At 72.1% G+C, this 230,686-nt stretch carries 173 protein-coding genes, 2 rRNA genes and 20 pseudogenes (2 of these 195 cut by a window edge); 100 read left to right on the top strand and 95 right to left on the bottom strand.

What is annotated here, in order from left to right; all coding sequences use genetic code 11:
• The 4 genes and pseudogenes from KGS77_RS29205 to KGS77_RS29220 all read left to right on the top strand — a co-directional run.
• Positions 1 to 1,220, top strand: a 23S ribosomal RNA gene (locus KGS77_RS29205) (it extends 1,901 nt beyond the left edge of the window).
• Between the two features lie 113 nt (positions 1,221 to 1,333).
• Positions 1,334 to 1,450 (top strand): 5S ribosomal RNA (rrf, locus tag KGS77_RS29210).
• A 304-nt stretch (positions 1,451 to 1,754) separates the two neighbouring features.
• Positions 1,755 to 2,408 (top strand): annotated as a pseudogene (locus KGS77_RS29215) (hypothetical protein); the annotation flags it as partial.
• Between the two features lie 357 nt (positions 2,409 to 2,765).
• Positions 2,766 to 3,725: a tetratricopeptide repeat protein gene (locus KGS77_RS29220; protein WP_242587761.1), complete on the top strand. Its 960-nt coding sequence runs from the start codon at positions 2,766 to 2,768 to the stop codon at positions 3,723 to 3,725.
• A gap of 108 nt (positions 3,726 to 3,833) precedes the next feature.
• Here KGS77_RS29220 and KGS77_RS29225 read toward each other — a convergent pair whose 3' ends face one another.
• The 5 genes and pseudogenes from KGS77_RS29225 to KGS77_RS29245 form a co-directional block, all read right to left on the bottom strand.
• On the bottom strand, positions 3,834 to 5,681 hold the full coding sequence (locus KGS77_RS29225; protein ID WP_277994283.1) for an IucA/IucC family siderophore biosynthesis protein: 1,848 nt from the start codon (positions 5,679 to 5,681) through the stop codon (positions 3,834 to 3,836).
• 44 nt (positions 5,682 to 5,725) lie between these two features.
• Positions 5,726 to 6,304, bottom strand: coding sequence for a GNAT family N-acetyltransferase (locus KGS77_RS29230; protein ID WP_242586133.1), 579 nt, complete (start codon positions 6,302 to 6,304; stop codon positions 5,726 to 5,728).
• A complete protein-coding gene (locus KGS77_RS29235) occupies positions 6,301 to 7,629 on the bottom strand; it encodes a lysine N(6)-hydroxylase/L-ornithine N(5)-oxygenase family protein (protein WP_242586134.1) in 1,329 nt (442 codons plus the stop codon). Before KGS77_RS29235 ends, KGS77_RS29230 begins: the two co-directional genes overlap by 4 nt.
• Before the next feature lie 98 nt (positions 7,630 to 7,727).
• Positions 7,728 to 9,331, bottom strand: a pseudogene (locus KGS77_RS29240) (aspartate aminotransferase family protein).
• Positions 9,332 to 9,708: 377 nt separating this feature from the next.
• The gene (locus tag KGS77_RS29245; RefSeq protein WP_242586135.1) at positions 9,709 to 11,016 is read right to left on the bottom strand and encodes a DUF1015 domain-containing protein; all 1,308 of its coding nucleotides are present in this window, start codon (positions 11,014 to 11,016) and stop codon (positions 9,709 to 9,711) included.
• A gap of 118 nt (positions 11,017 to 11,134) precedes the next feature.
• Here KGS77_RS29245 and KGS77_RS29250 point away from each other — a divergent pair.
• A pseudogene (locus KGS77_RS29250) lies at positions 11,135 to 12,159 on the top strand (HAD-IIA family hydrolase).
• Positions 12,160 to 12,288: 129 nt separating this feature from the next.
• Here KGS77_RS29250 and KGS77_RS35105 read toward each other — a convergent pair.
• Complete coding sequence (locus KGS77_RS35105) at positions 12,289 to 13,467, bottom strand: ADP-ribosyltransferase domain-containing protein (protein WP_347404543.1); 1,179 nt, start codon at positions 13,465 to 13,467, stop codon at positions 12,289 to 12,291.
• Between KGS77_RS35105 and KGS77_RS35110 the strand changes: the two genes are divergently transcribed.
• Positions 13,447 to 13,971, top strand: coding sequence for a hypothetical protein (locus KGS77_RS35110; protein ID WP_347404544.1), 525 nt, complete (start codon positions 13,447 to 13,449; stop codon positions 13,969 to 13,971). The genes KGS77_RS35105 and KGS77_RS35110 overlap by 21 nt on opposite strands.
• Before the next feature lie 172 nt (positions 13,972 to 14,143).
• Entirely contained in the window at positions 14,144 to 14,821 is a 678-nt protein-coding gene (locus KGS77_RS29265) for a macro domain-containing protein (protein WP_242586138.1), read from the top strand.
• A 24-nt stretch (positions 14,822 to 14,845) separates the two neighbouring features.
• Here KGS77_RS29265 and KGS77_RS29270 read toward each other — a convergent pair whose 3' ends face one another.
• The gene (locus tag KGS77_RS29270) at positions 14,846 to 15,733 is read right to left on the bottom strand and encodes a siderophore-interacting protein (RefSeq protein WP_242586139.1); all 888 of its coding nucleotides are present in this window, start codon (positions 15,731 to 15,733) and stop codon (positions 14,846 to 14,848) included.
• A gap of 190 nt (positions 15,734 to 15,923) precedes the next feature.
• Complete coding sequence (locus tag KGS77_RS29275) at positions 15,924 to 16,958, bottom strand: ABC transporter substrate-binding protein (RefSeq protein ID WP_242586140.1); 1,035 nt, start codon at positions 16,956 to 16,958, stop codon at positions 15,924 to 15,926.
• Between the two features lie 112 nt (positions 16,959 to 17,070).
• Between KGS77_RS29275 and KGS77_RS29280 the strand changes: the two genes are divergently transcribed.
• The 3 genes from KGS77_RS29280 to KGS77_RS29290 all read left to right on the top strand — a co-directional run bounded on the left by KGS77_RS29280 (position 17,071) and on the right by KGS77_RS29290 (position 20,368).
• A complete protein-coding gene (locus KGS77_RS29280) occupies positions 17,071 to 18,123 on the top strand; it encodes an iron chelate uptake ABC transporter family permease subunit (protein ID WP_242586141.1) in 1,053 nt (350 codons plus the stop codon).
• Between the two features lie 185 nt (positions 18,124 to 18,308).
• Positions 18,309 to 19,328: an iron chelate uptake ABC transporter family permease subunit gene (locus tag KGS77_RS29285; protein ID WP_242587763.1), complete on the top strand. Its 1,020-nt coding sequence runs from the start codon at positions 18,309 to 18,311 to the stop codon at positions 19,326 to 19,328.
• 227 nt (positions 19,329 to 19,555) lie between these two features.
• Positions 19,556 to 20,368, top strand: coding sequence for an ABC transporter ATP-binding protein (locus KGS77_RS29290; RefSeq protein WP_242586142.1), 813 nt, complete (start codon positions 19,556 to 19,558; stop codon positions 20,366 to 20,368).
• A gap of 141 nt (positions 20,369 to 20,509) precedes the next feature.
• Here the strand turns inward: KGS77_RS29290 and KGS77_RS29295 are convergent, their stop codons facing one another.
• The gene (locus KGS77_RS29295) at positions 20,510 to 20,857 is read right to left on the bottom strand and encodes an SCP2 sterol-binding domain-containing protein (protein ID WP_242586143.1); all 348 of its coding nucleotides are present in this window, start codon (positions 20,855 to 20,857) and stop codon (positions 20,510 to 20,512) included.
• Between the two features lie 74 nt (positions 20,858 to 20,931).
• Here KGS77_RS29295 and KGS77_RS29300 point away from each other — a divergent pair, with 74 nt between their 5' ends.
• The 3 genes from KGS77_RS29300 (at position 20,932) to KGS77_RS29310 (ending at position 23,331) form a co-directional block, all read left to right on the top strand.
• Positions 20,932 to 21,339: a hypothetical protein gene (locus KGS77_RS29300; RefSeq protein WP_242586144.1), complete on the top strand. Its 408-nt coding sequence runs from the start codon at positions 20,932 to 20,934 to the stop codon at positions 21,337 to 21,339.
• Positions 21,340 to 21,346: 7 nt separating this feature from the next.
• Positions 21,347 to 22,162, top strand: a complete 816-nt coding sequence (locus tag KGS77_RS29305; RefSeq protein WP_242586145.1) for a TlyA family RNA methyltransferase — start codon at positions 21,347 to 21,349, stop codon at positions 22,160 to 22,162.
• 221 nt (positions 22,163 to 22,383) lie between these two features.
• Entirely contained in the window at positions 22,384 to 23,331 is a 948-nt protein-coding gene (locus tag KGS77_RS29310) for an NAD kinase (RefSeq protein WP_277994334.1), read from the top strand.
• A 192-nt stretch (positions 23,332 to 23,523) separates the two neighbouring features.
• Here the strand turns inward: KGS77_RS29310 and KGS77_RS29315 are convergent, their stop codons facing one another.
• Positions 23,524 to 25,008: a S41 family peptidase gene (locus tag KGS77_RS29315; RefSeq protein WP_242586146.1), complete on the bottom strand. Its 1,485-nt coding sequence runs from the start codon at positions 25,006 to 25,008 to the stop codon at positions 23,524 to 23,526.
• A 72-nt stretch (positions 25,009 to 25,080) separates the two neighbouring features.
• Positions 25,081 to 26,589 (bottom strand): FtsX-like permease family protein, encoded by a 1,509-nt coding sequence (locus KGS77_RS29320; RefSeq protein ID WP_242586147.1) that lies wholly within the window; start codon positions 26,587 to 26,589, stop codon positions 25,081 to 25,083.
• Between the two features lie 190 nt (positions 26,590 to 26,779).
• Between KGS77_RS29320 and recN the strand changes: the two genes are divergently transcribed.
• From recN to KGS77_RS29340, 4 genes and pseudogenes are all read left to right on the top strand, one after another.
• Positions 26,780 to 28,507, top strand: coding sequence for a DNA repair protein RecN (gene recN / locus KGS77_RS29325; protein WP_242587765.1), 1,728 nt, complete (start codon positions 26,780 to 26,782; stop codon positions 28,505 to 28,507).
• A gap of 431 nt (positions 28,508 to 28,938) precedes the next feature.
• A pseudogene (locus KGS77_RS29330) lies at positions 28,939 to 29,779 on the top strand (DUF1206 domain-containing protein).
• A 251-nt stretch (positions 29,780 to 30,030) separates the two neighbouring features.
• Positions 30,031 to 30,794: pseudogene (locus tag KGS77_RS29335) on the top strand (hypothetical protein).
• Positions 30,795 to 31,543: 749 nt separating this feature from the next.
• Positions 31,544 to 32,683 carry a glycosyltransferase family 4 protein gene (locus tag KGS77_RS29340; protein WP_242586148.1) on the top strand — a complete coding sequence of 380 codons (1,140 nt, stop codon included), beginning with the start codon at positions 31,544 to 31,546 and terminating at the stop codon, positions 32,681 to 32,683.
• A gap of 455 nt (positions 32,684 to 33,138) precedes the next feature.
• On the opposite strand, the gene KGS77_RS29345 is transcribed toward KGS77_RS29340, so the two are convergent.
• Both KGS77_RS29345 and KGS77_RS29350 read right to left on the bottom strand, forming a co-directional pair.
• Positions 33,139 to 34,827, bottom strand: coding sequence for a PucR family transcriptional regulator (locus tag KGS77_RS29345; RefSeq protein WP_242586149.1), 1,689 nt, complete (start codon positions 34,825 to 34,827; stop codon positions 33,139 to 33,141).
• A gap of 109 nt (positions 34,828 to 34,936) precedes the next feature.
• The gene (locus tag KGS77_RS29350) at positions 34,937 to 36,010 is read right to left on the bottom strand and encodes a winged helix-turn-helix domain-containing protein (RefSeq protein WP_242586150.1); all 1,074 of its coding nucleotides are present in this window, start codon (positions 36,008 to 36,010) and stop codon (positions 34,937 to 34,939) included.
• 265 nt (positions 36,011 to 36,275) lie between these two features.
• Between KGS77_RS29350 and KGS77_RS29355 the strand changes: the two genes are divergently transcribed.
• The gene (locus KGS77_RS29355; RefSeq protein WP_242586151.1) at positions 36,276 to 37,610 is read left to right on the top strand and encodes a S9 family peptidase; all 1,335 of its coding nucleotides are present in this window, start codon (positions 36,276 to 36,278) and stop codon (positions 37,608 to 37,610) included.
• A gap of 267 nt (positions 37,611 to 37,877) precedes the next feature.
• Here the strand turns inward: KGS77_RS29355 and KGS77_RS29360 are convergent, their stop codons facing one another.
• Positions 37,878 to 38,996 (bottom strand): LacI family DNA-binding transcriptional regulator, encoded by a 1,119-nt coding sequence (locus KGS77_RS29360; RefSeq protein WP_242587766.1) that lies wholly within the window; start codon positions 38,994 to 38,996, stop codon positions 37,878 to 37,880.
• A gap of 937 nt (positions 38,997 to 39,933) precedes the next feature.
• On the opposite strand from KGS77_RS29360, the pseudogene KGS77_RS29365 reads away from it, so the two are divergent.
• A pseudogene (locus KGS77_RS29365) lies at positions 39,934 to 40,821 on the top strand (glycoside hydrolase family 16 protein); the annotation flags it as partial.
• A 40-nt stretch (positions 40,822 to 40,861) separates the two neighbouring features.
• Positions 40,862 to 42,103 (top strand): beta-1,3-glucanase family protein, encoded by a 1,242-nt coding sequence (locus KGS77_RS29370; protein ID WP_242586152.1) that lies wholly within the window; start codon positions 40,862 to 40,864, stop codon positions 42,101 to 42,103.
• Between the two features lie 131 nt (positions 42,104 to 42,234).
• On the opposite strand, the gene KGS77_RS29375 is transcribed toward KGS77_RS29370, so the two are convergent.
• From KGS77_RS29375 to KGS77_RS29385, 3 genes are all read right to left on the bottom strand, one after another.
• Positions 42,235 to 43,608, bottom strand: coding sequence for an MFS transporter (locus tag KGS77_RS29375; RefSeq protein ID WP_242586153.1), 1,374 nt, complete (start codon positions 43,606 to 43,608; stop codon positions 42,235 to 42,237).
• A 72-nt stretch (positions 43,609 to 43,680) separates the two neighbouring features.
• Entirely contained in the window at positions 43,681 to 44,808 is a 1,128-nt protein-coding gene (locus KGS77_RS29380) for an MFS transporter (RefSeq protein ID WP_242587767.1), read from the bottom strand.
• A 299-nt stretch (positions 44,809 to 45,107) separates the two neighbouring features.
• Complete coding sequence (locus KGS77_RS29385) at positions 45,108 to 46,916, bottom strand: glycoside hydrolase family 15 protein (RefSeq protein WP_242587768.1); 1,809 nt, start codon at positions 46,914 to 46,916, stop codon at positions 45,108 to 45,110.
• Positions 46,917 to 47,315: 399 nt separating this feature from the next.
• Here KGS77_RS29385 and KGS77_RS29390 point away from each other — a divergent pair, with 399 nt between their 5' ends.
• The 11 genes from KGS77_RS29390 (at position 47,316) to KGS77_RS29440 (ending at position 61,759) form a co-directional block, all read left to right on the top strand.
• On the top strand, positions 47,316 to 49,004 hold the full coding sequence (locus KGS77_RS29390; RefSeq protein WP_242586154.1) for a CTP synthase: 1,689 nt from the start codon (positions 47,316 to 47,318) through the stop codon (positions 49,002 to 49,004).
• Positions 49,005 to 49,191: 187 nt separating this feature from the next.
• Positions 49,192 to 49,818: an NUDIX hydrolase gene (locus KGS77_RS29395; protein ID WP_242586155.1), complete on the top strand. Its 627-nt coding sequence runs from the start codon at positions 49,192 to 49,194 to the stop codon at positions 49,816 to 49,818.
• 823 nt (positions 49,819 to 50,641) lie between these two features.
• Positions 50,642 to 52,624, top strand: a complete 1,983-nt coding sequence (locus KGS77_RS29400; protein ID WP_242587769.1) for a tetratricopeptide repeat protein — start codon at positions 50,642 to 50,644, stop codon at positions 52,622 to 52,624.
• A gap of 242 nt (positions 52,625 to 52,866) precedes the next feature.
• Positions 52,867 to 53,982, top strand: a complete 1,116-nt coding sequence (ald, locus tag KGS77_RS29405) for an alanine dehydrogenase (protein WP_242587770.1) — start codon at positions 52,867 to 52,869, stop codon at positions 53,980 to 53,982.
• 373 nt (positions 53,983 to 54,355) lie between these two features.
• Positions 54,356 to 55,519, top strand: a complete 1,164-nt coding sequence (locus KGS77_RS29410) for a ParA family protein (RefSeq protein WP_242586156.1) — start codon at positions 54,356 to 54,358, stop codon at positions 55,517 to 55,519.
• The gene (locus tag KGS77_RS29415; protein WP_242586157.1) at positions 55,504 to 56,160 is read left to right on the top strand and encodes a hypothetical protein; all 657 of its coding nucleotides are present in this window, start codon (positions 55,504 to 55,506) and stop codon (positions 56,158 to 56,160) included. Before KGS77_RS29410 ends, KGS77_RS29415 begins: the two co-directional genes overlap by 16 nt.
• Positions 56,161 to 56,534: 374 nt before the next feature.
• Positions 56,535 to 57,662 (top strand): segregation/condensation protein A, encoded by a 1,128-nt coding sequence (locus tag KGS77_RS29420; protein ID WP_242586158.1) that lies wholly within the window; start codon positions 56,535 to 56,537, stop codon positions 57,660 to 57,662.
• Between the two features lie 215 nt (positions 57,663 to 57,877).
• Positions 57,878 to 58,531, top strand: a complete 654-nt coding sequence (scpB, locus tag KGS77_RS29425) for an SMC-Scp complex subunit ScpB (RefSeq protein WP_242587771.1) — start codon at positions 57,878 to 57,880, stop codon at positions 58,529 to 58,531.
• A complete protein-coding gene (locus KGS77_RS29430) occupies positions 58,531 to 59,739 on the top strand; it encodes a pseudouridine synthase (protein ID WP_242586159.1) in 1,209 nt (402 codons plus the stop codon). Before scpB ends, KGS77_RS29430 begins: the two co-directional genes overlap by 1 nt.
• A gap of 108 nt (positions 59,740 to 59,847) precedes the next feature.
• Positions 59,848 to 60,885, top strand: a complete 1,038-nt coding sequence (locus KGS77_RS29435; RefSeq protein ID WP_242586160.1) for an ADP-ribosylglycohydrolase family protein — start codon at positions 59,848 to 59,850, stop codon at positions 60,883 to 60,885.
• A gap of 97 nt (positions 60,886 to 60,982) precedes the next feature.
• A complete protein-coding gene (locus KGS77_RS29440) occupies positions 60,983 to 61,759 on the top strand; it encodes a nucleotidyltransferase domain-containing protein (protein ID WP_242587772.1) in 777 nt (258 codons plus the stop codon).
• Positions 61,760 to 61,910: 151 nt separating this feature from the next.
• Here the strand turns inward: KGS77_RS29440 and KGS77_RS29445 are convergent.
• A pseudogene (locus KGS77_RS29445) lies at positions 61,911 to 62,686 on the bottom strand (nucleotidyltransferase domain-containing protein).
• A 148-nt stretch (positions 62,687 to 62,834) separates the two neighbouring features.
• On the opposite strand from KGS77_RS29445, the gene KGS77_RS29450 reads away from it, so the two are divergent.
• From KGS77_RS29450 to der, 5 genes and pseudogenes are all read left to right on the top strand, one after another.
• Positions 62,835 to 63,275, top strand: coding sequence for a YidB family protein (locus KGS77_RS29450; protein WP_242586161.1), 441 nt, complete (start codon positions 62,835 to 62,837; stop codon positions 63,273 to 63,275).
• Positions 63,276 to 63,549: 274 nt separating this feature from the next.
• Positions 63,550 to 64,634: pseudogene (locus tag KGS77_RS29455) on the top strand (prephenate dehydrogenase).
• Between the two features lie 231 nt (positions 64,635 to 64,865).
• Entirely contained in the window at positions 64,866 to 65,615 is a 750-nt protein-coding gene (gene cmk, locus KGS77_RS29460) for a (d)CMP kinase (RefSeq protein ID WP_242586162.1), read from the top strand.
• Positions 65,616 to 65,629: 14 nt separating this feature from the next.
• Positions 65,630 to 66,268 (top strand): lysophospholipid acyltransferase family protein, encoded by a 639-nt coding sequence (locus tag KGS77_RS29465; protein WP_242587773.1) that lies wholly within the window; start codon positions 65,630 to 65,632, stop codon positions 66,266 to 66,268.
• 66 nt (positions 66,269 to 66,334) lie between these two features.
• The gene (der, locus tag KGS77_RS29470) at positions 66,335 to 67,801 is read left to right on the top strand and encodes a ribosome biogenesis GTPase Der (protein WP_242586163.1); all 1,467 of its coding nucleotides are present in this window, start codon (positions 66,335 to 66,337) and stop codon (positions 67,799 to 67,801) included.
• A gap of 131 nt (positions 67,802 to 67,932) precedes the next feature.
• On the opposite strand, the gene KGS77_RS29475 is transcribed toward der, so the two are convergent.
• Both KGS77_RS29475 and KGS77_RS29480 read right to left on the bottom strand, forming a co-directional pair.
• Entirely contained in the window at positions 67,933 to 68,247 is a 315-nt protein-coding gene (locus KGS77_RS29475) for a hypothetical protein (protein WP_347404545.1), read from the bottom strand.
• A 392-nt stretch (positions 68,248 to 68,639) separates the two neighbouring features.
• Entirely contained in the window at positions 68,640 to 69,455 is an 816-nt protein-coding gene (locus KGS77_RS29480) for a hypothetical protein (RefSeq protein WP_242586165.1), read from the bottom strand.
• A 573-nt stretch (positions 69,456 to 70,028) separates the two neighbouring features.
• Here KGS77_RS29480 and KGS77_RS29485 point away from each other — a divergent pair.
• Together KGS77_RS29485 and KGS77_RS29490 are read left to right on the top strand one after the other, a co-directional pair.
• Positions 70,029 to 70,742 (top strand): transglycosylase family protein, encoded by a 714-nt coding sequence (locus KGS77_RS29485; RefSeq protein WP_347404546.1) that lies wholly within the window; start codon positions 70,029 to 70,031, stop codon positions 70,740 to 70,742.
• A 330-nt stretch (positions 70,743 to 71,072) separates the two neighbouring features.
• Positions 71,073 to 71,333 (top strand): annotated as a pseudogene (locus KGS77_RS29490) (transglycosylase family protein); the annotation flags it as partial.
• A gap of 91 nt (positions 71,334 to 71,424) precedes the next feature.
• Here KGS77_RS29490 and KGS77_RS29495 read toward each other — a convergent pair.
• The 3 genes and pseudogenes from KGS77_RS29495 to KGS77_RS29505 form a co-directional block, all read right to left on the bottom strand.
• Complete coding sequence (locus KGS77_RS29495; RefSeq protein ID WP_242586167.1) at positions 71,425 to 72,177, bottom strand: ATP-binding cassette domain-containing protein; 753 nt, start codon at positions 72,175 to 72,177, stop codon at positions 71,425 to 71,427.
• A 127-nt stretch (positions 72,178 to 72,304) separates the two neighbouring features.
• Positions 72,305 to 75,229: pseudogene (locus tag KGS77_RS29500) on the bottom strand (ATP-binding cassette domain-containing protein).
• A 2-nt stretch (positions 75,230 to 75,231) separates the two neighbouring features.
• Positions 75,232 to 75,837, bottom strand: a complete 606-nt coding sequence (locus tag KGS77_RS29505) for a hypothetical protein (protein ID WP_242586168.1) — start codon at positions 75,835 to 75,837, stop codon at positions 75,232 to 75,234.
• A 122-nt stretch (positions 75,838 to 75,959) separates the two neighbouring features.
• Here KGS77_RS29505 and KGS77_RS29510 point away from each other — a divergent pair, with 122 nt between their 5' ends.
• The 4 genes from KGS77_RS29510 to KGS77_RS29525 all read left to right on the top strand — a co-directional run bounded on the left by KGS77_RS29510 (position 75,960) and on the right by KGS77_RS29525 (position 79,662).
• Positions 75,960 to 76,544, top strand: a complete 585-nt coding sequence (locus tag KGS77_RS29510; RefSeq protein WP_242586169.1) for a hypothetical protein — start codon at positions 75,960 to 75,962, stop codon at positions 76,542 to 76,544.
• Positions 76,545 to 76,605: 61 nt separating this feature from the next.
• Positions 76,606 to 77,931 carry an ABC transporter substrate-binding protein gene (locus KGS77_RS29515; RefSeq protein WP_242586170.1) on the top strand — a complete coding sequence of 442 codons (1,326 nt, stop codon included), beginning with the start codon at positions 76,606 to 76,608 and terminating at the stop codon, positions 77,929 to 77,931.
• Between the two features lie 381 nt (positions 77,932 to 78,312).
• Positions 78,313 to 79,350, top strand: coding sequence for a hypothetical protein (locus KGS77_RS29520; RefSeq protein ID WP_242586171.1), 1,038 nt, complete (start codon positions 78,313 to 78,315; stop codon positions 79,348 to 79,350).
• A gap of 141 nt (positions 79,351 to 79,491) precedes the next feature.
• Entirely contained in the window at positions 79,492 to 79,662 is a 171-nt protein-coding gene (locus KGS77_RS29525; RefSeq protein WP_242586172.1) for a hydrophobic protein, read from the top strand.
• 220 nt (positions 79,663 to 79,882) lie between these two features.
• Here KGS77_RS29525 and ctaD read toward each other — a convergent pair whose 3' ends face one another.
• The 11 genes and pseudogenes from ctaD to KGS77_RS29580 form a co-directional block, all read right to left on the bottom strand.
• Positions 79,883 to 81,574 (bottom strand): cytochrome c oxidase subunit I, encoded by a 1,692-nt coding sequence (gene ctaD / locus KGS77_RS29530; RefSeq protein WP_242587774.1) that lies wholly within the window; start codon positions 81,572 to 81,574, stop codon positions 79,883 to 79,885.
• 88 nt (positions 81,575 to 81,662) lie between these two features.
• Positions 81,663 to 81,938 (bottom strand): gas vesicle protein K, encoded by a 276-nt coding sequence (locus KGS77_RS29535; RefSeq protein ID WP_242586173.1) that lies wholly within the window; start codon positions 81,936 to 81,938, stop codon positions 81,663 to 81,665.
• Entirely contained in the window at positions 81,935 to 82,213 is a 279-nt protein-coding gene (locus KGS77_RS29540; RefSeq protein ID WP_242586174.1) for a gas vesicle protein, read from the bottom strand. Before KGS77_RS29540 ends, KGS77_RS29535 begins: the two co-directional genes overlap by 4 nt.
• A complete protein-coding gene (locus KGS77_RS29545) occupies positions 82,210 to 83,142 on the bottom strand; it encodes a GvpL/GvpF family gas vesicle protein (protein ID WP_242586175.1) in 933 nt (310 codons plus the stop codon). Before KGS77_RS29545 ends, KGS77_RS29540 begins: the two co-directional genes overlap by 4 nt.
• A complete protein-coding gene (locus KGS77_RS29550) occupies positions 83,139 to 83,471 on the bottom strand; it encodes a gas vesicle protein (RefSeq protein WP_242586176.1) in 333 nt (110 codons plus the stop codon). Before KGS77_RS29550 ends, KGS77_RS29545 begins: the two co-directional genes overlap by 4 nt.
• Positions 83,468 to 84,664, bottom strand: a complete 1,197-nt coding sequence (locus KGS77_RS29555; protein WP_242586177.1) for an SRPBCC family protein — start codon at positions 84,662 to 84,664, stop codon at positions 83,468 to 83,470. The genes KGS77_RS29550 and KGS77_RS29555 overlap by 4 nt, the downstream gene beginning before the upstream one ends.
• The gene (locus KGS77_RS29560) at positions 84,657 to 85,433 is read right to left on the bottom strand and encodes a DNA primase (RefSeq protein WP_242586178.1); all 777 of its coding nucleotides are present in this window, start codon (positions 85,431 to 85,433) and stop codon (positions 84,657 to 84,659) included. The genes KGS77_RS29555 and KGS77_RS29560 overlap by 8 nt, the downstream gene beginning before the upstream one ends.
• 187 nt (positions 85,434 to 85,620) lie before the next feature.
• Positions 85,621 to 85,842: pseudogene (locus KGS77_RS29565) on the bottom strand (gas vesicle protein GvpG); the annotation flags it as partial.
• 3 nt (positions 85,843 to 85,845) lie between these two features.
• The gene (locus tag KGS77_RS29570; protein WP_242586179.1) at positions 85,846 to 86,589 is read right to left on the bottom strand and encodes a GvpL/GvpF family gas vesicle protein; all 744 of its coding nucleotides are present in this window, start codon (positions 86,587 to 86,589) and stop codon (positions 85,846 to 85,848) included.
• Positions 86,586 to 87,035, bottom strand: a complete 450-nt coding sequence (locus KGS77_RS29575; RefSeq protein ID WP_242586180.1) for a gas vesicle structural protein GvpA — start codon at positions 87,033 to 87,035, stop codon at positions 86,586 to 86,588. Before KGS77_RS29575 ends, KGS77_RS29570 begins: the two co-directional genes overlap by 4 nt.
• On the bottom strand, positions 87,032 to 87,343 hold the full coding sequence (locus KGS77_RS29580; RefSeq protein ID WP_242586181.1) for a gas vesicle protein: 312 nt from the start codon (positions 87,341 to 87,343) through the stop codon (positions 87,032 to 87,034). Before KGS77_RS29580 ends, KGS77_RS29575 begins: the two co-directional genes overlap by 4 nt.
• 399 nt (positions 87,344 to 87,742) lie before the next feature.
• On the opposite strand from KGS77_RS29580, the gene KGS77_RS29585 reads away from it, so the two are divergent.
• On the top strand, positions 87,743 to 87,958 hold the full coding sequence (locus KGS77_RS29585; RefSeq protein ID WP_242586182.1) for an I78 family peptidase inhibitor: 216 nt from the start codon (positions 87,743 to 87,745) through the stop codon (positions 87,956 to 87,958).
• 179 nt (positions 87,959 to 88,137) lie between these two features.
• On the opposite strand, the gene KGS77_RS29590 is transcribed toward KGS77_RS29585, so the two are convergent.
• A complete protein-coding gene (locus tag KGS77_RS29590) occupies positions 88,138 to 89,166 on the bottom strand; it encodes a phosphatase PAP2 family protein (protein ID WP_242586183.1) in 1,029 nt (342 codons plus the stop codon).
• Between the two features lie 333 nt (positions 89,167 to 89,499).
• The gene (locus tag KGS77_RS29595; RefSeq protein WP_242586184.1) at positions 89,500 to 90,768 is read right to left on the bottom strand and encodes a glycosyltransferase family 39 protein; all 1,269 of its coding nucleotides are present in this window, start codon (positions 90,766 to 90,768) and stop codon (positions 89,500 to 89,502) included.
• 329 nt (positions 90,769 to 91,097) lie between these two features.
• Here KGS77_RS29595 and KGS77_RS29600 point away from each other — a divergent pair, with 329 nt between their 5' ends.
• Both KGS77_RS29600 and KGS77_RS29605 read left to right on the top strand, forming a co-directional pair.
• Complete coding sequence (locus tag KGS77_RS29600; RefSeq protein ID WP_242586185.1) at positions 91,098 to 92,732, top strand: MFS transporter; 1,635 nt, start codon at positions 91,098 to 91,100, stop codon at positions 92,730 to 92,732.
• 204 nt (positions 92,733 to 92,936) lie between these two features.
• Entirely contained in the window at positions 92,937 to 94,124 is a 1,188-nt protein-coding gene (locus KGS77_RS29605) for an acyl-CoA dehydrogenase family protein (RefSeq protein WP_242586186.1), read from the top strand.
• A gap of 162 nt (positions 94,125 to 94,286) precedes the next feature.
• Here KGS77_RS29605 and sepF read toward each other — a convergent pair whose 3' ends face one another.
• Positions 94,287 to 94,739, bottom strand: coding sequence for a cell division protein SepF (sepF, locus tag KGS77_RS29610; RefSeq protein WP_242586187.1), 453 nt, complete (start codon positions 94,737 to 94,739; stop codon positions 94,287 to 94,289).
• A 928-nt stretch (positions 94,740 to 95,667) separates the two neighbouring features.
• Here sepF and KGS77_RS29615 point away from each other — a divergent pair.
• The 5 genes from KGS77_RS29615 to KGS77_RS29635 all read left to right on the top strand — a co-directional run bounded on the left by KGS77_RS29615 (position 95,668) and on the right by KGS77_RS29635 (position 103,785).
• On the top strand, positions 95,668 to 97,590 hold the full coding sequence (locus KGS77_RS29615; RefSeq protein WP_242586188.1) for an FAD/NAD(P)-binding protein: 1,923 nt from the start codon (positions 95,668 to 95,670) through the stop codon (positions 97,588 to 97,590).
• A 190-nt stretch (positions 97,591 to 97,780) separates the two neighbouring features.
• Positions 97,781 to 98,896, top strand: coding sequence for an LLM class flavin-dependent oxidoreductase (locus KGS77_RS29620; protein WP_242586189.1), 1,116 nt, complete (start codon positions 97,781 to 97,783; stop codon positions 98,894 to 98,896).
• Positions 98,897 to 100,276: 1,380 nt separating this feature from the next.
• Complete coding sequence (locus KGS77_RS29625; RefSeq protein ID WP_242586190.1) at positions 100,277 to 101,161, top strand: S1 family peptidase; 885 nt, start codon at positions 100,277 to 100,279, stop codon at positions 101,159 to 101,161.
• A 181-nt stretch (positions 101,162 to 101,342) separates the two neighbouring features.
• The gene (locus KGS77_RS29630; RefSeq protein ID WP_242586191.1) at positions 101,343 to 102,311 is read left to right on the top strand and encodes a slipin family protein; all 969 of its coding nucleotides are present in this window, start codon (positions 101,343 to 101,345) and stop codon (positions 102,309 to 102,311) included.
• A 397-nt stretch (positions 102,312 to 102,708) separates the two neighbouring features.
• On the top strand, positions 102,709 to 103,785 hold the full coding sequence (locus tag KGS77_RS29635; protein ID WP_347404547.1) for a S1 family peptidase: 1,077 nt from the start codon (positions 102,709 to 102,711) through the stop codon (positions 103,783 to 103,785).
• Between the two features lie 171 nt (positions 103,786 to 103,956).
• On the opposite strand, the gene KGS77_RS29640 is transcribed toward KGS77_RS29635, so the two are convergent.
• Positions 103,957 to 104,253 carry a metalloregulator ArsR/SmtB family transcription factor gene (locus KGS77_RS29640; RefSeq protein WP_242586193.1) on the bottom strand — a complete coding sequence of 99 codons (297 nt, stop codon included), beginning with the start codon at positions 104,251 to 104,253 and terminating at the stop codon, positions 103,957 to 103,959.
• A 79-nt stretch (positions 104,254 to 104,332) separates the two neighbouring features.
• Between KGS77_RS29640 and KGS77_RS29645 the strand changes: the two genes are divergently transcribed.
• A complete protein-coding gene (locus KGS77_RS29645; RefSeq protein WP_242586194.1) occupies positions 104,333 to 105,811 on the top strand; it encodes an MFS transporter in 1,479 nt (492 codons plus the stop codon).
• A gap of 459 nt (positions 105,812 to 106,270) precedes the next feature.
• On the opposite strand, the gene KGS77_RS29650 is transcribed toward KGS77_RS29645, so the two are convergent.
• Positions 106,271 to 106,804 (bottom strand): MarR family winged helix-turn-helix transcriptional regulator, encoded by a 534-nt coding sequence (locus KGS77_RS29650; RefSeq protein WP_242586195.1) that lies wholly within the window; start codon positions 106,802 to 106,804, stop codon positions 106,271 to 106,273.
• A 286-nt stretch (positions 106,805 to 107,090) separates the two neighbouring features.
• Here KGS77_RS29650 and otr(B) point away from each other — a divergent pair.
• Both otr(B) and KGS77_RS29660 read left to right on the top strand, forming a co-directional pair.
• Positions 107,091 to 108,737: pseudogene (gene otr(B) / locus KGS77_RS29655) on the top strand (oxytetracycline resistance efflux MFS transporter OtrB); the annotation flags it as partial.
• A gap of 268 nt (positions 108,738 to 109,005) precedes the next feature.
• On the top strand, positions 109,006 to 110,007 hold the full coding sequence (locus KGS77_RS29660; protein WP_242586196.1) for an acetylserotonin O-methyltransferase: 1,002 nt from the start codon (positions 109,006 to 109,008) through the stop codon (positions 110,005 to 110,007).
• A 150-nt stretch (positions 110,008 to 110,157) separates the two neighbouring features.
• On the opposite strand, the gene KGS77_RS29665 is transcribed toward KGS77_RS29660, so the two are convergent.
• Positions 110,158 to 110,625, bottom strand: coding sequence for a subtilase-type protease inhibitor (locus KGS77_RS29665; RefSeq protein WP_242586197.1), 468 nt, complete (start codon positions 110,623 to 110,625; stop codon positions 110,158 to 110,160).
• 436 nt (positions 110,626 to 111,061) lie between these two features.
• Positions 111,062 to 112,117, bottom strand: a complete 1,056-nt coding sequence (locus KGS77_RS29670; protein WP_242586198.1) for an ABC transporter permease — start codon at positions 112,115 to 112,117, stop codon at positions 111,062 to 111,064.
• A gap of 232 nt (positions 112,118 to 112,349) precedes the next feature.
• Here KGS77_RS29670 and dnaE point away from each other — a divergent pair, with 232 nt between their 5' ends.
• The 6 genes from dnaE to KGS77_RS29705 all read left to right on the top strand — a co-directional run bounded on the left by dnaE (position 112,350) and on the right by KGS77_RS29705 (position 124,495).
• On the top strand, positions 112,350 to 116,363 hold the full coding sequence (dnaE, locus tag KGS77_RS29675) for a DNA polymerase III subunit alpha (RefSeq protein WP_242586199.1): 4,014 nt from the start codon (positions 112,350 to 112,352) through the stop codon (positions 116,361 to 116,363).
• On the top strand, positions 116,360 to 117,448 hold the full coding sequence (locus KGS77_RS29680) for a helix-hairpin-helix domain-containing protein (RefSeq protein WP_242586200.1): 1,089 nt from the start codon (positions 116,360 to 116,362) through the stop codon (positions 117,446 to 117,448). The genes dnaE and KGS77_RS29680 overlap by 4 nt, the downstream gene beginning before the upstream one ends.
• A gap of 129 nt (positions 117,449 to 117,577) precedes the next feature.
• On the top strand, positions 117,578 to 119,191 hold the full coding sequence (locus KGS77_RS29685) for an alpha/beta hydrolase (protein WP_242586201.1): 1,614 nt from the start codon (positions 117,578 to 117,580) through the stop codon (positions 119,189 to 119,191).
• Positions 119,188 to 120,975 carry a hypothetical protein gene (locus tag KGS77_RS29690; RefSeq protein ID WP_242586202.1) on the top strand — a complete coding sequence of 596 codons (1,788 nt, stop codon included), beginning with the start codon at positions 119,188 to 119,190 and terminating at the stop codon, positions 120,973 to 120,975. Before KGS77_RS29685 ends, KGS77_RS29690 begins: the two co-directional genes overlap by 4 nt.
• Positions 120,972 to 122,420 carry a CHAT domain-containing protein gene (locus KGS77_RS29695; protein ID WP_242586203.1) on the top strand — a complete coding sequence of 483 codons (1,449 nt, stop codon included), beginning with the start codon at positions 120,972 to 120,974 and terminating at the stop codon, positions 122,418 to 122,420. Before KGS77_RS29690 ends, KGS77_RS29695 begins: the two co-directional genes overlap by 4 nt.
• 440 nt (positions 122,421 to 122,860) lie before the next feature.
• Positions 122,861 to 124,495: a hypothetical protein gene (locus tag KGS77_RS29705; RefSeq protein WP_242586204.1), complete on the top strand. Its 1,635-nt coding sequence runs from the start codon at positions 122,861 to 122,863 to the stop codon at positions 124,493 to 124,495.
• 119 nt (positions 124,496 to 124,614) lie between these two features.
• Here KGS77_RS29705 and KGS77_RS29710 read toward each other — a convergent pair whose 3' ends face one another.
• Entirely contained in the window at positions 124,615 to 125,562 is a 948-nt protein-coding gene (locus tag KGS77_RS29710) for an alpha/beta hydrolase (protein WP_242586205.1), read from the bottom strand.
• Positions 125,563 to 125,613: 51 nt separating this feature from the next.
• Between KGS77_RS29710 and KGS77_RS29715 the strand changes: the two genes are divergently transcribed.
• A complete protein-coding gene (locus KGS77_RS29715; protein WP_242586206.1) occupies positions 125,614 to 126,285 on the top strand; it encodes a TetR/AcrR family transcriptional regulator in 672 nt (223 codons plus the stop codon).
• A 25-nt stretch (positions 126,286 to 126,310) separates the two neighbouring features.
• Here the strand turns inward: KGS77_RS29715 and KGS77_RS29720 are convergent.
• From KGS77_RS29720 to KGS77_RS29755, 8 genes and pseudogenes are all read right to left on the bottom strand, one after another.
• Positions 126,311 to 127,557 (bottom strand): annotated as a pseudogene (locus tag KGS77_RS29720) (IS256 family transposase).
• Positions 127,558 to 127,880: 323 nt separating this feature from the next.
• Complete coding sequence (locus KGS77_RS29725; RefSeq protein WP_242586207.1) at positions 127,881 to 128,519, bottom strand: pyridoxamine 5'-phosphate oxidase family protein; 639 nt, start codon at positions 128,517 to 128,519, stop codon at positions 127,881 to 127,883.
• 214 nt (positions 128,520 to 128,733) lie between these two features.
• A complete protein-coding gene (locus KGS77_RS29730) occupies positions 128,734 to 129,405 on the bottom strand; it encodes a response regulator transcription factor (protein WP_242586208.1) in 672 nt (223 codons plus the stop codon).
• Positions 129,393 to 130,571, bottom strand: coding sequence for a histidine kinase (locus tag KGS77_RS29735; protein ID WP_242586209.1), 1,179 nt, complete (start codon positions 130,569 to 130,571; stop codon positions 129,393 to 129,395). Before KGS77_RS29735 ends, KGS77_RS29730 begins: the two co-directional genes overlap by 13 nt.
• Positions 130,572 to 130,892: 321 nt before the next feature.
• Positions 130,893 to 131,906 carry a lytic polysaccharide monooxygenase gene (locus tag KGS77_RS29740; RefSeq protein ID WP_242586210.1) on the bottom strand — a complete coding sequence of 338 codons (1,014 nt, stop codon included), beginning with the start codon at positions 131,904 to 131,906 and terminating at the stop codon, positions 130,893 to 130,895.
• 238 nt (positions 131,907 to 132,144) lie between these two features.
• The gene (locus tag KGS77_RS29745) at positions 132,145 to 132,819 is read right to left on the bottom strand and encodes a rhomboid-like protein (protein WP_242586211.1); all 675 of its coding nucleotides are present in this window, start codon (positions 132,817 to 132,819) and stop codon (positions 132,145 to 132,147) included.
• A 368-nt stretch (positions 132,820 to 133,187) separates the two neighbouring features.
• Positions 133,188 to 133,361: a CsbD family protein gene (locus tag KGS77_RS29750; RefSeq protein ID WP_242586212.1), complete on the bottom strand. Its 174-nt coding sequence runs from the start codon at positions 133,359 to 133,361 to the stop codon at positions 133,188 to 133,190.
• 140 nt (positions 133,362 to 133,501) lie between these two features.
• Positions 133,502 to 133,672, bottom strand: coding sequence for a hydrophobic protein (locus tag KGS77_RS29755; protein ID WP_242586213.1), 171 nt, complete (start codon positions 133,670 to 133,672; stop codon positions 133,502 to 133,504).
• A gap of 253 nt (positions 133,673 to 133,925) precedes the next feature.
• Here KGS77_RS29755 and KGS77_RS29760 point away from each other — a divergent pair, with 253 nt between their 5' ends.
• Positions 133,926 to 134,828, top strand: a complete 903-nt coding sequence (locus KGS77_RS29760) for an RNA polymerase sigma factor SigF (protein WP_242586214.1) — start codon at positions 133,926 to 133,928, stop codon at positions 134,826 to 134,828.
• A 103-nt stretch (positions 134,829 to 134,931) separates the two neighbouring features.
• Here the strand turns inward: KGS77_RS29760 and KGS77_RS29765 are convergent, their stop codons facing one another.
• The 6 genes from KGS77_RS29765 to KGS77_RS29790 all read right to left on the bottom strand — a co-directional run bounded on the left by KGS77_RS29765 (position 134,932) and on the right by KGS77_RS29790 (position 138,956).
• Positions 134,932 to 135,903 (bottom strand): TIGR03557 family F420-dependent LLM class oxidoreductase, encoded by a 972-nt coding sequence (locus KGS77_RS29765; protein ID WP_242586215.1) that lies wholly within the window; start codon positions 135,901 to 135,903, stop codon positions 134,932 to 134,934.
• Between the two features lie 53 nt (positions 135,904 to 135,956).
• Complete coding sequence (locus tag KGS77_RS29770; protein WP_242586216.1) at positions 135,957 to 136,382, bottom strand: DUF2267 domain-containing protein; 426 nt, start codon at positions 136,380 to 136,382, stop codon at positions 135,957 to 135,959.
• Positions 136,383 to 136,489: 107 nt separating this feature from the next.
• Positions 136,490 to 136,900: an SRPBCC family protein gene (locus KGS77_RS29775; protein ID WP_242586217.1), complete on the bottom strand. Its 411-nt coding sequence runs from the start codon at positions 136,898 to 136,900 to the stop codon at positions 136,490 to 136,492.
• A gap of 106 nt (positions 136,901 to 137,006) precedes the next feature.
• Positions 137,007 to 137,210 carry a hypothetical protein gene (locus tag KGS77_RS29780; protein ID WP_242586218.1) on the bottom strand — a complete coding sequence of 68 codons (204 nt, stop codon included), beginning with the start codon at positions 137,208 to 137,210 and terminating at the stop codon, positions 137,007 to 137,009.
• Positions 137,211 to 137,315: 105 nt separating this feature from the next.
• The gene (locus KGS77_RS29785; protein ID WP_242586219.1) at positions 137,316 to 137,531 is read right to left on the bottom strand and encodes a hypothetical protein; all 216 of its coding nucleotides are present in this window, start codon (positions 137,529 to 137,531) and stop codon (positions 137,316 to 137,318) included.
• A 330-nt stretch (positions 137,532 to 137,861) separates the two neighbouring features.
• Positions 137,862 to 138,956, bottom strand: a complete 1,095-nt coding sequence (locus KGS77_RS29790) for a glutamate--cysteine ligase (RefSeq protein ID WP_242586220.1) — start codon at positions 138,954 to 138,956, stop codon at positions 137,862 to 137,864.
• Between the two features lie 419 nt (positions 138,957 to 139,375).
• Between KGS77_RS29790 and KGS77_RS29795 the strand changes: the two genes are divergently transcribed.
• The 5 genes from KGS77_RS29795 (at position 139,376) to KGS77_RS29815 (ending at position 144,145) form a co-directional block, all read left to right on the top strand.
• Entirely contained in the window at positions 139,376 to 140,233 is an 858-nt protein-coding gene (locus tag KGS77_RS29795) for a GNAT family N-acetyltransferase (protein ID WP_242586221.1), read from the top strand.
• Positions 140,230 to 141,744: an extracellular solute-binding protein gene (locus KGS77_RS29800; RefSeq protein ID WP_242586222.1), complete on the top strand. Its 1,515-nt coding sequence runs from the start codon at positions 140,230 to 140,232 to the stop codon at positions 141,742 to 141,744. The genes KGS77_RS29795 and KGS77_RS29800 overlap by 4 nt, the downstream gene beginning before the upstream one ends.
• Positions 141,734 to 142,657, top strand: a complete 924-nt coding sequence (locus KGS77_RS29805) for a sugar ABC transporter permease (RefSeq protein WP_242586223.1) — start codon at positions 141,734 to 141,736, stop codon at positions 142,655 to 142,657. The genes KGS77_RS29800 and KGS77_RS29805 overlap by 11 nt, the downstream gene beginning before the upstream one ends.
• A complete protein-coding gene (locus KGS77_RS29810) occupies positions 142,654 to 143,571 on the top strand; it encodes a carbohydrate ABC transporter permease (RefSeq protein WP_242586224.1) in 918 nt (305 codons plus the stop codon). Before KGS77_RS29805 ends, KGS77_RS29810 begins: the two co-directional genes overlap by 4 nt.
• 148 nt (positions 143,572 to 143,719) lie before the next feature.
• A complete protein-coding gene (locus KGS77_RS29815) occupies positions 143,720 to 144,145 on the top strand; it encodes a GntR family transcriptional regulator (RefSeq protein WP_242586225.1) in 426 nt (141 codons plus the stop codon).
• Positions 144,146 to 144,200: 55 nt separating this feature from the next.
• On the opposite strand, the gene KGS77_RS29820 is transcribed toward KGS77_RS29815, so the two are convergent.
• Complete coding sequence (locus tag KGS77_RS29820; RefSeq protein ID WP_242586226.1) at positions 144,201 to 145,127, bottom strand: aminoglycoside phosphotransferase family protein; 927 nt, start codon at positions 145,125 to 145,127, stop codon at positions 144,201 to 144,203.
• Between the two features lie 108 nt (positions 145,128 to 145,235).
• Positions 145,236 to 146,348 carry a DUF5925 domain-containing protein gene (locus KGS77_RS29825; RefSeq protein ID WP_242586227.1) on the bottom strand — a complete coding sequence of 371 codons (1,113 nt, stop codon included), beginning with the start codon at positions 146,346 to 146,348 and terminating at the stop codon, positions 145,236 to 145,238.
• 362 nt (positions 146,349 to 146,710) lie between these two features.
• Between KGS77_RS29825 and KGS77_RS29830 the strand changes: the two genes are divergently transcribed.
• The gene (locus KGS77_RS29830; RefSeq protein ID WP_242586228.1) at positions 146,711 to 147,913 is read left to right on the top strand and encodes a xylan 1,4-beta-xylosidase; all 1,203 of its coding nucleotides are present in this window, start codon (positions 146,711 to 146,713) and stop codon (positions 147,911 to 147,913) included.
• Between the two features lie 48 nt (positions 147,914 to 147,961).
• On the opposite strand, the gene KGS77_RS29835 is transcribed toward KGS77_RS29830, so the two are convergent.
• From KGS77_RS29835 to KGS77_RS29860, 6 genes are all read right to left on the bottom strand, one after another.
• The gene (locus KGS77_RS29835; protein ID WP_347404596.1) at positions 147,962 to 151,888 is read right to left on the bottom strand and encodes a lipopolysaccharide biosynthesis protein; all 3,927 of its coding nucleotides are present in this window, start codon (positions 151,886 to 151,888) and stop codon (positions 147,962 to 147,964) included.
• 330 nt (positions 151,889 to 152,218) lie between these two features.
• The gene (locus KGS77_RS29840; RefSeq protein WP_242586230.1) at positions 152,219 to 153,019 is read right to left on the bottom strand and encodes a polysaccharide deacetylase family protein; all 801 of its coding nucleotides are present in this window, start codon (positions 153,017 to 153,019) and stop codon (positions 152,219 to 152,221) included.
• On the bottom strand, positions 153,016 to 154,128 hold the full coding sequence (locus KGS77_RS29845) for a glycosyltransferase family 2 protein (RefSeq protein WP_242586231.1): 1,113 nt from the start codon (positions 154,126 to 154,128) through the stop codon (positions 153,016 to 153,018). Before KGS77_RS29845 ends, KGS77_RS29840 begins: the two co-directional genes overlap by 4 nt.
• A complete protein-coding gene (locus KGS77_RS29850) occupies positions 154,125 to 154,940 on the bottom strand; it encodes a glycosyltransferase family 2 protein (RefSeq protein WP_242586232.1) in 816 nt (271 codons plus the stop codon). Before KGS77_RS29850 ends, KGS77_RS29845 begins: the two co-directional genes overlap by 4 nt.
• Positions 154,941 to 155,316: 376 nt before the next feature.
• Positions 155,317 to 156,420: a GNAT family N-acetyltransferase gene (locus KGS77_RS29855; RefSeq protein ID WP_242586233.1), complete on the bottom strand. Its 1,104-nt coding sequence runs from the start codon at positions 156,418 to 156,420 to the stop codon at positions 155,317 to 155,319.
• A 1-nt stretch (position 156,421) separates the two neighbouring features.
• On the bottom strand, positions 156,422 to 156,955 hold the full coding sequence (locus tag KGS77_RS29860) for a hypothetical protein (RefSeq protein WP_242586234.1): 534 nt from the start codon (positions 156,953 to 156,955) through the stop codon (positions 156,422 to 156,424).
• A 427-nt stretch (positions 156,956 to 157,382) separates the two neighbouring features.
• Here KGS77_RS29860 and KGS77_RS29865 point away from each other — a divergent pair, with 427 nt between their 5' ends.
• Positions 157,383 to 158,189, top strand: a complete 807-nt coding sequence (locus KGS77_RS29865; RefSeq protein WP_242586235.1) for an SGNH/GDSL hydrolase family protein — start codon at positions 157,383 to 157,385, stop codon at positions 158,187 to 158,189.
• Here KGS77_RS29865 and KGS77_RS29870 read toward each other — a convergent pair.
• Positions 158,159 to 160,036, bottom strand: a complete 1,878-nt coding sequence (locus tag KGS77_RS29870; protein ID WP_277994284.1) for a serine/threonine-protein kinase — start codon at positions 160,034 to 160,036, stop codon at positions 158,159 to 158,161. The two genes, KGS77_RS29865 and KGS77_RS29870, sit on opposite strands and share 31 nt — an antisense overlap.
• A gap of 449 nt (positions 160,037 to 160,485) precedes the next feature.
• Here KGS77_RS29870 and KGS77_RS29875 point away from each other — a divergent pair, with 449 nt between their 5' ends.
• Positions 160,486 to 160,749 (top strand): hypothetical protein, encoded by a 264-nt coding sequence (locus tag KGS77_RS29875; protein WP_242586236.1) that lies wholly within the window; start codon positions 160,486 to 160,488, stop codon positions 160,747 to 160,749.
• Between the two features lie 462 nt (positions 160,750 to 161,211).
• On the opposite strand, the gene KGS77_RS29880 is transcribed toward KGS77_RS29875, so the two are convergent.
• Positions 161,212 to 162,594, bottom strand: a complete 1,383-nt coding sequence (locus KGS77_RS29880; RefSeq protein WP_242587776.1) for a type ISP restriction/modification enzyme — start codon at positions 162,592 to 162,594, stop codon at positions 161,212 to 161,214.
• Between the two features lie 268 nt (positions 162,595 to 162,862).
• Here KGS77_RS29880 and KGS77_RS29885 point away from each other — a divergent pair, with 268 nt between their 5' ends.
• Complete coding sequence (locus tag KGS77_RS29885) at positions 162,863 to 164,224, top strand: MFS transporter (protein WP_242587777.1); 1,362 nt, start codon at positions 162,863 to 162,865, stop codon at positions 164,222 to 164,224.
• 80 nt (positions 164,225 to 164,304) lie between these two features.
• On the opposite strand, the pseudogene KGS77_RS29890 reads toward KGS77_RS29885, so the two are convergent.
• A pseudogene (locus tag KGS77_RS29890) lies at positions 164,305 to 165,053 on the bottom strand (GntR family transcriptional regulator).
• A 37-nt stretch (positions 165,054 to 165,090) separates the two neighbouring features.
• Positions 165,091 to 166,455 carry a homogentisate 1,2-dioxygenase gene (gene hmgA, locus KGS77_RS29895; RefSeq protein WP_242586237.1) on the bottom strand — a complete coding sequence of 455 codons (1,365 nt, stop codon included), beginning with the start codon at positions 166,453 to 166,455 and terminating at the stop codon, positions 165,091 to 165,093.
• A 272-nt stretch (positions 166,456 to 166,727) separates the two neighbouring features.
• On the opposite strand from hmgA, the gene KGS77_RS29900 reads away from it, so the two are divergent.
• The 4 genes from KGS77_RS29900 (at position 166,728) to KGS77_RS29915 (ending at position 171,784) form a co-directional block, all read left to right on the top strand.
• Positions 166,728 to 168,155, top strand: a complete 1,428-nt coding sequence (locus tag KGS77_RS29900; RefSeq protein WP_242586238.1) for a citrate:proton symporter — start codon at positions 166,728 to 166,730, stop codon at positions 168,153 to 168,155.
• Between the two features lie 47 nt (positions 168,156 to 168,202).
• Positions 168,203 to 169,036, top strand: a complete 834-nt coding sequence (locus KGS77_RS29905) for a class I SAM-dependent methyltransferase (RefSeq protein WP_242586239.1) — start codon at positions 168,203 to 168,205, stop codon at positions 169,034 to 169,036.
• A gap of 126 nt (positions 169,037 to 169,162) precedes the next feature.
• Positions 169,163 to 170,581: an aldehyde dehydrogenase family protein gene (locus KGS77_RS29910; RefSeq protein WP_242586240.1), complete on the top strand. Its 1,419-nt coding sequence runs from the start codon at positions 169,163 to 169,165 to the stop codon at positions 170,579 to 170,581.
• Positions 170,582 to 170,701: 120 nt separating this feature from the next.
• On the top strand, positions 170,702 to 171,784 hold the full coding sequence (locus KGS77_RS29915) for a Zn-dependent alcohol dehydrogenase (RefSeq protein WP_242586241.1): 1,083 nt from the start codon (positions 170,702 to 170,704) through the stop codon (positions 171,782 to 171,784).
• A 65-nt stretch (positions 171,785 to 171,849) separates the two neighbouring features.
• Here KGS77_RS29915 and KGS77_RS29920 read toward each other — a convergent pair whose 3' ends face one another.
• Positions 171,850 to 172,494 carry a TetR/AcrR family transcriptional regulator C-terminal domain-containing protein gene (locus KGS77_RS29920; protein WP_242586242.1) on the bottom strand — a complete coding sequence of 215 codons (645 nt, stop codon included), beginning with the start codon at positions 172,492 to 172,494 and terminating at the stop codon, positions 171,850 to 171,852.
• A gap of 155 nt (positions 172,495 to 172,649) precedes the next feature.
• Between KGS77_RS29920 and KGS77_RS29925 the strand changes: the two genes are divergently transcribed.
• A complete protein-coding gene (locus KGS77_RS29925; RefSeq protein ID WP_242586243.1) occupies positions 172,650 to 173,810 on the top strand; it encodes an acyl-CoA dehydrogenase family protein in 1,161 nt (386 codons plus the stop codon).
• An 18-nt stretch (positions 173,811 to 173,828) separates the two neighbouring features.
• Here KGS77_RS29925 and KGS77_RS29930 read toward each other — a convergent pair whose 3' ends face one another.
• A complete protein-coding gene (locus KGS77_RS29930; RefSeq protein WP_242586244.1) occupies positions 173,829 to 174,317 on the bottom strand; it encodes a MarR family transcriptional regulator in 489 nt (162 codons plus the stop codon).
• 109 nt (positions 174,318 to 174,426) lie between these two features.
• Here KGS77_RS29930 and KGS77_RS29935 point away from each other — a divergent pair, with 109 nt between their 5' ends.
• Together KGS77_RS29935 and KGS77_RS29940 are read left to right on the top strand one after the other, a co-directional pair.
• Positions 174,427 to 175,308 carry an NmrA/HSCARG family protein gene (locus tag KGS77_RS29935; protein ID WP_242586245.1) on the top strand — a complete coding sequence of 294 codons (882 nt, stop codon included), beginning with the start codon at positions 174,427 to 174,429 and terminating at the stop codon, positions 175,306 to 175,308.
• Between the two features lie 40 nt (positions 175,309 to 175,348).
• Positions 175,349 to 175,768, top strand: a complete 420-nt coding sequence (locus KGS77_RS29940; RefSeq protein ID WP_242586246.1) for a MarR family winged helix-turn-helix transcriptional regulator — start codon at positions 175,349 to 175,351, stop codon at positions 175,766 to 175,768.
• Positions 175,769 to 175,945: 177 nt separating this feature from the next.
• On the opposite strand, the gene KGS77_RS29945 is transcribed toward KGS77_RS29940, so the two are convergent.
• A complete protein-coding gene (locus tag KGS77_RS29945; RefSeq protein WP_242586247.1) occupies positions 175,946 to 177,133 on the bottom strand; it encodes a hypothetical protein in 1,188 nt (395 codons plus the stop codon).
• A 234-nt stretch (positions 177,134 to 177,367) separates the two neighbouring features.
• Between KGS77_RS29945 and KGS77_RS29950 the strand changes: the two genes are divergently transcribed.
• Together KGS77_RS29950 and KGS77_RS29955 are read left to right on the top strand one after the other, a co-directional pair.
• Positions 177,368 to 178,000, top strand: a complete 633-nt coding sequence (locus tag KGS77_RS29950) for a TetR/AcrR family transcriptional regulator (RefSeq protein ID WP_242586248.1) — start codon at positions 177,368 to 177,370, stop codon at positions 177,998 to 178,000.
• A gap of 124 nt (positions 178,001 to 178,124) precedes the next feature.
• Positions 178,125 to 178,511: a hypothetical protein gene (locus tag KGS77_RS29955; protein WP_242586249.1), complete on the top strand. Its 387-nt coding sequence runs from the start codon at positions 178,125 to 178,127 to the stop codon at positions 178,509 to 178,511.
• A gap of 157 nt (positions 178,512 to 178,668) precedes the next feature.
• On the opposite strand, the gene KGS77_RS29960 is transcribed toward KGS77_RS29955, so the two are convergent.
• Positions 178,669 to 179,130, bottom strand: a complete 462-nt coding sequence (locus tag KGS77_RS29960; RefSeq protein WP_242586250.1) for a MaoC family dehydratase — start codon at positions 179,128 to 179,130, stop codon at positions 178,669 to 178,671.
• A gap of 175 nt (positions 179,131 to 179,305) precedes the next feature.
• Here KGS77_RS29960 and soxR point away from each other — a divergent pair.
• Positions 179,306 to 179,761 (top strand): annotated as a pseudogene (gene soxR / locus KGS77_RS29965) (redox-sensitive transcriptional activator SoxR); the annotation flags it as partial.
• Between the two features lie 968 nt (positions 179,762 to 180,729).
• Here soxR and KGS77_RS29970 read toward each other — a convergent pair.
• The 7 genes from KGS77_RS29970 to KGS77_RS30000 all read right to left on the bottom strand — a co-directional run bounded on the left by KGS77_RS29970 (position 180,730) and on the right by KGS77_RS30000 (position 190,673).
• On the bottom strand, positions 180,730 to 181,710 hold the full coding sequence (locus KGS77_RS29970; protein WP_242586251.1) for a hypothetical protein: 981 nt from the start codon (positions 181,708 to 181,710) through the stop codon (positions 180,730 to 180,732).
• Positions 181,711 to 183,193: 1,483 nt separating this feature from the next.
• The gene (locus tag KGS77_RS29975) at positions 183,194 to 184,639 is read right to left on the bottom strand and encodes an amidase (protein ID WP_242586252.1); all 1,446 of its coding nucleotides are present in this window, start codon (positions 184,637 to 184,639) and stop codon (positions 183,194 to 183,196) included.
• Between the two features lie 186 nt (positions 184,640 to 184,825).
• Positions 184,826 to 186,268, bottom strand: a complete 1,443-nt coding sequence (locus KGS77_RS29980; protein ID WP_242586253.1) for an OFA family MFS transporter — start codon at positions 186,266 to 186,268, stop codon at positions 184,826 to 184,828.
• 19 nt (positions 186,269 to 186,287) lie between these two features.
• Positions 186,288 to 187,022: a 3-keto-5-aminohexanoate cleavage protein gene (locus KGS77_RS29985; protein ID WP_242586254.1), complete on the bottom strand. Its 735-nt coding sequence runs from the start codon at positions 187,020 to 187,022 to the stop codon at positions 186,288 to 186,290.
• A 221-nt stretch (positions 187,023 to 187,243) separates the two neighbouring features.
• Positions 187,244 to 187,858, bottom strand: a complete 615-nt coding sequence (locus tag KGS77_RS29990; protein WP_242586255.1) for a hypothetical protein — start codon at positions 187,856 to 187,858, stop codon at positions 187,244 to 187,246.
• Between the two features lie 148 nt (positions 187,859 to 188,006).
• Complete coding sequence (locus KGS77_RS29995) at positions 188,007 to 189,308, bottom strand: serine-threonine protein kinase (protein WP_242586256.1); 1,302 nt, start codon at positions 189,306 to 189,308, stop codon at positions 188,007 to 188,009.
• 279 nt (positions 189,309 to 189,587) lie between these two features.
• Complete coding sequence (locus tag KGS77_RS30000) at positions 189,588 to 190,673, bottom strand: isoaspartyl peptidase/L-asparaginase (protein ID WP_242587778.1); 1,086 nt, start codon at positions 190,671 to 190,673, stop codon at positions 189,588 to 189,590.
• Positions 190,674 to 191,024: 351 nt separating this feature from the next.
• Here KGS77_RS30000 and KGS77_RS30005 point away from each other — a divergent pair, with 351 nt between their 5' ends.
• Together KGS77_RS30005 and KGS77_RS30010 are read left to right on the top strand one after the other, a co-directional pair.
• Complete coding sequence (locus KGS77_RS30005) at positions 191,025 to 191,273, top strand: hypothetical protein (protein WP_242586257.1); 249 nt, start codon at positions 191,025 to 191,027, stop codon at positions 191,271 to 191,273.
• A gap of 83 nt (positions 191,274 to 191,356) precedes the next feature.
• A complete protein-coding gene (locus KGS77_RS30010) occupies positions 191,357 to 191,509 on the top strand; it encodes a hypothetical protein (RefSeq protein ID WP_242587851.1) in 153 nt (50 codons plus the stop codon).
• Here KGS77_RS30010 and KGS77_RS30015 read toward each other — a convergent pair.
• Complete coding sequence (locus KGS77_RS30015) at positions 191,504 to 192,817, bottom strand: DUF1343 domain-containing protein (RefSeq protein ID WP_242586258.1); 1,314 nt, start codon at positions 192,815 to 192,817, stop codon at positions 191,504 to 191,506. The genes KGS77_RS30010 and KGS77_RS30015 overlap by 6 nt on opposite strands.
• A gap of 261 nt (positions 192,818 to 193,078) precedes the next feature.
• On the opposite strand from KGS77_RS30015, the gene KGS77_RS30020 reads away from it, so the two are divergent.
• From KGS77_RS30020 to KGS77_RS30030, 3 genes are all read left to right on the top strand, one after another.
• A complete protein-coding gene (locus KGS77_RS30020) occupies positions 193,079 to 193,906 on the top strand; it encodes an SDR family oxidoreductase (protein WP_242586259.1) in 828 nt (275 codons plus the stop codon).
• 61 nt (positions 193,907 to 193,967) lie between these two features.
• Complete coding sequence (locus tag KGS77_RS30025; RefSeq protein ID WP_242586260.1) at positions 193,968 to 195,662, top strand: AMP-binding protein; 1,695 nt, start codon at positions 193,968 to 193,970, stop codon at positions 195,660 to 195,662.
• Between the two features lie 108 nt (positions 195,663 to 195,770).
• Positions 195,771 to 196,379, top strand: a complete 609-nt coding sequence (locus KGS77_RS30030; RefSeq protein ID WP_242586261.1) for a TetR/AcrR family transcriptional regulator — start codon at positions 195,771 to 195,773, stop codon at positions 196,377 to 196,379.
• Positions 196,380 to 196,469: 90 nt separating this feature from the next.
• On the opposite strand, the gene KGS77_RS30035 is transcribed toward KGS77_RS30030, so the two are convergent.
• Together KGS77_RS30035 and KGS77_RS30040 are read right to left on the bottom strand one after the other, a co-directional pair.
• Entirely contained in the window at positions 196,470 to 197,690 is a 1,221-nt protein-coding gene (locus KGS77_RS30035) for an acyl-CoA dehydrogenase family protein (RefSeq protein ID WP_242586262.1), read from the bottom strand.
• A 7-nt stretch (positions 197,691 to 197,697) separates the two neighbouring features.
• Positions 197,698 to 198,758, bottom strand: a pseudogene (locus tag KGS77_RS30040) (phosphotransferase family protein).
• Between the two features lie 230 nt (positions 198,759 to 198,988).
• On the opposite strand from KGS77_RS30040, the gene KGS77_RS30045 reads away from it, so the two are divergent.
• Together KGS77_RS30045 and KGS77_RS30050 are read left to right on the top strand one after the other, a co-directional pair.
• Positions 198,989 to 199,378: a VOC family protein gene (locus tag KGS77_RS30045; protein ID WP_242586263.1), complete on the top strand. Its 390-nt coding sequence runs from the start codon at positions 198,989 to 198,991 to the stop codon at positions 199,376 to 199,378.
• 173 nt (positions 199,379 to 199,551) lie between these two features.
• The gene (locus KGS77_RS30050) at positions 199,552 to 199,791 is read left to right on the top strand and encodes a chaplin (protein WP_242586264.1); all 240 of its coding nucleotides are present in this window, start codon (positions 199,552 to 199,554) and stop codon (positions 199,789 to 199,791) included.
• A 130-nt stretch (positions 199,792 to 199,921) separates the two neighbouring features.
• Here KGS77_RS30050 and KGS77_RS30055 read toward each other — a convergent pair whose 3' ends face one another.
• Positions 199,922 to 200,422: a metallophosphoesterase gene (locus tag KGS77_RS30055; protein WP_242586265.1), complete on the bottom strand. Its 501-nt coding sequence runs from the start codon at positions 200,420 to 200,422 to the stop codon at positions 199,922 to 199,924.
• A gap of 194 nt (positions 200,423 to 200,616) precedes the next feature.
• On the opposite strand from KGS77_RS30055, the gene KGS77_RS30060 reads away from it, so the two are divergent.
• Together KGS77_RS30060 and KGS77_RS30065 are read left to right on the top strand one after the other, a co-directional pair.
• Complete coding sequence (locus KGS77_RS30060) at positions 200,617 to 201,372, top strand: beta-phosphoglucomutase family hydrolase (RefSeq protein WP_242586266.1); 756 nt, start codon at positions 200,617 to 200,619, stop codon at positions 201,370 to 201,372.
• Entirely contained in the window at positions 201,369 to 203,714 is a 2,346-nt protein-coding gene (locus KGS77_RS30065) for a glycosyl hydrolase family 65 protein (protein WP_242586267.1), read from the top strand. The genes KGS77_RS30060 and KGS77_RS30065 overlap by 4 nt, the downstream gene beginning before the upstream one ends.
• A gap of 122 nt (positions 203,715 to 203,836) precedes the next feature.
• On the opposite strand, the gene KGS77_RS30070 is transcribed toward KGS77_RS30065, so the two are convergent.
• A complete protein-coding gene (locus tag KGS77_RS30070) occupies positions 203,837 to 204,748 on the bottom strand; it encodes an MBL fold metallo-hydrolase (protein WP_242586268.1) in 912 nt (303 codons plus the stop codon).
• A 24-nt stretch (positions 204,749 to 204,772) separates the two neighbouring features.
• Entirely contained in the window at positions 204,773 to 205,183 is a 411-nt protein-coding gene (locus KGS77_RS30075) for a helix-turn-helix domain-containing protein (protein ID WP_242586269.1), read from the bottom strand.
• Positions 205,184 to 205,413: 230 nt separating this feature from the next.
• Here KGS77_RS30075 and KGS77_RS30080 point away from each other — a divergent pair, with 230 nt between their 5' ends.
• Positions 205,414 to 206,067, top strand: coding sequence for an NAD(P)-binding domain-containing protein (locus KGS77_RS30080; RefSeq protein ID WP_242586270.1), 654 nt, complete (start codon positions 205,414 to 205,416; stop codon positions 206,065 to 206,067).
• 106 nt (positions 206,068 to 206,173) lie between these two features.
• On the opposite strand, the gene KGS77_RS30085 is transcribed toward KGS77_RS30080, so the two are convergent.
• The 6 genes from KGS77_RS30085 to KGS77_RS30110 form a co-directional block, all read right to left on the bottom strand.
• On the bottom strand, positions 206,174 to 206,779 hold the full coding sequence (locus KGS77_RS30085) for a hypothetical protein (protein WP_242586271.1): 606 nt from the start codon (positions 206,777 to 206,779) through the stop codon (positions 206,174 to 206,176).
• The gene (locus KGS77_RS30090; protein WP_242586272.1) at positions 206,776 to 207,129 is read right to left on the bottom strand and encodes a DUF202 domain-containing protein; all 354 of its coding nucleotides are present in this window, start codon (positions 207,127 to 207,129) and stop codon (positions 206,776 to 206,778) included. The genes KGS77_RS30085 and KGS77_RS30090 overlap by 4 nt, the downstream gene beginning before the upstream one ends.
• A gap of 26 nt (positions 207,130 to 207,155) precedes the next feature.
• Complete coding sequence (locus KGS77_RS30095; RefSeq protein ID WP_242586273.1) at positions 207,156 to 207,572, bottom strand: DUF202 domain-containing protein; 417 nt, start codon at positions 207,570 to 207,572, stop codon at positions 207,156 to 207,158.
• 193 nt (positions 207,573 to 207,765) lie between these two features.
• Positions 207,766 to 208,305, bottom strand: a complete 540-nt coding sequence (locus tag KGS77_RS30100; protein ID WP_242586274.1) for an NUDIX domain-containing protein — start codon at positions 208,303 to 208,305, stop codon at positions 207,766 to 207,768.
• A 79-nt stretch (positions 208,306 to 208,384) separates the two neighbouring features.
• Positions 208,385 to 209,545, bottom strand: a complete 1,161-nt coding sequence (locus KGS77_RS30105; protein WP_242587779.1) for a serine hydrolase domain-containing protein — start codon at positions 209,543 to 209,545, stop codon at positions 208,385 to 208,387.
• A 132-nt stretch (positions 209,546 to 209,677) separates the two neighbouring features.
• Positions 209,678 to 210,571 carry a DMT family transporter gene (locus KGS77_RS30110; protein WP_242586275.1) on the bottom strand — a complete coding sequence of 298 codons (894 nt, stop codon included), beginning with the start codon at positions 210,569 to 210,571 and terminating at the stop codon, positions 209,678 to 209,680.
• Between the two features lie 235 nt (positions 210,572 to 210,806).
• Here KGS77_RS30110 and KGS77_RS30115 point away from each other — a divergent pair.
• The 4 genes and pseudogenes from KGS77_RS30115 (at position 210,807) to KGS77_RS30130 (ending at position 217,579) form a co-directional block, all read left to right on the top strand.
• A pseudogene (locus KGS77_RS30115) lies at positions 210,807 to 212,461 on the top strand (FAD-binding dehydrogenase).
• Positions 212,462 to 212,719: 258 nt separating this feature from the next.
• A complete protein-coding gene (locus KGS77_RS30120; RefSeq protein WP_242586276.1) occupies positions 212,720 to 213,676 on the top strand; it encodes a hypothetical protein in 957 nt (318 codons plus the stop codon).
• A gap of 172 nt (positions 213,677 to 213,848) precedes the next feature.
• A complete protein-coding gene (locus tag KGS77_RS30125; protein ID WP_242586277.1) occupies positions 213,849 to 215,576 on the top strand; it encodes an APC family permease in 1,728 nt (575 codons plus the stop codon).
• A complete protein-coding gene (locus KGS77_RS30130) occupies positions 215,573 to 217,579 on the top strand; it encodes a primary-amine oxidase (RefSeq protein ID WP_242586278.1) in 2,007 nt (668 codons plus the stop codon). The genes KGS77_RS30125 and KGS77_RS30130 overlap by 4 nt, the downstream gene beginning before the upstream one ends.
• A gap of 372 nt (positions 217,580 to 217,951) precedes the next feature.
• Here the strand turns inward: KGS77_RS30130 and KGS77_RS30135 are convergent, their stop codons facing one another.
• The gene (locus tag KGS77_RS30135; protein ID WP_242586279.1) at positions 217,952 to 218,383 is read right to left on the bottom strand and encodes an SgcJ/EcaC family oxidoreductase; all 432 of its coding nucleotides are present in this window, start codon (positions 218,381 to 218,383) and stop codon (positions 217,952 to 217,954) included.
• Positions 218,384 to 218,569: 186 nt separating this feature from the next.
• Here KGS77_RS30135 and KGS77_RS30140 point away from each other — a divergent pair.
• A pseudogene (locus KGS77_RS30140) lies at positions 218,570 to 218,848 on the top strand (hypothetical protein); the annotation flags it as partial.
• Between the two features lie 197 nt (positions 218,849 to 219,045).
• Here KGS77_RS30140 and KGS77_RS30145 read toward each other — a convergent pair.
• Entirely contained in the window at positions 219,046 to 220,872 is a 1,827-nt protein-coding gene (locus KGS77_RS30145) for an AMP-binding protein (protein ID WP_242586280.1), read from the bottom strand.
• A 280-nt stretch (positions 220,873 to 221,152) separates the two neighbouring features.
• Between KGS77_RS30145 and KGS77_RS30150 the strand changes: the two genes are divergently transcribed.
• Positions 221,153 to 221,578, top strand: coding sequence for a cytidine deaminase (locus KGS77_RS30150; protein ID WP_242586281.1), 426 nt, complete (start codon positions 221,153 to 221,155; stop codon positions 221,576 to 221,578).
• 64 nt (positions 221,579 to 221,642) lie between these two features.
• Here the strand turns inward: KGS77_RS30150 and KGS77_RS30155 are convergent, their stop codons facing one another.
• On the bottom strand, positions 221,643 to 224,522 hold the full coding sequence (locus KGS77_RS30155) for an AfsR/SARP family transcriptional regulator (protein ID WP_242586282.1): 2,880 nt from the start codon (positions 224,520 to 224,522) through the stop codon (positions 221,643 to 221,645).
• Positions 224,523 to 224,754: 232 nt separating this feature from the next.
• Here KGS77_RS30155 and KGS77_RS30160 point away from each other — a divergent pair.
• The 4 genes and pseudogenes from KGS77_RS30160 to KGS77_RS30175 form a co-directional block, all read left to right on the top strand.
• Positions 224,755 to 225,867: pseudogene (locus tag KGS77_RS30160) on the top strand (amino acid permease); the annotation flags it as partial.
• Between the two features lie 258 nt (positions 225,868 to 226,125).
• Positions 226,126 to 227,709: pseudogene (cmdF, locus tag KGS77_RS30165) on the top strand (tyrosine 2,3-aminomutase); the annotation flags it as partial.
• A 103-nt stretch (positions 227,710 to 227,812) separates the two neighbouring features.
• Positions 227,813 to 228,811 (top strand): hypothetical protein, encoded by a 999-nt coding sequence (locus KGS77_RS30170; RefSeq protein ID WP_242586283.1) that lies wholly within the window; start codon positions 227,813 to 227,815, stop codon positions 228,809 to 228,811.
• Between the two features lie 10 nt (positions 228,812 to 228,821).
• The gene (locus KGS77_RS30175) at positions 228,822 to 230,303 is read left to right on the top strand and encodes an MFS transporter (protein WP_242586284.1); all 1,482 of its coding nucleotides are present in this window, start codon (positions 228,822 to 228,824) and stop codon (positions 230,301 to 230,303) included.
• Here the strand turns inward: KGS77_RS30175 and KGS77_RS30180 are convergent.
• On the bottom strand, positions 230,291 to 230,686 hold the final stretch of the coding sequence (locus KGS77_RS30180) for a LysR substrate-binding domain-containing protein (protein WP_242586285.1). The gene runs 489 nt beyond the window's last position; 396 of the gene's 885 nt are visible here — the last part of the coding sequence; its start codon lies beyond the right edge, outside the window; it ends in the stop codon at positions 230,291 to 230,293. The genes KGS77_RS30175 and KGS77_RS30180 overlap by 13 nt on opposite strands.

Raw genomic sequence — 230,686 nt, forward strand, 5'->3', positions numbered from 1 at the left:
AACTTCGGGAGAAGGGGGGCCATTGCTGGTGAGGGGTCTTGCATCCTGAGCTGGTGGTGGCCGCAGAGACCAGCGAGAAGCGACTGTTTACTAAAAACACAGGTCCGTGCGAAGCCGTAAGGCGATGTATACGGACTGACGCCTGCCCGGTGCTGGAACGTTAAGGGGACCGGTTAGTGACCTTTCGGGGTTGCGAAGCTGAGAACTTAAGCGCCAGTAAACGGCGGTGGTAACTATAACCATCCTAAGGTAGCGAAATTCCTTGTCGGGTAAGTTCCGACCTGCACGAATGGCGTAACGACTTCTCGACTGTCTCAACCATAGGCCCGGTGAAATTGCACTACGAGTAAAGATGCTCGTTTCGCGCAGCAGGACGGAAAGACCCCGGGACCTTTACTATAGCTTGATATTGGTGTTCGGTTCGGCTTGTGTAGGATAGGTGGGAGACTGTGATCTCGTCACGCCAGTGGCGGGGGAGTCGTTGTTGAAATACCACTCTGGTCGTGCTGGATGTCTAACCTGGGTCCGTGATCCGGATCAGGGACAGTGTCTGGTGGGTAGTTTAACTGGGGCGGTTGCCTCCTAAAGGGTAACGGAGGCGCCCAAAGGTTCCCTCAGCCTGGTTGGCAATCAGGTGTTGAGTGTAAGTGCACAAGGGAGCTTGACTGTGAGACTGACGGGTCGAGCAGGTACGAAAGTAGGGACTAGTGATCCGGCGGTGGCTTGTGGAAGCGCCGTCGCTCAACGGATAAAAGGTACCCCGGGGATAACAGGCTGATCTTCCCCAAGAGTCCATATCGACGGGATGGTTTGGCACCTCGATGTCGGCTCGTCGCATCCTGGGGCTGGAGTCGGTCCCAAGGGTTGGGCTGTTCGCCCATTAAAGCGGTACGCGAGCTGGGTTTAGAACGTCGTGAGACAGTTCGGTCCCTATCCGCTGTGCGCGTAGGAGTCTTGAGAAGGGCTGTCCCTAGTACGAGAGGACCGGGACGGACGGACCTCTGGTGTGCCAGTTGTTCTGCCAAGGGCATGGCTGGTTGGCTACGTTCGGAAAGGATAACCGCTGAAAGCATCTAAGCGGGAAGCCTGCTTCGAGATGAGGACTCCCACCCCCTTTGAGGGGTTAAGGCTCCCAGTAGACGACTGGGTTGATAGGCCAGATATGGAAGCGCCGTAAGGTGTGGAGTTGACTGGTACTAATAGGCCGAGGGCTTGTCCTCAGTTGCTCGCGTCCACTGTGTGGTTCCCGGGTTGCGAACAGTCGCAGCGTCGGTTGAACCAAGTTTCACTAATCAATTGAAAAGTGTGCTTGTTCGCTCGAACCCGATAGGGTTTCGGTGGTCATAGCGTTAGGGAAACGCCCGGTTACATTCCGAACCCGGAAGCTAAGCCTTTCAGCGCCGATGGTACTGCAGGGGGGACCCTGTGGGAGAGTAGGACACCGCCGAACAATCTTTGGAAGGACCCTTGGTCCCAGCGTTCATGCTGGGACCAAGGGTCCTTTTTGTTTTGCCGAAGCGCGCCGAACTCGTCGGTGCGTGAGAATGTTTGCAGTACCGAAGACAGGAGTCACGCCGATGTCCACCAACTCTCCCGACGATCGTTCGGAACGCCGGCCGCAGCGGCGTGAGGACGGTGACCGTGGGGGCTTCCGGCGTGATGACCGAGGTCAGCGCCGTGACAGCGACCGTGGCGGCCGTCCGGTGAACCGTGGTTTCCAGGGCCGTGAGGACCGTGGCGGGTTCCGTCGCGACGACCGTCGTGACGGGGACCGGGGTGGCTTCCGCCGGGATGACCGCGCACCGCGTCGCGATGACGAGCGTGGCGGCGGCTTCCGCCGTGACGATCGCCCCGGTTTCCGCCGGGATGACGACCGTGGTGGCTACCGTCGGGACAACGACCGTGGTGGGTTCCGTCGGGACGACCGGCGCGATGGCCCGCCGCGGAGCTTCCGCCGGGACGACGACCGTGGTGGATTCCGTCGCGACAACGACCGTCGCGACAACGACCGTGGTGGCTTCCGCCGCGACGACCGGCGCGATGGCCCGCCGCGAGGCTTCCGCCGGGACGACGACCGGCCTGCGTTCCGTAACGACCGGGACGACCGGCGGGATGACCGTGCGCGTGGTCCGCGTCGGGACGACGAGCGGGGCGGCGGCTTCCGCCGCGATGACCGTGCGCCGCGCCGGGATGACGACCGCGGTGGGTACCGCCGGGACAACGACCGCGGCGGCCGGCCGGCCGGCGGTGGCTACCAGGGCCGTGAGGACCGTGGCGGGTTCCGCCGGGACGACCGCCGTGACGGGGACCGGGGTGGCTTCCGCCGGGACGACCGCGCACCGCGTCGCGATGACGAGCGCGGCGGCGGCTTCCGGCGCCAGGACGACCGTGGGGACTTCCGCCGGGACGACCGGCGGGATGACCGTGCGCGCGGTCCGCGCCGGGAGGACGAGCGGGGCGGCGGCTTCCGCCGTGACGACCGTGCGCCGCGCCGGGACGACGACCGCGGTGGTTTCCGCCGGGACGACGACCGTGGCGGTTACCGCCGTGACGACCGCCGTGACGGCGACCGTTTCCCGCGCGATGAGCGTGCCCCGCGCCGCGGCGAGGACCGTGGCGGTTTCCGCCGCGACGACCGCCGGGACGACCGCCGCGACGCGGGCCGGGGCGCACGGCGCCCGTACGGTGCCGGGCGTGGCCGTGACGACAGCCGTGGCTACCGTCAGGACGACCGGGGCCGGGACCGCGACCGCGACCGGGAGCCGATCAAGCGGCTGCCGATCCCGGAGGACGTCACCGGTGACGAGATCGACGCGGATGTGCGGCAGGAGCTGATGAGCCTGCCCAAGACGCTCGCCGAGGACGTCGCCAAGAACCTGGTGATGGTGGCCAGGACGCTGGACGAGGACCCGGAGCAGGCGTACGGGTACTCGCGGGTCGCGCTGCGGCTGGCGTCCAGGGTCGCCGCGGTCCGGGAGGCGGCCGGTTTCGCCGCGTACGCCGTCGGGAAGTACGGCGAGGCGCTGGCGGAGTTCCGGGCGGCCCGGCGGATGACGGGCAGCGTCGAGCTGTGGCCCGTGATGGCCGACTGCGAGCGCGGTCTGGGCCGGCCGGAGAAGGCGCTGGCCATGGCCGGTGAGCCCGAGGTGCAGCGGCTGGACCGGGCCGGCCAGGTCGAGATGCGGCTGGTCGCGGCGGGTGCCCGCCGGGACATGGGGCAGGCGGACGCCGCGGTGGTGACGCTGCAGAGCTCCGAGCTGGCCTCGAACGCCGTCCAGCCGTGGACGGCCCGGCTGCGGTACGCCTACGCCGACGCGCTGCTGGAGGTCGGGCGCGAGGACGAGGCACGGGAGTGGTTCGCCAAGGCGCTGGAGGCCGACCAGGGCGGGACGACGGACGCCTCGGACCGGCTGGCCGAGCTGGACGGCATCGAGTTCACGGACGCCCTGACGGAGGACGCGGACGCGGACGAGGACGCGGAAGACGCCGCCGCCGAGACCGAGTCCGAGGCCGGGTCCGACGTCGAGTCCGAGGCCGAGGACTCGGACGAGGCTCGCAAGGACGTCCGGGCCCAGGAGCGGGACGTCGAACCCGCCCTGGTCGCGGAGCCGACCGTCGTCTTCCAGGAGCCGGTCACGCCGGCTCCGTCGGAACCGGCGCCCGGGGCCGAGCGCGAGGAGAAGAACGGGAGCAGCGACAAGGGCGACCAGGGCCAGGACGCCTGATCAGCTCCGCCGCCGCGTACGCATGAGTGAATGAGCTGAGGGCGGGATCCCGTAGACACGGGGTCCCGCCCTCAGCCGTTTGCGACAGCCACCGGCGGTCGCCGACCGTCAGCCGCGCGCCTCGGCGGCGAAGCGGGCGATCGGATTCTCCAGCGTGCCGATGAGCTGAAGGGCGCCCGCCGGGTCCTGGAGGTCCACCATCTCTCTGTTGTTGCGTAGCTGGAGACGGTTGAGGCAGGAGAGCGCGAACGTCGGCGCGAGCATGTCGTACTGCCGGAACTTGTCGGCGAGGTGCGGCACGGACTCCTGGTAGCCGCGGACGCACCGCGCGACCGTACGCCAGAAGGTGTCTTCGTCCAGGGCCCCGTCGGCGACCAGGATGCCGTTGAGGAAGCGCAGGAAGCAGTCGAAGACGTCCGTGAAGACCGACAGCAGCTTCTTGTCCTCGGGGACGTCCGCGCGGATGCGCTCGACGGCCGGCGGCAGCACCGCGTCCGGGTCCATGACCGCGATCTCCTCGGCGATGTCCTTGAAGATCACCCGCTGTACGACGCCGCCCTCGATCACCAGGATGACGTTCTCGCCGTGCGGCATGAAGACCAGGTCGTAGGCGTAGAAGCTGTGCAGTACGGGTGTCAGGTACGCGTCCAGGTAGTGGCGCAGCCACACCTCCGGCGGCAGGCCCGACTCCTCGATGAGGGCGCCGGCGAAGGAGCCGCCGTCCGGGTCGGTGTGCAGCAGGGACGCCATGGTGGCCAGTCGCTGCCCCGGCTCCAGCGAGGGCACCGGGCTCTCCCGCCACAGCGCGGCGAGCATCTTCCGGTACGGGGAGCCCTTGGCGGTGGCGGCCTCGTACTGCCGGTGGTGGTAGCCGATGGCGGCACGCTCGCGGATGATCGAGAAGCGGGCGGCCCGGAAGGTCTCGTCGCTCGCGATCAGTTCCGCCAGCCAGTCGTTGATGGCCGGGGTCGCCTCCATGTACGCGGCGGACAGGCCCCGCATGAAGCCCATGTTCAGGACGGACAGGGCCGTTTTGACGTAGTGCTTGGCCGGGTCGCTGGTGTTGAAGAACGTCCGGATCGACTGCTGGGCCAGGTAGTCGTCGTCGCCGGGCCCCAGACAGACCAGGTGCTGCCGGGCGATCTCGGCGGCGAAGGTGACCGAGAGCTTGTTCCACCACTGCCAGGGGTGGACGGGGATGAGGTGGTAGTCGGAGAGGTTCAGCCCGAGGTCGCGCAGGGTGGCGGCGAAACGTTTCAGGGTGCGGTCGCCCAGCTCGTCCCGGAGGAACCGGTCGTGATCCAGGCCGGTGCCGGCGGTGAAGACCGAGCGGTCGCGGCGAGCGGCGAGCCACAGGAGCCGTACGGGGCGGGCGGCCTCCGGCGCGTAGGCGTGGTACTCGTGTACGCCGAAGCCCAGGCGTCCGTTGTTGGCGACGAAGCAGGGGTGGCCCTCGGACATCCCGGTCTCGATGTCCTGGAAGCCGGACTTGGCCAGTTCGGCGGCGGGGGCGGGCCCGGCGGCCAGTTTGCAGGCGGTGCCGGAGAGGGTGGAGCCGATCTCTTCGAGGTAGACCGGGAGGACCTCCTCGCTCAGGCCCAGGGTCCGGCGCAGTTCGATGACGAAGTCCGCGGCGTCCAGAGGGAGTTCGGTGCCGTCGCGGTGGCGGGTGATGCCGTCGGCGTCGATCTGCCAGTGGTCCAGGGACAGCCGGCGGGCGGTGAAGCGGTACTCGGCCCGGTCGTCGTCACTGCGTACGAGGTAGTGCCCGCTCCCGTCGTCCTGGCCGTCCCGAGGAGGCATCCGCTGGGGGGTGAGCAGACGCTCGTGTGCGAACTCGGCGAGGGCCTTGCGTACCAGGAGCCGGTTGGCGCGGGCCCACAGCTCGGGGGTGAGGTGGGACACCGCTTCGCACGGATCTTGCGGGGTCATCGGATCACTTACCGGATCGCTCATGGGTGGGCTCATTGGGCCGCTCATCGGGTCACTCATAGGGATGCTCATCGGGTCGCTCCTCGGGCGGCCAGGAACTGCTCGCGGGTGCAGGTACTGAGGCGGGCTTCTTTGGCCGGCAGTGAGACGGTCCGCTGGACCTCGAAGCCGACGGCCTTGTTCAGGGCGTGCACCGCCGTGTTACGGACGTCGGGTTCCACGACGACGCGGCGGACGGCGGGGTCGGCGAAGAGCATCTCCATGACGGTGGTGATCACGGCCAGGGTGAAGCCGTGCACCGGTGTGCTGGTGGGGGCTGTCAGGAAGTGCATGCCGATGTCGCCGGGGGCGGCCCGGTGGACGCCGACCAGTTCACGGTGGGCCGGGTCGTACCGCTCCATGAGGAACGCCGGGACGCCGTCGCGCAGACCGAGGAAGGCGTCGTGGTACGGGTCGGCGTCGATCCGTAGGAACTCCTCGCGTACGTCGTCCGGGCCGGCGTCCTGCATCAGCCAGAAGACGGCTTTGGGGTGGGTGACCCAGCCGTGCAGCAGCCGGGCGTCGGCGGCCGGGTCGACCGGGCGCAGCGAGAAGGTGCCCAGGCCGGGGTCGGTACGGGTGAAAACCGGGGGATTCGGGCCGGTCATACGGCGGCTACCTCCACGGACCGTCGCGGGTGCGCGCCGCCCGGGGCGGCGAACTCCTGGAAGGCGATCGCCTTCTCGACGGGGTAGTACTCGCGGCCCAGCAGCTCACGGATGATGCAGGAGTTGCGGTACGCGGCCATGCCGAGGTCGGGGGTGACGAACCCGTGGGTGTGCAGTTCGGCGTTCTGGACGAAGATCTCGCCGCCCTGGGTGTCGATGCTGTAGTTGCGGGCCACGGCGAAACGGCCGGCCTCGTCCCAGGCGATGCGGTCCGTGAGGGGGGCGAGGAAGTCCGGGAGCCGGTAGCGGTAGCCGGTGGCCAGGATCAGGCCCTGGGTGGTGAGGGTGAAGTCCTTGCCCTGCTCCTCCTGGCGCAGGCCGAGGGTGTACGTGGCGGACGCGGGGTCGTACGCCGCCTCGGTGAGCGCGGTGTTGGTCAGCAGCCGGGTCGGGCAGGGGCCGCCCAGGTTCTTCTGGTACAGCAGATCGAAGATGTCGTTGATCAGCTCGGAGTTGATGCCTTTGTAGAGGTTCTTGTGGGCGGTGTTGAGCCGGTCGCGGGTGTCCGTGGGCAGGGCGTGGAAGTAGTCCACGTACTCCGGAGAGGTCATCTCCAGCGTGAGCTTGGTGTATTCCAGGGGGAAGAAGCGGGGGGAGCGGGTGGCCCAGGTCAGGTGGTAGCCGTGGCTGTCGATGTCCTGGAGGAGGTCGTGATAGATCTCGGCCGCGCTCTGGCCGCTGCCGATGACGGTGATGCTGTCCTTGGCCTGGAGCGCGGGCTTGGCGTCGAGGTAGTCGGCGTTGTGCAGGAAGTCGCCGCCCAGGCCGCGGCAGGCGTCGGGGAGGTGGGGCGGGGTGCCGGTGCCCAGGATGATCCTGCGGGCCTCGTACGTCTCGGGGGCGCCGGTGGGAAGCCGCTCGGCGTGGACGGCGTACAGTCGCCGCCTCTCGTCGTACTCGACCGAGGTCACCCGCCGGCCGAAGCGGAGGGTGTCCAGCTTGGCGGCGGCCCAGCGGCAGTAGTCGTTGTATTCGGCACGCAGCGGGTAGAAGCTCTCGCGGATGTAGAACCGGTAGAGCCGGCCCGACTCCTTGAGGTAGTTCAGGAAGGAGAAGGGGGAGGTGGGGTCGGCCAGCGTCACCAGGTCGGCCATGAAGGGCACTTGCAGGGTGCTGCTGTCGAGCATCATGCCCGGGTGCCAGTCGAAGGACGGTTTGTCGTCCAGGAACAGGCCGTGGAGTTCGTCGATCGGGTCGGTCAGAGCGGCCAGGCCGAGGTTGAAGGGGCCCAGGCCGATGGCTATGAAGTCATGGGGTGCGGACACGCGGTCTCCGTTGCGGGGACGGGCGGGTGGAGAGGTGGTCGGGTGGATCAGGGGCGGGCGGCGGCTGCGCGCCGTCCATGACGCGTACGGACGCCCCGTCACCCCGCGGCGGTACTGAGCGCCGGCTCGGGCATCTTCTCCGCTTCGCCCGGTTCCAGCCGCTGAGCAGCCAGGTAGGCACCGGCGTGTCCGGCGATCAGGTCCAGGACCGTGGTGATGTCCTCAAGCGTGGTCTCCGGGTTGAGCAGGGTGAATTTCAGATGGTGCCGGCCGTTCACGACCGTGCCCGCCACCACGGCGTCACCGGAGGCGAACAGGGCTTCCCTGGCGTACAGATTGACCCGGTCGCTCAGCTCGGGATCCTCCTCGCGCGCGGGCACGTAACGGAACACCAGCGTGCTCAGTTGCGGCTCGGTGACGACCTCGAAGCGCGGGTCCTGTACCAGGAGTTTCCAGGCGTCCGCGGCCCGGTCCACGACCTCGTCGAAGAGTTCGCCGAGCGCGTCGGCGCCCATGACGCGCAGGGTCAGCCAGAGTTTGAGCGCGTCGAAGCGCCGGGTGGTCTGGATCGACTTGTCGACCTGATTGGGGATGCGGCGCTCGGCCGCCCGCGCCGGGTTGAGGTAGTCGGCGTGGTACGTGACATGGCGCAGGGTGGCGTGGTCCCGTACCAGGACCGCGCTGGAACTCACCGGCTGGAAGAAGGACTTGTGGTAGTCCACGGTCACCGAGTCGGCGCGCTCGATACCGTCCAGGAGCGCCCGGCGACGGGAGACCAGGAGCCCGCAGCCGTACGCGGCATCGACATGCATCCACACGCCCCACCGCTCACACAGCTCGGCGATCCCGGGCAGCGGATCGATGCTGCCGAAGTCCGTGGTGCCGGCGGTGGCGACCACGGCCATCGGGATCAGACCCGCACGGCGGCAGCGCTCCAGCTCCGCGGCGAGCGCGGACAGGCGCAGGCGTTTGTCCCCGTCGCACGGCACGGTGATGACGGCCTCGGCGCCGAGTCCCAGCAGCCGGGCGGCCTTCTCGATGCTGAAATGGCTCACCTCGGAGGCCAGGATGCGCAGCCGGGGAAGTACGTCGGTACGGCGCGGGGTACGGCCGCCCGGCGGCCCCGGGGCGCGCCGCACCGCCTCGTCCCGTGCGAGCAGCAGCGCCTGGAGGTTGGACTGTGTACCGCCACTGGTGAAAATGCCGTCCGCGCGCTCGCCCAGGCCGATGCGCCGCGCGGTCCAGTCGATCAGCCGACGCTCTATGAGGGTGCCGCCGGCACTCTGGTCCCAGGTGTCCAGCGAGGAGTTGACGGCCGAGAGGACCGCCTCGCCCACCAGGGCGGGCAGTACCACGGGACAGTTGAGGTGGGCCAGGTAGCGGGGTGGTGGAAATAGACGGCGTCGCGGAGGTAGACCTCTTCGAGTTCGTCCAGGGCGGAGGCCGGGTCGTACAGCGGCTGGTCCAGGTCGATGCCGTGGACCGCGGGGGAGAGGCGGTCGGCGGTGGTCCCGGTGAACGGCCGGTCGGTACGGGCGATCCTTTTGGCCACGCGGTCGACACCGGCGGCGACAGAGCGGCGGTAGTCCTCGGCCGTATGGCCGTTGAACAGATACGCCCTGCTGCCGGACGCACGGGCCGCCCGGGTCGCGGCGGCGGGAGGGGGTGACGGGTCCTCGGCGGAGTGCGCGAGGGGACTCATGAACGTGTCCTCTCTGATGCGGGCTTCGCCACGTCCTGGATACGGGTGGATTGACCGCGCGGGGGCAGGCGCACCGGTGCGGACGGGGAGATTCCGCCCGTCGTCGACGTGGTTAGGTAAGCCTAACCTAACTAAGTGCTGCGCGGGGTGGGAGGCCGTCGGGCTCCGCCGGCGCACGATGCCGGGGACCCGCACTCGCACCATGTGGCCGCACGCGCGAGATCGAGGACGGCATCGACCGGGCGGCTTTCGAGAGGGACTGCCTTTTCGATGAGCATCCGCTGATCGTGACCAGAGTGCGCGAGGGGGCCCCGGACCCCGGGAAACTTCTCTCGTACGGCCGGATGATCTGTTGGGCGAAGCGGTGAAGGGGTTGGTCAGGGCCGTCCGTCGTTCAGGACGCGCAGGACCAGCCCGGTGGCCGGCTTGGGGCCGAAGGAAGTGGACTTGCGGGGCATGGTGACGCCGTACAGGGCGAGTTGGCGGACGGTTTCCTCCGCGGTCGGGCGCATCAGGACGGCGGTGCCGTTGTGGCGTCGGGCCTGTTCGACGGCGTCCTCGGTGTTGTGGATGTAGCTGATCTCGGACGGGTGGTCGGGGATGCGCCAGACCTCGTCCAGCAGGGCGGAGTGCAGGACGGTGGCGTCCAACTGGCGCCAGGACTCGGGACGGTCGCCGCGGATCGTACGGGCGAGCAGGTCCGGATCGGGATGGTCCAGCAGGCGGAAGGTGTCCGGGCCGGAGGCGAGCAGGAAGGCGCTGCCGGGTGTGTCCCGGAGGGTGGCCAGGGCGTCGGGCAGCGGGCCGGGGACCGTACGGACGCGGAAGGCACCGTCGAGGCGGCCCAGGGCGTCGGCGAGGGGGAGGTGGGGCAGGACGCGGTGGATGGCGCGTACCTGGAGGGGGTAACGGGAGGTGTCCACCAGGAGGACGAGACCGGAGGCCCAGGGGGAGCCGGCGTCGTCGGTGTGCGCGGCCGGTGCCCGGTGCGGGGCCGCCTCGTGCGATCCCCGGCGTTCGGCGTGCAGCCGCTGGTAGGTGGCCCAGCGGTGGTGGCCGTCGGCGATCAGGGCGTGCCGGTGGGCGAGGTCCGCGTCGATGGCCGCGAGGTCCGCGGGGTCGGTGATGGCCCACAGGCGGTGCGCGAAGCCGTCCTCGGTGGTCGTGGCGAGCAGCGGCGTACGGTGGATGGCGCGCTCGATGACGCCGGTGGCGCCCGTCGCGGTGCCCTGGCCGCGGTAGGACAGCAGCAGCGGCTCGAAGTTCGCGGCGGCCTCGCGCATCAGGGCGGCGCGGTCTTCGACGACCTCGGGGATGACGTCCTCATGGGGCAGCACCGGGCCGTCCAGCTCCAGCGCGCCGATGACGCCGCGCTGCAGGACCTCGCCCCGGCGCTGCTCGTAGACGTACAGCGCGGGTTCCGGGTCCAGGGCCAGGACGCCCTCGGCACGCCAGCGGCCGAGGGTGTCGGCGGCCTGGCGGTGGCGGGCGGCGGGGTCCGCGGCCTGGGGAAGTATCAGCCGGACGATGTTGTACGGATCGGCGGTCTCCAGGTGTCGTACGCCGTCGGGCCGGACCACGACGTCGTACGGGGGCGAGGTGACCGCGGTGAGGCTGCTGACCCGGTCCGGGGCGTAGCGCAGTCCGCGGAAGGGGTGGAGGCGGAGGCCGTCGGTGCTGGTCATTGGGAAATGCTATGTCGCGACGAAGCATAAGGGATGATCGGGGGACGGCCAGGATGTGGCTGGAAATGACCATATGCGAAGGAACCGGGTGGGTGATGTGGGTAAGGAGCGGGACGGCATGAGCGAGCGGGTTCGTCTGCGGCCGGGCGGGTGCGGGCGTCCGCTGAGCGAGGCGTACGACACGGCGCTGCTGGATCTGGACGGAGTCGTCTACGCCGGGGGCCGGGCCATCGAGCACGCCGTTCCGTCGCTGACGGCGGCCCGGGACGCCGGGATGCACCTGGCGTACGTGACCAACAACGCCTCGCGGACCCCGGACGCGGTGGCCGGCCAGCTCACCGGCCTCGGGCTGCCGACCGGCCCCGGCGATGTCATCACCTCCGCCCAGGCGGTGGCCCGGCTGATCGCCGGCCAGGTACCGGACGGCGCGAAGGTGCTGGTGATCGGCGGCGGGGGCCTGCGGGTGGCGCTGCGGGAGCGCGGCCTGGTGCCGGTGGACTCCGCGGAGGAGGACCCGGCGGCGGTGGTGCAGGGGTACGACCCGAAGCTGGACTGGGAGCGGCTGGCGGAGGCGGCGTACGCGGTACAGCGGGGGTGCCGTGGTTCGCCTCCAACACCGACCTGACGATTCCCAAGGAGCGCGGGATCGCCCCGGGCAACGGCGCGCTGGTGGAGGTCGTACGGATCGCCGCCGGCGGTACGCCGCAGGTGGCGGGCAAGCCGCAGCCGCCGATGCACCGGGAGACGGTGCTGCGGACGGGGGCGAAGCGGCCCCTGGTGGTCGGGGACCGGCTCGATACGGACATCGAGGGCGCGTACAACGGCGGCGTGGACTCGCTGCTGGTGCTGACGGGCGTGACGACCACGGCCGAACTGCTGGCCGCCGGGCCGCGGCACCGGCCGACCTATGTGGACGCCGACCTGCGGGGCGTGCTGGGACCGCAGCCGGAGGTGACCGCGGACGGCGACGGCTTCCGGTGCGGCGGCTGGCGGGCGGCGGTCGTGGACGGCGTCTTCGTGGTGGAGGGGGAAGGCGCCGCGCTGGACGGGCTGCGGGCGCTGTGCGCGGCGGCGTGGACGGCGGCCGGTGAGGGCTCCTGCACGGCGGACGCGGGGAAGGCGCTGGCACGGATCGGGGTGTGAAGGCGTTCGCCGGGCCCGTTGGAGACCTGCTGGAAAAGGGGTCTCCAACGGGCCCGACGGCCTTCCCGTCCGTCGGGCCGCCGCCGGCGGGGCCCGGCCGGTCTTCGTATCCGTCGGGCCGGCGCCGGCTCAGGACACCAGGCTCTGCGCTTCCAGCTCGGTGAGCTTTACGGTGCACAGGCCGCCGCGCTCGGTCTTCACATCCGTCACCTTGAGCTGCGTGCCCGGCGAGAGGATGAATTCCTCCTCGTCGGTGAACGCGGAGAAATCGCGGATGCCCACCGCGCGGGCGGGCATCACCTCGAAAAGCGTCCGCTTGCCGCGGCTGCCGAGGAATGCCCGGGCCACGCCGAGTTCCGGCGTGCACGAGGACACACCCCACCAGGTCACCGTACGGCCGAGCGGATACTGCGCCCGCAGGTCCAGCGATACTCCGCGCCACAGCGGCTCCGTGCGGGCGGGAAGCCCCGACACCGCGGAGAACAGCAGGCGCAGATACGGGAGATAGGGCAGGACTCTGGTCCGGTCCGGGGCACGCAGCACCGCGTTGATCTCCCGGTAGAACCCGGACTCGCAGGTGTAGAGGTAAAGCGCGGCGATCGCGTCGGCGGACAGGCCGCCGGCCGCTTCGTCCGCCCGCCCCTTGCCGAATTCGTACGACAGCTTGATGTGCCGGCCGAGATCGGGCAGCAGCTCGGCGACCGGGGCGAGGGCATCGTGGAATTCCATGAGCGGGGTGTCGAACACACCGGTGATCGCGGGAGGACGAGACCTTCGTCCTTGACGCTCGCGAGCCGTTCCAGATAGAGCTGGTGCAGCTCCATGGTCGAGGCGATGAACGCCCCCATGCGCTCGGCGAGGCCGCCGTCGCTCGCGCCGGCCTCCGCCGCGCGCTCGTTCCACCCTCGGCTCGGCAGCCAGTCGACCTCCTCGGCGCCCAGCGAGGCGAGGGCCTCGTTCACCATGGCGAAATGGTCGCCCTCGCAGAAGATGTCGCCCTGCGCCGCGGGATTGCAGTGGTCGATGTGCCGGACCTCGACCTCGGGGTATTTCTCCTGGAGCCGCAGGACGACCTTTTTCAGATTGCGCGCGTGCGCGCCCCACCACGCGAAGACGACACCACGGTCCTCCTCGTCGGCATTCTGCTTGGCCTTGAGGATTTCCTCGACGATCCGCTCGGCGACCGGACGCCAGAACGCGGTGTGCCGGTCGGCTCCCGACGACCCGTTGCCGCGCGATTCGTCGCTGCCGGCGGTGAGGGCCGCGTTCAGCAGCAGCACGCCCTGCGTGAGCATCGCCTGGAACCATTCCGGCGGCTGGACGGTGTCCTGCTTCTTCAAAAGCGCGCGTACATCGGCGATCGGGGTCTTCTTGGGTATGCCGTACTTCCACATCGCCGCCGCCTTGATGATGCAGCGGATGCTGACGACCCTGCCGAACTGGCTATCTTTCCAGTCGTGGAAGGTGTTGTCGAACATGGCGATGCCGGTGGCGCTCTCCGGCCGCGGGTACGGATTCTGGCCGAAGACGACGACTTTCCATTTGTGCGGCGGATTGGGCTTGAGCGCCTGGAAGGTCAGTTCGCGGACGGGGACGACCTCCGGCCCGCGGCCCGGGCCGATGAACGTGGCCGCGTCCGGCTGCGCCTCGATGACCGGCTTCAGCAGCGGAAGCCATGGTTCACCACCGCCTTTGAACAGATCGGTCAAAGCCAGCGGGTCATTCGGGTCATTCACGTCATTCGGGTCGGGCTGGGCCGGGGTGGTGGCATCGCTCATTGGGGAGGGACTCCGCATGATCAAACCGCACTGATACGGACATAAATGATGGGCAATCCAGGGAAATCTGGCGGCAGGCTAGCACCGGGTCCGCGCACCGGCGGTGGTGATGGCGTGTCATGGGACGCCGCCCGTACCCGCGTTGTCAGTGGGGGGCGGTAGCGTCGTGAGCGGTGGAAAGAGCCGTTTGCCGATCGGAGTGAATCGTGACCGTGGACCGTGTGCAGCCGCCGCTCAGGGTGGTGCTGACCGACCTCAACACGCAGGTGGTTCAGGCGTGGCGGGCGGCGTTCGCCGAGCACCCCGAGATCGAGATCCGCGAGGGCTCGATCCTCGACGAGGGCGTCGACGCCTGGGTCAGCCCGACCAATTCCCGGGGCCGGATGGACGGCGGGGTCGACGCGGCCATCAAGCGGTATTTGGGGGCGGGGATCCAACTGCGCGTACAGCGGGAGATCCGCGACCGGTTCGCGGGCAGCCTCCCGGTGGGGAGCGCGGTGTGCGTTCCGTCCGGGGCGACCACCCCGAAGTTCCTGATATCGACGCCGACGATGGAACATTCCGCGCAGAACGTCAGTGAGACCCTGAACGTGGCGCTGGCGTGCGCCGCCGCGTTCCAGGCGATCCACCGGCGGAACACGGAGGCGCCGGGCAGCATCGGGTCGGTGGCGCTGGTCGGCATGGGCGCCCGGACCGGGCGGGTACCGGCACGGGTGTGCGCCAATCTGATGTGGACGGGCTACACGTTGTTCAACGACTACCGCTTCGAGGACTACGACGAGTTGCGCGCCACGATCATCGCGCAGCTCGACGACATCGAGAACGCGCCCGAGGAGAAGCGGATACGCATCGCGCCGCCGCGGCGCACCGCTTCGCGTCGCTGAGGGAGGGGCCGGGCAAGGGGGCGCTCAGTCCTCGTCGGACGGTGCGGTGCCTGCGGTCAGTTCCGCGATCAGGTCCTCCTCGGAGGCGCCGCGCCGCCAGTAGCCGGTGAACTTCACCGCCCGGCGCTCGAACTCCCGCTCCCGTACGAGGTGACGGCGCAGCGCCTTGACGGTTCCGGCCTCGCCCGCGATCCAGGCGTACGGAGCGCCTTCGGGCAACTCGGCGGCGCGTACCGCGTCCAGCAGCGGCTGTCGGTGGTCGCCGGGCACCTCCTCGCGCACGATCCAGGTGATGTCGGCGTCCGCGAGGGTCGGCAGTTCCTGTCGGTCGTCCGCGTGCGGGACCTCGATCCACACCTTGGCCCGGGTGCCGGGCGGCAGCCATTCCAGGATGCCGGCCACCGCGGGCAGGGCCGTCTCGTCGCCGGTGATCAGTATCCAGTCCGTACCGGGCGGCGGGCGGAAGTCGACTCCGCCGTTGTCCGCTGCGACCGGGGCCAGGACGGTGACCCGGTCGCCGGGCTCGGCCCGCGCCGCCCACCGGGCCGCCGGGCCACCCGTATCGGTGGCCGCGGGGCCGGCCCCGTGCAGGGCGAAGTCCACGTCCAGCTCCGCCGGGTCGGCACGGTGCGCGCGGACGGTGTACGAGCGCATGACGGCCCGTTCGGCCGGGTCCTGGGTGCGCCAGGTGGTGTACCAGCCCTCGCCCCGGTCCTTGAGGACCGGGGCGTCCTGGTGCGGCTGCGGGAGGAACAGCTTGAAGCGCTGGTCACGGCCGCCCGCCGTCAGCTCGCCCAGGTCCGGGCCGCCGAAGGTGACGCGGACCATGGAGGGGCCGAGCCGCCTGGTGCGTACGACGTGGACGTCGAAGAAGCGGAACGGGATGGTGAGGGGTGCGGCGGTCGTGGTCATGCGGAGGAACCTCCCGGAACCGTGACTCGTGCTCGTACTGGGGCCTGTGTTCGGGCTGGGGCCTGTGCTCGGGCTTGCGCTTGTGCTCGGGCTTGCGCTTGTGCTCGGGTCGGCCGGTACCTGTGCTCCGGCCGGTGCCCGTACCGGTGCCGCTGTCGGGTGCGTACCGGTGACCGGGCGGTGCGGCGGGTCAGCTCACCTTCTTGGCGTTCTTGACGGCCTTGGTCAGGGACTCGATGAGGGGTGCGGCGCCCGCGTAGGAGAAGCGTGGCTCGCTCGACCAGGGCGCGATCTGGCCGGCCTTGACCGCGGGCAGTTGGGCCCAGGAGGGCTTGGCGGCCAGGTCCTTGGGCTGGAGGGTGGCCGTGCGGTTGTCCAGCAGGAGCACATCGGCCTTGTACTTGTCGGCGTTCTCCCAGCTCAGGCTCTCGAAGTAGCCGCCCTTGTCGAGCTTGTCGGGGACGATGACGTCCACGCCGAGGGACTTGAAGTACATGAGGTCGGCGTTGACGCCCGGGTTGGAGGCGTAGAAAAGGTTGGCGCTGCCGGAGCAGGCCAGCACCTTGACCGGGTTGGACTTGGCGGCCGTACGCAGTTCGGCGGCGGCCTTCTCGAAGCGGGCCTTGGCGTCGGTGACCTTCTTGGCCTTCAGGTCCGCGCCGAGCGATCCGGCCAGCTCCGCGTACCGCTCGATGATTTTCAGCAGGGGCTTCCTGGAAGAAGTGATGGCGACGGTCTTGGCGAGCTTGGTGATCTGGGACTTGCTCTCGTCCGGCACGAACCACAGGGCGCCCGGCTCGTACATGTTGGTGATCAGCAGGTCGGGCGACAGACCCGCGTACTTCTCGACGGCGAACTGGCCGAAGGCGTTGCCGATGACGGTCAGACGCTTGACGTCGATGTCACCGGCCTGCGGATCGGGCGTGCCGTCCTTGAGGGTGGTCGGGCCGAAGACGCCGACGACCTGCTTGTCGACGCCGAAGTCGTACAGGGCGGCGGCGGTGCCGGTGAAGGCGACGATGCGCTGCGGCACACGGTCCAAGGTGACCTTGGTTCCGCGGTCGTCGGTGAAGGACCAGGGGCCGCTCTTGGCTGCCCCGCCGCCCGAGGAGCCCGCGTCCTTTTTGTCGCCCCCGCAGGCGGCGAGCAGTGCGCCGATTCCGACGGCACCGCCGGCGGCGAGGATGCCGCGTCGGGTCAGGGTTAGGCTGCGGGTGGTGCTCATGGTGATGCGCTTCTCTCTGGGCAGGCTTCACGGGACGGCGGAACGGCCGTGCTGAACAGGACGGCGGAACGGCCGTGAAAGCTGATCGTGAGGGTAGGCTAACCTAACCTGCGTGTTGGTTGACAGCCCCCCCGAAGCAGCAGAGGCCCCCGCGGCGCCCCCCGCACCGCGAAGGCGGCAGGCCACCCGCTCGGCGGGACTCGTGGCCGCGGTGGCCGTACTGGCGGTCGTGACCGCGCTGGGCATCGCCGTCGGCGCCAAACAGATCCCGCTGGACCAGGTCTGGCACGGCCTCTTCCACTACTCGGGCGACGAGACCGACGTGATCGTCCGGGACGTACGGCTGCCGCGCACCGTCCTGGGCCTGATCGCGGGCGCCGCCCTCGGCCTTGCGGGCACCGTGATGCAGGCACTGACCCGCAACCCCCTCGCCGACCCGGGCATCCTCGGCATCAACGCCGGAGCCTCGGCGGCCGTCGTCTCCGCCATCAGCTTCCTCGGCATCACCTCGCTGTCCGGGTACGTGTGGTTCGCCTTCGCGGGGGCCGCGCTGGTGTCCGTCGCGGTGTACGTCCTCGGCGGCACCCGCAGCGCCACCCCCGTACGGCTCGCGCTCGCGGGCACGGCACTGTCCGCCGTACTCACCGGATACATCAACGCGATCAACCTGATCGACACCGTCGCACTGGACAAGATGCGCTTCTGGACGGTCGGTTCGCTGGCCTCCGCCTCCATGTCGACGGTCGGTCAGGTCGCGCCCTTCCTGGCCGTGGGCGCGGTGCTCGCGCTCGCCATCGGGCGCCCCCTGAACGCCATCGCGCTCGGCGACGACCAGGCGCGGGCGCTGGGCGCACGGCTGACCGGCACCCGCGTGGCGGCGATGCTCGCCGTCACCCTGCTGTGCGGTGCCGCGACCGCCGCCTGCGGCCCGATCGCGTACGTCGGTCTGATGATCCCGCACCTCGTACGGGCCGTCACCGGCCCCGACCTGCGATGGATCCTGCCGTACTCCGCGGTGCTCGCACCCGTCCTGCTGCTGGGCGCGGACATCGTCGGACGCGTCGTCGCACGGCCCGGCGAGCTCCAGGTCGGCATCGTCACGGCCGTCATCGGCGGCCCCGTCTTCATCTATCTCGTACGGCGTCGGAGGATGGCCCAACTGTGAACTCCACCGCGAAGGCGGCCGGCGAGGCTGCGGAGAGCCTACGCGTGAAGCGGGGCGAAGAGGGCGGGAAGCGCACGCCTGGGAAGAGCGCGCTTGGGAAGCGCGCGCCCGGGAATGGCACGTCGGGGAAGGGCGGTGCGGGCGGCGGACGCCGGCCGGGCAGGCCCGCCGGAGCCGTCCGGGCGCTGCGTACGCGCGGCGGGCTGTCGGTACGGCTGGACGTACGCGCCGTCCTGGCCTGTGTGCTGCTGCTGGCCGTGGCGCTCGCCGCGAGCGTCGCGCTCATCGGCACCGGTGACTTCCCCATGACACCGGCGGACGTGCTCACCACGCTCACCGGCGGCGGCACCCCCGCACAGGACTTCATCGTGCACGACCTGCGGCTGCCGCGTGTGCTGGTCGGCCTGCTGGTCGGCGCGGCCTTCGGCATCGCCGGGGCCGTCTTCCAGACCGTCTCCCGCAATCCGCTGGGCAGCCCGGACCTGCTCGGCTTCACCCAGGGATCGACGGTCGGCGCGCTCGTCGTCATCGTCTTCTTCCAGGGCAGCGCCTTCGCGGTGGCCGCCGGGTCGGTGGTCGCCGGGGTGGCGACCGGCCTCGCGATCTTCCTGCTCGCCTGGAAGCGCGGCATCCAGGGCTACCGCTTCGTCCTGGTCGGCATCGGCGCCGCCGCGATGCTCTACGCCGGCGTCCTGTACCTGATGACCAAGGCCAACATCGACGAGGCGACCCGCGCCGCCACCTGGATGACCGGGTCGCTCAACGGCCGGGACTGGACCCAGGTGTGGCCGCTGGCCATCGTCTGCGCCGTACTCGTCCCGCTGGTCCTGGGGTACGGGCGGGCGCTGCGGATGCTGGAGATGGGTGATGACGCGGCGTACGCGCTGGGCGTACGGGTCGACCGGGTCCGTATCGTCGCCCTGCTGGCCTCGGTGCTGCTGGTCGCCGCGGCCACCGCGGCGGCCGGGCCCATCTCCTTCGTCGCCCTGACCGCCCCTCAGCTCGCCCGGCGGCTGACCCGCTCGCCCGGCCCCAACCTGGTGCCCGCCGCCCTGATGGGCGCGGCGCTGCTGGTCGCCGCCGACTGGGCCGCACAGCGGCTCTTCGGCGCCGATCAGGTGCCGGTGGGCGTGCTGACGGGGGTGCTCGGCGGTACGTACCTGCTGTGGCTGCTGGCCGCCGAGCGCAGGGCGGGGCGCGTATGAGCGGGGCGCGTACGAGCAGAGCGCGTATGAGCAGCGCGCGTATGAGACGCCGGGAACCGGGGCCGGGACCGGGGCCCGTACCGGGGCCGGATCTGAACGCGAAGACCGTCCCGCAGACCGCATCGCCGCAGACTGCATCGCCGCAGACCGCACCGCCGGTGACCGGTTTGCCGAAGACCGCATCGCCGAAAGCTGCTTTGCCGAAGAACCCTTCAAGGAGCCACGCAGTGAGCCGACTCGCGGCCGAGAACCTCACCCTCGCCTACGACCAGCGGGTCATCGCCGAAAACCTCTCGGTGACCATCCCCGACCACTCCTTCACGGTCATCGTCGGGCCGAACGCCTGCGGCAAGTCCACGCTGCTGCGCGCGCTCTCACGGATGCTGCGGCCCACCGCCGGCTCGGTGCTGCTGGACGGCTCGGCCATCTCCGCGCTGCCGGCCAAGAAGGTCGCCCGTACGCTCGGTCTGCTGCCGCAGTCTTCGATCGCCCCGGACGGGATCACGGTCTCGGACCTGGTGGCGCGTGGCCGCTACCCGCACCAGGGGCTGCTGCGCCAGTGGTCGGACGAGGACGAGCGCGTGGTGCGTGAGTCGATGACCGCCACCGGCGTGGAGGAACTGGCCGACCGGTATGTCGAGGAACTCTCCGGCGGCCAGCGGCAGCGCGTGTGGATCGCGATGGCGCTGGCACAGCAGACGCCCCTGCTGCTGCTGGACGAGCCGACGACCTACCTCGACATCCAGCACCAGATAGAGGTGCTGGACCTGTGTGCCGAATTGCACGAGGAGCAGGGCCGTACGCTCGTCGCCGTCCTGCACGACCTCAACCACGCGGCCCGTTACGCGACGCACCTGATCGCGATGCGCGGCGGTGAGGTCATCGCCGAGGGGGCGCCGGCGGAGGTGGTCACGGCCGAGCTGGTGGAGCGGGTCTTCGGGCTCAAGTGCCAGGTCATCGACGATCCTGAGACGGGCACCCCGCTGGTGGTCCCGGCCGCGCGCGAGGCGCGCAGGGCGAAGGCATCTGTGCCGGCCTAGGTTTCGCCGACAGCAGCGGCAGCGGCAGCGTCCCGTACGCCGTACGCCGTACGCCGTACGAGGCAGGGGCGGGTACGGCGTCGGCTCCAGCGGCCGGGCCTGAGTGCTACGGCCTGAGCGACGGGGCCGCCGCGCCCGTGGCTACAGCAAGGTACGCAGGCGCAGCAGGTCGCGCAGTCCGGCCTCCAGCCTGACGCGGCCGGTGGCCCACGCCTTGGCGAAGTTCAGCTCGCCGTCGACCAGCGCGACCAGGTCGTCACCGGCCATGGTGAGCCGGATCTGCGCCTTTTGGGGCGGTGGACCGGGGACGCTGGTGATGTCGCGGAGGGTGCCGTCGGCGAGGCGGCCCAGGAACGTCACGTCCAGGTCGATGATGCGGCAGCTCAGCGAACGGTCGAGCGCCGCCGCGCTGCGTACGTCACCTTCGGCGGTGGACAGGTTCTGTGCCAGCCGTTCGAGCGCGGCGCGGCACTGGTCGAGGGTTGCCATCGTGATCGACGATACGCGAGGCGGGGGCGGCTCCGTACGCCGGTCGGGGCGCGGTTCGGGGTAGCGTCGGGGACATGCAAGAGCCGACGTCCGGCCCGGAGCCGGAGACGCCCGCCGCCGCAAAGACGGCGGTCGCCGAGGAGAGCACCGGCCCGGCCGAGGCCGACGAGCGCATCGGGTCCACTGAGCTCACCGGGTCCACCGGGTCCACCGGGTCTACCGGGTCCACCGGGTCCACGGCGCTCGGAGACAAGCTCGGAGAGGACGCCGGTCCCCGGCCGCTGGGCGTCCTGGTCACGCCCACCGGCGAGCCGGCCGTGGACGCCGAGCTGCGGCGGCTGGCCGATGCCGACCACCTCGCCGCCAGCGGCCATCTGGAGGTGTACGAGGATGTGCACCGTGGGCTGCGCGACGCACTGGCCGCCCTCGACCGGCGCCCCGGGCCGCCGGAACCCTCTTCGACGTACGACAACAGGAGCTGAACCACAGGTGGCAGGTGTGGCACGACGCCGACTCGACGCGGAGCTGGTGCGCCGCAAACTGGCCCGCTCCCGTGAGCACGCGAGCCAGCTCATCGCCGCGGGGCGGGTGACCGTCGGCGGGACGACGGCGACCAAGCCCGCCACTCAGGTGGAGACCGCCGCCGCGCTGGTCGTCCGGGCGGACGAGGACGACCCGGACTACGTCTCGCGCGGCGGCCACAAGCTCGCGGGCGCCCTGAAGGCGTTCCTGCCGCTCGGCCTGGAGGTCGGGGGGCGGCGGGCGCTGGACGCGGGCGCGTCCACGGGCGGCTTCACCGATGTGCTGCTGCGGGCCGGGGCGGGGCATGTCGTGGCCGTGGACGTCGGCTACGGACAGCTCGCCTGGTCGCTGCAGAGCGACGACCGGGTCACCGTGAAGGACCGGACGAACGTACGCGAATTGACGCTGGAGGACATCGACGGCACGCCCGTCGACCTCGTGGTCGGGGATCTGTCCTTCATTCCGCTGGGGCTGGTGCTGCCCGCGCTCGTACGCTGTGCGGCGCCCGACGCCGACCTGGTGCTGATGGTCAAGCCGCAGTTCGAGGTCGGCAAGGAGCGGCTGGGCAGCGGCGGGGTGGTGCGCAGCGCGCAGTTGCGGGCCGAAGCGGTACGGGGCGTGGCGGCGCGCGCGGCCGAGCTGGGCCTGGGCGTCGCCGGGGTGACCGCGAGCCCGCTGCCCGGACCGTCCGGCAATGTCGAGTACTTTCTGTGGCTGCGCGCCGGGGCGCCTGCACTCGACCCGGCGGACGTCGACCGTGCAGTGGCGGAGGGGCCCCGTTGACCACTTCTGAAGCATCCGAAGCAACTGAAGCATCCGAGGCACGCGAAGCACGTGACGCGCGCGAGGCACATGACGCGCGCGAAGCGGATGACGCGCGCGCGGCGCGCCACGTGCCCGGGCGGACCACGGCAGCCGGTGCGGGCGCCGCGCCGGGGACGGAGGTGACTCCCCTGGCGGAGGCGGTGGCCGCGGCGGCCGGGCCGGAGGTGCTGCCCGGCGCCTTGCCCGGGACATCTCCCAAGGCGTCCGCCGAGACTTCGCGTGAGGCGTCCGGTGTCTCCGGGCGCACCGTCTTCCTGCTCGCGCACACCGGCCGGCCCGCGGCCGTCCGCAGCGCCGAACTGGTCGTCCAAGGGCTGCTGCGCAGCGGGATCGGCGTACGGGTGCTGGCGGAGGAAGCCGCCGACCTGCCGCTGCCGCCGTCCGTGGAACTGGTCGACTCCGAGCAGTGCGCGGCCGAGGGCTGTGAGCTGCTGGTCGTGCTCGGTGGGGACGGGACGCTGCTGCGCGGCGCGGACTTCTCCCGTACCTCCGGCGTGCCGATGCTCGGTGTCAACCTCGGGCGGGTCGGTTTCCTCGCCGAGGCCGAACGGGACGATCTGGACAAGGTCGTCGACCGCGTCGTCACCCGCTCGTACGAGGTCGAGGAGCGCATGACGCTCGATGTGCTCGTACGCAACAACGGCAGCGTCGTGCACACCGACTGGGCCCTGAACGAGGCGTCGGTGGAGAAGGCCGCGCGGGAGCGGATGCTGGAGGTCGTCACCGAGGTCGACGGCCGGCCGGTCTCGCGCTTCGGCGGTGACGGGGTGGTGTGCGCGACGCCGACCGGCTCGACCGCGTACGCCTTCTCGGCGGGCGGACCGGTGGTCTGGCCCGAGGTCGAGGCGCTGCTGATGGTGCCGATCAGCGCGCATGCGCTCTTCGCCAAGCCGCTGGTCACCTCCCCCAATTCGGTACTGGCGGTCGAGGTGCAGCCCAAGACGCCGCACGGGGTGCTGTGGTGCGACGGCCGGCGCACCGTGGAGCTGCCGGCCGGCGCCCGGGTGGAGGTCCGGCGCGGCGCCGTGCCCGTACGGCTCGCGCGGCTGCACCACGCCTCCTTCACCGACCGTCTCGTGGCCAAGTTCGCCCTGCCGGTGGCCGGCTGGCGGGGAGCGCCGCACTGAGGCCGCGCGCCCGGGTTGCGAGGGCCCGGGAGGCCCCGGGGCCCGGGAGTTCGTACACCCGGGCCACCGAACCCGGCCGGTCCTGCGTCTGGTCGGTCCTGCGTCTGGTCGGGCCCGCCGTCCGGGATCGGGCGCCGGGCCCGCCGGACGCCGGGCGTGGTCAGGACCGGCCCGGTCAGGCGCGGGACGCGGTCAGGAACCGTGCTTGCCGAGCAGCTCGCGAGCGCGGGTGAGGGCGGAGTCCCGGCGGGCATCCAGCTCCTGGTCCGTGAAGACGGGGGTCCGGATGGCCGGGGGTATGCCCGTTCCGTCGTACGTACGGCCCCGGGCCGTCATGAACTCCTCGTTGGGCAGGCTGAACGTCCAGCCGTTGGGCAACGTACGGTCCATCGTGTCGGAGAAGACGCCCTGGGTGTTCTCACCGATCCGGACGGGCGCGGGCCCCCGCCCCATCAGCGCCTGGGTGAAGGTCTCGCCCGCACTGATCGTCAGCCGCCCGGTCAGCACCGCCGTCGGTCCGGTGTAGCGCGGGCCGTGATACGGGCGGACGGTGATCGGCTGGGGCGCGGTGAACCGTTTGGGATCCCGCGGGTCGTTGCGCGCGTGCTTGCGGTAGGCGAGGTACGGGCGGTCGGTGAGGCGGGAGGCGATGCGCAGCCCGAGCGGGTCCGCCCCGCCGCCGTTGAGCCGCAGATCGATGATCAGGCCGCGCAGCGCCTCGGGACCGTGCGTACGGGCCTTGGTGAATATCGCGTCCAGCGCCCGGTCCAGTTCGGCGACGTCCGCGGCGTAGGAGCCGCCGGCCGTGTATCCGATGAAGCCGGTGACGCGGAAATAGCCGAGGTGTCCGGGGAGGTCGGCGTAGCTGAGCTTGCCCCGCGCCCACTGGCGGCGGGTGACTCCCGGCCCGAGGTTCGCGGCGATCGCCGCATCCATCTTCTTCATGTCCGCGGGCGAGGGAATCTTCGTGCCCGGACGGAGCCCGGCGTACCTGCGGCCCTTCCCGCCGTCCACAGAGGTGTGGGCGTCGTGCAACGGCTCGATCATGTCGCGCAGCACGGCGAAGAGTTCGTCGTCCGTCGTCCTGGCGGTGATCCGCGGACGGTAGCGGTCCCGGACCGCGGACCAGTCGATCTTCTTGGCGGCGAAGAACGGGTAGTTCTCCGCGTAGGTGCGCCAGAAAACGTCGAAGACCGCCCGGGGGTCCTTCGCCGGCCGCTGACGGCAGCGGGCGGGCAGCGCGTCCAGGCGCCGCAGCGAGCGGTACCCGGCGTTGTCCGGGGCCGACAGCCGCGCCCGGTCACCGCCTTGAGGCACCACCGTCAGCGTCGAGCCCGGTACGTCGAACTCGGCGCGGCCGGGCGCGTCCGGGTCGCCCTTGCGTGTGCCGGTGAGGATGCCGGGCAGACAACTGACGGCCGTGGTGTCGTACGTACGCAGTTGCCGGCCCCGCACGGTGACGAGCGTGCCGTAGCCGTCCATCCGCCACACGCCTTGAACGGACGCGGGCCGCTGCTCACCGTCCGGCCGGGGCGCGCGGGGCGGCGCTGTGCCGGAGCAGGCGGTGCCGGCCAGTGCGGTCACGGCGGCCAGCACCAGGGCGAGCGCACCGGTCCGGCGGCCCGGTCGTGGGCCGGTGACGCGCGCGGTGCCGAGGCGGGCGGGGGCAGGGGGCATGGGGGCATGGGGGGCGTGCGCGGCTGGTGCGGTTGTCGTGACGCGGGCTGGGCATGGTGTCCCTTTCGTGAGTCAGGCGGTGGTCAGGGTCTCGGCGGCGCGGCGGCGCAGACCGAGGTGTACCGGCAGGCCGGTGGAGAGCAGCGTCAGCAGGAGCGTGCCGCCGGCTATCGCGGCGGCGGTGGTCCACGGCACGTACGGCAGGGACGTCCCGTACGCCTCCTTGAGGATCGGGGCGAGCGTGAGCAGCGCGATGGCCGCGCCCAGCAGCAGTGAGGTGCCGGCGATGACGGCCGCTTCCCACGCCGCCATGGACCGCACCTGACGGCGGTGCGTGCCGATCAGGCGCAGCAGCGCCAGGTCGCGGCGGCGCTCGGCGGTGATCATCGCCAGGGTGTTGGCGGCGGCGATGGCGGCGAAGCCCGCGTACAGAGCCGTGCCGACGTAATCGAGCCACACACCGGCCTCGGGGCCGGCCGAGCCGGTCCGGTGCTCGGCGGTCGTATGGACCGCGATCTTGGTCGTGCCGAACGCCACGACCAGCACCAAGGGGATCACGGCGGAGGAGAAGCGGCGCGACTGCGTGGTGATGTTGAGCATCGCCAGCTCGGCCGCGCTGCCGAACCGGCCTGTCAGACGGGCCACCAGCCGGGCGACGGGACCGATGATGCGCGGGCCCAGGAGCCCCACGCCGAGGCAGAACAGGAGCAGGACCAGGAAAGCGCCCTGGCTGCCCTTGCCGTCCGGCTGCGCGGCCAGCAGACGGGAGACGATCACTGCGCCCGCCACCGCGGCCAGGCCCAGGGGCAGCCGCAGCAGCCCCAGCTTGCGGCGGCCCGCGGCGGCCTCTGTCAAGGCACGGGCGGGGCGCAGCGCGGCGAACCGGGTGGCGGCCAGCACTCCGGCGAGGGCGGAGGTGACCACCGCGACCGCCAGGCACACCGGCAGCGGCAGCAGACTGAAGCGGAAGGCGACCTCCGGGGGCAGCAGGCCGTGATCGACCATGCCGCCGAACCACCAGCGCGCCACCACTTCGCCGAGCGCGCACCCGGCTATGGCCGCGGGGACGGCGGCGGTCACCGCCTGGGTGGCGACGGCGCGCCGGATCTGCCACGGCCGGGCGCCGATGGAGCGCAGCATCGCGAATTCGCGGAGCTGCTGGGCGACGGCCGTCCCCATCGTCGAGGCGATCACGAATATCGACATGTAGATGGAGCCGATGAGAAGGATCGTGGCCATCATGCCGACGTTGCTCTGGGCCATCACCCGGCGTGCTCCGGCCGACAGGCCGTCCGCGCCGGTCGTGACCAGCATCGTCGTCGAGGCGCTGATGACGGTCGCCGCGAAGAGGGAGGCGACCGCCGTACCGGCGAACGCCGGCCGGTGCCCGCGCAGCGCCGCCCGTGCCAGCCCGCTGCTCGCCGACCTGCCCCGGCCTCCTGCCGGACCGCCTCCGGCTGGACCGCCGCCGTTCACCGGGCGGATTCCCGCCGGCGCGTCGGAGGCCGGGCCGTCGCCCTTCACCCCGCCGGCCCGGAGCCCGTCGGCCGCCGAACCCCCCGGCGCCATTCCGCTGGACATGTGCAGCACACCCTTCCGATCACGTTCTGCATCCAGCGTGACGGGCGAGGGGCACCGGCACCATGAGGTAAACCGCCACGGTCATGGTGGGGTTTTCCGCAGTACGCAGCGGGCACCGAGCGCGGGCGGAGGGGGAGGCCGTCGCGAGGCGGGCCCCGGACCTCGTAAGGTCGTATCCGTGTTGGAGGAGATGCGGATCCGGTCCCTGGGCGTCATTGACGATGCCGTAGTCGAGCTGTCGCCGGGATTCACGGCGGTGACGGGCGAGACGGGCGCGGGCAAGACCATGGTCGTCACCAGCCTCGGGCTGCTGCTCGGTGGCCGCGCCGACCCCGCCCTGGTGCGGATCGGCGCCAAGGCGGCCGTCGTAGAAGGCCGGCTGGCGGTCGGCCCCACCGCCCCGGCAGCCGTACGTGCCGAGGAGGCGGGCGCCGAACTGGACGACGGAACGCTGCTGATCAGCCGTACCGTCTCGGCCGAAGGCCGCTCCCGGGCGCACGTGGGCGGACGGTCCGTACCGGTCGGCCTGCTGGGAGAGCTGGCGGACGACCTGGTGGCCGTACACGGTCAGACCGACCAGCAGGGGCTGCTGCGCCCGGCCCGGCAGCGGCAGGCCCTGGACCGCTACGCGGGCGACGCGGTCTCCGTCCCGCTCGCCAAGTACACCGCCGCGTACCGGCGGCTGCGCGCGGTCGCCGCCGAACTGGAGGAACTGACCACACGGGCACGCGAGCGGGCCCAGGAAGCGGACCTGCTGCGCTTCGGCCTGGAGGAGATCGCGGCGGTCGAGCCGCAGCCCGGCGAGGACACGGAGCTGGCCGCCGAAGCGGAGCGGCTCGGCCACGCCGAGGGCCTGGCCTCGGCCGCGTCCGCCGCGCACGCCGCCCTGGCCGGCGACCCGGAAGACCCCGAAGGCGTGGACGCCAACACCCTCGTCGCCGGCGCCCACCGCGCGCTGGAAGCCGTACGCGGCCACGACCCGGCGCTGGCCGGGCTCGCCGAGCGGCTGGGTGAGATCGGCATCCTGATGGCCGACGTGGCGGGCGAGCTGGCGAGTTACGCGGACGGGCTGGACGCGGACCCGCTGCGGCTCGCCGCGGTCGAGGAGCGCCGCGCCGCGCTGACCCACCTGACCCGCAAGTACGGCCAGGACATCACCTCCGTACTGGCATGGGCCGAGGAGAGCGCCGCCCGGCTCGCCGAGCTGGAAGGCGACGACGACCGGATCGGCGAGCTGACCGCGGAGCGGGACGCGCTCCGCGCGGAACTGGGCGAGCTGGCCCAGGCGTTGACCGACGCCCGTACCGCGTCGGCACGGCGCTTCGCCGAGGCGGTGACGGCCGAACTCGGCGAACTGGCCATGCCGCACGCCCGGGTGAGCGTCGACATCCGGCAGACCGAGGTCGCCGAGGAGAGCGAGGGCATCGAGGTCGGCGGCCGGTCCGTCGCCTTCGGCGCGACCGGCGCGGACGAGGTGGAACTGCTGCTGGCCCCGCACCCGGGCGCGCCGCCGCGGCCCATCTCCAAGGGCGCGTCGGGCGGTGAGCTCTCCCGCGTCATGCTCGCGGTCGAGGTCGTCTTCGCCGGCTCCGACCCCGTACCGACCTACCTCTTCGACGAGGTCGACGCGGGCGTCGGCGGCAAGGCGGCGGTGGAGGTCGGTCGGCGTCTGGCCCGGCTGGCCAAGTCCGCGCAGGTCGTGGTCGTCACCCACCTGCCGCAGGTCGCGGCCTTCGCGGACCGGCAGCTACTGGTGGAAAAGACGCATGACGGGTCGGTGACGCGCAGCGGCGTCACGGTCCTGGAGGGCGAGGAGCGGGTACGGGAGCTGTCGCGCATGCTCGCGGGCCAGGAGGACTCCGAAACGGCGCGGGCACATGCGGAGGAACTGCTGGAAACGGCGCGTTCGGGGCTTTGAGTGCTTTGAGTGCTTTGAGTGTTCTGAGGGCGATTGATGCGTTGACGGGTGCTGAGGGGCACTGAAGGACGCCGAGGGGGTAGTGAAGGACGCGCCTGATGGACGCCGAGGAGGTATTGAAGGACGCTGAGAGGCGGTATTGAAGGGCGCGCCTGACGGACGCTTGCTCAAGGGCGCACGTCCGGGCGCCCCTTCATTCCTTCGTCTCTTTTTCCGCGCCCGGTCGACAGGCGACCTCCAGGTGGTGGCGTCGGGTGCGTTCTCGTACCTCCTCCGGTGAGAGGACTTCACCGGGACCGGACCCTGCGTCGTTCCGCTCCTGGCGTGACCGCCGTGCCGCAGGGTTTCCGGCCCGCTGCCCCGGGGCACGTGCTGTGCACCGCTGACACCGGGAACTCCGGTCGGGAGGGCAGCGCATGAACATGCAGCGCATGAACATGACGAAAGCAGTGCCGGGCGCCGGGCGTTCGGCGGCGCGCCGGGCCGCGGACAGCCCCGCCGTGGAGGCCGCCGCGCGGGCCGGCTTCGCGGCCCGGGGCGTGATCTATCTCCTCGTGGGCGTCCTGGCGCTGCGCATCGCCTTCGGCGGCTCCGGCGAACAGGCCGACCGGGGCGGGGCGCTGGCGGAGCTCTCCGGGAAGCCGTTCGGCACCGCCCTGATATGGGCCCTGGGGACCGGTCTGGCCGGGATGGCCCTGTGGCGGCTCTCGGAGGCCGTGGTGGGCGCGGCCGGCCCCGACGGTCACAAGGCCCGTAAGCGGCTGCTGTCGGCGGGGCGCTTCGTCTTCTACGCCGTGGTCTGCTTCTCCGTACTGTCCTTCGCCGCGGGGGAGAAAGGCAGTGGCAGCGGGTCCAGCGACCGGCAGTCCCGGGATGTCACGGCCAAGGCCCTGGACCTGACGGGCGGCCGGTGGGCGGTGGGTGTGGCCGGGGCGGGTATCGCCGTGGCGGGAATCTGGATAGCGGCCCGCGCCGTCCTCCGTACGTTCCGCAAACACCTCGAACGGGGCGATATGCCACGACGGGTCCGGCAACTCGTCGACGCTCTGGGGTGGTCGGCGGCAGCGCGCGGGCGGGGTGCTGGCGGTGGCCGGCGTGTTCGTGGTCCGGGCCGCGGTCACGTACGACCCGGGCAGCGCCAAGGGGATGGACGACACGCTCCGTTCGTTCGCCGGCACCCCGGCCGGGCCCTGGCTGCTGGCGGTGATCGCCCTGGGGCTGGCGCTGTTCGGGCTCTTCTCCTTCGCCATGGCCCGGTGGCGGAAGCTGTGAGGACGGTTCGTCCAGGAGGCGTGAGGGCAGTTCACAAGGGTGCGGAGGGCGGCTCCGGGCATATGAGAGGCCCGCCGTAAGGTGGTCCGGCAAGATCCTGTGGCTTCCGTGGAGGGAGCACGGAGGCACGGCGGACCACGGACGGACGAGGAGCGGGGCGCGGCATGGCGGTGGCGGACGGCGGGGGAGCCGGTCGGGAACCCGTACGTGGACGGGTGGGAAGGGCTGGACGGGCTCGGGGACGCGGACGGATCGCGGTGCTGGTGACGGCGGCCGGGGCGACCCGGGCCGCGTACGAGGCACTCAAGAGGCGGCCACCGGGCGGCGCCCCGGTATGGGAGCGGAAGAACCACGCGGGCCGCACGGTCGGACTGCACGCGGGACCCGCCACCGCCGCCGGAACGGCGCTGGCCGTGGCCGGCGCCCCGGGCCTGCCCGCCCGTACGCGCGGCGCGGCGGCACTGGCGGTGCTGGCGGCCGGCGGCTGCGGGGGTACGACGACATCGCGGGCGCCGGTGACCCGCGGCGCGGCTTCCGGGCGCACCTGTCGGCACTCCGCCAAGGAGAAGTGACCAGCGGCGCGGTGAAGCTGTTCGGCATCGGCGCCGCGGGGCTGGCCGCCGGCGCCCTGCTCAAGGAACGTCCGCTGGACAAGGTGCTGGCAGGCGTGGTGACGGCGGGATCGGCTCACTTGGTCAACCTGCTGGACGTACGGCCCGGCCGGGCCGCCGTCGCCGTGCTGGCCATCGGCGCGCCGGGACTGCTGCGCCGTGGTCCGGCGGGCCCGCTGTCCGCCGCCGCCATGGGAGCCGCGGCGGCGGTCCTCACGGATGACCTCGGCGAGCGCACCATGCTCGGCGACGCGGGCGCGCACGCCCTCGGCGCCGCTCTGGGCCTGGCCGTCGTCGCCGGGAACGGCCGGGCGGGCCTGGCCGCCCACGCCGCCGCGCTGATCGCGGCGGCGGCCGGCGGCGACCGCGTCAGCCGTGCGGCGGGAGCCGTCGGAGTCGGATAGGCGGCCGGAGGAGCGGGGGCCACCTGGCGACCGCTCGGAAGCGGAACGTCCGTCCCGGACGGTCACGGGTGATGCGGGCCGCGCCGAAGCGGTCGGCGGTCTCCGGCAGATGTTCCACGCCGCGCATCTCGACCACGGTCGTCTCCGGGGCGGCGGTCCGGCTGTATGCACCCATGGTCGGCATCCCGGGAACGCCGTCGAAGCGGAATCGCCGTCCCCGGCTTCGATGCCCCATCACCCCATCGCCCCACCGTTCGAACGCGTACCCGCCCTGGTCGGCCAAGAAGGTGTGCCATGCGAAGAAACAAAGAAATGCGGGCACAGATGTACAGCCGCACAACCGGCGGGATTCGCCATCAGAGTTCCGGGTTCGCCGGACGCCGTGTGAACGAGGGCGGTGAGGCGCGGCGAAAAGGGCTTCGCGGGCGATGTTGGCGATGTGGGCGTTCTGCTCGGAGTGGGTGATTTGTCGCTCGTGTGGGTGGTCCCGGCGGCGTACGGTCGAGGCGCGCCATAGGAACAGTCCGCGGGCGGTGCCCGATCGGGGGCGCGGGCTGGCATCCTGGGCTCAGCACGCGCCTCGTGCCGTGCCCGTCGCCACCGTACGTACGTCCAAACGTCTGTACGCCCAAGCGTCTGTACGCCCAAGCGTCTGTACGTCCGTGCGTCGGCACCACCGTACGTCCGCACATCGGGCCGCACGCCGGCCCGCTCACCCAGCCGCCCGACCGACCCGGGAGTTCCGCCACGTGATCAGCACTTCGCCCCCGTCGCACGGAGAGTCCCCGCTGCGTACGGTCCAGGTGCTGGGCCGCGGCGGCTCGGGCAGCGCCGCGCACGTCCGCTCCCTGGCCGCCGGTCTCGTCGCGCGCGGCGTACGGGTGACGGTCTGCGCACCGTCCGGCGCCGAGGACGCGTATGACTTCACCGGCGTGGGCGCCCGCTTCGAACGGGTGCCACCGCGCGCCGACCCCGGCAGCGTGGCCTCGCTGCGTACGGCCTGCGGGGACGCCGACCTGGTGCACGCGCACGGCCTGCGCGCGGGCCTGCGTGCCTCCTTGGCGCTCAAGGGGCCGCGGGGCCGTCGCGTTCCGCTCGTCATCACCTGGCACACCAAAGTGCACACCGAAGGCACCCGGGCCCGGCTCGTGTGCCTGATGGAGCGGCGGGTGGCGCGGGCCGCGGCGGTCGTGCTGGGGGCCTGTTCGGACATCGTGGACCGGGCCCGCGAGCGCGGAGCCCGCGACGCGCGCCTGGCCCCCGTGGCGATCCCCGCTCCCAGGGCGCACCGCGCCGAGCCACAGGAGCCGGACCGCGCACGCCACAAGATCCGCGCGGAACTGGGCGCGGTGGGCCGCCCGTTGCTGCTCGTCGTCGGGCGCCTGGACCGGCATCAGGGGTACGACGTCCTCCTGGACGCGGCACGCGCCTGGTGCGCGCTGGACCCGCAGCCGCTGATCGCCGTGGCGGGGGAGGGCGAACTGCGGACCGCCCTGCAACGGCGCATCGACGCCGGCAAGCTGCCGGTCCGTCTGCTCGGTCGCCGCGACGACGTACCCGAACTCCTCGGCGCCGCCGACCTGGTGCTGCTCCCCAGCCGCTGGGAGGCCCGCTCGCTGATCGCCCAGGAAGCGCTGCGTTCGGGAGTGCCGCTGGTCGCCACGGACGTCGGCGGCACCCGCGAACTCGTCGGCGGAGCGGCGGAACTGATCCCGTACGGAAATGCCGCCGCGCTGGCCCGCGCGGTCCTGGACCTGCTCGGCGACCCGGCCCGCCGGGACGCACTGGCCGCGGCGGGCCGGGTACAGGCGAGGAGCTGGCCGAGCGAGGACGACACGGTGGCGCAGGTGCTCAGCGTCTACGACGAGCTGATGCAGACCCGCCGGTGAGCGGTGGCGCGGCACGGGTCGCCGCGGATCGCTCCGGATCGTTCTGGATTGCTCCGAGTCGCTCCGAGTCGCTCCGAGGCGTGGATGTCAGTGGCGTCTGGCAAGGTGCGTCCCATGGAATCGCGAAGAGTGGTCGAGGCGTTGGGGGACCGGATGCAGGCGCGGGACCGGGAGGGGGCGCCCGGCGGAACACGGCGGACGCCGTCATCGAGTGGCCGGTCAGCGGCGAACGCATGGCGGGCAGGGAGAACGCCGTCTCCGAGATCGAGGTCCCGCACGAAACCGCCGGGACCTTTCGCGCGGTGTCGTTCTGGACCGTACGTGACGGACAGATCGTCCGCGGGAGGGAATGCTGGACGGGTCTTGGCGCCGACCCACGCCCAAAGTGGCGGTGCCGCCTTCGTCGAGCCCATACAGGCGCCGGCCGGCCGGGGCCGTACCGCTCCGGCGGCGTGCTAAGCCCGTTCCGTGTGACGCCGGGCGCGCAAAGCCAGTCGGAGGCCCAGAACTGTCTGTGGGTCGTCCAGGTCCGTGCCCAGGAGCTGGGCGATCCGGGCCAGACGGTCGTACAGGGTCTGGCGGTTGACGTTCAGGGTGCGCGCCGTCTCGGCCTTGCGGCCCGCGCTGGCCAGGTACGCCTCCAAGGTGGGCAGCAGCGGCTGGCGCGCGCCGCGGTCGTGTGCCAGCAGGGGGCCGATCGCGCGCTCCACGAACTCCGCCAGGTCCTGGTGTTCGCGCATCCGCCACAGCAGCAGTTCGATGTCCAGGCGGCGGGCGTCGTGCCAGGGCCGGTCCGGCAGGCCCTGCGCCGCGCACGCCGCCTCGGCGGCGTGCCGCAGGCCGGGCCCCACCGCCGCCCAGTCACCCGCCGTACCGACGACCACCACCGGCCGCCGCGCGCCGCGGCGGTCGAGCCCGGCGCGCAGGACACCGGCGTGCAGCGCCTCGGCGACCCGGTCGGCGACGTCCGTACGCGTCCGGCACTCCGGCAGCCCGACGAGTACCGGTACGCGGCCCTCCACAGGACGTACGCCCAGCAGGACGGGCACTCCCAGCGCCATCAGCTCCTCACGCAGGGTCTGCGCCAGCAGCGCCCAGCCGCCGGGCACCGGCAGCGCGGACGGCAGCCGCATCACCACAGGGAGGACCGGGCCGGTGCCGGGGCGGAAGCCCAGCAGGCGGGCCTGCCCGGGCGCCTCGGCCGCGGTGATCCGGCCTTCCGCCAGGTCGGCGAGGAAGTCCCCGCGGCCCCGCGCGGCGAGTGCCTCCTCCTGGCGCGACTGGAGCATGACGACCGCGAGGAGGCCGGCGGCGCGCTCGGCGGCGATGCGGTGGACGGGGGTGAGCGGGGTGTTGACGGGCAGCAGGACGAGGTGGGCGCGTACGGCGTCGGGGCCGTGACCGCCGCCGGGTACCTCCACCCGCAGGCCGGCCGCCCGCAGCCCCTCCCACGCCTGGAGCGGGTCGGCGTCCGCCGGGCCGCCGCAGTCCGGGCCCGCGGCGTACAGCGGACTGCCGTCCGGGGCCTCCAGGCACAGCGGATTGCCGGTGAAGCGGGCCAGCAGCCGGAGCACTTCTGGTGCGCCGCCACCGCGCAGCAGCACGTCCGTACACCGGCGTACGACGTCGTCGGCGCGGCGCAGCAGGGTGTAGTGACTGTTGACGATCTCGGTGTGGATCTCCTCGGTCACCGCCACGTACGGGACCTCGCGGTGCAACTGGATCAGGGGCAGGCCACACGCCCGTGCCGCGTCGACCATCGCCGAGGGCAGTGCTGCGAAACGAGAGCCCAGCTCCACGACGAGAGCGGTGATCTCGCGGTCCGCGAGGTCACTGATGAAGGCACGCTGTTCGGCGGGGCGGGTGCCCAGGCCCAGACCGGTGGTCAGCAGCAGTTCACCGCCCTTGAGCAGCGAGGCGATATGGGGGACCTCGCCGGCGTGCACCCAGCGGACGGGGCGGTCGAGCCGGTCCTGCCCGGCCAGCACCTCCGGCAGCCCGCGCCGCAGGGCGGGCAGCTCCAGCGCACGGCGTACGGTGATCTCCGCAGTATCGGTGACATCCGTGATGTCCGTGGTATGTGCGGTGTGCGCGGTACGTGTGATGTTTGCTGTGTCCGCTTCGGTGTGTGCTTCCGGCCCCATGGCGTCGCACGCTACCTGTAGTCCGCCGCTCGTGGTCCGCCGGCCGGAGGCGCTGGTTCCGGTTCCTTCGGTGTACGGGTGCGCCGTGAGGCTCAGCTCTCGCTTCCGGTCACGGTCCCGCTTCCGGTCCCGGTCCGGTTTCGCTCCGTGTTCCCGGGTGACCGTGCTGCTCCCCGCTGTCCGCTCCGCCCTGCTCCGCGCTGTGCCGCCGTACCAGCAGGCTTCCCAGGGACGTACGCCGGTGCAGGACCGCCCGGCCGGCCCGGACCGTGCTGATCAGACCCGCGCCGCGCAGCGCGGCGGCGTGGGCCGAAGCGGTGGCGTTGCTGACGCCCAGCCGCCGGGCGAGGCCGCTGGTGGTGTGCTCCTGCGCGAGCAGCAGCAGGATCTCGACGCGGGTCCGGCCGAGCACGGCGGCCAGCGCGCCATCCACGCCGTACGCGTCCTGTCTGCCACCCGTGCCGGTGGCGAGCGACAGTGGCAGTCCCGGACCGGCCGGGTAGGTCACGGTGAGCGGGCGGCCGGGCAGATGGGAGACGAGCGGGTGGCCGGTCCAGTGGAAAGTGGGCAGCAACAGTACGCTCTGGCCGCGTAGTTGGATGTCCCGCTCGCACGGAGCCTGGAGTTCCCAGACGTCCCCGCGCAGTCCGGTGCCCGGTACGAGACCGGTGAGTGCGGCACCGACGCCGTGCTCGGCCGCCAGCAGGGCGTGGCGGGTGAACTCCCTTTGGTGCAGGTCCTGCACCAAAGGCCACAGGGGGCGCAGCACCGTCTCGAAGGCCGAGTGCTGGGCGCGGCGCAGGACGTGCCAGGCGCCGGCGTCCCCGTGATGCAGGCGGCGGACCCACGGCGGTGCCGGGGACGGGTGTCCGGCGTACACCCGCTCGATCTCGGAACGGACCAGGGCCGGGGGCGAAGCCCGTACGGTCTCCAGCCCCTCCTCCAAGGAGTCGCTGAAGACGTCGATGAAGAGCGGGGCCATCCCGGCGGGGACGAGATCCGCCATCGGCCGGACCGCGCCCGGCAAGGACCGCAGCAGCCGTCGTCTCCAGCGGCCGAAGAGCAGTTCCTCGTCGCGGAGACACATCTTCATCAGGGCCACGTTCAGTTCCTGCAACGGGGCCGGCCGGGGAGCGAACCGTACCCGGGCGAAGTCGGCGGCCGTGAGATGAACCCGGATCACTGCTCTCCCCGCCCTCCCTGCCTTTCCCGCTCTCCCTGCTGTTCCTGCTCTTCTGTTTGCGCCGCGCCATCGTTTCGGGCAGGGCCTGAAGGATCGCCCGTACTTCGCGCCCGGGGCAGCATTCCCGTCGTACCACTGCCGTGCCACCCGAAAACGTAACTCGAAGCAGCACGGGACGACATCGGACACAGGCATCAAGCATCAGACATCGACAACAGTCATCAAACGACAGACATCGGTACGTGTGTACCCGAGGGGAGCAGTCATGCCTGGTGAGAAGTACGACGCGGAGGATCGTACGGAGGCAGGTGGAGTGAGCCGGCGGTGCGTCGCCGGGTCGGCCGTGCTGGCTGCCGGGCTGTTGATCGCGGGAGGCGGCGGCGCGAGAGCCGCGGGTGTCACCGGCGCCACCCGTGCGACCGGTGCCGCGCGGGCACGGCCGGCGGGCGGCATCGTCCTGCGGCTCCCGGCGCCGACCGGACCGCACCGGGTCGGGATCACCACGCTGCATCTGGTCGACCGGCACCGGAACGACCCGTGGAACGCCGGGATCTCCGTACGGGAAATGATGATCACGATCTTCTATCCGGCCTGTGACGTCCGCGGCCGTCCGCTCGCGCCGCAGATGAGCGAGGGCGCGGCGGCAGCGTTCGAGAAGATCGACCCCGTTCATGTGCACCGGGAGCTGCCGAAGAGTGGTGTGCGATGGGGAGCCACCAGCACCCACGCGTACGTGGACGCGCCCGCGCAGGCCGTACGGCGACCGGTGCTGCTCTACAGTCCGGGCGGCGGCGATTCGCGCACCCTGGGCACCGGCGTCGCGGAAGAGCTGGCGAGCCGGGGCTGTGTGGTGGTGACCATGGACCATCCCGGTGAGACCACCGAGGTCGAGTTCCCGCGCCCGACGGCACAGCGGGCCAAGGTCCGTACGTTTGAGCTGCCGGGAAACCCGCAGACGGACGCGGGGGTCTTCCGCACCATGATCGACACCCGGCTCGCGGACACCCGGTTCGTACTGGACCGGCTGGAGGACCTCGCGGCCGGGCGGAACCCGGACGCCGACGGAAGCACCTTGCCCCAGGACCTCGGCCGCGCGCTGGACCTGCGGCGGGTGGGTATCTACGGACACTCGGCCGGCGGGACCACCGCCGCCGAAGCGATGTACGAGGACCGCCGTATCGGTGCGGCGGTCGACCTGGAAGGCTACTTGGATCACCCGGCGACGGTGCCCGGCCGACCGGGGGAACTGTTCCCGGTGGCCAGGTACGGCGTGGACCGGCCGCTGCTCCTGGTGGGCACCGACGGCTTCCGCGACGAACGGTTCGACCGGTCCTGGTCGGCCATGCTCGCCCACCCGGGCGGGCGCACCCGGCGGCGCATGATCGATGACGCCACTCATTGGGTGTTCACCGACTACGCGGCCATGGCGCCACAGTTGCAGGCCGCCGGGCTGATGACCGCTGACGGCCGGCGGAAGCTGGTCGGCGCGATCGACCCGGCCCGGTCGGTGCCGGCGGTGCGCCGCTGCGTGACGTCGTTCTTCGCCCGTCAACTGCCGCGCCGCGGAACCTGGCGGGGCCAGTGGGATCGGCGGGGCTGACGGGACCTGGACGCGCTCGGCCAGGGGGAGCAGGGCCGGTGTGGCGGCTAGGGCGTTTCTGATGGATCTCCGTGGAAGACGGAGCGGTGTTCGGTGCGTGCGCTCGGTGTGCGGTGTGAAGGGTCATGTGGCGGAGCCACCTGTCCCTTTGCGCCGTGCGGCGAGGGTGCGTGCCGGGCGTCGCGAGGCCGCGGAGATCCATCAGAAGCGCCCTAAGGGCGGTTCCGGCGAGCCAGTCGTCCAGTCTCGGCTGCCACGCCGAGCAGGTCAGGTGGATTCGCGTACGACCAAGGTGGCGGGGGTGATGACGGGGGAGAGGACCGGTGGGGCGGTGGGTGCGGCGGTGGCGGGCGTGGCGGTGGCGGACGTTGCGGCGGCGGGTGTCGCAGGGGAGGACAGCAGGCTCAGCAAGAGGCGGGCCATCAGGCGGCCCATCTCTTCGACGTCCTGGCGCACCGTGGTCAGTGGCGGGTCCGCCCAGGCTGCGGGCTCCAGGTCGTCGTAGCCCACCACCGCCACGTCTCGCGGCACCCGCCGCCCGTACGCCCGGAGGGTACGCAGCGCGCCCGAGGCCATCAGGTCGGAGCAGGCGAAGACCGCGTCCAGGTCCGGGGCGGCGGTCAGGAGCGTGGCCATGGCGCGTTCACCGCCGGACGCGGTGAATCCGCCGTCCGCGATCAGCCGCGGGTCCGGTGCCGCGGGCGCCAGCGCGTCGCGGTAGCCGTCCAGGCGGTCCTGGGCCGAGGTCTGGTCGAGCGGTCCGGTGATCACGGCGATCCGGCGGCGTCCTGTGGCCAGGAGATGGCGTACGGCCTGACGGGCGCCACCACGGTTGTCGGTGTCGACGTACAAGGGTTGGGCCCGGGTCCCGGTGGCGGGGGCGGGGGACGGGCGGGGCGCCGTGGTCGGGGCGGTCCAGCCGGGGCGGCCACCGAACACGGTGGGCAGACCGGCGGCCTCGGCCATCGCGGGCAACGGGTCGTCACGGTGCAAGGAGAACATCAGCGCTCCGTCGACATGGCCGCCCGACAGATAACGGCCGATCCGGTCGTAATCGGCACGGTCCTCCACCAGCAGCAACAGCAACTGGGTGTCGGCGGCCGACAGTTCCCGGCTGATGCCGCGCAGGTGCTGGGCGAAGAAGGGGTCGGAGAAGACCCGGGCCTCCGGCTCGGCGATCACGACGGCGACGGCCCCGGTCCGCCGGGTGACCAGCGAGCGGGCCGCACTGTTGGGTACGTAGCCCAACTCGGCGACGGCTCGCCGGACCTTCTCCGCCACCGCGGACCGTACGCCGTTCCCGCCGTTGACCACGCGCGAGACCGTGGCACGGGAAACGCCGGCCCGCGCGGCGACCACCTCCAGGGTCGGGCGAGGGCTGCACATCGGGCTCGACACCGACCAACTCCTTTGGCTGCAAGGCCACTTGACGCCCGGGCGTCAAGTCGGCAGGGTGCCCGTACACGATATGAGAGCGCTCTCAAGCTGTGCACCCCCCAGCGAGGTCCCGATTCCTCACCGCCCCACCTTGCCGAGGAAAGGTCAGGTTGTCATGGGCATGCCAGTTCGTCCGCCACGCATGGCGCGAAAAGCCCGAGAGGTCCAAGAGGTTCAAGAGGCCCGAGAAGTCCGAGGGGGCGAAGGGGAGCACCGCTCACGAACGAGAGCGGTGCTCCGTTCTCTGATCCCCGCTTCCTACGGAGAGCGCCGGTCAGAAACGAGAGCGGCGCTCTCTTCCGTGACTCCTGCTCTCTTAGGAGAGCACTGCTCCGGGATGAGAGCGGTGCTCAGTTCTGTGATCGCCGCTTCTCGACGAGAGCATTGGTTACGTACGAGAGCAGTGCTCTGTTCTGTGACCTCTGCTCTCAAGAGAGAGCGTCGCTCTGGGACGAGAGCGGTGCTCCGTTTCGTGGTTGCCGCTTCTCGACCGGAGCACCGGTTACGTACGAGAGCGGTGCTCTCCTCTGCGTCCCCCGCTTCCCGGAGAGAGCGGCGATCGCGTACGAGAGCAGTGCTCTGCTCTGCGATCACCGCACTTGCGGCGGCCTGCGCCCTGGTCCTGGTTCCCGCCGGGACGGCCCACGCCGCGGCTGTCCCCGACACGGCGAACCCGACCGGAATCGATTCGACCAGAATCGACGCGGCAGGAATCAGCCCGGCCGGAATCAATCAGGCCGGAATCGGACCGGGCAGCGTCAACCTCACCGCAGTCAATCCCGTGCCGGCCGGTCCCATGCCAGCCGACCCCATGTCGACCAGCCCCGTGCCAGCCGACCCCATGTCGACCGATCTCGTGCCGGCCGGTCCCGTGCCAACCAACCCAATGTCGACCAGTTCCGCGCCGACCACCGCCGCGCCGACTAACCCCGCGCCCGGGGCGCTCGCGTCAGTCGTCTCCGCCGGGGCTGCAGGCTTTCGGGAGGTTTGGCGGGCGGACTTTGGTGGGGGTGCTGGTTCGCGGCCGTCGGGGGAGGACTGGATCGTTGATACGGGGACGTCCTATCCGGGGGGTCCGGCCAACTGGGGTACCGGTGAGCGGCAGACGTACACCGATCGACCCGAAAACGTTCAGCTTGATGGGGCCGGGCATCTCAGGATCACGGCGCTGAAGAACGGTGCCACGTGGACCTCGGGTCGGATCGAGACTCGGCGTACGGACTTCGCGGCCCCAGCCGGTGGCAAGCTCCGGATCGAGGCGCGCATCCGGATGCCCGACGTCTCCGGTGACGCGGCCCTCGGCTACTGGCCCGCCTTCTGGACGCTCGGCGCCGCCTTCCGCGGCAATTACTGGAACTGGCCGGGCATCGGCGAGTTCGACGTCATGGAGAACGTCAACGGCCTCAACAGGGTCTGGGGCGTGTTGCACTGCGGTGTGAACCCGGGTGGGCCCTGCAACGAGACGCAGGGCAGGGGCGGCTCGCGCGAGTGCCCCGGTTCCGCCTGCCAGGCCGGCTTCCATACGTACGCGCTGGAGCTGGACCGCGGCGGCGCCGTGGAGTCCTTGAACTGGTCGGTGGACGGGCAGCGGTTCCACTCCGTCACCTCGGCCCAGATGGATGCCGACACCTGGGCCAGGGCCACCCACCACGGCCATTTCCTGCTGCTGAACCTCGCGATGGGCGGGGCGTTCCCCGATGCCGTCGCGGGCCGTGCCACCCCTACCGATGCAACGCGCCCCGGGGGTTCGCTCCTGGTGGACCATGTTTCCGTCTCCGTACAGCCCGCGCGGGCCGTTCGACAGGGGCCACGTCATGATCAACCGCCGCAGGCTGCTCGGCTGTCTCGCCGTACCGGCTACCTCCGGCCGCGCGGTACAGGCCATGTCCGGCCTCGCGATACCGGCCGTGGCCGGCGCGGTCGCCGCGTCGGCCACCGGGAGGCGGCCCGCCGCCCTCGGTTCCGCAGCGCCCGCCGCCCCCATCACCCTCCCCCTGCGCATCGTCAACCGCACCGGTCACTACGCCAATTCGTCCATCCGCATCTACATCGTCGGTCACGACGGCACCCGGCAGGTACGGGTCACCCCCGAGGGCACACTCGCGCCCGTCGCCCTGGAGGACAACGGTCCGGACGGCTTCACCGACTACGCGCTGCCGCTGGCCGCGAGCGGCACCACGACCCTGCGGCTGCCCCGTATGTCCGGTCGCCTCTACGTAGCGCTCGGCGCCCGGCTGAAGTTCCGGGCCGTCCGGGACGGTGACGGCCGGCCCGCCCTGGCCCATCCGGCGGGCTGGGTCCCCTCGGACCCCAACTACCCCGTCCCGTACGACTGCGCGGAGTTCACGTACGACCAGTACGGGATGCACTGCAACACCACGATGGTCGACATGTTCAGCGTCCCGATGGCCATCAGGCTCACCGGGGCCCGGGACCAGACGGCCGGGACGCTCAAGGACGGTGCCCGCGCCCGGATCTTCGCCGAGCTCGCCGGCACCGAGGGCTTCTCCCGGCTCGTCGTCGGTGACCGGCGCGTCATCGCCCCGGGGCACGGCCTGGACGGCGGTCTGTTCGCCCGCGATCACCTCGCGCCGTACATCGACGGAGCCTGGGCGGCGTACGAGTCCAGGGACTTGAAGGTCACCACCGGCGCCGGCACGTTCACCGGACGGGTCCGTGCCGGCCGGCTCTCCTTCACCGGGCCCTCGGCGGTCACGGCGGCCACGGCGGTCTCCTTCGCCAAGCCCACCACCCGTGACGTCCTGTTCTGCGACGGCGCGCTGGCCGCGCCCAACGACGGCGTCAGCGGCCCGGTCGCCGCCGTACTCGGCGCGGCCCTCAACCGCTCCACCCTCACCGCCCACGCCGTCCAGCCCACCACCGACCCGGCGCTCTTCTACCGCGAGCGGCTCACCCACCACTACGCGCGGGTCATGCACGCCGCGAGCGTGGACGGCAGGGCGTACGGCTTCGCCTTCGACGACGTGGCCGGCTTCGCCCCGTACATCGAGGACGGGGCGCCGCGCGAGATGACTCTCACCCTCACGCCTTGGTGACGATCGTCGGGGAGTGGGGGCGCTTGGGGGCTGTGGGTCGCTTGGACAGGAGGCAGGAGGCAGGAGGCAGGAGGCAGGAGGCAGGAGGCACGGCGGGTCCTGCCGGTTCATCGATTCACCGGTTCACCGGTTCACCGGGCACGGACGAGCTGTCGTACGGCGAGGGCGGCGACCGGGGCGATCACAAGCGCCGTGGCGGCGTTGAGCCCGCCGAAGCCGACCAGCGCGACGACGCCGCCGGAGAGCGCACCGCCGGCGGCTCCGGCCAGGTTCATCAGCGCGTCGGACTGCCCCTGCACCTCGGAGCGGTGTTCGGCGGCGGTGGCCTCGGTGAGCAGCGTCGCACCGGCGACGGTCGCACAGGACCAGCCGAGGCCGAGGAGGACGAGGCCGGTGGCGGTGGCCCCTTGGGAGCCGTCGGCGGTCCCGGCGACCAGCGCGGCGGCGACGAAGAGGAGCTGTCCCAGGACGATGACGGGGGCACGCCCGACGCGGTCGGTGAGCCGGCCCACGAGGGGCGAGAGGGCGTACATCCCGGCGATGTGCAGGCTGATGGTGAGGCCGACGATGTGCAGCGTGGCGCCGTGGTGGGTGAGCTGGACAGGCGTCATGGTCATGACGGAGACCATGACGGCATGCCCCAGGACCAGGGACATCAGTCCGAGCAGGGCGGCGGGCGAGGACCGTACGTGGCGCAGCGCGGCGGCCGTACGGGCCGGGAGGGAGGCCCCGGAAACGGTCGCCGTGGAGCTGTCGACGGCGGCCGGGCGCAGCGGATCGGGCCGCAGGAGGAACCAGATCACCACCCAGCCCAGCACGAAGGCCAGGACGGAGAAGACGAACGTACCGGCCTCCTCGGGAAGTTCGAGCGCGCGGGCGATCGGCTCGCCGGGGCCGGAGAGGTTGGGGCCGATGACGCTGCCCACGGTGGTGGACCAGACGACCAGCGACAGCGAACGGGCCCGGTCGCCGTCCTCGGCGAGGTCGGTGGCGGCATAGCGGGACTGGAGGTTGGCGGCGGTGCCGGAGCCTATGAGCAGACAGCCGAGGAGGACCGGCGGGAACCAGCCGAGCCGGGCGGCGGTCAGGACGAGCAGCGCGCCCGCGGCGGCCAGCAGCCAGCCGGTGCCGAGCCCCACCCGGCGCCCCCGGGACCGGGAGAGGCCGGCGAGCGGGATGCCGAGCAGGGCGGCGCCGAGGGTGGTGCAGGTGGTCGCGAGGCCGGCCGCGGCGTCGGACCCGGTCAGCCGGCTCACCAGCAGCGACCCGGAGGAGAGCGTCGCTCCGATGCCGACACCGGCTATGACCTGGGCGGCCATCAAGACCTTGACGGTACGGCGCTGTACGGCGGCCCGCGCGGTGTGTGCCATGGGCGCGGTATGTGCTGTCTGTGCGGTGTGCGCCGTACGGTCGCGGCCCGGGGACGGCCCGGTGTCCGGGGACGGCTCGACGCCCGGGCAGGGGCCGTCGGACGGATCGGTCGGCGCGTGCGGGGTTCCTGGCATGCGGCACAGCGTACGAGCGGTCGTGGAGCGGCGGTGGCTCGGCGGCGGTCTCCTGAGGCGCGGCCCGCGGCTCTACTCGGCGGACTCGGGTACGTAACGCGTCGGATGCCGCCCGCCGAGGAGCACCGCGCAGGCTCCGACGGTCAGCAGCCCGCCGAGGAGGAAGGCGCCCCGCACACCGGCGAGCGGCAGAACCAGTCCGCCGAACGCGGCGCCCGCCGCGATACCGGCGTTGTAGGCACCGGAGTTCGCCGCGAGGGCGATGTCCGTACGGCCCGGCGCGCAGTGCAGTATCGCGTGCTGGGTGGCCATGAACACCGGTCCCAGTGCGGCGCCCGTCAGCACCAGGAACATCACCGCGGCGACCGGATCGGTGCCGGCCGCGTACAGGCCGAGCATGCCCACCGCCTGTGTGGCCACGGCAGCGATCAGCGCGGAGTGCGCGAAGCGGTCCAGCAACGCGCCGGTGACGCTCGCCCCGGCCAGACACGCGACGCCGAAGGCCATGAACAGGGCGCTGACCGCCCCCGGAGAGAACCCTGTCACCTCACCCAGGAACTTCACGAGGTAGGTGTATCCCGCGAACGCCCCGGTGGCGGACAGGGTTCCGGCCGCCAGTACGGTCCCGAACCGGCGGGCGTCGGGAGCGGTTCCGTAGGCGGCGGCCTCTTCTCGCGGACGCGAGGTCGGCAGCAGTACGGCGATGGTCACCAGGCAGACGAGCCCCAGGGCCGCCGGTACGGCGACCGGCACCGGCCAGCCGCTCCGCCGGCCCAGCCAGGTCCCGGCGGGGACACCGGCCACCAGCGCGAGGGAACCGGCGACGGACAGCGCCCCGACCACACGCCCACGGATCCCGGGCGCGAACAGGCCCACCGCGACCGGTCCCGCCACGGCCCAGAACAGCGCCTGGGCGAGCGCGGTCGGCAGCCGCGCCACCAGGAGCAGCCAGTAGGAGGTGGCCAGGGCCGCGACCAGGCTGGATGCGACCAGGGCGGCCAGTAGCCCCGTGAGCACGTGACGCCGGGGCACGGCCCGCAGGACGTGGGCGAGCGGCAAGGAGGCGAGGGCCACCGTCACGCCGTAACCGGTGACCAGGAGACCGACCGACGGCACCGGTACGTGCAGGCTGTCGGCGATGAGCTCCAGGAGGCCGATCGGCAGGTTCTCCGCGGTGTTGAAGGTGAAGGCGGCCGGCATGAGGGCCACGAGCACCGCCGGCCTGTGCCACGCGGGCCTGTGCCGTGTCGGCCTGTGCCACGGAGCCGGTCGCGTCGTGACCCCGCGGTCTCTTCCCGGCCTGGTCCCTCGCACCTGCTCCATGGCACCGTCCATGGAGGTACCCCACCGGGCTCACCCGTCCCGTCGCAACAGAATTCCGCTGCCGTGCGGGGCACTGCTCATCCAGGCCCACCCGGGCTCATCCGGCCCTGCGCCCCCACTTCCCGCACCTCCCGCACCTCCCGCACCTACGCGTACGACGCCCCGATCCCCACGCCCTACGCCCCGTACGCCCCGCTGGCCGTCAGCCGCAGCGCCGTGTCGATCAGCGGAACGTGACTGAACGCCTGCGGGAAGTTGCCCACTTGGCGCTGCCGCTTGGAGTCCCACTCCTCAGCCAACAGGCCCAGGTCGTTGCGGAGCGCGAGCAGCCGTTCGAAGAGTTTGCGGGCCTCCTCGACCCGGCCGATCATCGCCAGGTCGTCCGCGAGCCAGAACGAGCAGGCCAGGAAGGCCCCTTCGTCCCCTTCCAGGCCGTCCACGCCCGCGTCCTCGCCGGACGTCGGGTAGCGCAGGATGAAGCCGTCCTCGGTGCCCAGTTCGCGCTGGATCGCCTCGATCGTGCCGATGACGCGTTTGTCGTCCGGCGGCAGGAAGCCCATCTGCGGGATCAGCAGCAGCGAGGCGTCCAGTTCCTTGGAGCCGTAGGACTGGGTGAAGGTGTTGCGCTGCGGGTCGTAGCCCTTCTCGCACACGTCGCGGTGGATGGTCTCGCGCAGCTCCTTCCAGCGCTCCAGGGGGCCGTCCACGTCGCCGGACTCGATCAGCTTGATCGTGCGGTCCACCGCGACCCAGGTCATCACCTTGGAGTGCACGAAGTGGCGGCGCGGGCCGCGCACCTCCCAGATGCCCTCGTCCGGTTCGTCCCAGTGCTTCTCCACCCACTGGATCAGCTTGAGCTGGAGGAGGGAGGCGTAGTCGTTGCGGGCCAGCCCGGTGTTGTGCGCCAGGTGCAGCGCTTCGGTGACCTCGCCGTACACGTCGAGCTGGAGCTGTCCGGCGGCGCCGTTGCCGACCCGGACCGGCCGGGAGTTCTCGTATCCCGTCAGCCAGGTCAGCTCGTTCTCGCCCAACTCCCGTTCGCCCGCGATCCCGTACATGATCTGGAGGTTCTCCGGGTCGCCGGCCACCGCCCGCAGCAGCCACTCGCGCCAGGCGCGGGCCTCCTCGCGGTAGCCGGTGCGCAGCAGCGAGGAGAGGGTGATGGCGGCGTCCCGCAGCCAGGTGAAGCGGTAGTCCCAGTTGCGGGAGCCGCCGATGTCCTCGGGCAGTGAGGTGGTGGGCGCCGCGACGATGCCGCCGGTGGGCGCGTACGTCAGTGCCTTGAGGGTGATCAGCGAGCGCACCACCGCGTCCCGGTAGGGGCCGTGGTACGTGCAGTGCTCGACCCACTCGCGCCAGAACTCCTCGGTGGCCTCCAGGGAGCCCTCCGGGTCCGGCAGGCCCGGCTCCTGGTGGTGGGAGGGCTGCCAACTGAGGGTGAAGGCGATCCGCTCACCGGGGGAGACGGTGAAGTCGGAGTACGTCGTCAGGTCCTTGCCGTAGGTCTCGGCGTCGGTGTCCAGCCACACCGAGTCCGGTCCGGCGACCGCGACCGTACGGGTGCCGACCTTGTGCACCCACGGCACGACCCATCCGTACGCGAACCGCATGCGCAGTGCCGAGCGCATCGGCACCCGGCCGCTGACCCCTTCCACGACGCGGATCAACTGGGGCGCGCCGTCGCGCGGCGGCATGAAGTCGATGACGCGGACCGTGCCGCGCGGGGTGTCCCATTCGGATTCCAGTACGAGCGAATCGCCCCGGTACCGGCGCCGGTCGGCCGGCTGCGGCTGCCCCTCCGGGCTCGTGGCGGGCCCCATCCGCCAGAACCCGTTCTCCTCGGTTCCCAGCAGGCCCGCGAACACCGCCGGTGAGTCGAAACGCGGCAGACACAGCCAGTCCACCGTGCCGTCCCTGCACACCAGAGCGGCGGTCTGCATATCGCCGATGAGTGCGTAGTCCTCGATGCGCCCGGCCACGTACATCTCCCGTCGAACTGGAGTGACGCCCCCCATGGGACGTGTGATCTGTCCGTCCTGCCCATGTAACTGCGCCGAGCGCCTGGTCCGGAAATCGGGCGGGGGTGGTGCCGTGCCGGACGGCTCATAGCGAGTGTCCGAGCAGGATACGACGCACGCAAGTGATCCGCGTGCCGCCGGGGCAGTACGGTGATCGGCCGAACGGGTGGCCTCGGTCACGTCGGCCGCCGCGAGCGTGGCCGGGCGCGACCGTGTCCGGTCGCTGATAGCCTGGTACCCCGTGGACCGGTGGGCCTGAGCGCAAGTCACGGCACCCCCGAACCGCAGCGACGGCACCCCGGAAGCCTCCGGGACGGCGCCGGATCGCACTCTCCACCTCGCGACCACGGGAGCTCCCTCTTGGCCATGCCGCCCACTGCCTTTCGGAACAACACAGGCACGACGACCAAGCACCTCTTCGTCACCGGGGGCGTCGCCTCCTCGCTCGGCAAGGGGCTCACCGCCTCCAGCCTGGGTGCGCTGCTCAAGGCGCGGGGCCTTCGGGTCACGATGCAAAAGCTCGACCCGTACCTGAACGTCGACCCGGGGACGATGAACCCCTTCCAGCACGGTGAGGTCTTCGTCACCAACGACGGGGCCGAGACCGACCTGGACATCGGCCACTACGAGCGCTTCCTGGACGTCGATCTCGACGGCTCGGCGAACGTCACCACCGGCCAGGTCTACTCCACGGTGATCGCCAAGGAGCGGCGCGGCGAGTACCTGGGCGACACCGTGCAGGTCATCCCGCACATCACCAACGAGATCAAGCACCGCATCCGGCGGCTGGCGTCCGAGGACGTCGACGTCGTGATCACCGAGGTCGGCGGCACCGTCGGCGACATCGAGTCGCTGCCGTTCCTGGAGACCGTCCGCCAGGTCCGCCACGAGGTCGGCCGGGACAACGTCTTCGTCGTCCACATCTCGCTGCTCCCCTACATCGGCCCCTCCGGTGAGCTGAAGACCAAGCCGACGCAGCACTCCGTGGCCGCGCTGCGCAACATCGGCATCCAGCCGGACGCGATCGTGCTCCGTGCCGACCGCGAGGTCCCCGCCGCCATCAAGCGCAAGATCTCGCTGATGTGCGACGTGGACGAGGCCGCGGTCATCGCCTGCCCGGACGCCCCCTCGATCTACGACATCCCCAAGGTCGTGCACGCCGAGGGCCTGGACGCGTACGTCGTACGCAAGCTGGACCTGCCCTTCCGCGACGTGGACTGGACCCAGTGGGCGGACCTGCTGGACCGCGTCCACAACCCGGACCACGAGGTCAAGATCGCGCTGGTCGGCAAGTACATCGACCTGCCCGACGCCTACCTCTCGGTCACCGAGGCGCTGCGCGCCGGCGGCTTCGCGAACAAGGCCCGCGTGAAGATCAAGTGGGTCACCTCCGACGACTGCAAGACCGCGGCGGGCGCCAGGAAGCAGCTCGCGGACTGTGACGCCATCTGCGTCCCCGGCGGCTTCGGCGACCGGGGCGTGGACGGCAAGGTCGGCGCGATCACCTACGCCCGCGAGAACAAGGTCCCGCTGCTGGGCCTGTGCCTGGGGCTGCAGTGCGTGGTCATCGAAGCGGCCCGCAACCTCGCGGGCATCCCGGGCGCGAACTCCACCGAGTTCGACCCGGCCACGCCCGACCCGGTGATCTCCACCATGGCCGAGCAGATGGACATCGTCGCCGGTGAGGGCGACATGGGCGGCACGATGCGGCTGGGCATGTACCCGGCGAAGCTGGCCGAGGGCTCGATCGTGCGCGAGGTCTACGGCGACCAGCCGTACGTGGAGGAGCGCCACCGCCACCGCTACGAGGTCAACAACGCCTACCGGGGCGAGCTGGAGAAGAAGGCCGGACTGCAGTTCTCCGGCACCTCCCCGGACAACAAGCTGGTGGAGTACGTCGAGTACCCGCGCGAGGTGCACCCCTACCTGGTCGCCACCCAGGCGCACCCGGAGCTGCGCTCCCGCCCGACCCGCCCGCACCCGCTCTTCGCGGGTCTCGTGAAGGCGGCCGTGGAGCGGCAGCAGGCCGGCCGCGCGGCGGGCGCCGCCAAGTAGCGGCAGGAGCCGGGCGCCGCGGGGCGCCGGTGAGCTGACGGTTACGGTTGCCGGGGTACGGCCTTTCGAGGACGTACCCCGGCTTCCGCGTACCCGGACGCTGTGCGTGCCCGGGCCGGACGCCGCATGTGACAGCGTTACAGCGTATTCAGCGTTACCGAGCCATACGTGTTGCAGGAGGACGTGCATGACGATCAAGGACACGCCCGAGGAGTGGCAGGTCACCGGGAGCCGGACGCCGTTCGTGGGCAACAAGACCAGCGTCCGCACGGACGAGGTCGTCATGCCGGACGGCGCCGTCGTCACCCGTGACTACCAGGTCCACCCCGGCTCGGTGGCCGTGCTCGCCCTGGACGAGGAGGGCCGGGTGCTGGTCCTGCGCCAGTACCGCCACCCCGTACGGCACAAGCTGTGGGAGATCCCGGCCGGGCTGCTGGACGTACCCGGCGAGAACCCGCTGCACGCCGCCCAGCGCGAGCTGTACGAGGAGGCCCACGTCAAGGCCGAGGACTGGCGGGTTCTCATCGACGTCTACCCCACGCCCGGCGGCTGCGACGAAGCCGTACGGATCTTCCTGGCCCGTGGCCTGTCCGACGTGGAGGGGGAGCGCTTCGAGGTCTCCGAGGAGGAGGCCGACATGGAGCTGGCGCGGGTGCCGGCCGAGGAAGTGGTGCGCGGCGCGCTCGCCGGGGAACTGCACAACAACTGTCTGGTCGTGGGCGTTCTGGCGCTGACGGCGGCGCGGGCGGGGGACGGGCTGGACGCGCTGCGCCCGGCGGAGGCCCCGTGGCCGGCCCGGCCGTTCCAAGCCTGAGGGACGCCGGATCCGGCCGCATGGATCTTCCTGTGTGCCTCGCCGGAGCTGGCCGGGTCCCCGCTCTGCCGTGCCGCACGGTTCGATCATGGTCTGCACCGGACGGGTGACCCGACCGCCCTGCTCCTCCCGGCCGGTGACGGATCGTGAACTACGCTCGGTCGCGTTCCCGTCGCGACCATGGCGGGATCATCGGTGCAGGTAGGACGGGAGCGTGCCCGTGACGGAACAGGCGGTGGGCGGCGGGCGCGTCCCGCCGGAGACGACGGTGGGAGCCGGCCCGGCGGCCGGGGAGCGGCCGGAGCCCGGGCCGGGCTCGGGTGCGGCCCCGGGAGCGTCGCCCGGTACGACGACGGGAGCGGCAGCCGGTACGACCGCGGGAGCGGCGGCCGGGGCGGCATCCGCGGCGACGTCCGGGGCGGCATCCGCGGCGACGGCCGGGGCGGCCTGTGAAACGGCCTCCGGTGCGGCACCCGCCCCGGAAGTCTGCGCGCCCACCGGCGAGCCCGCACCCCCGGTCACCGCTGCGGCCCCGGCCCCCGTCGCCGCCTCGGCTCCGGCCGGCACCGCGCCCGCGGATCCGGTCGGCCCGGTCGTCACCGAAGCGGCCCCGCCCGCCACCGAGGGGACTCCTGCCGCCGTGACCTCCGCCACCGAGGCCGGCGCCGTTCCCCGTACCGCAACGGTCACCGGAGCCGCCACAGTCACCGGAGCCGGCGCAGCCACCACGTCCAGCACAGCCACCACGGTCACCAAGTCCCCCAAGGAACGCCGCCCCGCCACGTCCCCGGTCCCCGCCCCCGCTTCGCCCCCCACCGGATTCATCGGGCGGCACCGCGAGCTGAAGGAGCTGCGCTCCGACATCGAGCGCACCGGCCTGGACACCCTCTCCGGCCGCAGGGGCTCGCGCAGCCGGGTCCTACTGATCGCCGGACGTCCGGGCTCGGGCCGTACCGCGCTGGCGGAGGAGCTGGCCCGGCAGCTCGCCGGGGAGTATCCCGACGGCGTGCTGCGGGCCCGGCTGAGCCTGCCCGGCGGCGGGCCCGCCCCTCTGGACCGTACGGCCGGTGAGCTGCTGCGCAGCCTCGGCGTCCCGGTACCGCCGGGGGCCGGCGACGACGAGCTGTCCGAGGTGCTGCGCACCGCCCTCGCCGACCGCCGCGCGCTGTTGCTGCTGGATGACGCCCCGGGCGCCGCGCAGGTCGAACCGCTGCTCCCGGACGCCCCGGGCTGCCTGGTCGTGGCGGTCTCCGAGGGCCCGCTGACCGGTATCTCCGACGTACGGCCGTGCACGCTCGGCGGCCTGGACGGCGCTGCCGCCGTCGAGCTGCTGGCCCGTTATGCGGGCCCGACCCGGATCACCGTCGATCCGTGCTCGGCGAAGTCCGTCGCCGAGGAGTGCGGCGGCCGGCCCGCCGCCCTGGTCCTGGCCGGCGGCTGGCTCGCCGCCCGCCCCAAGTCCTCCGTGGCCGATCTGCTCCAGGCACTGCGGGACCAGGGCGTGCCGCAGGACGGCCCGGTGGTGGACCGGCCGACGGTCCGCGCCTTCAGGCTCGTGTACGACACGCTGCCGCCGACCGCCGCCCGGATACTGCGGCTGATCACCCTCGCCCCGGCCGGTCTGGTCGACGCCCATACCGCCTCCGCGCTCGCGGGGTGCTCGGTCGCCGCCGCGGAGACCACGCTGCGTGACTTCGTGGACCTGGGCCTGCTGCGTACGGAAGGGGAGCGGCCGGGCGAGGGGGCGGGCGGCCCGGAGTGCCCGCGGTCTCCGAGGCGGACGCCGCTGGTGGAGCGGTCCGGCCGGACCGTCCCCGCGGTCCCGCCGGGGCTGCCCGCCGACGCCGCGCCCCAGCCGCAGTACCGGCTGCCGGGCTGCCTCCACGCCTTCGCGCGGGCGCTGCTCCTGGAACGGGAGCGGCCGGCCGAGATCCAGCTCGCCCGTGCGCGGATGCTGGAGCGGACCGTACGGCTGCTCCAGTCCTGCCGGGCGATGGGGGAGCCCGCCGACTCCCCGGCCCGCAAGAAGGTCGCCGGGCTGCCGCGCTCGCTGCGCTTCACCTCCTCGCGGTCCGCCGCGGAGTGGCTGGCCGGCCGGCGCTCGGCGCTGCTGGACGCGGCCCGGATCGCCGTCGCCGACGGTGAACTGGACACGCTGGACCGGCGGCTGATGGCGGCTCTGGTCCGGACCCTGATCACCCATCAGGGGGCGCAGGCCGCGGCGCCGGACCTGTACGGGCTGCACGGCCTGGTCCTGGAGGTCGCCGAGCGGCGCGGGCTGGCGCGGGAGGCCGCCGCCGCGCTGCTCAACCTCGGTGACCTGGACTCCCAGGCCGGGCGGACCGCGGACGCACTGGCCCGGTACCGGGCCGCGCTGGACGCCGCCCGCTCCGTACGGGACGCGGTGGCCGCCGGGCGCGCACTGGAGTCGCTGGGCGGCACGTACACGGAGCTGGGGGACTGGCAGCGGGCCGCCGACTGGTACGGGCGGGCGCTGGAGCTGCGGCTGACCCGGGGGAGCGGAGCGACGCCGCCCGGCTGCACGGCCGGCTGGGCGCGGTGCACACCTACGCGGCACGCTGGGGGGAGGCACTCAAGGAGTGGCGGGCCGCCGTGGGGGCGTACCGCAGGCTCGGGATGTGACGCAACAGGCACGGGCGATGGGAGAGGTGGCGCGGGTCCAGGAATACGCGGGACGCCCCAGGGAGGCCCGGCGGACCTGCCAGGAGGCGCTGGCTCTGGCGGGCCGGGTCGGGGACGGGCGCCTGGAGGCTGCGCTGCAGCTCAGGCTGGCCGACGCCTGTGAACGGCTCGATGACCCGGCGGCGGCCCGGACGCACCGCTACCTAGCGGAACGACTCCTCCTAGATCACCCTGAGTGACCTACGAAACCGCCAGTGCTTCCAGATGAGATTGATGCTTTGCAAGGCTAGACAACGAGAGATCCTTCAATAGACTGGCTGGGCCGCGGCTATCGCGGTCACTTCCGGCATGCCTCGCATGTATGGATTTTCCCCTGCTAGCTCTCTTACAAGGACCGTGATCGACGTGAAGGTCGGCATCCCCCGCGAGGTCAAGAACAACGAGTTCCGGGTGGCGATCACGCCGGCCGGTGTGAACGAGCTGGTCCGCCACGGCCACCAGGTCTTCGTCGAGAAGGACGCCGGCCTCGGCTCCTCCATCGCCAACGAGGAGTACACCTCGGCCGGCGCCACCATCCTGGACACCGCCGACGAGGTCTGGGCCACCGCCGACCTGCTGCTGAAGGTCAAGGAGCCGATCGCGGAGGAGTACCACCGCCTCCGCAAGGACCAGACCCTCTTCACCTACCTCCACCTGGCCGCCTCCCGCGAGTGCACCGACGCGCTGCTGGAGTCCGGCACCACCGCGATCGCGTACGAGACGGTGGAGACCGCGAACCGGCAGCTCCCGCTGCTCGCCCCGATGTCCGAGGTCGCAGGCCGCATCGCCCCGCAGGTCGGCGCGTACCACCTGATGCGCCAGGTCGGTGGCCGCGGTGTGCTGCCGGGCGGTGTCCCCGGTGTCGCCGCCGGCAAGGCCGTCGTCATCGGCGGTGGCGTCTCCGGCTGGAACGCCGTGCAGATCGCGGTGGGCCTGGGCTTCCACGTCACCCTGCTGGACAAGGACATCAACAAGCTGCGCGAGGCCGACAAGATCTTCGGCACCAAGGTGCAGACGATCGTCTCCAACGCCTTCGAGCTGGAGAAGGCCGTCGTCGAGGCCGACCTGGTCATCGGCGCCGTCCTGATCCCGGGTGCCAAGGCCCCCAAGCTGGTCACCAACGAACTGGTCGCCAAGATGAAGCCCGGAAGTGTCCTTGTCGACATCGCGATCGACCAGGGCGGCTGCTTCGAGGACTCCCGGCCCACCACCCACGCCGAGCCGACCTTCCAGGTCCACAACTCGGTCTTCTACTGCGTGGCCAACATGCCGGGCGCGGTGCCGAACACCTCCACCTACGCGCTGACCAACGCGACGCTGCCCTACATCGTCTCGCTGGCCAACAACGGCTGGGTCGAGGCGCTGCGCCGGGACGCCGCGCTGGCCAAGGGCCTGAACACCCACGACGGCAAGGTCGTCTACCCCTCCGTCGCCGAGGCGCACGGCCTGGAGTCGGTCGAGCTGAGCTCGCTCCTGGGCTGAAACGCTTCTCGGCTGTGATGTTTCTCTTCCGGAACGTCAACGCCGCGCGTCAATGACGCACATCCGGCCGGGCCTTGTCGACAAGGCCCGGCCGGCCGCGTTGGCAACACGCCGGATGTCCGGCATGGACCGGGCGGTCCCCAACTCGCCGCGAACGCAACCCATTAACCGATTCGTACACCCTCGAAACATCGGGCTTGTGGTGCTGGCACCCTTGACATCAGGCCGTTCGATTGCCGACACATCGGGCCGGGTCCGGTGGATTGTGTTGCTGCGGATGCCCGACACGCCATAGAGTCGCCAACCGTCGGCATGCTGCCACGCTGACCTATCGATAAGTTTCCTGGTCACATCCAAGGAGGTAAGACGACTTGTGAATGAGTCGACATTTTCTCCCGGAGGTGGACGACCAGGAGCGGTTGCACGGGGCCAGGGGTCCTCGGGGCTCAAGGCTGTCGGCTCCGTCGCTGTCCACACCTTCGCAGCCCATCAGAGCACGACCACGACAGCCCACCAGAGCATGGACGGCCATCACGTGAACGCCATGGCCGGCGACCAGGGCAGTGAAGATCCCGCCCGGCTCGCCGACTACGACGACCTGCCCGAGGGGCACTTCTACGATCCGGACGCGGAGTACGAACCGGACCCCGAATACGCGGCCACGCTCGCGCCCGACGCCGCGCGCCAGCGCCGTGAGCGCGTCGGCCCGACCGGGCGCCCACTGCCGTACTTCCCGATCCCCGGGCCACTGACGGACCACGGTCCCGCCAAGATCATCGCGATGTGCAACCAGAAAGGCGGGGTCGGCAAGACCACCTCGACCATCAACCTGGGCGCGGCCCTCGCCGAATACGGACGCCGGGTGCTGCTGGTCGACTTCGACCCGCAGGGCGCCCTGTCGGTCGGCCTCGGCGTCAACCCGATGGAACTGGACCTGACGGTCTACAACCTGCTCATGGAGCGGGGGATGTCGGCGGACGAGGTCCTGCTGAAGACCGCGGTCCCCAACATGGACCTGCTGCCCAGCAATATCGATTTGTCGGCCGCCGAGGTCCAGCTCGTCAGCGAGGTCGCCCGCGAGTCGACCTTGCAGCGCGCCCTGAAGCCGCTGATGGCGGACTACGACTACATCGTGATCGACTGTCAGCCCTCGCTCGGCCTGCTCACGGTCAACGCCCTGACGGCGGCTCACAAGGTCATCGTCCCCCTGGAGTGTGAGTTCTTCGCCCTGCGCGGTGTGGCGCTGCTCACCGAGACGATCGAGAAGGTCCAGGAGCGGCTCAACCCCGAACTGGAACTCGACGGCATCCTGGCGACGATGTACGACTCCCGGACCGTGCACAGCCGCGAGGTCCTGGCGCGCGTCGTGGAAGCCTTCGACGACCACGTCTACCACACCGTCATCGGCCGTACGGTCCGCTTCCCCGAGACCACCGTCGCGGGCGAGCCGATCACCACGTACGCGTCCAACTCCGTCGGTGCCGCCGCCTACCGTCAGCTCGCCAGGGAGGTGCTCGCCCGGTGTCACGCCGAGTGAGTCTGCCGGGAGCCGACGAACTGTTCCGCACCACCGGGGGGATGGCGCTGCAGTCGTCCTCCCCCCGCCGAGGGGCCAACGGCACCCCCGCGGGCGGCGAGACGCCCCGGGTACCGGCTCCCGGCGGCGAGCCCGACCCGGCGGCGGACGCGCCGCAGCCGGAGACCACGCCCCGCCCCCGGCAGCCGGCGGACGGCGAGACCCCCGGCACGCGGAGCGGGGAGAACGGTGCGGGGCCGGACGCGGGCACCGCCGCGCCGGTCGAACACAGCGGACGCGAGACGGAGCCACAGGCACCAGCACAGACACAGGCGCCCAAGGGCCGCCGCCGGCAGGAGCCCGCCGAGAACGGCACCGCCGCCGCACCGGCCGCGGCCCAGCAGACGGGCCAGCCACGCCGCCGGGGCCGCGGCGCCAACCGGCGCCCCAGCGGCCGGGAGCGGCACGACGAGAAGATCACCGTGTACGTCTCCGCCGAGGAACTGATGGACCTGGAGCACGCGCGGCTGGTGCTGCGCGGCGAACACGGCCTGGCCGTGGACCGGGGCCGCATCGTCCGCGAGGCGGTGGCCGTCGTCCTGGCCGACCTGGAGTCGCGCGGTGACGCCAGCATCCTGGTCCGCCGCCTGCGGGGGCGTTAGTTTCCGTCGGAGCCGAGGTGCCTGACGGCTGAGCCCCTGACGGCTGCCCGACGGTGCCGTACGGCCTTTCAGGCGCGGCCCGCAAGACCCCACCGGCCGGTCCGGCAGTCCGGCCGGTGGTCCGGGCCGGTGATGCGCCACAGCGGTCCGGACGGGTGGTGCGGGCCGGCGGTGCGCATCTGCGGCCCGGCCCGGGACCCGGGCCCGAGATCCCGTACGAGGTCATGCGGCGGGCCGGACCGGACCGGGTGCGCGGCGGAGCCGAAGCGGCGGGATAGCCTGCGTCCCCGGCCGGGGCTGATCAGGGGAATCCCACAGCAGGCCGCGACCAGCCCGTAGCCCTCGGCACGGGGACCGCAGCACCATGGACCACGATGCCGACGACGGACGACGACGCGCCTTTTCCCCCTTCGCCTTCTTCTCCTCCCTCACCGCCCTTCCCTCCCCCCGCTCCGCCTGCTTCCCGTACGGGGCGCCGCGCGCTGGGGCGGGGCCCTTGGCCCGAGGATCCGCCGCCCGCTCCCACGGAGTCCGGCGCTCAGGCCGGTACCGCCGAGGACGCGAGGACCGGGGACAACGCGAAGACCGGGGACAACGGGAGGACTGGGGACGACGGGAAGACCGAAGGGGCCGGGGAGACCGCGGAAGGGGCCGACGGCGGGCGGTTCACCGTACGGCTGGACAACTTCGAGGGCCCCTTCGACCTGCTGCTCCAGTTGATCTCCAAGCACAAGATGGACGTCACCGAGGTCGCGCTGTCCCGGGTGACGGACGAGTTCATGGCGCACATCCGTGCCATGGGACCGGACTGGGACCTCGACCAGACCACGGAGTTCCTGGTCGTGGCGGCCACCCTGCTGGACCTGAAGGCGGCCCGGCTGCTGCCGGTCGCCGAGGTGGAGGACGAGGCCGATCTCGCCCTGCTGGAGGCCCGTGACCTGCTGTTCGCCCGGCTGCTCCAGTACCGCGCCTACAAACGGATCGCCGACATCTTCAGCGGGCGCCTGGAGGACGAGGCGCGGCGCCACCCCCGTACGGTCGGACTGGAGCCGCACCACGCCGAGCTGCTGCCGGAGGTCGTCATCGGAATCGGCGGCGAGGGCTTCGCGCGGCTCGCCGTGCAGGCGATGCGGCCCAGGCCCAGGCCGCAGGTGTACGTCGAGCACATCCACGCGCCGCTGGTGAGCGTGCGCGAACAGGCCGAGGTGCTCATGGCGAAGCTGCGGGAGGTGGGGGAGGCCGGTTTCGGTGAGCTGACCGAGGACGCCGGGGACACCCTGACCGTCGTGGCGCGCTTCCTGGCGCTTCTGGAGCTCTACCGGGAGCGGGTGGTGGTCCTGGAGCAGGAAGAGGCCCTGGGGGCGCTCACGGTCCGCTGGACGGGCGGAGAGGGGGCACGGCCGGTGGTCACGGACGAGTTCGACCGGGAGCCCGGCCCGCCGGCCCCGGACGGCGGGCCGAAGCAGCAGGAAGAGCGACGGGAAGAGGCGGAGCAGGCGTGAACGGTACGGACGAGACGTACGCGGCGGACGGGACGCACAAGGCACAGGAGTCGTACGAGGCACGGGAGCCGCGCGAGGCATACGCGGCGGACGAGACGTACGGCGTCCCGGGAGCGGAAACGGAGACGGAACCGGCGGCCGGACCGGCGGCCGGAGCGCAGACAGGCGTACCCGGGGGCACCCCTGAAGCCGTACCCGGGACCGCCCCCGAGGCCGTGGCCCACAACGCCCCGGCGGACCCCGAGGCGCCGCCCGCCGGTGCCCTCGCCGTCGCCGGGCTGCCCCTCAAGCCCGCGCTGGAAGCCGTCCTGATGGTGATCGACCAGCCCGCCACCGAAGAACACCTGGCCAAGGTGTTGCAGCGCCCGCGCCGTCAGGTCGCGCTCGCCCTGCGCGAGCTCTCGCAGGAGTACACGCGCCAGGGCCGCGGTTTCGACCTGCGGCTGGTGGCCGGCGGCTGGCGCTTCTACACCCGCCCCGAGTACGCGGACGCCGTGGAGGGCTTCGTCCTGGACGGCCAGCAGGCACGGCTGACACAGGCCGCATTGGAGACTCTGGCCGTGGTCGCGTACCGTCAGCCGGTCAGCCGTTCCCGGGTCTCGGCCGTTCGCGGCGTGAACTGTGACGGTGTGATGCGCACACTCCTCCAGCGCGGCCTGGTGGAGGAGGCGGGGACGGAACCTGAAACAGGTGCGATCCTGTACAGGACGACGAATTACTTTCTGGAGCGGATGGGCCTGCGCGGCCTGGACGAGCTCCCGGAGCTGGCACCGTTCCTTCCGGAAGCGGACGCGGTCGAGGGCGACTCCCCGGAAGGTATCCCGTCGTTCGACGTAGACGACAGCGGCGACTCTCAGACGGATCATTGATGCGAAGCAGCGGCAGGAACAGCGGGAACCGGAACAACGCGGGCGCGGGCGGCCCCCGTCAGCGGCCGGGCGCGGGCGGGCGCGAGGACAGGCAGAAGCGCGCGGGCCGTCCCCGTCCCGAGGAGCGCCGCTACGACGTGGGCGGCGCCGGCTCTCCGGGCGGCTCGGGCCGGCCCTCGGGCGCGGGCAAGTCCTCGGGCGCGGGCCGGTCCGCCGGCGCGGGCCGGTCCTCGGACCGTAATGACCGCCCCGACCGTCCCGAGGAGCGCAGGGGCCGCGGCGCGGCGGCCCGCGGCGGCGCCAAGGGCGGCCCGAAGACCGGGCAGAAGTCCGCCGGGAAGCCGGGCGCCGGCGGCCGGGGCGGCGCCTCGCGCGGCCGTGGCCAGGCCCCCGCGCGCCCCCGCGAGTACGACGCGCAGGTGGAGGAGCGCAACCGCGCGCGCTACGACAAGCCGCAGATCAAGACGCCCAAGACCTTCGGCGAGCAGGAAGGCGAGCGGCTCCAGAAGGTGCTGGCCCGCGCGGGCATGGGCTCCCGCCGCGCGTGCGAGGAGCTGATCGACCAGGCGCGCGTGGAGGTCAACGGCCGGATCGTGACCGAGCAGGGCCTGCGGGTCGACCCGGAGAAGGACGAGATCAAGGTCGACGGCCTGACCGTGGCCACCCAGTCCTACCTGTTCTTCGCGCTGAACAAGCCGGCCGGTGTGGTCTCCACCATGGAGGACCCCGACGGCCGCCAGTGCCTGGGCGACTACGTGACCAACCGCGAGACCCGGCTCTTCCACGTCGGCCGCCTGGACACGGAGACCGAGGGCATCATCCTGCTCACCAACCACGGTGAGCTGGCGCACCGGCTGACCCATCCGCGCTACGGCGTCCAGAAGACCTACCTGGCCGCCATCCAGGGGCCGCTCCCGCGCGACCTGGGCAAGCAGCTCAAGAGCGGTATCCAGTTGGAGGACGGGTACGCCCGCGCCGACCACTTCCGGGTCGTGGAGAACACCGGCAAGAACTACCTCGTCGAGGTGTCCCTCCACGAGGGCCGCAAGCACATCGTGCGCCGGATGCTCGCCGAGGCGGGCTTCCCGGTCGACAAGCTGGTGCGTACCAGCTTCGGGCCGATCGCGCTGGGCGACCAGAAGTCGGGCTGGCTGCGCCGGCTGACCAACACCGAGGTCGGCATGCTGATGCGCGAGGTCGATCTGTAGGACGGTCGATCTGTAGGACGGCGGCTGCGGGCCTGCCGCGGGAAGCCGGTTGCGACGCCGGAACACCACCCCTTATTGTCACCATGACGATTAAGGGGTGGTTTTTTCATGAGGTCCGCCGCGACCGGATCGCTCATAGGGCTCGCGCTCGGTGACGCCCTCGGCTTTCCCACCGAGTTCAACGACGTGCCCTCGATCCTGGCCAAGTGCGGCCCGTGGCGGGGGATGGAACTGCCCACACCGGCCTTCGTCACCGACGACACCCAGATGACCCTCGCGCTGGGCCGCGGGCTGCGTACGGCGATGAGCCAGGGTGGCCCGCTGACGTCCGCACGGCTGCTGGGGCCCGTACGGGAGGAGTTCGTCCGGTGGTGGCGCTCGCCCGACAACGACCGGGCACCCGGCACCACCTGCCTGGACGCCTGCCGCCTGCTCAGTGACCCCCGGACGCCGTGGGTCCGCGCCAGCCGCACCGGCTCCAAGGGGTGCGGCGCCAACATGCGGGTGGCGCCCGTCGGGCTCGCGCCGGGCCTGACCGCGCGGCAGCGCTCGGGCGCCGCCCAGCTCCAGTCCGCGCTGACCCACGGGCACCCGACCGCGCTGGCCGCCAGTGACCTGACGGCCCACGCCGTGTACGTGCTCGCGCAGGGCGCCCGGCCGGCCGAGCTGCCCGGGCTGCTGCGCTCCTACGCACAGGAGAACCGCACCCGCTATCTGGAGGAGTGGCTCGGTGACCTGTGGCGGCACGCCCAGGGCCCGGGGCCGTGGGACCAGGCGCCGCAGGACGGCTCCCCGGAGGGCTTCATCGCGCGCGGCTGGGACGAGTGCCTGGCCGCCCTGGACAAGCTGGAGGCGGCGCTGCGCGCACCGGACCCGGAGGCGGACCCGTGCCTGGCCACCGGCGCCGGCTGGATCGCCGAGGAGGCGCTCGCCACCGGCCTGCTGTGCTTCCTGCTCTTCCCCGACGAGCCGGTGACGGCGCTGCGCCGGGCCGCCTGCTCCTCCGGGGACTCCGACTCCCTCGCCTGCCTGGCCGGGGCCTTCGCGGGCGCCCACCTGGGAGCCGGGGTGTGGCCCGAGGAATGGTCCGGGCGCATCGAGTACCGGGATGAGCTGCTGGCGCTGGGGGAGGCGTGGGATGTCTGAGACCACCGGATCGACGGTCCTCGCGCCCGGGACCGCCGGCGTGACGGCCACGGCACCGGGGACCGCCCGCCCGGCGGTCGCGGCGCCGCCCGTGGCCATGGACGAGCGGGCGCTGCGCGCGGCCGGGCTGCCCGCCACCGACCTCGCCCCGGTGATCGCCGGCGAGAACGACCCGCTGGTCTTCGCCACGGTCTCCGGAGCCCATCTGTACGGGTTCCCCTCCCGCGACTCGGACGTGGACCTGCGCGGCGCGCACCTGCTGCCCGTACGGGAACTGGTCGGGCTGCGCGAGCCGGAGGAGACCCGGTCGCGGATGTGGGACCGGGACGGCGTCGAGATGGACCTCGTCTCGCACGACCTGCGGAAGTTCGCCCGGCTGATGCTGCGCCGCAACGGCTACGTACTGGAGCAGCTCCTCTCCCCGCTGGTCGTGCACACCACGCCCGTCCACCAGGAGCTGGCGGCGCTCGCGCCGGACGTTCTGACCCGTTTTCACGCCCACCACTACCGGGGTTTCGCGCGGACGCAGTGGCGGCTGTTCGAGAAGACCGGCGAGCTCAAGCCGCTGCTCTACACGCTGCGGGTGCTGCTGACCGGCATCCACCTGATGGGCAGCGGCGAGGTGGTGGCGCATCTGCCGACCCTGACCGAGGAACTGGACGCGCCCGCGTACGTGCCGGAGCTGATCGAGGCCAAGGCGCGGGCCGAGCACGGGCCCGCCGGGGAGGTGGTGGCCGCCGGGCGGCTGCACGCCGACGTCCGGGCGCTGCACACGCGGCTGGACGAGGCCGAGGCCGCCTCCCGCCTGCCCGACGCCCCCAGCGCCTATGACGCGCTGGCGGACCTGGTCGTACGGGCCAGGGTCGGCGCCTGAGCCGTACGGCCTGACCGCCGGCCGTCGTCTCGCCCTGGGGCTCGCCCCAGCCGTTTCGCCCGGTCGTGTGCGTGAAGCGGCCCAGGAACGCGCCCCGGGAGCGGCGCATGCGGCAGTGCGGAACGGCGGCCCGGGCCCGGATGCCGGGGCCTTACGAACCGGAGCCGGTACCGGACGCCGGAACAGGCTCGGGGACGGGCGTGGGAACGGGCCCCGGGACGGGCGCGGCGGCGGTGGCCAGGGCCGAGGCCCGGCGGGTGCGGTGGAGGAACGCCTCGACCCGGGGCCGGTCCGGCTCCGCCGGCAGCGGGGAACGCCGCTCGGCCGCCGCGGCTTCTTCGTTCAGGACCCGCGCCCGGCGTTCGACCTCGCTCCAGGGCACCTCGCCGTGCCGTACGGCCAGCAGTTCCGCGCGGGCGTCCCCGACGTCCAGGGTGAGCGTGCCGGTGCGCAGCAGGTCGCGGCAGGCCGTCAGCAGCCGCAGCGAGTGCATGGCGTGCTTCCAGCGCGGCGCGCCGTGCCGCTGTACGTCCGCCGCCATCCTCTTGAACTGGCCGGCGGCGTAGCGGGCGAAGGTGCGGTGGACCTGGCGGGAGAGGAACGCCCCGCGCAGGTCGAGCAGTTCGCGGCCGGTGGCGTCCAGGCGCTCGACGAGCGGGGAGTACAGGCACTCCAGGATGTTGGGGTTCGCGGCCAGCGCCAGTTCGCAGAAGCGCTCCAGCTCCCAGGAGAACTCCTCCGGGCGCGGCCCGTCCACGTGGGTGGGCGGCTTCTCCAGGCGCCAGAAGAGCGGGATGGGCGCGAGGTAGACCCGCGGCGGTCGGTGTCGCTGTGCTCGGTGGCCAGGCCGAAGGCGCGGGAGCCCATCACGCACCCGTAGACGGTGTGGTCGGTGACCAGGGCGTGGCCTGCGGCGGGATCGGACATGAGGGGCATTGTGGCTGGTGAGGGCGTTGCGCGCCACCGGGTTTCAGGTGGCGAAAATGCCCGGAATGGGTACGTTTGACGGAGGCATTTCGTCGACTCGTTCGTCACGTACGCCGGAAGAAAACGCACTCTGCGGGAAGGGACGGACATGACGGGAACACCTGACCCCGGAAGCCTCCTCATCGGCCGCCTCGGCGGCGGCCGGGGCGGTTGTGGCGGCGATCTCTTCGGGTCGTTGATGGGCGCGCTGGCGGGCGAAGCGGCCGGCCCCGGAGGGCCCGGTGGCCACGGAGGTGTGCTCCCGTCCGTCCTGGCCACGCTGCTCCAGGGCGACCTCGGCCCGCAGGCCCACTCCTGGGTCGGTCCGGGCGCCAACGAGCCGGTGACCGGCGAGCAGGTCGCCGGTGCGCTCCCGTACGACGTGCTGCGCAAGGTCGCGCGGGAGCACGGGCTGGGCCTGCGGGAGACGGCGGACCGGCTCGCGCGGATCCTGCCCCAGGCCGTGGACCGGCTCACCCCCGACGGCCGGATACCGCAGGCCGCCCCGCCCGCGGACCTGATGCCGCTCCGGCAGGACGCCGTGCGCTGACGTCCGTGCCGCGGGCACTTCGCCCCAAGGGGGCGGGGCCGGTCCCGTACCGGTGCGCGGCCGGTCCCGTACCGGTGCGCGGCCGGTCCCGTACCGGCCCTGAGCCCTGTGTGCGGCCGGTGCCGTAGCGGCCCTGGCCGCTGTGCGTGCCGGCCCGTCCGCCGGGCGCGGCCCGCCGCTTCCGGGTCGGGTACCGGCCGGTGATTGCCCTAGGCTTGCCGGACGAGCCGGTGATCAGCCGGTACACAGCGGCACGGCGGAAGGACGGCGCACAGTGAGGACCGCGATCGTCATCGGTTCGGGACTGATCGGCACCTCGGTGGCGCTGGCGCTGAGCGCGCGCGGCGTCCGGGTGCACCTGGAGGACCACGACCCCGCGCAGGCCCGTACGGCCGCCGCCCTCGGCGCGGGCACCACCGACCCGCCGGACGGCCCGGTCGACCTGGCGATCGTCGCCGTACCGCCCGCCCATGTCGCACCGTCCCTCGCCGGCGCGATGGACCGCGGCGCCGCCCGCGCGTACATCGACGTGGCGAGCGTCAAGGGCGGCCCGCGCCGCGAGCTGGAGGCCATGGGCTGCGACCTGACGGCCTACCTCGGGACACACCCGATGGCGGGCAAGGAGCGCTCCGGGCCGCTGGCCGCCACCGCGGACCTCTTCGAGGGCCGGCCGTGGGTGCTGACCCCCGCCCCGAACGGTGACACGGAGGTGCTGAACCTGGCGCTGGAGCTGGTCGCGCTGTGCCGCGCGGTGCCGGTGGTCATGGACGCCGACGCCCACGACCGGGCCGTGGCGCTGGTCTCGCACACCCCGCAGCTCGTCTCCAGCCTGGTCGCCGCCCGCCTCCAGGGCGCGGACGAGACGGCCGTACGGCTGTGCGGACAGGGCATCCGGGACGTGACGCGGATCGCCGCCTCCGACCCCCGGATGTGGATAGATATCCTCTCCGCCAACCCGGGCCCGGTCGCCGACGTCCTGACCGAGGTCGCGGCGGACCTGGAGGAGACCGTACGGGCACTGCGCGCCCTGGAGTCCGCGGACGAGGACAAGCGCGGGGCGGCGCCGGCGGCATCGAGGACGTCCTGCGGCGCGGCAACGCCGGGCGGGAGAGGGTGCCGGGCAAGCACGGGGCGGCGCCGACCGCCTACGAGCTGGTGTCGGTGCACATCGGGGACCAGCCGGGCGAGCTGGCCCGGATCTTCTCCGACGCCGGCCGGGCCGGGATAAACATCGAGGACGTACGGATCGAGCACGCCACCGGGCAGCAGGCGGGCTTCATCCAGCTCATGGTCGAACCGCAGGCGGTGCCGGCCCTCACCTCCGAGCTGCGGGAGCGGGGCTGGTCCATCCGGCAGTGACGGGCGGCGGCGGGTACGCGCGCTCGGCGTCCATGACGCGAGTGGGGCAGGCGAGACGGAGGGTATGGGCGATACCGGCGGTGGCAGCGGTACGGACGGTGCCCGGGGGACGGGGGCGGCGGCCCGGCCGGACGGGCTGTACGGGGCGGCGCTGCCAGCCAGTAACCTTGTCCGGGGCCGACTCGTGACGGCCGCCGAACCGCCCCGCGCTCAAGCGAACGCTCAAGGAAGGTGCTCGACACCGTGGAAACCGCCGCCCGGACCGCCCCGGCCGCAGTGATCGTCGCCATCGACGGCCCCGCAGGCACGGGCAAGTCCAGCACGTCCAAGGCCGTGGCCGCCAAGCTCGGACTGGGGTACCTGGACACCGGCGCCCAGTACCGCGCGATCACCTGGTGGATGCTCGCCAACGGCATCGACGTACGGGACGCGGCGGCGGTGGCGGACGCCGCGGACAAGCCCACGATCGTCTCGGGCACCGACCCGGCCGCGCCCACCATCACCGTGGACGGCGTGGACGCCGCCGGCCCGATCCGTACGCAGGAGGTCACCGCCGCGGTCAGCGCCGTCAGCGCGGTCCCCGAGGTGCGCACCCGCATCACCGGCCTCCAGCGCGCCATCGCCGCCGGGGCGCCGCACGGCATCGTCGTGGAGGGCCGGGACATCGGCAGCACCGTCCTGCCCGACGCCGACCTGAAGATCTTCCTCACCGCCTCGCCGGAGGCCCGCGCGGCCCGCCGCAGCGGCGAGCTCAAGGGCAAGGACGCCACCGACCTGGCGGCCACCCGCGAGGCGCTGATCAAGCGGGACGCGGCGGACTCCTCCCGCAAGACTTCGCCGCTGGCCAAGGCGGAGGACGCGGTCGAGGTGGACACCACCGAGCTGACGCTGGAGCAGGTCGTGGAGTGCGTGGTCACCCTCACCGAGGCGGCGATGTCGGCCAAGACCGACCGGGCGGCGCGGGCGCGGGCCCAGGCGTGACCGCGACCGGCGGCATGCCGAGCCGGGCCGGTGCGGCGGTCGGACGCCGTATCGGCATCGGCCTGATGTACGGCCTGTGGAAGCCGCGGGTGCTCGGCGCCTGGCGGGTGCCCTCCGCCGGACCGGTGATCCTCGCGGTCAACCACTCGCACGGCATCGACGGCCCGATGCTGATGGGCACCGCACCCCGGCCGGTGCACTTCCTGATCAAGAAGGAAGCGTTCGCCGGCCCGCTGGACCCCTTCCTGCGCGGCATCGGGCAGGTGAAGGTGGACCGCAGCACCGCCGACCGCAAGGCGGTCACCGACGCGCTCGGTGTGCTGCGCCAGGGCGGTGTGCTGGGGATCTTCCCGGAAGGCACGCGGGGCGAGGGCGACTTCACCTCGCTGCGCGCCGGGCTCGCCTACTTCGCCGTACGGTCCGGGGCGCCGGTCGTGCCGGTCGCCGTACTGGGCAGTACAGAGCGCCGGAGCCGGGTGGTGGCGGCCGTGCCGCCGCTGCGCAGCCGGGTCGACATCGTCTTCGGCGAGCCGTTCGCGGCCGGCAACGGCGACGGACGGCGTACGCGCAGGGCGCTGGACGAGGCGACCACGCGCATCCAGGGGCGGCTGACCGCCCACCTGGCGGAGGCCAGGCGCCTGACCGGGCGCTGAAGGACACTTGAGTAGTGGGCCGCGTACGTGCGGCCCATCGATGACGAAGAAACAGGAACGGACTTCATGAACGACCAGATCCCCACCGGCGACGAGCACGGTGCGCTTGGCGACGCCGAGTACACGGAGTTCATGGAGCTCGCCGCTCAGGAGGGCTTCGACCTGGAGGAGGTCGAGGGCGACATCGCCGCGGCCGGCCACGGTCCGCTGCCCGTCCTCGCCGTCGTCGGCCGCCCCAATGTCGGCAAGTCGACACTGGTGAACCGCATCATCGGCCGCCGCGAGGCCGTCGTCGAGGACAGGCCCGGCGTCACCCGCGACCGCGTCACCTATGAGGCCGACTGGAACGGCCGCCGCTTCAAGGTGGTGGACACCGGCGGCTGGGAGCAGGACGTCCTGGGCATCGACGCCTCCGTCGCCATGCAGGCCGAATTCGCGATCGACGCCGCCGACGCGGTGATCTTCGTCGTGGACGCCAAGGTCGGCGCGACCGACACCGACGAGGCCGTCGTCAAGCTGCTGCGCCGCTCGGGCAAGCCGGTCGTGCTGGTCGCCAACAAGGTCGACGGCCCCTCCGGCGAGGCCGACGCCGCCATGCTGTGGTCGCTGGGCCTGGGCGAGCCGTACCCGGTCTCCGCCCTGCACGGCCGCGGTACGGGCGACATGCTCGACGCCGCCCTGGACGCGCTGCCCGAGGCCCCCGCGCAGACCTTCGGCGCGCCCGTCGGCGGCCCGCGCCGGGTGGCGCTCATCGGCCGCCCGAACGTGGGCAAGTCCTCCCTGCTGAACAAGGTCGCCCGCGAGGAGCGGGTGGTCGTCAACGAACTGGCCGGCACCACCCGCGACCCGGTCGACGAGCTGGTCGAACTGGGCGGCAAGACCTGGAAGTTCGTGGACACCGCGGGCATCCGCCGCCGGGTGCACCTCCAGGAGGGCGCGGATTACTACGCCTCGCTGCGCACCGCCGCGGCCGTGGAGAAGGCCGAGGTCGCGGTCGTCCTGATCGACGCCAGTGAGTCCATCAGCGTCCAGGACCAGCGCATCATCACGATGGCCGTCGAGGCGGGCCGCGCGCTGGTCATCGCGTACAACAAGTGGGACACCCTGGACGAGGAGCGCCGCTTCTACCTGGAGCGGGAGATCGAACGCGACCTGGTGCAGGTCCCGTGGGCGATGCGGGTCAACGTCTCGGCGCGGACCGGCCGCCACATGGAGAAGCTGGTGCCGGCGATCGAGACGGCGCTGGCGGGCTGGGAGACCCGCGTCCCCACCGGGCGCCTGAACGCCTTCCTCGGCGAGATCGTCGCCGCCCACCCCCACCCGATCCGCGGCGGCAAGCAGCCCCGCATCCTCTTCGGAACCCAGGCGGGCACCAAGCCGCCGCGCTTCGTCCTGTTCGCCTCCGGCTTCCTGGAGGCGGGCTACCGGCGCTTCGTCGAGCGCCGGCTGCGCGAGGAGTTCGGCTTCGAGGGCACGCCGATCCACATCTCGGTACGGGTCCGGGAGAAGCGCGGGACCACCAAGAAGAAGTGACGGAGCGCAACTGAGGGACCGCGGCAGGTAGCGGTCCCTCAGTGCCGGACGGCCGTACGGGTGCGCCCCGTGCGGCCGTCGGCGTATGACACAGGCGGCCGGCGCTGGCGCCCGGACAGGAGCCGGTACGGTCAGCGGCCGTGGGGCCGCAGGCCGTGCGGGGCCGGGGGGAGCGCGGCCGGCACGTACGTCCTGGCGTGCTGCGGCTGGTAGGTCTGGTAGGGCTGGCGCGCCACCACCTCCCAGTTGCCCGTGGAGGTGGTGGTACGGCCCCAGATCCTGCGCATCGCCTCCGCACTGAATTCCTCCTCGCCCGTCCGGTCCCCGGGCAGCGCCCTGAAAGAGCGGCGGTACTCGGCGTACAGCGCGTCGTAGATGGGCGTCGCCGAGGCGCGGGGCGCGGCATGCGCCGGCGTCGGGCCGGTCGCGTCATAAGCCGGTCGCATGCCGGGGATGGCGTGGGAGTACGGGAGGCGGGAGGACGGGTCGTATGAGTGCACGTATGCGCCAACGACCCGGAGGGCTTCGGGATGCGGTCTCTGCGCCGATTGGGCGGATCGCGGGGTATACGTCCGCTGTGTCCCGTGGGTGGACGGCATGAGCGCATGTCCTCCGGTCATCGGCGTGCTGACGGGTCGGCTGCCTGGCGTATGTCCGGGCGGATACGGCTGCCGCTCGGCCCGATCCGGACGGGCGGCGCGATGCCGGGGCGGTGTCGGGAGCGGCGCCAGGAGTGGTGCCGGGTGCCGGACATCCCCATGGCCGGACGACCGGATGACTGGGAACACGTACGTGGCCGGGCGGCCGGCGCCCGGCCACGTACGGGATGCGCCGCGGCTCAGGTACCGGTGAGCGGCATCATGGCGGCGACCAGCGTCCCTTGAGCGGCGGCCTTCTCCAGCGCCACGCGCATCAGGTCCTCGCGCGGCTGGTGGCCGACGGCGCCCGCGGGCGCCGCGTACACGAGTACGGAGCGCGTGCGGTGCGCGGCGGTGCGCCAGCCCTCGGTGACGGCCAGCGGCTGGTGGGCCTGCCACCAGGCGGTCTGCTGGGCGCTGTCGTCGCTCGGCTGGAGGACGGCGTGCAGCCGGCCCATGGCCACCAGCACCGACCAGCCCGGATTGGCGTCGGGCAGCTTGGTCATGTCCACCACCGGCGCGAAGCCCTGTTCGGTCAGCAGTGTGAGGAACTCGTCCACCTGGCTGTCCGAACCGGGGCGGACGATGGGGCCGCTCGGCTCCACCACCAGGGCGGGGTGCAGATCGTCCTCGACCAGCACCAGGCCGCAGGTGACGCCGAGGGTCGCCTGCCGTGGGTCGGCCTGTCCCCCTTCGCCGAAGGGCGCGGCCGGGAGCGGGTCGGGGGCCGGCCCGCCGTCCTCGCCGGTGATGGAGCGCACGGCTCCCTGGAGCTGTTCCTCGGAGACCGGGACGACCTGGGAGGGGATGCACGTGGCGTGCGCGAACGCGAGCACCGCGGTCTCCTCGCCCACGAACAGGACGGTGCTGGTGCGCTCCTGGTCGCTGTCGCCGGGGGTGCGGCAGGAGGTGCAGTCGTAGTTGCCGGGGGCGTTAGCACCGGCCAGCAGGCGGTCGGCTTCTTCGTCGCCGATCTCGGCGCGAACGTCGTCGCTGACGTCGAGCATGCGCGGCACGGAAGGCTCCTCGTTCTCTGCGCGGGCGCCGGGTGGTCCCCGGCTCGTAACGAAGACAACGGGCGATCTGTGGCAGGAGTCACGCGCGTACGGACACGGGATCGCACCAATCGGAGCACAGGGTGAGGCGGCGGCCGGAACCGCTCACTCCTTGTCAACTCGTGGATGAGGCAAGCAAGTTGAGTGAGTGAGGTGGGTCACAGATCGCAATGATGATGGACCGACAAAATGTGAAATCGGTGAATCAAGTGGGTGACCGGAAATGGCCGCTACCGAAGGTAACGTTCAACTGGCCTGGAGTGTCATCGGATTGGTTGATACCGGGAGGGCGGCTCCCTACATTCTCCGACCGTGTGCATCGAGCACCGCCCGGGGAAGTCCGCCGCTTCGATCGCATTCCAGTACGGGCAAGACCGGGTACGGGTGAAAGCGGGCGACGGCCCAAGAGGCCGGGTGCCGCCCCGTCACCCGCGGCGGGCGGGCCGGCGCGAACCGCGGACGCAAGAGGCGGCCGTACTCCGCCGGCAGGGGGAAACCCCCGGGTCCGTCGAGAGGGATTCCATGCCTTTTCCGATGGGCGTCATACGTCGTGACATCGCAGCGCTGGCAGCGGCGGCCCTGGCGGCACCGCTCGCGCTGCTGACCGCCGGCACCGGTACGGCACAGGCGGCGGACAGCGGAGTATGGGACCGCATCGCCCGCTGTGAGAGCGGCGGGAACTGGCACATCAACACCGGCAACGGCTACTACGGCGGCCTCCAGTTCAGCGCCGGGACCTGGCGGGCGCACGGCGGTACGGCCTACGCGCCGACCGCGGACCGGGCCAGCCGCGCCCAGCAGAAAGCCGTCGCGGCGCGGGTGCAGGCCGCGCAGGGATGGGGCGCCTGGCCGGTCTGCTCGGCCCGGGCCGGTGCGTACGGGAGCGCCCCCGCCGCACCCAAGGCGCACAAGAGCGGGCCCCGGCACGCGTACAAGGGCAAGCACGGGTCCTCGTACGGCACCTCGCACACGGCCCGCAAGGCGCAGAAGTCCCACAAGGCACAGCCCAAGCACCGCAAGACTTATAAGGCCGAGGTCCGCTCCGCGCCACAACGGGCCACCGGTCACCCCGACCGCGCACGCTCCCACCGCGGCCCCGCGGCCGGCTACACGGTGCGCCCCGGTGACACCCTCAGCCGGATCGCCGCGGCCCACGGCATCGGCTGGCGCGACCTCTACGAGGCCAACCGCGCCGTTGTCGGGGGTGACCCGCATCTGATCGTCCCGGGGCAGCGGCTCGCCCTCTGAGGTGCGGGCAAGGGAAAAGCGATGCGAAAAACAACGTGAACAGGTGATCGAGGCGTCTCGCGCGGCCGTTCCGCCGGCCGTGTGGGACGCCGCTTTGTCCGGGCGTGTCGGGACGCTCTGCATAAACGTTCCTGCGTAACGTCACGCCATGGCACACCACAGCACGGCGCCGCTCCCACCAGGCGCCGGAACCCCACGGCGGAGCGTCGGAACCTCACGACGGATCGCCGGAACCACACCGTGGATCGCCGCGGCCGTGATGGCCCTGGCCCTGTGGGCACCCGGTGACGCCCGGGCCACCGAGGCCCGAAGGACCTGCGCCAGGAAAAGTGCGCCGACGACATATGGCCATGGGGCTGCATCGCCGAGTGCGAGAGCGGCGGGAACTGGAGCGCCAACACGGGCAACGGCTACTACGGCGGACTCCAGTTCCGGCAGTCGACCTGGGAGGAGTACGGCGGTCTCGCCTACGCCCCACGCGCCGACCTCGCCACCCGCGAGCAACAGATCCTGGTCGCCGAACGGGTGCGGGAGAGCCAGGGCTGGAACGCCTGGCCCGAGTGCGCCAAACGGTACGGGCTCCTCGGCCAGACCGGTGCCGCGCACCCGGGGCAGGAGCAGCAGGCCCAGCAGACACGGCAGGCCCAGCGGGCGTAGCGGGCCCGGGCTCCTGGCGCGGGCATCATCCGGTTTCCGGCTCCGGGACCTCGGCGGGCTCGCCGGCGAAGGCCAGGGTGCCGCGCCGCAGTTCGTACACGAACGTGGCGGCGCGGCGCAGGGCGGGGGAGAGGGCCTGCTCGGCGACGACGACCGTACGGCCGGTACGGATGCCCGCCGGAACTTCGGTGACGCCCCCGGTGCCCGCGTCCGCCGTCGCCGCCTGGGCACCGCCGTCCCCGGCCGCGCCCGTGACGGCGCCCAGCAGCAGGTGCGTACGGGCCGCAACGGCTGGTGACATGCCCTGCGTCGGCTCGTCCAGGAGCAGCAGCCGGGCGGACGTCAGGAGCGCGCGGGCCACGGCGAGCATCCGCTGCTCACCGCCGGACAGCGTGCTGCCGCGGTGGCCGAGCAGGGCCCGCAGCGGCGGATAGGCCGCCAGCGCGGGACCGTAGGCGCCGCCGGGCGCGCAGAGCGCGAGCTGGTCGGCGACGGTCAGCGAGCCGAAGACCGCCGCGCGGTTGGGGACCAGGGCCAGGCCGCGCAGGGCGCGGGCATGGGCCGGGACCCCGGTGACGTCCCTGCCGCGCCACATGACGCGCCCGGAACCGAGCGGGACGGTACCGGCCAGCGCGCGCAGGACGGTGGTGCGGCCGGAGCCGTTGCGGCCCAGCAGGACGGACAGCTCGCCGGCGGCGAACGGCAGGTCGACGCCGTGCAGGGCCTCCAGGGGCCCGTACCGGACGCGGGCGGCACGCAGTTCGATCTCGACACTCATACGCTCACCCCGCCGCCCTGCCGCGTCCCGTCGTCCTGCCGCGCTCCGCCGGCCCCGCGCGCCCTGCTGGCGCCGTGCGCCGCGCCGCTCCCGTGCGCCGCGCCGTCCTCCCGTGCGCCCCGGCCGCTCATGCGCCCAGCTCCGCCAGGACCCGGGCGGCGGGACCGTGGGCGACGATCCGGCCGGAGTCCATCGCGTAGACCGTGTCGGCCAGCCCGGCGACCAGATCGAGGTCGTGCTCGACGATCAGCAGGGCGGTGCCGTCCGCCGCCAGCGCGCCGAGCAGTGTGGCCAGGGCGGCGACCTCGGCGCCGTCCAGTCCGGCGGTCGGCTCGTCCAGCAGCAGCGTGCGCGGCAGACCGGCGAGCGCGCGGGCCAGCTCGACGCGGCGCAGGGTTCCGGTCCCCAGCCCGGTGGCGGGGCGGACCGCAGCGGCCCGTCCAGGGAGAGCAGCCGCAGCGCCCGGTCGGTGGCTGCCCCGGGATGCCGTACGCCGCTCTGCTCGGCCCCGACCCGTACGTTGTCCGCCACACTCATCCCCTCGAACACGGCAGGCTGCTGGAACGTCCGCGCCAGCCCCAGCCGGGCGCGGGCGTGCGCGGAACGGCGGGTGATGTCCGTCCCGCCGAGCAGCACCCGGCCGGCGACGGGGCGCACGGTGCCGCTCAGGCAGTGGAAGAGCGTGCTCTTGCCCGCGCCGTTGGGGCCTATGAGGGCGGTGACCCGCCCCGGTAGGACATCCAGCCCCACGCCGTCCAGCGCCGTGAACCCGTCGTAGACCGCCCGCACCTGACGGGCGGTGAGCCGGCCCGCCGCGTCGCTCCGCGGTGGCGGACCGGCGGACGCCCAGGGCTTCCCCGTGGGGCGTGCGGGGGCCGCCGCCGTCCGGGACGTCCGGGTCGGCGGGCCGGGGCGGGCGGGATGCGGGTTCCGGTGCGGGGCGTACGGGTTCCGGACGTACGGCCGCGAGACGTGCCGATCTCAGACGTACCGATCTCGGACGGACGGATCTCAGGCGCACCGGTCCCGGACGCGCGGATTCCAGGTATACGGATCCCAGGTATACGGACCGCAGGCACACGCATTCCAGGCACACGCATCCCCGGCATACCGACGCGGGAACGGGGGCCGGGTCGGCCGGGGGCGGTGCGAGGCGGGTGCGCAAGCGGGTGCGCACGCGGGCGGCCAGGGGAGTGGGGCGCGGGGCCGGGGCGGACAGGAAACGGCCGGTGGTGGCGCGCAGCGCCTCGTACGGCCCTTGGGGCAGCCGGCCGGAAAGGACGGCCAGCACGCCGACGACCGCGGCGGCGGCGCCGCCCCGCGCGCCGGCGTCCAGCCCCACCAGCAGCACGGCCGCCGCCAGCGCGCCCAGCAGGCTGTCGGCACCCATGACCAGGACGGCCGCGAACCACAGCAGCCCGCGCACCGGGTCGTAGGCCCCCGGGTCGAAGGCCCGCAGTGCCATGCCGAGCATCCCGCCGCCGAGCGCGGCCAGCGCGGCACCGGCCGCGAACGCCTTCAGTTTCAGGGCCGGTACGGCCACGCCGGCCGCCCCCGCACCCGGTTCGTGGTCGCGCATCGCGGCCAGCGCCCGACCCGTACGGCCGCGCCGCAGCGCCGCGACACACAGCAGCGCCAGCCCCAGCAGCACCAGTTCGAGGAGGTAGTAGGCGCGGTCGGCGGCGAAACCGGAGGGGCGGTCCAGGGCCAGGCCGGCGGTGGCGTACGGCTGCGCGAAGACGAAGCGGCTGACCGCGACCCCGATGGCGAGGGTGGCCAGTGCCAGCGCCAGGCCGTGCCGGCGGATGGCGGGCCAGCCGGTGAGCAGCCCGAGCGGGGCGACGAGCGCGGTGGCCAGCAGGAGCGCGGGGATTTCGGGTACGGCGGGCAGGCCCGGGAAGCGGCCCGCCGCCAGCAGCGCGGTGAACAGGGCGCCGAGCCCGGCGTACGCGGCCTGGCCCAGCGAGATCTGGCCGCCGCGGCCGGTGACCACGACCAGCGAGAGCAGGATCACGCCGAGGGCCGGCACCTGCATGGAGGTGTGCAGGTCGCTGCCGGCGAAGCCGAGCGGGAGCAGGAAGAGGATGCCGCACACGACCCATGCCCGGCCGTCGCGGCCGGGCAGCCGGCCCCGGCCCGGCCCGGTGCCGGTGGCCCCGGCGGTTCCGGTGGTCTCCCCGGCCCCGGCGGCGCCGGTGTGGGCGGGCAGGGCCCGCAGGGTGAGCGCGGCGATCAGCAGCGCGACGACGAAGAGGTTGGCGCCGACGGCCTGGAGGAGCGGTTCGAGACTGCCGTGCGGGTGCAGCCGGGTGAGCTGGCTCTGCGCCACCCCGACCGCCAGCGCCACCCCGACCGCGACCGGCAGGCTGCGCAGCCCGGCCGCCACCGCGACCGCCATCACCTCCATGACCAGCAGCGGCAGCCCGTAGGGGTCAAGGCGCAGCAGCGGCGCCAGCAGGACGCCGGTCAGGCCGGCGGTGAAGGAGCCGAAGGCCCAGCCGGCCGCGGCGACCCGGTCGGCGTCGATCCCGCTCAGGACGGCGAGCGGCCGGTTGTCGACGACGGCGCGCAGTTCGCGCCCGAAACGGGTCCAGCGGGTGACCGCCGCGACCCCGGCGGCCAGCACGACGGCCGTACCGAGCTGGACCCAGGGGTCGGCGGGCAGCAGGGCGGGCGCGTCCGCACGGGCCCCGGTCCCCCACAGCAGGCCCGCGCCGCCGATCATCAGGACGAAGACCCCGAGCGAGGCGACGAGGGTGCGGGCCGGGCCGGCCCCGTGCACGGACAGGGGGCGGAAGACGGCGCGGTCCAGGACCACTCCGATCGCGGGGGCGAGGAGGAGCAGGGTGACCGCCGCGGCCAGGGGCAGCGGCCAGTTCCACTCGACGGCCAACTGCCGCAGGGCGTACGCGCAGAGCATGGCGATGGCGCCGTGCGCGAAGTTCAGGACGCCGGTGGCGCGGTAGGTGACGATCAGGCCGATGCCGGTGAGCGCGGCGGCGCTGCCCACGGCCAGGCCCGCCAGGGTGAGGTCGTACGAGAGGGAGGCCACCGTCAGGACTCCGGGGGCCGGGCGGGGCTCTCGCGGTCTTCGCCGGCCGCTGCGGTGGGCGGTTCGCAGATCGGGCACGGCCGTAAGGGCAGGTCGTCACCGCCCAGCAGACCGGCCGCCAGTGGCGTGGCGTCCGGGCGGCCCGCCACCAGCGGGCAGCGCGGGCGGTGGAAGAGCGTGCCGCCGGGCACACCGAACAGCCTCTGGGGGGCCTGGCCGTGGTCGCCGGCAGTGGACCCGTCCTCGTCCGGAACCTGGGAGGCGGCCGGGGCACCCGTGCCGGTGTGCGGCGCGGCGGCGGTCGTCTCCTGCGCGCCCGGCTCCGTCGCGCCCGGCTCTCCTTCGTAGGCGACCAGCAGCCCGTACAGCTCCTCCACACGAGCCGCGGCCAGCCCCTGGTCACCGCGCGCCACCAGCATCGCCCCCGCGACGATCAGTGCCGCGCCCGGGATCGTGCAGGAGGCGAGATAGGGGATCTGGCGCTCGGCGAAGCGCTCGCCGGAGACGCCGTACCAGCCGATCGCACACAGCACGGCCCCGGCCGCCAGCGCCGCCCAGCCGCCCCACTGAACCAGCCGTCCCCCGAACCGTGTTCGCGCCTCGCGCATCGGGCCCCCTCGCGGCATTCGCCGAATAGCTGCACTATGCCCTGTGGAACGGCACCTCAGAAGGCTCGTACGGGACCGACCGGAGACCGATCGAAGACCGACTACGGACGGTGGTGGGGACGATGGCCCAAGGGGCAGGTGTGCGCCGGGCCCCGGCGCTGGCGGCGGCGGTGCTGCTCGTGGTGGCCGGGGCCGCCGGCTGCTCGGACGCCTCCGACGACGGTCAGCCGGCGCCCAGCGGCGTCACCTCGTCGGCGGGCACGCACAGTCCGGGCACGAACGGCAGGGGTACGCCGGGTTCGGGGACGACGACCGGTGCTCCGGGCTCGCCGGGCGGCAGCGCACCGGCCGATCCGGCCGCCGCCCGGCGTCAGATCGAGCAGAACTGGCAGAAGTTCTTCGACCCCAAGCTCTCCAACAGCCAGAAGGCCGCGTACTTGGAGAACGGTGCGGACCTCGCGCCGCTGCTGGCGGCGTTCAACGAGGACCGGCGCGGTCAGCAGGTCGCGGCCAAGGTCACCGGCGTCCGGTTCACCGCCTCGAACGAGGCGGACGTGACGTACACCCTCACCCTCAAGGGCGCCACCGCGCTGCCGGACGCCAAGGGGGTCTCCGTCCTCCAGGACAAGGTGTGGAAGGTGTCGGTCAAGACGCTGTGCGCCCTGGTGGCGATGAGCGGTGACGGCGTCAAGGCCCCGGGCTGCTGACGAGGTGGGCGCCGCCCGGCCAAAGTCCGCCCGGCCAGAGCCCGCGCGCCCCCCGCGTCCGGTGCGTGCCCGCCGGTCCCGCCCGCGGCCGGCCGGCGCGGTGGCCGCGGCGCTGCTGCTCGCGCTGACCGCGGCCTGCGGGAGCAGGCTCCCGGAGAGCGACTTCGAGCACCGCGCCACGGCCCCCGCCGACGGCACGGCGCGTGCGCCCGTCACGGTCGGCATCGTGACGAGCGCCACGAGCCCGGTGGGCGGCGAGACGTTCACCGGGCCGCGCGACGGCGCCCGGGCGTACTTCGCGGAGCTGAACCGCAAGGGCGGCATCGGCGGCCGTCCGGTGGAGGTCGTCACCTGCGACGACGGCGGCAGCGGGGTGGGCAACAACGAGTGCGTGCAAAAGCTGCTGGAGGAGCGGAAGGTCTTCGCCCTCGTGGCGACCACCGCCCTGGACTACGCGGGCGCGCCCCGGGTCAGCGAGGCGGGCGTCCCGGACATCGGCGGCCAGCCGATCGGCGCCGCGTACGACACCTATCCGCATCTGTACGGGATCTACGGCAGCCAGGCGCCGCGCGACGGGAAGGAACCGGGCTGGGGCGGCCGGCTGTACGGCGGCACGGAGGTCTACCGCTACTTCAAGCGCGCCCAGCGGGCCCGTAGCGCCGCGGTCGTCTCCTACAACCAGGCGTCCTCCGCCGCGTATGCGCGGCTGGTCGTGCGCGGCCTGGAGACCGAGGGGTACGACGTGATCACCGAGCAGGTCGACTTCGCGCTGCCCAATTTCCCGGCGGTGGCGGCCGATCTGCGCGATCGCGGCGCCGACCTGGTCTTCGACGCGATGGACACCCACGGCAACGCCCAGTTGTGCGAGGCGATGGACGCGGCGGGTGTGAAACCGACCGCCAAGGTCACCAATGTGCAGAACTGGTCGGACACGGTCGCCAAGGACTACAAGAACGCGCCGGGATGCCGTAACTCTCTCTGGGTGACCGGATCGAGCCGCAACTATGACGACACCGGCCACCCGGCCGTACGCCGGTTCCGGGAGGCGATGGCACGGCACGCCAAGGGCAAGCCGCTGTCCCAGTGGCAACTGGAGGGGTGGGCCGCGGCGATGTGGTTCACCGACGCCGCGCTCTCCTGCGGGCGCGACCTCACCCGCGCGTGTGTGGAGCGGTACGTCGGCCGGGGCCGTCCCTACACCGCCCGTGGCCTGCTGCTCCCGACGTCCTACACCCCCCGGCGCACGCCGCCCCGCACGAGCCGTACGTGTCTGTCGGTGGCACGCTGGCAGGACGCGGCGCGCGGGGGCAAGGGCGGCTGGGTCACCCGGAGTGGCGACATGGACACCAACTGTTTTACCGTGCCCCAGCTCCCGTACCGGCCATGAAGGCGGGGGACGGAGTCGCCGTGAGGGCGGGAAGAGGGTGCGCCCGCCCGCCTCGCCGTGCCTCCTGGAACGGGAGTACGCGTCAAGATCCATAAAAGTTCCCCGTCCTCGACACCGATGCCCTAACTTTTGAGGAACAACTTGGCCATGGGGACCAACCCGGAACCGTCCGCCCGGGTCTGAACGTTCAGAAGTGGGGCGAGCAACCTCGCCCGCGCGGGAAGACCATGGGATCGGACGGATGTACACCTCATTCCTGACTGGCCAGGCCGGCGGTGCCGGGGGGACCGGCATCGGGGGGACGGTCCGGACGGCCTGCGCCCCGGCTCGCGAGGCCGTGGTCACGGGAATGGCGGGAACTGCGGGAGGGGTGCGGACGGCATGAACGCGTCAACATGCCCGTCTCCGGACGGCCCGCCGGAGCTGCGGGCCGACTGCATAGCGGACTCCGCGGGCGGGCTGACCTTCGACGTCACCGCGCCGAGCCGCGAGGCCGACGCGGTCTGGAGCGCGGCGCTGGTGCTGCGGCTGCGCGGCGGCGACGGCGAGGCCGACGAGGTGCGGCTGCCGCTCGGCCCGACCTGCTCCGGGCGGCTGCGCGCCGTCCTGCCCAGCACCGTCGCGCTCGCCGAGGGGCGCTGGAACGCCTACGCGGACCTCGGTGACGGCCAGGAGGCGCGGCCACTGCTGCCGGGCGTCAACGACCTGCGCTCCCTGGTGGACCGCAGGCCGCTGGCCGGCATCGGCCGGCTCGGCGTACGCATCCCGTACGCGACCAGGCACGGCAGTCTGGCGCTGCGGAGCTGGCTGCGCGGGCCGCACGCGGAGGCCGGTGAGCTGAGCCTCTCACCGGAAGGAGTGACGGTGCGCGGCCGGCTGTACGGTGCCGCGCTGGCGCCCGGCGCCATCGCCGAGGCCCGCTCGCGCGGAGCGGTGTCCCCTCTCGGTGGCGGGGACGCGGCCGACGGCATGGACCGGGCCCCTTCCCGCGCCGACACCCCCTCCCGTACGGCGACGGCCCCCGGCGCGGGGACCTCCGGCCCGACGGGCCCCGGCGTCGCGGTCACCACCACCGCCGCACCGGTCATCGCCGCCCCGGCCACCGGAGTGCCGGTCATCACCGTCCCCCTGACGGGCGAAGGCCCCGATTTCACCTTCACCCTGCCCTACGAGCCGCTGGCCGGGCACTGGACGGGCGGCACCGAGCGCTGGGACCTGTGGGTGCGCGCCGCCGAGGACGCCGAGCCGGCCCGGATCGCCCGGCTGCTGGAGGACGCCCCGGACAGGAAGCAGACCGTCACCTATCCGGCGCTGCCCGTCGCCACGCGGACCGCCCGGGTCAGGATCGGCCCGTACTACACGCTCGACAACGACCTGGCGATACGGGTCGCGGGCCGCACCGGCCCGGAGGCGGACTGAGAACCTGATCCGCACGCCCCCTGCGCCCGCCGGAGGCCACCGGCCCCGGCAGCCACGGGCGGCCCGGGGACGAACAGGCGGTACGGCACCGGCATAGTGCGGGCGAAGAGGGGCACCCGCATGCGTGGAGGTGCGAATCACATGGTTCCTGTACTTTTGGTTCTTCTTCTCGCGCTGATCCTCTTCGGCGCGGGGTTCGCGCTCAAGGCGCTGTGGTGGATCGCAGTGGCCGTACTGGTCGTCTGGCTCCTGGGCTTCCTGTTCCGCACCACGGGGAACGGGGGCTCGCGCGCCCGCTGGTACCGCTGGTAGCCGCCAGGCCACCGCGGTCGCCCGGGGTGTCACCCCGGGCAGCGGCCGTCCACGAGAGCCGTCGGACCCGCCCATCCGTCTGTCCGTCCGGCCCCCGGCACCGCCGGGGGCCGAAAGCTGTCCGCGGGCCACGGGCCGACGCATGCGTACGGCCGTACGGCACCGGCGCCGACACCGTACGCGCAGCCCGTACCCGCCTGCGCACCCGCACCCGCCATGCTCATTCCGGCCCGTGGGCCTTGCCCGCGGCCGTCTCGTCTTCCTCCTTCGCCCGCTGCGCCGTCTGGTGGTGATGCAGGTCGAAGGCGGGCGCCTCGGAGCGGATGCGCGGGATGGTGGTGAAGTTGTGCCGCGGCGGGGGACAGGACGTCGCCCACTCCAGGGAACGCCCGAAGCCCCACGGATCGTCCACCTCCACCTTCGTGCCGTACTTCGTCGTCCGCCAGACGTTGTACAGGAACGGCAGGGTGGACATGCCCAGCAGGAACGCGCCGACGGAGGAGACGGTGTTCAGCGTGGTGAAGCCGTCGGCCGTCAGGTAGTCGGCGATCCGGCGCGGCATACCCTGCGCGCCCAGCCAGTGCTGCACCAGGAAGGTGGTGTGGAAGCCGGTGAACAGCGTCCAGAAGTGGATCTTGCCGAGCCGTTCGTCGAGCATTCTGCCGGTGAACTTCGGCCACCAGAAATAGAAGCCGGCGAACATCGCGAAGACGACCGTCCCGAAGACCACGTAATGGAAATGGGCGACGACGAAATAGGTGTCGGTGACGTGGAAGTCCAGCGGCGGGGAGGCCAGGATCACCCCGGTCAGCCCGCCGAAAAGGAAGCTCACCAGGAATCCGGTGGCCCACAGCATCGGTGTCTCGAAGGACAGCGAACCGTGCCACATCGTCCCGATCCAGTTGAAGAACTTCACCCCCGTCGGCACCGCGATCAGGAAGGACATGAAGGAGAAGAAGGGCAGCAGCACCGCGCCGGTCGCGAACATGTGGTGCGCCCAGACCACCACGGACAGCCCCGTGATGGCCATCGTCGCGCCGATCAGCATCGTGTAACCGAAGATCGGCTTGCGCGAGAAGACCGGGATGATCTCCGTGATGATGCCGAAGAACGGCAGCGCGATGATGTAGACCTCGGGGTGCCCGAAGAACCAGAACAGGTGCTGCCACAGCAGCGATCCGCCCCACTGCGCCTCGAAGACCACCGAGCCGAACCGCCGGTCCGCCTCCAGCACCAGCAGCGAGGCCGCCAGCACGGGGAAGGCGATCAGCACCAGGATCGAGGTGAACAGCACGTTCCAGGTGAAGACCGGCATCCGGAACATCGTCATGCCCGGCGCCCGCATCCCGATGATGGTCGCGACGAAGTTGACGGAACCCAGGATGGTGCCGAAGCCGGACAGCGCCAGCCCCATGATCCACATATCGGCGCCGATGCCGGGCGAGCGGGTCATCGAATTGAGCGGCGCGTAAGCCGTCCAGCCGAATTCGGCGCCCCCCGTCGGCGTCAGCAGACTGCCCAGGACGATCAGCCCGCCGAAGAGGAACAGCCAGTACGCGAGCATGTTCAGCCGGGGAAAGGCCACATCGGGGGAGCCGATCTGCAGCGGCATGATCTCGTTGGCGAAACCGGCGAAGGCGGGCGTGGCGAAAAGCAGCAGCATGATCGTGCCGTGCAGGGTGAACGCCTGGTTGAATTCCGCGTTCGTCATGATCTGCAGGCCCGGCCGGGCCAGTTCGGCACGCATCAGCAGGGCCAGCACACCGCCGATGAGGAAGAAACCGAAGGCCGTGATCAGATAGAGGTGACCGATCTTCTTGTGGTCGGTCGTCGTCAGCCAGCTCACCAGCACCGACCCTGGCCGGCGCACCACGACCGGTCCGGTGGGCGCCTGTGCCGTGTCCGTACCCATCCACGCCACCTCGTTCGTCAGGAACGTACTCGGGGTCAGCACATGATGCTCGCGCGGGCGGTGCTCGCGCGAGAGGGCCTGCACCCTCTCACTCCCGGGGGAGCAGCGGACCCAACGGGCCGAGATCCAGGTTGAGTTCGTCCGGCTCGATGCCGTACCGCTCGCACAGCTCGTTCATCCGCCGCTCCAGCAGCATCAGCGTCAGACCGATCCGCTCCTCCTGGTCCTCGCTGAGATCGCCCTGCTCGACCCGGCGCAGCGCCTGCCGCTCCATGAGCTGGTGCAGCAGCTCGACAATGGTGAGCACGAGCCGTACGAGGTCCCGTTCCACCGTGTCCTGGTCCAGTTCGACCCGTCGGGTCACGCTCGCGGCTCCTCTGACTGTTCTGACTGTTCTGACTGGTCGAATGACTGCTCGGAGGGAGAGGGGAGTTGCGGCGGATCGAAGGGAGAGGGAACGTGGGCGCTCACCGAGCTGATCAGTGCCCGCAGGTCGATCCGTACGAGATCCACCTCCGCGATCCGCAGCGTGATGTCGCCCGCGATGACCGCGCCGCCCGCGAGCAGCCGGTCCAGCAGGTCGACCAGCGCGATCTGCCGTTCGGCGAGGGGGGAGTGGTCCGTGACGACGTCCGTCATGCCTGTCCTCTTCGGTGGTCGTGGGCCGGCTCGGGCGGCCCGGTGAAGGAGTACGGGGCCCAGGGGCCGGTCAGCTCGATCCGTACGCCGGTGGAGCGGTCCGCCAGCTTCCCGACGAGCGCGGTGAAGGCGCCCGCGTCCGCCCGGGGCACCAGATAGGCGCCGTTGAGGACGTTGCGGCCCGGCACACCCGACAGCCGGGCGTCCTGCGGCCGGTGCAGCCGGCTGCGCTCGGCGAACCGGTCCAGCTCCGCGTGGACCGTACGGGCGAGGTCGTCGGCGTGCTGCTGCGCGGCGTCGCGGGCGCGGCGGTGGGCGATCCGGCGGCGCAGGAAGTCACGGCCGGAACCGGCCGCCGCCGGTGCGGCGGGTCCGTCGGGTCCGGTGGGTGCGGCGGCGGGGCCGGTGGGGGGCTCAGTGGTGGACTCGGCGGCGGGCGGGGACGCGCCGGCCTCGTCCGCGTACGCCTTCACGCCCCACTCCACCCTGCCGTCCAGCGCCTCCAGCGCGCCCAGGAACTCCCGCGCGTGCGTCGAGAGCACCTCGCGCACCCCGCGTTCGTCACGGTGGACGGTGACCAGCCGCAGGGGCAGGACGCAGAACGACGCGGCGGCCGTGTCCACCACGGCGCGGTGCGCGCGGGCCGTACGCTCCAGCCAGTCCAGCTCCTCCAAGTGCTCCTTGAGCGCGGCCTCTTCGAAGTCGGCGGCCGGCACGCGGGACACCAGGGCCGCCAGACCGCCTTCGGAGACGGTCTCCACCGGGGCGCCCGCGACGCCGGACAGGCCCTGCGGCGGCCGGCAGCCGGCCCGCGCGACGGCGTACGTGTACAGCAGCGGCCACGGCTCCCGGTCTTCCGGATCCCGGCCCTCCGGATTCCGGCTCTCCGGTATCCGCTCGTCCGGGGCCTGTCCCTGCGGCGTGCTCACTCCAGCTCCTCCCGCTCCCCCCGCCGCTCCTGCCCTTCCAGCGCGGCGATACGGGCCCGCAACCGTTCGTTCTCCTCGGCCAGTTCGCGCCGGCGCGCCCCGGAGGAGAGGGTCGGATCGTCGCGCCACCAGTCGATGCCCATCTCCTCGGCCCGCTCGACCGAGGCCACGATCAGCCGCAGCTTGATCGTCAGCAGCTCGATGTCCAGGAGGTTGACCCGGATGTCGCCGGCGATCACCACGCCCTTGTCCAGGACCCGTTCGAGGATGTCGGCGAGGTTGGCGCCGCCGTTGGACGACCCGTAGGGGGACGGTACCTGGGACGTCACCGTACGCGCTCCGGCTCGTACTCGGCTGCGTCCTCCTCGTCGTACGCCTCCTCGTCCTCGTCCTCGCCCCTCGGCTCCCGCTCCTCGGCCTCGGCGCCCTCGTCCTCCTCGTCGGCGAACTCCTCCTCCGCGGGTTCTTCGTCCGCGAGGTCGTCCTCCTCCAGGTCCTCCTCCGCCTCGTCCTCGTCCTCGGCCTCGTAGCCGTCCTCGGCGTCCTCTTCGTCCTCGGCACCCTCGGCGTCCTCGGCGCGCTGAGCGCCCTCCTCGGGCGTGTCCTCGTCCTCGAACTCCTCGTCCGCCGGCTTGCTCCGCGCCTCCTCGCGTTCGAGGGCCTCGTCGTGGCTCAGAACGACCTCGCCGTCGCGGATCTCGCCGCGCCACTCGCCGGTGGCCTCGCCCCGCATCATCACGAAGCGCCGGAAGTGCTTGAGGTCGAGCCGGGCGCGACGGCCCTGCGCGCGCCAGATGTTTCCGGTCTTCTCGAACAGGCCCTTGGGGGAGTACTCGATGACCAGCAGGATCCGGGTGAGGTTCTCGCCCAGCGGATGGAAGGTGACCACGCCCTTGGTGGTGCCCTTGGCGCCCTCGGAGGTCCAGGCGATCCGGCGGTCCGGTATCTGTTCGGTGGTGGTCGCCTTCCAGCTCCGCGTGGACCACCAGACCCTCGCCCGCCAGTTGGAGGTGGTCTCGTCCACGGTCTCCACGCCCTGCACCCCCTTGGCGAAGGTGCTGAACTCCTGGAACTGCGTCCACTGGTTGTACGCCTCGCGCACCGGCACGCCGACATCGGTGTCCTCGACGACGGTGATGATCCGGCCCTTGCCACCGCCGCCCTTGCGCCGGCCCCCCACGCTCGTCAGCACGTCCTGGAAACGGTCCTTCACACCGCCCTTGATGCGGTCCTTGACGTTGCTCGCGCCGGCCTCGACGGCCGCTCGCAGCGGCCCCTTGCCCTCGGCGAGCTTCTTCCCGCCCTTCACGGCGAGCTGGGTGAAGCCGGGGCTCTTGCCGTCGGCGATGTCCTGGAGCTTGACGGTCGCCCGGCCCAGCCGCTCACCGGCCGAGATCAGCAGCCGCTGGGCCTGTGCCGCGGCGAACGCGGCGGCCTCCTCCTTGAGGCGGTCGGCCGCCGGGTTGCCGAGGATGCTGTCCTTGAGGCTGCCGTCGGCAGCGCCCTTGCCCGCCTCAGCCACGGCCGCCACCCCCGTTCCGCCGGGAAGCGGGCTTGGCCGCGGTCTTCTTGGCGGCAGATGCCGTCTTCGACGCCGTCTTCCCGGCCGCCGGCGCGGTCCTCTTGGCGGCGGACGCCGTCTTCTTCGCCGCCGGGGCGGTCTTCTTCGCCGGCCGCTTGCGCTGCTGCTCCCGGCCCTTGGCCCGCCGCTCCTCCGCGGCTGCCTCCTCGGCGCCCTCGTCCCCCTCGGCCCCTTCCGCCTCGTCCGTCTCCTCGGCGTCCGCGCGGTCCTCGGCCTCCGTCTCCTGCGTACGCCGCGTCCGGCCGCGCCCGCGCGTACGGCCCCGTTCCCCGCCGCCCCGGGACCCGGACCCGCCTTCGGACCGGGACTCGTACGTGTCCTCGCCCGGCTTGTCCTCCTCGGCGCCGGACCCGTCCTCGCCCTCGCCGGTGAGCCCGCCGGTCAGCTTCCCGCTGTCGATCCGGTCGCGTACGTCCAGGGTCCGCTCGTGCAGGCTGTTGGCCAGGGAGTCCAGGCGCCGGGTGACCAGCGCGCCGGTCGCGGCCTTGCCCACGCCCTTGAGGTCGCCGCGGAGCTGGTCGCGCAACTCCCCGAGCTGGGGATTCTCCGCGATCTTCTCGTTGACGGCCCCGAGGATCTGCTGCGGGCTGAGCTGGAGGCGTTTGCCCAGGACCATTCCGCCGATGCCGATGGCGAGCTTGGCCTTCTTCGTACGGCCCAGCACATAGCCCCCGGCAACGGCCAGCGCCAGTGCCAGCCGATTCGTCATCTCGGTTCTCTCCTTGTCCTCGCGGTGCTCGCTGCGGTGCTCGACCGTCGTGCCGGTTCCCGCCCCGCTACGGCTCCTGCCGGTCCGGCGCCGGCTGCTGCTCCTGCTCCGGCCGCTGTTCCTGTGTCCACTGCCGCCCCTGGCCCGGCTGCCCCGGCTGCCCGGTCTGCCCCGACTGCCGCTTGCGCGCGGCCTCCAGCCGGTCCAGCAGCTCGTCCTCGCGCCGGTCGAACTCGGCCTCGTCGATCTCCCCGGCGTCCAGCCGCTGCGCCAGCTCCATCAGCTCGCGCTGGACGGTGCCCGGGTCGTAATAGATGCGCTCGGCCTCGGCCAGGACCTGCCGCAGCACCCAGCCGGTCCCGCGGACGGGAGCGGCCGGGAGCAGCAGCAGCTCCCTGATCAGGCCCACGCCTCACTCCGCGGGCTGGGCCGTACGGGCCGGGCGGACGAAGCTGTACGGCGGCAGCGGGCCGTTGACCAGCAGTTCCAGGTGGGGGTGCTCCTTGCCGAGGTGATCGGCGGCGTCCAGGAACGTGGCCGCGTCCTCGCGCCGGATCAGGAAGGAGAGGTTCACCAGCCAGCCGGAGCCCTCGGGCCCGGGAGCGGACTGCTCGGCCTTGGGGGTCAGCGCGCTCTCCACGATGTGGGCGTCGCGGACCTCGCGGGCCCGTACCGCGTTGGCGACCATCTCGCCCAGCCGCAGCCGGTCCTGGTACGCGCCGCCGCCGGACGCCTGGTTGGCCTCGTTCAGGGCCCGGATCTCCGGCTCCTCGGTGAGCACCATCCGCAGGACGGACTCCTCGCGGTGCGCGGCCTTGACGTTGTACTCGACCCGGCCGTTGAGCTCGTCGAGCTGGGCCTTGTAGTGCTCGGCGTGTTCGGCCAGGACGCTCCGTACCGCCTCGTCGTCCTCGGAGAGCGAACCGAAGCGCAGCGGCAGCACCGCGCCCGCCGTCCCGGCCTCGGTCAGGACGTGCTGGTGGGCCAGCAGGTCCCGGCGCTTGGGCCGCAGTTCCTCGGGGCAGTCGCTGACGACCGCCGCCAGCTCGCCCGCCCGCACGATCCGTACCGGCCGCGGCGGAGCGCCGATGCCCAGGATCTCCTTCTCCGGATCCGGGTGGTCGGCTCGGGCGATCCCGTAGACGTAAGTGCTCACTCGGATTCTCCCCCTCGCTCGTCCGCGGATTCCGCCTTCCTGCGGGAGGTGGTGCGCCGGCTCCTGCGCGGCTCCTCGGTCTGGCCGGCCTTCTCCCGGCCCTGGCCGATGGCGTCGGCGAAGGTCTCGGCCGCGCCCGACAGCGCGCCCTTGGACTTGCCGCGGGCACCGGACTCGGTGACCTGGCCGACCACGTCGGGCAGGCCGGGGCTCTTGTTGGCGCCGGTCTCCAGGTCGAGCCGGTTGCACGCCTCGGCGAAGCGCAGGTAGGTGTCGACGCTGGCCACCACGACCCGTACGTCGATCTTCAGGATCTCGATGCCGACCAGCGAGACGCGGACGAACGCGTCGATCACCAGTCCGCGGTCCAGGATCAGCTCCAGTACGTCGTACAGGCCACTGGTGCCACCCCCGCCCCCGGTCTGCTGTGCCGGGACTACGGTCATGTCTGTGGTCTCCCTCTCGCACGCTCATAGCGGCTGACGCGCCGGTAGCCCGTGAGGACACCCTCCGAATCGAGGGTCACCTCATAGAGCGCCATGAGACTCATGGTCTCCGGCACCCTGGCGAGCTCCAGCACCTCGGCCTCCAGGACCCAGCCGTCCTCGGTCCGCTCGAACCGGGACACCGTCTCGGGGCGCAGTCCGGTCAGCTCGGCGAGCTGTTCCCGGGCCGCGCGCAGGAGTTCCGGCATGGTGGGGCCGGCCGCCGCTCGGTGGTCGCTGTCATCTGGTGTCTGCGTGTTGTCTCCCATGGGCTCCTCGGTGCACCGTGTACCGCACGACCCATGGCCCAAACCTGCCGGAGAGCAGTGATGTGCGGGAAATGTGTGTGGCCTGTGTGCCGTTGGCCGACGCACGACGACTGTCGCCGCGCATCGGGCAAGGAGATTCCATTACTGACGGCGGATTATTTTTCCGGTACCACCGGGACTGTTTTCCGGGCGCGTTCCGGAATGTCTGCAAGCCGGAATTCGGCCGCTTTTATTTACCACCCGGTTGGGGCAGTGGAAGGCACGTACGGGTGACGGGAGTTACGGCAAACGCGGGCCGCTTCTCTGTGACACAAGTGTGACCAATGAAGGGCTGTCCGGGGGGCTGCGGGCGGTCGGGCGGCCCTTCCGCGCGCCGGTTCGCTCGCTTACGGTGAGGTCATGGCTCCCGTACCGAACCCGCCTTACGAACCGCAGGACGACCCCGAGACCTATGTCGGTCTCGCTCAGGAAGAAGCCGAGGAACAGGCCCGCGCGCGGGGCTGGAACACCGTCCGCTCACTGCCGCCGGGGACGATCATCACGATGGAATACCTGGGGGGCCGCCTCAACTTCGAGGTGAAGGACGGCGTGGTGCAGCGGAGCTGGAAGGGCTGACCCGCACCGGACCCCGTACGGAACCGCGCACCGCAGCCGCGCGCCGGCCGGCATCCACGCAGGCGGAAGACGACGGCCCCGGCGCTCCAGGAAGGAGCGGCCGGGGCCGTCGTCCGCGGGGAAGAGGCTGTGCGTACCGTCCCCGCGGGCCGGGGTGCCGGGGCCGGGCCCGGCGGTGTTCAGCCGCCGCTGCGTCCACGGCCCAGGGTCGGCCCCAGCGGCGCGGTGCGCGGTGCGCGGTCGGCGTGCGGCGGTCTTCGGCTGCCGGTCGGGGTGACCGGCGAGCGCTCCGAGCGGGAGGTGTGGGGCCGCGGCGGGTGGTGCGGCCAGCCGTCCGGGGCCCGGGTGGCGCCGCGCCCGGCGGCCGGGGCGGTCGGCACCGTCTCGCGTACGAGTGCCTCCTCCTCCGGGGCGACACGCTGGGCGGAGACCCCGGCGCGGGCGTTGGCCGGCGCCACCGGGACCGGGACGGCCGGGAGCGTGCCGGACCGCAGCCGCAGCCACAGGGCCATCAGCCGGGCCTCAGCCCAGGCCATCGCGGGCTCGAACCACGGCAGGGCGAGCAGCACCAGCAGGCCGGCGGCCCAGCCCAGCAGGACGTCACTGACCCAGTGCGTACCGAGGTAGACGGTGGTCATACCGACGCCCAGCGCGCCGAGCGCGGCGATCACCGACAGGGTGCGGCGGCGCAGCGGGGTGGTGGCCAGGTAGGCCAGCACGCCCCAGGTGACCACGGCGTTGGAGGTGTGGCCGGAAGGGAATATATCGCCGCCGAGCCACATCTCGTTGGCGCCGACGGTCGTGGCGTAGTGCGGACCGAGCCGCCCCATGCCGAGCTTGGCGGCGCCCACGGTGACGTTCAGCAGCAGCAGCGAGGAGCCCAGGACCAGCAGCGGATGCAGGTTGCGCTGCCGCCAGCAGCGCCAGCCCAGCCAGGAGGCCACCGCCAGCGCGGTGGGGCCGCGCTGCCCCAGGACCACGAAGTAGTCCAGGAAGGCGTGGATCTGCGGCCACTGCTTGTACGGCCGGAAGAACATGACCTGCCAGTCGAATGTGACCAGCCATGACGTGGCCAGCACACCGACCACGATCACCCCGTAGACCGCCAGCGTGCCCCAGAACAGCCACAGGCGGGTCCGGGTCATCAGTGGTCGGGCGCGATCGGTCGGCCGCTCCTCCATCTGGTCGAGCTTGTCATCGGTACGCACTCAATCGACGTTACCGCGTGTGATGTAGCCGCCCGGTCGAACTGTGAGCTTTGTAATGACGATGTGATGTGGAATGCGTCTCAAACCAGACGCCCGGCAACGGTTTTCGGAAAGAATTCACGGAGCCCTCGAAACCTGCCACCGCCGCCGCGCGGACGGGCCCGGTGCGGCCTCTTTCCTTTTCGTGGACGGAGTTTATCCCGGATTCGCACGGGCGTCGCGGTCCGTTTCCCGGGAACGCGTCACGGAAGGCCCGGTTCCGGTCGCGGAGATCCGTTCACGAGGTCCGGCTCACGGGATCGGGTTCACGAGGTCCGGTTCATCAGGTCCGGCTCACGGAGGGCCCGAACCGTTCAGCCAGAAGGCGCCGTAGACCGCGGAACCCGCCGCGAGCGCACCGATCAGCGGTGCCGACCGCGCCGGACCCCACCGTGCCAGCCCCGCCGCGACCGGGAGCAGCAGCGGATAGGCGGGCAGCATCAGCCGCGGCTTGGAACCGAAGTAGCCCTTGGCGGTCAGCGCGAGCAGCAGCACCAGGCCGCAGTAGACCAGCAGCGGCACCGGCTGGCGCCGCCGCAGGCACAGCCCGTACAGCCACAGCACCAGCGCGACGCCGGCCAGCAGCCCGAGGCCGGCCGCGACGGCGGAGCCGGTGATCAGGTCCGCCACGAAGCGGCCGAAGGCGACGCCGCCGTCGAACCCGTTGTCCCAGCCCTCCTGGACGTCCAGGTAGCCGGTGACGCTGCCGCGCCGTACCCCCACCCACGTGACGTAGCCGAGGCAGCCGAGCGGTGCGAGCAGCACACCCGCCAGCATCCGCCGGTGCCGGTGGCGGCGGGCCGGCCAGGGGGCACCGCCGGGCGGCCCCCGGCGCTTTCGGGTGCCGGACCGCTCCCCAGTGCCGGACCGCTCCCCGGTGCCGTACTGCCGCCCGGTACCGGACCGCTCGCGCCACAGCGTCACGGCCGCGCTGACCCACACGGCGGCCACCACGGCGGCACCCACCGGCCGGGTCAGCCCGGCGAGCGCCGCCCCCGCGCCCGCCGCCACCCACCGCCCGCTCAGCACCCCGTACACGCTCCACGCCGCGAGCGCGGTGAACAGCGACTCCGAGTACGCCATCGACTGCACGATCCCCACGGGCAGCGCCGCCCACAGCGCCGCCAGCACCACCCCCGCCCGGGGCCCGTACAGGCGCTCGCCGGTCATATAGAGGGCCCAGGCCGCGCACAGCGAGGAGGCCCAGGCCACCACCATGCCCGCGTCCGCCGCGGACAGCGGCGAAAGCGCCGACAGGCCCTTTTCCAGCCACGGCAGCAGCGGGAAGAAGGCCAGATCGCTGTGGACGCCGCCGTCGGCCGCATGGACGGTGAAGCCGTAGCCGTGCTCGGCGATGCGGGAGTACCACAGGGCGTCCCAGCGGGCGGTGAGCAGTGTGTGCCAGTTCTTGCCGTCCGCCGCCGACCACAGCGCCAGGACGAGCACGCCCAGCGCCCGGACCGCGGCGTACGCGAGCAGGGCGGGGGCGGCGCGGCGCAGCGCGGTCCGCGCACCGCGGCCCCGTGACACCCGCTCGCCGGCGGCGGAAACAAGATCATTCACCCGGTCGATTATCCAGGCAGCGGACATCTGCGGGGCACATGTCCGAAATCCGGGGACCCGCGTACGTGCCGCGCCCCGGCTCGTGGAACGCTGGTGTCCGACGGCGGCCGGCCGCGGCGCGAGCCGTGTCCGGACCGGGCGAGTCCGCCTTCCGCACAGCGGGTATGGGAACCGCGGAACCTTGCGATGAGCGTCTCATCGTGAGGTGAGCCACGCGTCACCCCTCGCGACTCGCGTAGTCTGACGTCTCAACTCGCCCGTGCCACCGGTTTCGCCGGGGCGTTTTCGCGCCCTGATCCGTGGCCGCGAGAGCATGACAGGAGGTGCGTATGTCCGGGACGACCGCGTCCGGCAGTGAGCGGACGGCAGGTGTTCCCCGACAGCGAGGCAGTGGCAGTGGAGCGAACCGCTGGACCGTGCTGATCGTTCTGTGCGTCAGCCTGCTGTTCGTCGCGCTGGACACGACCATCCTTTACGTGGCCGTGCCCTCGGTCACCGAGGACCTGCGTCCCGGACCGGTGGAACTGCTCTGGATCGTCGACGTCTATCCGCTGATAGCGGCGTCGCTGCTCATCCTGTTCGGCACGCTCGGCGACCGCGTCGGGCGCCGGCGCATCCTCCTGCTCGGCTACGGCCTGTTCGGACTGGCCTCGGCCGGCGCTGCGCTGGCCCCCAACCCGCAGATCCTGATGGTGGCGCGCGCCCTCCTCGGCATCGGCGGCGCGATGATCATGCCCGCGACGCTGTCGATCCTGCGCCAGGTCTTCCCCGACCGGCGGGAGCGGGCGGTGGCGATCGGCGTGTGGAGCGCGGTGGCCGCGGTCGGCGCCGCCGTCGGCCCGGTCCTCGGCGGCTTCCTCGTCGAGAACTTCTGGTGGGGCTCGGTCTTCCTGATCAACCTCCCGATGATGACGGTGATGCTGCTGGTCGGCCGCTGGCTGCTGCCGGAGTCCCGGGGCGAGCGCAACGGCCCCTGGGACGTGGTCGGCGCCGTCATCGCGGCCCTGGGCGTCCTGGGCGTCGTCCTGGGCGTCAAACGCGTCGGCAGCGGGACCACGGTCCTGGACGCGACCACCCTGGGCCCCATAGCCGTCGGCGCGCTGCTGCTCCTGGTCTTCGTACGCCGCCAGCGCAGGCGCCGGCACCCGCTGATCGACCTGCGGCTGTTCGCCCGCCCGGCCTTCGGCACCTCGGTCGGCTGCATCGTCCTGGCGATGCTCGCCCTGGTCGGCCTCCAGCTCATCGCCGTCCAGTACCTCCAGCTCGTCCTCGGGCTGAGCCCGCTGGAGACCGGTCTGCGGCTGCTGCCGCTGGTCTTCTCCGCCATGGCCGCCGGCCTGACGGGCTCCCGCGTGCTCCAGGCGGTCGGCCCCCGCGTCATGGTCTCGCTGGGCTTCGTGCTCACCGCCGTCGCCGTGCTGTGCCTGACCGCGATGGACGAGCAGGACCGTTTCTGGCTGCTCGCCCTCGGCTTCGTGCTCCTGGGCTTCGGCTTCCAGACCACGCTGTTCGGCGCGTACGAATCCATGCTCAGCGAGGCCCCCGCCGAACAGGCCGGCGGCGCCGCGGCGATCGGCGAGACCTCCTACCAGCTCGGCGCCGGCATCGGCGTGGCCCTGCTGGGCAGCGTGATGAACGCCGCCTACGCGCCGGGCCTGGCGCGGGTGGAGGGCGTACCGGAGCGGGCCTCGTCCGCGGCCTCCCACTCGCTCGGCGAGGCGTACAAGGTGGCGTCCGGCCTCGGCGAGAGCGCCCGGGCGGTGCTGCGCGAGGCGGCCCGGGGCTCCTTCCTCCACGGGCTGCACGTCACCCTCATCACCAGCGCCCTGCTGCTGCTGACCGGCGCCGGGATCGCGCTGCGGCTGCCGCGCCGGGCCGCGGACCCCGCCGAGCGGGCCGACGGCGAGGGCACCCAGGGGCAGGGCCGCGAGGCGGCCACCGCGGCGGCGAACGCCGGGTCCTGACCCCCGGCGCCGCCGGACGGGACATGGGGCTTGTCGACGCGGCCCGGGGCCTGTTGCCGCGTCCGGGGCCTGTCGACGGGCCGTTCGGCCGGTGGTCCTGCGGCCGGGTGCCCCTTGTCGGTGCGGCGCGGTGGACCGTACCGTCGGACGCGAGTGACTACCACCGCTAGTTTTCGCGCGCCCAGCACCGCCGGAGGCCCCGCCATGTCCGCATCCGCCCCGCCGCCGTTCGACCCCAGCGACCCGCTGGGCCTGGACGACCTGCTCAGCGACGAGGACCGCGCCGTCCGCGGCACCGTCCGGCAGTGGGCCGCCGACCGCGTGCTGCCGCACATCGCGCAGTGGTACGAGCGCGGCGAGGTGCCCGGCATCCGCGAGCTGGCCCGCGAACTGGGCGCCCTGGGCGCGCTGGGCATGTCCCTGGACGGCTACGGCTGCGCGGGCGCCTCGCACGTCCAGTACGGCCTGGCCTGCCTGGAACTGGAGGCCGCCGACTCCGGCATCCGCTCCCTGGTCTCCGTCCAGGGATCGCTGGCCATGTACGCGATCCACCGCTTCGGCTCGGAAGAGCAGAAGCAGGAGTGGCTGCCCCGGATGGCCGCCGGCGAGGTCATCGGCTGCTTCGGGCTGACCGAGCCGGACCACGGCTCCGACCCGGCCGGCATGCGTACGTACGCCAAGCGGGACGGCACCGACTGGGTGCTGACGGGCCGCAAGATGTGGATCACCAACGGGTCGGTCGCCGGCGTCGCGGTGGTCTGGGCCCGTACGGACGACGGCATCCGCGGCTTCCTCGTGCCCGCCGGCACCCCCGGCCTCACCGCCCCCGAGATCCGGCACAAATGGTCCCTGCGCGCGTCCGTGACCAGCGAACTCGTCCTGGACGAGGTACGGCTGCCCGCCGCTGCCCTGCTGCCCGGCGCGAGCGGCCTGCGCGGACCGCTGAGCTGTCTGAGCCACGCCCGCTACGGCATCGTGTGGGGCTCGATGGGCGCGGCCCGCACCTGCTTCGAGGCGGCACTGGAGTACTCCCGGACCCGCGAGCAGTTCGGCCGGCCGATCGGCGGCTTCCAGCTCACCCAGGCCAAGCTCGCCGACATGGCCGTCGAGCTGCACAAGGGCGTACTCCTCGCCCACCACCTGGGGCGGCGCTTCGATGAGGGGACCCTGCGCCCGGAGCAGATCAGCTTCGGCAAGCTCAACAACGTACGGGAGGCGATCGAGATCTGCCGCACGTCCCGGACGATCCTGGGCGCCAACGGGGTCTCGCTCGAATACCCCGTCATGCGGCACGCGACCAATCTGGAGTCGGTGCTCACCTATGAGGGCACCGTCGAAATGCACCAGCTCGTCCTGGGCAAGGCGCTCACCGGGCTGGACGCGTTCCGCTGACGGAGACGCAGCCGCAGACGCACCGATGACGGGGACGCAGCCGGAGACGTTCCGATGACGGGGAGCGTCCCGTGACGGAACCGGTCCGGTGGGCGGCGGTCCGGCGGGCGGCCGTCCGGCCGGGAGGGCGGGGGCGTCGAGGCGGCCTCCCGGTCGGGCGCTTCAGCTCTGGTTGAAGAATCCGCCCTCGCCGCGGCGGCCGTTCGTCTCGCCGTTGAGGACCTTGTAGTCGGCGGGCGTGAGCAGGAAGACCCGGGTCGCCACCCGTTCGATGGAGCCGCGCAGCCCGAAGGTCAGCCCGGCGGCGAAGTCGACCACCCGCTTGGCGTCGGCGGGCTCCATGGACGTCAGATTGACGATGACCGGTACGCCGTCCCGGAACAGCTCGCCGATGCCGCGCGCGTCCCGGAAGCTGCTGGGGGTGACGGTGGCGATACGGGTGCCCTGGTTCTGCGCCCCCTCGTCGGCCACCCGTACCCGTGGGTCGGTCGCCCAGGGGCCGGCGCCCGTCGCCTCGGGCTCGGGACCCTCGGCGTAGTCGTCGTCGTAGTAGCGCTCGTCGTCGTTGTCGTCGACGAGGCCAAGCCAGGCACTTGCCTTGCGCACCGATCCCATTGACGCCTCCTCTCACCCGCGGCGTGTGTGTCCGCACCTCTATGGTCGTCCATGATGCGGATGGTGTGCCAAGTGGATAGCCGCCGCACGGGGGGTTCGTGACACATCTGGTGCAAACAGGGTGGCGTGTCGTCAGCTCCGGGGCTAGTCAGGGGAGGCGGCGATGTGACGGGCGTCATGGTGAGAACCTACGGGTCGTCACCGGACTTGTGTTGACGAGGGGCGGCATTCCGGGCATTGCCCCATCGCCGGCCTGTGACCGGAATGTCCGTTGGCATGGGAGATGGGGGCAATGCGAGCAATGTGAGACGTGAGGGGAAGGTGCGGAGCGAGGGGAGCATGAGGGGCGTGAAGGCGCACGGGGAGGAAGGGGCCTTCGCGGGAAGGCGGCTTCCAAAGGGAGACCACGTCGGGAACTCGTCCCCGAAGAGGCCGGGAGGGGCCGGGAACGCTGTCCCGGGAGAGGCCGGGAACGCTGTCCCCGGAGGGACCGGGAACGCTGTCCCCGGAGAGCGGCCCGGCCGGTGCGGCGACGGGCGTGGGGCAGGGCGTCAGCTCGTACAGGAGGAGGACCACACCCGACCGAAGTCGATGTGGTCGCGCGTGACCAGCCACTGCCGTGTGTGCATACGGCCAAGTGGAACAGGCATCTGTTGGCGCGTCAACCGGCTTGTGACACGCCCCTCACCCGCCGGGCGGCCTTGACAGCGGGCCACGCACACCCCATAGCCTCAAAGGGCCGGTCGTGCTGAGGGGCGCGGCCCGCACCGCCCGTGTGAAGGCGCAATCCCCGTGACATTCCACCGACTTCACGGAGCCTTCACATGCCTCCCCGTCAAAACCACCCCGGCCCCGCTCGCGCCCTCCACCCTGGTCGCGACCTCGCCCTCGCCCTCCACCCTCCCGTCCTCGTCCCGGCCGGTGTCCGATGAGGCCCGCCGTCGTCATCGTCGGAGCCGGGCCGCGCGGGACCGGGATCCTGGAGCGGATCGCCGCCAACGCCCCCGAGCTGTACGGTGCCGGGCCGCTGGACCTGCACCTGGTCGACCCGTACCCGCCCGGCGGCGGCCGGACCTGGCGCCGCGACCAGTCCCCGCTGCTGTGGACGAACTCCACCGCCGAGGACATCACCCTGTTCACCGACGCCTCCGTCGAGCAGGAAGGGCCCGTACGGCCCGGACCCTCGCTCGCCGAATGGGCGCGCCGGGTGCGCACGGGCGGAACCGGCCTCGACGCCGACCCGGAACTCGTCGCCGCCGCAGCGGAGTCGGGCGACCAGGACTTCCCCTCCCGGCAGGTGCAAAGTGCCTACCTGGAGTGGGTGTACGGGCAGACGGTGGCGGCCCTGCCACCCGGGACCACCGTCCACGAGCACCGCCGCAGGGCGGTACGCGTCGCGGGTCCGCGCAACGGACAGCAGCAGGTGTGGCTCGAAGGGAGCCCTTCGCCGCTGATCGCCGATCTCGTCGTCCTGGCCCTGGGCCATCCGGACCCCGAGCCGCCGCGCGAACAGCGGGCGCTCGCCCGCTTCGCGGCCCGCCACCACCTGACCTACCTGCCGCCGCAGCCCACCGCCGACAGCGACCTGCTCGTACTGCCGCCCGGCGAACCGGTGATCGTACGCGGCCTCGGCCTCGCCTTCATCGACCTGATGGTGCTGCTGACACAGGGCCGCGGCGGCTCGTACACGACCGGCGCCGACGGCGTGCCGGTCTACCGGCCCTCCGGGCGGGAACCGCTGCTGTACGTCGGTTCGCGGCGCGGCGTCCCCTACCACTCCAAGATCGGCTACGACGGCCGCGACGAACAGCCGGCGCTGCCGCGCTTCTTCGGCCCCGAGCGCGTGGACGCGCTGCTCGCCCGGCCCGGCGGCTGGGACTTCCGGCGCCACGTGTGGCCGCAGGTGGCCAAGGAACTCGCCTACGCCCACTACCACCGGCTGTTCCACGACCACCCCGGACGGACAGCCATGAACTGGAGCGACTTCGAGGAGAAGTACGCCCTGACCGAGCCGGGCGAGGCGGCACTGCACGCCCTGGTCGCCGCCGCCGTCCCCGACCCCGCCGACCGGTTCGACCCCGACGCGCTGGACCGCCCGCTGGCCGGTCTCCGCCTCCCTGACACCGACGCCCTCCAGGACGCGGTACGCGCTCACATCGAGGCCGACCTCACCCGGCGTCATGACCCCGCGCACAGCCCGGACCTGGCGGTCTTCCACGCCCTGCGGTCGGTGTACGGACAGCTCCTGCGCCTTGGCGACCCCGGCCCCTGGTGGCACGGCTTCTTCGGCTTCCTGGCCTCCGGACCGCCCGGCCCGCGCCTGTGGCAGCTCCTCGCGCTCTCCCGCGCCGGCGTGGTGCGCTTCCTGGGACCGGACACCACCGTCACCGCCGACGCGGAACGCGGACTGTTCCGCGCGGCCGGCGCGAGCGTTCCCGGGGCCACGGTGGAAGCCCGCGCGCTGGTGGAGGCACGGCTGCCCGCACCGTCCGTGGCACGGACACGGGACCCGCTGCTGCGCGCTCTGTACGCCGACGGCGCGGCGGCCACCCCCGGCGGGCTGCTGGCCGTCGATCCGGCCGACGCCCGGATCCTGGACCGCGCGGGACGCCCGCACCCGCGCCGTTTCGCCCTGGGGCCGTACACCGACGCCCGCGCGGCCACGGCGTTCGCCCGGCCCCGTACCAACGCCCCCGCGTTCCGGCAGAACGACGCCGCCGCCCGCGCGCTGCTCACCTTCCTGCGCGACCGGCCCGCGAGGACGGCCATGGCCGCGGCCACGACCACGGCCACCGCCTCCCGTCGGCTGCGGACCTCGGCCTCCTGGGCACCCTGCGCCGCCGACCGGTGAGCGCCACGGCTGAGCGGCCCGGCACCGGCTCACCGCACCGCCCTCAACGCCCCCGCACGCACCGACAACGCCCGCCCCGGCTGCCGACACACAACAGCCCCCGCACCCCCGACCCCCCAGTTTCCCCTTGGCCCCTCCCTTCCCTCCCCTCCCTTTCTCTCCCCCCCGCCGCCCGATGAAAGGCCCGCCCATGCCCGTACTCCGCCGCCCCCTCCACCTGGCCGCCGCACTCGACGGCCCCGGCGGCCCCGAGCGTGACGAGCCCGGACACCACGTCCGTCTCGCCCGTCTCGCCGAGCGCGGCACCCTTGACTTCGTGACGCTCGGCGACTCCTTCGGCCGGCCCGGTCCCGACGCGCTGGCCGTACTGGCCAGGGCGGCTGTGCTGACCGGGCGGATCGGTCTGGTCCCGACCGTCACCACCAGCCACACCGAACCGTTCCACCTCTTCACCGCCATCAGCACCCTGGAGCGGCTCAGCCGCGGCCGGGCGGGCTGGACGATCGACGTCCCGGCGCCCCCGACCGAGACCGCGCCTCCCGGCCGGCGACCCGCCGCTCCCGCCACTTCCACCACTTCCGCCGAGGAGCTGTGGCGCGAGACCACCGAGGCCACCGCCGCCGCCACCCAGCTCCGGACAGTCCGGACGGACGACGTCGCGACCCATGACGTACCGCCAGAACACGTCCCCGAGCGCGGCAATCGACCCCTTGCCGGCTTCCAGGACACGCCCCTCCCCATCTTCGGGCCCTCCAGCGTCCCCAGATCCCCACAGGGCCACCCGGTCATCGCCGTGGACGCGACCGAGGAGGTCGTACGGGACCTGGCCGCGACCCGCGCCGATGTCGCGTTCGTACGCGCCGAGGACCCGGAGACGGCCGGCGCGGTCCGGCGGGACCTGCGCGCACGGGCCCGTGCGCACGGCCGTGACCCGGACCGGCTGCTGGTACTGGCCTCGCTGCCGGTCGAGCTCTACACGTCCGGGGACGCCGTGGGACTGGCCGACCTCATCGGCGACTGGTACGCGGACGGCGCGGCCGACGGCTTCCATATCCGCCCCGCCGACCCCGTACGCGACCTCCCCCTCCTCGTCGACGGAACGGTCCCGGTGCTCCAACACCGCTGCCTGCTCCGCCGCTTCTACCCGGGGGCCACCCTGCGGGAACACCTGGGCCTACCCCGCCCCGCCGGCCGCCACACCACTCCACCCACACGATCCGCACAAAAAGAAAGCACGCCACCCCCCACACACGAAGAGACCCCGCGCGAGAACCCTGCACGCAAGGAAGAACCGATCCTCCGATGAACGCCCACCCACCGCACCGACAAATCCCCCTCACCGCACCCCCACACCTCCCCGACGCCAACACCACCCCCATGTGATCCGCCCCCCGATCTGAGCACCCGCGCTCCGGAACCCCAGAAACCCTCGCTCCGGCACTCCTGCTCCGGAAATCCCCACGCCGGGCGCCCCCGCTCCGACCACCCCTGCTCCGGAAATCCCCGCACTGGGAGCCCCGTGCTGGGCGCTCCTGCTCCGTGCTGGGGACCCCTGCTCCGGGAACTCCGCGCTTGAATCCCCGTGCTGGACCCCTGCTCCGGGCACCCCGCACTGGGCACTCCGCAACCCTGCTCCGGGCGTCCCGGGCCACGGTTCCGGCCGCCCGTCTTCGGGTAACCCCCCAGTTGGGAGAACGGGTGCGTTCGATTTGCCCAGTAGGTGCTCGGGGGGCGGGGTGGCAGCGGGGTGGCGTGTGTAGCGCCGCGTCGCGTACGTTCCGGTTCGCGCCCTCGATCCGTGCCCTGGTACGGGGGCCTGGCCGCCTGCTCTCGGTGCTTCGGTCCCGGGATTCGGCCGCTTGCCTCAGTGCTCCAGTGCCAGGGGCCAGCCGCTTGCCTCAGTGCTCCGGGCAAGGGGCTTGGCTGCTTGTCTCAGTGCTGCGGGGGAAGGGGGCCGGCTGCTTGTCTCGGTGCACCAGGTCAGGGTTCCGGCCGCCCGTCTTCGGGTAACCCCCAGCTGGGGGGACAGGTGTGTTCGATTCGTCCAGTTGGTGCCATGGGTGCTGTGGGTGTTGTGGGGTGCTCGGGACAGGCGGGGGCCGCGGGCTGGGGCGTGCGGGTGCGGTGCGGTGAGGGCGGCTAGCAGCGGTGCGGGGTGTCGGCCTCGGGGTGGGTGGTTGGCGGCCGTACGGGGCGTCGGCTCTGGGATGGGCGGCTGGTAGCGGTGCGGGGCGTTGGCTCTGGGATGGGCGGCTGGCGGCGGTATGTGGTGTCGGCCCCGGGGTGGGGTTCCGTCTTTCGTTCGCCTGTGTCGGCGGGGGCTCTTTTCCGTACGCCGTGCTGCGCGCCGGGGGAGGAGGGGGAACCGCGCCGGGCGGTGTCGCGTCCAAGGCGCGACCGAGGGGGTCAACCGCCGCCCCGGCGCGTGGGGTTGAGGCTGCCGGGGCGGTGCGGATCGGGTGCTCCGGGCGCGCGACGGGCTCCGTACGCGCGTCCGAAAGGCACCCTTGCGCGGCCGGAGCCGTACCCCGAGACTCCCGAGCAGCGCTTGTCAGGGGCACGCGAAAAACGGATGTGCGGATTCCAGCGTGCTCCGTGGCTGCGCCTCACGGGCCCGCCCTTCGGCGGCCCCCCGATCCCCCTCGGAGGAACAAGTGAGGAACGAGCGCCCCACCCCCGCAGCGGCATGACCAGACGCACCCGGCTGATCGCCGTCGCGTCCGGCCTGGCCGCGGTCGGAGCCGTCGCGCTGCCGACCGCGCACGCCGGCGAACCCGCCGCTGCCACCGCCCCCACCGTGTTCAGCGCGGCCCGGCTCGCCGCCGCCGGTGACGCCGTACGGACCGCGGATGTCGCCGGCACCGCCTGGGTTGTCGACAACAAGTCCCACACCGTCGTCGTCACCGCAGACAGCACCGTCTCGTCGGCGGAGATAGCGAAGATCAAGGCCGCCGCGGGCAGCAATGCCGGGGCGCTGCGCGTCGAGCGCGCCCCGGGCACGTTCCGCAAGCTCATCTCCGGCGGCGACGCGATCTACGCGCCCAGTTGGCGCTGCTCGCTCGGCTTCAACGTCCACAAGGGCAACACCAACTACTTCCTGACGGCCGGCCACTGCACCGAGGGCTACCCGAGGTGGTACACCGACTCCTCGCACACCACGGAGATCGGCCCGACCACCGGCTCCAGCTTCCCCGGCGACGACTACGGCATCGCGCAGTACACCAACACCTCGATACCCCACCCCGGTTCGGTCGGCGGTCAGCGCATCACCGCCGCCGCCGATCCGGCCGTCGGTCAGACGGTCACCCGGCGCGGCTCCACCACCGGCACCCACAGCGGCCGGGTCACCGGCCTGAACGCCACCGTCAACTACGGCAACGGCGACGTCGTGTACGGCCTGATCAAGACCACCGTGTGCGCCGAGCCCGGGGACAGCGGCGGACCGCTGTACCAGGGGAGCACGGCGTACGGCCTGACCTCCGGCGGCAGCGGCAACTGCCGTTCCGGTGGCACGACGTTCTTCCAGCCGGTCACCGAGGCACTGCGCGCGTACGGAGTGACCCTCAACTGATCCCGCACCGGGCCGTCGCGGCCCGCAGGACGGTCGCTGCGACCCCCGTTCGTCCTGGACGAGCGGGGGTTCTCCCGCGTCGGCGCCCGTTCGGGACGGGACCTTCGGCAGGGCTCTCGACCGTTTCACGGACCGGGCATACCGTGGTGAGGACGCCCGACTCGGACGGCAGGGGGCCGTGATGGTCGAGGAACTGGTGACGGCCGGGGTGGCGCTGGCCTCGGCGGGCGCGGTGTACGTGATGGCGGCGGCCCGTGTCGTCAAGCAGTACGAACGGGGCGTGGTCCTGCGGCTGGGACGGCTGACGTCCGCCGTCCGGGAGCCGGGCTTCACCATGATCGTTCCGTTGGTCGACCGGATGCGCAAGGTCAACATGCAGATCGTCACGATGCCGGTGCCCGCCCAGGAGGGCATCACCCACGACAACGTGACCGTCCGGGTCGACGCGGTGGTCTACTTCAAGGTCGTGGACGCCGCTGACGCGGTGGTCAAGGTCGAGGACTACCGCTTCGCGGTCTCCCAGGTCGCCCAGACCTCGCTGCGCTCCATCATCGGCAAGAGCGACCTGGACGACCTGCTCTCCAACCGCGAGAAGCTCAACCAGGGGCTCGAAGTGATGATCGACAGCCCGGCGCTGGGCTGGGGGGTGCAGATCGACCGGGTGGAGATCAAGGACGTGTCGCTGCCGGAGACGATGAAACGGTCGATGGCGCGGCAGGCGGAGGCCACCCGCGACCGGCGCGCCCGCGTCATCAACGCCGATGCCGAGCTCCAGGCGTCCAAGAAGCTGGCCGAGGCGGCGCAGGCGATGTCCGACCAGCCCGCGGCGCTCCAACTCCGGCTGCTCCAGACCGTGGTGGCGGTCGCCGCGGAGAAGAACTCCACTCTCGTATTGCCGTTCCCGGTCGAGCTGCTGCGCTTCTTGGAGCGCTCGGGGCTTGAGGCCCAGGCGCGGACCGAGGCGTACGAGCGGTCCGGCGGCGACGTCCGTACGGGTGCCGGCTCCCGTACGGACGTCGTCGCACGTACCGATGCCGGGGCCGGACCCGAGGATGCCGTCGCCGACGCCGGGGACGGGCAACCCAGCTCCGATACACGGCACTTGAGGAGGCCGCTGGAGGAGCTGCCCGAGGCGGAGCAGCTCCCGTAGCCCGTGTCCGTAGTCCTTGGCCCATACCCCGTAGCCGAGTAGGGGCGATGTGTGCGGGGCGCGGGGCGCGGGGGGAGTGTGGGGCGCGAATGGCGTTCTTGTAGGGCGGTTTTCGGACAGGTGTAGTCCTTGCGCGCACGCTTTCACCGTCTTGGCCAAGTAGCGCCTGTGGGGGCTTAGTTCGTTCCCATGTACGAATGTGAAAGATGGGAATACGTCGGTGCGTATTGGCATGGACGCGACCTCCAGCGGAAAAGGTAAATATGGAGGCTTTGTTCGTGTCCTGTTCTGTAGCCCCGTAACTCAGTAACTCAGTAACTCCGTAACCCGAGTAATTCCTCCCGGGCTCCGCGCGTACATCTCAGGCCGGGCCCAACCCCCCACGAGAGGCATCGAGTTGAACCAACGACGCATTTCCCATTGGCGGGTGGCCGCGGCCGGCACGGGCGCTCTCGCCTTCGTGACCGCGGCCACCTTCACCCTGGCCGGCACCGACGCCAACGCCGCCCCCGCACCGACCTCCGCCGTCCGCACACTGACTCCCGCCGCGGCGTCCGCGCTGGCAACCCGGCTCCCGGACGGCACCGCCGGCTCGTACTACGACGCCAAGGCCCGCACGCTCGTGGTCGACGTGGTGGACGAGGCGAGCGCAGCGGCCGTACGGGCCAAGGGCGCCCGGCCCAGAACCGTCAGCCACTCGCGCGCCGAACTCGACGCGGCCCGGCGGACGCTGGAGTTCAGGGCCGCGATCCCCGGCACGTCCTGGTCGGTCGACCCCAGGATCAACAAGGTCCTGGTCACCGCCGACCGTACGGTCAAGGGGGCCGCGCTCAAGCGGCTCGCGGCGGTCGTCCGCGGCCTCGGTGACCGGGCGCGGATCCAGTACACCAAGGGGGAGTTCAAACCCCTCATCGCCGGCGGCGACGCCATCTGGGGCAGCGACTCCCGCTGCTCGCTCGGCTTCAACGTGACCAGGGGCGGCCGGCCGTACTTCCTGACGGCCGGGCACTGCGGGAGTCAGGTGCCGAGCTGGTCGGACACCCAGGGTGGGGCCCGGATAGCGGCGACGGTGGACGCCCGGTTCCCGGGCGACGACTTCGCGCTGGTGAGGTACACCGCGAACACCGAGCACCCGAGTGAGGTGAACCTCTACGACGGTGGCACCCAGCCGATCACCCGGGCCGGTGAGGCGGTGGTGGGGCAGTCGGTGCAGCGCAGCGGCAGCACCTCGCAGGTGCACCAGGGCGTGGTCACCGGCCTGGACGAAACCGTGAACTACCAGCAGGGGCCGGTGCACGGCCTGATCAGGACCACCGTCTGCGCCGAGCCGGGCGACAGCGGCGGTCCGCTCTTCGACGGCGCGACCGCGCTGGGTCTGACCTCCGGCGGCAGCGGTGACTGCACCGAGGGCGGGCAGACCTTCTTCCAGCCGGTGACGGAGCCCCTCGCGGTGTACGGGGCGCGGCTCGGCTGACGGACCCGCGTCCGCCGTTCCTCTCCTGCGGCGACGCGACGGCCTCCGCCACGCACGCGAACGACGCGGCGTGGCGGGGGCCTTCGCCGTGCGCGCCGTGTCCGCCGTCCGACGTGCCCGCTGCCTGCCGTGCCCGCCGCCCGCCGTACCCGCTGTCCCGGCCGGCGCCGTTCAGCCTGCGTCGGCCAGTCGTACGGGCGTGAGCTGCCCAAGGAGTTCCCGCAGCGCGGCCACGGCCTCGGACCGTACCGAATAGCAGATCTGGACTCCGCGCCGCCGGGTGACGACCAGCCCGGCCTCGCGCAGCACCTTCAGGTGCTGGCTGATCGTCGGCTGGGACACCTCGAAGAGGTCCGTGAAGTCACAGGCGCAGGTCTCGGGCCGCTCGGCCAGTTCACGCATGATGCCCAGCCGCACCGGGTGCCCCAGGGCCCGCAGCATCGCCACGTCCGATTGCTTCTCCGTCACGCTTGACAGCGTATCAAGCCCTCCCTATATAGTCCGATCGCTATTTAAGGAAACGACTATATAGGGAGGACGGGAACTCATGGAGAAGTCCGGCGAGAGAGCAACTCCCAAGGACGCAGCGGCTTTGACGCGAGAGCCGGGGAGACCGGGGAAGCCGGGGGAGGGCGCGGGCGCGCCGGGAAAGAGCGCGAGTGCGCCGGACGGGGAAGGCGTCTTCTCCGCCCGCTACCGCGCCCTGACCGCGGGGCTGGTCTTATCGGTGACCCTGGTCGCCTTCCTCTGGCTCGGCGTGGCCACGGTCCTCCCGCGCACCGCCGAAGAACTCGGCGGACTGGGCCTGTTCGGGTGGGCCTTCACTGCGTTCATGCTGGCCAACCTCTTCGGGACGGTGGTCGCGGGCCAGGGCGCCGACCGCGCCGGACCGATCCGTCCCTACCTCCAGATGTTCGCGCTCTTCGTCATCGGGTGTCTTGTCGCCGCGGTCGCGGACAACTGGTACGTGTTCCTGGTCGGCCGGACCCTGCAAGGCGCGGGCGTCGGCGGCGTACTGGCCCTGGCGTACCTGATCGTCGGCCGGGCCTACCCCGACGCGCTGCGGTCGCGGATGCTCGCCCTGGTGGCCTCGGCCTGGACGCTGCCCGCCCTGCTGGGCCCGGCTGTCGCGGGCGCCATCGCCGAGGCGAGCAACTGGCGGGTGGTCTTCCTGGTCCTGGTGCCGCTGGTCCCGCTCGGCGTACTGCTGACCCTGCCCGGCCTGCGTACCCTCGGCCCGCCCGAAGGCCCGGCACCGGACCGGCGCCGCATCCCGCTCACCCTGCTCCTGGTGGCCGGCGCGGGCGCCCTGCTGGCCGGGCTGGAGGAGCGCAACGTGGTGATCATGGTGCCGCTCGTGGTGGCGGGCGCGGCGGTGGCGCTGCCGGTGCTGCGCACGCTGCTGCCGCCCGGCACGCTGACCGTCCGGCGCGGTATGCCGGCCGGCATGATCGTACGGGGCCTGGTCAGCACCGCGTACTACGGCGCCGAATCGTTCTTTCCGCTGAGCATGGCGCAGGTCCTGGGCCTGAACACACTGGAGTCGGGACTGGCCCTCTCGGCGGGCGCGCTCACCTGGGTCAGCGGGGCGTGGATCCAGGCGAAGCTGGACGCCCGCGGCGGCGGCAAGGGACGGCACACCCGGGTCGTCGTGGGCTTCTTCCTCCTGCTGGCCGGCGACGCGCTGATCGCCGTGGCCATCGGTACGGCGCTGCACAGCATCGCTCTCGCCGTCCTCGGCTGGGCCCTCGCCGGATTCGGCATGGGCCTGGTCTACCCCGCGGTGACCACCATCGTCCTGTCCCTGGCGCCGAAGGGGCAGGAAGGCGCGGCCAGTTCGAACCTCCAGCTCTCCGAGACGCTGTCGGTGGCCGTGATGACCGGAGTGGGCACCGCGGCCGGCGCCTACGGGGCCGCCCACGGCTGGGCGCGGCACGCCTCCCTCGGTGTCGTCTTCACGATCACAGCGGTGGCGGCCCTGCTGGGCATCGGCGCCGGACTCCGTACGGCCGTACGGAAGTCCTAGGCCCTGTCGTCAGACGGTGCTCACCCAGAGCAGGAACGACATCAGGGTGACCGCTGCTTCGTAGGAGGCGGCGGTCCTGCCGTACTTGATGGCGGTGGCTCGCAAGTGCTTCGGTCCGTCCGATGCCGCCGGCCGCAGCGGTGCGGGTGGCGCATGCCGAGCCGCTGCTTCGCCGGCTCCACCCCTGGACCGGTGTGGGGGAGCTGCACTTCAGCAGGTGCACGGAGATCCGCTACACCTGGGACACTCCCTACATCGGGACACTGGGAGGCGGCCGGTACTACGTCGATGGGCCGAGCCGGACCAGCCCGCGGATTGCCGAGACGGACAGCGCGCAGGCCACGGTAACGATGGTCATCGATCGCCTGCCACCGCACTGCGGACCGGCCTTCATCGGTGATGCAGAAGGACTGGCCGCCTACGAGAGGGCGCGAGAGGGCGGGTGGAAGCGGCCGGACGTCAGAGGGACGGTCGGACCGCTGCGGGTTCCGGTGCCGGGTGGGCGTCCAGTTTCTCGCGCAGGCGGCGCAGTACCGCGATCGTCGTGTGCATGTCCTGCGGCGGGATGTCCTCGGCCAGGTGCTCCAGCCATCGCTGTTCCAAGGGGCGCAGATCGTCCAGGGCCTGCCGGCCGTGCGCGGTGAGTTCGACCAGCGGGCTGCGCTGGTCCCGGGGGTTGGGGCGGGTCGTCACCACGCCCTCGGTGCGCAGCCGCTCGACGGTCTGCTGGACCGCCTGCCGCCGCAGCCCCCGTTCGCGGGCCAGGCGGGCGACCGTCGAGGGGCCGTCGAGCAGCAGTCCGGCGACCTGCCAGCGTGCCGAGGTGAGACCGACGTGAGCACAGAGGCGGTCTCCTTCGCGGAGCAGGCGGCCGTTGACCGCGAAGACCTCGGTGGTCACCTCGATCAGGGCGTCCACGTCCGACGGGGCTTCCGGGCCGGGCGGGGTGTCCGAGTCGGGCAGGGCGTCCGCGTCCGGGGCTGAGGAGTGCATGGTCACAGCGTAGGGCCTCCCCCCGGGAAGACGACAAGGACTTGTCAAAAGCTTCGGGGGTGATTACGCTCGGCGTCCGGCCGCGGGTCGGCTGTGAGTGGATTTGCTCAGTTGTGTGCGCGTATGGGTATTTGTGTACCCCTAAGAGTGGTTACGCAACGTGCATACAGTACGTACGCGGTGTGCACGCGCAGGCCGAGTACGTGGCAGAGGCTGGAACCGCCGGCCGATGAGTCCGCAGTCCCGAGAGCCCCAAGAGTCCCGATAGTCCCGAGAGTGAGGAACCGTGTCATCCGCAGAACCGGGCGCCGCCGAGGCCGAGAAGGTCGCCGGGGCGTTCACCCACCGGCAGATCCTGACGGCCATGTCGGGGCTGCTGCTGGCCGTGTTCCTCGCCGCACTGGACCAGACGGTCATCGCCACCGCGATGCGCACCATCGCGGACGACCTCCACGGCCAGACCGAACAGGCGTGGGCGACGTCCGCCTACCTCATCGCGTCCGTCCTGGCGATGCCGTTCTACGGCAAGCTCTCCGACATCTACGGGCGCAAGCCCATGTACCTGGTCTCGATCGCCGTGTTCGTCGTCGGTTCGGTGCTGTGCGGCACGGCCGGCTCCATGGCGGAACTGGCCCTTTTCCGGGCGGTCCAGGGCCTGGGCGGCGGCGGGCTGATGTCCCTGCCCACCGCCGTGGTCGCCGATCTGGCCCCGGTGCGCGAGCGTGGCCGCTACTTCGCCTTCCTGCAGATGGCCTGGGTGGCGGCCAGTGTCGTCGGCCCGCTGGCGGGCGGGTTCTTCGCGGAGGCCGGCGAGGTGTTCGGCGTCGACGGCTGGCGCTGGGTGTTCCTGCTCAACGTGCCGCTGGGGCTGCTCGCCCTGGTCACCGTACGCAAGGCCCTCGCGCTGCCGCACCAGAGGCGGGAGCACCGGATCGACGTGCTGGGGGCGGGGGCGCTGGCGCTGTTCCTGGTGCCCCTGCTGATCGTGGCCGAGCAGGGCCGTTCCTGGGGCTGGGGCTCGCCGGCCTCCCTCGCCTGCTTCGCGCTGGGCGCGGCCGGACTGGCGCTGTTCGTCCCCGTGGAACTGCGGCGCGGGGACGAGGCCGTGCTGCCGCTGCGGCTCTTCCGGCGGGGCGGTATCGCCCTGTGCTCGGCGGTCAACTTCACGATCGGCGTCGGCATCTTCGGTACGGTCACCACCCTGCCGCTGTTCCTCCAGATGGTTCAGGGCCGGACCCCGACCGAGGCCGGGCTGGTGGTCATCCCCTTCATGGTGGGCACCATCGCCTCCCAGATGGTCTCCGGCAAACTCATCGCGGCCTCGGGCCGGTTCAAGAAGCTCGCCGTCGTCGGCCTGGGTTCCATGTCCGGGGCGCTGCTGACCCTGGCCACCGCCGACGAGGGAACGCCGATGTGGGGCATCACCCTGATCGTCTGCTGGCTCGGTGCCGGCATCGGGCTGTCCCAGACCGTCATCACGCTGGCCATGCAGAGCGCGGCGCCCAAGAGCCAACTGGGGGTGGCGAACGCCGCGTCGGGCCTGTGCCGGCAGATCGGCGGCTCCACCGGTATCGCCGTTCTGTTCTCCGTCATGTTCGCAACGGCCCTCGGGCGCCTGGCCGATCTGCTGCACACCCCCCGCTTCGCGCACGTCCTGGCGGATCCGGCGGTCACCGCGGACCCCGCCAACCACCGCTTCTTGAACCTGGTGGAGTCGGGCCGCGGGGCCGGGATCGACCTCGACGACACCTCCTTGCTCCAGGGCATCGACGCCAGGCTGGCGCAACCGGTCACGGAGTCCTTCGCGCACGGCTTCCACGTCGTGTTCCTCGCCGCCGGTGCGGTGCTGCTGGCCGGGTTCGTCCTGACCTGGTTCCTGCGCGAACTCCAGGAGGACACACCGGAACCGGAGCGCGCACGGCAGGCCGGCAGCGGTACGGGGCGGGCGGCGGCCGGGGGTGAAACGGCCGGGGTGAAACGGCCGGGCGGGGGCCTTCAGCCGTCGTGCGCCCGGGACCACACTGGGCGCCATGACGACGCCCCCGGCTTCTTCGCCCCCTCCCACCCCGCCTTCGGCCTCCTCGACTCCGCCCCCGGCCTCTTCGGCTCCGCCCCCGTCTTCCTCGACTCCGCCGTCGCTCCCTCCGCTCGCCAGGATCATGCAGCTCGCCACGGGCGGCTGGGTGGCCCAGGCGCTGAGCGTGGCGGCCACGCTCGGGGTCGCCGACGAACTGGCCGACGGGCCACGGCGCGTGGAGGACGTCGCCGAGGCGGTCGGCGCGCACCCGGACACCCTCTACCGGCTGCTGCGGGCCCTGGCCGGCGCGGGGGTGTTCCAGGAACTCGACGGCCGGCGCTTCGCCCCGGCCCCCGCCGGTGAACTGCTGCGCTCCGGCGTCCCGGGGTCGTTGCGCGACTGGCTCCAGTGGGTCGGCCACCCCCTGCCCCGCCAGGCGTGGGGAGCGCTGCTGGAGAGCGTACGCACGGGGGAGTCCGCCTTCGAGCGGGTGCACGGTACCGACGTGGTCGCCTACGTACAGGACCGTCCGCAGGAGGCGGAGCTGTTCCGCAGGGCGATGAAGACGATGACCGGCCAAGTGATCCAGGCCGTCGTCGCCGCCTACGACTTCGGCGCCTTCGGCACCGTCGTGGACGTCGGCGGCGCGCGGGGCGAGTTCATCGCCGCGGCCCTGGCGGCCGAGCCGAAGGCGCGCGGGGTCTTCCTCGATCTGCCGCACCTCCTCGCCGAAGCCCGGGAGACCGTACGGGAAGCGGGCGTGGCCGACCGCTGCGAGCTGGTGGCCGGGGACCTCCGCGAGTCCGTACCGCCGGGCGGCGACGCCTACGTCCTGTTCAACGTGCTCCACAACTGGGACGACGAGCAGGCCGTCCGCATCCTGGCCAACTGCCGTACCGCGCTGGGTGACAGGGAGGAGGGGCGGGTCCTGGTGTCCGAGGTCGTCCTCCCGGACGGGCCTGAACCTTCCCTGGCCGCATGGATCGACCTGGAGCTGCTGGTCATCGCCCGCACCGGCACCCGGCAGCGCACCGCGCGGGAGTACCGGGAGCTCTGTGCCCGGGCGGGCCTGCGGCCGGTCCGTACGGTGCCGGGCCCCGGCACGCTCCAGATCCTGGAGGCCGCGGTCACGGCCGGTTCCGCGTACGGCGGTGGCGCGGACCGCCGTACGGAAGACGCCTCGTAGCGGCATAGCGGCATAGCGACAGAACGGCATAGCGGCAGAAAACGACCGTGCCCGTGCACGCCGTCCGGACCGACGGCGTACGCGGGCACGGTCGCGTACGGCTGCGGCCTCCCGGTGCGCGGGTGCGGTACGCACCGGGAGGCCGGTCCGCTAGAACTCGAAGGTCACACCCTTGCCGGCGTTCATCATGCAGGAGTTGCCGAAGGTGTGCTCGTACGAGACCCGGCGCCCCTCCCAGACGCCCTGGGCCGTCACCACGACCGGGCTCCACTCCTTGGTACAGGCACGGTCGGAGGGGGCCTCGGTCACCTTGGCGAACTCGCCGCCCACGCCGCGCAGTTCGGCGCACGCACCGCTCGGGTCGGGGTGGCTGCCGGAGGCGGACGGAGTGCAAGTGAGCGTCACCGCCCGCTGTACCGTGGAAGCCTCGGCGGTGTCACCGCCGCGTCCGACGGTGAGTACGAGCGCCGAGGGCGCGTACAGGCTCTTCGGCTGGACCGGCTGCGCCTGTGCCGTGGTGGCCAGGCCGCCCAGAACAACCGCGGCCCCCAGCGCGATTCCCCAGTGATGTACCGCATTCCGAACACTCCCTTGTTGGCGGTTCCAGATACCGGACACGAGTCTGACTCAACTCCCGCCTCAAAGGCACACCGATCGATCACTTCCGGTCGTTGGTTGAAAGCACTGGGTAATGGCGCGAAGCGTGTGGCGGTCGCGGTGCGTGAGGCCTCCAACACCCGTGCGGCCAGCGGGAATCCGGAATCCCGGCATCCCGGGCCGTCGGTTGGCAGGGAGGAAAATGGCCAACATTCGTGGAAACCAAGGCTTGAGCGTGCTTCTACCCGCCGCAAGTAATGGCTGAAGTAGGTTCAAGGCGGGAAGTCGAAGGGGGTGTTGTGCCCCTCCGTGAAGGGGTGCGGACACCCGCGCGTCGCGCCGGGGCCACCGCCGGGTCACCGTGCGGCCACCGCACGCCCCTGCCGCACGCCCCTGCTGCGCGCCCCCTGCCGCATGGCCTCTATCTCGCCACCGCTACTGCTTTATTTCGCCACCCCTACTGCACGACCTCGCTCCGGTTGATCGTCTCCCGCCCCTTGCGCAGCGAGGCGAAGACGAGCGTGAGGACGGTGGCGACCACGGCCCACGCGCACAGCACCAGCAGCGGACCGGTGACCGCGTTGCCGTGGAAGTACGCGATGGACCGGGCCGTCCAGGTTCCCGCGCCCGGCGGCAGCGCGGGCCCGATCGCGCGCCAGAAGTCCGGCAGCAGCGGATAGGGGTAGGCGCCGCCCGCGCTCGGGTTGCCGGCGATCACGACCACGAGGATGGTCAGCCCGATGCCGATGATCCCGGCGATGCCCTGGAAGGCGAACGTGGTGGCGCCCACCGCGAAGACCAGCAGCGCGCCCAGGCCCCACAGGGCGGCCACACTGCCGGGCAGCGCGCCGAGGACCGGCCCGACGACGACCGCCCCGGCCAGGCCGGTCAGGACCGAATAGACCGCCAGCGCCCCGAGCCGGATGACCGCCCGCTTGGTGTTGACGGGGCGGGCGCCGTAGCTGACGGCGAGGATCGCGGCGCACAGATAGCCGCCGACGCACCAGCCGATCACGAGGTAGAAGGAGGACAGGCCGCGGGCGTCGTCCGGGTCCGCCGGGGCCACGTCCTGGGTCCGTACCGTACGCTTCTGCTCCTTTTCCGCCCGGGTGAGGACCGTCTCGACCGCCTGGGAGAGCGAGGCGCCGCTGCCGGTGGCGAGAAGCAGCTTGTCGGTGCTGCCGCGGGGGTCGACGACCAGCGCGGCGTCGATCTTCCGTTCCTTGATCTGCCGGACGGCGTCGGCCTCGGAGGGAGCCGTACGCGGGTCCAGGGGGGAGCCCGGCAGCTTGCCGAGCCGGTCCGTCAACTGCCCGCCGGCCTGCGCGGGGGCGACGACCGCGACCGGGACGTCCCTGGGTTTGGGGGAGTGGAAGGCGCCGGTGTACGACGCGATGAACAGGGCCGTCAGGGCCAGTACGCCGATCATCAGCAGCGCCGCCCGCGCCGTCACCGCGTCCCTGACCTCCTCCATGAAGGTGGTGCGGCTGCCGTTGTCCGTCGTGGTGGCCATGTGCCACTCCTCGCCCGGTCGTCCTGTGGGGGTGCATCGAAGCGCCGAAGAATTTTGTCCATGTATCTCCCGATACATCCTCCGGTTGCTGCCGATCTTCCGCAGGTCGAGCGGGTCTGTTCGAGGGGTCGAACAGTGCATTCGTACGCACGTTCGAGAAAAGAGTTATGGTGGGGACCGAGGCGGGGGACACAGGATCGGTCAGGGGGTGTACGAGCGGCAGGAGGCGCGGATGCCAGGGTTCACGCATCTGCACACCGCGTCGGGATACTCCCCGCGGTACGGCGCCTCGCATCCCGAGCGGCTCGCCGAGCGCGCCGCCGAGCGCCACATGGACGCCCTCGCGCTGACCGACCGGGACGGCCTGGCCGGAGCCGTCCGGTTCGCCAAGGCTGCCGCGAAGGCGGGGATCCGCCCGCTGTTCGGCACCGAGCTGGCGGTGGGGGAGCGGGAGCGGTCATCGGCCGACGCGGGCCGGAGCACGGGCACGGACCGGAGCATGAGCGCGGGCCGGAGTACGAGCACGGCCCGGAGCGCAGGCGTGGCCCGGGACACGGTCCGGCGGCGCAACCCCGTACGCGGCGGGGCGTTCGTCGACGAGTCGGCGGCCCGCGCCGTCTTCCTCGCCCGGGACGGCGCGGCCGGCTGGGCCGCGCTGTGCCGCCTGGTCACGGCCGCGCACGCCGGCGGGGAGAAGCCCCCCGTACTGCCGTGGCAGGCCCTGGCGACGGCGGCGGACGCGGTGACCGTCCTGCTGGGACCCGACTCCGAGCCCGGACGGGCGCTGGCCGCCGGCCGCCCCGACCGCGCCGCCCGGCTCCTGGCTCCCTGGCGCGAGCTGTACGGTGACGCGCTGCGCCTGGAAGTTCTCGACCACGGCCGCCCGGGCACCGGCCCCGGCTCGACCCGGCTGGCCGCCCGCACCCTGGGCTTCGCCGTCGACCAGGGCGTACGTGCCGTACTGACCAACGCCGTCCGCTACGCCGACCCCGGCCAGGGCCCGGTCGCCGACGTCCTGGACTCCGCCCGCCGCCTGGTGCCGGTGGACCGCCACCGCCCCGGCGCCCGGGACAGCGGCGAGCGCTGGCTCAAGGACGCGGACGCCATGGCCCGTACCGCCGGGCGGATCGCCGAGGCGGCCGGCTTCCGGCGCGGGACCGCCCACCGGCTGCTCGCCATGACCGAGGAGACGGCCGGGGAGTGCCTGGTCGACCCGGAGGACGACATCGGGCTCGGCACCGTCCACTTCCCCGAACCGCACCTGGTGGGCGCCGGGCGCCGCACGGCCGCGCGGGTGCTGGCCTCGCGCTGCGCCGCCGCCATGGTGCTGCGCGGCTACGACCGCGACCGCGCCTACTGGGAGCGGATGCACCACGAGCTGGACATCATCGGCCACCACGGCTTCGCCTCGTACTTCCTGACCGTGGCCCAGGTCGTCCAGGACACCCGGGAGCTGGGCATACGGGTCACCGCACGCGGCTCCGGCGCGGGCTCGCTGGTCAACCACCTGCTCGGCATCGCCCACGCCGACCCCGTCGAGCACGGGCTGCTGATGGAGCGTTTCTTGTCCAAGAACCGGGCCGTGCTGCCCGACATCGACATCGACGTGGAGTCCGCCCGCCGCCTGGAGGTCTACCGCGCGATCTTCGACCGCTTCGGCGCGGAGCGGGTGGCGACCGTCGCCATGCCCGAGACCTACCGGGTACGGCACGCCGTACGGGACGTGGGCGCCGCCATGGGCATGGACCCCGCCGAGGTGGACCGACTGGCCAAGTCCTTCCCGCACATCCGGGCCCGGGACGCGCGCGCCGCGCTCGCGGAGCTGCCGGAGCTGCGCGGCGTGGACGCGGAGAAGTACGGGCCGATGTGGGGTCTGGTCGAGGCGCTGGACGGGCTGCCGCGGGGGGTCGCCATGCACCCGTGCGGGGTGCTGCTCTCCGACGCCTCGCTGACGGCCCGTACCCCCGTGGTGCCCACCACCGGCGAGGTCCCCCACCTCGGCGAGGGCACGGGGAGCGCCCCCATCCCGATGTCGCAGTTCGACAAGGACGACGTGGAGGAGATGGGGCTGCTCAAGCTCGACGTGCTGGGGGTGCGGATGCAGTCCGCGATGGCGCACGCGGTCACCGAGATCGAACGGGCCACCGGGCGGGCCGTCGACCTGGACGACCCGGCGCAGGTGCCGCCGGGCGACCCCGCCACGTACGGCCTGATCCGCTCCACCGAGACGCTCGGCTGCTTCCAGATCGAGTCGCCCGGCCAGCGCGACCTGGTCGGGCGGCTTCAGCCGGCCACCTTCCACGACCTGGTGGTGGACATCTCGCTCTTCCGGCCGGGACCGGTCGCCGCCGACATGGTGCGGCCCTTCATCGAGGCCCGGCACGGCCGCAGGGCCGCCCGCTATCCGCATCCGGACCTCGAAGAGGCGCTGCGCGAGACGTACGGGGTCGTGGTCTTCCACGAGCAGATCATCGAGATCCTGCGGATCATGACCGGCTGCGGGCGTGGCGAGGCGGACGAGAAGCGGCGCGCGCTGTCGCGTCCGGAGTTCCAGGGGAAGATCCGCGCCTGGTTCGCGGAGCGCGCGGAGCGGCGGGGGTACGCCCCCGAAGTGATCACGCACACCTGGGAGATCGTCGAGGCGTTCGGGTCATACGGCTTCTGCAAGGCGCATGCCGTGGCCTTCGCGGTGCCGACCTACCAGTCCGCCTGGCTCAAGGCGCACCACCCGGCGGCCTTCTATGCCGGGCTGCTCACCCATGACCCCGGGATGTACCCCAAGCGGCTGCTGCTGGCGGACGCGCGGCGGCGGGGGGTGCCGGTGCTGCCGCTGGATGTGAACCGGTCGGCGGTCGGTCATCGAATCGAACTGGTGTCTGGTTCGGGCTTTCCTGGTTCTGGTTCGGGCCTTTCTGGTTCCGGTTCGGGCCGCCCTGGCCCGGGTTCTGATCTTCCTGGTCCGGGCCCGGATCTCCCTCGTAAGGGCATATGGGGGCTGCGGCTCGCGCTCTGCGATGTGCACGGCATGAGTGAGGCCGAGGTCGAACGGATCGCGGCCGGGCAGCCCTACGTCTCCCTCCAGGACTTCTGGCAGCGGGCCCGCCCGGGGCGGCCGGTGGCCGAACGCCTCGCCCGGGTCGGCGCGCTGGACGCCTTCGGCGCCAACCGCCGGGACCTGCTGCTGCACCTCGCCGAGCTCCACGCCCGGCAACGAGGCGCGCACCAGGGGCAGTTGACGCTGGCGGACGAGGGAGGCGGCGGATCCGGCGGTACGGCCGAGGGAGCCGGGGCCGCCGCTTCCGTCGCGCCCCTGGGGCTGCCCGACCTGAGCGACGTCGAACGGCTCAGCGCCGAGCTGGGCGTCCTGGGCATGGACGCCTCCCGGCACCTGATGAGCGACCACCGGGAGTTCCTCGCCGAGCTGGGCGCGCTGCCGGCCAGAAGCCTGCGCGACGCCCGGCACGGTGAGACGGTGCTGGTCGCCGGGGCCAAGGCCGCCACCCAGACCCCGCCGATCCGCTCCGGCCGCCGGGTCATCTTCACCACCCTGGACGACAGTACGGGCCTGGTCGACTGCGCCTTCTTCGACGACTCGCACGCGACCTGTGCCCACACCGTCTTCCACTCCTGGCTGCTGCTGGTACGCGGTACGGTCCAGCGGCGCGGGCCACGCAGCTTCAGCGTGGTCGCCTCCGCCGCCTGGAACCTTGCCGAACTGGCCGGACTGCGCCGTGAGGGCGGGCTGGCGGCGGTCACCGCCCGGCTCGCGGAAGGCGGCGGCGGGCGACCGGCTCCGGATGAGACGGTTCTGTACGAGACGGCTCCGGTGGAGAGGACCGGGCGCGAGACGGCTGAGCGCGAGTTGGCTGAGCGCGAGTCGGCCGGGGACGACGGGGCGGTTGGGAGTGGTGGGGTTTCGACGGCCACGGCTCCGGACGGTACGGCCGTGGCGGCGCGCAGGGTGCAGGGCGAGCCGGTCCGGTCGGGGTCGGCCCGTCCCGAGGCGACCTGGGCGGGAACGGCTCCGGCGGCGGCCGGTGGCGCCGGGGCCGAGAGCGCCGGGGACGGGAACGGGGACGGGGACGGTACGGCTGAGGGCGGTGCAGCCGAAGGCGCCGCGGCCGGGCGCACCATCCGGCTGGAGACCGGCTACGAGCTGCACCCCTGGGCCGACCTCCGGCCCGCGGGCGACCACGCCGCCACCGGACGCAAGCTGTGGCACGCCAGCCCGGGGAGCGCGGGATGACCCCCGAACCCGAAACGGCCTCCCGGACAGCCGGTACGGAACCCGTGCCCGGTACGGAATCCGCGTCGGGCACGGAACCCGCGTCGGGCACGGGCCGCGAGGTGCTGTACATACGGTTCCGGACCGCTGAGGACACCTCCCCCGACGAGGAGACCTACGAACAACTCCTGCGCCTGCTCGGCCGGTTCACCCCCGTGATCGAGGCGCTGCCGCCCGACGCCGCGCTGGCCGACGTCCGGGGCGCACGGCGGTACTTCGGGCGGGACGCGGCAGGCATCGCCGAGCTGGTACGACTGCGGGCGCTGGCCTGGTACGGCGTGCGCTGCACCATCGGGATCGCCGCCAACCCGCTGCTCGCGCGGATGGCGGCCCAGGGCGCCGCCCCGGGCGAGACCCGGACGGTTCCCGGGGACTCCGGGGCCGTCGCCGCGTTCCTCGCCCGTAAGCCCGCCGTCGCGCTGTACGGCGTCGGGCCCGCGACCGCGCGCAAGCTGTGCTCGTACGGACTGGACAGCGTCGGGCGGATCGCCGCCGCGCCGTCCGCCACGCTCCAGCGGATCCTGGGGGCGGAGACCGGCCGTACGGTGCACGAGCGGGCGCGCGGCCTGGACCCGACCCCGGTGACGCCCAACGCGTCCGCCCGGTCGATGGGCGCCGAACACCGCTTCGCGTACGACGAGCTGGACCCCGAACGGCGCCGGCGCGCGCTGCTCACGCTGGCGGACGACCTCGGCTCCCGTATGCGCGCGAGCGGGCAGGCCGCCCGCGCGCTCACTCTCACCGTCCGCTACGCCGACCGCTCCACGACGACGCGTACCCGGCGGCTGGCCGAGCCGACCGCGCACGGCCCGGCGCTGACCGCCGCCGCCTACGCGCTGCATGCCGCGCTCGGACTGCAACGGGCACGCGTACGCGCCGTGGCGCTGCGCGCGGAGGACCTGTGCCGGGCCGAACTCGCCAGCCGGCAGTTGATGTTCGACCCGTCCGACGACAAGGCCCGCCGGATCGAGGCGGCCGTGGACCGGGCGCGGAAGCGCTTCGGGCAGGGTGCGGTACGGCCCGCGGCGAAGCTCGGTCCCGGATGAGACCGGACGCCCGCCTTCCGTGACGTTCTGTTACAAGCGGCCGATTGACCGGGGGCGGCCGACCGCAGGACACTTCCGGCTACCGGGGCGGGCCCAGGGGGGAACATGGCCGACCAAGGACGACCTGACGTGCGACCGGACGCGGACGACGGCGGGCAGGTCACACGGGGCGTGGGAGACGTACGGGTCACCAGGGGCTCGGACGCGAAGGGCACGCCGGACGCGCCGGACTCGTACCGGGAACACAACGAACACCGGGAACACAACGAACACGAGGAGAGCGAGACGCGCGGGAAGCCCGACGCGTACGGTGATCAGTACACGCCGAGCGCGGGGCGGGACACGGACATCGTCCCCTTCGGCGCCTCGGGGGAGTGCCGCGGGCCGCGTACGTACGAAGCGGTCCTCGATTCCCTGCGCAGGACGGACGCGACGGACGTCCTGCTCTTCGCGCACGGCTGGAACAACACCTACGACAAGGCCATACGGTGGTACGGATCGTTCCTGGCCGGCGTGGCGGACACGCCCGGCCTGCGGGCCCACCCCATCGGCGTCGTCTGGCCCAGCACCGCCCTCGTCCTGCCCGGGGAGAGAGGGCCGGCGATGGCCGGGTGGGGGGCGGCGCGGGAAGCCGCGGCGCCCGCCGGACCGGGCGGCGCCGCCGTCACCGAGGAGCTGGACCCCCGATTACGGGGACGCTACGAGCAGTTGGCGGGAGCGTCCCGGCTGGGCGCCGAGGAGGCGGCGGAGTTCGCCCGCATCCTCGCGCCGCTGTGGGGACGGGAGGTGGCGGCCGAGGACCTGCTGTGGCGCTGGCGGCAGACACCGGACCTGCTGACGGACGGCGCGGATGGTGCGGATAGCGCGGATGGCGAAGACGACGCGGGTGCTGTCCAGGGGAACCAGGAGCCGGGCCGGGAAGAGGAGCGGCACGGCCGCGTGCCAGGGGAGTTCGGGTTCGTCGGCAAGTGGGGAGGGGACCCGTACCCGCAGGAGCCCGACTCCGCCGGGGCGCTCGGCTGGGCCGACCCCCGGCTGCTCATCCGCCTCACCACCGTCCTGCTCATGAAGGACCGCGCCGCCCGCGTCGGCGCCCGGGGCGTCGGCCGGCTGCTGCGCGACATCCTCACCGCCACCGACCTCCCCGTACGGCTCGTCGGCCACTCCTACGGCGCCCGGGTCCTGCTCTCCGCGCTGTGCGGACCGCCGTTGCCGCGCCCCGTCGATTCGGTGCTGCTCCTCCAAGGAGCCGTCTCCCGGATGTGCTTCGCCGCCGACGCGGACGGCACCGGACGCCCCGGCGGCTACCGGGCGGCCCTGGACCGGGACCGTACCGTGCAACCCGTCCTGACCACGTTCAGCAGTGCGGACCTGCCGCTGACCCGGCTCTTCCACTGGGCGGTACGACGCCCGGCCGACCTCGGCGAGGCCCGTATCGCCGGCGGTGACCACCCCGGCCCGGGCACCGACGAGTACGGCCCCGGCCCCGAGGACGTACGCCGCCGTGTGCCCAGCCGCTACGCCGCGCTCGGCGGCTACGGACCCGGCGGCTGCGGCGCCGAATGCCGGTGGCTGCGCGCCCAACTGCCCGATACGCGCTACGACCTCACCGACGAGACCGTACGCCTGCTCGCCCTGGACGCGTCCCAGGCCATCAAGGGACACGGCGACATCAGCAACCCCGCCACCTGGTGGGCGCTGAGCAACCAGATCACCGCCTCGGCGCCCGGACGGCGGCCATGACCAGCTCCTTGAGGGGACGCGGCGGGCCGCTGCCCCTGCGCATCAGACTGGAGCGCGAACGCGGCCCGGAAGGCGTCACCTCCTCCGTCACCTTCGAACTGGCCGCGGACGTCGGCGAACCGGTACAGGTCGCCGGCTGCTCCCCGCTCGTCCTGGGCCTGCCCCAGGACATAAGCGACCTGGAATGCCCGCCCCGGCGCTCGCCGCGGGTCTTCCTCGTACCGCAGCAGATCACCCGGGCCATCCACGAGGCGGCCCGCAAGATCGGGGACGGGCGGTGGGAAGCCCTCTGGCTGGAATTCCCGCGCCCCTCCGGCTGCCTGAGCATGCTGCCCTGGGAGCGGATGCTCCACTACGGCGACCACGGGCTGCCGATCGTACGGCGTCCGTACTCCCTCGTACGGCCGTGGACCCCGGAGGACTCCCTCGAAGTGGTGCTCTGCGCGAGCGTGCTGCCACCGCCGGCCAACCCCGCGTACGGAGAGCTGCCGCGCACCGCCTCGGGCGCCGCCTCAGAAGCCGTCGACACGATCCTGCACACGGTCCGTACGGTCATCGGCGAGGTCCGGCGCAGGACCCGGGTCCATGTCTTCGCCGCCCCCATGCTCCAGGACGCGCTGCGCCCGCACGCCGGACGGCACGCGGACCTGGAGCTGATCGTGCACGACCCGGCCACCGCGGCGGGAGCGGGCGGCCCCCAGGACCCCACCGACCCGGTGCACAACCCCTGGCTGCGCTGGATCCGCGGGGAACTGGGGCAGTGCGCCGCGGACGTGGTGCACGTCATCGGCGACGGAGCCCTGATGGGCGGCGAGGGCACGCTGATCCTCCAGCAGTTGACGGAGAACGGCGCGGACGGCTCCCACCACGGTCCGACGGCCGTCGGAGCGGCCGAACTGTCGACCTTCCTGATGCAGGTCGGGGCATGGTCGCTGGTGCTCAGCGGCACACCGGGCAACGTATCGGACTGCGGGCTGCGCGAACTCGCCGACAGCGTGGCACGCGTCCAGCCCGGCTCGATGCTCGTCCACGAGAGCGCCCACGACCCACGGCTGACGGCACTGGCCTCCGGCTACGCCTTCCTCTACCGCACCGAGGACACCCGGCCACCGGTCACCAACGCCCTGAGCACCTGGGCCTACCCGCTCACCCTGGACTACCACTTCAACAGCGGCGCCGAACCGGTCACCCTCAACGCGGCCCGGCTGCTGCTGGACGAGAAGGGCCACACGGCCATCTACGGGGACCGCATCGAGAACGTCATGGCGGCCGAGGCCACCCCGATGTGGCTCGCCGCCAGCATCCGCTACCTCGAACGCGTACAGGCGCAGTGGCTGCCGCCGCCCTCGGGCAACGACGACAAGTCCTGCCTGGCGCCCTGGCAGGACGCCAAGTACGCGCTGAACCAGGCGGTCTCCCTGCTCGAACGCGTCCTTTGGCCACAGGACCGCGGGCCGGGGGCGGGCGGTGGCGTGCCGGGGCAGGACCGCGGGCCGGGGGCGGGCGGTGTGCCCGGGCCGGCCCGTATACCTGGGCCGAGCCGCGTACCGGAAGCAGAACGTGTACCGGAAACGGAACGTGCACCGGATACGTCACGCACACCAGAAACATCACGCACACCGAAGACGGAACGCACACCGGAAACATCACGCACACCGAAGACGGAACGCGCACCGGAAGCATCACGCGCACCGGACACCTCACACGCACTGGACACCTCACACGCACCGGACACAGAACGCGTACCAGGAGCAGAGAACGCGCGGGGAAGGCGACGCCCATGAGGATCACCAACGGCGCCCGGGTCGTCGTCCGCCTGGACACCTGTTTCCAGGGCCGGGAGCCGCGCGGGCTGCTGCTCACCCTCGAAGAGCCGTACGGCGTCACGACCTGCCCGCCGCACCTGGTGGTGTACGACCACACCGACCCGGCGCTGCGCGCACTGGAGGAGGAGCCGATGGAGGAGGGGGCCGTCGGCGAGGCGGGGGACTTCCTGCACCATCTGCTCGGCCAGAACCCGCACGCCGCCAAGGCCCTGGACCACGCGCTGCTGGCGGACGAGGGCCAGCGGGTACCGGTCTTCGTCCACGACTGCTCCCACGGGTGGGGCGAACACCTCCCCTGGGAGGTGCTGCGCTCCCCGGAAGGCATCTTCCTCAACCTCGCCGAACAGTGGCCGGTCAACCGCATGGTCAGCTCCGTGAGGATCGGCGCCCGCCCCCGCGCCCTGGAGTCCGGCGGCCCGCTGCGCATCGTCGCCGTACTGTCGTGCGTGGGGATCTCCGCGGTCCACGAATGGAACGCGCTGATCGAGGCGGTCGGTACGGAAGGCAAGGCCATCGACCTGGACCTGCTCGTCCTGACCGGTGAACGCGGGCTGCGGGACACGATACGGGCCGGCATGCCCTTCACCGGCGGCGTCAACGTGGTCGTCGACTCCATCCCCCAGTACCGCGAGGAACTGCTCCCGCTCGTCAAGGACTTCGGGCCGCACATCCTGCACTTCTTCTGCCACGGCTCGGCCCACCAGGGCCCGCACATCGAACTGGCCACCGCCTCCGACTGGGACGGCCTGGGCACCCGGAGCTCACTGCACCTGGAGGCCGAGAACATCATCGAGATGACCACCGTCGACAGCCGGCCGTGGCTGACCGTACTGAACTGCTGCTCCGGCGCGGCTCCGGCCCAGGAGGGGTACGGGTCCCTGGCGCGCAGGCTCGTGACGGCCGGCGGCTTCCCGGCGGTCGTCGGCCGCCGCGAGCCGATCGCCGCCGAGGAGGCGCAGGAACTGACCAAGTCCCTGTACCGGGAACTGTTCGCCGCCCTGCGCGAACGGGGACTGCGCCGTACCCGGCCCGAGGACGTGGACTGGTTCGAGCCGCTGCGCAGGACCCGCAAACTGCTGCTGCGGGCACACAGCGTCTCCAGGACGGAACCGGTCGCGGCAGCCGCCAGCAGGGAATGGGCGCGGCCGGTGCTCTACCTGGCGCGGGACACCCGCTACGGCGGCGGGGGCGGCGGCAACGGCACCACGGGCAACGGCCACCCCTCGCCCGACGGCCCACTGCCGGACGACGTCCGCATCGAACTGGACATCCTGTGGGGGCTCCTGCGCGCACCGCACCAACCTCCGGCCCGCTTCTGCCGCGCCATCGAGGCAGAAGCCGACTCCCTCCTGGATCGCCGCCCCTGGGAAAGCAACCCCGAGGAACACGGCGAACGAGTGTGAACCAGCCCCGGCCCGGACCACGGATGGACCCGCAGACCGCCCAAAAGAACGCGCAGGACGCGGAGCCCGAACCCCGCCCGAGCGCCGCCCCCGAGCAGCCGTGGCAGAGCACCGGACCCGGACCCGGACCCGGTCCCGGACCCGGACCCGGGCACGAGTCCAGGTCCGGGACCGGGCCTCGGCCGGGTGCCGGGTCCGAGTGGTGGCAGGGTGTCGGGTCTGAGGTGCGGCCGGGTGCCGGGTTCGGGGCATGGCCGGGTGCCTTGGTCGGGCTGCGGCCGGGGATCGGAGCTGGGGCGTGGCCGGGGATCGGATCCGGGGTGTGGCCGGGCACTGGGGCTGGGGCCAGGTCCGGGACCGGGCTGCCGCCGGGGGCCGGGTCCGGGGCGTGGCAGGGCGCCGCCGGGGGTGAGCCGGAAGCCCTTTCCGCGGCCGGCTCCTTGGCCGGCTCCTTCGGGGCGTGGGACCCGGGGGAGCCGCCGGACGAACTGTGCGTCAACGCCTGGACGGGCGGCCCGGGACCGGTGGCCGCGCCGCTCGGGCCCGGGCACCGGGCCTGGGCGCTGGGACCGGTGGCCGGCGTCAAGCGACTGCTGCGCCCCGGCGCCGTGGACCCTGCGGACTACCGGGACGAACGGGTCGGCTGGGGACTCGTCCTCCCCGACCGTGACGGGCTGCCTCACCCGGCCCTCCCCGAAGAGGCCCCGGAACCGGTCCGGGCCCTGTTCGCCGCCCGACCCGGCGCACGGCTGCTGCGCCTGACCCGCGCCACACCCACCACCGCCACCCTGCGCGACTACGCGGCCGGGAAGGACATCGCCGTCATCGGCTCGCCGCGCGGCACGACCCCCGGCGCGCTGCCGAGCTATCTGCTGATCTACGGCGGCCCGGAGGCCGTACCGTGGCGGACGCAGTACCTGCTGGCCCGAGTGGCCCACGTAGGACGGCTCCACCTGACGGGCACCGGCCTCGAACGGTACGTGAGCGCGCTGCTGGACGGCTGGTCCGACTCGACCGCCCGCTACGACAGCCCACTGGTGTGGTCCCCGGACCACAGCGCCCAAGCCGACGAGGCTCAGAACCACGGCACCCGAAACGACGGCACCCCAAACCACTGCGGGGACCAGACTGATCGGAACCAAGCCCACCGAGTCCAGCCCAGCACAGCCGAGGCGCACACAGCCGAGACCCGTGGAGCCGAGCCCCACCGAGCCCAGCCCCACCGAGCCGAGACCCGCAGAGACCAGGACATCACCTCACTCATGCGGGACGCCATCGCCGCACCTGTCGCCGAACGGCTGCGCGCCGACGGCGAGATGCCCGGCAGCCTCTTCCTCGACGGCCGGGCGGGCCGGGCGTCGGTCGCCGGTCTGGCCCGGGCGCTCGCCGAGCTCCGCCCCGCCCTGGTGGTCACCACCAGCCACGGCCTGACGAGCCCCCTGCACGATCCGGCCACCCTCACCGCCCGCATCGGGCTGCCGGTCGACGCCCGGGGCGCGTACATCGATCCCCGTACGCTGCTCACCGACTGGCAGCCGGACGGGGCGATCTGGTACGCACACGCCTGCTGCGGAGCGGGCGCCGACCGGCGATCCGTCTTCGACGGCCTGGTCGCCCCCGACGGACCGGTAGGGGAAGTACTGGCCGGCGTCGCCGCACTGGGCTCCGTGGTGGCACCGCTGCCCACCGCCCTGTTGTCCGCCCGGCGCCCGGCCCGTGCCTTCATCGGCCACGTCGAGCCGACCTTCGACTGGACGCTGCGCTCACCCTGGACCGGCCAGCACCTGACGGACGAACTCACCTCGGTGCTCTACGGCGGGCTGTGCGGCGGCGAACCGGTGGGCCTGGCCCTGGACCGGATCACCAAGGGAATCGCTGCCTCGGCCCTGGCCCACGAAGAGGCACTGCACGCCTACAACGCGAGCGAGCACACCGAACGTGCCGGACTACGAGCGGCCCTGTACCACCGTCTGGTCGCCGCCGACCGTACCGCCATGGTCATCCTCGGCGACCCCACAGCCGCCCTCCCCCTCCCCTCCCTCCCCCTACCTCCTCAACAGTCCTGGCGGTTCTGACAGCCCTGGTGGTCCCGAGCAATTGTCAGGAGTCGTGGGTCGGGTGTCCTTGGGTTTCCTCGACGGTGCAGTTCGGTTCCGGTTGGTCCCGACGGAGGGCGTCGGGCGGCGGTCGTCGGTTACCTGTGGGTGATCCCGCTGGTCTGCGGTTGCTCGTCGGTGCGGTCGGCGAGCGCGCGCAGTTCGTCAGCGTAGGTGGTCCAGACGTCGCGGGCGAGGAAGTGGCCGACTCCGGGCAGGGTGTGAAGGCTGGCACCGGGGATGGCGGCAGCGATGTCGTGCGCGGCCGTCACGCGCACAAGCGGGTCGCTTTCGCCGTGCAGGACGAGGGTCGGCGCGGTGATCTGGGCCAGTGGTCCGCCGTGCCACTTCGCTCCGATCTGGCGGCTCTGCGCCTTCTGGTCGCGGAAGCTGGCGACTTGGTGCGCTGCTTCCTTGTCTATGAACTCGCGCACATCGTGCTCGTCGATGTCCTGGCCGGGCGCGGCCAGGATGCGGGCGGCAGCGAGGGCCAGATCCAGGTTGCCCTGAGGGGTCTTGGGGTAGTGCAGCCGGGCGAAACGGGGCAGGCATGCCAGGCGCAGGTAACGCAGGAGGCTCAGGCCCTTCGCGTCGCTGGGGACCGCCGAGGAGGTGGCCAGGCTCAGCACGCGCCTGGGGTGGCGGATGGCGGTGCGCTGTGCGATGAGCCCGCCCATCGAGTGGCCGAGGAGGTGGGCGCCCTCCCAGCCGAGGGCGTCGAGGACGGCGACCGCGTCGTCGGTGAGGTCCTCGGCGCTGTAGGCCGGGGCTTTGCGGTGGAGCAGGGCCTTGACCGGCGGGCCGACGCGCCGGTCGGGCAGGTGGGTGGATTCGCCGGCGTCGCGCTGGTCGTAGGCCACGACGTGGAAGCCGTGGCCGACCAGTTCGGCCACCAGGCCGTCCGGCCACCAGAACCGTGAGGTGCCCAGTCCCATGACCAGTAGCAGCGGGTCGCCTCCCGCGCCGCCCAGGTCCTCGAAGGCGATCTGTATCTCGCCGTTGTGCGCGAAGCGCGTCATCATGTCCCTCCCATTCGCGAACACCATTCGCGAACACCGTATGCGATAGGTAGGCTGGTGGCAACGCGGGAGGTAGCAGTGGCAGGACAGCAGGAGCCGGTGATCTGGATGCGGCCGGAACAAGCGCCGGTCGGACGCCGGGCCGAGCGCAGCCGCGCCGAGATCACCGCTGCCGCGGTGGAACTGGCCGACCGCGAGGGCCTGGACGTCGTCTCCATGCGACGCGTCGCATCCATCCTGGGCACCGGCGCCGCCTCGCTCTACCGCTACGTGGCCACCCGCGACGACCTGCTCGACCTGATGACCGACAGCACCGCGGGCGAATACGACCTGGCCGCCCCCAGCGGCGACTGGCAGGCCGACCTGCTCGCCATCGCCCGCCAGGCCCGGCAGATCATGCGCCGCCACCCGTGGCTGCCCGCCATGGTCATGAGCCGCCCCACGCTCGGCCCCCACGGGATCGACCTTTTGGAGCATGTGCTCGACGTGCTCGCCGACCACCCGGCCGACCATGCGCGCAAACTTGAGGCGTTCGCCCTCCTCGGCGGCCTGACCGCGCTGTTCGTCCAGAACGAAACGGCTGCCGCGGACCCGAGCGCCACGCGCCAATCCGCCTACCTCCGCCACGTTGCCGCCGCGGGAAGCCACCCCCGCATTACCGCCTTGCTCGCCGCTTCCCCACCCGATGGCCACTCCCGCGACCGGTTCGACGCCGTACTCATCCGCGCTCTGACCGGCGTGCTGGGCTGACATCCGCCCCAGCCGGCCACGGGGATCAGGCAGCGGCGGTCTCCGCGCGCCCGACCAGGACGCCGCCTTCGAACCTGGCGCCGGCGCGGACCGGCGGGACGAGGCGGGCTCCGGAAATCGCCCGCCGGCGAGCCGGGGCGGACTCAACGAGCTTGCACACCATGGCGAGAGCCGCGGCCGGGCCGCCCGCGCCGCGGGTGACCGTGGTGCGGACCTTGACCGTGCAGAAGGTCGACGCGATGGGGTCCGTGGTCCGCAGATGGATCCAGTGCCCGGCCGGGACGTCGTAGCACGCCCGAAGCCCCTCCCGGTCGCCGGTGATCTTCGCGACGGCCCTGGGCCACCTCGCGCCGTACGTCTTCGCGAACGCCGCGATCGCCCTCTCGGCATGGGCGCGGCCCTCGGCGTGGCAACTCTCCCGCCTCGCCTTCGTCGCACCCGACCGTGCGGATCTCGGCAGCGCGTTGGTGACGTTGCGGGCCTTGTGCACCCAGCACCGCTGATGCCGGGCGGTGGGGAACACCTCGGCGAGCGCCCTCCACAACCCCCTCGCACCGCCGCCGCCCACCAGCTCCGGGCCGCGCATCCCGCGGCGGCACTCGCGCAGCAAGTCGGCCCCCGACCCGGTGGACTCGCGCAGCCCCCCCGTGAGCGCGATCAACTCCTTGGCGCCGCCCAAGCCCACGCCGAGCAGGACCAGCACGCACGAGCGCGCCCGCCCCAGCCGCACCTTGGGGGAACGCCGTCGGCCCACACATACACGTCGTCGGACTCGGCGAGGTCGCGCCGCTGGAAGGCGGCATGGCCATCGGCCCACTGCTCGGCCAGCCGCGTCACGGTCGCGGGCAACAGTCCCGCTGAGCTGCCGAGGAACTGCTCGCCTGCGGGCACGAAGTCTCCGCAGGAAAGCCCGTGCAGGTAGAGCCGTGGCAGCACCTCGGAGCCCTTCGGCGAGCGGCACCACGACGGGAGGAGCTTCGAGGAGAACCGCTGTCGCTCGCCGGTGGCCTCATCGATGCGCCGGCCGTTCACGCGCGGGGCCACCACCCCCACCGGGCCGGCCGCGGTGACCACGGTCCGAGGCCGGTGGCGGCCGTCGCGGACCACCAGGCGGCGTCCGGCAGCATCGGTCTCAGCAGCCAACTCGGCCACGTACTGGCTGACCTCGGCCTCCACAGCGGCCTCGAGCACTCGGCGGCCACCCTCCCGCACGATCTCGTCGAGCAGGGAACCGGACCCGGTGGAACCGTCAGCAGTGACCAGGCCGGGCACGGGCGCACCTTCCCGACCCGCGCTGCGAACGCGGCCCTACTCGGTGACCACCCCAGGACCATTCGGGAAGGCACGCCCGCCGCGTGCCCCCGGAACCGATCCACAAGTCCTGAGCTTTGCTCCTGGTGTGGGTCCTGGCGGTCCTGACAGTCCTGGCGGTTCTGGCAGTTCTGGTACGCCTGACGCCTCCTAGTCTTGCTCCTTGTCGGATGCCGGCAGCAACAGTGTCAGGAGGGCTGTCAGCGTGGACCACCGTTACCGACTGCCGTCGTCACCGAGTGCCGTCGCCAACCGCCGTCATCGTCGGTCGTCACCGACTTCCCTCACCGGTTGTCGCGGTACAACTTCTCCGCATACCGCGGACCGTAGTACTCCTCCAACGCCTCCAGGGAAGCGTTCACCTTCTCCACCCCCTTGGCTATACGGGCTCTGGACGGCAGGCGCTCGGGCTCCCAGGTCTCCGGCTTCCACAGGTCCGAGCGCAGGAACGCCTTGGAGCAGTGGTAGAAGACCTCCTCGATCTCCACCAGCAACGCCAGCCTGGGCCGATTGCCCTTGACCACCATCTCGTCGAAGAACGGCGCATCGCGCAGCACCCGGGCCCGCCCGTTGATCCGCAGGGAGTCACCGCGCCCCGGCACGAGGTAGTTCAGGCCGACGTGAGGATTGGCGAGTACGTTCCGGAAGCCGTCCACCCGCCTGTTACCGGGGCGGTCCGGGATCACGATCGTGGTGTCGTCCAGTATGAGCGTGAAGCCCGCGGGGTCGCCCTTGGGCGAGACATCACAGCGCCCCTGGCCGTCCGAGGTTCCTATGAGACAGAACGGCGAGCGCGCCAGCCACTGCCGGTCCAGCTCGTGCAGGCATGTCCGCGTCTTGTTCGCAGCCCGTTCATCGGGCTCTCCCACCAGTTCCCGCAACTCGGCCTCGGACGAGACCTCCACACCCGCTGTCAGCTCCACCGTTCCCACTCTGCTCTCCCCTCATCCATCCGGCTTTCAGCTCGACCCTACGTGGCCCGCCACCGCACGCTCCGCCCACAACGCCGCCACCTTTCCCACCGCTTGATCCAGCCCTGTTGGTCATGACTGAATGATGCGCCGGCGCGGTGGGGCGGCACATTGCGGAAAACCGCAGAACTTCACTGCGGTTTTCCGCAGGGTGCGGGTCAGCGTCTTATAGAGGGGTCGAATACGGGGAGAACTGCGCCCGGAGATAAGCCAGTACGGCGTGGACGCGGCGGTGGCCGTCTTCCGGTGCCGGCAGGTCCAGTTTCATGAAGATGTTGCCGATGTGTTTGTTGACCGAGGTCTCGGCGATGTGCAGCAACGAACCGATGGCGGTGTTGCTGTGTCCTTCGGCCATCAGCGCCAGTACCTCACGTTCCCGGGGTGTCAGCGCGCCCAGCGGGTCGTTGCCGGCCTTGCGGACCATGAGCTGTGAGATGACCTCCGGGTCCATGGCCGTACCGCCCTTGGTGACGCGTTCCAGGGCATCCAGGAACTCTTCCGTACGGCCCACCCGGTCCTTGAGCAGATACCCGACCCCCGACGCGCTGTGCGCCAGCAGTTCGCCGGCGTACGCCCGTTCCACGTACTGCGACAGGACGAGAACCGGCAGGTCGGGGATCTGCTTACGGGCCTCGACGGCGGCCCGCAGCCCCTCGTCGCGGAAGTCCGGCGGCAGCCGCACATCGACCACCGCGGCGTCCGGGCGGTGTTCCAGCAGCGCCGCCAGCAGCTCCTCGCCCGTGCCGGCGACCGCCACGATCTCGTGCCCCTCACTGGTCAGCAGAAGACACAGCCCGTCCCGGAGCAGGGCGTTGTCCTCGGCGATCACGATCCGCATGGAATCTCCACTTCGAGCACCGTCGGTCCACCCGGCGGGCTGGTCAGTACGGTGGTGCCGTCGAAGGCGGCCACCCGGCGGCGGATGCCGGCGATCCCGCCGCCGGCGCCTTCCACCGCGCCACCTCGGCCATTGTCCTGCACCCGGACGCCCACCCGCCGTTCGTCGATCCGTATGCGGACCGAGGCGCTGGCCGCGCCACTGTGCTTGGCGACATTGGTCAGTGCCTCGGACACCACGAAGTAGGCGGCGGCCTCCACGGCGGCGGGTGCCCGGGGGCCCGCCCCCGCGTGTCCCTCGTCGAAGTCGATCTCTGTCGGAACCTGGCACAGCGCGGCCAGGGACCGTACGGCCTCATGGAGACCGAGGTCCATCAGGACGGGCGGGTAGATGCCGCGCACCAGTTGGCGCAGCGAGTCCAGGGCCTGTCCCGTCACCTGCCGGGCCTCCTCCACCAGGCCGGGGACCTGCTCGGGACGTGTCCGCAGCGCCCGGTCGATCATGCCCAGGCGCAGGGAGACCGCGACGATTCCGGCCTGGGCGCCGTCGTGCAGGTCCCGCTCGATCCGGCGCAGTTCCGCGTCGTGCGCGTCCAGGGCGGCGGCACGGGTCGCCGACAGCTCCACGACGCGTTGCCGCAGATCCTCCCTGCCGTCCGTGGCGAGCAGCGGCCGGGAGCCGAGGACGTGCAGGCGGGCGAGGAGGACCACCGCGACGGCGGCGAGCACCGCCAGGACCGCGCCGACGAAGAATGACGCGATGGCCAGGGGCCAGGAGTCGACGGTCCAGGCGATGACGGTTCCGCGCTCCTCCGGCGGCACCAGCGTCCACCACACCGGGGCGGAGAGCCAGTTGATGGCTTTGCCGCACAGGGAGATCGCTCCCGCGCACACCATGGTGCCCGGGATTCCGTGGGCCAGCAGCCAGATGATGTCCTGGCCGGTGGCCCCGTCACCGTAACGGGGGTGCGCACGGGGGACCGGCGTGAACGTTTCGCCCAGCAGGCAGGCCACTTGGCGGCGGTGGAAATCGGCGAATCCGTCGAGCAGGGACGGTGAGCACAGAAATACGGGTAACCCCGCTGCGGCGACCACACCAGTACCGAGACAGATGAGGACATACCGCAGAGAAGCGAGGAAACGGCCGAGCAAGGTACCACCGTCCATATGGCCCGAGGGCGGAGCGAACTTCCTCTCACATTGTGCGGAAGACGCCGTCGCCCGTCATGCCGCCACCCGCCGCGCCGGTCGCTTGTGCGACGTGAAGTGGTCGTGAAACGGAGGTCACAGGGGGGAGATCACGGCGGAAAACACAGCACGGCGCCGCCGCCCTTGAGGTGAGAAGGCGGCGGCGCCGTGGAAGCCGGGGGGTCGTCGCAGTCGGCCCCCGGCGGCCCGGGTACGCGATCGGCCGCGGGCGCGGCGTCATCGCGTCACGAAACGCTGGGCGAGCGCGCGGCGTCAGACCGGCGCGCGCCCGGTGCGGGGTCAGCCGCGGTGGCGTACGGCCTTGCGGCGGGCGTTGGTGAAGAGCACCGCGGCGCCCAGGGCCACCACGGACGCCCCGGCTATGGCGATCGGCGCGGTGGAACTGTCGCCTCCGGTCTTGGCGAGGTGCTGACCGTCGACCGCCTTGGAGGCGCCGCCGTTCGGCTTCGGGTCGTTGCCGGCCCGGTCGCCGGCACCGTGGGCGGCGGCATCGTGACCGCCATGCCCGTTCCCGGCGTGGACGTCGATCTCCCCGTGACCGTCGTGTGCCACGGTCGACTTGTCGGCAGCCGCGGCGATCTGTGCGTCGTTCGGCGCGGCGGCGAGCGGAGCCGCCTGGCCGCCCTTGCCACCGCTCTTCCCGCCCGCACCGCCGTTGTCCTTGCCGAAGACGACGTCGGAGCAGGTGTAGAACGCCTCGGGGCTGTCCGAGCGCTGCCAGATGCTGTAGATCAGATGACGCCCGGACTTCGCGGGCACCTTGCCGCTGAAGACGTAGTCACCGTTTTGCAGCCGCGGGTTGGTGACCTTCGCGAACGGCTTGGACTCCAGGTCGGACCACTTCAACGGCTTCTTCGGGTCGTAGCCGTCCTTCGTGACGTAGAGCTCGAAGGTCCCCTTGTGCGGAGCGGTGGCCTTGTAGTGGAAGGTGTGGGCGCCGGCCCGCATCTTGGTGGACGGCCAGTCGGCACGCGGCAGGTCCAGTCCCCTGTACTTGTACTTTCCCGCGCTGCACAGCTTCCCGTCGGGGATGATCTGCTTCGAACGTCCCGCGGCGTTGGCCATGTTGACCTCGTTCCAGTCGTAGAGGGGCTGGGTGCCGCCGGCCCGTACGAGCGCCTTGCACGCGGCGGAGCGCGGGTGCTCGGGGCCCTCCGCGAAACAGGCCGAGATCCGGCTGACCGGGTCGGTCATCGAACCGTGTGCGACGGCCGGGCTCGCGGTGAGTGCGGTCAGCGCGAGCGGGGCGATACCGACGATCGCGATTCCGGCGGCCGTACGACGAGCGGTCATCGTGGGGGTCTCCTTCGGGACTTCTTGCCTTGCGATGACACGCACGCTAGCCGCGCCGAACAGCTCGAACGCCCCTGAAAGCCCTTCGACTGCGATCTTTATGGCGCCCTTAAGGAAGCGCTAAGAGAGGCCACAGGTAGACCGGGAGAAAACGGTGCTCCGAGCTGGGACCCCTCTCCCGGACGGTCCGTGACCGTCCGCAGGAAACACCAGCCGATGTGCCGGGGCCGGTTCGCGGTTACAGCGACGACGTCGACGGTGAATGCGTCGGGATACGCGTGTGACGGCGGCGCCGGCCCGGGGTGAGCGGGTAACACGCCAACCCCAGCAGCGCAGCGGACAAATGGCCGATGTCGGTGAAAGTGAGCTTGTCGAAGAGGGGGATCGCATAGAAGACGAGGACGCCCGCGGCGTAGACATAGCGGAGGGGGTGCCAGGGGAGGCGGTACGTCAGGACGGCGACGACGCCGGCCAGCGCGTAACTGACGCCGACGTCCAGTGTGTCGACGGCGGAGTGCGGCGCCGCGCCCGTACGGATGGCGAGGGCGAGGATGCCTTCGCTCAGGTACGTGGCGCCGATGTGGGTGACGCCCATGACCGCGAGCCAGCGGTAGGTGCCGAGCCAGCGTTCGGCCGGAACGTGAAAGATGTTGTAGAGGACGAAGTAGTAGAGCCAGTTGCCACCGCCGAGCCAGAGTGCGCTGGTGAGCAGTACTCGGCCGGGTGAGTGCAACAGGTTGTTGATGTTGGTGGAGCGGCGTTGCAGGACGTGGTCCAGCGTGTCGGGCGTCAGATGGTGCATGATCACCGACGTCACGAAGAGGATTGCGAGCCAGATGAACGTGCCGGGGGCCCGGCATACGTACGACCGGACCGCGCGGACCAGGGCGGCCGGGCGGAGCGAAACCCTCATGGCGCATGTATACGTCACGGCGCGCGGTGCGCCGTACCGCGTGGGACTCGTACGGCGCGTGTGGCGCAGAACACGGACTTGGCCGAAATGAATAACCGGGGGAGGCCGTCCCCGTGGCTCAACTGACACGGCCGCTGCCCGGAAGTGGCTGTACGGAATTCGACCGGTTCGTGTATCGGCACCTGCTGCTGTTCCTGGACGGACTGCGGGGCGTGTCGGGGATCGGTGCCGTCCTGAGCGAGGTGCCGGGTTTGGAGATCACCTCGACCGTCGAGCAGGTTTGCGGACGGGGCGGGCCGCAGGCAACAAGAAGCGGGCCGCAGCCCGGAGGCCGCGGCCCGCTTGTGCCGGCTTCGCGCCGGGCGCCGTCAGTGCTTGAAGGCGTCCTTGGCCTTCTCCTTGGCCCCGCGGAGGTCACCCTTGCTCTGCTCGGCCTGGCCTTCCGCGGTCGCGCTCTCGTTGCCGACCGCCCGGCCGGCCTCTTCCTTGACCTTGCCCTTGACCTGTTCGGCCTTCGCCTTGGCCTTCTCGCCTGCACTCATGAGTACGGTCCTCTCGTGATGCCGTGGCCGCCTTCCGCGGTCACGACGCGGGTTGCACGGATTACGCGGATCAAGCAGCTCGCGCGGATTTCTCGTCTTCCGGCGCATGGCCGGAATTCATCGGATGTCCGTCGGACCGGTCACCACCGATACCACCGGCCACGTTTGCCACCGGCCCCGGCGGAACGCATGACGAAGCCGAGCAGCCAGATCACCAGGATGACCGCTGCGACCCACCACAGCGCTTTCAGTGCGAATCCGGCGCCGAACAGAATGACCGCGAGAAGAAGCACAAGAATCAGTGGGACCATGATTATCAACCTCCACGGCCCGGATTCCCGGAAAACTTCGCCACACTCCCGGTAATTGGCTATGTTTAAGCTGGCGGAAACGGGGAACCCGGGTGGGTTTTGTCTTTCTTTCTCCTCGGATGGATGACCATGGGACCGTCCACCGGCCGGTTGGGTAAGCGTTCAAGCAAGGTCCGGCGGAACGGGTGTGAAGGAAATGCGACCGGGTAGGCAGCGCTGTGCCGGATTGTTGTCCATAGGGAGGGCTGAGGAGATGACTGTGAGCGAGGCGATCGTGGAGGCGGGCGTCGCGGAGGCGGCCGAAGCCTGGACGGACGGTGTCCGGACGATCGGCGGCTCCGGTGACGAACAGGCCGTACCTGCCGAGTTGCCGCTGGTGGAGGACCCCGGCCAGGTCGCTCCGCGGGACGCGCGGGAGATGACCCGGCTGTTCCTGAACCGCCTCGCGCAACTGGAAGAGGGCACGCACGAGTACCAGTACGTGCGCAACACCCTGATAGAGGTCAACCTCTCGCTGGTCCGCTACGTCGCCGGCCGATTCCGCAACCGTGGCGAGATGGACGACATCGTGCAGGTCGGCACCATCGGGCTCATAAAGGCGATCGACCGCTACGACCCGGCCCGCGAGAACGAATTCACTACGCTCGCCATTCCGTACATCATGGGCGAGATCAAGCGGTTCTTCCGCGACCACACCTGGGACGTCCGCGTACCGCGCCGGCTCCAGGAGCTGCGGGTCGACCTGGCCCGGGCCACGGAATTGCTGACCAACCGCCTGGGCCGGTCGCCGAAGGTCGCCGAAATCGCCGCGCACCTGAACATCAGTGAAGAGGACGTCATAGAAGGACAGGTGGCCGCGAACGGCTACAACGCCTCTTCCCTGGACGCCACCTTCACCGACGACGAGACGCAGACCCCGCTCACGGAATTCCTCGGCGAGCGTGACGAGGACCTGGACCTGGTGGAGAATCTGCACGCGCTCAAGCCGCTGCTGGACCAGCTCGACGAACGCGACCGGCGCATTCTCTCCATGCGCTTCGGACAGGAGATGACCCAGTCGGAGATCGGCGCCGCCCTCGGCGTCTCCCAGATGCATGTCTCCCGGCTGCTCTCCCGCTGCCTGGCCAAGCTCCGTACGGGACTGCTCACCGATTAGCGGCGGCAGGAGAGACCAGGAGAGGCAGGGACCGGCGCTCGGCCCGTCACGTGGTCCCACGTGGCGGGCCGAGCGCCGTACGTCCCTGCTCCAGGTGGTCCGACTACTGGTTCGGCGTCAGCTTCCGCAGCCGCTGGTCGAGTTCCCGCTGGTAGAAGTCGATGAACCCGTCGGGGTCCGAGCCGGCGTTCTGCATGACCAGCCGGTCGAATCCGGCGTCCACGAACTGCTGCGTGACCTCGGCGTACCGTGCGGGATCGGGCCCGCAGGCGAACTGCTGGAGGATGTCCTCCTCGCGCACGGTCGTGGTCGCCGCATCGAAATTGACCGGGTTGGGCAGCTCGCTCATGACCTTCCACCCGGTCACCGCCCACCGCGTGGTGTCCAGTACGGCCTTGGCGGCGGTGTGCTCATCGGGCGCCCACGCCATCGGGACCTCCACGTAGCACGGTCCGGAACCGCCCGCCTCCCGGTAGTGCCGTACGATCTCCGGCTTCGGTTCGGTGGCGAAGAGCCCGTCACCGAGCTCGGCGGCGATCCGTGCCGACTCCAGCCCGCTGGCGGCCACCGGGACCAGCGGCAGCTCGTCGGGGAGATCAAACACCCGTGCGTCGTCCAGCCGCAGGTGCTTGCCCTCGTACGAGCGGTACCCGCCGCGCCACAGCGTCCGGATGATCTCCAGCGCCTCGCGCAGCAACTCGTGCCGTACGCGGACGGAGTCGGGGAACCCGGTGCCCACGACGTGCTCGTTGAGCCGCTCGCCCGATCCGATGCCCAGGACGAAACGGCCGTCGGAGACCAGCGCGAGCGTCGCGGCGGCCTGGGCGATGATCGCCGGGTGGTAGCGCACGGTCGGGCAGGTCACCCCTGTCGCCAGCCCGATGCGTTCGGTCTTCGCGGCGATGGCGCCCAGTACGGTCCAGGTGAACGGCGAGTGCCCCTGATTGTCCAGCCAGGGGTGGTAGTGATCGCTGATCTCGACGAAGTCGAACCCCGCCTCTTCCGCCCGTACCGCCTGGCGAACGAGTTCGTTCGGACCGTACGCCTCGGATGCCAGCTTGTAACCGATCTCCATCTGCCCGTCCTCATTTCCTGCTCAAAATTGCACGCTCAAGAAAGCGGTGGTGGTCAAGTGGGCTCCTGCGCGCGTGCCGTCGGCAGCAGCTCCCGTATGTCCTGCGGCAGCGCGTGGCTGAGCCGTTCCATCAGTTCCGGTGCCAGGGCGGCGTCCAGCACCTCGAAGACCGCGGCGGCCTCCCGTACGGCCGTCTCCTCGGACACCGCACCGCGCCAGGCGACCCGGCCGGCGAAGGCCGTCAGGTCGAAGCGCTCGGGCGCGTCGCCGCCCTCGGGGCCGGCCTCGCGTGCTGCTTCGACCCGGTGCAGATGCTCCGCGATCTCCTGCGGCAACTGGGCCGCCAGATGGCGTACGAGGCCGTCCGGCACCCGTTCCGCCACGGTCTCCAGCGTGGCCCGTACGGCGCGCTCCGCCGAGCCGCGGTCGGGAAGCGCGGCGCGGTCCTGGACCAGGCCGATGAACTCGTCATGACGCATGGTTGCGGCCTCCGATCGGTGCGGGTTGCCGTAAGTTGCAGCCGGTCAGCCGGTCACCCGTACGTCCGTATGTACGGTCAGCCGGGCATCCGGTGAGCCGACGGGAGTCATCCGGCGCTCTCGGCGTGCAGCCGGACCTGTTCCGCCAGCCGTTCCAGGCTCTGGTCTAGCGCCTTTTCGATCACCGAATCCTCCGGGGCGTGCGACCCCTCGAAGAAGGACAGGTGCACCGTCACCTCGCTGGCGCCGCTGTCGATCCCGGCGACCTGGAGCCACCCGGCGTAGCGGCCGTCGGCACGCGTTCCCCACTCCATCCGCATCTGGTCCTTCTCGGCGCGCACCAGGGCCTGGGCGTCCTCGCCCGTACTGTCCTCGTGCACGGTGACCGCCGGCGGGTCGTCGGGCTTCACGTGCAGGTCACGGGGGAGCCAACTGTCCAGCCGTTTCAGATCGCATGCCTGGTCGAAGACCACTTCGGGCAGCGCCGGCATGGTGCGGGAACGTTCGTACTCGCTCATCGTGTGCGCTCCTTGGTTCCTCGGGTGACTGCTTATGAGGGAGGGGAGGGATGCCTGTGAGGGAGGGATGGCCGGGGCCTGGGGGAAGCCGTGGAAGCCGTGGCGGTCAGCCGCCGCCGTGCTCCGGCCGTTCGCCCTTGGGGCCCTTTCCGCGGGCGGTGCGCGGGCCTGCGGAGCGCCAGTGCGGGTCCGCCTGAAGGCTCGCGTTGGCCTCCTCGTTGGCGTGCTTGTCGGGTACGCCGTGGTTCTCGGCCTCCCGGCGCCGCTCCGCGCGCTTCCTGTCGTACCGCTTGCTTCCTGGCTCGGGCATGGTCAGCTCCTCGGGTTCGTTGTCCGACGGTGGGTTCGTTGTCCGACGGTGGGTTCGGTCGCGTGGCGAGTTCGGCTGTGTGGTGGCTTCGGCCGCGCGGTGGCTTCAGGCGCGGCGGCGCTGACGGCTGCTGTCCCGGCGGTTTCCACCGCCCCGGCCGCCGCCCTCGTCATCGGCCTTCTCGCCTTCCGCCTGCGACGGTGTGGTCCTGGGTGACGTCCGTGCCTCGTCGTGCTGCCGCCGCGACTGCCGTCCGCCGCGCGTCGCGTCCTGCGCGTCGTCGCGGTCGCCTTCGGCCTGGGACGGCGTTGTGTCACTCATCGCGCTGCTCCTCTGTGCGCCCGGGCGCGGGGTGGCACCGGGAATCATGGGGAAGGGGACGTACGGACGCACCCTGTGATGCGATGCGCCGGTACGTAGCCGTAAATGTGCTTGTGAGGCGAGTGCCCCTTTAATCCGCTGTTCATTCGCTCCGCACACGAGCCGTACGGGAGGCGGGCACGCCCACCATGGGGTACCCGGGATACCGCGGGATACTGCCCGGTCCGGCACCTGTCGCGCGGCGGCACCGATGAAGAACAGGACGAGCCCTGCGGCCCCGTCCGCGCCGTCCGCGCCGTCCACCCCGGCCGGGCCGGGGCTCCGACGGGCTCAGGTCTCCGTGCTCTGTGCCGTGATGAATGCGGTCAGGGCTTTGAGGCCACCCGACGCCAGTACCCGGCGCTGCCGGTCCGCCGGGCAGCCCTCGCGCAGCAGCCGGTGGACCAGTGACCCGATCTCCCGGGTGTCCCCGGCCTCCTCCAGCGCCGGGCCGATGTGGTCCAGCAGCGCGCACACCACGTCACCGGCGCTGCGCCGCCGGCCCTCCGGGTCCAGCAGCGTGCCTCCGAGTCCGTAGCGCGCGGCGTGCCAGTTCGCGGCGTACAGCAGCTCGGGCGCGATCCGCGGGACCGGACAGCCTTCCTTCTCCTCGCGGATGGCGGTGGCCGCCAGCGCCCGTACGATGCCCGCGAACATCACCGCGTCGTCGACCCGGAGCTGCACGTCCAGACACCGGATCTCAACGGTGGGGTAGCGCTCCGACAGCCGCATCTGCCAGTAGACCTGCCCGGTGTCGGCGATCACCCTGGCGTCCAGGAGCGCCTTGAGGCGCCGCTCGTAGTCGCCGGTGTCCTCGAAGGACGGGGGCGGGCCGCTCACGGGCCAGCGGCCGAACACCACGGTGCGCCAGCTCGCGAAGCCGGTGTCGCCGCTGTCCCATATCGGGGAGTTCCCCGACATGGCGACGAGCGTCGGCAGCCAGACGCGCAGCCTGTTCAGGACGGCGACGCCCATGTCCTTGTCCGGCACCCCGACGTGTACGTGCATACCGTTGACGAGCTGCTCGGCCACCAACTGAGGGGCGCGCCGGCGCAGCGCCAGGTAGCGCGGGTCCTCGGTGACGGGGGCTGGAAACCGGCCCGCCAGCGGCGCCGCACCGCAGGCGGCGATCCGGCAGCCGACGCGCTCGGCCGCGGCGCCGACCGCGTGGCGCAGCCGCAGCAGATGGCCGCCGACCTCGGCGAGGTCGGTGCAGACCGGGGTGACGACCTCCACCTGGGCCTGCAACAGCTCCGTCTGAACCTCTTGCTCCTCAGCGGTCGGCTGCAGCCCGGCCTCTTCGCGGACCGCGTGCACCAAAGGCGCGGGCAGGGCGGTGACCGGATCGAGAAGCAGGTACTCCTCCTCCACGCCAAGGGTGATCATCCGATAGGAGTACCCGTGGCCGATCGGGTGAATCCTCCTACGACCCTGGACGTGACCGGTTTCGCCGGGTTCCGGCCACGGACCGCCGCGGTGGGCACGGGGGAGTGGCCGACCGGCGCCGCGGCTGTGACCGGCCGTCTTCCGGTCCCTCCGCCGGAGCGGCGCGGGTTCGCTGCGCGGTGTGGAAACCCGTACACCGCGCCGCCTCCTGCTACACCTGGTTCCCGGGCGCGGAAAACGGCGGAAAACGGCCGGAAACCATGAGAGACGGGCGGGAGCGGCGGAGGTTGAGCATGTACGAACAGGTCGCCGCGATGACCGGGCCGGTCGACGTGCGACCGTTTTGTACCGGTGACGGCCGGTCCTTGGTGGCGGCATGGTGCCGCAGCGCTCCACAAGACCCCGTCACACCCGAGCGCTTGCGCACCCATGTACTGCTCGACGCCAACTTCGACCCCGAGGGGCTGCGGGTGGCCGTGTGCGACGGCGGGATCGTCGGCGCCGCGTACGGCGTACGCAGGCGGGTCGCGATGACCGGCGACGACCTGGAACCCCGCCGGGGCTGGATCCCGTTCTTCTTCGTGGACCCCGCCGTCCGCCGCCGCGGTCTGGGCCGCCGCCTGCTGACCGAGGTCCTCCACTGGCTGCGCGGCCAGGGCCGCACCCAGGTGGATTTCGCCTGCTACACCCCGCACTACTTCCTGCCGGGACTGGACCGGGCCGCCTACCCGCACGCCGCGCGGCTGCTCGCGGAGCTGGGATTCCGTACGCTCCACGAAGCCGCCGCGATGGACCGCGGCCTGGTCGGCTACCGGGTTCCCGAAGCGGTACGGCGGCGGGCCGCGGACCTGACCGCCCGTGGCTACGCGTTCCGGACGCCGACCGACGACGAACTGGCCGAACTGCTGCGCCTGGCCGAGGACGCGTTCACCGCCGACTGGGCGGCGGCGATCCGCAGGCACCTGGCCGCCGGCGGTTCGCCCGAGCGCGTTCTGACCGCCCGTTCGCCCGCGGGCCCGCTCGCCGGCTGGGCCGTGCACGGTGCGTACGAGGGGACGGCCGAACGGTTCGGGCCTTTCGGAGTACGGCCGGAAGACCGAGGTACCGGGGTGGGACGTGTGCTGCTGCATCTGACGCTGGAGCGCATGCGGGCGCTGGGGGCGCACGGGGCCTGGTTCTTGTGGACGGGCGAGCACAGTCCGGCGGGGCATCTGTACCGGTCGGCCGGGTTCCGTACGACCCGCACCTTTCATGTGCTGCGGCGGGAGGGCCCATGAGGCGCCGCCGGTTGTTACCGGTGCTCGCCGGCGCGGTGTACGGGGCGTACGGGGCCGGCTCCACCGCCGGGTGCGCGGCCCCGTACCGCAGCGGCAGCGGCCGGCCCGGCGACCCGATCGTGCTGACCCTGCTGTCCCACTACGCGAGCGAACCACTCAGATCAGCGATGCAACGTGCGGTCGACGCCTGGAACACACAACACGAACGAGTGAAAGTGGTGGCGATGGCGGTCCGGTTCCAGGACCTGCTGACCACGATCATGGTGCGTCAGGCGGCGGGCCGGGGCGCCGACATCATCCACCCGTACTGCCTGTGGGTCGGCCAGTTGGTACGGGCCGGGGTGCTGCGGCCCGCGCCGCCCGCGACCGCGGCGCGCATCCGGCACGGCTTCACCCGGCCGGTCGTGGCCTCCGCCTCGGTCGGCGGCCAGGTGATCGGCTATCCGACGGAGGTGCAGGCGTACGCGCTCTACTGCAACCGCCGGCTGCTGCGGGCGGCCGGACGGCACGAGCCGCCCCGCACCTGGGAGGAGATGGAAGAGGCGGCGTACGGTGCGGCCCGGCGCGACCGGCACGGCAACACCCTCCTCCAGGGCCTCGCCCTCTCCCGGACCGACGACTCCACCGTCGTCAACCAGACGCTGGCCCTGCTCGCCTCGCACGGCGGCTCGTTCCTCAGCCAGGACGCGCGCCGCACCACCATCGACTCGCCGGCCGGCCGTGCCGTCCTGGACCTGGAGCACCGGCTGATCACCGGCGGCGCGAGCGATCCGGGAACCGATGTGATGAAAGCGTTCCCCGCGGGCCGGGTGGCCATGGCGATCAGCGCCAACTGGTGGACCGGCAGCCTGCGGACCACCATGGGCCGCGCCTACCGCGATGTGCAGGTGGTGCCCTTGCCGGGGCCCGCGCCCGGCAACCGGGGGACGCTGACCACCGGCTTCCTCATGGGGGTCAACGCCAAAAGCCGCCATCCGCGCGCGGCGTGGGAGTTCCTGCGCTGGCTGAACGAGGAGCCGACGGCCGCCGCCCGGCCGGGAGCCGCGTCCGCCGTCACGCGCATGAGCGCCCTTCAGATGTCCGTGGGCACCATGACCGGGCGTACGGCCGACATGAGGGCCTTGGCGGCGGCCGGCGGCGAGGCGAACCTCGCTCCGTTCCTCGACGCGCTGGAGTACGCCACGCCAGAGCCGAACGGCCCGCACGCGCAGCGGGCCAAGGCGTTGCTGCGCAAGAACATCGAGGAGATGTGGACCGGGCGGCGGTCCGTCGTAAGCGCCCTGCGCAGTGCGACACGGCAGATCGACCAGGAACTCTCCCGGGAGGGAACGGCGGTGACGGCTCGGACACCCGGAACGGCGGTGACGGCTCGGACACCCGGAACGGTGGTGACGGCTCGGACACCCGGAACGGCTGGGACGCGCCCGGAGCGGCCGGGGCGACCGGGGCGACCGGGATCCGCCGAACGGCTCATCACCCCCCTCACCTCACGGAGAGCAGGTGCTCGCTGAATTGCGTCACACGGCATCCGGGTGTCGCACACGTAGGCGCCGGCTCATCACCGCCTATCTGTTCCTGACGCCCGTCCTGCTCTTCTTCGCCGTCTTCCTCGTCCTGCCGCTGCTGTTCGCGGTACTGCTGTCCCAGTCCCACTGGGACGGTTTCGACCTCACGGACATCACCTTCGTCGGCGCGGAGAATTTCGCCGGTCTCTTCTCCCGCGGTTCCACCTTCCTGACGCCGGTTCTCACCAACACCCTGCTGTACGCGCTGGGCACCGTCGCCCTCGCGCTGACCGGTTCGCTCCTGGTGGCCCACTGCATCGACAGGCTGCGCCACCAGGGCGTATGGCGCACGCTGTACTTCCTGCCCGTCGTCACCACCGTCGTGGCGGTCGGCAACGTATGGAAATACATGTACGAGCCGGGTGGCCTCGTCAACGGCCTTCTCAACCGGCTGGGCCTCGGCTCCGTCGCCTTTCTCCAGGATCCCCGTACGGCTCTGCCGTCGGTGGTGGTCGTACAGGCGTGGGCCTCCGTCGGGGCCGCGGTTCTCGTACTGACCGCGGGACTGAAATCCATTCCCCGGTCCTATTACGAAGCGGCGGAACTGGACGGCGCCGGGCAGTTCACCGTATTCCTGCGGATCACCCTGCCGCTGCTCCGGCCGTCCCTGCTGTTCGTGTGCGTCACGCAATTCATCACCGGCCTCCAGTCGTTCGCGCTGATCGTCGTGATGACGGGGGACGGCGGGCCCGGGGACGCGACCAATGTCGCCGCGCTGGAGATGTACCAGCAGGCGTTCACGTACGGGGACTGGGGGCTCGCCGGAGCGGCGGCCTTCGTGCTGTTCGCGGTGATCCTGGTGCTCACGCTCGTCCAGTTGTGGATCTTCCGCGAGAGAAGGAGAGGGGAGGCCGTGTGAGCCGGGCGAGCCGGCACGGGCCACGGCGCGGGAGGCAGCGCGGGGGAGGGCGCGCACGGTTCCCGTGGCTGTCGTACCTGGTGGTGGTCCTCGGGGCCGTACTGACGCTGGTGCCCTTCCTCGACATGCTGCTGACCTCGTTCAAAGGCCCCGGCGAGTACGGCAGGCTGCCGTACCGCTTCCTGCCCCAGGCGTTCGACCTGTCCAACTACCGTGCCGCCGTCACCCGGCTCGATCTGCCGCTGCTGTTCCGCAACAGCGTGGTCGCCACCACGGTGATCACGGTCTCCGTACTGCTGACGTCCTCGATGGCCGGCTACGCCCTGGCCAAACTGCGCTTCCCCGGACGCGACCTGATCTTCCGGCTGGTGCTCGCCACGATGATGTTCCCGCCGTTCGTGTTCTTCATCCCGCACTTCCTGATCCTGGTGCACTGGCCCGCGGCGGGCGGGAACGACCTCCTCGGCCGTGGCGGCGCGGGCCTGACCGTCAGCCTCGTGGCTTTGGTCATGCCGTTCCTGGTCTCCGGCTTCGGGATCTTCCTGATGCGCCAGTTCATCGCCGGCGTCCCCGACGAGATGCTGGAGGCGGCCCGGATCGACGGTGCCGGGGAGTTCACGCTGTGGTGGCGGATCGTGGTACCGCAGACCAGGCCGGCGGCGGTGACGCTCGCGCTGCTGACCTTCGTCGGCGCCTGGAACGAGTACCTCTGGTCCCTGCTGGTCTCCACCGCCGACCCGCGTCTGATGACGCTGCCCGTCGGCATCCAGCTCCTGCAGAGCCACCTGGACCCGGACCGGACGGTGCCCGTCATGATGGCCGGTCTGGTGCTCAGCAGCCTGCCAGTACTGACGCTCTTCCTGCTGCTCCAGAAGCACTACATCCGGGGTGTCGTGCTCAGCGGCCTCAAATGAGGGGCGGCACGGCCCCCGGACGCTACCGGTGCTTACGGGTACGGGCCCGGCCCCCTGGCGCACAATGGGTGCGACAAAGTCCTGTACCCCCGTACGTTCCCTGTCCGTCCCGTTCATCCCGTTCCTCCCAGCACCAGGAGCGCCCCTCGTGGCCACGCGCACGTCCTCGTCCTCCGATTCCCCCGCCGCCCTGCGGATCACCGTCGACCCGCAGGCCGCCGACGCGCCGTTCGAGCAGGTCCGCGCCCAGATCGCCGAGCAGGCACGGGCCGGTGGGCTGCCCGTCGGCCACAAGCTGCCCACCGTACGGGGCCTGGCCGAGCAGCTCGGCCTGGCCGCCAACACCGTCGCCAAGGCCTACCGCGCCCTGGAGACGGACGGGGTGATCGAGACTCAGGGCCGCCGCGGCACCTTCATCGCGGCGGCCGGTGAGGCCGCGGAGAAGGAGGCGGCCGTCGCCGCGCAGAGCTACGCCCGGCGCGCGCACCGCCTCGGCCTGGACCGTGCCGCCGCCCTCGCCGCGGTCCAGGACGCGCTGCGGGCCACGTACGCGGAGCACACCGACGGGCGGTGAGCGGCCGGCGAGCCCTCGCCCGCCGCTCCGCCCGCCGGGCCCCGTCACAAGCGCTTCAGCTCCGGTGGCGCAGCAGTGCCGTGGCCGTGGCGACCTGGGAGGGTTCCAGGGCGTTCTTGCCGTCCTCGATGTCCCACAGCGCGTTCTGCAGGACCCGGCCGAGGGTCCAGCCGGCCGCCCGCCGCCGGTCCGCGCCGATGGCCTCGGTCAGCAGGTCGAAGCGGCGCAGCACCGCGCGCTGGACGTCGCCCGTCGCCACCACCGCGTCCCACCGGCCGTCCAGCGCCGGCCACAGGTCGAAACCGGGGTCACCGGCCAGCGGTTCGGGGTCGATGGCGAGCCAGGGTTCCCGCTCGCCGGCCAGGACGTTGTCGTGGTGCAGGTCCCAGTGGAGCAGCCGGTCGCCGGGCTCGTCGAGCAGCTCGGCGACGGCGGACGCGCAGGTGTGCACCAGCCGTTGTTCGGCGGGGTCGCGCAGCGCCGGTACGGCCCGTGGGACCTCTTCGAGCATGGCGGCGGCGATGTCGGACAGCCGCCGCAGACCCTCGGGAGCGGGCACCGCGGTCAGGCGGGCCAGCAGGCCGGCCAGGATGCGCGTGGCCTCCCGGTCGTCGGTCAGCGAGGCCAGGGTCCGGGAGGCGTCCAGGCGTTCCAGCAACTGGGTGCCGCTCTCCTCGTCGTACCGGAGCAGGCGCACCACGCCCTCGCCCTGCCACGCCTTCAGGCCGGTGGTGGCATCGGCGGTCTCCTCCCGGGGCTGCTGGAGCTTGAGGACGGCGGGGGTGCCGTCGGCCCGGCGTACGGGCAGGACGAGCGAGGCCATGCCGTGGGCGGCCGGTCCGTCGGGCCGCAGCTCCCAGCGCTCCAGGAAGTCACCGCCCAGGCGGGGCAGAGCGGCGAGCCAGGCACGTGCTTCGGCACCCTGCGTGCCGTAGGACGTGACGAAGGTGTCGGGGACGTCTATGGAGGCCGACGTGGTCATCGGAAAGAGGCTCCCTCATGGGACATAGGGCGTAAGACATGGGGCATGGGGTGTAGGACATGGGGCATGGGGCGGACACCGGTGGTGCGGCGCCGGGCTGCGAGGACGTCAGAGGTACAGACCCGCGTCGGCGGTGGAGTCCTGGGGCGGGATGGAGGCCGGGCGGGTGCCGCGGCGCAGGGCGTACAGCTCGGCGAGAGTGGCGCCCTCGCGGCCCACGCCCTTGTCCGTACCGAGCCAGCTCACCGCCTCCGTACGGCTGAGCGGACCGATCTCGATCCGGGCCAGACATCGGCCCGGGCGCACCACCGCCGGGTGCATGCGTTCCAGGTCCTCGTTGGTCGTCACGCCGACCAGGACGTTGCGGCCCTGCCCCAGGAGGCCGTCGGTCAGGTTCAGCAGCCGGGACAGCGCCTGGCCCGCGGTGTGCCGGGCCTCGCCGCGGATCAGCTCGTCGCAGTCCTCCAGGAGCAGCAGCCGCCAGCGGCCCTTGCCCGCGCCGTCGTCCTCGCCGATGGCGATGTCCATCAGATAGCCGACGTCGTTGAAGAGCCGTTCGGGGTCCAGTACGCAGTCCACCTGGCACCAGTCCCGCCACGAGCGGGCGAGGGTGCGCAGCGCGGAGGTCTTGCCGGTGCCGGGCGGGCCGTGCAGCAACAGCAGCCGTCCCGAGATCTCCTGCGGGGAGACCTTCATCAGCCCGTCCAGGGCGTCGGCCACCGGCCCGGTGTAGTTGGGGCGGATCTCCTCCCAGGTGCCGGCCGAGATCTGCCGGGTCGTACGGTGCGGACCGCGCCGGGGCGAGAAGTACCAAAAGCCCATGGGTACGTTCTCCGGCTGCGGCTCCGGCTCGTCCTCCGCGCCGTCGGCCGACTGGGCCAGCACCTTCTCCGCGAGTTCGTCGCTGACGGCGGTGACGGTCACGTCCGCGCCGCGGTTCCAGCGGGAGACCAGCACGGTGAAGCCTTCGCCCTCGGCCAGGGTCGCGCTGCGGTCCTCGTCCCGGGCGGAGCGCAGGACCTTCGCGCCGGGCGGCAGCAGCGTCAGGCCGGTCTTGACCCGGTCCACGGAGCGGCTGCGGGCGTACGGCTGCTGGCCGTTGGCGAACCGCCCCAGGAACAGGGCGTCCACGACGTCGGACGGCGAATCACTGTCGTCCATGGTCAAACGGATGGGAAGGGACTCCTCGGCGGCGGACGGCTGGACATGGTCGGCACACATGTCACCATGATCGGTCAAGGGGGCCCGTCGCGTACACGGATTTTCGCGGTGTTTTAGCCGGACCAGAACGGAACCGTTACCGGGGAAACCCGGCGCGCCGGTCGGCAAGCTGGCTAGTCTTGCCGGGTGTGGGACGTCATGGTGGGGAACGTCATGGTGGGACGCGGGCGGGGACCACGGGGCGGGAGCGGTGGAGGATCACCGCAATTGCCTTCGCGGCCGTGGTGGCGTTGGCGATGGTGCTGGCGATGTGCGGATTTCCCCCGGATGCCGGTGACGGCCATGGTTCCGGAGGCGGCGGAAAGGATTCCGCGGGGGCGTACGGGGCTCCTCCCGGGCCGCCCGCCGACCGGAAATCCGAGGTGGGATGGGGGTTCACCCACACCGAGTTCAGCGCGGACCGCGGCACGGCCACGGCCACGGCGGACGCCGACCGGCTGCTGTCCTCCGACCCGATGCCGCAGAACCAGCACATCATGGGATGGGGTGCGCAGAACCCCGAACCGAGCCCCGGGCACTACGACTTCAAGGACCTGGACAGCCGCGTCGACCTGATCCGCAGGACCGGCGGGACGCCGGTGCTGACGCTGTGCTGCGCGCCGGACTGGATGAAGGGCGGCGAGGCGGGGCAGACCCGGTGGGGCGATCTGGAGAAGGCGCCGCACCCGGATCATTATCAGGATTTCGCCGACCTCGCCGGGAAGATCGCCCGGCGCTACCCGGACGTTCATCACTTCATCGTATGGAATGAATTCAAGGGATTCTTCGACGACGCCAAAGGGCGCTGGGACTACGAGGGATACACCCGGCTCTACAATCTCGTTTACCAAGAACTGAAGAAGGTCAACAAGGACATAAAAGTCGGCGGTCCTTATGTGGTGATGGACAGTTACGCACCCGGTGACGACACCCACGCCTCCGGCCTCAAAGGACCATGGGGAAGCATCGACCAGCGCACCCTGGACGCCGTCGACTACTGGAACCAGCACAAGGCGGGCGCGGATTTCGTCGTCGTGGACGGCTCCAGTTACGACAAGGACGACCGGTACGTCCCCGACGAGTTCACCGCCACCCAGAAGTTCGCCGACGTCGGGCGGTGGCTGCGCGAGAAGACCAAGCTGCCGCTGTGGTGGGCCGAGTGGTACGTCGAGGTCCCCGACAAGAACGACAACCGCGCCGGGTGGGCGGAGAACCACCGGACCGCCGTGCAGGCGAGCGGGCTGATCGAGATGGCCCGCGGCGGCGCCACCAGCGGCTTCTACTGGAATCCGCAGAATGAGAGCGCCGACTGCCCCGGCTGCCTGTGGCGCAGCACGCAACTGGACGACGGCGGGGGCGAACTGCCCATGATGAAGCTGCTGTCCGGCTTCTCCCGCGCCTTCCCGCCCGGTACGCGGTTCCGTGACGTGCCCGTCGCCGCCGGGGACCGGCCGGACATCCGGGTGCTGGGCGACGACCGTACGGTCCTGGTCGTCAACACCCTGGACCGGGCCCTGACGGTGACCGTGGACGGGCAGCGGGTGGACCTGGCGCCGTACGGCATCCGCTGGCTCAAGAGGTCCTGAGCGGGCCCGCCGGCCGCGGTCTTCAGCGGCCCGCCGCACGAGCGGGCTTCAGGCCAGGGTCGCGAAGCGCTGTACCAGCGAGATCAGGAAGACGGTCAGCAGCGGCAGCCCGAACCAGAACGAGGCCCGCAGCCACCGCAGTTGCCGCACGCTCGGCGCCACCGCGACCCGCAGCACCTCCCGGGCCGCCAGCAGCAGCATCAGCGCCAGCGCCGCCAGCGCCCCGGTCACCGACCACGGCGTCCAGGTCACCCGCGGGCCGGCCGGCCCCGGATCCGGCCGGGGCACCGCGCCCGGCGGCTGCTGCTTGAGTTCGTACAGCGCCGCGTGTTCGTTGGACAGCACCCGGCGCAGATCGGGCCGCCGGTCCAGGTTCGCCCGCAGCCGCTTCTCCCAGGTGGGGGAGTAGGCGGAGTCCAGCCGCAGGTACTCCGACTGGCCGCGGCTGACGATCAGGTACGAGTGGGGCCCGGCCTTGCGCAGGGCCGCGACGAGTGGACCGGTGCGGGCCGGGTCGCGCGGGGCGAGCGTGGGCTCGTACCGTACGCGTTCCATGTCCCTGGCCCCCCACGGCATGGCCGGGGTGACGTTGTTGACCGGGTCGTCGCTCATCCACAGCAGGCGTACCGTCGGGCGGTCGTGGGCGTAGACGTAGTCCATGGCCGTGACCTCGCCCGGCCGGGTCCGTTCGAACGGCTCGTTGCCCCAGCGCGCCACCAGGAAGCCCAGGATCAGCACCAGCCCGGTCGCCAGGGCGGCGAGCGGACCCCAGCCGCGGCGGGTGCCGGCGGCGCGCGGGAAGAGCGCCAGGGCGGCCAGCACACAGGCGCCGGGCAGCGCGAACATGAAGACCCGCAGCGCCATCTCGCCGCCGTAGGACTGCATACCGAAGCCCAGGAACGGCACGAACGTCAGCACCAGCAGCGAGCGCTCGGTGAAGCCCGCGGAGCGCCGGCGCAGCACGCCCCAGCAGGCCAGCGCCAGCACGCCGCCCGCCATCGCCACCCGCGTGTAGAGAACCAGTTTGTGGGTGCTGTCACCGCCGCTGATCCGGCCCGTCACCGAGGAGGAGACATTGCCGCCGAAGCCGCCGATGCCGCCGAACAGCTCGTCGAAGTGGCCCATCCAGTACGGCTCGGCGAGATAGCCGACCCACGCCGCCACCATGACGCCGAACAGCAGCGGAAGGCCGTAGAGGGTGGAGCGGCGGGCCAGCACCAGCACCGTGAGCACACCGAGCATGACGAACGGGGTGAGCTGATGGCCGGCCACCGACGCCGCGAACAGGGCGAGCAGCACCGCCAGCAGCGTCACCCGCCGGCCCCGCCCGGCCGGCTCCACCTCCCTCTCGCCCGGCACGCGTCTGGCCGCCAGCACCCGCGGCTCGCGGAACCACACCAGCAGGATCGCCACGAAGACCAGGTAGAGGAGGTAGGTGAAGCCCTGCGGGGAGAAGTAGTCCTGGCCCACCCAGCCGCACAGCGCGAACAGCCAGGCCGCGCTCCACTTCGCGCGCCAGCTCGCCCGTACGGCCTTCAGGAGCAGGAACAGCGGCGCCAGGTAGAGCAGTTGCAGGGTCAGCGGCCACCAGCGCAGCACCTCCGTCATGTCGGTGACGCCGCACGCCTGGGCCAGGAACTGAGCCCAGGCGAAGAAGCCCGGCCAGCTCCAGCGGGCGTCCAGATCCGGTACGGCGGTGCCGGTCCGGCCGATGTGGTCGAGGAAGCCCAGATGCTGCCAGGCGGTCGCGAAGCGCGGCTCGGCCTCCAGGACGGCGGGCAGCGCGTGCAGCGCCACCACCGTCAGGACCAGTACGGCCGCCAGCAGCGCGGGCCGCGGGCGGGCCTGCCACAGGGCGGCGGCGAAGGTGACCACGAGCAGGACGGCGCCCACGAGGGTCGCCGCGGGCAGCACCGAGATCAGGCCGAGCCCGCCCATGCGGTTCAGGTCGGTGTCGCCCATGCCGTGCAGGGGCAGCCAGAACAGGGCCAGCGCGGCGGCCAGCAGCGCCCACAGGGGGAGGGTGGGGTGGTGGCGGAGCTGATGGCGGAGCCGGGCGGCGGCGTGGCGCAGCGAGGCCGCCGGGCCCGGGGCAGGCCCGCCGTCGGGCGCGGTGGGAGCGGCTGGGGCTGCCGGGGTGGCGGGGGCGGATGGTGTGCTCGGGGTTCCCGGCGCGGCTGGGGCGGCTGGGGGGACTGGGGCCCCGGAGGGTGCCGGAGCGGTGGAACCGGCGGAACGAGCCGTGGCGGCGGAATGTGCCGCAGCGGTGGGTGGCATCGCGGTGGCGTGGGACGACGAGGCGCTCGCGGCCGTGGCGCCCGGCAGCCGTTGCGCTTTCGCCCCGCGCTCGGCCCAGGAGGGGCCGGTCCGCCCGTCCTCCCGCAGGCCCGCCTCCGGCCGCCTGCCCGGAGCGGTGACCCCCGCGTACGGGCTGGTGCGGTCCGGAGCCGGCGGCCGGACGTCCGGCCGGCGCTCCATGTGGTCGAAGTCCACATGGACCCCCAGCGGCATGGTGTCCACGTCCGCCAGCGCCCGCTGTGCCCAGCGGGGCCGGTGCCCGCCGGTGTCGCTCGTGCCGGACGTCCCGGCGGCCCCGGTTCCGGCCCCGGCCGCGGCGGTGGCGCCCGCCCCGGCCCCGGCGCCGTCGGCCCCCGCGCTCGCCTTGGCCGCGCCCGCGGTGAGCGCGTCCCCCAGGTCGCCGTGCACGGCCAGGTCCGCGAGGTCGCCGTCCGGTGCCAGGCCCTCGGCCGGGGTCCGCGTGAGCGGCGCCGAAGGGCGCCCCCGCACGATCCGGTACAGCTTGACCGACGCGATCGAGACGATCACCACCAGGCTGGAGATCTCGGCCACGCCCGCGCCGGTCAGCCCCATCCGCGGCAGCAGCACCAGCGTCAGCCCCAGCACCAGGAAGCACAACAGCCCCTGGAGGTAGGCGAGTCCGGAGGTACGGCTCTGGGCGCGCAGGACCGCGAAGTAGACCTCCATGATCACCCGCAGCGCGGCCCCCACCGCGAACCAGCGCAGCAGCGGGGTCGCCGCCTCCGCGTACCCCCGGCCGAAGACACCGAGGATGTAGGGCGCGCAGACGAACAGGAACAGACAGACCGGGATCATGATGCGGGCCATCCGGCGCAGCGCCGCGCGGGTGTTCTGCGCCAGCCGCGCCGGGTCGTGCGAGCCCTCGACCGTCAGGGACGCGCCCATGTTGATGGCGAGCAGGTTGACCGTTCCGCTGATGGTGGTGGTGATGTAGAAGTACGCGTTGTCGGCCGAGCTGACCTGCGAGGCGACGATGACCGGCACGAGGTAGACCACGGCCAGGGAGAAGAGCGAGCCGGTGTAGTCACCGGCCAGGAAGCGGCCCATCTCCTTGAGCGTGGGCGGCCGGGCCGTACGCCGGGTCGCTTTCACGTGCCGGGGTATCAGCCGCCGGAAGACCAGCCAGCCCAGCGGCACCACGGACAGCGCGATGGCCGCGACCCAGGACACGAAGACACCGGCTGTGGGCACGGCGGCGGCGATCGCCACCAGCAGCGCCAGTTTGGCCGTGGAGAAGACCAGGTTGCCCACCGGCACCCAGAAGGCGCTGCGCAGACCGGTCAGCACACCGTCCTGGAGCGTCAGCAGCGACCAGGCGATCACGGCGACGATGAAGCCGGCGCCGTGCAGCGGCCCGTGCAGGAAGCGGTAGGAGGGCCCCCACAGGCTGAGGGTGAGCAGGAAGACCGTGGCGGCGATCGCCACGACCACCGAACTGCCCGCGTACGTGGACAGCACCAGCCGGCCGGTCCGGCGCCCGGCGACGGGGATGAAGCGGGCCAGCGCGCCGGTGAGCGTGACGGCCGTGAGCCCGGCGAGCAGCTTCATCGCCGCGATCGCGGCCGATCCCTGGCCGACCGCGTCCTCGGTGTAGTACCGGGCGGCGACCAGCCAGTAACCCAGCCCGAGCAGACCGGATATACCGGTGTTGACCATCAGGGCGTAGGCGTTGCGGAACAGCGGGCTGCCGCCGCCCCGGCCCGCGAACCGCAGCATCCGGCCGCCCCTGCCCTTGCCCTGGTCCGGCTCCTGACCCGGCTCCTGTTCCGTGCGCTCCTCGGTCCGGGTGGTCGTGTCAGACACTGGCTCCGCTGCCTTTCCTGACTTCCTGACGCAGTGCGGGTGCTCGCCCGGCGGTCCGCTCCGGGCGGCCGGTGCGCCGGCGCCCGGGGAACCGCGGGAGTTCCCGGGACCTCCGGGACGTCTTGCGCGCGCCGGCCCGGCCGTTTCACCGGCTCCCGGCCCGCGGTGGCGGTCGCGGCCCGCTCAGCTCCTGCGGGAGCACAGCCCGACCGCCCGACGTGTCCTGCGGACCAGGGCGTAACCCTTGGTGAGCGCCCGGTTCCCGGCGAAGTGCCGCCCCACGGCGCGGCCTTCGACGATCCGCTCGAACTCCTCGATGCCGGTGCCGCGCCCCACCGTCAGCCGGGTCAGCGCGTACGGGCCCTGGCGGCGGCCCGCCAGGGCGTTGCCGACCGCCAGCGACTGCCGGAACCCGGCCCCGCGCACCGCCCGCCGCACCCGCCGGCTGGAATACCCGTACGGATAGGCGAAGGAGACCGGCGCCCGGCCGAGTTCGTCACCGATGATCTGCTTGCAGCGCATCACCTCGAACCACAGGGGCTCATCCGCGAGCTGGTCGAGCTGCGGGTGACTGTGGCTGTGGCCGCCGATCTCGATCCCGGCCGCGGCCAGCTTCCGTACCTGCCCCCAGTCCAGCATGGTGTCCAGGCTGCCACCGGTGTCGTACGGGCCGCGCAGCCAGCCGGAGGAGACGAAGACGGTGGCCGTGAAGCCGTGCCGGGACAGGGCCGGCAGGGCGTGCCGGTGCACGCCCTCGTAGCCGTCGTCGAAGGTGATCAGTACGGGCCTGGCGGGCAGCGCCGTGCCGCCGCGCCAGGCCGCCGCCAGCTCGGCCGTGGTCAGCGGGGTGAAGCCGTGGTCGTCCAGCACCGCCATCTGCTCGTCGAAGGCGTCCGGGGTGACGGACAGGGCGAGCGCGGCGGGCGCGGGGGCGTCGGCCACCGCGTGGTACATCAGGATCGGTACGGCGTGGGCGCCGGTCATGCGACCGCCTCCCGGCCGGCGAGGGTGCTGCGGCCGTCCGGACCGGTACGCCCATCGGGAGCCGTGCATCCGTCGGGGCCCGTGCCCCCGTCCGTACGTTCCCCAGGATCCGTACCGCCCTCGCGTGCGGTGCCGGCCGCCCCGGCAACCGTGAAGGTCCCGCTGCCGCGCGCCCGTACCCGGCCCATGACGTAGCCGCCCGCCGCGAGCGCCACACCCGCCACGATCGCGCCCGCCCGCGCCGCGCCGCCCGGCCGCCGCAGCACCGCGTCGCGCAGCCCGCGTGCCACTCCCGCGGGCAGCACCCGGGTCGTGTAACGCCGTTCCGTGGCCAGGCCCTCCTGTGCGCCGACGCTCCGCGCGACCAGCGCCTTGGACAGCCCTTCGGCGTACACCCGGGTACGGAAATAGGCGAACCGTTCCCGCGCGCCGGGCACCCGGTGGTGGATCACCGACCGGTCGTCGATCAGGAGCACCGCGTGAGGCACCGCGCGGGTCAGCCGGATGCACAGCTCCGTCTCCTCGCAGCCCAGGGGCCGCTTGTCACCGTCCCGGCCGATGCCGGTGGCGAACCCGCCGGTGATCTCGAACGCCTCCTTGCGGAACGAGGCGTTGCCGCCCAGCACGTTGCGTACCGGGACCCGTCCCGGCGGCAGGCCCCGGTACGTACATCCCACGACCCAGTCGAACTCCTGGGGGAACCACGCCGGTCTGCGGCCCGACGCCCAGACGGGCTCGGTGCGCCCGCCGATCGCCAGCACCTTCGGGTCGGCGTACCCCTCGGCGAAGTGCAGCAGCCAGTCCCGCTCGGCGACCGCGTCGTCGTCGAGGAAGGCGATCACCTCGCCGCCGGCGGCGCGTACGCCGGTGTTGCGCCCGGAGGACAGCCCGCGCGGGCCCGCGTTGGCCAGGACACGTACGGACGGGGCCCACGGGGGCCCGGAGAAGTGGTCCCGGAGCCGGGCGAGCAGCGCCGGGTTGTGGTCGACCACGAGGAGCGTCTCGTGGGCCGGGTGGGACTGGTCGCGCACCGAGGCCGCCGCGGCGAGGATGTCCTCCCAGCGGTCCTCGGTGTAGGCGCAGATCACCACGGAGACGCGGACACTCAAGACGCCTCTCCTGTGATCATGGTGGGGCCGGTGGGACGCCTGCGCCGGGTACCGCGCTCGCGCAGTATCACCTTCAGGACGCGTAACCCGTCCCGTACGGCGCGCAGATTGCTCACGCCGTGGATGCGGTGGTACTCGTGGCTGGGAATCTCCTGCACTTTCAGGCCGGCCTTCACGACGCGGATGTTCATCACCGTCTCGACCTCGAAGCCGGCGCAGTCCAGGGCGATCTCTTCCAGGCAGTGCCGCCAGAAGGCGTTGTAGCCGTAGCACAGGTCGGTGTAGCGGGCCCCGAACTTGGCGTTGACGATCGTCGTCAGGACGCGGTTGCCCAGCTTGCGGACGGGCGTCATGTCGTCCGTGCCGCCGCCGTTGGCGAAGCGCGAGCCCTTGGCGAAGTCCGCGCCGCCGACCAGCGCGGAGACATAGCTGACGATCTCGGCGCCGTCGGCCGAACCGTCGGCGTCGACCATGACGATGATGTCGCCCGTGCAGGCGTCGAACCCGCTGATCAGCGCGTCCCCTTTGCCTTTGCCGCGCTGCGCGACGACTTTGACGTCCGGCCGCAGCTCGCGGGCGACTTTTACGGTGTCGTCCGTCGAATTGCCGTCGACCAGGACCACTTCGTGTATCCACTCCGGCAATGTCTTGAATACATACGGAAGGTTTTCCGCCTCGTTCATGGCCGGTATGACGACGCTGACCGGCGGCGCTATCGCCAGATACGAGGAAACGGGACGGTACTGGACCGGCTGAGAAATCAGTTCCAACGGATTTCCGGCTGTTTCCGCGGGGCGAAGGAATGAGCTCATGAGTCTGTTTCCCTCTCGTCCGGCGGACCGCCCACCCCCGGGCGGTCCGGCTGTGTGTCCGGTTCGAAAGGGGGGTTCACGCCCCGCTCATGACGGCATGGGTCTCATCGCCGTGCGAACAGGGCGAGCTGGCATTCGTGGTGCTGGCCGCGCGGCTCGTGGCTCGATGATCGGTGCGCGAAGATCGAACACGGGACCCCCCTACCGCGCCCCGCCCCGGCCCCCTCACGGCGCCCGAGCCCTCCCCTGGTGCCGCTCCATGTGCTGGGCCGTTGCGGGTGGATGTATGACGGTATTGATGACTGGGACTCTATGGCAAGACCTCGAACCGCGAATCCCCTTCGGTGTAATTGGCCTGTACAGAACGGTGAACTTTTCAACGGATCGACCGGATCCGGCCCATCCGCTTGAGAAGACGATCGGCCGGGGTGAACAATTCCGGCCGGGATACCACGGTGTTGCGCAGGGCCCGCACCGGAGCACGCCGCGCACGATGACACAGCGCCACCGGATGGCGGCGCATCACCCACCCTTCGGACACCAGAAGCTCCCGTGTCTTCAGGGAGTTCTTGTATTGTTTTTCACCACGGCCCAGATCGATGTACGCCATCGAATCGGCGGCGGCTGCCTCGGCCATCCGCAGATGCAGGACCAGCCCGGGGGAGTACTTCGCGTACGTGGTGTCGTACGCCGGGAACCAGCAGGTGAGCACCCGCTCCGAACGCAGCCCGAAGTGCGCGGCGACCGGCCGGTCGCCCGCGTACAGGACGGACAGCAGGCCGGCGAAGGTGGCGGTGCGGGTGTGGAAGAGCTGCTCGGCCAGGTGCACGATCCAGGCGTGGGCGAAGCGGTCGCTGCGCCCGGTCCTGCGGTACTGCGCCGACTTCCAGCCGATGAGCGTACGCAGCATCTGCGGGTCACGCTCGTCGTGGACGTAGCGCAGCTCGCCCACGTCCCGGCGCAGTCTGCGCTCCTTGGCGCGGGTGCCGCGCACGAACCGCGGGGAGTGCTTGCGCACCTGGCCCAGGTACGCCTCGAAGCCCTGCTCGAGGTCCATGACGGGGGAGGGGTGACTGGTCAGCGGCCACTCCTCGAACGGCTTCTGATCGGCCACCAGATGATCGAATTCGAGCACCGACAGACGGCAGGCGTGCAGGAGTTCGCGGGCGTCCCATTGGAAGCCGGGGCGGTGCACCAGCCCTTGCGCATCGGAGACACCCAGGCCGATCGCCCGCCCCACGCCCATCGCCGAGCGCTGGAAGGGCAGGAACGCGGCCGGTACGCCGTCCTCCCGGATGACCGCGATCCGTACCCCACGACGGCAGCGGCCGATCGCCAGGGCGAACTCCGGTGCGAGGAAAGGGTTCGCCAGTTGCGGGGCGCCCCATATGGGGGCCTGGGACTGCACAGCGGTCCACGCGGCCCGGTCCGCGCCGCTGAGTTCACCCGGGCGATACACGCTGATCTCACTGGTATCCACGTCAGTCCGTCCGACTTGACCGGGCACGGGCACGGCGGCGCCGGACGCCACCGCGGCGCCGGACGCCCGCCAGTACGAAGACGGCGCCGCTGAGCGCCGCCACGGCCACCACCCCACCACGCGCCGACCAGATGTGCAGCGAGAGCATCACCTGCGCCACCAGCAGGTCGACGGCGACGGCGCCCGCCCCCGCGACGACGGTGCGGCTGAGCGGGTCCATGCGCCCAAGGGCGGCGCCGATGGCCGCGGCCGGTGCCAGGACCAGGAAGAAGAGCGTGAACGGGGCACGCACGGAGGAGGAGAGGTCGGCGAGCGCCAGTACGGCGCCCACACCGCCCACGCCGACCGCCGCCCCGGCGAGCAGGGGTGCCGCATCACCGCGCACCGGTCTGTCGCCGCTCGGCCCGTCGCCGCCGCGGCCCTCGCCACCGGCCCCCTCGCTGCCGGTTCCGCCGCTGGTGGCCCTCTCCTCGGCCCTGTCGTGCTCCGGCGTCTCGCTGCTTGGTCTGTTGCCGTGGATGGTCTTGGTCTGCATTGGCAGCTTTGCCCCCCATAAGCGCCTGATGCCGGGCTTCAATGTCGCGCAGGCGGCGCGCGCCCGTCAAGACGCAAAGAGGACGTGAACGGGCCATGTACGTACCGGTGTTGGCTTCCGGCTCGCCCCATCGGCGCCCTCGCGCAGCTACGCGGGCACGGGAGTGACGCCGCGACGTCACCCGCATGTCGTGCCCGTACCGAAGAAGGCCGTGCCGCCATTTGCCGCCGGGTTGTCGCAGGGGCGCCGAGGGGGCATCACCGACGTGACGTCAATCCCATGGAACAGCAGGCGAGTTCTCCGTGAATCGGAGGATATGGCAAGAAGACTTTCGGTAATGCGGAGGAAGTTTTGGCGTCAACGGTTCCCGTAACGCATGGGGCCTGCTAATACATGTGAGGCAGAAATCCTGCCTTGGGGAGGTTCCATGAAACTGTCCCGGTTCGGGGGCATCCTGTCCGCGTTCACCGCCACCATGGCGCTCGGCCTTTCCGGCGCGGGCGCCGCCACCGCCGCCACACCACAGGCCAGAGCCACCGGCTACGTAGCACTGGGCGACTCCTACTCCGCGGGGGTCGGCGCCGGCAGCTACGACAGCGCCAGCGGCTCGTGCAAGCGCAGCACGAAGGCGTACCCGGCCCTGTGGGCCGCCGCGAACTCCGTGTCCTCCTTCACGTTCAGCGCCTGTTCGGGTGCCCGTACCGGTGACGTGCTCAGCAAGCAGCTCGGCGCGCTGAACTCCTCGACGGGCCTGGTCAGCATCACCGTCGGCGGCAACGACGCCGGCTTCGCCGACACCATGAAGGTCTGCGCCACGGACACCGAGAGCGCCTGCCTGACGCGGGTCGCCCAGGCCCGTACGTACATCCAGGGCACCCTGCCCGGAAAGCTCGACCAGGTGTACAACGCCATCTCGGGCAAGGCCGCCGCCGCACGGGTGGTCGTCCTGGGCTACCCGCACATCTACAAGCTCGGCGGCACCTGTATCGGCCTGTCCGAGAAGGTCCGTACGGCGATCAACGCCGCCGCGGACGACATCAACACCGTCACCGCCAAGCGCGCCGCCGACCACGGCTTCGCCTTCGGTGACGTCAACACCACCTTCGCCGGGCACGAACTGTGCTCCGGCTCACCGTGGCTGCACAGCATCACCCTGCCCGTCGACGAGTCCTACCACCCGACCGCCGCCGGACAGTCCGGCGGCTACCTGCCGGTCCTGCGCTCCGCCGCGTAGGGAGTACCGGTGGCCAGGGCACCGGCATACGGGGTGCCCGTGGAACCTCCCGAGTAGGTTCCTCCGTCGGCAGGAGAAGAGGAGGCCCCGCCCGTCGGGGCCTCCTCGCACGTCACGGAGAAGCTCACCCGGTCGGACTCCACGCTCACGGGGCTCTTGACCCGTACGCCGATCCGGTCGGTGAGCGTCCCGCCCGCCTCGTACGTCGTCTCGGTGTGATGGACGGTGACCTTGCCGCTGCCGTGGCCCGTGAACGAGGCGGTCTTCCACGCCGGGTCGGAAGTGCGGCCGGAGTCGGTGATCCAGCGGTAGACGACCTCGGCCGGGCCGTGGTCGACCCCGATGACGGCGGAGAAGGCCGGGGCCGCGCCGGCGGCCGGCGGGCAGGCGCCCGTATAGCGGTCACGGACCGCGGTGACGTACACGGTGACGGTGGGGCGGGGCGGCGGCTTGGACGTCGTATTACCGCCGCCTCCGGTGCCGCCGCCGTTCTTTCCTGGCGTACCGCTTCCGCCGGTGCTCGGTGATCCGGAGTCTTTGCCGCCGCTTCCCGCGCCGCCGCCCGAGGTGCTGGTGCCGCCGCCCCCGGCGGAGCCGCTGTGCGCGCCCTGCCCGCCCTGCCCGCCGCCCCCGGACCCGTTGACCAGCGCCCAGGCCGTCGCCACCACCGCCAGCAGGGCCAGCACCGCGCCGGCCGCCAGCAGCGCCGGCCGGCGGCCCCGGCCGCCCGTGTCCCTGCCGCCCGCGCCGGCCTGCCCGGCGGCCCCGGTGCCGCCCTCCGGCGGGAACGCGGCACCGCCCTCGGGCGGCACGGCAGGACCGGCCGGACTGTAGGCGGGCCCCGGCGCGGCCACGGTCGGGGTGTAGCCGCCCGCCGGCGGCACCACCACCGTGGGCGGCGCCCCGCCCCCGGCCACCTCCTCCAGCATGTGCTGAGCCCGGGCCGCCTCCAGCCGCTCCCGTGGGTCCTTGCGCAGCAGACCGTCCAGTACGGGCGTGAGCGGACCGGCACGCCGAGGCGGCGGCACCCGCTCGTCGACCACCGCGCGCAACGTGCTGAGCGGAGTGTCCTGCCGGAAGGGTGAGTACCCCTCCACGGCGGCGTACAGGGTGACACCCAGCGACCACAGGTCCGATTCCGGGCCCGGAGTGCGGCCCAAGGCACGCTCGGGCGCGAGGAATTCGGGCGAACCGACCAGTTCGCCCGTCATCGTGAGCGCCGAGGACCCCGCCACCGTCGCGATCCCGAAATCCGTCAGCACCACCCGTCCGTCGTTGGCCAGCAGGACGTTGCCGGGCTTGACATCGCGGTGCAGCACCCCCGCGGTGTGCGCCACCCGCAGCGCCGCCAGCACCCGGGCGCCGATCGCGGCGGCCCGGGCGGGGGCCATCGGCCCCTCGGCTTCCAGGACATCGGCCAGGGACAGGCCGCGGATCAGTTCCATGACGATCCAGGGCCGGCCGCCCGGCGCGGCCCCGCCACCCGGCTCCCCTGCGGCGCCCGTCCCCCCGCCGGACGCGCCCTCGATCAGTACGTCGTAGACCGTGATCACGTTGGGGTGCGAGATACGGGCCGCGGCCCGGCCCTCCCGCTCCAGACGGGCGTACAGCAGCCGCTCCTCGGCCTCGGTCAGCGCGCGCGGCGCCCGTACCTCCTTGATGGCGACCTCGCGGTGCAGCAGCTCGTCGCGGGCACGCCACACCACGCCCATGCCGCCCCGGCCCAGCTCGTCGATCAGACGGTAACGGCCCGCCAGAACCCGGCCGCCTCCGGAACGTCCGCCTCCGGAACGTCCGCCTTCAGGGCTCCCGTCCCCGGGACCCCCGCTCATGGAACCCTCGCTCATGGACGAGCCCCCCTCGCGACGAGCGATGCGGCGAGCAATTGGGTGCAAACGTACCTCAGCGGAGCCTGCTTGCCGCCCCTCCAGCAGCGATCCGCGGACGCGGGAGGAGCGCGGAAGACCAGCGCGCGCCCGGTGCCGCGGGCGGAGGGCCGGGCGCGCGGTCCGGGCACGCGGTTATGGTGGAGCCGGACGGCGGCGGCTGCCGGCGTCCGGCCCGCACGTCCCCGGCCCACCCGCCTCGTGCAACTCGCCCTGTACGGAGTGTGATCCGGTCGCGGCGCGGGCATGATCCGGGCAGGGTCCGGGCGAGATGCGGACATGATCCGGAATGTGTGCGTCAACCCCCTTGCGGAGCAGGTGAATCCTGGGACCGGGCTGCACGGGAGTCGCAGGAGGGCTGTAGGGTTACTCTGCCCGGGCCGGGTGCCCTCGTACGGGTGGGGAGAGTCATGGAACAGATAACAGTGCGCAGCAGGCCACGCGTGCCTGCCATCAGTTGCCAAAGCAGCGCGTCCAGCGCGCGGCTGGACCGCCATCTCGCGGTGCTGGGCGGGCCTGCCGTCCCGCGTTGCGAGACGGAGGGCGCGACGTCGCTGATGCAGGAGCTCACTGCTCGTGATCACCTGCACACGACCAAGAGCCTCGGCGCGAGGGTGTCCCTCATAGCGCCGCTGCGGATGCTGCGCCGCTCGCTCTTCGGCGGCCGGGGCTGAGGGCCTGTCCCGGCTCGCGGGGCCGGACCGGCTGACCGACCCGGCCCGAAGAGGCTGACCCGGGCCTGAACGGGCCCGGTCCCTCGGACCTCCCACCGCCATGACGCGGCACAGCGCCGATCACCCCTGCCCACCAGGTGTCCCCGGTGCCATGCCGCTCCCTTCACCGTCGGCTGCCGCGTTACGGCCGCGCTGTGCCCGCCGCCGGGCCCCGGCCTGCCTTTCGGCTGCCCGCACCATGGATCCCTTCTCTACGGGCCCTTATCTCCGCGGGCCCTTTCTTCGCGGGCGTGCCTGATCCGCTGACCGCCCCACTGCCTGCCCCCTCCAAGGCAGCCTGCCGCCCACCGAGACCCGCGCCTGCGCACCCCGGCCCCGGGCGGCAAGGACGTCGCGCGCGCTCATCCGTACGGTTGCCGACGCGGTGCACCCTCCCGGCCCGGGTGCGGCCCGTCGGCGCGGTCACAGGAGGGCGAACTGGCCCCCGGGCCCTTCCTCGTGGTGGTCGAGGACGGACGCGGGGCGCCGGGCCGCTCCGGATGGGGGCAGTACGCCCGCCGCCCGCAGCTCCGCCGCCTCGATCCGCGGGGCCCTTGAGACCGCGCGGGCCAACGCCTCGCGGCGGGGACGGAGTTCGGCCTCCAGGGCCAGCACCGTGATCAGTTCCAGCAGCTCCGAGGTCCATTCCTGCGGCCAGGCCGCGGGACGTACCGCCTCCAGCGTGCCCGGCTCGGGGGCGTCCGGCCCCGTTCCTGATCCCGTTCCTGACCCCGTCCCTGACCCCGGCCCAGCGCCCGCCCCCGACTCAGGTCCCGGCTCCGCGCAGCGGACACCGCGCCGCCCGAACCACGCCTCCAGTACCCGTACGCCGCCCGCGCGGTGGTCCCAGGCCCCGGCGGGTACCGGCGAGATCCGGCCGCTCCCCCCGATGAGCAGCGCCTCTTCCTGCGGGTCGTAGGACACCGTGTCCGGCAGGCCCCGGGAGGGGAGCGCGGCCCGTACGTACGGGCGGCGGCCTCCGGGCATCCGAGGGCGTCCGCCGCCCGCGTCCGTGCCCGTACCGCCCAGGCCGCCCGCGCCCGCCCCCGTACCACCCGCGCCGTCCCCGCCCGTCCCGCCCGCGCCCCGCAGGCCGCGCGTGTGCAGCCACAGCAGCCGCCGGCCCAGCTCCACACCCGCCGCCCATACCTCGGGATCCGCGGTCAGCGGCACGGCACAGCCAAGCTCCCCTCCGGCCCGCGCCGCCCTCCCCGCTCCCTGCGGATGGCCGGCGCACGCGGCCGTCCAGGCCAGGACGTCCTGCGGCCCGGCCGAGCGGCCCAGGCGCCGGGCGAGCAGCGTGAGCAGGCCCGGAGCGAGGTTGGGCTCGCAGCCGCCGGGCCGCCGGTACAGGGGCCTGATGCGCCCGGGCCGGCCGGCCGGGGAGCGCCCGTCCGGCAGCAGCGCGGAGGCGATGACCGCGGGTCCGTCCCCCGGTGGGACGTACGCCTGCTCGACCAGGAAGATCTGCCGCTCGTCCGCGACCCGCCACAGCTCCGGACGGGCGCAGTCGATCAGCCGGTGGTCCGGCAGCAGCCACTGCTGGTCGTACGCGCCGTGCAGCACCCGTACGGGCTCAGGGCACGGGCCCGCGGCGTGCGCCAGCCGCCCGGTCGGGGTGCGCTGTCCGGGCAGTTGGGCGACGGCGCTCAGCGGCGTACGGGCCCGGGTGACCCGGAAGAGCCGCTCGCGCGCGGCGTCGTCACCGGCTCGCAGCAGCGCCTCCCAGCGGGCCCGCAGCGTACGGGCGTCCGGGGCCATGACCCACGCCCGGCCGAGCCGCAGCGGGGCGACGGACCAGGGCATCAGATCGTCCAGCCGTGGTGCCCCCGAGAGCGCGGTGCCGCCGTCCGCGGTCTGTGTCGCCGTCACGCGGTCGTCCTCCCTGGACGTTCGGTTCGCTGCGGGCATGGTAGCCGCGCCCGCCGGGACCGGCCCGGGCCCGCCCGGCACCCGGGCCGCCGCGGGCCTGTCCCCGGCCCGCGGCGTCCGGGAGGCGGTCTTCCGCCCGTTGATCACCCTCGGTACGGTCCTCGCCGTGCCCCGCGTCCCCAGGAAGGACGGTCCTGCCGTCATGACGCAGACCTCTCGCACCGACGCACGGGTCGCGGCACGGCTGGACCGCCTGCCGCCGTCCCGCTGGCACCGCCGCCTGACCCGCGTCGTCGGCATCGGCGCCTTCTTCGACCTCTACGAGATCTTCCTCGGCGGGGTGCTGGGCGCGGTGCTCGCCGAGCGCTGGCAACTCGGCCACACCGCCAGGTCCTGGGTCATCGCCTCCGCGTTCCTGGGGATGTTCGTCGGCGCCAACCTGCTGTCCGTACTGGCCGACCGCTTCGGGCGGCGCCGGATGTTCCTGGTCAACCTGGCCGTGTACTCCCTGTTCTCCCTGCTCTGCGCCTTCGCCCCGGACGTACGCTGGCTGATCGCCCTGCGCTTCCTGTCCGGTCTGGGGCTGGGCGCCGAACTCGTCCTGGTCGACACCTATCTCGCCGAGTTCCTGCCGCGCGCGGTACGCGGCCGGTACCTCGCGCACGCCTACACGCTGGGGTTCCTCGGCGTTCCCGTCGCCGCCTTCGCCGGCGCGCGCCTGGTGGCCTCGCGCGACATCCTGGGCGTCGAGGGGTGGCGCTGGCTGCTGGTCGGCGGGGCGCTGGGGGCCGCCTTCATCCAGCTCATGCGCTCCCGGCTGCCGGAGTCACCGCGCTGGCTGACCGTGCACGGCCGGGAGGAGGATGCGGCGCGGATCGTCGCGGGGATCGAGGAACGGGTGGCCCGGGAGACCGGCGGGAGCCTGCCGTCGGTGGCCGAGACCCGGACCGTACCGGAGCGCCGTGTTCCGCTGGGGGAGATGTTCCGGGGCGAGCACCGGCGGCGCACCGTCATGTGGTGGATCTTCCAGGTCCTCCAGACCGTCGGCTACTACGGCTTCGGCTCGCTGGCGCCGGTCGTCCTGGCCGCCAAGGGGCACACCGTCACCGCCTCCCTCGGCTACGCCGCGCTCAGCTTCTGCGGCTACCCGATCGGGTCGGCGCTGTCCGTACCGCTCATCGACCGGATCGAGCGCAAGACGCTGATCATCGCCTCGGCACTGGGCATCGCGGTCTGCGGCCTGGCCTTCGGCTTCGCCGGCGCCACCGTACCGATCGTGATTGCGGGGCTCGCGCTGACCGTGTGCAGCAATGTCTTCTCCAACGCCTTCCACGTCTACCAGACCGAGATCTTCCCGACCGGTCTGCGCAGCAGCGCCATCGGCATCGCCTACTCGCTCTCCCGGCTGACGACGGTGATACTGCCCTTCGTCGCGCTCGGCGTGCTGGTGCGGCTGGGGCCGGCCGCGGTGTTCGTGGGCTCGGCGGGCCTGATGGTGCTGCTGTGCCTGAACGTGGCGCTGCTGGGGCCGCGTACGACGGGACGCAGCCTGGAGCGCATATGAGGCGCGCGGTGCCCACGGCCCCCACCGCGTGCCACAGCCCCGCACCGCATGCCACAGCCCCGCACCGCGTGCGGGAGTTCTCAGTGCGCGTCGAGGGTGACCGTGAAGGAGAAACGGTCCCCCGGTAGTGGATGCGCGCCACGTCCACCGCCCGCCCCTCCTCGTCGTACGTGATCCCCGTGTAGTGCAGGATCGGGCTGAGCAGCGGCACCTGGAGGAGCCGGACCGTCTCCGGGTCGGCCAGCCGCGCCTCGACCGTGTCGGTGATCCGGCTGATCCGTACGCCCACCACGTCCCGCAGCACCTTCGTCATCGGCCAGCGCTCCAGATCCGCCGGGTCGATCCGGCCCGCGAGTTCGGGGCGCAGGAAGTTGCGCGCGTGGTTCGTCGGCTCACCGGTTTTCTCGTCGCTGCGCAGCCGGTCGTACGTGGCCACCTCGGACAGGTCCGGGAAGTGCTCGGCCAGCTCGGTGGGCACCGGCGCGGTGCGGTGATCCAGCAGGACGGTGCGCATACCGGACTGCTGGGCCACGATCGCGTCCACCGAGCCGAGCAGCCGTACCGGCGCGCCGCGCCGCGCGTCCGGCTCGATGAACGTGCCGCGCCGGCGGTGCCGGGTGATCAGGCCCTCGCTCTCCAGCTCCTTGAGCGCCTGCCGCATGGTCAGCACGCTCACGCCGTAGTGGGCGGCGAGGGCGTCCTCGGTCGGCAGCCGCAGCGGCGCCTCCGGTGAGCGCCCCAGTATGGAGGCGCGCAACGACTGCGAGACCTGGTACCACAGCGGCAGCTTGCGGTTCAGGGCCAGCGAGTCGGGAGCGAAGGTCGTCACGGCTGCGTACCCCACAGACTCTACGGATCCACCGGCTTCACGGACGGAAATGCCGCTCCAGACCCTGCCATACGTCGTCGTAGCGGCGCTGCAGGTGGTCCCCGGCCAGCGCCTGGCCGGTGAGCGTCAGCGGCCAGCGCGTCTCGAACATGAACGCCAGCCCGTCGTCCACCTTCTGCGGCACGAGCTCGGCCGCGCTCGCCCGGTCGAAGGTCTCCCGGTCGGGGCCGTGCGCGGACATCATGTTGTGCAGCGAGCCGCCGCCCGGCACGAAGCCGTCCCGCCCGCCCTGCTTCGCGTCGTACGCGCCCTCGATCAGACCCATGTACTCGGTCATGACGTTGCGGTGGAAATAGGGCGGACGGAACGTGTCCTCGCCGACCAGCCAGCGCGGCGCGAAGACCACGAAGTCCACACCCGCCAGCCCCGGGGTGTCCGACGGGGCGGTCAGGACCGTGAAGACGGACGGGTCGGGATGGTCATAGCTGATCGAGCCGATGACGTTGAAACGGCGCAGGTCATAGACGTACGGGACATGGTTGCCGTGCCAGGCCACCACGTCCAGCGGCGAGTGGTCGTACGTGGCCGTCCAGAGGTTGCCGCAGAACTTGTTGACGACCTCGAAGGGCTCCTCGACGTCCTCGTACGCGGCGACCGGCGCGAGGAAGTCCCGCGCGTTGGCCAGTCCGTTGGCGCCGATCGGGCCGAGGTCGGGGAGCTGGAAGGGCTGCCCGTAGTTCTCGCAGACATAGCCGCGGGCGCTGTCCGCCAGCAGTTCGACGCGGAACCGCACGCCGCGGGGGATCAGTGCGACATGGCCGGGCTCGGCGCGCAGCAGGCCCAGTTCCGTACGCAGCAGCAGCCCGCCCCGCTCGGGGACGATCAGCAGTTCGCCGTCCGCGTTGCTGAACACCCGCCGCTCCATGGAGGAGTTGGCGTGATACAGGTGCACGGCCATGCCCGAGCGCTGGGTGATGTCGCCGTTGCCGCCGAGCGTCCACAGGCCGTCGAGGAAGTCGACGGGGCCGGAGGGCTCGGGCAGCGGGTTCCAGCGCAGCCGGTTGGGGTCGGGGGTGGTCTCGGTGAAGGGCGCGCCGCGCAGCGCGCCGTTGCCGGTCCGTACGAACGGGGGGTGGGCTGCGGAGGGGCGGATGCGGTACAGCCAGGAGCGGCGGTTGCGGGCGCGCGGCTCGGTGAACGCCGTACCGCTGAGCTGCTCCGCGTACAGGCCCAAGGGGGCGCGCTGGGGTGCGTTGCGGCCGACCGGCAGTGCGCCGGGGACGGCTTCGGAGCTGTGCTCGTTGCCGAATCCGGGGGAGTAGGCCAGCCCTTCGGCCGTCTTCCTCGCCTGCTCGCCGGCCGTGCCCTGATCCGTACCCGTGCCTTTGTCCGTACCTGTCATCGCGTGCTCCCGCCGCTCAAGGAATCCGAATCCTATGCAGGACATTAGGATTGTGGCTCCGGCGCGTCAACGGGTCGGCGGTGCCGTGGTGCGCCTTCCGGCCAGACGCCGACTGCCGGCCGTTGCGTGCCGTCCGTCGCCCCTTCCTCCGTGACCTCGCCTTTTGCTCGTATTGCTCACGCGTCAAGACCTTGTTGGAGGAAAGTTCACACACCTAACGTCACCTCGACCGCCGTCCCCGGTGGGTGTTCAAAGGCGAACGTGAGGTACCCATGCTGACAATCCTCGGATTTGTCATGATCGCGGCATTCCTGGTGCTGATCATGACGAAGAAGATGTCGCCGATGGCGGCACTCGTGCTCATTCCCGTGCTGTTCTGCGTGCTGGCGGGGAAGGGCGCGCACCTGGGCGACTACGTCCTGAAGGGCATCGGCGACCTGGCCCCCACCGCCGCGATGCTGATGTTCGCCATCATCTACTTCGGCGTGATGATCGACGTCGGGCTCTTCGACCCGGTCGTCCGCGGCATCCTGCGGTTCTGCAAGGCCGACCCGCTGCGGGTCGTCGTGGGCACCGCCCTGCTCGCCGCCATCGTCTCCCTGGACGGCGACGGCTCCACCACCTTCATGATCACGGTGTCCGCGCTGTACCCGCTCTACCGCCGGCTGAAGATGAGCCCGGTGATCATGACCGGGGTCGCCGCCACCGCCAACGGCGTGATGAACACCCTGCCCTGGGGCGGCCCGACCGCCCGTGCCGCCACCGCGCTCAAGCTGGACGCCGGCGACATCTTCGTACCGATGATCCCCGCGCTGGCCACCGGCCTGGCCGGGGTCTTCCTCCTGGCGTACGTCCTGGGCCGGCGGGAGCGCAAGCGGCTCGGTGTGCTCGTCCTCGAACAGGTCCTCCCGGAGCGCGAGAGCGAGCAGGCGCTCGTACCGGCCGGCGGTTCCGGACCGGGTACGGGTTCCGGCTCCAAGGGCCGTACGGACCAGGGCACCGGGGCAGCCGGCTCCGGCGCCGGCACCGGCTCCGGAGAGGCGGACGTGGACGGCGAGCCGCAGGGGCTGGACCCGCGCCGCGCCACCCTGCGCCCCAAGCTCTACTGGTTCAACGCCGCGCTCACCGTTGCCCTGCTGACCCTCCTCATCCTCCAGACACTCCCGATCCCGGTGCTCTTCCTGCTCGGTGCCGCCCTCGCGCTCACCGTCAACTTCCCCCGGATGCACGACCAGAAGGCCCGGATCGCCGCCCACGCCGAGAACGTCGTGAACGTCTCCGGCATGGTCTTCGCCGCCGCCGTCTTCACCGGCGTCCTGACCGGGACGGGCATGGTCGGGCACATGGCGCACCGGCTCGTCGACAGCGTCCCCGACGCGCTCGGACCGCACATGGGCATCGTCACCGGGGTCCTGAGCGTCCCGCTCACCTACTTCATGTCCAACGACGGCTTCTACTTCGGCATCGTGCCGATCCTCGCCCAGGCCGGGGCCGCACACGGCGTCGAGCCGGTCGAGATCGCCCGTGCCTCGCTCGTCGGGCAGGCCCTGCACATGTCCAGCCCGCTGGTTCCCGCCGTGTACGTCCTGGTCGGCATGGCGAAGGTGGAATTCGGCGACCACACCAGGTTCACCGTCAAATGGGCCGCGCTGACCTCCCTGGTGGTCCTGGGCGCCGGACTCCTGTACGGAATCATCTGACGCAGGGAACCGCCGGGCGGGAACAGCGGCAGCGGTAGCGTGGAACCATGCCGGAGCCGTCGCCCGCCCGCTTCTTCGGCCGGCTCGCCGAGAGCTACCACCTGCTGTACGCGGACTGGGCCGCGGCGGTGATCCGGCAGGGCCGCGCCCTGGACGCGTACATACGGGCCGCGCCGTCCGCGCCGGGCGAGGAACCCCGCGCTCCCCGCGATCCCCACGGCCTCCCTCGCCCCCGCCGTCTCCTGGACTGCGCCTGCGGCATCGGCACCCAGGCCGTCGGGCTGGCCGCCGCCGGACACGACGTCACCGGTACGGACCTGAGCCCGGTCGCCGCCGCCCGCGCGGCCCGGGAGGCGGCCGGCCGGGGCCTGCGCCTGCGGACGGCCGCCGCCGACATGCGGCGGCTGCCCTTCCGCGACGGCGAGTTCGACGCCGTGGTGTGCGCCGACAACTCCCTGGCCCACCTGCTCACCCCGCAGGACGTACGTGCCGCGCTGCGCTCCATGGAGCGGGTGCTGCGGCCGGGCGGACTGCTGCTGATCGGCATGCGCGCCTACGAACAGGCGCGCGCCGAGCGGCCGGAGAGCACCCCGCTGCGTGTGGCCCGCACCCCTGACGGCGGCCGGGTCGTCACCTTCCAGCTCTGGGAGTGGCACGAGGACGGCGAGCACTACGACTTCGACCTCGTCCAACTGCTGCCGCACGGCGACACCTGGGAGGTACGGTCGGGCCGCACCACCTCCTGGGCCCTGAGCCGGGACCAGGTGACCGGTTTCGTCCGGGAGGTTGGGCTGGAGGTGACCGGCTGGCACGAGCCGGCGGACAGCGGCTTCTTCCAGCCACTGCTGACGGCCCGCAAGAGGCCGGCACCGACCGGCTGACGGCCCGCCCCGCGCGTCGCGCCCGGGGCAGCCTGGCGTCACAAAACCACCGGGGATAATTTGAGGTGCCTACGGTCGCGGTCGGGTCCGTACGCCTCAGCAGCCACCCCGTCCCGGGAGGACGACGTGAAGTACCACGACGCGATGTTCATCGACGGAAGCTGGCGGCCCGCCGCCGGGCGGGAGACCATCGATGTCCTCAACCCGGCCGACGAGCAGATCATCGGCCGGGTCCCGGCGGGCTCCGAGCAGGACGTGGACGACGCCGTACGGGCCGCCCGCGCCGCCCTGCCCGGCTGGGCCGCCACCCCGCCCGCCGAGCGGGCCGCCCGGCTCACCGCGCTGCGCGACCAGCTCGCCGCGCGCAAGGAGGAGATCGCCCGGACCATCACGGCCGAGCTGGGCGCGCCGCTGGGGTTCAGCACGGCGGTCCAGGCCGGCGCCCCTATCGTGGTCGCCGGTTCGTACGCCGAGCTGGCCGCCTCGTACTCCTTCGAGGAGAAGATCGGCAATTCCACCGTACTGCTCGAACCGGTCGGGGTCGTGGGCGCCATCACGCCGTGGAACTACCCGCTGCACCAGATCGTCGCCAAGGTCGCCCCGGCGCTGGCGGCCGGCTGCACGGTCGTGCTCAAGCCCGCCGAGGACACCCCGCTGACCGCCCAGCTCTTCGCCGAGTGCGTGGCCGCGGCCGAGGTGCCGGCGGGCGTGTTCAACCTGGTCACGGGCCTGGGGCCGGTGGCCGGGCAGGCGCTGGCCGCGCATGAGGGAGTGGACCTGGTCTCCTTCACCGGCTCGACCGCCGTGGGCAAGCGGATCGGCGCCCTCGCGGGCGCGGCCGTCAAGCCGGTGGCCCTGGAACTGGGCGGCAAGTCCGCCAACGTCATTCTGCCCGGCGCCGACCTGGCCGAGGCGGTGGGGGCCGGCGTCGCCAACGTCATGGCGAACACCGGGCAGACGTGCAGCGCCTGGACCCGGATGCTGGTCCACGCCGATCAGTACGAGGAGGCCGTCGCCCTCGCCGCCGAGGCCGTGGACCGGTATACGCCCGGCGATCCGACGGACGCCGAAAGCAGGATGGGGCCGCTGGTCAGCGCCAAGCAGCGGGACCGCGTCCGTGGCTACATCGAGCGCGGCATTTCCGAGGGCGCCCGTCTCGTGGCGGGCGGACCGGACGCTCCCGAGGGCCGTGAGAAGGGGTACTACGTCCGCCCCACGGTCTTCGCCGACGTGACGCCGGACATGACCATCGCCCAGGAGGAGATCTTCGGCCCGGTCATCTCCGTCCTGCGCTACCGGGACGAGGAGGAGGCCGTACGCATCGCCAACGGTACGGTCTACGGCCTGGCGGGCGCGGTGTGGGCCGCCGACCGGGACGAGGCGGTCGCCTTCGCCCGCAAGCTGGAGACGGGACAGGTCGACATCAACGGCGGCCGTTTCAACCTGCTGGCTCCCTTCGGCGGCTACAAGCAGTCGGGTGTGGGGCGTGAGCTGGGCGCGCACGGGCTGGGCGAGTACCTCCAGACCAAGTCCCTGCAGTTCTGAGATCCTTCCGCCGAGGCTGCCGCTTCGGGCCGGTCCTTGCCGGGCTACGCGGACCGGACCGGCCCTCCGGGCTCGCCCGGCCCCTCGGCAGCCGTCCACGAAGAACGGAACCCCGCCACCATGACCCGCGCCGCCGTACTGCCCGCCGTGGGCGCCCCGCTGGAGATCGCCGACATCGCCCTGCCCGACCCGGGGCCGGGCCGGATCAGGGTCCGGCTCGCCGCGGCCGGCGTCTGCCACTCCGACCTGTCGCTGTCGAACGGGACGCTGCGCCAGCCCGCTCCCGCCGTACTGGGGCACGAGGGCTCGGGCACCGTCACCGCCGTCGGCGAGGGCGTCACCACCGTCGCGCCCGGCGACCGGATCGTCCTGAACTGGGCGCCGTCCTGCGGGAACTGTCACTTCTGCGGGCTCGGCGAACCCTGGCTGTGCGCCGCCGCGGGTGCTGCCGCCGCCACCCCGTACGCCACCCGCGCCGCCGACGGCAGCGCCTTGTACCCGGGCCTGGGCACCGCCGCCTTCGCCGAGGAGACGGTCGTCCCCGCGCGCGCCGCGCTGCCGCTGCCGGACGGTGTGCCGCTCGCCGACGCCGCGCTGCTCGGCTGCGCCGTGCTGACCGGCTGGGGCGCGGTGCACCACGCGGCGCGGGTCCGGGCGGGTGAGTCCGTGGTGGTCCTCGGCGCCGGCGGGGTGGGGCTGGCCACGCTGAGGGCCGCACGTGTGGCGGGCGCCGGTGAGCTGATCGCCGTCGATGTCTCCCCGGAGAAGGAAGCACTGGCGCGCTCGGCCGGTGCCACCGATTTCCTCGTGGCCGCCGAGGACACCGCCAAGCGGGTCCGCGCGCTGACCGGCGGATACGGCGCGGATGTCGCGATCGAGTGCGTGGGCCGTGCCGCGACGATCCGTACGGCCTGGTCCGCCACCCGGCGCGGCGGCCGTACCACCGTCGTCGGCATCGGCGGCCAGGACGAACAGGTCACCTTCTCCGCCCTGGAGCTGTTCTACTTCGGCCGTAGGCTGTCGGGCTGTGTGTACGGCAACAGCGACCCCGCCGCAGATCTCCCGGTGATCGCCGGGCATGTCCGCAGCGGCGCGTTCGACCTCTCGGGGCTGGTCACCGAACGCATCGGCCTGGAGGACATCCCGGCCGCGTTCGACGCCATGCGGGCGGGCAGGGGAGGCCGCGCGCTGGTCGTGTTCTGAGCACCGGGCCCGGACCCGGGGGTTCACGTGCCCGAGGGTTCCGGTGTGCGCCTGGCGGTCACCGCTCAGTCGTGTGCCGGGAGCCGGTCCGGGTGCCGCAGCGCCAGCCCGTCCACGAGCGCGCGCAGCCCCGTCTCGAACGCCCCCTCGTCCACCTGCTGTTGGTGCTCCGCCAGCAGGTGGGCCCGGCCGAGGTGCGGGTATTCCCGGGGATCGTAGGCGCTCGGGTCGTCCACGAAGCCGCGGGCGAAGGAGCCGAGCGCGGAGCCCGCGACGAAGTAGCGGACCATGGCACAGATCCGGGTGGCCTGCGCGGGCGGCCAGCCGGCCGCGACCATGCCGCCGAAGGCCGCGTCCGCCATCCTCAGCGCGGCCGGCCGGCGGCCGGGGCCCTGGGCGAGGACCGGCACGATGCTGGGGTGCGCGGCGAGTGCCGCGCGGTAGGAGCGGGCCCACTCCAGGAGGCCGGTGCGCCAGTCGGCGCCCACGCCGAAGGCGGACACCTCGACCTGGGCGACGACGGAGTCGGCGACCGCGTCCAGGAGCTCGTCCTTGGTCGCGAAGTGGTTGTACAACGACGGCCCGCTCACGCCCAGTTCGGCGGCCAGGCGGCGGGTGGAGAGCGCCGGCAGCCCTTCCGCGTCGATGAGCGCCAGCGCGGTGGTGACGATGCGTTCGCGGCTCAGCAGGGGCTTGCGGGGTCGGGCCATGGCGCTCATAGTAGAGGCCGCCACCGTAAAACTAGCGGTGCTAATTAATGCGCTGACCGACTTGACCGACCTGACCGACCTGACCGACCTGACCGACCTGTTCGGCCTGATGGGCCTGATGGGCGAAAGCCCGAAGCGCTGGAGACGGAGACCGGATGAATCTCGGACTCGGCGAGGAGCAGGCCGCCGTACGCCGGCTCGCCAAGGACTTCGTCGCCCGCGAGGTCACGCCGTACGCCGCCGAGTGGGACCGCCGGGAGCGGGTCGACCGGGGCATCGTGAAGAAACTCGGTGCGGTCGGCTTCCTCGGCCTCACCCTCCCCGAGGAGTACGGCGGCAGCGGCGGCGACCACCTCTCCTACGCCCTGGTCACCGAGGAACTGGGCCGTGGTGACTCCGCGGTGCGCGGCATCGTCTCCGTGTCCCTGGGCCTGGTCGCCAAGACCATCGCGGCCTGGGGCGGGGAGGAGCACAAGCGGCGGTGGCTGCCGCCCCTGGCCTCCGGCGAGGCCGTCGGCTGCTTCGCCCTGACCGAGCCGGGCACCGGGTCCGACGCGGGCAGCCTGGCGACCCGGGCCGTACGGGACGGCGCGGAGTATGTGATCAACGGCAGCAAGATGTTCATCACCAACGGGACCTGGGCGGACGTCGTCCTGCTCTTCGCCCGTACGACGGACGCCGACGACGCTTCCGGTCACCGGGGCATCAGCGCCTTCCTCGTACCGGCCGACACCCCGGGCCTGGAACGCCGGGAGATCCACGGCAAGCTGGGCCTGCGCGGCCAGGCCACCGCCGAACTGCTGCTCACCGATGTCCGGGTGCCTGCCTCGGCCCTGCTGGCTCCCCAGGGCAAGGGCTTCGCGGTCGCCATGTCGGCGCTGGCCAAGGGCCGGATGTCGGTCGCCGCGGGCTGTGTGGGGATCGCGCAGGCCGCGCTGGACGCCGCCGTCGGGTACGCCACCGAGCGTGAGCAGTTCGGCAAGACCCTCGCCCATCACCAGCTCGTACAGGAGCTGATCAGCGACATCGCGGTGGACGTGGACGCCGCGCGGCTGCTCACCTGGCGGGTCGCCGACCTGATCGACCGCGGCGAGCCGTTCGCCACCGAGGCGTCCAAGGCCAAGCTCTTCGCCTCCGAAGCGGCGGTACGGGCCGCCGGCAACGCCCTCCAGGTCTTCGGCGGCTACGGCTACATCGACGAGTACCCGGTCGGCAAACTGCTCCGCGACGCCCGCGTGATGACGCTGTACGAGGGCACCAGCCAGATCCAGAAACTGATCATCGGGCGTGCGCTGACGGGCGTTTCGGCCTTCTGAGACGGACCCGGCCCGTACTCACTCCGGCTTCGGCCGGGACCGCAGGTAACGCATCTGGACATGGCTGAGGTCATGCGCCCGCCGCATGTGACGGGTGATCACCTCCAGTTCGTCCTCGGTGTGGGTGTCGAGCAGCGCCTCCCACTCCCGGCCCAGGTCGTCCCACACCGCGGTGACGCGGGCGACGCGCTCGGGAACCGGGGCGACCAGCACCCGGCGGCGGTCGCCCGGGTCGGGCCTGCGGGCCACGTAGCCCGCTTTTTCGAGCCGGTCCACCAGTCGGGTGGCCGAGCCTGTGGTCAGTCCCGACATCTCGGCGATCTGCTTGACGGTGAGCGGCTCGGGTTCGGCCGTCAGCAGGCTCAGGCACTGCATGTCCGTCGGGTGCATGCCGAGGTGGTCGGCGACGGCTTGGTTGAACAGGACGTATGCCGCCATGTAGCGGCGGGACTCCCTCGACAGTTCCTTGTGCAGCTTTGCCCGACGCGAGTCCGTCACGTGGATCACACCCCAAAATTCGCTGCGCGGCGCAGCGAGATCCCGTAGCCTCCTGTGTGACGCATCAACTGCGTCACGCAGTCATTTGTTGTGCAATTATTTCATCCCCAGGAGAATCATGCTCACCGTCGCCGTCACCGGAGCCACCGGCGCCCAGGGCGGGGCCACCGCCCGTACGCTGCTGGCCGCCGGACACCAAGTGCGCGCCCTGACCCGTCGGCCCGCCTCGCCCGCCGCCGACACCCTGCGCCGCCTCGGCGCCGACGTGCGTCACGCCGACTTCGAGGACCGCGCCTCCCTGGACGCCGCCCTTGCCGGCGCCGACTCGCTCTTCGCGGTCACCACCCCGTTCGGCACCGACACCGCCACCGAGACCCGGCAGGGCACGGCCCTGGTCGACGCCGCGGCAGCCGCCCGCCTCGGGCACATCGTGTTCACCTCCGCCGCCCACGCCGACCGTGGCACCGGCATCCCGCACTACGAGAGCAAGTACCTGGTCGAGCGGCACCTGCGGGCGGCCGGCGTGCCCTGGACGGTCATCGCTCCGGCGGCGTTCATGGACAACTACGCCAGTGGCTGGACCCTCGACGGGCTGCGCGCGGGCGCCTTCGCCTGGCCCATGCCCACCGGCCGGCCGCTCACCCTCATCCCCGCCGCAGACATCGGCGCGTTCGCGGCGCTGGTCCTGCGGCGCCGCGAGGACTTCGCCGGACAGCGCCTGGACATCGCCTCCGACGAGCGCACCCCCGAGGAGATCGCGCAGATCCTCACGGCGGCCATCGGCCGCCCGGTCACCCACCAGGAGGTGCCTTTGGCTCAGGTCCGGACCTATTCGGCGGACCTGGCGGCGATGTTCGCGTACTTCGCCACCTCCGGCCTGGACGTCGACGTGGCCGCACTGCGCCGTGACCACCCCGAAGCCGGCTGGCACAGCTTCGCCGACTGGGCCGCCGGGCAGGACTGGCCCGCACTCCTGTCCGCCGCGCCCGCCCACCGCTGACCCTCCCGCCCGTCCCCGCCACGAGAGAGCGCCTTCCCTCATGAAGCCCATCGGCCACTGGCTCAACCGCACCGACGCGGCCCTCACCCGCTGCATGAACGAGATGCTGGAGGAGTCCGGCCTCACCCGGATCGCCTGGCAGATCCTCAACGTCATCAAGGACACCCCCGAGATCTCCGACGCCGAGGTCCGCTCCGTCCTCGTCACCCATGCCGACGCCCCCACGCTGACCGCCGCCGTCGAGGCCGTGCTCGCCGGCGGCTGGGCGGACCGGCCCGCACCGGGCCGGCTCGCCCTCACCGCCGACGGCCGCCGGCGTCTGACGGAGGCCGCCGGACGCGTCGCCGCGTTCCGCGACCTGTCGACCGCCGGTATCTCACCGGAGGAGTACCGCACGGCCGTCCTCGTCCTGGAACGCATGACCCACAACCTCGAAACGGCGACCGGAGCCGGCCGCTGACCGCGGCACCCTGTAGGGCGGTGGCCGGTTCCCTGTGGCCGTAGCGGGTGGTGGGCGGTTCCCGCCACCGGCTCGGAGCGCCCGCACGGTCGGCCCGCGCGCCGGGTCCGGGCTCCGTCGGACGGGTCCTTGTCCGATGAGCCCTTGTCGGATGGACCCTTGTCAGGCGGGCCCTTGTCAGGCGGGCTTCGCCAGATGCTCCTCCAGGAACGCGGCGAGCGTGGCCCGTACCTCCGCGACGCCCTGCCCCGGCGGCAGCGTGCCGAAGGATGCCGCGTCGTCCGGGTCGTCCGGATCGCGCAGGCCCAACGGCTCGGCGAGCACGTCGAAGTCGGTGGCCGTCCAGTGCCCGGCGCCCGATACCTCCACGCGGCGGCGCGGGCCCCGCAGCAGTGGCCACAGCCGGTCCCAGCCGGCCAGGACCTCCGGGTCGTGCGGGTCCGGCGGAGTCGTCGCGCACAGCAGTACGGGGACATCCAGGCCGGTGGTGAGCGCCTGGCCGTACAGACTGCCGTCCAGCACCGCGGCAGCCGCCACCCGCGGATCGAGCCGCGCCAGCTCGACGGCCGCGGCACCGCCCAGCGAGTGCCCGGCGACCGCGATACGGGCGGGGTCGAGCAGCGCCTGCCACGGTGAACCGGCGGCCAGCAGCCGGTCCAGGACGAACCGCAGGTCGGCGACGCGGGTGGTGAGGTAGCGGTCTTCGAGATCAGTAGCGGGGCCGGACCCGGGCCGGTCATCCGCTGCCTCGTTCACCGCCTCGTTCTCTTCGCCGGCCCTCTCGGACTCCTCGGCTCCCTCGGACTCCTCGTCCTGCTCGCCGAAGTCCGGCTCGCAGTGCGGGACGACGCGGCCGTCCGGGAAGGCGACACCGGCGGCGTCCGAGGGGTGGTCGACGCCCGCGACGCACCAGCCGCGCGAGGCCAGTTCCTCGGCCAGTACGGTCAGTCCGGCCCGGTACTCGCCCAGGCCGGGGGAGAGCAGCACCAGCGGCCGGAGCGTACCGCCGGCCACGGGAGCGCCGTCCACGGCGTGCGTCCCGGTCCGCGCCAGCGCCTCGCACAGCGCCGGGTCGAGTTCCTCGTCCTCCTCCGCCCAGGCGTCAAGCACCAGTTCGGCCACCGGCGGTGCCAGGTAGGGCGCGGACACCGGAGCGCTGCCGGCGTGCGGGGCCGATGCCTCGGCTGCCGGGTACCAGAGCTGCACCATCAGCTCGCGCCGGAGGTCCTGTGACCACGGGTCGGCGCGGTCGGGGTCGGTGAGGTGCAGGGCCCGTGTTCCCACCGGGTGGGGTCCGGTGGGCCCCGGCAGTTGTAGGCGCGGGGTGTTCGTGTGCCGGCCGGTCATGGCGTCCGTCTTCTCCACCTTCTGCGTCTGTGTCGTTGTCGCCGCTCATTTCATGCTGATTCGCGCGCCGGCGCGACCGAATATTCACGCGCAGGCGTACGGTGCGCGGCCCCGGGGCCCGGCGCCCGATGCCGTACGGCTCAAAACGGGACGTACCCGCCGTCGTGCTCTAAGCGCTTGCTCACCTTCGGGGTATGGTGTTCGATCCGCCGGCGGACGGCCCGGACGGCGGGAAGAGGAGCGGGGTGTGTGATGGCTACGCAGGCCAGGCAGGCGGACCGGACGGGTGAGGAGTGGGCCGACGTGACCCCGGACGCGGCCCGGCGGCTGGTCGGCGCCGCCGTCGAGGCGTTCGCCGAGCGCGGGTACCACGCCACCACCACCCGCGACATCGCCGGCCGGGCCGGCATGAGCCCCGCTGCCCTCTACATCCATTACAAGACGAAGGAAGAACTGCTCTACCGCATCAGCGGCATCGGCCACGAGAAGGCGCTGCGGATCATGACGGAGGCCGCGGGCGCGGGCGGCAGCGCGACGCGGCGGCTGAGCGACGCCGTACGGACCTTCGCGCGCTGGCACGCCGAGCACCACACCACGGCCCGGGTCATCCAGTACGAACTCCAGGCGCTGGGCGCCGAGCACTACGCCGAGGTCGCCGCGCTGCGCCGGCGGACCGACCGGCTGCTGCGCGGGATCATCCAGGACGGGGCGGACGCCGGGGAGTTCACCGTCGAGGACGTGCCGGGCACCACCCTGGCGGTGCTGTCGCTGTGCGTGGACGTCGCCCGGTGGTTCACCGCGGACGGTCCCCGTACGCCCGACGACGTAGGCGCGCTGTACGCCGGACTCGTACTGCGGATGGTCGGAGCGGAACGCCCCTCGTAGCCGTAACTCCCCTTGACGGTGTCACGCGGCGGGAGGACGTTGTCGCTGTCGCCCGTCCGGGCGGCGATCGCACCGACCGCCGACAACGACCGTGGCACGTGACAAGGGAAGGGGGGATACGGTCATGGCCGGTCCCACTTCAGGGCACGGAGAGATCCAGTTCGAAGAGGCGAAGGTCGAGGAATCCCAGCTCAACGTCATCGGCGACCGCAAGCCGGCCGGCGTGAGCGCCCAGGACCTCCAGGGGTTCGGGTACACCTACCGGCACAACTGGGGCCCGCGCAACGGCTGGTGGGTGCTGAACCTCACCTCCAACAGCTTCACCGCCAACACCCGCGCCTTTGTCAGCATCAGTGAAGGCCCCACCTCCTCCGGTGGCAAGTTCATCGGCAACGCGCGGTACTCCGTCTACAACATCGCGCCGGACAACGGCGTGGTGGCGATTCGCGTCTTCGTCGACTGGCCGAACCCCATCGGCCTGGTCGTCGACTACTTCTTCGTGAATCCGTAAGGAAACCGGAACCGGACGGAACAAGGAAACCGGAAAGGAAGCCGGAACCGGAAGAAACAGGGCGATCGGGGCGATACGAGCAGTCGGTGTGTCCGGAACGCCGCCGGGGCGGGACCGCCGTCCCGGCGGATGCGCCGCCCTCAAAGGCGTGGCCGGCTCACAGGTAGAAGCGGCTGAGGGTCTCGGCCACGCACACGGGCTTGTCGCCGCCCTCGCGCTCGACGGTCACCGTCGTGGCGAGCTGCACCCCTCCGGGCACCTCGGTGACATCGGCGATCGTGGCCGTGGCGCGCACCCGTGAGCCGACCGGGACCGGAGCGGGGAAGCGGACCTTGTTCACCCCGTAATTGATGCCCATCTTCACGTTGTCGACGCGCATCAGCCGTGGTACGAGCGCGGGCAGCAGCGAGAGCGTCAGATAGCCGTGGGCGATCGTCGAGCCGAAGGGACCGGCCGCGGCGGCCTCCTGGTCGACGTGGATCCACTGGTGGTCGCCGGTGGCGTCCGCGAACAGGTCGATCCGCTTCTGGTCGATCTCCAGCCAGTCACTGGTGCCCAGATTCTCGCCGACCGCCGCACGCAGCTCGTCGAGCGAGGCAAACACCCGGGGCTCTGCCATGTCCGTACGCCTCCTTGGGGCTCCACTCTTCCGCGTTTGCCCGCGCTTGTCCGTGCCTGTGCACGCCGTGCGTGCCTTCATGCCTCTCCCGCATCGACTAAGCGCTTGCTCAGCATGCTGAGCGCGGGGCCCGCTGTCAACGCGGCCGTCCGGCCTGTGCGGATAGGGTGACGAGGTGCCTCAGCTTCCGTACAAGGTTCATGAACTCACGGTCGGCCAGCTCTCCGCGCGCAGTGGTGCCGCGGTCTCCGCCCTGCACTTCTACGAGTCCAAAGGGCTGATCAGCAGCACCAGGACGGCGGGCAACCAGCGACGCTACACCCGTGACGCGCTGCGCCGGGTCGCGTTCGTACGAGCCGCCCAGCGGGTCGGCATCCCGCTCGCCGTCATCCGTGACGCCCTGGCCGAGCTTCCCGACGAGCGGACCCCCAACCGCGAGGACTGGGCCCGCCTCTCCGACATCTGGCGTGCCGAGCTGGAGGAACGTATCAGCCAGCTCGTCGAGCTACGGGACAAGCTCACCGACTGCATCGGCTGCGGCTGCCTCTCACTGACCACCTGCGCGCTGACCAACCCGTACGACAAGCTCGGCGAGCAGGGCCCGGGGGCGCGGCGGCTGCGCGTCGACCGGTCCGCGGCCGACCGGCCGAAGGGGAAGGCGGGCCGTGGCGTCGGTGGTTCCGGTGATGCTGACGTTGCCAGAGTAGTCAGTGGTTCCGGTGGTGCTGGTGGTGTCGGTGGTGACGGGGACTCAGGCGGTACGCACAGGGCCCGTGGTTCCGGCGGCGGCACGGGCAACCGCTCCTCGGTGGTACGCGAAGGTGACCGCGGCCAGCATCGGGCCCCAGGCCAGGAGCGGCGCGTAACAAAGAAGCATGACGGTGCGATGGACCCCGGCCAGTGCGCCGTCGTTCATGAAGAGCAGGAATGCCAGGAATTGTGAGGGCCACAGGAGCGTGAGGGCCGCCGCGCCCGCGGTCGCGAGCCGGGTGAGGGGCCGGCCGCCGACGAAGGACAGCCGGCGGGACAGCCGCTCGCCCCAGGGGCGTACCAGGGCGAAGGTGCTCAGGGCCAGGCACTCGGTCAGCACGCTCAGGCCGATCATGAACAGGGTCCCCCAGCCGGGGGAGTTGAACTCCTCACGCAGGACGCTCTCACTGAAGCCGACCGGGACGCCGACCGCCATGGCGATCCGCCACAGGCTCGACGGCAGGGTGCACAGGACGACGGCGTGGGCGGTGCGTACGGCCCAGCGCGGCGGCGGAACCCATGCGGCGGGCCGCTGTGGCGCGGTCGGGAACTTCGGTGTCATGGCCCCAGCCTGCCGGTCGCACCGGTGCGCCGAAACGTTCTCGGGTACCGGTCGCCTCCGCCGTACGGCGGAGGCACGGCTCATCCCAGCGGCCCTCCATCGGCGTGGACGAAGCGACGGGCTTCACGGCCGGCAGGACACTCCAGCGCACGCCGGGATGACGTACGGCCGGGGTGGCGACGTGCAGTTCGGAGCGGAGGGCTGCGGCCTGCGTGGATGCTCCGGCGGCGCGGTGTTGCAACAGGGACCACCTATGAAACGTCCGAGTCACGGTATGGCTCAGCCGTTTATTCGCTGGCGGCGTAGCCGGCTGCGTCAGCTCGGAAGCGCTTGGTGTCCCGTTCGTACCAGCTCTTGCAACCCTGGATCATGACGCCAAGGTTTGCTGCATACTCGCGGGCCAGTTGCTGGTCCGAGCCGAAGTCGGGGAGAGAGGTGATGCGATCGCTGATCTCGTGGACGATCTCGTCATGGAGTTCAAGCGCCTGGGTGTAGGCGTCTTGAAGACTCAGCCTGCGTTCGCGTTGCAGACAGAGGACGACGTTGATCGTCTCGGTGCCGCCGCGGGCGATCTCTTTGGAAAGCGAGTACAGGTCGTTCTGGATTGCCATCACGCGGGATGTGAGCCACTTGAGCACGATGATGGTGGGATGGCTGGCGATATGCGGCGGCAAGGGGCGTCCCGTGGCGATCTCGATCATGTCGGTAGAGGCAACGATGCCGACTGAAGCCGTACGGATGTCGAGGGTGTCGACCAGCGAGGGTGTTGTTTTGCTTTGCTTGTAGGGTGCCTCGGCCTGCATACCGGTGACGAATACGGTCCAGTTATGGATGAAACGATCCATCCATGTTTCATCGGCGAAAGCGAGTAGTTCTTTGCGGAGGGTGGCCAGTGAGTGCATGATGCCGTTGTCCGACAGCGTGAGCGCGGCGCCTTTGAGGATCTGCACGGTCCGCCGGATAGGGACAGTGAGTTCCTCCACAGTGCACGGCTCGTAGTAGTCGTCGAAAACGGTGGCCATGGTGAACATGCGTGTGCAGGCGATCAGCCGTAGCTGATCGACAGCGGCACCGTAACAGCGGCTGGCGAGATGTCCGAACTTCGTTGCTGCGTACTGTGCGCGTGCCTCGTCGGACAGGAAGGCAAAGTCCGTTCCCATCCACTGCTCGATTTCACGTTCGGCCGCATCCGCCCAAGGGGCAATCCGATCCGGAAATGAATAGGTGGGGGTGGGCAGTACGAGTCCGTTCATGCTGAGGCTGGTCATGGCTCTCTCTGTAAGTTATGGAGTGGCCGGGCTCTGTTGGGCCGGGGAGTGGGTCATGCCGTCCTCCGCACACGGTGGGATGGCCCCGGCGGGTGTCGGAGTGATCCATCACGTCGTTGTGGATCAGCCAACCGGTGGTCGGCAGAGTGTGGCACTGCGGGTGCCGTGACAGGGGCGGTGGCGGGCAGCATCATGACGGCTCTCCTCCGGTCGACCAGAGGACTTCTGCGAGGAACACACCGCAGATCTTCACTTCGGACACGGCGTGACGGCGGCTGTCCCTGTCGGCATGATGGGCACTCCCTGCCGCTGCCGCGGGCCATGACCAGGCTGCCGTTGCCATACGTGTCCCCCTGTTCCACAGACCCGATGCCGGGCAGCCGCCCGCCCTTTCGCGGCCCACTCCCTGCATCTGCCGCACAGAGTGCGTACTCTCAGAAGAGCGGACATGCGGCGGACGGCAAAAGCCACTACCGTCTCCGAAAGCGTGAACGCGATGAACGTTTGCTCCCTTGTGAAGGGTCGGCAATCCAGTGACGCCGTGAGTGCCACTCAACTCGCCTTTCCTGGGCGCAACAACCCTGTTCAGGAGGCGCACGAGTATGTGATGCGGCAGACGGCGCGTTCAACTATGCCCATGACGTATTCCGTACGGAAGCGCTCCTTCCGAACCCGCGCCCGCTCTACACCGGCGCCTCTACCGTCCAGCCCGACTACTGGTTAAGGGGCGGAGGGAAGGGGTTGTTGGTGGGGCGGGATCTGGGTCTGGACGGGGTGGTGGACCATTTCACCCTGTCCAGAGACGAGTCGGGATGGTTACGGAACAAGACCGGGGCCACGAGGCTGGGCATGGCTGTCCGGCTGAAGTTCCTGACCTGGCGCGGCAGGTTTCCGAAGATGCGTCTGGAGCTGCCGCCCGACGCGGTCGGGCACGTCGCCAAGCAGCACCGCAGTGAGCTGCGGGAGTTGACTGGCTGGTACGAATGCACCAGGACCGACCAGGGCAAGCTCGTCTCGCAGTCGGTGGACGTGATCTGGCACGACGAGCGGGCCGCCGCCGAGGTCGCCGCGCGGCTCGCGCGGGACAAGGACTGCCCCGGCCGGCTGGACGCGCTGGTCTTCGTACGGCACCAACTCCGGGATCAGCTCGGTCACGTCCGGCGAGCACGGCCACACCGAGGGAGAACTGCGCTACACCGCCCGCCGGTACCTGACCGCAGTCGGCGAAATCAGTACCTGCGCGACCGCGACCTCCAGTGCGAGATGCAGGAAGGGCTGAACGTCGTCGAGGGCTGGAACGGCGTGTCTCCCCGGAGCCGGACCCCGAGCCGGCCATGGCCTGAGCACCCGCACCACCACGCACATCAGCCCCTCGCCAGTCCCGGCGAGGGGCCGATTTTGATCCGAAGGCTACTGGCGGGTTACTTGTCACCTGGTTCGTTGCTCGTTGACGGCACCCCATGGAGCCCGGTGGGCCCCCGGGTCACCAGACGGCGGGCTTGCGTCCCGCCCACGGCCGGGCCTCCTCCAACTGGGCGGACAGTGAGATCAAGGTGCCCTCATCGCCGTACCGCGCAGCGAACATCACGCCGATGGGCAGCCCCTCGTCGTTCCAGTACAGCGGTACGTTCACCGCCGGCTGGCCGGTCGCGTTGTAGAGCGCGGCGAAGGGCGTGAAGCGGCCGATGGCCGCGAACTCGGCCTGAGGGTCGGCGTCGTCGCGCAGGCTGCCGACCGGTGCCGGCGGCGCGGCGACGGTCGGCGAGAGGATCACGTCGTAGCCGCCGTCCCGTGGCATCAGCGCGTCGGCGAACAACTGGCCCAGGGAGCGGAACTCGTACATCGAGCGGGCGAACTCCACGGCGGTGAGCCGGGCGCCGCGCTGCCGCAGATATCGGGTCAGCGGCATGAGCAGTTCCTCGCCGCCGGGCGGCACGGGGCGGTTGGCGGCCAGCACCGACCAGACGCGCGTGAAGGCGTAGCGGGCGTTGTCATCGACGGTGGGCAGCGGCAGGTCCTCGACCTGGTGGCCCAGCTCGCCCAGGAGCGCCACGGTCGTCTCGATGGCGGCGCGGCAGTCCGGGTGCAGCTCCAGGCCCTCGATCGGCGCCTGGGTCAGACAGGCGATCCGCAGCCGCCCGGGGGCCCGCCGGGCGTAGGCGGAGAAGGTCTCGCCGGGCGGCAGCGCGGGCGCCGCGTACGGGTCGCCGGGCATCGGGCCGGCCAGGACGTCCAGCAGCGCGGCACCGTCGGCGACCGTACGGGAGAGCGGGCCGGCGGTGCTCAGCCCGGCGACGTCGTGCAGGACGGGGCCGCTGCTGATCCGGCCGCGGCTGGGCTTGATGCCGTAGAGCCCGCACACGGATGCGGGGATACGGACGGAGCCGCCGCCGTCGCTGGCGTGGGCGACCGGCGCCAGCCCGCCGGCCACCGCCGCGGCGGCCCCGCCGCTGGAACCGCCCGCCGAACGCTCCAGGTCCCATGGCGTGCGGGCGGGCGGGGCGAGGCGGTTCTCGGTGTAGCAGGAGAGGCCGAACTCGGGGGTGTTGGTCTTGCCGAGCAGTATCGTGCCGCCCTCGCGCAGCTTGACCACGAGGTGGTCGTCGAACGTGGGGACGTGCTCGGCCAGCGCCAGGGAGCCCATCGTGCAGCGCACCCCCGCCACATGGTTCAGGTCCTTGACCGGCACCGGCACCCCGTACAGCAGGGGCAGCGGGCGGTCCTCGCGGCGCGCGGCGGCGGCCTCGCGCTCGGCCTCCGCCGCCTGCTTCCTGGCGAGGTCCGGGGTGCGGGTGATGAAGGCGCCGAGCGTGCTGTCCAGCCGCTCGATCCGTGTCAGGTAGTGCTCGGTGAGGTCGACCGGGGAGAGCTCACCGGACCGGACGGCCTCCGCCTGCTCCAGTGCGGTCAGATCGTGCAGCTCTGCCATGAACGTGTGCTCCCTCGTCGCGTGCCGCCGGGTCCGCGGCGTCCGCGCGGTACCGGTCCTGAAGGTCGAGCAGATGTCAGCTCGTGAACAGTTGTTTCAACTTGAGGGCCAGTTCGTAAAGGCCGTACCCGAACGGCACGCCGACCCACAGCCAGGCCAGAACCAGGAGCGGGGTACGGCGGGCGGTCACGTGGCCGCTCCTTCCGGGGTGGCGGGGGCCGGCCCGGATGCGCCGGCACCCGGTTCATGATGGCGTGCGGAGACCGGACGGACCAGCTCATTGGCGACGAAGGCCACCGCCAGCAGGCCGATCATGATGAAGAACGAAGGGGTGTACAGGCCGGGGCCGCTGCGCCCGGCGGCCTTTCCGCCGTCCGCGACGGCGTTGACGATCAGCGGGCCGAGGATTCCGGCGGTGGACCAGGCGGTGAGCAGCCGGCCGTGGATCGCGCCCACCTGGTACGTACCGAAGAGGTCCTTCAGGTACGCCGGAACGGTGGCGAACCCGCCGCCGTAGAAAGAGAGGATCACCGCGGCACAGGCGATGAACAGCGGCTTGGAGGAGCCGCCGGCCAGCGCGATCAGCAGGTACGCTCCGGCGCCGACGCCGAGGAAGAGACGGTAGACGTTTTTGCGGCCCAGCCCGTCCGAGGCGGAGGACCACAGGATCCGGCCGAGCATGTTGGCCAGGGAGAGCAGGCCGACGAAGCCCGCGGCGGCCGGGATGCTCACCGGGGCGGAGGTGCCCGCGAAGAAGTCCGTGACCATCGGGGCGGCCTTCTCCAGGATGCCGATGCCCGCCGTGACATTCATGCACAGGACGACCCAGAGGCACCAGAACTGCGGTGTGCGCAGGGCGTTACGGGCGGAGACTTGCGTGGTGGAGCGTGCGGTGACCTGCGCGGTGGCCTGTGCGGGACCCGGCCCGGGGCGGAGCACGGGCGCCGACGCCGGCCGTTCGCCCGGCGGCGGCCCGCCGCCCGTCGCCGGTCCGCCGCCCGCCGGCCGTACGCCGGGCGGTACGCGGACCAGCAGCGCCCCCGGCGTCATGAACAGCGCGTACGCCAGCCCCATGACCACGAACGTCCGGGCGATCCCGGCGGGGTCCGTACCGAACGACTTCAGCAGGCCGGTGGACCACGGCGAGGCGATCAGCGCGCCGCCGCCGAACCCCATGATGGCGATGCCCGTGGCCATCCCCGGACGGTCGGGGAACCACTTCAGGAGGGTGGAGACGGGCGAGATGTACCCGATCCCCAGGCCGATGCCGCCGATGAAGCCGTATCCCAGGACGACCAGCCAGTACTGGCTGGTGGCCGCGCCGAGGGCGGCCACCAGGAAGCCGGAGGAGAAGCAGAGGGCCGACACCGACATCGCCCGGCGCGGGCCGTGGCGCTCGACGAGGGTGCCGCCGAAGGCGGCGGACAGCCCCAGCATCACGATGGCGAGCTGGAAAGGCAGCGCGGAGGCCGTGCCGGACAGCCCGAGCGAGGACTCCAAGGGCGGCTTGAAGACGCTCCAGGCGTAGACCTGGCCGATGGCGAGGTGGATGGACAGCGCGGCGGGCGGAACCAGCCAGCGGCTCCACCCCGCCGGGGCGACGGCGCGGGTGCGGGCGAGCGCGAGCATGACGCGGAACGTACATCCTTCAGCCGCTGCCAGGAAGGAGGCCGGTCGCGGCGAACGCGGCCGACACCAGCGCGGCGTTGGAGGCGGCCGGGACCCCGTCCGGCAGGAAGAGGGTGTCCTCGATGCCGATACGGGTGTCCAGCCCCAGCTCACCGGCCAGCCGCAGCACCGGCCAGGCCCCGCCGTCCTCACCGTGCAGCAGCACCGGGCGCCCATGGGCACCGTACGCCGCCAGCGCGTCCAGCAGCCCGCGCGCGGTCCGCGCCGCCGAGCCGGCATCGCTGTCGGTCACCTCGGCCAGCACCCGCAGCACACGCGGCCCCAGCGGAGAGGCTGCGAAGCGTGCCGGGCCGTCCGTGCCGGACCAGATGCCCGCCTCGACGCCCACACCGCGCTCCAGGAGGGCCTCGGCGACCGCCTCGGCCCCCGGCTCGTGCCAGTTCACCGAGGCGTGGTCGGGCAGCACGTCCCAGGAGCGGATCCGGGCCACCCGCCGGTCCGGATCCGGCTCCGCCCACGCCCCCGTCGTCACGCCCACGGGGACGTCCACCACGGCCCGTATCGCCTCCAGCACGGGCGTCAGGGCACGCGCCGACAAAGAGTCCCGGCCGCACGGCGACTTGGGATGGACATGGACGTCCCGGGCCCCGGCCGCCACCGCCCTGCGCGCGGCATCGGCCAGCTCCGCCGGTGACATCGGCACCGCCCCGGAACCGGCTGCGGCCCGGGGGCCGTTGAGACATACCTGGATCATGCCCCGATGATGGCACCCGGGTCTGACATCGGCCCTCGCCACTGCTCCCGCGCAGGTCACGCCGCATCCCGTTGGTCCGCCGCGCGGGGTCGGCCGCGCGGGTCCGGCTGTGTGGTACCGGCTGTATGCGACCGGTCGTACGGGATCAGCCGTACGTAATGAGCCTTACGTGACCGGCCCTGCGCGATCGGCTGCACGTGACCGGCCGGACGTTCCGGTGCTCAGGCGGCGGCGTACACGCGGGCCGTACGGGCCCGCCGCGCGGCGCGCAGTGCCTCGGGCGTCAGCACGGAGACCGGGGCCACGATGCCGCAGTCCCGGCACACCGGCCCGGACACCGGGTACCGCTCCAGGTCCTCCCGCCAGACGAAGTGGGTGTCGCCGCAGACCGGGCAGTCGGCGCGCGGCTCCCCGGACTCCATCGCCTCGATCACGCTGCGCAGCACCACCGCCAGCGGCGCGGCCGGATGCCGGTGCGGCGCCTCGCACGGGACGATGTCGCAGCCGCCCCACGTCCGCCGGTGCCAGTCGTCGATCGCGCTGGGCTGCCTGATGCCCTCGTGCTTCTCACGCCTGCGCCGGGCCGCGAACTCCTCCTCGTACGCGAGCCACAGCACCCGCGCCTCCTCCAGCTCGTCGATCGCGGCCATCAGCCGCTCCGGGTCCGGATCGCGGTCTTGTGTCGCGATACCCGCCCGGGTGCACAGATGGTGCCAGGTCGCCCGGTGCCCGTACGGGGCGAATCGTTCGAGGCATTTGCGCAGTGCCGTCCGCCGCTGTGCCGCGACGAGACGAGGGTTGCGGACCTGTCCTGCGAGAGCTCTGAAACCGGCCAATTCATCCCACCTCCGTGGGGAGGACCCGACTGGACATGGAATGGACGTAGGGGATCGCCACCTGGATCCATCGAACTTGCTTGCGGATCTGTGCAGGCGTGGAACCGTATACGTGCCAAGGCGTGGATCCGCTGGGGCGCCGGCGCGTTCACGAGCCCGTGACCCGCCCGGCTCCCAGGATCACCCGCGCCAGCTCCTCGTGGCAGATGTCACTGTGCGCGCCGGCGGGCGGGCCGCCGCGTCGCACCACCGACGAGGCGTCCACGCTCACACACCCCGTGACGGGTATCGGGTCCCCCAGGGTGACCCGCCGCGCGCCCTCGACCGCCTGGATGCCGTCGTGGCCGATCGCCCCCCACCGGTCGAACAGGCCCAGGAAGCCCGTCGAGTCCCCGGCCAGCTTCGAGGCCAGCGGGTACAGGACGCTCAGCGCGGTGTCGTGCTGCGAGAAGCAGGACACCAGCGGGCCGTCCACCCGCCCCTGCATGCCCTTCAGCGCACCGCTGTGTTCCGGCTCGTCCGGCAGTTGCCGGGCGAACGCGTAGTGCGAGAAGGCGCCTTGGAGCAGCGCGGTGGACTTCACGCAGGTCACGCCCTCGGGCATACCGCGCAGCGCGTACGACACCAGCCGCGCCCCGAAGCTGTGCCCGATCAGGTGCACCCGCATCGTGGGTGCGCTCCGTGCCAGCCGCCCGAGCACCGGGCCGAGCCCCAACTGCCCCACGACCCCGGACCGCCGCTTCATGCCGTAGTAACTGGACTGCCGCAAGAACTCCTTCGCGCCGTTCCACAGTCGCTTCAGGCCGGCGCCGGACAGCTCGCGCCCCGCGGCCTGCTCCAGGACCGCGGTGAACACCTCCGCGACCCCCACGGGATCGTCGGTGAGCATCGCGGGCTGACCGGAGCCGATGTCCTCGGCCAGCCGCTGCGCCTGGCTGCCCGCGCGGACCGAGACCAGATCCCGTACGAGCCGGGCGAACTCGTCGAAGGACGAGCGGGCGTCCGGCTGCTCCTCCAGGAGCTGCGCGATGCGTTCGAGGGTGAGGTCACGGCCGGGGAAGATGCGCGCCAGCGCCTGCCGGGTCGCCTCCTCCAGCATCGGCGGGCCGATGGCCAGCTCCCCGGGCGAGGTGGGGTCGAAGTCGGGGATCGGCTCGTCGGTGAAGCGCATCGCGGGCCACATCACGCCGACGTACCCCAGCCGGGCGCGGGAGCCGGTCAGGCCGGGGAACGGCGCGAAGAACCGGTCGTAGAGCCGGGTGGCGATCGAGCGGTCGTTGTTCCAGCCGTGCGCGAAGACCAGCAGGTCGGTGATGCGCTGCTGGGCGACGCCCGCTATCAGCGGGTCCCGCTGGGCGGTGTCGACGTCGCCGTCGGCGTCGAAGGTCAGCTCCCAGTACGGCTGTACGCTCATCTCCGGGACGCCGGTGTCGTGTGCCGCGCCACTCATATCACTCACGTCACTTGCCCCACTGACACCACTGACGTCACTTGCACCGCTCACGCCACTCGCACTGCTCGTACCACTCCCACTGCTCGTACCCCTCGCGCCGCCCGTACCGGCCGCGTCATCGGTGTTCTCGGTACCCGCCATGGCGATCCCCCTGGGTCACGCTCGCGTGCCCAAGCGCACGCGTGGTGCGCATCGTCGCGCGGGGGAGGGGGTCCGGCCATACGCCGCGCGGGGGCAATTCCACGGCGGGCCGTGGCCCCACCCGCCAACCCTGCCCTACCGGTTGGGAAGGGACTCGTCGTAGAAGACCTTGGTGACGATCTTGCCGTCCGCCGTCAGATAGCCGTGCAGCATGCCCTCGCTGCTGTGCGGCGCGTCGAAGTCGCCGCGCGCGTTCAAAGCGATCACACCACCGGTCCCGCCCAGTTCGGGCAGGCGCTCGACGACGACCTCGTACGCGGCGGACGCCAGGTCCCTGCCGCCGAATTCGATCAGGTGGGAGATGGTGCCGGTCGCGGCCCCGCGGATGAAGACCTCACCGGCTCCGGTCGCACTGGCCGCGACGGTGCCGTTCTTGGCGTACGTACCCGCTCCGACGACGGGGGAGTCGCCGACGCGGCCGACCATCTTGTTGACGAGTCCGCCCGTGGAGGTCGCCGCCGCCAGGTCCTTGCGGCCGTCCACGGCGACCGCGCCGACCGTGCCCCGCGCCCCGGGCTCCTCCTCACCCCCGCTCGCGCTTCTCGCACGCTTCGACCGGCCCTTGGCCTTGAGCAGTTCCTGCCACCGCGCCTCGGTCCAGTAGTAGTCCTGCGTCACGGTCGGCAGACCGTTGCGTGCCGCGAAGTCGTCGGCGCCCTCACCGGCCAGCAGGACGTGCCGGGTCTTCTCCATCACCAGGCGTGCGGCGGACACCGGGTTGCGTACGTGGCGCACCCCCGCGACCGCGCCCGCCGCCTGGTCCGATCCGCGCATGACCGACGCGTCCAGCTCATGGGCCGCGTCCTCGTTGAACACCGCGCCCCGGCCCGCGTTGAACAGCGGGTCGTCCTCCAGGACACGCACCGCGGCCTCGACGGCGTCCACACTGCTGCCACCGGTGCGCAGCTTGTGCTGTCCGGCCCGCAGCGCGCCGGCCAGCCCGTCACGGTAGGCCCTCTCCCGCTCGGGTGAGGTCCGGTCCCTCTTGAGTGCACTGCCCGCACCGCCGTGAACGGCCAGGACGACCCGGCGCGCATCGGGCCGGGGCGAGACCGTACGGCTCGCGGGGCGCACGGTGGTGTTCGTGGTGCCGGCGACCGTCCTGGCGGCCGACGGCGCCGCCGGGCCGGTCGCCACGGTGTCTCCCAGAAGCGCCCCCATCAGCAGCACGGCCACACCTGTCGGCGCCGCGCACACAGTGACCAGTCGTATCCCCGAACGCCCCGGCATCAGCAACCCCAACTCCTTCGCCCGCGGCCCGAATCGACGGCACACCCAACCAGGGGCGGCGGTGGAGTGGCAAGAGCGCCTTCGCGGGCCCGTCGCGGGCCGCGCCGCGGAGTCAACGGCCGCGCGTGCCAAGGCCATTGACACCTCAGGGAGCCCGGCGTTGACTGCCGTGCACGGCACGGGGAGGCGCCTGGGAACGGCCGGGTGCCTAGTGCCCGGTGGGCTCTGCCCGGACCACCGGATCCGGGGAGCCCGCACCCGTGCGAGCGTGGAGGTCCTGCCATGACGACGTTGGTTGTCGTCCTGTTGCTGGTGCTGATCGGTCTCGGTTTCACCGCACACATCTTCTGGCTGCTGGCCGGCCTGATCATCTTCATCCTGGTGCGTTACGGCGGCTGGCTCGACAGGCGTTGGGGAAGCCGCGGCGTCCGTGACAACGAGGCGTACCGGGAGTACTGCGAACGGCGCGAACGCAATCAGCGCTTCGACCGCCGGTACCGCCGCGAGGGACGCGACCGACGCGCCAAGTAGCGCAGTGCCCTCCCCCATACGGGGGAGAGGGAGGCGCGGATCTCCGTCCTGGGCCGGTCCGGAAGCTCGTCCCCGGAACCGACGTGGTGACGGCCCCTGGCATGATCACGGTCGGCGACGTCGTCGTCGGATTCCTTTACCTGCCCCTGATCGCCTGGGGGCCGCTGCTCGGCGCCGTCACCCTCTCGTACCACCGGCGGCGGCGCGCGGAAGCCGAGTCCCCGGCGCGTCTATGAGTAGCGCAGATAGCGCTGTCGCACCGCGCGGAAGCGTGCCAGGTCCTCGCGCCAGGCGGCGGTCACCTCGTCCGTGCCGGCGCCCGCGTCGATCATGGTCCGGACCGTCGTGGAGCCCGTCAGTTTGTCGATCCAGTGGTCGGGCCGCCAGGCGAAGCCGCTCCACACCCGCTTGGCGGTCACCAGGAGCGCGATGCCGGTACGGACCGGGTCGTACGACGTGCGGTCGTGGACGTGCAGTTGGACGCCGCCGATGGTCCTGCCCTGGAACTTGGAGAAGGTCGGGGCGAAGTACGCCTCCCTGAAGCGCACCCCGGGAAGCCCGAGTTCGTTGGCCGCCGCGGCCCACCTGTGGTCGATGCCGTCCGCGCCGAGGAGTTCGAAGGGGCGGGTGGTGCCCCGCCCCTCCGACAGGTTCGTACCTTCGAACAGGCAGGTGCCGGAGTAGACCAGGGCGGTGTCGACGGTGGGCATGTTGGGGCTCGGCGGCACCCACGGCAGGCCCGTCGCCTCGAAGAAGTCCCCGCGCCGCCAGCCGCTCATGCACACGGTCTCCAACTCCACGGCCCGGCCCGCCGCCTGCGGTACGAACTCGCCGTTGAACAGCAGCGCCAGCTCCGCCACCGTCATCCCGTGCGCCTGCGCGACCGGCTCACGGCCGACGCCGGACGCCTGGGAGCGGTCCAGTACCGGGCCGCGGGCGTCCCGTCCGGTCACCGGGTTCGGCCGGTCCAGCACGACGAAGCTCTTGCCCGCCAGGACGGCCGCGACCATGCAGTCGTAGAGCGTCCAGATGTAGGTGTAGAAGCGTGCGCCGACGTCCTGGATGTCGAAGAGGACGGTGTCCACGCCGGACGTGGTGAAGATGCCGGCCAGGGCCCGGCCGCTCTTGCCGTACGTGTCGTGCACGGGCAGACCGGTCGCGGGGTCCTCGTAACTGCCTTCCGAGCCGCCCGCCTGCGCCGTCCCGCGAAAGCCGTGCTCGGGGCCGAAGACGGCGATCAGCTCCACCCGCCGGTCGGCGTGCATCACGTCCACGATGTGCCGCACGTCCCGTGTGACGCCGGTCGGATTGGTGACGACGCCGATCCGACGGCCGTCGAGCAGCGCGTAGCCGTCGGCCGCCAGCCGCTCGAAGCCCGTACGGACCCGGCGCCCGCCGCCCCCGCTCCCGCCGCCCCCGTTCCCACCCGTCCGCGCCTCCGTCTCCGTTCCGGCGGCGGCCGTGCCGTCCCCCGCGACCGGTGCGGCGACCGCCACCGTCGCGGCGCCGGTGGCCGTCAGGAGATTCCGTCTCGACAGGCTCATGCGCACTCCTTCGTGACCGGGCCGCGACCGGGGCCCGTGACCGAAATCCGTGTCGTGCGCACGCTAACGCGCCGGGGCACCGGACGGAACGCACCGGGCCGCCCGTGCCGTCCTGCCGACGCGCCCTTCCGTCCGGACATACCGACTGGTTAGTCTGCCTGGCGGGCGAGGTCATGAGCGGGTGCGAGAGGCGACCGCAAGAGAAGCGAAGCGAAGAGAAGGCAAGAACAGCAGGGTGGGGTCGACCTGAGGAGGAGCGGCGTGGAAGCCGTACGGGACAAGGCCGTTGTCGTGACCGGAGCGGGCGGGGGCATCGGTGCCGCGCTGGCCCGCGGATTCGTCGAGCGCGGTGCCCGGGTCGTGGTCAACGACCTGGACGAGGTGAAGGCGCGGCGGACCGCGCAGGCTCTCGGAGCGATCGCCGTGCCCGGTGACGCCTCCTCGGTGGTGCCCGCCGCCCGTGACGCGCTCGGCGGGGCGATCGACGTCTTCTGCGCCAACGCCGGGATCGCTCCCGGCGGCGGTCCCGAGGCGGCGGAAGAGGTGTGGCAGCGGACGTGGGACGTCAACGTGATGGCACACATACGGGCCGCGCGCGAGCTGGTGCCCGAGTGGCTGGAGCGCGGCAGTGGCCGTTTCGTCGCAACCGTCTCGGCCGCCGGGCTGCTCACCATGGTCGGCTCCGCGCCGTACAGCGTCACCAAGCACGCCGCGTACGCCTTCGCCGAGTGGCTCTCGACGACTTACCGGCACCGCGGCATCGACGTGCACGCGATCTGCCCCCAGGGCGTACGGACCGACATGCTCGCCGGCGCGGGAGTCGCCGGTGACCTGTTCCTCGCCCCCGGGGTCATCGAACCCGAGGCGGTGGCCGACGCGCTGTTCGATGCGGTGGCCGAGCGCCGGTTCCTGGTCCTGCCGCACCCGGAGGTCGCCGAGTACTACGCGGTACGGGCCACCGACCCCGACGGGTGGCTGGCCGGAATGAACCACCTTCAGCAGAAGCTCGAACGCGCGGTGGGCAGGAGCGCGGGGGCCGGAGGGAGCGGGGGGAGCGGGCAGGCCGGAGAGGCCGGGGAGGTCGGGTAGGCGGGACCGTACAGCTCACAGGGATTCACAGGGACCAACAGGAAGGAAGGGCCGCACCCCGATGACCTCCTATGAGGACAAGCCCTGGCTGGCACTGCTCACCGAAGCCCAGCGCGCCCCCGTCCACCCGCCGCCCTCGGTGCTGCACGCCTTCCGCGACGCCGTCCGCCGGGTGCCGCACCGCACGGCGCTCGCCTACTTCGACGGACGGCTGTCCTACGCCGAGACCGACGCGCTCAGTGACGGGGTGGCCGCCCACCTCGCCGCACGCGGTTTCCGGCGCGGCGACCGGGCGGCGGTGATGTTCCAGAACACCCCGCACTTCGTGCTGGCGCTGCTCGCCGTCTGGAAGGCCGGGGGAGTGGTGGTGCCCGTCAACCCCATGTACAAGTCGGCGGAGATGACGCACATCCTCACCGACGCGGGGGCCACCGCGATCCTGTGCGCGGACCGGACCTGGGACGCCTTCTTGCGCGAGACCGCCGCCGGGGTGCCGTCCGTACGGACCGCGCTGACGGGGTGCGATCGGGACTTCCAGTCACGTGACGACGAGCGGGTGCTGCGCGGCGGGCGGCCGGGCCGGTGCGAGGGGGCCGACGACCTGCTCACGGTGGCGCGGGCCGGGGCGCGCAGACGCACACAAGCCGGTACGGGGGCTCGTACGGAAGACATGGCGCCCGCCGCCGACGACATCGCCCTCATCAGCTACACCTCCGGTACCAGCGGCACCCCCAAAGGCGCGACCAACACCCACGGCAACATCACCTACAACGCCGAGCGCCAGCGCACCGCCCTCGGGCTCCCCGACGGCGCCACGTACTTCGTCCTCGCGCCGCTCTTCCACATCACCGGCATGGTCTGCGAGCTGGCCGCCTGCATCGTCAACGCCGGGACCCTGGCCCTGGCCCACCGCTTCGAGGCGGGCGTCGTCCTGGACGCCTTCCTGGAGCACCGCCCCGCCTATACGGTCGGCCCGTCCACCGCCTACATGGCGCTGATGGCGCACCCCGCGGCCGGCCGTGAGCACTTCGCGTCCTTCACCTTCATGGCCTCCGGTGGCGCGCCGCTGCCGCCCGCGCTGGTCGAGACCTTCCGCGAGCGGTTCGGCCCTTATGTGCACAACGGTTACGGCCTGACGGAGTGCACCGCCCCGTGCGCCAGCGTCCCGCCCGGCCGGCCGGCCCCGGTGGACCCGGCCTCGGGGACGCTCGCCGTCGGGGTGCCCGGCCCCGACACGGTCGTACGGATCATCGACGAGCGTGGCGAGGACGTGCCCTTCGGCGAGCAGGGCGAGATAGCGGTGCGCGGCCCACAGGTGGTGCCCGGGTACTGGCGGCGCCCCCAGGAGACCGCCGAGGGCCTGCCGGACGGTGAACTGCGCACCGGTGACACCGGCTTCATGGACCACGAGGGCTGGCTCTACGTCGTCGACCGGAAGAAGGACATGATCAACGCGTCCGGTTTCAAGGTGTGGCCCAGGGAGGTCGAGGACGTCCTGTACACGCATCCGGCGGTGCGTGAGGCGGCGGTCGTCGGCGTGCCGGACGCCTACCGCGGCGAGTCGGTCAAGGCGTTCGTGAGCCTGCGCCCCGGGCGGCGGCCGGCGCCGGCCGACCTGTCCGCGTACTGCCGGGAGCGGCTGGCGGCGTACAAATATCCGCGGCAGGTGGAGATCCTGGAGGAGCTGCCGAAGACGGCGAGTGGCAAGATCCTCCGTCGGGAGCTGCGCGAGCGCGAAAACGGGCAGCACCGGTAGAACCGGTAGAGGTGCCCGGCGCCCGGCGGTGACCGCCGCGGAACCGGGCAGACCGGGCACCACCAAGTACGACAGCACCACAGCACTGAAGCACTGCAAGAAGGACAGGTGAGGGCGATGGCCGGCACGACGGACGGCGGCGGGAGCAGCAAGCCCGTGGCACAGAGGCTGCTGGCCACCGCCACCCGGCTCTTCGCGGAGCGCGGGTACGACCGCACCTCCGTACAGGAGATCGTGGAGGCCGCGGGCGTCACCAAAGGGGCGCTCTACCACTACTTCGGTTCCAAGGACGATCTGCTGCACGAGGTGTACGGGCGGGTCCTGCGGCTCCAGCAGGAGCGGCTGGACCGCTTCGCTGGCGCCGACGCGCCCGTGGAGGAGCGGCTGCGCGCCGCCGCCGCGGACGTCGTCGTCACCACCATCGAGAACCTGGACGACACCAAGATCTTCTTCCGTTCGATCCATCACCTCAGTCCCGAGAAGGACAAGCAGGTACGGGCCGAACGGCGGCGCTACCACGAGCGGTTCCGCGCGCTGGTGGAGGAGGGGCAGCGGTCCGGGGTGTTCAACGACCGCACCCCGGCCGACCTGGTCGTGGACTACCACTTCGGCTCGGTGCACCATCTGGGCACGTGGTACCGCGAGGACGGGCCGCTGACGCCGCGGCAGGTCGCCGACCACCTCGCCGACCTGCTGCTGCGTGCCCTGCGCCCGTAGGACCCGCAGGGCCCGTGGGAGCGGACGCGGGCGGCGCCGGGGGACGGCCGCCCGGTCACCCCCGGCGTGCGCCGGTCTCCGGCCGCCCGGTCACGCCCCCGCGTGCCGCCGCAGCTCCCTGTGGGCCAGCGACCGCTGGTGCACCTCGTCCGGCCCGTCCGCGAGCCGCAGCGTACGGGCCGCCGCCCACAGCTCCGCCAGCGGGAAGTCCTGCCCGACCCCGCCCGCGCCGTGCAACTGCACCGCGCGGTCGATGATGTCCACGACCGTGCGCGGCGTGGCGATCTTGATGGCCTGGATCTCGGTGTGCGCGCCCTTGTTGCCGACGGTGTCCATCAGCCACGCGGTCTTCAGCACCAGCAGCCGCAACTGCTCGATGGCGACCCGCGCGTCCGCGATCCACTGCTGGACGACGCCCTGGCGCGCCAGCGGCTTCCCGAAGGCCGTACGGGTCAGGGCGCGCCGGCACATCAGCTCGACGGCGCGTTCGGCCATGCCGATCAGCCGCATGCAGTGGTGGATGCGGCCGGGCCCCAGCCGGGCCTGGGCGATGGCGAAGCCGCCGCCCTCCTCGCCGATCAGGTGGTCCACCGGGACGCGTACGTTCTCGAAGACCACCTCGGCGTGGCCGCCGTGCTGGTGGTCCTCGTAGCCGTACACCCGCATGGCCCGCCGGATCACCAGGCCGGGGGTGTCGCGCGGCACCAGCACCATCGACTGCTGACGCCGGATGTCGGAGCCGTCCGGATCGGTCTTGCCCATCACGATGAAGACGGAGCACAGCGGGTTCATCGCGCCGGAGATGTACCACTTGCGGCCGTTGATGACGTACTCGTCGCCGTCCCGCTCGATACGGGTCTCGATGTTGGTCGCGTCCGAGGAGGCCACGTCCGGCTCGGTCATCGCGAACGCCGACCGGATCTCCCCGGCCAGCAGCGGAGCCAGCCACCGCTTCTTCTGCCGCTCGTCCCCGAACTGCGCGAGCAGCTCCATGTTGCCGGTGTCGGGGGCCGCGCAGTTCAGGGCGGTGGGCGCCAGCTCGGGGCTGTGGCCGGTGATCTCGGCCAGCGGTGCGTACTGGAGGTTGGTCAGCCCCGCCCCGTACTCCGTGCCGGGCAGGAAGAGGTTCCACAGCCCCTGACGGCGGGCCTCGGCCTGGAGGTCCCGTACGACCTGCGGGGTGTCCCAGGGGGAGGCGAGCGCCGCCCGCTGCTCGCGCGCCACCTGCTCGGCCGGGCGGACATGCTCCTCCATGAAGGCCAGCAGCCTGCCGCGCAGTTCTTCGGTGCGGGCGTCATAGGCGAAGTCCATCGTGTGCTCAGCCTTCCTTCACGGTGGTCAAGGTGGCCAGTCCGCGGTCGATGAAGACCGGGACCAGCTCGCCGATCCGGTCGAAGCCAGGGCCCAGGGTCCGGCCGAGGGTGAAGCGGTAGTGGATGCCCTCCAGGATCACCGCGAGTTTGAAATAGGCGAAGGCGGTGTACCAGGGGAGGGCGTCGACGTCACGGCCCGAGCGGGAGGCGTACCGCTCGATCAGTTCGCCGGGCGCGGGGTGGCCCGGGGCGCCGCCCGTCGTGGCGACCGGCGACCCGGGCACATCCTCCTGTTCGCTGTACATCACGAGCAGGCCCAGGTCCGTCAGCGGATCGCCGACCGTGGACATCTCCCAGTCCAGCACCGCGGTGATCCGGTCGTCCGCGCCGACCAGGACGTTGTCCAGCCGGTAGTCGCCGTGGACGACGGCGGGCGCGGGGAGCGGGGCAGCGCCGCCGCCAGGGTCCGGTGCAGCTCCTCGATGCCCGGCAGGTCCCGGTTCCGGGAGGCCGCCAACTGCTTGTCCCAGCGCCGCAACTGACGCTCCAGGAACCCTTCGGGCCGGCCGAAGTCGCCGAGCCCGACCGCCTGCGGCTCCACGGCGTGCAGGTCGACGAGGGTGTCGAGCAGCGAGAGGACGACGCCGCGGGTGCGCCCGGGCCCGAGCGCGGCGAGCTGGGAGGTGGTCCGGTACGGCGTGCCGGCCACCAGCTCCATGATGTAGAACGGCGCCCCGATCACCGTCTCGTCCTCGCACAGCAGCAGCGTGCGCGGTACCGGCACCGGCGTGGGGTGCAGCGCGCTGATGACGCGGTGCTCGCGCCGCATGTCGTGCGCGGTGGCCAGTACGTGCCCCAGGGGCGGGCGGCGCAGGACCCATTGGCCGGTGCCGTCGGTGACCCGGTAGGTGAGGTTGGACCGTCCGCCTTCGATCAGCTCCGCGGCGAGCGGGCCGCGCGCCAGGTCCGGCCGCTCGCGGTCCAGGTACTCCCGCAGCCGCTCCGGGTCCAGGCCCGGTGGCGCCTCCTGGGCCGGCTGCCGCGGGGGTGGGGTGCCCTTGCTCATCGTGCTCCTCCGTACGGAGTGGGCGGACGGGACGACACGATCATGCCGACTAGTCGGTATGACGTCCAGGGTGCGTACGTGGGGTGTGGGTCACGCGTCCGCGTACGGAAAGGGACGGCTGTCTTCCGCCTGATCGCGCGGCTAATATCACCGGCACGGCATCGCGTGCCGGTCACCGGCCGGGTGAGGCATGGAGGTGCCCGTGAGATGCCTTGTGGAGGCATTCCACCGTGTCGGTCGAGTTCAACCACACCATCGTCCACTCCCGGGACAACCGGGAGTCCGCCGAGTTCCTCGCCCGCATTCTCGGGCTTGAGACCGGGACCGAATGGGGTCCGTTCATCCCGGTGGCCACCGGCAACGGGGTCACCCTGGACTTCGCCACGATTCCCGCGGAGTCCATCACCATGCAGCATTACGCGTTCCTCGTGTCCGACGAGGCGTTCGACGCGGCCTTCGCGGTCATCCGGCGGGAGGGAATCGCATACTTCGCGGATCCGCACGGGAAACAGCCCGGGGAGATCAACCATCACCACGGCGGGCGCGGCCTGTACTTCCTGGACCCGTCCGGCCACGGCATGGAGATCCTCACGCGCCCCTATGGGAGCCACGAGGGGTAACGTGGAGGCGCGCCCGCCGGGTCCGCAGGTCTCCGCACGGCGTCGCCCGTCCGGCAAGTCCTCGGGGCCGAACGGGGGGTGGACACGCCCACGGCTACAGCAATGCACGGCCGTTACCGGTATGAAGATATGTCCTGGTTGTTCCCCCAACCCCAACTAGGGAGAGAACAACAATGCGTATCCGTTCGGTAATCGCCGCCACCGCTCTGGTCGCCGCCGGCTTCGCCGGTACGGCCGGAACCGCTGTCGCCGACACCGGCCCCAATGGGGTCGCGGCCAACAGTCCGGGCCTCCTGTCGGGCAACACGATCCAGGTTCCGATCCACATCCCGGTCGAGGTCTGCGGCAACACGATCGACATCATCGCGCTGCTGAACCCGACCTCCGGCAACGTCTGCAAGCAAAAGAGCTGACCGAGCCGCAGGTGGCGGACGGCCCGTCCCGGCCCTTCCCGGGCCGGGCCGCTCCGCGGCACGGGTGCGGGCGCCCGTCTTCCGGGCGGGCGCCCGCCCACCCTCCACCGGGACGGCCCCCTCACGTACCTCACGGGGGCGGGATCCGGTGCAGCCGCACCTCGCGCAGTTCCCCGTCGGCCGCCTCGGCGGTCATGAACGTCCGGTACGGCTCGCGCCGCCGGTCGGTCGGCGACCCGGGGTTCAGCAGCCGCAGACCGCCCGGGGCCACCGAGTCCCACGGGATGTGACTGTGACCGAACACCAGGACGTCCACGTCCGGGAACCGGTCGGCGCAGCGCTGCTCGCGCCCCTTCGCGGGCCCGGTCTCGTGCACCACCGCCAACCGGACCCCGCCCAGCTCGGTCCGGGCCACCTCCGGCAGCCGGGCGCGCAGCTCGGGCCCGTCGTTGTTGCCGTACACACCGACGACCCGCGCGGCCCGCGACTCCAGCAGGTCCAGCGTGGCGGTGTCCACCCAGTCCCCGGCGTGCACGACGGCGTCGGCGAGCGGGATGTGCGCCAGCAACTCGTCCGGGAGCCGCTTGGCGCGTTTGGGCAGATGCGTGTCGGACATCAGGAGCAGCCGCATGCGCGCACCCTAGACGAACCCCGGGCGCACGCCGGGCGGACACCTCGGACGAACAGCGGGCGGACACCCCGGACGGACGCCGGGTGGCCCCGGCCCGGACGCCCTCAGGCTCCGGCCGGCCCCGGTGGCTGCCGGCCGGGCGGGAAATGCCCTGACCAGACATACCCACCACGTCCGGCGGGGAAGCGCCTTCCATGACGCATTCGCCGACCGCACTCGGACTCCCCGACACCATCCGTGCCTGTCTGTTCGACCTCGACGGTGTCCTGACCAAGACCGCCGTGGTGCACACGGCCGCCTGGAAGGAGATCTTCGATGCGTTCCTGCGCCGCCGGGACGGCGCGGGCTTCACCCCCTTCGACCCGGTCACCGACTACGACGAGTACGTCGACGGGCGCCCGCGCGCCGACGGTGTACGCACCTTCCTCGCCTCCCGCGGCATCCACCTGCCCGAGGGTGACCCGCAGGACCCGCCCGACCGGGACACCGTCAACGGCCTGGGCAACCGTAAGAACGCGGTGCTGCTGGAGAAGATCCGCAAGGACGGCGTCGAGGCGTACGAAGGCTCCCGCCGCTATCTGGACGCCGTACGCCGGTCGGGAGCCGCCACCGCCGTGGTCTCCTCCAGCGCCAACTGCCGCGACGTCCTGGCCGCCGTCGGCATGGAGGGACATTTCGACGTACGGATCGACGGCATCGTGGCGGCCGAACGCAAACTCCCCGGCAAGCCGCACCCGGACACCTTTCTGGAAGCCGCGAAAGAACTGGGCGTGCCCGCGGCGCAGGCCGCCGTCTTCGAGGACGCGCTGGCCGGCATGGACGCCGGCCGGGCCGGGAACTTCGGGTACGTGGTCGGCGTGGACCGGGTCGGCCAGGCCGACGCGCTGCGGCGGCACGGCGCCGACGTGGTCGTCCGGGACCTCGCCGAACTGCTGGAGGTAACCGCGTGATCACCCACTCCTCGTACGCGTGCGAGCCCTGGGCGCTGCGCGAGAGCGAACTGCACCTGGACGTGCTGCCGCAGAGCGAGTCCGTCTTCGCACTGTCCAACGGCCATGTGGGCTGGCGCGGCAACCTGGACGAGGGAGAGCCGCACGGCCTGCCCGGCACCTACCTCAACGGCGTGCACGAACTCCACCCCCTGCCGTACGCCGAGGCCGGATACGGCTACCCCGAATCCGGGCAGACCGTTATCAACGTCACCAACGGCAAACTCATCCGGCTGCTCGTCAACGACGAGCCCTTCGACCTGCGCTACGGGCGGCTGCGCTGCCACGAACGCGTGCTGGACCTGCGCAACGGACTGCTGCACCGCACCTGCGAGTGGACCTCGCCGGCCGGCTGCACCGTACGGGTGCGCTCCACCCGCCTGGTCTCCTTCACCCAGCGTGCCATCGCCGCCGTGTCCTACGAGGTGGAGCCGCTGAACTCCGAGGTACGGGTCGTGGTGCAGTCCGAACTCGTCGCCAACGAGCAGATGCCCAAGATCACCGGTGACCCGCGGGTCTCCTCGGTGCTGGAATCACCGCTGGAGCCCGAGGAACACTTCGCCTCCGGCATGCGGCAGCGGCTGATCCACCGCACCCGCCACAGCGGACAGCGGATCGCCACCGCCGCCGACCACATCGTGCGGGGCCCGGACTCCACCCGTACCGACTGCGAGAGCGGCCAGGACGTCAGCCGGCTGACCGTCACCGCGCTGCTGGCCCCGGGCCGCTCCCTGTGCCTGGAGAAGATGGTGGCCTACGGCTGGTCGGGCGTCCGCTCGCTGCCGGCCGTACGCGACCAGGTGGACGCCGCGCTGGCCGGCGCCCGCAGCACCGGCTGGCAGGGTCTGGTGGACCAGCAGCGCGCCTACCTGGACGACTTCTGGGCCCGCGCGGACGTCGAGGTGGACGGCGACGCGGAGATCCAGCAGGCCGTCCGCTTCTCCCTCTTCCACGTCCTCCAGGCCGGGGCCCGGGCCGAACAGCGGGCCATCCCGGCCAAGGGCCTGACCGGCTCCGGCTACGACGGCCACACCTTCTGGGACACCGAGACCTTCGTCCTGCCGATGCTCACCTACACCTCGCCCTGCGCGGTGGCCGAGGCACTGCGCTGGCGGCAGAACACCCTGCCCGCGGCGCGGGAGCGGGCCCGGCAACTGGGCCTGCGCGGAGCCGCCTTCCCCTGGCGGACCATCGACGGTTCGGAGTGCTCGGCCTACTGGCCGGCCGGGACCGCCGCCTTCCATGTCAACGCCGACATCGCCGACGCGGTCGTCCGGTACGTCGCCGCCACCGGCGACGAGGAGTTCGAACGGGAGACGGCGGTGCCCGTCCTGGTGGAGACCGCCCGGCTGTGGCAGTCGCTGGGGCACCACGACCACCAGGGCCGCTTTCACATCGAAGGGGTGACCGGGCCCGACGAGTACAGCGCCGTCGCGGACGACAACGTCTACACCAACCTGATGGCCCAGTCGAACCTGCGGGCCGCGGCCGACGTGGTCGAACGGCACCCGCGCGAGGCCGCGGCGCTGGGCGCGGACGACGAGGAGAGCGCCCGCTGGCGGGACGCGGCCGAGGCCGTGGCCATACCGTACAACCGCACGCTGGAGGTACACGAACAGTCCGCCGGGTTCACCGGCCACCAGATGTGGGACTTCTCCACCACCCGGGCCGACCAGTACCCGCTCATGCTGCACTTCCCCTACTTCGACCTGTACCGCAAGCAGGTGGTCAAGCAGGCCGACCTCGTCCTGGCCATGTACAAGCGCGGGGACGCCTTCGACGCCGACCACAAGGCCCGCAACTTCGCCTACTACGAGCCGCTGACCGTACGGGACTCCTCGCTGTCCGCGTGCTGCCAGGCGGTGATGGCCGCCGAGGTCGGCCATCTGCGGCTCGCCTACGACTACCTGGGCGAGGCGGCCCTGATGGACCTCAAGGACCTGGAGAACAACACCCGCGACGGCCTGCACACCGCCTCGCTCGCCGGCACCTGGATCGCCCTGGTCGCCGGTTTCGGCGGCATGCGGCACGCGGGCCAGAAGCTGGACTTCGCCCCCAAGCTCCCGGAACGGCTCAGCCGCCTGGCCTTCGCCGTACAGGTCCTCGGGCGCCGGCTGCGGGTGGAGATCACCGGCTCCTCGGTCACGTACACGCTGGTCGAGGGGGCACCGCTGGAGATCCGGCACTACGGGCAGCCGCTCACCGTCACCGGCAAGGAGCCGCAGACCCGCGAGGTCCCCGAGCCCGTCGCCCGGCCCGAGCCCTCCCAGCCGCCGGGGCGCCGCCCCGCGCGGCGTCGCTGAGGCCTCGCCGAGGGCGGGGCGCGGGACTTGGCGCGTCGGTCCCGGCCCCCGACGGGCCGTACGGGATCGCCCCGTACGGCCCGTACGCCTCCTGCCTCTCATACCTCCCGCCGGAGACGGCATCAGGCGTGGCAGGCCACCGGCACCCCGCCGTTCATCTCCGTCATGTCCCCGAACCCCAGCAGCGGGTCCAGCCGCGTGCCCGGCGCCTGCCCCGCCAGCTCCGCGTACGCGCGGTGCAGATTCGCCACCAGCCGCTCGCTCTCCCGCAGCGCCGCGAACTCCCCGAGGTCGGCGCCGCGGGCCACCTCCAGCGGCGTACGGTCCGCCGCCCACCCCTCGGCCGCCAGCTCGGTGACGTACCGCAGATAGCGCTCCACGGTGTCGTACACCTCGGGCCCGGTGACCGGCCCGTGCCCCGGCACCACCGTCTCCGCGCCGAGGCCGCGCAGCAGCTCCACGGCGCGCAGCGAGCCCGCCACCGACCCCATGAAGACGAACGGCGTCCCCCCGTTGAAGACCAGGTCGCCGGTGAACACCACGCGCTGCTCCGGCAGCCAGACGACGGTGTCGCCCGGGGTGTGCGCCACGCCCGGGTGGATGAGCCGGACCTCGGTGTCCCCGGCGTGGAGGGTGAGGGTGTCGGTGTACGTGACGGTGGGGGCGGTGATCGCTATGTCGCCGTACTCCACCTCCGGCCACACCAGGTGCAACTGACGGCCGGCGGCGAGCTGCTCCCGGCGGCACGCGGTGTGCCCGACGATGGTCGCCCCGGGCGCGAAGACGCCGTTGCCGTAGGTGTGGTCGCCGTGGTGATGGGTGTTGACCACCACACGGGGCGGCGGCGCCCCGCCCTCGACGATCCGCCGGCGCAGCAGACGGGCGCGGCGCTCCGTGGCGGCGGTGTCCACCAGGACCGTGTCCCCGCCGTCGGTGACGATGCCCGCGTTGTTCAGGCACCAGCCCCCGTCCGGCTGGACGAACGCGCTGACGCCGGGCGCCAGTTGGGTCACGTACGGCTCTTCGCTGCCCATGGATGTCCCTTCACTTCTCTCACTTCATGGCTGTCCGTCCCGGCCGCGCGCCGTCGCGTCGGCCCGCTCCTGTGCCGCGAGGACCGCGTCACCGTACTCCCAGGACCACTCACCCAGTGCCTTCAGGGGAACCAGCAGACCGCGGCCGACGGCCGTCAGCCGGTACTCGACGCGCGGTGGCGCCTGGGCGTAACGGCGGTGCTCCACCAGGCCGTAACCCTCCAGCCGGCGCAGCGTCTGGGTCAGCACCTTGGCGCTGATGCCGCCGATCGCCGTGCGCAGCTCGCCGGGCCGCCGCGGGCCGTCCCGCAGGGCGAAGACCACCACGGCGTTCCAGGTGTGCGACAGCACATCGATGCCGATCCGCGCCCGGCAGTCGGCGACGAAGGCGTCGGTTCCTCCCGGTGGCCGGATGTCCGCCGTCGTTCCGCTCATTCCGTCTCCCGCTCCTCGCAACCGCCGGTGGTCCTGGCGGTTCTCATGTGCCTCGCACTCCTGGTGCACCACTCCTCCTAACCCATCCGTTAGGTACCACGCGGTTCCCAACGGGCTTCCTAGTGTCCTTGGACGAGGCATCCGCACGTCAGGGTGTCGCGAGTGACAGACCACAAGAAAACACCCGGAAGCACACAAGAACCCGCGAAATTGCGGGGAGAGGAGCACAGATGAGGATCGGGACGCTGGGCGCGGGACCCATGGCGCAAGCGCTCGCGACGCAGTGGGCGCGGGCCGGGCACGAGGTGTACGTCGGGGCGCGGGACGGGAAGAAGGCGGCGGCGCTCGCCGGGCGGATCGGCGGCGCGGCGGGTGCCGGAAGCCTGCGCGAGGCCGCCGCCTTCGGGGAGGCGGTGCTGCTGGCCGTGCCGTACACCGCGGTGGAGGACGCGCTGACGGCGGCGGGCGCCCGGGAGGGGGAGCTGGGCGGCCGTACGCTCATCGACTGCACCAACCCGCTGGATGACAAGGGCGCTCCCATAGGGATCGAGGGAGGCCGGCCGAGTGCCGCCGCGCACATCGCCGAGATCGCGCGTGGCGCGCGGGTCGTCAAGGCATTCAACCTGTGCACCCCCGCTGTCTGGTCGCTGACGCCGCCGGTCTTCCAGGACGGCCCGCTCGCCGTTCCGCTGTGCGGCGACGACGCCACGGCCCTGGAGACCGTACGCGCTCTCGTACGGGACATGGGCTGTGAGCCCATGGACGTGGGCGGCCTGGACCACGCCGGATCGCAGGAGGCGGCGCTGGCCTTCCTGGCCGGCCTGTGGTTCCGGGGGATCGAACCGCGTACGGCGCTGGCGCCGGTGGACCGGCTGTTCGGCTGAAGCCGTTCCTGCCGGGCGGGTGAGCACGGTGGCGCTCACCCGCCCGGCACCCTGGCGCGGCAGCCGGAGCACGGACGCATGGCCGCACGGTTGCACGGACGCCGGTTCAGGGTGAGCCGTTGGTCAGCAGGAGATAGCAGACATGTCCACCATGGATGAACGTGGCGGTATCGGAGTCGCTGCCGTCGAAGTACACCGGGCGCAGGGCCTCTTCGCCGCTGAAGTAGCCACTGGAGCGCAGGAAGTCGGGCTCGACCGAGGCGAACAGCCATGGGCAGTCGTCCTGGCCCAGCAACTGGTGGGTGACATCGCGTACGAGCTTTTCGGCATCGCTTTTGGTGTAGTGCCGTCTGTAGGGGCTGAACGCCTCGCAGAGCATCCAGCCCAGCCGCGCCACGAATTCCGTACGGCTGAGGGGGCTCACCGCCGCGCGGAATCCCGCACGCAGGAGTGGGCGCTCGCAAACGCCCTCGTCGAAGTGGTCCGACAGGTTGTACCAGTCGCGTACGCGGTCGGCGGCGACCATCATCTCTTCGAACAGGTCATCACGCAGGAAAGCGTGGAGTACGCGGTGCCGGTTCTGTGCCGTGACCGGTATGTCGACGGCGAATTTGAGCAACAGGGTGGTGCTGTTCATCGAAGCGTCCACGGCCGTCAGGAACGCGTCGACGGCGGGGTGTCGCAGGTCGCCGGCCAGGTCGGTGAAGTTCATGGCTGACCTTTCCGGAGGAGGAGCGCCGCGCCCGAGGCGGTCAGGGCCAGGGCGCACGCCGTCAGGGTCAGTGCCGTACGGGGGGACAGGGCGGGTGGGCGGGCGGTGGACAGGGCGCGCACCCGCTGCTGAGCGGTGATCAGGAACGCCAGCCATGCCAGGCCCACCAGTACCAGCGTCAGGAGCGCCGCCGGCCGGCCGGAACCGCCTTCCTGGGCGGCCCGGCGGGCAGCGAGGAGAGCCACCGCCGTACAGGACAGCGTCGTCCGCCGCCAGGCCAGGCGGGTGCGCTCCGGTTGCAGTCCCGGGTCGCGGCGCGGAGCGCGGTCCTTCTCCGCGGGCCCGGTCATCGGACGGCGGGTCCGGTCGTCATCGGTCAGCGGGTCCGGCCGGTCGCGACGAGGACGACCAGGGCCGCCGCGAGCAGGGCGACGCCGACCGCGAGGGCGGCCGGGAAGCGGGAGACCGGCAGGTCCGCGCCGCGCCGCATCGCCCGTTCACAACGTACCCAGTGGTTGACGGCGCGTACCGCGCACAGCGCGCCGCCCACCAGCAGCACGACCGTGAAGGCCAGCCGCGGACCCTGGTGCATCCGGAGCAGGAACTGGTCCACCGCGAAGCCGCCGCCGATCAGCGCGAGGCCGGTGCGCAGCCAGGCCAGGAAGGTGCGTTCGTTGGCGAGGGAGAAACGGTAGTCGGGTGTCGTGCCTTCCTCGCGGACCCGCTCCGGTGTGAACCACCACCGCACTCCCGCCCCGAGCGATCGCAGCCGGTCCGTGACGGTGAGGATCATGCCTCAGACCCTACCGGCCGGGGTGGTGCGCCGGTCCTCCGCGGTGCGGGGGTGAGCGATGACCACCTGCGCGTTCCCGCCTGCGGGCCCGGCCGCGCCCTGGTGGCGGCCGGGGAACTGACAACCGACTGCTTCGTACGAGCCCCGGCGCATCTGGAGCCGCGGTTTCTCAAGGCCCTCGACGGGCATCGGGTCACCCGGCGCGCCCGCCCCGCGTCCGCAGTGCGCGGAGCCGCTGGTAGGCGGCCAGGCCGTCCGGGGTCCACTCCCATTGCGGAAGGCGCTGTTCCAGTTCTTCGTCCGTGAGGAAGGTGTGCCAGGCGACCTCGGAGCTCTGCGGCCGGACCGGAAGTTCGCAGCGCACCTCGTAGACGGCCGACCACCAGGAGTGCTCGGGCGTCTCGTAGAGGAACTTCAGGAGCGGTACGGGGCGGGGCAGCCCGCGGACGCCGAGTTCCTCCTCCGCCTCGCGCAGGGCCGCCTCGTCATACGATTCGCCGGCGCCGACGACCCCGCCGACGAACATGTCGTAGTGCGAGGGGAAGACGAGCTTGCGTGCCGTGCGGCGGTGCACGAAGATCCGGTCCACGGCGTCCCGGGCCAGGACGAACGTGCACCGGTGGCGCAGCCTGCGGGCGTACACCTCGGCGCGCGGCGCCTGCCCCACCACCCGGTCCTCCTCGTCGACGACGTCCAGGACCTCCTCCGCGTCCAGCGGTCGCTGATCGGTCATGAGGCCATGCAATCAGACGCGCAGGCGCCGGGACAGGCGCCCGCCGCCCGCGCCGCGGCAGGCACCCGCCGTCCCGCCCTCAGCGGCGGCCGGTCACCGCGCGGTGGACGGCGCGGGCCAGCCGGGCGTTCTCCGGGGCCGCGCCGCCCGGGAAGGCGTAGCGGCGGCGGGAGTAGCCGTAGGCCAGGCCGCTGCGGGGGTCGGCGAACGCCAGGGAACCGCCCGCGCCGCTGTGGCCGAAGGCACCCTGCCCGAGGAAGGAGTACTCGTCGCTGACCACGGTGAAGCCGAGGCCGTAGACGCCGCGCTCACCGGCGACCAGATCGTGCCCGGCGGAGTGGATCTGTGCGAACGCGGCGGCGGTGTCGGGCTTGAGCAGCGGGGCCCGGCCGTCCACCTCGCCGATGGCTGCCGCGTACATCTTGGCCAGGCCGCGCGCGGAGGCGATGCCGCCCACGGACGCGGGTCCGGCGGCCCGTATGACGGGGGAGTCGAACAGCCTCTGCAGATCGGTCGGCTCGGTGGGGTGGTTGAGGTTGAAGGCGATGCCGAGGAGGCCGTACGCGCCCGTCGCCGCCGCGTCCAGCTCGGCCTGCTGCTCGGGGGTGGGCAGCATCGGCTGGACGGCGCGCACCCGGGGTTCGAGGGCCTGGGGCAGTCCCATGTAGAAGTCGAGGTCGTACGGGGCCCGTATCCGGGACTCGTACACCTCCTGGAGGGTCTGGCCGGTGACGCGCCGCACCACCTCACCGGTGAGCGCGCCGATGACCAGCGCGTGGTAGCCGAAGGCGGTGCCGGGCCGCCAGTACGGGCGCTGGGCGGCCAGCCGCTCGGCGATGACCCGGTCGTCGGCGAGTTCCGCGAGGGTGAAGCCGGTGTCGGCGCCGACCAGTCCGGCACGGTGGGACAGCAGGTCGCGCAGGGTGATGTCCTGCTTGCCCTCGGCGCCGAACTCGGGCCAGTAGTGGCTCACCCGCTCGTCCGGGTCCAGGGTGCCGTCCTGGACCAGCAGGGCGACGGTGAGGTGAGCCGCGCCCTTGGTCGAGGAGAAGACACCGACCAGCGTGTCCCCGTCGAAGTCCGGGCCGGTCCACAGGTCCACGACGCGCTCGCCGCCGGCGTAGGCCACCAACTGCGCCGCGTAGTCCGCCCGCTCCTCGGCCGCGAAGGCCGCGAACTCCTCCCGTACCTCTTGGAATCCTTCGGCAACGGTGCCGTGAACAGCGGTCTCGCCGGCCATCTGCGTCCTCCGTGTCAGCGTCATGATCAAAAACTGTGTGTGATCACGAACTGCCGGCCCGGAGATCGTATTCCCCTGTTCACCTGCGGGTTTGTCGCGGTCACCGGGCCGACCCGCCGCCCGGCCCGGCCGTCACCGGGGCTGGAGTTCCCGTACGCGCCCGGTCCGCGCCACTCCCGGCGGCATCGCCGGGTGACGGCCGATCAGGACGATGCCCGCGACCACCGCCGCCAGCCCGGCGGCCTCCCAGGCCAGCGCCCCGGTCGTCAGCCGCAGCCGGTCGCCCAGGAAACCCACCCCGCAGACGATCCCCGCCAGCGGCTGGGCCGCCGTCAGCGCGGGCAGCGACATCCGCAGCGGCGCCGTCTCGAAGGCGCTCTGCACCAGCACCAGCGCGCACACGCCGAGCACCAGCACCGCGTACGGCTGCCAGCTCGTCACCAGGTCCGGCCAGCCACCGTGTCCCCAGCGCTCCCCGCTGATCCGGGTCAGCGCGTCCTGGAGGCCGTAGAGCAGTCCGGCCGCCAGGCCCAGCAGCGCCGCCTCCACGCCGATGCGCGCCCGCCTGGCGCAGCCGGCCAGCAGCAGCGCCGCGCCCAGCACCACGCCCACGATCAGCCAGTGCCGCAGCGGGTCGGTCACCCCGTGTCCGCCGCGCGGCCGGCCGGCCACGATGAAGGCCGTCACGCCGCCCGCCAGCAGCCACAGCCCGCCCCACCCGCGGCGGCCCAGCCGCTGCCCGGTCAGCCGTCTGGACAGCGCCATCGCGAAGAGCAGGTTCGTCGCCAGCAGCGGCTCGACGAGGGTGACCTCCCCCATGCCCAGCGCCAGCGCGCCCAGCGCCATCCCGCACACCATCAGACCGATACCGGCCAGCCACCGCGGCATCCGCACGAGATCGAGCAGCAGCCGCGGGGACAGGAAGTCCTTCAACGGGGCGCGCTGCGCCGCGTGCTGCTGGAGCACGAAGCCGAAACCCAGACAGCAGGCCGCGCACAGGGCCGACCACAACACCGTCACGTCCACACCTCAAGTCCCGGGGGCGATGGGCCACCGGCCGAGCGTAGCGACCCCCGTGCCGGCCCGTCACCGATGTCCGGGCCGGGTACCCCCGCAGGCGGCGGCGGAATCCGAGGTTGACGCGGTGGCCGGGCGCGCTGAGGATCGTGAGCCACGACGAGGCCGGGGCTTCCGGCACGAGGACCGCGGCGTACGGCACGGGGCCGGGCGTCCGCGGCACCTTCCGGCGAGGAGAGCAGAGATGGCCTACGACGCTGACGTGATCGTGATCGGAGCGGGACTGGCGGGTCTGGCGGCCACCGCGGAACTCGCCGAGGCCGGGCGCAAGGTGATCCTCCTGGACCAGGAGCCCGAGCAGTCCCTCGGCGGCCAGGCCCACTGGTCCTTCGGCGGTCTCTTCCTCGTCGATTCGCCCGAGCAGCGCCGGCTGCGGGTGCGCGACAGCCACGAGCTGGCCTGGCAGGACTGGCTGGGCACGGCCGGCTTCGACCGGGCCGAGGACCACTGGCCGCGCGAATGGGCCAGGGCGTACGTCGACTTCGCCGCGGGCGAGAAGCGCGCGTGGCTGCACCGGCAGGGCGTCCGGTTCTTCCCCGTCGTCGGCTGGGCCGAGCGCGGCGGCTACGACGCCACCGGACACGGCAACTCCGTACCCCGCTTCCACATCACCTGGGGCACCGGCCCGGGACTGGTCGCGCCCTTCGAGCGGCGGGTCCGGGCCGGGGTGGCGCGCGGCCTGGTCGAGCTGCGGTTCCGGCACCGGGTCAGCGGCCTGTCCCGCAGCGCGGGCGCCGTGGACACCGTCACCGGCGAGATTCTGGAGCCCTCCACCGCCGAGCGCGGCGCGCCCAGCGGACGCGAGGTGGCCGGCGCCTTCGAGCTGCGCGCCCAGGCGGTGATCATCACCTCGGGCGGCATCGGCGGCAACCACGAGCTGGTACGCGCCAACTGGCCCGAGCGGCTGGGCCGGCCGCCGGAGCGGATGCTGTCGGGAGTGCCCGCCCATGTGGACGGCCGGATGCTCGGCGTCGCCCGCAACGCCGGCGGCCGGATCATCAACCCCGACCGGATGTGGCACTACACCGAGGGCATCGACAACTGGAACCCCATCTGGCCTCAGCACGGCATCCGCATCCTCTCGGGCCCCTCGCCGCTGTGGCTGGACGCGCGCGGCAAGCGGCTGCCGGTACCGCTCTTCCCCGGCTTCGACACGCTCGGCACGCTCGAACACATCATGAAGACGGGCTACGACCACACCTGGTTCGTCCTCACCCAGAAGATCATCGAGAAGGAGTTCACCCTCTCCGGGTCCGAGCAGAACCCCGACCTGACGGGCAGGAGCGTGCGCGAGGTGCTCCGGCGGGCCCTGCCCGGGGCGCCGCGCCCGGTGCGGGCGTTCATGGACCGGGGCGCGGACTTCGTCGTGGAGCGCTCGCTGCCGGACCTCGTACGGCGGATGAACGCGCTCACCAAGGAGCCGCTGATCGACGAGGCCGCGCTGCGGCGCGAGATCACCGCCCGGGACCGGGAGATCAGGAACGCCTTCACCAAGGACCTTCAGGTGACGGCCATGCGCGGGGCGCGCAGGTACGCCGGTGACCGGCTCATCAGGACCGCCGCCCCGCACCGCCTCCTGGACCCGCAGGCCGGTCCGCTGATCGCCGTACGCCTGAACATCCTCACCCGCAAGACGCTCGGCGGGCTGGAGACCGACCTGTCCGCGCGGGTGCTGACCGAGGGGGCCAGGCGCTGCCGGGCGTGTACGCGGCGGGCGAGGTGGCCGGGTTCGGCGGCGGGGGCATGCACGGCTACCGCTCGCTGGAGGGCACCTTCCTGGGCGGCTGCCTCTTCTCCGGGCGTACGGCGGGGCGCGCGGCGGCGCGGGCGGTGTCCTGACGCACGCGCCGGGCGGCCGGACGGCGGGGCAGGGGAGACGACGGAGGCGCCGCCGGGCAGTTGAAGGGCGTACAACTTCCGGTGCGCAAGGGGGAGTTGGGGGATCCGGCCATTCTTTAAGCGGCCTTGACGCCGAGTGGCGCAGCGGGCTTTGCTGTGCGTGACGACCCGTCTGTGGTCCAGACCACAGACCTGCACGCATGAGCCCCGGACCACGGGGCGGCCGGAGGTGAAGCGCGTCGTGGAGAGCCCCTGTTCATGACCCCACCGCCACCTCCGCCCCCCTTGGGGCGCCCGCGCCGCAAGGACACCCTGGTGCTCACCCCGGCCCTCGACGACAGCCGGCTGGTCTCCGCGGTGGACGCGCTCACGCACGGCCGGTGGGCCCACGTCCGTACCCTCCTCGCCGAGACCGGCCAGGACTGGGACCGCCGCGGCCACCGGCTGGTGGTGCTCGCACAGGGCTCCACCAGCGCCGCCTGGGCCCGTGACTGGCGGCTCGCCGAACCCGACAGCGCCGACGCGGCGGCCCTCCTGGCCCTGTCCCACGTCCAGCTCGCCCTGCGCGGCAAGGAGAGCGAGGAGAGCGCCCAGGACGCCTGCCGGGTGGCCGCCCGGATGGCACCCGCCGACCCCACCCCCTGGCTGGGCATGCTGCTCCTGGCCCGCCGCAGGGGCACCGCCGACCAGCGTGAGCACGCCTTCGACCAGGTACGGGCCCGTCACCCCGACCACCACCACGCCCACCACCTGATGGCCGCCTGCCTGGCCGAACACCGGCCGGGCGACACCGGCGACCCGCTGCACCAGGTGTACGACTTCGCCGCCTGGGCCGCCGAACAGGCGCCCGCCGACTCGCCGCTGGCCATCCTGCCGGTGGTCGCGCACGCCGAGCGCTACCGCGCGCTGGCCGCCGCCGGGCTCCAGCCGCCGGATCCGGCCGCCTCGGGGCACTGGACCACCCGCCGTGCCCGCCAGGTCATGAAGGCCGCCTTCGACTGGTGGCTGGAATGGGAGGGCGAGGACCACCCGCGCGCCAAGGTCGACCTCAACTTCCTGGCGCACGCCAAGTTCCACGAGGGGAGGATGGCGGAGGCGGCGGCGCTCTTCGAACGCATCGGCCCGTACGCCACGGCGGCGCCGTGGTCCTACCCGGACCGCGACCCGCGCAAGGCGTTCCGGGCGGCGCGCGACCTGGCGCTGCGCTCCGCGTGAACCGCCCCGGCCCGTGATCCGTACCTCTGCCCCGGGCCCCCGCGCACCCCGGTCCCCGCCCCTCGCACCCCACACGCCATACCCCGCACCCCCGTACTCCGCACCCACCCCTCGCACTTCGTACCTCACCGGTCCCACCCGACGCTTTTGCATCCAGGGAAAGGAGCCCGCCATGCCGACGGGCAGTACGAGCAGCAGAAACCGGCCGAACGGGCCGGACAGACCGAAGGGCGCAGCAGCCGGCGGCCCGGGAACGGCCGGCGCCGCGGGCGGCATCAGTACGTTCAAGGGCCAGGAACGCGCCCTGCGCGCCGACCGCATCGGCACCCCCGGCCTGCTGCTGTCCGTACTGGCCGCCAGCGCGCCCCTGATGGTCGTCGCCGGCGTCATGGCCACCACGTACCAGGTCATGGGCATCGTCGGACAGCCGCTGCTCTTCGTCATCCTCGGTGTCGTCATGGCGCTGTTCAGCGTCGGGTACGCCGAGATGAGCCGGCACGTCCACAACGCCGGCGCGTTCTACGCCTACATCGCCCGCGGCCTGGGCGGCACGGCCGGGGCGGGTGCCTCGTTCGTGGCCCTGGCCGCCTACAACGCCCTCCAGGTCGGCATCTACGGGATCTTCGGCTTCGAGGTCGCCGGGCTGCTCGACCGGCACTTCCACCTGTCGGTCGCCTGGTGGGTGCCGGCCCTGCTCGCCGTCGTGGTCACCGGCACCCTCGGCGCCCTGAAGATCGACCTCAACGCCAAGGTGCTGGGTGTCCTCCTGGTCATCGAGGTGGCCCTGATCCTCGTCTTCGACATCGCCTTCGCCGCCGACCCCGGACCGCAGGGCCTGTCCGTGCGCGCCTTCGACCCCGCCACCCTCGGCGGCGCCGGCCTGGGCACCGCCCTGTGCTTCGCCGTCGCCGCCTTCGTCGGCTTCGAACAGGCCCCGGTCTACGCGGAGGAGACCAGCCGCCCGCAGACGGTCGTGGCCCGGGTGATGTTCCTGGCCGTCGGCTTCGTCGCCGTCTTCTTCGCCCTCAGCTCCTGGCTGATCGGCGTGGCCACCGGCCCGGACCACGTCGTGGCCGCCGCCGGGAAGGAAGGCCCCGGCCTGATCTTCTCGCTGACCGGGCCGCGCCTGGGCGCCGCCTTCACCGACGTGCTGCACGTCTTCTTCGTGACCGGCATCTTCGCCTCGATGCTCAGCTTCCACAACGTCGTGGCCCGCTACGTCTTCGCCATGGGCCGCGAGGGACTGCTGCCCGCCGCCCTGGGCCGTACCTCCAGGACCAGCGGCGCGCCGGCGCTGGGCTCCCTGCTCCAGACCGTGATCGCGCTGCTCGTCGTCGGCGGCTTCGCGCTCACCGACCACGGGCCGGCCGGCGACCCCACCACCCCCGTACTGAAGCTGTTCACCTGGGCCGGGAACGTGGGCGCGCTCGGCGTGATCGTCCTGATGACCACCGCGTCCGTCGCCGTCATCGCCTTCTTCGTGCGCCGTGGCGCGGGCCGCGCCCAGGGCTGGCGGCTGACCGCCTCGGCGCTCGCGGCGCTGTCCCTGCTGGCCGTACTCCTCTACGCCGTCAAGGACTTCGGTGTGCTGGTCGGCGCCGAGGAGGGGTCCGCGCTGCGGTGGGTGCTGCCCGCGCTCATCGGCGGTGCCGCACTGGCCGGACTGGTGTACGGACGCGTGCTGCGGGCCACCCGGCCGCAGGTCCACGCCCGCATCGGCCTGGGCAACGAGGCGTTCCAACTGGAGAAGGCCGCCAGCGCCGCGCCGCCGGCCGCGCCCCGGCACGGAGCGCCGCGCCATGCCGCCACGCGGCACACCACCACACCGGTCCGCCCCTCCGCGCAGCCCCCGAACCCTCCGCACACTCCGCACACGCCGCACAAGGAGAATCGACGATGACCCCGCTGCCCCTGGACCCGTCGCCCGCCGAGAAGACCGGTACCCCGCGGCCCCTCGACGCGCCGTCCACCCCGACGGCCGTTGCCCCGCACCCCCTGGACCCGCTCTCCGCCGAGGAGATCACCACCGCCCGCGCCGTTCTCGACCAGGCCGGTGAACTGAGAGAGACCACACGCTTCCCCCAGGTGCTCCTGGACGAGCCGGACCGGCACACCGTCACCGCCCACCGGCCCGGCGAACCGGTCACGCGCCGGCTGCGGGTGACCCTCCTGGACACCGCGACCGGCACCGCCCGCGAAGCCCTCGTCGACGTCACCGCGCGCACCCTGGTCTCCTGCCGGGAGCTGGACCCCGTGGCCGACGGCCAGCCGCCGATCCTCTTCGAGGAGTACGAGCGCTGCGAGGCGATCGTCAAGGCCGACCCCGGCTGGCGCAAGGCCATGGCCGCACGCGGCATCACCGACACCGGACTCGCCGTCTGCGCACCCCTGGCCGCCGGGAACTTCGGCCGGCCGCAGGAGAGAGGGCGGCGCATGCTGCGCTCGCTGACCTTCCTGTGCTGCGACCCCACCGACAACCCCTTCGCCCACCCGGTGGGCGGCCTGGTCGCCGACGTCGACCTCACCGAAGGCCGGGTCGTCCGCCTCCTGGACACCGGCGCCGTCCCCGTACCCGCCGAATGCGGACGCTACGAGGCCGCGTACCACCAACCTGCCCGTACGGACCTGAAACCCCTGGAGATCACCCAGCCTCAAGGCCCCTCCTTCCACTTCGACGGCCCCGTCCTGAACTGGCAGAACTGGCAACTGCGGGTGGACTTCAACGGCCGCGAGGGACTGGTGCTCCACCAGATCGCACACCGCGACGGGGACCGCCTGCGGCCGGTGCTGCACCGCGCCTCGCTCGCCGAGATGGCGGTCCCGTACGGCGAACCCGACCCCACCCGCAACTGGGTCTGCTACCTGGACGCCGGCGAGTACGGGCTCGGCCGCAACGCCAACGCGCTGCGCCTGGGCTGCGACTGCCTCGGCGAGATCCACTACCTCGACGCCGTCGTCTGCGACGACCACGGCCGGCCCACGACTTTGCCCAACGCCGTCTGCATCCACGAGGAGGACCACGGCCTGCTGTGGAAGCACAGCAACATGTTCGACGGTTTCGCCGCCGAGAGCCGCCGCTCCCGCCGCCTGGTGATCTCCTTCATCGCCACCCTGGGCAACTACGACTACGGCTTCTACTGGTACCTCTACCAGGACGGCACGATCGAGTTCGAGGTCAAGTCCACCGGACTGGTACAGACCGCGGCCACCGCACCGGGCACCCGCACCCCGTACGCCACCGAGATCGCCCCCGGCCTCCAGGCCCCCTTCCACCAGCACCTCTTCTGCGCCCGGCTGGACCCGGCGGTCGACGGCCACGCCAACACCGTCGAGGAACTCGACGTCCTGCCCCTGGAGACGGGACCGGAGAACCCGCACGGCAACGCCTTCACCGTCCGCGCCACCGCGATCACCGACTCCGCCCAGGCGGGCCGGACCGCCGACCCGGCCACCGGCCGCCGCTGGCGGATCACCAACCCCGCCTCCCTGAACCGGATGGGACAGCCGGTCTCCTACACCCTCACCCCGCAGCCCGGCCCCACCCTGCTGGCCCGGCCCGGCTCACCGGTCGCCGCCCGCGTCGCCTACGCCACCAAACACCTGTGGGTCACCCGCGGCCGGCCCGAGCGCCGCTACCCGGACGGCGACCACCCCAACCAGCACCCGGGCGGCGCGGGCGTACTCCAGTGGTCCGAACCCGGCGAGTCGCTGGAGAACACCGGGCTGACCCTCTGGCACATCTTCGGCCCCACCCACCTGCCCCGCCTGGAGGACTGGCCCGTCATGCCGGTGGACCGCTGCGGCTTCACCCTCAAGCCGACCGGCTTCTTCGACCGCAACCCGGCCCTGGACCTGCCCGGGGAAACCCCCGCCGGGCACTGCGGGCCGACGGCGCGGGAGTGACCTGCTGAACCCCAAGCCCCTCGGCTGACCGACCGCTATCGGCCTTGGGAGCGATTGAGGTCGGGGCGTACGCGCCTGGCGGGTCGGCTGATGGTTGATCGGTAGGCGGCTTGCGGGGTGAGCGCCAGTTCGGTGCTGGGCTCACGGCGGGTCGCCCACCGGGCGGAGCGGTCCACTCCGTACAGCTCGGCCGGCGCCCCGCCCCGACGCCGGCGCAGCGCCGATTCGCGAGCTGCCTGCCACTTGGCAGCGAGCTCTTCGCGCAACTCGCCGAAGGGCGCGCGGGAGATGCCCGACAGGGCAGGATGGGAACAGGCCGCACGGGCCCGGGCTTGTCTCACAACTCGCCCAGCCCGTGCGGCCCTTCTCAGGTCACCGGACGGACACTTCCGTGTTCTGGCAGGCAACCAGACGCCATAGCCCGTCCTCCTTGGCCATGACGTAGAGCGGGGTACCCGGGTTCCCGATCGGCTGTCCTTCCAGCGTCCAGTACTGCGCGTGAGCCTTGACCGCAGCGACATCGGGGCGGATGAACAGCACGTCCACCACCTCGTACGTGGCCGTCGAGTCCTTCATGGCACCCGGCAGCACCTGGTGGGTGAAGGCCGATATCTCATCGCGGCCGGTGAGGCGCTTGCCGTGGCCCGTCGTCCAGATCGCATCGGCCCGGAACAGGCCGACGAACTCCTCGGGGAGCTCGTTCTGCTGGGAGTGCTCAAGCGCGGCGATCACCTGCTTGATCGCTTCCGTCTCGGCTTCCTGTGTCTGCTGATCAATGACTGTCGTCTCCATGCCGATCATCATGGAACCTCAACTGGACTCGAGGTCAAGCCCGAACTCGGATCAATCGATCCCCAGCCCTTAAGGTGCACGTATGCGTTGATCCCCTGGGCGACGGCCCGGCGCCGCCGCGAACCGTGCGCGCGGCCCCACCGGCTGGGGCCGCCCGGTCGGCATACCCGCCATCACCCTCTCACCGGAGATCACGCAATGACTGCTCAACCCGCTCTGACGTACGACACGTTCATCGAACTCGCCACCGCCGATCCATCCGTCGTCGGCCTTGTCCTGAAGGGTTCCCGGGCCCACGACGGCATGCCCACCGAGCACTCCGACCACGACCTCTACGTCGTCCTCGCCGGCGACGCGGCAACGGAGCTCACCCGGTTCCAGGGGCACCGGACCCCGGAACTCGACCTCGTCATCGTCTCCCTCGACCAGTTCCGCGCCGCCGGAATGCCGGGGTTCGAGCGGTATGCCCTCGCCCGTGTCGAGGCCGCCGCCCGGCAGGCCGGACACGGTGCGGTGCTGGACGCCTGGGGCGAGGACCTGAAGCTGATGCGACCGCGACAGGTGTAGGGCGACGGGAATGCCGCACCGGCGCGGGGCGGGCGGGGTCCCGGCGCTCAGGCCCGGTACACAGCGGCCCGGTCCGGTTCCAGGCGTTCAGATCCGGTACAAGGCGCTCAGGCCCGGTACAAGGCGTCCACCTCCACCGCGTACGCGGCCTCGATCGCCTTGCGTTTGAGCTTGAGCGAAGGGGTGAGCAGGCCCTGTTCCTCGCTGAAGCGATGGGCCAGTATCCGGAACGTACGGATCGACTCGGCCTGGGAGACCAGGGTGTTGGCGGCGACCACGGCCCGCCGGATCTCGGTCTCCAGGTCCGGGTCGCGCACCAGCTCGGCGGGCCGCAGCTCCGGTTTGCCGCGCATCTTCAGCCAGTGCGCGACCGCCTCGGGGTCCAGCGTCACCAGCGCCGCGATGTAGGGGCGGTCGTTGCCGACGACGATGCACCGGTCGACCAGCGGATGGGCCCGTACGCGTTCCTCCAGGGCCACCGGGGAGACCGTCTTGCCGCCCGAGGTGACCAGGATCTCCTTCTTGCGGCCGGTGATCGTCAGATAGCCGTCCGCGTCCAGTGCGCCGAGGTCACCGGTGGCCAGCCAGCCGTCGCGCAGGGCGTCACCGGTGGCCTTGGGGTCGTTGAGGTAGCCGTGGAAGACCTGGCCGCCGCGCAGCCAGACCTCGCCGTCCTCGGCGATGTGCACGGTCGTGCCGGGGACGGGGGTGCCCACCGTGCCGAAGCGGGTCCGTTCGGGCGGGTTGGCGGTGGCGGCGGCGGTCGATTCCGTCAGGCCGTACCCCTCGAAGATCCGCACGCCCGCGCCCGCGAAGAACAGGCCCATCCGGCGCTCCATGGCCGAGCCGCCCGACATGGCGTGCCGCATCCGCCCGCCCAGCGCCTCGCGGATCCTGCTGTAGACCAGCTTGTCGTAGAGCTGGTGCTGCACGCGCAGTGCGGCGCTGGGCCCGGCGGCGGTGCCGAACGCCTTGTGCTCCAGCGCCTCGGCGTAGCGCACCGCCACCTCCACCGCCTTGTCGAAGGGGCCCAGCCGCCCCTCCGCCTCGGCCGTGCGCCGGGCGGCGGCGAAGACCTTCTCGAAGACGTAGGGGACCGCGAGGATGAAGCTGGGGCGGAAGGAGAGCAGGTCCGGGAGGAGCGCGGAAGCGGCGAGGCTGGGCTGGTGGCCCAGTTTGACCCGGCCGCGTACGGCCGCGACCTGGACCATCCGGCCAAAAACATGCGCCAGTGGCAGGAAGAGAAGGGTGGAGGGCTCGTCAGCGGGGCGGGCGCGGAAGACGCTCTCGTAGCGCCGGACGACATTGTCGGCCTCGGCCATGAAGTTGGCGTGGGTCAGGACACAGCCCCTGGGCCGGCCGGTGGTGCCGGAGCTGTAGACGACCGTGGCGGGCGCGTCCGGGGTGACGGCCATACGGTGGCGGTGCACCATCTCGTCGTCCAGGTGGGCGCCGGCCGCGGACAGTTCGCCGACCGGGTCGCGGTCGAGCTGCCACAGCCGGGCCAGCCGCGGCAGCCGGTCGATGACCGAGCCGACGGTCATCGCGTGGTCCTCGTGCTCGACCACGCACGCCGAGACCCCCGAGTCGTGCAGCATCCACAGCACCTGATCGGCCGAGGAGGTCGGATACAGCGGTACGGGCTGGGCGCCGACGGCCCACAGCGCGAAGTCGAACAGGGTCCACTCGTACCGCGTACGGGACATGATCCCGACCCGGTCACCGAAGCGGATCCCCTGGGACAGCAGCCCCTTGGCGAGCGCGAGGACCTGGTCCCTGAAGCCCGCCGCCGTCACCTCCCGCCAGCGGCCGTCGGCGTCCTTGACGCCGAACGCGACCCGCCCGGGATCGGCCTGGGCGTTCTCGAAGACGGCGTCCGCCAGCCCGCCGACTCGCGGTGCCGTCGCCAGGGGCGGGACGGTGAACTCGCGCAATGGCCCAGCTCCTCGTGGTGCTTTTCACAGGGCGGAGACCGTACCCCACGACGGCGGTGCGCGGGAGGGGCGTATCGCGGCGTGAACGGCCGGTCCGGACCTGGCCACCGGCAGAAAAGGGGGCAACCGCCGCAGAGCGCCGGAACGGGCCGGTCCGCCGGCCGTGGGATGATCACGGCATCGGTACGGAACCCGCACCGGATCTCCGCGACCGGACAGAACCGGGTAGAACCGGGGGACAAGAAGCCCCGAGAGAACCCGAGAGAAGGAGCGAGAGGCGATGACCGGCACCGGCCCCGCCGCGGACACCGGCACCCGGCCCGTGGACCACGCACTCGTGGCCGCCGCCACACACCTCGCCGAGACCGCCTGCCGGGGCGATCGGCACACCGTGGCCGCGGCGGCCCGCGCCCGGGACGGCCGCATCGTCACCGCCGTGAACGTCTACCACTTCACCGGCGGCCCGTGTGCGGAACTGGTGGTCATCGGCAACGCGGCGGCGCGGGGCGCCCACGAACTGGAGACGGTGGTCGCGGTGGGCGACCGCGGGCGCGGGGTGGTGCCTCCGTGCGGCCGGTGCCGGCAGGTCCTGCTCGACTACTTCCCGGACCTGACCGTCATCGTCGGTACGGGCGGCAGGCTGCGTGCCGTACCGGTGGGTGAACTCCTCCCGGAAAGCTACGTCTGGGCGGATCACCAGGAATGACGGCGTCGCCCCGGTGTCGCCCGGCGCCGCCTGCCGGCACCCGCCGACGCCCTCGTGCGCGGTCTCATGCCTCCGGCAGGCCGCGGCAGGGACCGTCGGACGAGGGGAGCAGGCCGGTACAGGGCCCCAGGGCCGGACCGGAGCCGGGGCCGGGGTCCGGGAGACCGAGGCGGGTACGGAGTTCATGGGCCTCGGGGGAGTTGAGGCTGCTGAGGATGCCGTGCGCCCGCTGCCAGTGCAGCCGCGCCTCCTCCCGCGCGCCGCGCGCCTGGTACGCCTCGCCCAGTACGGCCAGCGCCTGCCCCTCCAGCGGTACGTAACCCGCCTCCCGGGCCGCGTCCACCGCGTCCCGTACACGGGCGAAGGCATCCGAGAGCCGGCCCTGCCGCAGGTGCGTGGCGGCCAGTCCGATGGCCGCCTGGACCTCGCTCTGCCGGCAGAGCGCGGCCCGGGACAGCACCAGCGACTCCTGGTGGTGGCGCAGCGCGTCGTCCAGGTCGCCCCTGGCCCGGCAGGCGTCCCCCAGGTTGTTCAGCGCGATGGCCTCGCTGGCCCGCGCCCCGGTCTCCCGGTGGATGGCGATGGCCCGTACGTGGTGGTCGACCGCGAGGTCCAGGTGGCCCAGCCGGGCGTAGGCCATGCCCAGGTTGCCCAGGGTGATGGCCTCGCCCTCGCGCCAGGACAGGCGGCGGTGCGCGTGCAGCGCCTTGGTGAGGTAGGTGATGGCCTCGGGGCAGCGGGCGAGCTGGTGGCAGGCGTGGCCCAGGCCGTGGTGCATCACGGCCTCGGCCCGCTCGTCACCCGCCCGTTGCGCGGCGCGCAGTCCGGCGCGGGCCGCCGCCAGCCAGTCCGCGTACCGCCCGTGCAGCCAGAAGAAGCCGCGCAGCGCGTCGGCGAGCTGCCAGCTCGCCGCCAGCGGGCCGTGCACACCGGCGTGCTGGATGGCCGCGACCATGGAGGGCGCCTCGGCCTCCAGCCAGGCGCGGGCGTCCGCCTCACCGGCGAACAGCGGCTCGGGCACCTGGCCGGTTTCCGCCGTCCGCGCCGTTTCCTGGGGTGCGGGCAGCCGCAGAAAACCGGGGAAGAGGGTGCGTACCGCGGCGCTGGCGTGCCGGAAGTACCAGGTGTGCAGCCGGCCCAGCGCCGCCTCCCGCTCGTGCCGGCCCTCCTCGGCGTCCACCCGTTCGCGCGCGTACTCCCGCAGCAGGCTGTGCAGCGCGAACCGCCCCGGCCGCGGCTGCTGTACGAGATGGGCGGTGACCAGCGTGTCCATGGTGGCGGCAGCGGCCGGCAGCGAGGTGCCCCACAGCGCGGCGGCACCCGGCACCGGAAGGTCGGGGACCGGCACCAGCCCCAGCGCGCGGAACGCCGCGCGGGCCGGCGCCGGCAGGTCGGTGTAGGAGAAGCGGAAGGCGGCGCGCAGTGAGGCGGCGGGCTCGCCGAGCGGGGAGAGCCCCGACAGCGGCGCGCCGCCGTCCAGTTCGGCCACCAGGTGCGCGACCGAACGCGCGGGGTGGGCGGTGAGCCGGCCCGCCGCGATCCGCAGCGCCAGCGGCAGGCAGGCGCACAGCCGGGCCAGCTCACCGGCCGCGACGGGTTCGGCCTCGGTCCGCCCGTTGCCCGCCGCCCGTGCCAGCAGGGCCACCGCCGCCCGTGTCGATAGCAGGTCCACCTCCACCGGGATCGCGTCGTGGAAGGCCACCAGGTCGTGCAGGCTGCGGCGGCTGGTCACCACCACCGCGCAGGACGGCCCGCCGGGCAGCAGCGGACGGACCTGTTCGGCGGACTCGGCGTTGTCCAGCACCACCAGGACCCGCCGGTCGGCGAGCAGCGACCGGTAGAGCGCGGCGAGTTCCGCCTCGTCGGAGGGGACGTCCGCGGCCGGTACGCCCAGCGCGCGCAGGAACTGCGCCAGGACCTCCGCCGCGGGCAGCGGCGCCAGCGGCGACCAGCCGCGCAACTGCGCGAACAACTGACCGTCGGGGAAGCGCCCGGTGACGCCGTGCGCCCAGTGCAGCGCCAGCGCGGTCTTTCCCACGCCCGCGGTCCCGGACACCACGGCCACCGTGGGGCCGCCCTCCTCCAGCAGCGCGTCCAGCCGCCGCAGATGCTCCTCGCGGTCGGTGAAGTGCACCGTACCCGCCGGGAGCTGGCGGGGGACCACGGGCGGGCGGGGCGGTTCGGGGGCGGGCCGCGCCGGCAGGTCCAGGCCGGCGTCCGCGCGCAGCACGGCCATGGCCAGCCCCTGGAGCTCCCCGCTCGGCTCCAGCCCGAACTCCTCGGCCAGGACGGACCGGGTACGGCGGTAGGCCTCCACGGCCTCCCCCTGCCGCCCGCCGCGGTACAGCGCGATCATCAACTGGGCGGTGAACCGTTCCCGCGTGGGGTGGTCGGAGACCAGCCGGGTCAGCTCACCGACCAGCCGGCCGTGCCGCCCCAGGCGTAACTCGGCGTCGATCCGCCGCTCCTGCGCCGTCGTCCGCGCCTCCGTCCACACCGCGCACAACTGCCGGCGGGCCCGGTCCGTGGCGATGTCCGCCAGGATGTCCCCGCGCCACAGCCCCAGCGCCTGGTGCAGCAGCGCCGCGGCCTGCTCGTCGGGCACCTTCTCGGCCCGTTCCAGGAGCGACTGGAAGCGGTGGACGTCGATGCGCTCCGGGGCGATCTGCAGGACGTAGGCGTCGCCCCGGGTCCGCAGGCTCACGTCCGGCACCACCGCCAGTTCCCGCCGCAGCCGGGAGATGTGGCCGTGTACGGAATTGCGGGCGGTCGGCGGCGGCTCGTCGTCCCACAGCAGCGAGATCAGCCGGTCCACCGTCACCGGGCGGTTCGCCTCCAGCAGCAGGATTCCCAGGGTCAGCCGGCGCAGCCGCGGACCGAGCGCCGCGGCACCCCCCGCGGTGGCCGCCTCCAGAGTCCCCAGCAGTCGGAAGTCGAAGTCCACGTACCGGCCCCTTCCCGGCGCACTCCGCGCCCCGCCCCACAACCCCTTCCCGATCCTCGAACGGTAGCCCGAGTACCAGGTCGGCGGGACATCATTGGGAAATCAGCGCCGGTTGGCACGATGGGCGCGCCGCACCCGGGGAGAGACCCCGTCAGGGCAGCGGCGGGAAGGGGCCTGTGCTGTGCCGCGTGAAGAACTGCGCCGCTCGCTGCGGGTCCCCGACGGCACCGCGATGGCCGCCGGCGCGGTCCTGGGCCCCAGCGTGCTCGTCCTGCCCGCGCTCACCGCCCGTACCGCCGGTCCCGCCTCCCTGGTCGCCTGGGGCGCGATGTCCCTGTTCGCCCTGGCGCTGGCGGTGACGCTGGGACGCGCCGGGGCGCGCATCCCGCACGCCGGGGGCATCGTCGCCTACAGCCGGGCGGCGTTCGGACCCCGGCTCACCACGGTCACCGGCTGGTGGCTGCTGGCGTCCGTACCCTTCGCCGTGCCCGTCATCGCCCTGGTCGGCGCCCAGTACATCACCGCGTACTACGGGCTGGACGCGCGCTGGGCGGTGGCCGTCGCCGGCCTGCTGCTCGGCACCTCCTGCTTGCTCAACGCGCGGGGCCTGAAGCTGTCGGGCTGGGTGCAGGTGCGGCTGGTCGTACTGACCGGAGCGGTCCTGGTGGGCGTCTCCCTGCTGGGCCTGCCCAAGGTCCGCACCGAGCACTTCACCCCGTTCCTGCCGCACGGCTGGGGCGCGGTGGGCACCGCGGCACTGCTGATCTTCTGGTCCTACATCGGCTTCGAAATGGTCGTCCACCTCGCCGAGGAGTTCCGCCGCCCGGACCGCGACCTGCCGCTGAGCATGGCACTGGCCTCGGTGGTCCTCTCCGTCGTCTACTGCCTGTCGGCCGTGGTGACGGTGGGCTCGGGCGTGTACGCCGCGGCGGCCGGCCTGGCGCCGGTCAGCGCGCTGGCCGCGGACGCGCTGGGCCCCGCCGCCGGCGCGGCGACCGCCTTCTTCGCGCTGTGCTGCTCCTTCGTGGCGGTGCATACCAACATCGCCGGTTTCTCCCGGCTGATGTACGCCCAGGCCCGTGAGGGCCTGCTGCCCCGGAGCCTGGGCCGGCTGCACCCCCGGCACGCCACCCCGGCCCGCGCGCTGGGCGTCCTGGCCACGGTGTTCGCCCTGCTGCTCGTGGGCGTCGCCGTCTTCCGGCCCGGCCTGGAGGAACTCATCGCCTGGCCGAGCGCCACCTTCGTCGCCGTCTACCTGGTGGGCGCCACGGCGGCGTACAGGATCCTGCCCCGCACGGACCCCGGCCGGCTCGCCGCCGCCGTCACCGTGCTGGTGTGCCTGGCGATCCTGCCGTTCAGCCTGCCCGCCGTCCTCTACCCCGTGGGCATCGCCCTGCTGGGCGCCGCCCTGACCCGCCGATCCGCACGTGCCCGTAACGCATCCCCTAAGGCATCCCGTAACGCATTACGTACCGCAAAGGAGTTGGCCATGACCGGTCCCGCCGACCAGCCCATCGATTCCGCCACCCCTGCCGAGCCGGCCGACGGCACCGGCCACGGCGACCGGGCGGGGACCACCGCCCCGGACGGCCCCGCCGCGACCGTCGGCTTCGACGGCGAGAGCCTGCGCATCGCCGACGTCCGAAGGGTCGCCGAGGAACGGGTGCCGTGCGAAGTGACCGAGAAAGCGCTGGCCAGGGCGGCCCGCAGCCGGGAGATCTTCGAGGCCACCGTCCGCGACGACGTCCCCGTCTACGGCGTCACCACCGGCTACGGCGAGATGATCTACATGCTGGTGGACACCGCGAAGGAGGTGGAACTCCAGACCAATCTGGTCCGCAGCCACAGCGCCGGCGTCGGCCCGCTCTTCGACGAGCGGGAGTCCCGCGCCATCCTCGCCGCCCGCCTCAACGCCCTGTCCAAGGGCTACTCCGCGGTGCGCCCCGAACTCCTGGAGCGCCTGGCCCTCTACCTCACCGAGGGCATCACCCCCGCCATCCCGCAGATCGGTTCGCTGGGCGCCAGCGGTGACCTGGCACCGCTGGCGCACCTGGCCGCCACCGTGATCGGCGAGGGGTACGTCCTGAAGGACGGCAAGCGGGTGGAGACCGGCCCCGTCCTGCGCTCGCTGGGCATCGAACCGCTGCAACTGCGCTTCAAGGAGGGCCTGGCGCTGATCAACGGCACCTCCGCGATGACCGGCCTGGGCTGCCTGGTGGCCAGTGGTGGCATGGAGCAGGTACGGCAGGCGGAGATCATCACCGCGCTGGTCGTGGAGGTGCTCCAGGCGTCCGCCAGCCCCTTCCAGCCCGAGGGCCACAACCTGGCCCGCCCGCACCGCGGCCAGATGGACACCGCCGCCAACATGCGCGTCCTGACCCACGGCAGCCGGCTGCTGCGCGACCACAGCGACCTGCGGCGCGAGGCGCAGGAGAGCAAGCACGGCGGCGAGGGGGTGCACCGCACGGACGTCTACATCCAAAAGGCGTACTCGCTGCGGGCCATCCCGCAGATCCTGGGCGCCGTCCGCGACACCCTTTACCACGCCCAGGAGAAGCTGGAGATCGAACTCAACTCCGCCAACGACAACCCGTTGTTCTTCGAGGGCGAGGAGATCTTCCACGGCGCCAACTTCCACGGCCAGCCGATCGCGTTCGCGATGGACTTCACCACCATCGCCCTGACCCAGCTCGGCGTGCTCTCCGAGCGGCGCACCAACCGCCTGCTCAACCGGCACCTCAGCGACGGCCTGCCGGAGTTCCTGGTCGCCGGCGACCCCGGCCTGAACAGCGGCTTCGCGGGCGCCCAGTACCCGGCCACCGCGCTGGTCGCCGAGAACCGCACGATCGGCCCGGCCAGCACCCAGTCCGTGCCCTCCAACGGCGACAACCAGGACGTGGTGAGCATGGGGCTGATCTCGGCCCGCAACGCCCGCCGGGTGCTCGCCAACAACCAGCGCATCCTGGCCGTCGAACTGCTCGCCGCCGCCCAGGCGGTGGACATCGCCCGCCGGTACGACGGGCTGAGTCCGGTCGCCCAGGGCACGTACGAGGCCGTGCGGAGCCTGGTGCCCTCCTTGGACCACGACCGCTGGATGAGCGACGACATCGAGACGATCGCCGGGGCGCTGAGCGAGGGGGCGATCCTGCGGGCCGCCACCGACCGCGCCCAACTGCCGCTGCTGTAAGGGACCGGCGGCCCGAGCCGTCACCGACGAGAACACCGAGCCGCAGTACGAAGCGGTATGAGGCAGTACGAAGCAGTACGGACAGGAGTAGGAGTCGCGAAGCATGCCGGACGTAGAGACCGTCACGGGGCCCGTACCGCCGTCGGACCTGGGCCCCACGCTCCCGCACGAGCACGTCTTCATCAACCTCCTGCGGGAGTACCGGCAGGTCGGACTCCTCAACGACGAAGAGGAGATGCGCGAGGAGGTCGCCGCCTTCGCCGTGGCGGGCGGCGGCACCCTCGTCGACGTCACCACGGGGGAACTCACCGCGGGGGCCGCCACCGACCCGCTGGGCCTGTTCACCGGCCCGGCGGGCGGCGGGGGCAGCCAGGACGGCAGCCGTACCCCGGCCAACGTCGCGGCGCTGGCCCGGGTCGCGAAGGCCACCGGCGTCCACATCGTCCTGGGCACCGGCCACTACCGCGACCCGTACCTGGACCGCGACTGGTTCGACCGGCGCAGCGTCGCCGAGATCGGCGAACTGATCGTCCGCGACCTCACCGAGGGCATCCCCGGCACCGGCGGCGTACGCGCCGGGCTGATCGGCGAGACCGGCGCCGACGGCTGGTACATCTCCGCCACCGAGGAACGCTCGCTGCGCGCCGCCGCCCACGCCCAGGCGCGCACCGGCGCCGCCCTGACCACCCACGCCGCCCGCTGGCCCGTCGGCCTCCCGCAACTGGACCTGCTCACCGAGGCGGGCGCCGACCCCCACCGGGTGATCATCGGCCACTGCGACAAGGTCAACCTCCCCGAATACCACCTGGAACTGGCCCGCAGAGGCGCCTACGTCCAGTTCGACACGCTCCACGAGTGCCGCGCCGAGCGGGAGACCGCCAAACGGGTCGGCTACGTCATGAACCTGGTCCGGGCCGGCCACCTGGACCGCGTCCTGCTCTCCCACGACGTCTGCGTACGGGACCACCTGAAGTCCCGCGGCGGCGTCGGATACGACTTCCTGCTGACCGGTTTCGCCGCCGCCCTGTCCGACGCCGGCCTGGACAAGGAGGAGATCCGCCACCTGACCGAGACCAACCCGCAGCGCGCGCTGTCCGGATGAGGTGAGCGCCATGGCCGTCCCACGGACACCGGAGAGCGGCAAGCGGTCCGCGCCGCGCCAGGTCATCACCTCCAGCTACCTGGGCAGCGTCATCGAGTGGTACGACTTCCTGCTGTACGGCACCGCCGCGGCCCTGGTCTTCGACGACCTCTTCTTCCCCGGCCTGTCCGCCACCGCCGGCCTCCTGGCCTCCTTCGGGACCCTGGCCGCCGGCTACCTGGCCCGGCCGCTGGGCGGTCTGGTCCTGGGCCACTACGGCGACCGGGCCGGCCGCAAACCGGTGCTGGTGCTCAGCGTCGTCCTGATGGGCGTGAGCAGCTTCCTGATCGGTCTGCTGCCCGACTACCACCACATCGGGATCGCCGCGCCGCTGCTGCTGGTGCTGCTGCGGCTCGTCCAGGGCTTCGCGGTGGGCGGCGAGTGGGGCGGCGCGGCCCTGATGGCCATCGAGCACGCCCGGCCCGGACGGCGCGGTCTGTGGGGCGCGTTCGCGCAGATGGGCGCCCCCTCCGGGCTGCTGCTCTCCTCCCTGGTCCTGGCCCTGTTCAGCGCCCTGCCGGCCGAGCAGTTCCGGCAATGGGGATGGCGTATCCCCTTCCTGTTCTCCGCCGTATTGGTGGCGCTGGCGTACTACATCCGGCGCCGTATGGCGGAAAGCCCGGTGTTCTCCGCGGTCAACGGGGGTGGGAACACCGGGCACAAGCCCCCTCCGGCCCCGGGGTCGGGCCCGGTTCCGGTCTCCGTCTGGCGGACGCTGGTACACCGGCGCCGCGCCGCCCTGCTGGCGGTCGGCGTGGGCCTCGGCCCGTTCGCCGCCAACTCCGTCCTGATCGTCTTCGTCCCCGCCTACGCCAAGGACCTCGGCTACCCCCGGCCGACCGTCCTGACGGCCATGATCCTGGCCTGCGGGCTCTCCCTGCTGACCCTGCCCGCCTACGCCGCCCTCTCCGACCGGCTCGGGCGCCGCCCGGTCTACATCGCCGGCGCCCTGCTGCTGGGCGGCGCGGCCTTCGTGCTCTTCCCGCTGGTGGACAGCGGATCGCCGGTGCTGTTCGCGGTCGCGTACGTGCTGAGCCTGGCCGTGCTGCACGCCGCGATGTACGGGCCGATGGCGGCGCTGCTGGCCGAACTCTTCCCCACCCGGGCCCGCTGCACGGGTGCCTCCCTGGGTTACCAGGCCGCGTCCGTACTGGGCGGCAGTCTGGCTCCTTTGATCGCCGCCTGGCTGGTCGGCGTCGGGGACGGGAACGGCCGCAACACCCCGTTGGTCGCCGGGTTCATGGCGGCGACCTGCCTGGTCAGCGCGGTGTGCGCGGCGGCGGCGCCCGAGACCCACGAACGCCCGCTCGACGCGGAGGACGGCGCGGGCGGCGGGGACGGCGATGGCGGCGACGGCGACGGCGGCGGCGAGGACAGTCAAGGCGACGGGAACCGCAGGGACATCACGGGCGTCACGGACGCCGCCGGTCCGCCGCCCCCTCACGGCAGGTGAAGCCGGTCACCGCCCGCCAGGATCGCCTCCGCGAGCGCCTCGGCCGGACCGCCGCGCGGGCCGCCGGCCGAACCGCCCGCGCCGTCCCCCCGCCCGTACAGCAGCACGAAGTCCACCTCGCCCAGCTCCGGCAGCCCGGCCCGCTGCGGCACCCGCACCAGGCCGGGCGGGACCAGCCCGCGCGTGTGCGCCATGACGCCCAGCCCCGCCCGGGCCGCCGCGATCAGCCCGTTGAGGCTGCCACTGGTGCAGGCGATCCGCCACGGGCGGCCGTGCCGCTCCAGCGCCGCCAGCGCGCGGGCCCGGGTCACCGCGGGCGGCGGATAGACCACCAGCGGCAGCGGCGCCCGCGCGTCCAGCCGCAGCCGGTCGGCGGCGACCCA

Origin of the sequence: Streptomyces sp. MST-110588, from assembly GCF_022695595.1 — a bacterium.
In the GTDB taxonomy this organism is placed as follows: Bacteria; Actinomycetota; Actinomycetes; order Streptomycetales; family Streptomycetaceae; genus Streptomyces.

Excerpts from the sequence above, each read along its gene's own strand:
- ctaD (WP_242587774.1), bottom strand. The coding sequence starts at position 81,574 with ATGGGTACGGACACGGCACAGGCGCCCACCGGACCGGTCGTGGTGCGC.
- KGS77_RS29395 (WP_242586155.1), top strand. The coding sequence starts at position 49,192 with ATGACGATCAAGGACACGCCCGAGGAGTGGCAGGTCACCGGGAGCCGG.
- KGS77_RS29960 (WP_242586250.1), bottom strand. The coding sequence starts at position 179,130 with ATGGCAGAGCCCCGGGTGTTTGCCTCGCTCGACGAGCTGCGTGCGGCG.
- KGS77_RS30070 (WP_242586268.1), bottom strand. The coding sequence starts at position 204,748 with ATGGGCAGCGAAGAGCCGTACGTGACCCAACTGGCGCCCGGCGTCAGC.
- KGS77_RS29865 (WP_242586235.1), top strand. The coding sequence starts at position 157,383 with ATGAAACTGTCCCGGTTCGGGGGCATCCTGTCCGCGTTCACCGCCACC.
- KGS77_RS29950 (WP_242586248.1), top strand. The coding sequence starts at position 177,368 with ATGGCTACGCAGGCCAGGCAGGCGGACCGGACGGGTGAGGAGTGGGCC.
- KGS77_RS29755 (WP_242586213.1), bottom strand. The coding sequence starts at position 133,672 with ATGGTCCCACTGATTCTTGTGCTTCTTCTCGCGGTCATTCTGTTCGGC.
- KGS77_RS29785 (WP_242586219.1), bottom strand. The coding sequence starts at position 137,531 with ATGAGTGACACAACGCCGTCCCAGGCCGAAGGCGACCGCGACGACGCG.
- KGS77_RS29710 (WP_242586205.1), bottom strand. The coding sequence starts at position 125,562 with ATGGTGTTCGCGAATGGGAGGGACATGATGACGCGCTTCGCGCACAAC.
- KGS77_RS29450 (WP_242586161.1), top strand. The coding sequence starts at position 62,835 with ATGACGGGAACACCTGACCCCGGAAGCCTCCTCATCGGCCGCCTCGGC.
- KGS77_RS29820 (WP_242586226.1), bottom strand. The coding sequence starts at position 145,127 with ATGACCACGTCGGCCTCCATAGACGTCCCCGACACCTTCGTCACGTCC.
- KGS77_RS29690 (WP_242586202.1), top strand. The coding sequence starts at position 119,188 with ATGACCAGCTCCTTGAGGGGACGCGGCGGGCCGCTGCCCCTGCGCATC.
- KGS77_RS29760 (WP_242586214.1), top strand. The coding sequence starts at position 133,926 with ATGACTGTGAGCGAGGCGATCGTGGAGGCGGGCGTCGCGGAGGCGGCC.
- KGS77_RS29995 (WP_242586256.1), bottom strand. The coding sequence starts at position 189,308 with ATGAGTGGCGCGGCACACGACACCGGCGTCCCGGAGATGAGCGTACAG.
- KGS77_RS29245 (WP_242586135.1), bottom strand. The coding sequence starts at position 11,016 with ATGACCAGCACCGACGGCCTCCGCCTCCACCCCTTCCGCGGACTGCGC.
- KGS77_RS29920 (WP_242586242.1), bottom strand. The coding sequence starts at position 172,494 with ATGGCCCGACCCCGCAAGCCCCTGCTGAGCCGCGAACGCATCGTCACC.
- KGS77_RS29620 (WP_242586189.1), top strand. The coding sequence starts at position 97,781 with ATGCCCGTACTCCGCCGCCCCCTCCACCTGGCCGCCGCACTCGACGGC.
- der (WP_242586163.1), top strand. The coding sequence starts at position 66,335 with ATGAACGACCAGATCCCCACCGGCGACGAGCACGGTGCGCTTGGCGAC.
- KGS77_RS30055 (WP_242586265.1), bottom strand. The coding sequence starts at position 200,422 with ATGCGGCTGCTCCTGATGTCCGACACGCATCTGCCCAAACGCGCCAAG.
- KGS77_RS29800 (WP_242586222.1), top strand. The coding sequence starts at position 140,230 with ATGAGGCGCCGCCGGTTGTTACCGGTGCTCGCCGGCGCGGTGTACGGG.
- KGS77_RS29520 (WP_242586171.1), top strand. The coding sequence starts at position 78,313 with ATGAACGCGTCAACATGCCCGTCTCCGGACGGCCCGCCGGAGCTGCGG.
- KGS77_RS29225 (WP_277994283.1), bottom strand. The coding sequence starts at position 5,681 with ATGAGCGATCCGGTAAGTGATCCGATGACCCCGCAAGATCCGTGCGAA.
- KGS77_RS29680 (WP_242586200.1), top strand. The coding sequence starts at position 116,360 with ATGACCCCCGAACCCGAAACGGCCTCCCGGACAGCCGGTACGGAACCC.
- sepF (WP_242586187.1), bottom strand. The coding sequence starts at position 94,739 with ATGGGATCGGTGCGCAAGGCAAGTGCCTGGCTTGGCCTCGTCGACGAC.
- KGS77_RS29385 (WP_242587768.1), bottom strand. The coding sequence starts at position 46,916 with ATGTACGTGGCCGGGCGCATCGAGGACTACGCACTCATCGGCGATATG.
- KGS77_RS29630 (WP_242586191.1), top strand. The coding sequence starts at position 101,343 with ATGGTCGAGGAACTGGTGACGGCCGGGGTGGCGCTGGCCTCGGCGGGC.
- KGS77_RS29560 (WP_242586178.1), bottom strand. The coding sequence starts at position 85,433 with ATGACGAATCGGCTGGCACTGGCGCTGGCCGTTGCCGGGGGCTATGTG.
- KGS77_RS29955 (WP_242586249.1), top strand. The coding sequence starts at position 178,125 with ATGGCCGGTCCCACTTCAGGGCACGGAGAGATCCAGTTCGAAGAGGCG.
- KGS77_RS30130 (WP_242586278.1), top strand. The coding sequence starts at position 215,573 with ATGACCCCGCTGCCCCTGGACCCGTCGCCCGCCGAGAAGACCGGTACC.
- hmgA (WP_242586237.1), bottom strand. The coding sequence starts at position 166,455 with ATGACAGGTACGGACAAAGGCACGGGTACGGATCAGGGCACGGCCGGC.
- KGS77_RS29295 (WP_242586143.1), bottom strand. The coding sequence starts at position 20,857 with ATGGCAACCCTCGACCAGTGCCGCGCCGCGCTCGAACGGCTGGCACAG.
- KGS77_RS30100 (WP_242586274.1), bottom strand. The coding sequence starts at position 208,305 with ATGACCGATCAGCGACCGCTGGACGCGGAGGAGGTCCTGGACGTCGTC.
- KGS77_RS29230 (WP_242586133.1), bottom strand. The coding sequence starts at position 6,304 with ATGACCGGCCCGAATCCCCCGGTTTTCACCCGTACCGACCCCGGCCTG.
- KGS77_RS30080 (WP_242586270.1), top strand. The coding sequence starts at position 205,414 with ATGAGGATCGGGACGCTGGGCGCGGGACCCATGGCGCAAGCGCTCGCG.
- KGS77_RS30095 (WP_242586273.1), bottom strand. The coding sequence starts at position 207,572 with ATGATCCTCACCGTCACGGACCGGCTGCGATCGCTCGGGGCGGGAGTG.
- KGS77_RS29600 (WP_242586185.1), top strand. The coding sequence starts at position 91,098 with ATGTCCGGGACGACCGCGTCCGGCAGTGAGCGGACGGCAGGTGTTCCC.
- KGS77_RS29390 (WP_242586154.1), top strand. The coding sequence starts at position 47,316 with ATGCCGCCCACTGCCTTTCGGAACAACACAGGCACGACGACCAAGCAC.
- KGS77_RS30035 (WP_242586262.1), bottom strand. The coding sequence starts at position 197,690 with ATGGACTTCGCCTATGACGCCCGCACCGAAGAACTGCGCGGCAGGCTG.
- KGS77_RS29775 (WP_242586217.1), bottom strand. The coding sequence starts at position 136,900 with ATGAGCGAGTACGAACGTTCCCGCACCATGCCGGCGCTGCCCGAAGTG.
- KGS77_RS29430 (WP_242586159.1), top strand. The coding sequence starts at position 58,531 with ATGCGAAGCAGCGGCAGGAACAGCGGGAACCGGAACAACGCGGGCGCG.
- KGS77_RS29985 (WP_242586254.1), bottom strand. The coding sequence starts at position 187,022 with ATGATCCAGGTATGTCTCAACGGCCCCCGGGCCGCAGCCGGTTCCGGG.
- KGS77_RS29380 (WP_242587767.1), bottom strand. The coding sequence starts at position 44,808 with ATGCCGGCCGCCTTCACCTTCAACACCGCGGAGAACCTGCCGATCGGC.
- KGS77_RS30085 (WP_242586271.1), bottom strand. The coding sequence starts at position 206,779 with ATGAACTTCACCGACCTGGCCGGCGACCTGCGACACCCCGCCGTCGAC.
- KGS77_RS29750 (WP_242586212.1), bottom strand. The coding sequence starts at position 133,361 with ATGAGTGCAGGCGAGAAGGCCAAGGCGAAGGCCGAACAGGTCAAGGGC.
- KGS77_RS29825 (WP_242586227.1), bottom strand. The coding sequence starts at position 146,348 with ATGTGTGCCGACCATGTCCAGCCGTCCGCCGCCGAGGAGTCCCTTCCC.
- KGS77_RS29320 (WP_242586147.1), bottom strand. The coding sequence starts at position 26,589 with ATGTCCAGCGGAATGGCGCCGGGGGGTTCGGCGGCCGACGGGCTCCGG.
- KGS77_RS30025 (WP_242586260.1), top strand. The coding sequence starts at position 193,968 with ATGACCTCCTATGAGGACAAGCCCTGGCTGGCACTGCTCACCGAAGCC.
- KGS77_RS29940 (WP_242586246.1), top strand. The coding sequence starts at position 175,349 with ATGAAGCCCATCGGCCACTGGCTCAACCGCACCGACGCGGCCCTCACC.
- KGS77_RS29585 (WP_242586182.1), top strand. The coding sequence starts at position 87,743 with ATGGCTCCCGTACCGAACCCGCCTTACGAACCGCAGGACGACCCCGAG.
- KGS77_RS29315 (WP_242586146.1), bottom strand. The coding sequence starts at position 25,008 with ATGCCCCCTGCCCCCGCCCGCCTCGGCACCGCGCGCGTCACCGGCCCA.
- KGS77_RS30120 (WP_242586276.1), top strand. The coding sequence starts at position 212,720 with ATGACCCCACCGCCACCTCCGCCCCCCTTGGGGCGCCCGCGCCGCAAG.
- KGS77_RS29580 (WP_242586181.1), bottom strand. The coding sequence starts at position 87,343 with ATGGGAGACAACACGCAGACACCAGATGACAGCGACCACCGAGCGGCG.
- KGS77_RS29670 (WP_242586198.1), bottom strand. The coding sequence starts at position 112,117 with ATGGCCACCACGACGGACAACGGCAGCCGCACCACCTTCATGGAGGAG.
- KGS77_RS29970 (WP_242586251.1), bottom strand. The coding sequence starts at position 181,710 with ATGACCAGCCTCAGCATGAACGGACTCGTACTGCCCACCCCCACCTAT.
- KGS77_RS29370 (WP_242586152.1), top strand. The coding sequence starts at position 40,862 with ATGATCAACCGCCGCAGGCTGCTCGGCTGTCTCGCCGTACCGGCTACC.
- KGS77_RS29980 (WP_242586253.1), bottom strand. The coding sequence starts at position 186,268 with ATGCTCGCGCTCGCCCGCACCCGCGCCGTCGCCCCGGCGGGGTGGAGC.
- KGS77_RS30005 (WP_242586257.1), top strand. The coding sequence starts at position 191,025 with ATGACGACGTTGGTTGTCGTCCTGTTGCTGGTGCTGATCGGTCTCGGT.
- KGS77_RS29765 (WP_242586215.1), bottom strand. The coding sequence starts at position 135,903 with ATGGAGATCGGTTACAAGCTGGCATCCGAGGCGTACGGTCCGAACGAA.
- KGS77_RS29270 (WP_242586139.1), bottom strand. The coding sequence starts at position 15,733 with ATGACCACGACCGCCGCACCCCTCACCATCCCGTTCCGCTTCTTCGAC.
- KGS77_RS29925 (WP_242586243.1), top strand. The coding sequence starts at position 172,650 with ATGAATCTCGGACTCGGCGAGGAGCAGGCCGCCGTACGCCGGCTCGCC.
- KGS77_RS30000 (WP_242587778.1), bottom strand. The coding sequence starts at position 190,673 with ATGGGGGCGCTTCTGGGAGACACCGTGGCGACCGGCCCGGCGGCGCCG.
- KGS77_RS29465 (WP_242587773.1), top strand. The coding sequence starts at position 65,630 with ATGCCGAGCCGGGCCGGTGCGGCGGTCGGACGCCGTATCGGCATCGGC.
- KGS77_RS30150 (WP_242586281.1), top strand. The coding sequence starts at position 221,153 with ATGACCGGCACCGGCCCCGCCGCGGACACCGGCACCCGGCCCGTGGAC.
- KGS77_RS29345 (WP_242586149.1), bottom strand. The coding sequence starts at position 34,827 with ATGGGGCCGGAAGCACACACCGAAGCGGACACAGCAAACATCACACGT.
- KGS77_RS29540 (WP_242586174.1), bottom strand. The coding sequence starts at position 82,213 with ATGACGGACGTCGTCACGGACCACTCCCCCCTCGCCGAACGGCAGATC.
- KGS77_RS29835 (WP_347404596.1), bottom strand. The coding sequence starts at position 151,888 with ATGGTCAACACCGGTATATCCGGTCTGCTCGGGCTGGGTTACTGGCTG.
- KGS77_RS29645 (WP_242586194.1), top strand. The coding sequence starts at position 104,333 with ATGGAGAAGTCCGGCGAGAGAGCAACTCCCAAGGACGCAGCGGCTTTG.
- KGS77_RS29780 (WP_242586218.1), bottom strand. The coding sequence starts at position 137,210 with ATGCCCGAGCCAGGAAGCAAGCGGTACGACAGGAAGCGCGCGGAGCGG.
- KGS77_RS29275 (WP_242586140.1), bottom strand. The coding sequence starts at position 16,958 with ATGAGCACCACCCGCAGCCTAACCCTGACCCGACGCGGCATCCTCGCC.
- KGS77_RS29900 (WP_242586238.1), top strand. The coding sequence starts at position 166,728 with ATGCTGACAATCCTCGGATTTGTCATGATCGCGGCATTCCTGGTGCTG.
- KGS77_RS29840 (WP_242586230.1), bottom strand. The coding sequence starts at position 153,019 with ATGACCGGCGCCCACGCCGTACCGATCCTGATGTACCACGCGGTGGCC.
- KGS77_RS29880 (WP_242587776.1), bottom strand. The coding sequence starts at position 162,594 with ATGCCCTGGTCCGTCGCCCCGCTGCGGCTCGGCCGGGCGTGGGTCATG.
- KGS77_RS30090 (WP_242586272.1), bottom strand. The coding sequence starts at position 207,129 with ATGACCGGGCCCGCGGAGAAGGACCGCGCTCCGCGCCGCGACCCGGGA.
- KGS77_RS29735 (WP_242586209.1), bottom strand. The coding sequence starts at position 130,571 with ATGGACGGTGGTACCTTGCTCGGCCGTTTCCTCGCTTCTCTGCGGTAT.
- KGS77_RS29300 (WP_242586144.1), top strand. The coding sequence starts at position 20,932 with ATGCAAGAGCCGACGTCCGGCCCGGAGCCGGAGACGCCCGCCGCCGCA.
- KGS77_RS29745 (WP_242586211.1), bottom strand. The coding sequence starts at position 132,819 with ATGAGGGTTTCGCTCCGCCCGGCCGCCCTGGTCCGCGCGGTCCGGTCG.
- KGS77_RS29605 (WP_242586186.1), top strand. The coding sequence starts at position 92,937 with ATGTCCGCATCCGCCCCGCCGCCGTTCGACCCCAGCGACCCGCTGGGC.
- KGS77_RS30105 (WP_242587779.1), bottom strand. The coding sequence starts at position 209,545 with ATGGCCGGCGAGACCGCTGTTCACGGCACCGTTGCCGAAGGATTCCAA.
- KGS77_RS29770 (WP_242586216.1), bottom strand. The coding sequence starts at position 136,382 with ATGCGTCATGACGAGTTCATCGGCCTGGTCCAGGACCGCGCCGCGCTT.
- dnaE (WP_242586199.1), top strand. The coding sequence starts at position 112,350 with ATGCCAGGGTTCACGCATCTGCACACCGCGTCGGGATACTCCCCGCGG.
- KGS77_RS30075 (WP_242586269.1), bottom strand. The coding sequence starts at position 205,183 with ATGAGCGGAACGACGGCGGACATCCGGCCACCGGGAGGAACCGACGCC.
- recN (WP_242587765.1), top strand. The coding sequence starts at position 26,780 with ATGCGGATCCGGTCCCTGGGCGTCATTGACGATGCCGTAGTCGAGCTG.
- KGS77_RS30015 (WP_242586258.1), bottom strand. The coding sequence starts at position 192,817 with ATGAGCCTGTCGAGACGGAATCTCCTGACGGCCACCGGCGCCGCGACG.
- KGS77_RS29740 (WP_242586210.1), bottom strand. The coding sequence starts at position 131,906 with ATGACCGCTCGTCGTACGGCCGCCGGAATCGCGATCGTCGGTATCGCC.
- KGS77_RS29525 (WP_242586172.1), top strand. The coding sequence starts at position 79,492 with ATGGTTCCTGTACTTTTGGTTCTTCTTCTCGCGCTGATCCTCTTCGGC.
- KGS77_RS29730 (WP_242586208.1), bottom strand. The coding sequence starts at position 129,405 with ATGCGGATCGTGATCGCCGAGGACAACGCCCTGCTCCGGGACGGGCTG.
- KGS77_RS29475 (WP_347404545.1), bottom strand. The coding sequence starts at position 68,247 with ATGCGACCGGCTTATGACGCGACCGGCCCGACGCCGGCGCATGCCGCG.
- KGS77_RS29505 (WP_242586168.1), bottom strand. The coding sequence starts at position 75,837 with ATGCGCGAGGCGCGAACACGGTTCGGGGGACGGCTGGTTCAGTGGGGC.
- KGS77_RS29650 (WP_242586195.1), bottom strand. The coding sequence starts at position 106,804 with ATGCACTCCTCAGCCCCGGACGCGGACGCCCTGCCCGACTCGGACACC.
- KGS77_RS30060 (WP_242586266.1), top strand. The coding sequence starts at position 200,617 with ATGACGCATTCGCCGACCGCACTCGGACTCCCCGACACCATCCGTGCC.
- KGS77_RS30175 (WP_242586284.1), top strand. The coding sequence starts at position 228,822 with ATGGCCGTCCCACGGACACCGGAGAGCGGCAAGCGGTCCGCGCCGCGC.
- KGS77_RS29860 (WP_242586234.1), bottom strand. The coding sequence starts at position 156,955 with ATGCAGACCAAGACCATCCACGGCAACAGACCAAGCAGCGAGACGCCG.
- KGS77_RS29360 (WP_242587766.1), bottom strand. The coding sequence starts at position 38,996 with ATGTGCAGCCCTCGCCCGACCCTGGAGGTGGTCGCCGCGCGGGCCGGC.
- KGS77_RS29625 (WP_242586190.1), top strand. The coding sequence starts at position 100,277 with ATGACCAGACGCACCCGGCTGATCGCCGTCGCGTCCGGCCTGGCCGCG.
- KGS77_RS29695 (WP_242586203.1), top strand. The coding sequence starts at position 120,972 with ATGAGGATCACCAACGGCGCCCGGGTCGTCGTCCGCCTGGACACCTGT.
- KGS77_RS30170 (WP_242586283.1), top strand. The coding sequence starts at position 227,813 with ATGCCGGACGTAGAGACCGTCACGGGGCCCGTACCGCCGTCGGACCTG.
- KGS77_RS29850 (WP_242586232.1), bottom strand. The coding sequence starts at position 154,940 with ATGAGCTCATTCCTTCGCCCCGCGGAAACAGCCGGAAATCCGTTGGAA.
- KGS77_RS29975 (WP_242586252.1), bottom strand. The coding sequence starts at position 184,639 with ATGGCAGAGCTGCACGATCTGACCGCACTGGAGCAGGCGGAGGCCGTC.
- KGS77_RS29615 (WP_242586188.1), top strand. The coding sequence starts at position 95,668 with ATGAGGCCCGCCGTCGTCATCGTCGGAGCCGGGCCGCGCGGGACCGGG.
- KGS77_RS30125 (WP_242586277.1), top strand. The coding sequence starts at position 213,849 with ATGCCGACGGGCAGTACGAGCAGCAGAAACCGGCCGAACGGGCCGGAC.
- KGS77_RS29875 (WP_242586236.1), top strand. The coding sequence starts at position 160,486 with ATGGAACAGATAACAGTGCGCAGCAGGCCACGCGTGCCTGCCATCAGT.
- KGS77_RS35105 (WP_347404543.1), bottom strand. The coding sequence starts at position 13,467 with ATGGTTCCAGGCGATGCTCACGCAGGGCGTGCTGCTGCTGAACGCGGC.
- KGS77_RS29485 (WP_347404546.1), top strand. The coding sequence starts at position 70,029 with ATGGGCGTCATACGTCGTGACATCGCAGCGCTGGCAGCGGCGGCCCTG.
- KGS77_RS29375 (WP_242586153.1), bottom strand. The coding sequence starts at position 43,608 with ATGCCAGGAACCCCGCACGCGCCGACCGATCCGTCCGACGGCCCCTGC.
- KGS77_RS29870 (WP_277994284.1), bottom strand. The coding sequence starts at position 160,036 with ATGAGCGAGGGTTCCATGAGCGGGGGTCCCGGGGACGGGAGCCCTGAA.
- KGS77_RS29435 (WP_242586160.1), top strand. The coding sequence starts at position 59,848 with ATGAGGTCCGCCGCGACCGGATCGCTCATAGGGCTCGCGCTCGGTGAC.
- KGS77_RS29510 (WP_242586169.1), top strand. The coding sequence starts at position 75,960 with ATGGCCCAAGGGGCAGGTGTGCGCCGGGCCCCGGCGCTGGCGGCGGCG.
- KGS77_RS29915 (WP_242586241.1), top strand. The coding sequence starts at position 170,702 with ATGACCCGCGCCGCCGTACTGCCCGCCGTGGGCGCCCCGCTGGAGATC.
- KGS77_RS29935 (WP_242586245.1), top strand. The coding sequence starts at position 174,427 with ATGCTCACCGTCGCCGTCACCGGAGCCACCGGCGCCCAGGGCGGGGCC.
- KGS77_RS29355 (WP_242586151.1), top strand. The coding sequence starts at position 36,276 with ATGCCTGGTGAGAAGTACGACGCGGAGGATCGTACGGAGGCAGGTGGA.
- KGS77_RS29495 (WP_242586167.1), bottom strand. The coding sequence starts at position 72,177 with ATGAGTGTCGAGATCGAACTGCGTGCCGCCCGCGTCCGGTACGGGCCC.
- KGS77_RS29885 (WP_242587777.1), top strand. The coding sequence starts at position 162,863 with ATGACGCAGACCTCTCGCACCGACGCACGGGTCGCGGCACGGCTGGAC.
- KGS77_RS29420 (WP_242586158.1), top strand. The coding sequence starts at position 56,535 with ATGCCGACGACGGACGACGACGCGCCTTTTCCCCCTTCGCCTTCTTCT.
- KGS77_RS30050 (WP_242586264.1), top strand. The coding sequence starts at position 199,552 with ATGCGTATCCGTTCGGTAATCGCCGCCACCGCTCTGGTCGCCGCCGGC.
- KGS77_RS29790 (WP_242586220.1), bottom strand. The coding sequence starts at position 138,956 with ATGATCACCCTTGGCGTGGAGGAGGAGTACCTGCTTCTCGATCCGGTC.
- KGS77_RS30135 (WP_242586279.1), bottom strand. The coding sequence starts at position 218,383 with ATGATGATCGGCATGGAGACGACAGTCATTGATCAGCAGACACAGGAA.
- KGS77_RS29440 (WP_242587772.1), top strand. The coding sequence starts at position 60,983 with ATGGACGAGCGGGCGCTGCGCGCGGCCGGGCTGCCCGCCACCGACCTC.
- KGS77_RS29905 (WP_242586239.1), top strand. The coding sequence starts at position 168,203 with ATGCCGGAGCCGTCGCCCGCCCGCTTCTTCGGCCGGCTCGCCGAGAGC.
- KGS77_RS29575 (WP_242586180.1), bottom strand. The coding sequence starts at position 87,035 with ATGACCGTAGTCCCGGCACAGCAGACCGGGGGCGGGGGTGGCACCAGT.